Source organism: Marinobacter sp., from assembly GCF_048266785.1.
Lineage (GTDB): Bacteria > Pseudomonadota > Gammaproteobacteria > Pseudomonadales > Oleiphilaceae > Marinobacter.
Genome location: NZ_JBLWYX010000001.1, coordinates 1 through 227,678, shown reverse-complemented (window position 1 = coordinate 227,678; position 227,678 = coordinate 1). Strand labels below are relative to the sequence as shown.

Genomic DNA, 227,678 nt, shown 5'->3' with positions numbered 1-227,678 from the left:
CCAACGCTGGGGTTTCGGTAGTCCAGGCTATTTCAGATAGCACCTGAACATGCTCCCGAAGCGTTGTCAGAAGTGCCTCCGGGCCAGGTATTGATTGGCCTGATTCAGCGGCTTGTTCGACCCGCTCGGCAACGCTCACCAGCTCCGTATTGGCGATGTTCGCCGCAGCCCCTTTTATTTTGTGAGCAATGGCCTTGGTTTCTCTCGGGTCATTGAGCTGTATACAGCGTTCGATGTCAGCGGTCATTTCTATGGAACTGGCCAAAAAACTGCGCATGCAGCGGTTGAAAAGGGCCGGGTCGGCTCCGAACATAGTCTGGTAAAGAGGTTGGGAAATGAACCCAGGCAATCCCGTCTTGGGAGTGTATTCCGGTCGGCTTGTCGACCTGGCAGAGGCTGGTATTGGGCGGGTAGTAGCATGTTCTTTGAAAAAAGCCTGCAGCAGCCTCTGAATATCTCCGGGAAGAACGGGCTTGGTGAGGTAGTCGTCCATACCAGCGGCGTAAGAGCTGCTGCGATCATGCTCGGAGATCGATGCGGAGAGAGCTGCTATAACCGGCTGCTTGATGTTCTCATGGCTTCGAATCTGACTGACAATATCCTGTCCGGTTTCACCGTCCAGGTGCAGATCCATAAGAACAAGATCAAACGAGTGGGTTTCAAGCTGGTGCATGGCCTGAGCTCCGTTATGGACAGACGTCGAGTCCACCCCTAAAGAGCTTAGATAGCTTGCAACGATTTCGCAATTCAACTGCACGTCATCGACGATCAACGCTTTCAGATTTTGGTATAAAAGGTGGGGGGCAGATATAACCGTGTGTTCCTCCAGCTGCTGTGGTGCCAGCTGTTCAAAAAGCTTGGAGGGTGTCAAAGGTTCGAATGCAAGCCGCCCGCCAGCGTCCTGAAATTCGATCATCCAGTCACGTTTGAAACCAGCGGGGACAACCAGAAGAAGTCCCTTCAGAAAATATTGCTCCGAAGCCCCCAATAGTTCCTGCACGAATGCTTTGATGAGGTCTGTTTCGATACTTTCCATATCGACAATAACCATCGAAGGCTTAGTGTCTATATTACTGGGTGCGTTTGCCAATACCGACTTGATCTCCTGTAGAGTTTTAGCCGGTATCAGTTCCAGAGACCAGTGTTCCCGGTAGGCCTCCAGGAGGCAAAGGTTATGCTTCATACCATAGTGATAGACCCGGATAGGGCTGGAAATATGGCGAGTACCGATGCTTCGTTCGTTCTCGGCCAGATCAACGGGAATCATGAGTGTAAACTTGGATCCCCGGTTTTCAGCACTTTCCAGCGTGAGCGTCGCGCCCATCAGCTGGGCAAGATGGCTGCTGATTGCCAGGCCAAGGCCTGACCCACCGAAAACGCGGCTGGTGGATTCGTCGGCCTGGCGAAAATTCTCGAAAACCCGCTGTTGGTCCTCTTCCCTGATTCCGATACCAGTATCCTTCACCGTGATTTTGAGCGTCCCATGAGTGTTGTCACTGCCGCTAAACCCGATGCTCACGCTCACGCTGCCTTCGTGGGTAAACTTGATTGCGTTCCCGACCAGGTTGGTGCATATCTGAGAGATTCGCATGAGGTCGCCTGTTACACGCCTGGGGGTTGACGGCGCAATGTTAACGCGCAGTTTCAGCCCTTTCTCTTCGGCAACGATGGCAAATAGCTCAACGCTGCGTTGGACAAGAGCCTCAATTTCAAACGGCTTATAATCCAGCTCTATGTGATCTGCCTCGATTCTCGACAGGTCCAGAATGTCGTTTAAAAGCTGCAGCAATACCTCTGATGCTGAAAACGCTTTGCTCACCAAACGCCGTGAGTAGTCGTTGAGTGGTGCTTCTTTTAACAGCACCAGCATGCCGATAATGGCGTTCATGGGCGTCCGGATTTCGTGGCTCATGTTTGCGAGAAATGCCGTTTTCACCTTAACGGCAGACTCGGCCTCCAGCTTCTGCATGTTGAGCTCAGCGGTTTTCTCTATGACTTCCTGTTCGACCCGCCGTTTTGCGTTTGATAGCAACATGAATGCGGCCAGTATCAACCCGTTTATAGTCAGGCCGCTTAAAAGAATAGCTGTGGGTAGCCTGCTGACGTTGTACTTTTCGAAAAGCTGTGTTGTCTGGACATCAAACTTCCATTCCCGGCCGTATATACCCAGGGGGTAAGAAGCCTGGAACATGGGCGAGGTGTCGTAATTGTTCTCTGTTGTTTCACTGAATTCGCTATATAGCTGGTGTTCGCCATCGCTGATTCGAAAATGCAGTTGTCGGTTAGTATTTGCCAGGGTGCCTTCCATTAGCCGGGAGACAATAAACGGTGCGTACACAAGGCCCAGGAAATCCGCTTCTTTGTCTTCTTGTTGCCCTGCTTCCGGAGTGCGGTAGAAAGGACGAAAAAACAAAAAGCCCGGCTTCTTTTCGTCGTCCTGCACCAGCACTATGGGGCCGGTAATCTGGGTCTCGCCAGTGCGCATGGCTTTCAGAGCAGCCGTGAAGCGGTTTGACTCATGGGCCATGTCAAGGCCGATGGCAGCTTCGTTTCCGGCTAACGGCTCAAGATAGGTGATGGGCCAAAAGTCGGTTCCTGTATGCGGCGGGTGAACGCGAAAACCCGGGCGTTCTTGTCGCTCTTCCGCAAGATAGGATTCAAGATTGCTTTCCGGCACCCTTTCAATAACGCCGATCCCGCTCACCCCTGGTAAACGGTCTTGTACCGCAAGTGACTCTGCGAAGCGCTGCCATTGAGTGCGTGAAATGTCGCCGTCGTTTGCGCGGATGGTGCCGACCCCGGAAAGCAGAGCAAGCTCGTATTTTTGCATCCGGTCCGTCAATAATGCATTGAGTTGCTGAACCCTCTGGTCAAAATGGTCTTCAGCCCTGGCATCGGCAATTCGTGCAGAAAATTGCCAGGCTGTGATGGTCAGCAGCAAGGAAAGACCGACCACCACCCAGTGCAGGTTTTTTATTTGAGCGGCAGCGCCCAGAAGTTTTACCATATACTGGTCTGGCCTGAGTGATGGGTTTATGTACGGTACGATAAGCCACACTAGCCGAGATTACGCAAAAGTTATAGCTCGACAGCAAGTGAGTGCGAACTGAGAGGGTTTGTGGAGCGGTCGTTTTCAGCCAGTACGTTAATCAGGCCAGGTGCATTCATGGCGCTTCATTTATAGCGGTGTGGAATAAAAAGGTGATTATGGATCCCGAACAGTGGCAAAGCGTTCTGGACATTATTCCGGATGTGCGCGATGGCCTGACTCGCACAGAGAGGCTTATTCTGTATCTGATACAGGAAACCCAGAAGGAGCGGAACGGGCTTAATGTCCCCACCGTTATGCTTTATGGGAGGGTGCTGGAGTACGTGGATATGAGTGAGGCCGAGCTGCATGTGTATCTCGACCGGCTGGGCGTTCGGGGTGATGGCACGCAATAGCCGCGGCGCCTGCAGCCCGGCTTACTGATCCAGTACGTAACGTCTGCGACCGGCTCCCAGCCCGGCAATTATGGCGCTAATCGCGATCAGGCCAAGGAAACCGCCTGCAACACTCCAGCTGTCGAATTTTTCGTGCAGAATACCGACAAACAACGGGCCCAGGGCAGCCATGGTGTAGCCTACGCTTTGCGCCATGCCCGATAAGCGCGCGGCGGTCTCTGCATCCCTTGCTCTTACGGCAAGCAGTGTGAGCGCTATGCTGAATGCCCCACCCTGGCCCAACCCCAGCAAAACCACCCACAACCACACCCCTTCGATAGGCGCATAAATGCTGCCGCCAATTCCGATGAGTATCGCCAGCATGACCAGGACGACCATGGCTCGCTGATCGCGCATATGGCTGGCTATCCAGGGAGCTGCGATAGCGGATGGCACCTGCATAAGAATCGATACCGACAGGGCCAGTCCGGCGTTAACTGCGTCAATGCCCCGGTCCTGCAGGATCGTCGGTAACCAGCCGAAAATCGTATACGCGAGGGATGACTGCAAGCCCATATAAAAAGCGATCTGCCAGGCCAGTGTGTCCTTGAAAAGGGATTTTTTTGGCGCGCGGGGTGCCTTGGGAACCTGTTTGCCATCAAGCTGAAGCCACCAGACGACCGCCGCAATTACGACGGGTATTGCCCAGAATGCCAGAGCGGGGTGCCAGGCATTGCCAAAAGCTATACGCAGTGGCTCAGTCGTGCCGGCTGCCACGGCGGCGCCGGTGCACAGTGCAGCCGTATAAATACCGGTCATCAGACTTGCTGAGTCAGGGAAGTCGCGCTTGACGATTCCCGGTAGCAAAACGCTCATTACGCCGATGCATCCGCCGGCGATCGCTGTGCCCAGGAACAAACCACTGACGCCGAGGTAAGGGCGTGCGATCAGAGCCACGCCGAGGATTATGAGGGCGGCCAGCACCGCCCGCTCCATACCAAGTTTACGCGCAGCACGCGGAGCAATCGGTGCTGCCAGACCCAGAAGCAGCACGGGCAGTGTTGTAAGCACGCCTTGGCCGATGGATGACAACGAAAGGCTATCGCCGATGGTTTTGAGTACCGGCCCGACACTGGTCAGTGCCGGGCGCAGGTTGAGGGCGACCAGCATCATGCCCACGAACATCATTATGGCGTTGCGGGATTGTCGGCGGCTGGTTTTTCCGGTCATTAACGTCAACTTGGTTTAGCGAGGGTTGATTGATTATCAAACCCCATTTTGGTGCACCTCACTGATCGGTCAGAAGAACACACCCGGCAGCCAAGTGGCGATTTCCGGAAAGACCATAATGATGCCAATAGCCAGTATCTCGATGATCACGAACGGAATCACGGAAGTATAGATATCTTTCATGGTGATTTGCGGCGGTACCACACCTTTCAGGTAGAACAGGTTAAATCCGAAGGGTGGTGTCTTGTAGCCGATCTCCATGTTGATCACGAACAGGATGCCGAACCAGATCGGATCGAAGCCAAGGGATTTCACGATCGGCATAAACACCGGCAGAGTAATCAGCATGATGCCAACCGGGTCGAGCACCATGGCCAGGAAGAAGATGATCACCATCATTGCAATGATGATGCCCCAGGGGCCACCAGGGATGTGCTGCATCATGCCTTCGATAAGCTCCTGCGCACCCATGCTTTGGTATGCCGCGCTGAATGCGTGGGCGGCAAACAGAATCCACATGATCATGCCGGTGAGCTTGAAGGTGCGAATAGCAGCTTCCTGCAGGATGCTCCACTTGAGTTGGCGATAAACGGCTGCCGAAATTAGCGAGCCGAGAACACCCATGGCGGCGGCTTCTGTTGGCGTGGTGATGCCGCCGATAATGGAGCCCAACACCATGAAAACAACGCCAATGGGCAGCAGTACAGCCCTCAGGGCGCGGAGCTTTTCGGGCCAGGTGCCACGTTCTTCCGGCGGCAGCGCGGGTGCCAGGTGCGGCTGCAGGGTAGAGCGTACAAGGATGTAAAGAACGGTCATAACCATCAGCAGCACACCCGGCATGATGCCGGCTGCGAACATCTGGCCTACAGAGACACCGGTAATCAGTGCGTAGAGAATCATCAGTATGCTGGGTGGTATCAGAATGCCCCAGCCGCCACCTGTATTGATTACCCCTAGCGCCATCTTGCGGTCGTAGCCCCGCTCCAGCATGGAGGGCAGAGCGATGGTGCCCATGGCAACCACTGCGGCACCACTGATACCAACCATGGCCGCAAATACCGCGCAGATAACCAGGGTTCCTATTGCCAGACCGCCGCGAAGGCCACCAAACCACAGGTGCATCATCCGGTACAGATCCCGTGCGACACCGGTTCGTTCCAGCACCATGGCCATGAAAACAAACAGGGGTATGGCAACCAGGGTAAAGCTGCCCATGGTGCCCCAGATCTGCGAGGCCACCATATAGAAGGAATCAAATCCCCAGGTGAAATAGAGAAAAATCACCGAAACGCCACCGAGAACAAAAGCCAGCGGCAAGCCCAGTAGCAGGAAAAACAGCAGCGAGCCGAAAAACAGGAGGGTCAGGATTTCAATACTCACGACTGCTCTCCTTCGGAAATGCTCTGATCCGGGCGGTAATAATCCAGATTGAAGGCAATGGCAATGTCTTCAAGGAGCTTGGCCAGGCCCTGCAGTACCAGCAGTCCGGTGCCGACAGGAATGGCGAGCTTGACTGGCCAGATTGGTGGGTTCCAGGCTGAGTAGGTGGTCTCCCAGCTCGAGATGGATTCGCTTGCCATATCAATGCCGAACCACAGCAGGGCAAGGGTAAAAATGAAAAATATCAGAGAGGTGAAAATGTCCATTACCGCCCGCTTGCGTGGGGGTAGATGTGAGTGCAGAAGGTCGACATTGACATGGCCCCGATGAGCCATGATGTAGCCTCCGGACATGACCGCATAAACGCCGAACAGCATCTGGGTAAGCTCGTTGGTCCAGACTGTGGGTGCGTTCAGCAGATAACGAAATCCCACCTCCAGTAGCAGGAACGCGAACATGGCGAAAACGAGCAAGGCTATCCAGCGCCCGACAAAGTCATTAAGGCGGGTAACCCCACTAATGAATGCGGTCAGCACACTCATGGCATTCTCCCGGAGGATGTTGGGTTGCGTCAGGGATAAAAAGGCCGGACGTCAAAGACTCCGGCCTTTATCAATTATTTGATTTCTTTACTCAGAGGTAACCGAGCTCGGCCAGGTAGCCCTTCAGCATGTCCAGCGCCTTCTTGGCGTTTTCGCTGCGCTCACCTTCCTCGTCCCACATTGCCTGAGCTGCTTTTACCAGCTTGTCCTGAACGTCATCCGGCAGAACGTTTACCTGCACGCCCTGTTCGGCGATGACCTTGGCCAGGGTAAGGCGCTCCTTGTAGAGGTATTCGTTGGTACGAATCCAGAATTGCTCATCAAGTGCGTCTTTGACGATCTGCTGCATGTCTTCCGGCAACTTGTTCAGCGCCTTCATGCTGACAATGATGACGTCTGTGCCCGCAATGTTCAGGGCTGGTTGAACATGGTACTTGGCCACTTCATACAGAGCCATGCTGGCAGCGCCCTGAGCGGCGCCCCAATGAGCACCGTCAACAATGCCCGAGTCCAGTGCCGAGTATAGCTCGCTGCCCGGAATATAAGATGCTGCAGCACCCGCTTCGGTCAGGAACTTTTGCAGAACACCGGAGGAGCGAATCTTCAGGCTGGTGAAATCGTCCCAGTTATTGATAGGCTTTTTGACCACCATTTCGGTGGGGTACACTTTATCGGTCGCCCAGTAAACGCCATGCTCTGCCGCTTCGTCACGGAGCATCTGCTCAAAGCCCATGCCCTGATGGAAGTATTCAGCCTCCCAGACGTTACGGAACGCAAAGGGCAGGCCGGAGGCAATGCCGGCAAGGGAAACTTTATCCTGAGCGTAAGAGGGTGAAATCGTGCCCATTTCAAGAATACCGCGGCTCACGGCATTGAACGTTTCCTGAGCCTTGAAAAGCGCGCCGGCTTCATAAAGTTTGAGCTTGAGGCGCCCGTCTGTGCGCTCTTCCAGAACTCGTTGCAGCCTTACCAGGCTGTCTGTGTAGGAGCTGCTGGCGCCTGGCCAGTGGGACTGTACTTTCCAGGTGAAGGTTTCCTGGGCTGCTGCGGGTGCGGCGGTCAGGGCAGCGGAAACCCCAAGCGTAAGGGCTGACGCGTAAACGGTCAGGGTCTTGCGTGCGTTGGCGAAGAGATTCATGACTGTGCCTCGTTCGTTGTTGTAATGATGGTTCTTGTTGTTTCACTGTGCAGAACTTGCGACTGCAGGGTGAACTATTGTTTGGTGAATCTATCACAAGATCGGGTTTTTGCAATAGGATGTTTTAGGCTTGGACAACAGAATATATTAAAAGGATAGCTCAATGATCGTCAGTCAGCAGTCTTATGGTGTGCTTCAGCTTGTTATCAATCGTCCTGAGAAGAAAAACGCCTTGACCCGGGATATGTATCAGCAGCTGAGTCGCGCTTTAAACCGTGCCAATGGAGACGAGACCGTTAGTGCCATTGTTATCTCCGGCGCAGGCGGTGTGTTCACTGCCGGCAACGACCTGGATGATTTTCGGGCTCGCGCTACGGATGAACACCCGAAGCCGTCCGCCGGGTTGGCTTTTATTGAAGCGCTGATGGATTGCGATACACCGGTTATAGCGGCCGTTGAAGGCTTGGCAATCGGGATTGGCACTACTTTGTTGTTGCATGTGGATGTTGTAGTGGCGACCGAAAATGCGAAATTCAAAACAGCGTTTGTGGATCTTGGGCTGGTGCCCGAGGCCGCCTCGACAGTCACTATGCCTTTGCATCTGGGGACCCGTAAAGCCACCGATCTTTTATTGCTGGGTGATGTGATCAGCGGCAGGGAGGCCAGGGATTGCGGGCTGGTAAGCCGACTTGTGGGTGATGGGCAGGCTTTGTCTGAAGCGTTGGTAATTGCCGGAAACCTGGCAAGTAAGCCCCGAGAGGCACTGCGGGCCAGTAAGCGATTGATCCGGGCGCCTTGGCGGGAGCAGATAGAGCGAGCGCTGGAACGGGAGAGGAAGGTGTTTACTGAGCGGCTTCGCTCCGAAGATTGCCGGGCCGCACTGGATAAGCTGGCCCGGCGCTGAGCGGAATTGGCGTGAGCTAGTGTGGGATAGCTTGCCAGTAGGGCTCGCGCAGCTCCCGTTTGAGGATTTTGCCGATGGTGGAGCGGGGCAGCTCATCCCGGAATTCGATGGCAGAGATGCGCTGGCTTTTGCCCAGTTTTTCGTTGGCCCATTCGAGTATCGCCGGCCCGGACTCTTTGTGTCCGGGCTTGAGAACGACCAGGCCTAACGGTGTTTCACCCCACTGTTCGCTTGGAACACCGATAACCGCTGCATCGTCCACCGCTGGATGCGCCAGCAGCGCTTCTTCAAGGTCCACTGCGTAGATGTTGAATCCGCCGGAAATGATCATGTCCTTGCGGCGGTCGAGAATATGAATAAAACCGTCCTCGTCGATTCGTCCCATGTCTCCGCTGCGATAAAACATATTGCCTTGCGGGCTTTGCCACAGCATTTCCTGGGTCTGCTCTGGCCGATTCACATAGCCACGCATCATTGAAATCGCCCGACCAACAAGCTCGCCGATTTCGCCTTTCGGCAGTTCATGGCCATCCTCGTTGATTACGCGCACCTCCGCGCCTTCCGTCGGAACGCCCACGGAACTCCACTTATCCGGGTGCGCGGCGCAATCGAGGCTGGTTGAAATGCCGCCCTCTGTGAGGCCGTAAACTTCCCGTATATTGCCGGGCCAACGCGCCATAGCGTCGGCTATTACGTCGGGTCTAAGAGGTGCACTGGTGCAGAGTTTCAGCTTGAAGCTGGAGAGGTCGAATCGTTCAAACTCCGTGTCAGCCAGGATCCTCTGGTATTGCACAGGCACCAGCATGGCGTGGGTCACACGGTGTGCTTCGGCCAGTTCCAGAAACCGACGAGCGTCGAACTTCGCCATGATAATCAGGGTGCCGCCATGGAACAGCGTGGGTAACACTGAAACAAGTGTGGTGTTGGAGTACAGCGGTGTTGAGACCAGGTTAACGGCATCGCCATCCAACCCGAAGCGGCTCATGCGCACCATCTGTCTCTGCCGGAAACGGTAGTCATGAAGGATGCCTTTCGGGGTGCCGGTCGTGCCGGAGCTATAGATGATGTTAAAGGCATCATCCATTGTTACATCTGCGGGCGCGGCTTCTGCAGAGGCATTGCCCAGCCAGTCGCTCAGGGTCTCGCCAATCCCTTCACCATCGTCATCCAGTGCAATAATTCGATCGCCTGACAATTCCTTCAGTGCTGGCCGGAAGCTACGAAGGAGGTCATGGTTTTTTTGCGACACAAACAGAAAATCCGCGCTGCAATCGGACAGCATCAGGTTCAGGGCTTCTGCACTGGCCATGCCTGAAAGCGGCACCATGCAGCCGCCTGCAGTCAGTACGCCAAGATACAGCGCAACATAATCGGCACTGTTCTCCGACAACGCAGCAACTGAGTCGCCGGTCCGCAGGCCTGCGACTCTCAGGCGGTTGGCGATCTGGTTCGTTCGATCCAGAAGGGCGCGCCAACTCACTGTGCCCTGCTCAGTGATCAATGCTGGATGGTCTGCGCGGGTGGCTGCAAACGCCTGTATCCGGTGGCCGATGGCTTCCATGGGTTCGTTTTGGGTTATGGGTGCATACACCGGCATTTTGCTCAGGTTACTTTTCATTTTTGTGCCTTATGCTGCTATGGTGTTTTGACTAGTGAAATTTACTTCCGATTATATTGACTCAAAAGCGGAAGGCATGACAAATTAATACGAAAGCAAAACCGCCAGCGCAATAATAAAACCCACAATAATAAAACCCACAATAATAAAGCCAGAGACACAAGGAGCATCGGCATGGGGCGTTTTGAGAACCGGGTAGCACTTGTCACCGGGGCCGGCAGTGGCATTGGTCGGGCAACCGCTTTGCGACTGGCCCGCGAGGGTGCTCGAGTGGTCATGGCGGACACGTCCGAGTCGGGCCTGATTGAAACCGGTAACCTGATGCCGGAAGGCGCTGAACACCGCCGACGTATCGTCAACGTTGCCGATGAGGCTCAGGTGAAAGGTCTGGTAAACGAGGCTATCAAAGCTTACGGGAAGATCGACATTCTGTGCAATATCGCGGGCATTGCGAGCACGGTTAAAGGCCATCCGCCGGTAACTGAAAACGAACGAGACGAATGGGACAGTGTGTTGTCCGTTAACCTCGTTGGCACCATGTTGCTCATCAAGCACGTTGCGCCCCATATGCAGGCGCGCAAACTCGGTTCTATTATCAATACAGCTTCGGTTGCCGGTATCCGGTCCGGCGCAGGGGGCAACGCGTACAGCGCCTCCAAGGCTGGAGTGATTAACCTTACCATGACTGCTGCGTGTGATCTTGGTGCCGACAATGTTCGTGTGAATGCCGTGTGCCCGGGTCTGGTAGAAACCGGCATGACAAAACCGATATTTGAATACGCCCGCGCCCATGAAAAAGCCCACAAGCTGGGCGCTCGCTGCGAACTCCGCCGTTATGGCAACCCGGAAGAAATCGCGGCGGCCATTCTGTTTTTTGCCAGTGACGATGCCAGCTATATCACCGGGCAAGCGCTGCCGGTAGATGGCGGCAATACTGCCTCTCTGAATCTGCCAGGAATGAAAGTGTAATGAGCAAGCAAGAATTGTCTTCTGTCGATGGTGCTTATGTAGATGGCACAGAGCTGCCGGGCTTTCATAACCTGCTCGGATACCGCCAGGCCTCCTGGGAGGAAAATGAAGCGGTTATTGCGCTGGAGCTGCAGCCGAGGCATCTGAATCTGGGCGGGGTTATCCACGGCGGCGTGCTTACCTCACTGCTTGATATTGCCATGGCGCAAGCCGGCACACACTGTCCCTACCCGGGGCGGATGCGCAAAGCCATCACCCTGTCTTTAACCACGACGTTTACCGGCCAATGCTCCAGCGGCACCATTCGTGTGACCGGGCGCAAGCGGGCGGGTGGCACGCGGATTTTCAATAGCACCGGCGAAGTCCATGACGACAAAGGCAACCTGCTTGCCATTGCCGAGGGCACGTTCCGGATTCGGTCTGGCAGCGACAAGCCCGAAGGCGTTCCTATCTGATTTTCAGAACATTTAACAAAAGCCTGATCGGCGATGAAGACCGGTCAACGAATCATTATTAAAGAGGAAGCGACATGTTCGAGTTATCTGACAGAGTAAAAAAGCTGCAGGCGCAGCTGAACGAGTTCATGGATGCGCACATCTATCCCAACGAACACACGCACCACGAACAGATTGAAAAGGCAGAGAATCGTTGGGCGCCGGTTCCGATCATCGAAGAGCTGAAAGTGAAGGCGAAGGCCGAGGGTCTCTGGAATCTGTTTCTACCGGAGAGTGATTTGGGCGCCGGTCTGACCAACTTTGAATACGCCCACCTGTGCGAAATCATGGGTCGTTCTGAAATGGCACCGGAGGTGTTCAACTGCTCCGCGCCGGATACCGGCAACATGGAAACCATCGCGCGGTACGGCAATGAAGAGCAGCAGGAACAGTGGCTTAAGCCTTTGCTGGCGGGCGAAATCCGTTCCTGTTTCTCCATGACCGAGCCGGATGTGGCCTCCTCTGATGCCACCAATATTGCCTGTGAAATTCGGCGCGAAGGCGATGAATATGTGATCAACGGCAAAAAGTGGTGGTCTTCAGGTGCCATGACGACCTCGGCAAAAATTGCCATCGTAATGGGCAAGACCGATCCGACAGCGCCCAAGCATCAGCAGCAATCCATGATTCTGGTGCCGTTGGATGCGCCCGGCGTGAAACTGGTCCGCCCGCTGACAGTGTTTGGTTATGATCACGCACCTCACGGTCATGCAGAGGTTCATTACGAAAACGTGCGGGTTCCTGTTACCAATATGCTACTGGGTGAAGGGCGTGGTTTTGAAATCGCCCAGGGTCGTCTTGGGCCAGGTCGCATTCACCACTGCATGCGCACCATTGGTGTGGCTGAGCGTGCGTTGGAGCTGATGTGTAAGCGTGCCAACGAGCGCGAGGCATTCGGTAAGCCGCTGTCCAGCTTTGATTCTATCCGTAAGGACATTGCCCGTAGTCGCATCGAGATCGAGCAGGCGCGGCTGTTGACGCTGAAGGCAGCACACATGATGGATACCGTGGGTAATAAGGTAGCCCGTCAGGAAATCGCCATGATCAAGGTGATTGCTCCGAGCATGGCTTTGAAGGTGCTCGACCGTGCCATTCAGGTGCACGGTGGTGCCGGTGTGAGCCAGGACACCTTCCTCGCGTCAGCCTGGGCCAAGGTCAGGACGCTGCGGTTGGCGGATGGCCCGGATGAGGTGCATCTGGATTCTGTCGCCAAGATTGAACTGCGTCAGTACCGATAAAAATGATTCGACCCGCATCGTCGGGTGCCCGAACAAACGGGGAGGCACCTGCCGGGACACGCCGTGAATACGTCCATGTAGGCTTGAGAAAAACATCCATGTTTTTCACAGTCCCGGCAGGTGCCTCCCCGTTCGTTCTCCGAGTATTGAGAATGAGGATCGAGTTATGAACAACCCGCTTTTTGATATGACTGGAAAGGTGGCCTTAATCACGGGTTCCACCAAAGGCATCGGCCGTTCAATTGCCGAAGAAATGACCCGGCTGGGCGCTAGAGTTGTTATCTCCAGCCGCAAAGCCGACGCTTGTGAGCAGGTTGCGAATGAGCTGAAAGCGCAAGGTTATGAGGCCATGGCCATACCCTGCCACGTCGGTAAAAAAGACGACCTGCAGAACCTGGTGAACAAGACAAATGAAGCCTGGGGCACTATCGACGTGCTCGTATGCAACGCTGCCACCAACCCCGTTTATGGCCCAACCTCCGAAATGACCGACGAGGCCTGGGACAAGATCATGGACACCAACGTTAAAGGTTCCTTCTGGCTCACCAACATGGTGCTGCCGCAGATGGCGGAGAAAGGCGAGGGCGCCGTTGTGATGCTGTCCAGCATCGCCGGAATCCGTGGTAACACTACCATCGGTACCTACGGTGTATCCAAGGCCGCAGAAGCCGCACTGGCGAGAAACCTGGCCGTGGAATGGGGTCCAAAAGGTATCCGCATCAACAGCATCGCCCCTGGCCTGATCAAAACCGACTTCGCCAAAGCACTCTGGGAAGACCCCGTTCGTGTTAAACGTGCCGAAGATAAGACCCCGCTAAGAAGAATCGGCGACCCCGTAGACATCGCCGGCCTGGCCGTATTCCTGTCAACCAAAGCCAGCGCCTACATAACCGGCCAAACCATAGTAGCCGACGGCGGCGAAACTATTTGTTGAGACAGGGCCTCGCGAGTGGCGGTGAGGCCGGCGGTTGGTGTGTCTTTCTTCCGGGAAAAAGAACTCGCTGCGCTCAGACACCTTTGTTCCCTGCAGAAAGACACATCACCCACCGTCCGCTGACCTTTTGCAGGCTGCGACACCTAAAGATTAAAGAACGCTGAGACGAATCATGAGTATGAAGCCGGAATTGGTAGAGGTTCTGCCAGCACACAAATTCGACGAGTCCAGACTTTTGGTTTGGCTGCAAAAGCAGTTGCCAGAGGTTGGTAACCGTCTGGCAATCAAACAGTTCCAAGGTGGCCAGTCGAATCCCACGTTCCTGCTGGAAACCGACCGCGGCCGTTATGTTCTCCGGAAAAAACCTCCGGGTAAAACGCTGCCTTCCGCACACATGGTGGAGCGGGAGTACAAGGTTATCCGGGCACTCTCAGGCAACACCAACTTCCCGGTACCCAAGGCCCGAGTCCTGTGTGAAGACAGCGAGATCATTGGTACGCCCTTCTACGTGATGGACTTTCTGGAGGGCCGCATTGTCAGCCATTCCGCCTTGCGAGAGCTGGATCGTCAGGAAAGGCTGCCAGCCCACCACTCCGCCATCGACACTCTCGCAGAGCTGCATTCCGTTGATGTGAATGCCGTTGGCCTTGGCGATTACGGTCGCCCGGAAGGCTATGTGGCACGCCAGGTTTCGCGCTGGAGCAAACAGTATCTGGCAGCCAAAACCGACGACATGCCCGCCATGGACAAACTAATGGCCTGGCTGCCTGAAAACCTGCCCTCGACCGATGAGTGCGCCATTGCCCACGGTGACTATCGCTTCGGTAACCTGATGCTGGCGACGGACAAACCCGAGGTGATTGCCGTTCTGGATTGGGAGCTTTCAACACTTGGCCACCCGCTGGCGGATCTGGCCTACTACTGTCTGCCTTATCATCTGCCATCGGATATGCCAGGTATGCGCGGACTGCTGGGAGAAGATCTGGAAGCACTAGGCATCCCGGATGAGCAGGCAACCATTGCTCGCTACTGCGCTAAAACCGGCCGTGAAAGCATTGCAGACTGGCACGTGTATCTCGCGTTTTCACTGTTCCGCCTGGCCTCTATCGTTCAAGGTGTCTACAAGCGGGCGCTCGACGGTAACGCCGCCAACGCCAATGCCCTGGAAGTGGGTAAGCGTGCCAGTATGCTGGCCGAAACCGGCTGGGCAATTGCAAGTGCAGGAGAGCGGATATGACCGCCCCCATGGTTCGGCGCATCCTTATCACCAACGACGACGGCATTAACGCTCCGGGGTTGGCGAGGCTGGAAAAAATTGCCCGTAATCTGGCAGAAGAGGTTTGGGTTGTTGCCCCAGAGCACGATCGCAGTGGTGCAGGCCAGAGTATCTCGATACATCACCCTTTGCGGGTTTATGAAACGGGAGAAAAGCGCTTCGCGATTTCCGGTACGCCGGCGGACTGCGTGCTCTACTCTCTTGCCCAGTGGTTTGGTGAAGCACCTCCGGACCTGGTGTTGTCTGGCGTTAATTGCGGTGCCAACATCAGCGATTCAGTGCAGTATTCGGGAACGGTAGGTGCTGTGCTCAGCGCTCACCACATGAACATTCCCGCCATTGCTCTGAGCCAGGCTTTTTTGTCTCGGGACGGCATCGACTGGGCACCCGTCGAGCGCTTTGGTGAAACGATCATCCGTAAGCTGTGGCAGCCGGGCGAAACGCGGGCCTGGAACGTGAATTTCCCCGCCTGCGAGGCGGCAGACATTGTCTCGGCACGCTGGTGCCAGCAATCAAGCGGTTCCATTCAGAACGCCCGCCTGCAAGCCGGCCAGGATTCTCGCAGCCTGCCATACTGGTGGCTTGGGTTTGATCGCAGTTCTCGGCATATCGTAGCGCTGGATTCCGATGTTGCTGTGCTGAGAGACAGGGCGATTGCTATTACGCCGTTACGGCACGAAGACCCCCTGCCCGGGGAAACCAAAGAATTTGATCTGTCCGCAATGCTGGCAGACTGATTTAAACCTGAAGAGAACAACAATCATGTTCACACGCCACTATGCGGTCTGGCCTAAAGAATTGCCCAAGACCATGACTCTGCCGAAAACCAGTGTATTTACCAACCTGGAAATCTCGGCCCTGCGTTATCCCGAACACACCGCCATTATTTTCTATGATGCGTTCATCACATACCGTCGGTTGCTGGCGGAAGTGGAGGCCATGGCAGGTTATCTGCAGGCACAGGGTGTAAAAAAGGGTGATCGGGTACTGTTGTACATGCAGAACTCTCCGCAGTATGTGATTTCTTACTATGCGATTCTGCGAGCGGATGCAGTGGTGATTCCGGTGAACCCCATGAACCGGGCCGCAGAACTCGAACACTTTATTGCGGATACCCGCTCGGCCGTCTGCCTGGCGGGCCAGGAGCTGGCCGAGTACATTGCGCCGATGTTGGAAAACACCGATCTGGAGCAGGTCGTGGTGGCTTCATATAACACCTATATCAAGCCAGGTACCGACCTGGACTTGCCTGCGGAAGTGGCCAGCCCCGCCTGGTCGGGCGATGTTCCAGGCCTGGCAAGCTGGGAAAGCGCCCTGGCGGCGGGCCATAGCCCCCGAAAACATACGGCTGGCCCGGAAGATCTGGCGGTGATCCCCTATAGCTCGGGTACAACCGGTGCACCAAAAGGCTGTATGCACACGCATCGCTCGGTGATGGCAACGGCGGTCCACCGCGTGTTCTGGAACCTTAGCACTTCCGACAGCGTGCAGTTGGCCACCTTGCCTTTTTTCCATGTAACCGGCATGACTGGCTCCATGAACGGGCCGATTTTCGCCGGATCCACTTCGGTGATTATGACCCGCTGGGATCGCACTACAGCATCAAGGCTCATTGAGCGCTACAAGGTCACCGGCTGGACCAATATCGTCACCATGGCTGTGGACTTCCTGTCCAATCCGGATATTGGTAAATACGATCTCTCCAGCCTCAACATGATTGGTGGCGGAGGCGCCGCCATGCCGGTCGCCGTTGCGGAGAAACTGAAAAAGCTGACGGGCCTGAACTACATCGAGGGCTATGGCCTGTCGGAAACCATGGCCGCAACCCACATCAACCCCAACGCAAAGCCCAAAGCCCAATGCCTGGGTATCCCGGTGTTTGATGTGGACAGCCGGATTATCGATGTGGATACCCTGGAAGAGAAAGGCCCTGGTGAAACCGGTGAGATCGTTTCCTGTGGCCCGCAGGTAACCATCGGCTACTGGAATCGGCCGGCCGAAACCGATGCGGCGTTTATCGAAATTGAGGGCAAGCGCTTTTTCCGCACCGGCGATCTCGCGTACTACGACGAAGAGGGTTACTTCTTCATGGTCGATCGCCTTAAGCGAATGATCAACGCGTCCGGATTCAAAGTGTGGCCATCGGAAGTGGAGGGCCTCATGTACCGACACCCTGCCGTTCATGAGGTATGCATTATCTCGTCGCCGGATCCCAAACGGGGTGAAACAGTGAAGGCCTGTATCGTGCTCACACCTGAAGCGGAAGGCAGCACCCGCGTTGAAGACATTACAGGTTGGTGCAAGGAACACATGGCAGTCTATAAAGTACCTACCATTGTTGAATTTGTGAGTGCCCTGCCAAAGTCCCCCACAGGCAAGTTGATGTGGCGAGCGCTTCAGGACGAAGAATGGAAGGGAAGGGACAAATCATGAACGATAAACCCAGTATTCTGATTGTTGGCGCCGGCGCTATAGGCAGCTTCTACGGTGCCATTCTGAAGAAGGCCGGTTGCTCGGTGAGCACCGTTTTGCGTTCAGACTACGAAGCGGTCAGGGCCCAGGGTATTCGGATCACGAGCACGCTTGGAGATCTGTCCTACGAACCTGATCATGTATACCGGGATGGTGATTTGCCGGAGGAATCGCCTGACTTTCTCATTCTGTGCGTGAAGGTTTTGCCCGGTGTGGACCGGGTTGCACTGGTCGCGCCCTGGATGGGCGAGAAAACCCGTCTGGTGCTGATCGAAAACGGGCTTGATATCGAGAGAGAGCTGGCCGATGCTTACCCCGACAACCCTCTTATAAGTTGCTTGGCTTTCATTGCCGTGAGTCGGACAGAATCTGGCATCGTGGAGCATAAATCCTACGGCAAGCTAGTGATGGGGCGTTACCCGGAAGGCGTTGATGAGAACTGCCGGGTTTTGTCTCAGCTATTTACCGAGGGCGGGATTAATATTGACCTGACCGAACGCGTTGTGGGTGAGCGCTGGCGCAAGTGTCTCTGGAATACCCCGTTTAACCCCCTGTCGGTTGTTGCTAACGGTGCAGATACCCGAACCATTCTGGACACTGAGGGCGGCGAAGAGCTGATCCGGGCCATGATGCGTGAAGTGATGGTTGTGGCTGCTGCTGAAGGCTATCCAATGGATGAGGCACTGATTGATAAGAATATTGAGGGCACCCGCAAAATGCCCGCCTACAAGAACAGTATGGCACTGGATTACCTGAACGGCCGCCCGATTGAACGGGAGGCGGTTCTGGGTAATGTGGTGACCTTGGCCGGGCGTCATGGCATTGCAGTACCTCACCTGAATACGGTGTTGGTGACTCTGAAGATGCGTGCAGCGCTGGAGGGGCGGGAATAGTATTCAGATAGTACTCAGAGCCCGCTTGCCGGGCTCCGAATAACGTAGTTTTGTTCAGAGGTCTCGCTCAGACTACATACATAGCGAGGTTTTCTGCTACGCAGGCCGGCTTGTCCTGGTGGTTTATTTCCACGGTGGTTTTGTAAGTCGCCAAGGTTCTTTTGTTATCCACCGGTACAACGTCTACCAGCTCGACTTTAGTGCGGATCTCCGAACCCACTGGCACTGCCGCTGGGAATCGCAGCTTATTCAGCCCGTAATTAATCGTGGCCTTCGTGCCCGTTACCCGCAGCGCCTGAGGGTTGAGCCGGGACATCAGAGATACCGTCAGGTATCCATGGGCTACCGGGCTTTTCCACGGCGACTCCCGCTTTGCCCGCTCCACATCCACGTGAATCCACTGGTGGTCACCCGTGGCATCGGCAAAGGCTCCGATCATCTCCTGCGTGATCGTGAGCCAGGGGCTGTAGCAACACAGACTTCCTTTGTGGTTAACGAGCTCGTCGAGTTGTATTTCCACCATGTTGTGCCCCTTTTATACCGCGTAACCTGGGTTTTTGCTGTCGAGAAGCCGAAGCAGTGCCGGCCAGGTGAGCGCTGCTGCGCTGCCCAGGGCTTGTGACTGATCCGCTGTCGTCTGGATGGCCTGCTCGGAGGGCATCCAGACCGGGCCGCAACTCTGTGCTTTAACCTGTATCTCGCAGGCTTTCATCAGAAAGTACAGGTACGTAAAGGTTTCGGCTACGTCTTTACCGGCGGTCAGAACTCCATGGTTGCGCAGCATCATCATGGACTTGTCTCCCAAATCCCGTATCAGGCGCTCACGCTCATCCAGGTTCAGCGCGACGCCCTCATAATCGTGGTAACTCAGGTGCGCCAGGCAGAGCATAGCCGTCTGGCTCAGGGGCAGCAGGCCGTCTCTGTGGGCGGAAACCGCCACACCATCTGGCGCATGCAGATGCATAACGGCACCGGCATCGTCGCGCCCCATGTGCACGGCGCTGTGGATGGTGAAGCCGGCAGGGTTCACCCGGCCAAGACCGCCGGATTCCACCACTTGCCCGTCCCTGTCCACCTTCACCAGAGAGGAAGCGGTAATCTCGTGGAACAACAGGCCATAAGGGTTAATAAGGAAGTGATGTTCGGGGCCAGGTACCCGAGCGGATAGGTGGGTAAAAACCAGGTCATCCCACCCGAACAGGGCAACAAGACGATAGGCCGCAGCCAGTTGGCTACGAACCTGCCATTCGGCCTTTCTCAGGGCATTTACTTCGGTGCTTGAGGTGTTTGTTGTCATGCGTTGTTCACCTTGTTATTCGCTGTGCATAAAAAAGGGGGTGGCAAGCCACCCCCGAAAAAGACCTCTGACTGATAAGAAGGAGGTCTCAGGCTCACTGATCAGGGAGTTTAGCTTGCTCGCAAAAGGGATGCGTAGCGCTCCAGGTGGAAGTCATCGTCGCCCAGCTGGTGGTTGATCATGATCAGGCGCTTGGCGTAATGGGCAAAGTTGTATTCCCATGTCATGCCAATGCCGCCGTGGGACTGTATACCCTGTTCTGAAATGAACTGCCCGCTGCGGCCGATAACGCTTTTAGCCGCAGCCAGCACGCGGCGGCGCTCACCGCTCTGCTCTTCGTCTGCCACGCTGGCGGCCAGAGTAGCCATGGAGCGAGCCTGCTCCAGTTCAGACATCATGTCGACCATGCGGTGCTGCAGTACCTGAAACTTGCCAATAGGCACGCCAAATTGCTTGCGCTGTTTAAGGTAATCCAGAGTCAGCTCGTTGGCGACTTCCATAACCCCGACGGCTTCGGCACACAGTGCTGCGATTGCGCGGCCTGCCTGATACTCAATCACCTCGGCGGCCTTACCTTCTTCACCCAGCAGGGCGCCGGCACTTACCTGAACGTTGTTCAGGGTAAGGTCGCAGCCTTTGGAGCCGTCAATGGTTGGATAAACCCGGCGTTCAATGCCGGCGGTGTCTGCCTTGAGGGCAAACAGGCTGATGCCGCCTGAATCTCGCGCATCACCGGACATGCGTGCTGATACCAGAATAACGTCAGCGCAATGCCCGCCAATGACCACAGCCTTGCGGCCGTTGAGCAGGTAGCCGCCGTCTTTTTTCTCGGCGCGAGTTTCTACATCGTTCAGATTGTAAAAGCTCTGGGGCTCCTGAAGTGCAACCGCTGCTTGCACCTCGCCACTGGCAATCCCGCCCAGCCAGGTTTCTTTCTGGCTGTCGTTGCCGGCCTGGCCAATAAGGCCGCCGCCAAAAATCACAGATTGCAGGTAGGGTTCAAGACACAGGCCGCGGCCCAGTTCGGTCATGACCGACTGCACTTCCACACCACCACCGCCAAAGCCGCCAAGCTCTTCCGAAAAAGGAACAGCTGTCAGGCCCAGTTCACTGAGCTGCCTCCAGAAATCCACGCTGAACCCGGCGTCTGTTTCACTGAACTCAAGACGTTTTTCAAAACTGTATTCACCGCGTACCAGACGGGCCACGGTGTCCTGCAGCATTTGCTGCTCTTCATTGAGTCGGAAATCCATGGTCGTCTCCTTAAAGCCCGAGAATCATTTTCGACACGATATTTTTCTGGATCTCGTTGGATCCGCCGAAAATCGAGAGCTTACGGTTATTGAAATACTGCGCAGAGAGGGGCGCAGCGTTCTCGTCTGACAGGAACTCGCCGTCATAATCATGGCTCAGTTCTTCTTCCACAAACGGAATGGCGTAAGGCCCTATGGCTCTGCGTGCCAGATCATTAATAGACTGGCGAATTTCCGTGCCTTTAACCTTCAGCATGGAACTTTCGGCACCGGGCATGCCGCCGCCTTCAACTGCTGCAATAATGCGCAGGTTGCTGATGGTTGCTGCCATAAGATCAATCTCGACCTTGGCAATGCGCTGGCTGAACGTTGTATCTTCAATCAGCGGGCGGCCATTCTTGATGCGGCGAGAGGCAAGCGCTTTCAGATGAGACAGCGCTGCCTTGGACAGGCCGATACCGGCCAGGCCTGTGCGCTCGTATGTCAGCAGGAACTTGGCGTAAGTCCAGCCTTTGTCTTCTTCGCCAACCAGATTTTCAACCGGAACCTTTACGTCTTCAAAGAAGACTTCGTTCACTTCATGCTCACCGTCAAGAGTGATGATCGGGCGCACGGTGATACCAGGCGTGTTCATGTCGATCAGCAAAAAGGAGATGCCGGCCTGAGCTTTCACCTCGGTGTTGGTGCGCACCAGGCAAAAAATCATGTTGGCGTACTGGCCAAGGGTGGTCCAGGTCTTCTGGCCATTCACAATGTAGTGGTCGCCCTGGCGAACTGCACGAGTCTTCAGGGATGCCAGGTCGGAACCGGCACCAGGTTCGGAATAACCCTGACACCACCAGTCTTCACCGCTGAGGATGCGAGGCAGGTAGGTCTGCTTCTGCTCTTCGTTGCCGAACTTGATGATAACCGGCGCCACCATGTTTACGCCAAATGGCACAGAACGGGGCACGCCGTAGCGGCAGGATTCTTCATCCCAGATGTGTTTCTGAACGGGCGTCCATTGCACACCACCATACTCTTCCGGCCAGTGCGAAGCGTACCAGCCCTGTTCGCTGAGAATCTTCTGCCAACGCTGATGGTCCTCTTTGGACAGGTGGCGGAAACCTTTCACTTTGGCGGCGATGTCTGCCGGCAGTTTCTCATCCAGGAACGCTCGCACGTCGTCACGAAAAGCGAGCTCCTCGGTGGTGTAGTTCATATTCATGGAATAGCCTCGTCGTGTTGGGCTGTTGGGCTTCAGCTAAACGCTGCGATACCGGTCTGACCACGGCCAAGAATCAGGGCGTGGACGTCATGAGTGCCTTCGTAAGTATTCACTGCTTCGAGGTTCATAACGTGACGGATTACGTGGTATTCGTCGGCTATACCGTTCCCGCCATGCATATCGCGGGCAACCCGGGCGATATCCAGGGATTTGCCACAGTTATTGCGCTTGAGCAGAGAGATTGCATCCGGCGTGGCGTCGCCGTTATCCATCATACGGCCCAGTTGCAACGCGGCCTGCAGGCCCAAGGTGATTTCGGTTTGCATGTCTACCAGCTTCTTCTGGATCAACTGGTTGGCAGCCAGAGGCCTGCCGAACTGCTTGCGCTCAAGGGTGTAGTTGCGAGCAGCGTGCCAGCAGAATTCCGCGGCGCCCAGAGAGCCCCAGCTGATGCCAAAGCGGGCTTTGTTCAGGCAGCTGAAAGGACCCTTCAAGCCTTCTACGTCCAGCTTGTTTTCGTCCGGTACAAACACCTCATCCATAAAGATAGAGCCGGTATCAGATGCGCGCAGCGAGAATTTGCCTTCAATCTTCGGGGTATCGAGGCCTTTGGCGCCTTCACGCTCGATAACAAATCCGTTCACCTTGCCATCCAGCTTGGCCCAGACTACTAACACATCGGCGATAGGAGAGTTGGTAATCCAGGTTTTGGAGCCGCTCAGCAGGTAGCCGCCGTCCACTTTCTTGGCACGGGTTTCCATGCCGCCTGGATCAGAACCGTGATTGGGCTCGGTCAGGCCGAAACAGCCCACCATCTCGCCGGAGGCCAGCTTGGGTAGAATGCGCTTTTTAAGGGCTTCCCGGCCGAAGGCGTGAATTGGGTGAATAACCAGTGAGGACTGAACGCTCAATGCAGAGCGATAAGCAGAATCAACACGCTCTACCTCACGGGCGATCAGTCCGTAACAGACGTGATTGAGGCCTGGGCCGCCGTACTCTTCAGGCAGGGTGGCGCCCAGCATGCCAAGATCGCCCATATCGGTAAAAATGCTGCGATCGAACTTTTCGTGGCGGTTGGCCTCGACGATGCCGGGCATCAGGCGCTGATCACAAAAACCGCGAATGCTGTCCCGAACCTGACGTTCGGTCTCGTCCAGCTGCTTGTCAAACTGCAGCAAGTCGTCCCAAGGTGCAGAAGCCATGTTGTTTCTCCTCAGTAAAAACAGTTGTTAACCCGTTCGGTCACAGTGGCAATGCTCCCTTCGCTCAGGTTAAGTCAGCAACCTGGGAAAGGGCGCCCGGGGTAAAAGATTCCGGACTGCAATGTCATTTGTGTTTGTCATTTGTGCTAGTATAGTTTCATTAAGCGAAACTGAGTTTTGTATTTACTTAGCAAAAGATTAATCCGGGTGTGTGTGAAATGCAAGCAGAGACCACCTCTGTCAGTGTAGCTCTGCCAAGAGCAGAGCGGGCATGAGTACTGCAGATCGCTGGCTGTTACCTTTGGCGGTATTGATTGAGCTGATTGCTATAAGTTTTTCAAGCACTCAGCTCGGTGCAATCTCGGGCATGCTGTTCATTTTTTGTTTTCTGTGGGCGGGTGGCCGCCTGCAGTCATACTCCCGCATGTTGTTGCTGGTTGCTTTAGCAGTCACCGCGTGGTTTTTTATTCGTGGTCAGTTGGGCATGGACAAGCTAATTAAAGCGTCTGCCGATGCTGCGTTTTATGCCGCCTTTCTTGGCAGCCTGGGGATGATGCAGTGCCTGGTCCGGCGGTTTGAAGTTCTGCGTCGGATCCACGATGTGTTGCTGGGTGGTCGTGCGGTGTGGTTGTACCCGAAGTATGCCATGGTTAGTTGTGGCATAGCATCGGTGTTGAGCTTTGGCATGATGAGTTTACTCTGTGGCAGCCTGTCGGAAACCCTGCGGGAGCGTGGAATTACCGGTGAATCCCGCCTGCAGTGGTTGCGCAGCGTTCTGATCAGTGCACTGCGTGGTTTTGCGCTGGTTCCTTTGGTGGCGCCGACCAGTGTCGCGGTGGCAATACTGACCCGGGAGCTGCCCGAGCTAACCTGGCTTATGCTTTTGCCCTATGGCCTTGCAGCGGCAGTGGTCCTGATCGGAGTTGGCTGGTTTCTGGAGCAGCGCCGCTTTCGGCAAGTCAGCAGCGAGCGTGTGGTTCTGGAACAGTGGCCGTCGGGCACTTTGCAGTTGCTGGGGCTGGTGCTGATCGTATTTGTCATTATGGCTGTTATCGTGGCTTTAACGGAATTCAAAGTTTCCGTCGCCGCCATGATGGCCGTTCCATCCGTTACGCTTCTTTATATGGTGTGGCTGGAAAAATCGCTCGGGGTGGTGCTCAAGGAGAGCGCGACTCAGGTTTCAGCCATGAATAATGAAATGGCGATTTTCGCCGCGTCGGCGATTTTAGGGGTGTCAGTGTCCAGCGTGATTCCGGCGGATGCGCTGAGTGGGCTTGCAATCTCCGCAGGCGGAATGTGGGTGCTCGCCGTGGTCGGTATGCTGAGCTTGCCGCTGCTATCAACCATCGGGATTATCCCGATTACGGTACTCAGCGTTCAGGCAGGTCTTCTGCCGCAGCTGATAGCAGAAGGCATGGATCCGATTCTGATATCCGTCGCTCTGGTTATCGGCTTTTCCCTGGCGATGATGCTTTCGCCCTTTGGGCCGTCTGTGATGTTGCTGTCCCGTTTTGGCCAGGTACCGCGCTGGGTGGTGGCATTCCGCTGGAACGGCGTGTTCGTGTTAATCGCAGTGCCACTGTTACTGGCGCTGTTGGCTTTGGAGATTCTCGTATTACCCGGAGTTTGTGGTACTTGAGTTCATCAACGATTAAAATGCCGCACACTTTAGATACATGAAATTTATACCCCGAAAAACGGGAACAGGCGACGTTGTTGGAGGACGCCATACTATGCCTAAAGCAAAAACCTTTTCACCGGAACTGATGGCAGCCTCCGGTGACGGCGAACCGGTGAAGCCGGAGAAAGATCGGAAATTCGTCGAGGCGCTGTCGCGTGGTCTGGATGTGTTGCGTGCTTTCAGTCAGGGTTCGGTGATTCTCGGTAACCAGGATATTGCCCGGCTTACCGGCCTGCCCAAGCCAACCGTGTCCCGTATGACCTATACGCTGACCAAACTGGGGTATCTGAGTTACAACACCCAGCTGGAAAAATATCAGCTCAGCTCCGGCGTGCTGGCGCTGGGTTATGCGTATGTGTCCAACCTGAAAGTTCGTCAGCTGGCCAAGCCTTACATGGATGAGTTTGCCCGCCAGAATAATATGTCTATCGGCCTGACCTGCCATGATCGCCTGCATATGATTTATGTGGAAAACCGCCTGCCGCCGGAAGCCTCCCTGTTGCGCATGGATATAGGTAAAAAATTGCCTTTGGCGACGACGTCTGCGGGCAGGGCTTATTACTGTGCGATTTCAGACAAGGGGCGAAAGGTTATTGATGACGCGATGGCGGTGAAATATGGCTCGGAAGCCTGGCCTGAGAAAAAGGAAGGCCTGGATCGCGCCATGGAAGACTATAAGAAGCATGGCTTCTGCCTTTCACTCGGTGAGTGGGATCGCAATATCAACTCTGCGGGTGTCCCCGTTCATTTGCAAGACGGAACGACCATGGCATTGACCTGTGCAGCACCGTCCTACCTGGTCTCGGCTGAAAAGCTTCGCGACTCGATTGCGCACCAGTTGGCGATGCTGGCAAGTGACATTGAATCGCTGGGCGTTTAACCCGGCCGCACAAAAAAAACCGCAGGATTCCGTCCTGCGGTTTTTTTGTGCGCGGTTTTAAATGGTGGTTGAAACCCGGAGAGAACTTGTATTAAATCGTACAGATGTTTCGCTTGTTAAAACTAAATTCCATATAAAGCGAGGAAAAGATTATGTCTGAAGTCGTAACTTACAGTCTTGAAGGCAATATTGGCGTGATTACAGTGGATTACCCGCCGGTCAATGCCCTCAGCCATGCAGTGCGTTCAGGTCTGGTTGCCGCGCTGGAGCAAGGGCAAAAGGATTCTGAGGCCAAGGTGCTTTTGCTGGTGTGTGAAGGGCGTACCTTTATCGCGGGTGCCGATATCCGCGAATTTGGTAAGCCCATGCAGGAGCCGGGGCTGGCCGCGGTGGTTGAGCGGTTCGAGAACAGCGACAAGCCTCTTGTTGCCGCGATCCATGGCACGGCGCTGGGTGGCGGACTGGAAACGGCTCTTGGTTGCCATTACCGCGTTGCACTGAGCAGCGCCAAGGTTGGCCTGCCGGAAGTAAGGCTCGGCCTGCTGCCGGGTGCCGGCGGCACCCAGCGTTTGCCTCGACTGGCCGGCGCGCAGAAGGCGCTGGAGATGATCACAACCGGCGAGTTTGTAGCAGCCGAAGATGCGCTGGCCTTCGGCATTGTGGATGCCGTTGATGAAGGGAATGACGTGAAAGCGGCCGGCATGGCCTATGCACAGAAGATTGCCGATGAGGGTAAGCCTGTTCGACGGGTTCGTGACCTGACCGACAAAATTGCAGCCGACAAGGGCAGCGACGTGTTTGAGCAGTTCCGTGCTGCTCTTCAAAAGACGGCTCGCGGTCAGTTTTCTCCATTCAAGTGTGTGGATGCCGTTGAGGCGGCGTTTAACCTGCCGTTCGCGGAAGGTATGAGGCGTGAGCGTGAACTGTTCATGGAGTGCATGGACTCACCGCAGCGCGCAGGGTTGATTCACGCCTTCTTCGCAGAGCGTCAGGTTTCCAAAGTGAAAGGGCTGGCGAAGGACACACCGGTACGTGATGTGACCAGCGTTGGCATCATTGGCGCCGGAACCATGGGCGGTGGTATCGCCATGAACTTCGCCAACGTCGGTATCCCCGTCACCATCGTGGAAATGAAGCAGGAAGCTCTGGATAAGGGGCTGGGCATCATCCGCAAGAACTACGAAAACTCTGCAAAGAAAGGTCGTATCACCCAGAAGCAGGTGGACGACCGGATGGCTCTGATCACCGGCAGCCTGAACTATGATGACTTCAAGGACGTGGATCTGGTGATTGAGGCTGTGTTTGAAAACATGGCTGTGAAAAAGGAGATCTTTGCCAAGCTGGACAGCGTTTGTAAGCCCGGAGCCATTCTGGCCTCCAACACGTCTACGCTCGACATTGATGAAATTGCCTCTGCGACGAAGCGCCCGGAAGATGTTGTGGGTATGCACTTCTTCAGCCCGGCCAACGTGATGAGATTGCTGGAGAACGTTCGCGGTAGCAAAACCTCTGATGAGGTTAAGGCGACGGTGATGGCCGTTGCCAAGAAGATTAAAAAGGTGGGTGTATTGGTAGGCAACTGCCACGGCTTTGTGGGCAACCGCATGTTGCACAAGCGCGGTACCGAAGCCATGGCTCTGGTCAATGAAGGCGCCACACCGCAACAGGTCGACAAGGTGCTTACGGATCTGGGTTATCCCATGGGCCAGTTTGCCATGTCGGATCTGGCGGGAATTGATGTGGGCTACCGCATCCGCCAAGAGCTTCGCAATTCCGGTGAGCAGGTAGCGCCTAGCTGGATGGATAAACTTGCCGAGCAGAATCGCCTGGGCCAGAAGACTATGGCGGGCGTTTACAAGTACGAAGAGGGCAGTCGTAAGCCGATTCCGGATCCAGAGGTGGAGCGGATTATTGAGGATTTCCGTAAGGAGCAGGGCATTGCTTCCCGTGAAATTACGGACCAGGAGATTCTTGAGCGCTGTATGTATGTGATGGTGAATGAGGCGGCCAAGATTCTGGAGGAGGGTATTGCTGACCGGGCTCTGGATATCGATGTGGTCTGGATTTATGGCTATGGTTTCCCGGCTTATCGTGGTGGGCCCATGTTCTGGGCGGATCAGATTGGTCTGGACGTGATTCTGGCTGCGGTGGAGAAGTATCACTCTGAGGTTGGCGGAGAGCAGTGGAAGCCAGCTTCGCTGCTGAAGCAATTGGTTGCTGATGGTCGGAAGTTTGGCGACCTGTGAGGCCGTTTGAGGTTTGTGCTGGCCTCTGATTGATCAAGCTTCGGGGGCTGGCTCGGCGCGGGTGGTCTTTTCTTCTGGAAAAAACAACTCGCTTCGCTCAGACATTTTTTTCCGGCAGAAAAGACCACCCGCACCAAGCCGGCTTGGTTAGGGCATTTGTATCGTTTTCGTACCCTTCGGCGGGGTAGTACTTCATTTTTATTTTGAGGCAATTTTTATGTCAGATGCGCTTATTGTTTCTACTGCACGTACCGGTCTTGGGAAGTCATACCGCGGCGCTTTGAACGCCACGCACAGTGTGGATCTCGCCGGGCATGTTATTAAACACGCGGTTGCTCGTGCGGGTATTGATCCGGCGATTGTTGAAGACGTGATTCTTGGGGCAACGTTCCACGAGGGCGCTCAGGGCAAGAACATGGCTCGTTTGGCGGCCATTCGTGCGGGTTTGCCGGTGACCACCGCCGGGCTGTCGATCAACCGTTTTTGCAGTTCGGGTTTGCAGTCGATCGCTATCGCGGCGCAGCGGGTGGTTTCCGAGAAGGTGCCGGCGATGGTGGCTGGCGGTGTTGAATCTATTTCTCTGGTGCAGAACGATAAGCTCAACAGTTTTCATGCGACCAATGAGTGGTTGATGAAGAACAAGCCTGAGCTGTACATGTCGATGATTGAAACGGCGGATATCGTAGCCCAGCGCTATAAAGTGAACCGTGAGTCTCAGGATGAATACGCTTTGATCTCCCAGCAGCGCACGGCGGCCGCGCAGGACGCAGGCAGGTTTGATGATGAGATTGTGCCTTTTGACGCGACCATGCTGGTGAAGGACAAGGAAACGGGTGAAGTCAGCAAGAAAGACGTCACTCTCACACGTGATGAGTGCAATCGTCCGAACACGACGCTTGAGGGTTTGCAGAGCCTGAACGCAGTGCGCGGTGAGGGCAATTTTGTCACGGCGGGTAATGCCAGTCAGTTGTCTGACGGTGCGTCTGTTTGTACGGTGATGAACAGCACCTATGCCGAGAAGAACAATATTGAACCCATGGGCATTTTCCGGGGCTTTTCCGTAGCCGGGTGCGAGCCGGATGAGATGGGCATTGGCCCGGTGTTTGCCATTCCGCGTCTGTTGGAGCGCAATGGTTTGACCATGGATGACATTGATCTGTGGGAACTGAACGAAGCCTTTGCCTCGCAAGTGGTTTACTGCCGTGATCGCTTGGGCATTCCCATGGAAAAACTCAACGTAAACGGCGGCTCCATTTCCATCGGCCACCCCTACGGCGTAACCGGTTCCCGCCTTGCCGGCCATGCCCTGATTGAGGGCAAACGCCGCGGCGCCAAGTACGTTGTTGTTACCATGTGCATTGGCGGAGGCCAAGGCGCGGCTGGTCTGTTCGAAGTTGTATAACTGGCGTTGAGCCGGCCCCGGGGTGGGGTGCCTTTTCTGTCGGGAAAAACAACTCGCTGCGCTCAGACATTTTTTCCCGACAGAAAAGGCACCCCACCCCGCGTCCAGCTCCTTCAAAGGTGTTAGCCCTCCAGATTACTAACAGGAAGCACTTACCATGGACAGAAAAGCCAAAGCTGTTGTTTGTCGTGAATGGGGCCAGCCAGTTCAGGTGGAAACCATTACTGTTGAAGGCCCGAGACGGGGTGAAATAACCCTCAAAATCGCCGCCTGCGGCGTTTGCCACAGCGATCTATCCGCTACGACTGGCAAAATACCCTACCCGCCACCTTTGGTACTTGGCCACGAAGCCGCCGGAGTGGTCATAGAAGTCGGCGAGGGCGTAACCGAGTTCCAGGAAGGCGATCACGTGGTCAGCTCCTTTATCTCCATGTGTGGCAAGTGCCGCCAGTGCGTGCGTGGCCGCCCCGTGCTGTGTGAGAACGCCCGCAAGGCCATGTTCACATTGCCCGATGGCACCGTGAGAACCAAAGATTCCAACGGCGAGCCCCTTAACGTATTCGGAGCCTGCGGTGTAATGGCGGAATACGCCACCATGCACGTGGATAACTGCGTAAAAGTCGACAAATCCGTGCCCATGCAGAATGCGGCGCTTGTGGGTTGTGCGGTAATGACCGGCGTCGGTGCCGTCTTCAACACCGCACAGCTGGAGCCGGGCTCCCGTGCGGCAGTCTTCGGGATTGGTGGGGTTGGTCTCAACGCAATCCAGGGCTGCGCGACGGCTGGTGCAGAGATGATCGTGGCCGTAGACAGCAATCCCGGGAAGCTGGAAATGGCGAAAGAGTTTGGTGCAACCCATACCATCAATATCAACGACGTAGAGGATGCAGCCAAGGCCGTTAAAAAGCTGACCGGCGGCGTGGACTACGCCTTTGAATGCGTTGGCGCAGGCGCTGTTGTAGAGCAGGCCTATAAAAGTCTTGGCCGTGGCGGCACAGCCATTGTTGTAGGCGTCTCTGATCCGAAGGACAAAACCTCAATAACCACACTGACTTTGCCAGCAGACGAACGCACTTTGAAAGGAAGCTGGTTGGGTTCGGCCCGCCCGCAATATGATTTCCCGCGCATCATCGGGCTGTACAAAGCCGGAAAGCTGAAGCTGGATGAGCTGGTTACACGCACCTACCCCATTGAAGAAGCTGCCCAGGCTTTTGATGACATGGTGGCGGGCAAGAATGCCCGCGGCGTGATTGTGATGGAGCCCTGATATGAAAACGAGAATTACCGAGATGTTTGGCATCCGCCACCCGATCATTCAAGGGGGCATGCACCATGTTGGCTATGCCGAGCTGGCATCCGCCGTCTCCAATGCTGGCGGTTTGGGTATCATCACTGGGCTCACCCAGCCCACGCCTGAGGATCTTGCGCGGGAGATTGCCCGCTGCCATAAGATGACCGACAAACCTTTTGGCGTGAACCTCACCTTCCTGCCTTCATTCAATGCGCCGCCTTACCCCGAGTATATTGATGCGATTGTTGAAGGTGGAGTAAAGGCCGTTGAAACGGCGGGCCGCAGCCCGGAAAAGTACATACCTCAGCTCAAGGCTGCGGGCATCAAGGTGATTCACAAATGCACCTCTGTGCGCCACGCCCTGAAAGCGGAAAGGATTGGCTGTGATGCCGTCAGTGTTGATGGCTTCGAGTGTGGTGGTCATCCGGGTGAAGATGACATACCAAACTTCATCCTGCTCCCTCGGGCGGCTGAAGAGTTGAAGATTCCGTTTGTTGCCTCTGGCGGTATGGCCGATGGCCGCAGCCTGGTGGCCGCCATGGCCCTGGGTGCTGAAGGCATGAACATGGGCACCCGCTTCCTGGCTACCAAAGATGCGCCCATTCACGACAACGTCAAACAGGCGATTGTGGAGGCGGATGAGCTACAGACTCGTCTGATCATGCGCAACCTGCGCAATACCGAACGAGTTCTGAAGAACGCCGCTGTTGAGGAAATCATCCGTATTGAAAAAGAAAAGGGAAAAACTGTGATCATCGATGATATCCGTCATCTGGTCACCGGCGCCAAAGGCCGTCTTGTGCTGCAGGAAGGCAAAATGGACGAAGCCGCCTGGAGCTGCGGCATGGTGGCGGGGCTGATTCATGATATCCCCACCTGCGATGAGCTGATTCAGCGGATTGTGGCGGAGGCCGAGTCGATTGTGCGCAAGCGCCTGACGGGCTTTCTCGAAGACTAGTGCTTGCGATTTCCCGGGTTTACCGGGAAATCGTCTTGCTCGCAGACACAGGCCAATCGCCTGACCATCGCACACAGTCTCTTCATTAGCCCTCTGTTCAATGCTTTGTTCAGTGCCGTATTTAATAATGTACTTGTCAATCTCACCGATGGTCGGTGACTCCCCGCTCAAGCGGGTTACAGGTGCGCTCCATGCGAGCCGCGTTAACCGCAGAGATGTCTCTGCTATTGGCGGATAACGAACACCGAACAATCGGCGTGACGAACCACCCGTTCAGCTGCCGAGCCGATAAAATAGCTCGAAAGTCCCGGCCGTCGGGCCATCATCAGAATGGCGTCGGCGCTGATCTCCGAAGCGTGCTCGAGGATCCGATCATGGACGACACCCTCGCGGGTAGTGACGTTCAGGGTGACACCTTCCAACTGCAGTGATCTGGAAAGGCGCTGCAGTTGGGCGTGCGCCTCCCTCTCGTGGTCGTCGTAGTAGCTGCCCTCTAGCTGGGGTGAGCCGGCCTTATGGGCCAGAGTCGGGTCTACGTAGAGCAGGGTGATACTGCCCGCGCCATCGATCAACAAGCGGGCCGCTTCCATCAGTCGGGTGAGCTGCTCCTGATGGGCGAGGTCGATAGGGATCAAGATTTGATTGAACATAGAGCCTCCTCAACCCATCACTTTGTTGGGCAGCCAGAGCACGATCTCCGGGAAGATCATGCATAGAATCAGCACGGCCAGATTCAGTGTGATAAAGGGTGTGACTGACCGGTAGATCTCGCCCATTCCGACGTCAGGCGGAGCGATGCCCTTCAGGTAGAAAAGTGCGAAGCCATAGGGTGGCGTCTGCACAGCGATCAGGATGTTAAGAATCATCAGCACCCCGAACCAGATAGGGTCGTAGCCCAGGGAAACCGCGATGGGAGTAAACAGCGGCGCACACATCAGCACGATGATGAACTCGTCAATAATGAATCCCAGCAGCAGCATGATCAACTGAAACATGATGATGATCATGATGGGTGGCAGGTCCATGCCGGTGGTGATCTCCGCGACCATATTCTGCACGCCCATCAGCAGATGGAAATTGCTGAACACCGAGGCCCCGAAGATGATCCACATGGCCACACTGACCAGGGTGGCGGTCTGGAAACCGGCGGCCTGGAACATGGCCGGCTTGAACCGCTTGAACAGAATCGCCAACAGGATGGCACCCACGACTCCGATGGCGCCCGACTCAGTCGGGGTGGCAATGCCACTGATAATGCTGCCCAGCACCACGAAAATCAGCAGCAGGGCCGAGAGGCCGTCGCGCAGGATGACGAACTTCTGTTTGGGCGTGCGGGGTTCCACATCGGTATTGTCTTTGTCCAGGGGCGCCCGGTCCGGGTTGAGTTGGCAGCTGATGACCACGTAGGTGATCAGAAGCACGATCGTCAGCAAGGCCGGTATCATGGCGCCCAGAAACATGCGCCCGACCGAGTTCTGGGTCGCGGCGGCGAACATTATCATGGGGATGCTGGGGGGAATCAGGATGCCCAGGCCTCCGCCCGCCATTATGACGCCCAGCGCCAGGCGCCTGTTATAGCCTCGGTCCAGCATCGGACGCAGGGCAATGCTGCCGGAGGTCATGATGCCGGCACCGATGATGCCGACCATGGCGCCGATCATTGAGCAAACCCCGATAACGCTGATGGCCAGGGAACCACGTACCCGGCCGATCAGCAACTGGCTGGCGTTGAACATGGCATCACCGATCCCGGACTTGGTCAGCAATTGCCCCATGTAGATATACAGGGGAATAGCCAGCAGGATAAAACTGAAAAAGGTCGATTCCAGGGTCGTTGGAATGACGTTAAAGATGCCGTCGCCCCAGGTCATATAGCCGATCGCCATGGCGATTCCACCCAGAGCGAGGCCCACGGGGGCGCCCAGGGCGAAGAAGATCAGGATGCACAGCAGCAGCACCCCGGTCAGCAGTTCAATGCCCATGATGGGTTCCCTCTTTTTGTTTCAGCAGCGGGGTCCCCGTCGCCAGATAATAAATATCGTTCAATGTGTCCCGCACCAGTTGGGCAATAAAGAGCGCGCAGGCGATAATCATCATCACCCAGAAGTGATACATAGGCGGCGCCCATTCGCTTTCGCGACGGTAATCGTACTCCAGGGCCTCCAGCAGTTTGCCCGTGCTGACCTTCACGATAATGATCAGGAAGAAGATGCCCAGGGCGAAGCCGATAAGGTTAAAGACGCTCTTGGTCTTGGGTGAGACGGTGAGGTAGAGAATGTCGACGTTGATGTGTGCCCGCTTCTGCTGGGCATAAGCGCCGCCCAGAGCTGTGACATAGCCGAACAGAAAGAGCGACAGGTCGTAGGCCCAGATGGTGGGGCTGTCCAGGACGTAGCGAGCGAATACTTCATAGGCGACGATGCCGGCCAATAGAGGCATCAGGTAGGCCGCTGCTTTGCCTGTCAGCATGACAATTAAATCGATACTGTGGCAGAGCCCCCTCAGAAAAGTATGGAACATAAGGGATCTCCTGAAATCATGTAAAAGGCGGAAAGCACCGTGTACTTTCCGCCTCCTCCCGGCCTCTTCAGCTTTTGAGGCCGATTAAGTCGGCACGTAGCACCGGCTTAATCGTTGGCATTCAGGATATCGATCAGTTGCTTGCTGTACTTGCCCTGTGCGGCGTACTCTTCCCGCAGAGTGGCGCCGGCAGCAGCCCAAGCCTTCTTGTCCGCTTCGCTTGGCTCCGGGCTCCACTCCAGTCCCTTGGCTTTCATATCGGCCAGAGCCTCGCTTTCCCACTGCTTGGACTTGGTCAGCTGCTCCTCGGCATGGATCTCGGTAGCCTTGCGCACGGCTGCTTTGAGGTCATCGGGCAGCTTGTTCCAGTCACTGCGATTAACAATGATCGGCAGTACCTGAGCGCCGGCGAGGGGCAAAGGGTACATGTATTTGGCCACTTCAACATGGTTACCGTCGCGGTGATCGATCATGTTGCTGCCGATGGAACCGTCGATGACGCCGGTGGCCAGGCTGGTGTAAATCTCACTCCAGGCCATAGAAACCGGGGAAGCGCCCAGGTTACGCAGGAACTTGCCGTAGGCACCGGGGGCGCGGATCTTCAGGCCTTCGAAATCTTTCACCGAATTGATTGGATTCTTGGTCAGAATATACACCGGTGGCTGGATGTACGGTTCGAGCCATACCATCCCCTGGGAGCCGTAGGCCTTTTCCAGGACCTCGCCCCAGCCCTTTTCGTGGAACAAGCTATAGAGTTTATCGGTATCGTCGGTACCGCCGGGAAGGCCGATCTCGACAACCCCGGCCGGCAGTTCCCCGGCGTGCATCGACTGGAACGGTGCGCCCATGGTGATCAGCCCGGACTTTACCGCGCCCAGCAGGCCGGTGGTGCCGACTCCTTCGCCCGAGTAGAGAACCTGTACCTTGATTCGGCCATCAGAGAGCTCCTCGATGTTCTTGCCCAGATTTTCGTAAAGCTCGCCAAAAGCTGTGCCCCGGCTATAAAGATTGCTGAAACGCCAGTTGTATTCGGCGGCAGCGACATCAGCGGCTACGACGCTAAGCCCCAGCCCGAGAGCGAGCGCTGAAGTGTAAAGCTTCTTCTTCAGTTTCTTGGCAGTATTTAACATTATGGTTTGTCCTTTCAGGGCTTTAATTTTTTTATCCTCGTTTTTGAGTGTAGCAGGCGCAACTGCTGTGGGTGCCCTGCCGCGTCAATTATCTTTGCCGATCCGTACTGCCTCAGTAAAAACTAAACTCGTCGCCAGAGTGAGTCACCAGGATTGTTATGTGGTTAAACGCTGGGCAATAAGCACAAAAAGGACGCAGTAGCACCAATGGGGCGCAGCGATTTAGTTTGGCCTCGTTATGTTTCAACTGGCTGTGGAGATGCGATGGCAAAGCTTCCTTTAAAAAAGCGCTATCTCTGTCGGCCAATTAATAGGGGATGATGGATCCATAGCATAGAGCCAGCCGTATATGTTATCTCAGAAACTGGTGAAAAATTATGAGCTCCAGTAAAAGCCTATTGATAACGCTTTCTTTGCTCGTTACCGCAGTTCTTACGCAAGCGACGGAGCAGAAGGAACTGATATTCCTTAATTGGTCGGATTACATGGATCCGGAGATCCTGGAGGAGTTCGAGCAACGCACCGGCATTATGGTGAAACAGACCTATTTCGAGTCTGATGCCCATCGGGATGAACTTCTGATCGAAACGGGAGGGCGGGGCTTCGATGTAGCGCTTATCGATGGCACCTCGATTCGGATTCTGGCAAAACGCGGCTGGCTAGAGCCTATTGATGAAACGGATATTCCCAACCTGAAGCATATTGATCCGCGTTGGCGCGCGATTCACGAGGAAGCTGAGGTCTATAGCGTGCCCTATTTCTGGGGTACGCTGGGCATCGCCTATCGCCAGGATCTGGTGCCTTTCCCTGTTTCAAGCTGGATGGATCTGTTGCAGCCAGCCGAGGAGCTTCGGGGCAGGGTGGCGATGATCAGCGATACCAGAGACCTGATTGGCGTTGCACTGAAGGCGTTGGGTTATCCGCTCAACAGCACCGATGCACAAGAACTCAAGGAAGCTGAGGCGCTACTGCAGACGCAAGCACCGGCAGTCAAGACCTACAAATACGTTTCGCGGGATGAAAGTTCCGCTTTGGTGAGCGGCCAGGTCGCCATGAGCATGATGTATAACGGCGATGCCATGATGGTGCAGGAGCAACACGACGAGATCGCCTTCGTGCTTCCCGATGAAGGCGGCAATATCTGGGTCGACTATCTAAGTATTTTCAGCGCCTCAACAGAAAAGGCCGCAGCCAAACAGTTCATAGATTTTCTCAACGAGCCGGAGGTCGCTGCGCGGCTGGCGCAGTTCGTCTATTTTGCGACGCCGAACAGCGCCGCCGAGGCATTGCTGCCGGCTGAGTTCAAGAGCGACCCGGTTATCTATCCGAGTGCGGAGGCGTTAAAGAAGTCTGAAACCTATCACCGCCTGCCCGCTCGGGGCCAAAAAAGCCGTGCAGCGATTTTTTCGCGTCTAGTCAACTGAGCCCCAAATACGCCTATGCGCCTTCATGCCAAGGTTTTATTAGTTGTCGTACCCTTAGCGGTGATTCCGCTATTGGTCCTGGGGTGGTTTGCTTATGACCAGATGCACTCGACGGCGGTAGAACGCAGCTCGAGCCAGATAACGACGCTGATGGATCAAATGACGTATAACTTTCAGAGGCGTCGGGGCGTTGTCGAAGCTAACGTCGAGCTGTTTGCCGACTCTTCGTTAATGCGTACATATGCGCTGACGCAAGACGAGGAAGAACGGTATGTGTTGATGCTGCCTTCCCTGATGAAGTTGTTCTCCAGTTATCTGCGCGCCTATCCCGATTACTCCGAGATCCGCTACCTGCTACCGGATGGCTACGAGGATGCTCGTACCACATTGATGCGGATACCAAATGCCACTGAAGAGGAAGGCGATACACCGTTCTTTCAGGAGCTCAGCCGGTTTGACGGCGAGACATTCGTTCAGGTTTCCAATCCACCTGAGAGCAGTGCGATCTCGCTGCAGGTCGCGCGACCCATTCGACTGATCGACCTGGCCACTCAGGACCCGCTCAACAGCAATCCGACGCTACGCGGTTATCTAGTGGTCACTATGGGGCTGGATTTCATGGCGGAGCAGATGGTCACTAGCCGGATTGGCAAAAACGGCCATGCGCTTGTCGTCAATGAAGGCGGCAAGATTCTACTCCATCAGGATCCCTCCCGGTTGGGTCAGCAACTACCGGCGTCGCTATTGAATAAGGTCTTGAAGGCGGAAGAAAGTAAGCAGCTTGTGCCGGCATCCTATCAAGAGACAGATAGTCTTTTGGCGACCCGGCGCCTGCACGAAGGCCTGCTGTTGGTCGGTGTGCTGCCGGAGTGGGAGCTGCTTGAAGAAAGCCAGCGGCTGGGGAATATTGTCGCCTGGGTCATACTCGGCACCGTGGTTCTGATGATAATCGTGCTGTTGATTGCCATGAATTTTCTTATGGTTTACCCATTGAAACAGTTGATGGTGGCAGTTCGTGAGATCGGTGATGGAAACCTGGCACCAAAGATCGCGTTATCAACCAAAGACGAGTTGGGCCAGTTGGTGATGAGTTTTCAGGAAATGGCAGGCAACCTGGAAAAATCACGCATCAAGATCGAGCGCCTGGCTTACCACGACAGTCTGACCGGCTTGCCAAATCGATTCCAGGCCCACGAAAATCTGCGCCACATGATCTCTCTCGCTCGCCGGGATAACGGCAAGATGGCGGTACTGTTTCTCGACCTGGACAACTTCAAACGGGTCAACGACACCCTGGGTCATCAGGTGGGCGATCAACTACTCAAGGAAATGGCAACCCGTCTCACTTCAGTCCGGCGTGAGGAAGATGTCATCCACCGCGAAACCCCTCAAAACACGTCGGATGTTCTCGCTCGCCTGGGTGGCGACGAGTTCGTTGTTCTGTTATCCAGAATCAACAGTTCAAAGGATGCGGCCAGAGTTGCCTCACGTATTCTCGATATCATGAAGCTACCGTTCCATTTCGGTGATAAGGAGATATACAGCAGCTGCAGTATTGGTATTTCACTGTTTCCCGATGACGGTACTGAGGTGGATGATCTGATAAAGCGTGCCGATGCCGCCATGTATCAGGCAAAAGAGCAGGGGCGTAATAATTTCCAGTTCTATTCCGCTTCCTACAATCTTGCCGTGTTCGAACAGATCTCGCTCGAAAGCAGGTTGAGACATGCGTTAAGCAATAACGAGTTAGAGCTTTATTATCAGCCGCTGGTGCAGGCCAGGACAGGTAAGATCGTTGGGCTGGAGGCTCTGCTGCGCTGGAATGACCCACTTGAGGGGATTATTCCCCCGGCCCGGTTTATTCCAATCGCCGAGGACAGCGGGTTGATTCTGCCGATTGGCGAATGGGTTCTGCGTGATGCCGGGCGTCAATTAAGTATCTGGCAGGCTGAGGGGCTCACCGATGCCTTTGTATCTGTTAATGTCTCTGCCATACAGCTACAGCGCCAGGATCTTGCCACTATTGTCGGTCAGGTACTGAAGGATAACGGGCTTCACCCCAGGCAGCTGGAGCTGGAAATTACCGAAACCGCTCTTATGAAGATCAGACCAGAGGTGATCGACGATCTGGACAGGATGCGTAAAAAAGGCGTAACGATTTCTCTGGATGATTTTGGTACCGGTTACTCATCCTTGAGTCTTCTGCAGGAATTGCCCATAGACAAGCTCAAGATCGATAAAGGCTTCGTGCGGGATATGCTTGTTGATCCCAAGGATGCCGCCATCGTATCGGCCATTCTGTTTATCGCCAAAAGCCTGGGGTTGCGCTCAGCCGCCGAGGGCGTCGAAACTCCGGAGCAGGCAGCTCGTCTTGCGGGTGAAGGCTGTGATCAGCTGCAGGGTTATCTGCTCTGCCGGCCGTTGCCAGTGGCTGAGATGACGCGGTTTTTGAAGAATCGACAACTTACTGCGACTCTCAAGCTAATATAGAGGTTGCATCGATATCCGTTTTTGGCGGGACGAGGGAGGTGCTAACGCATATGTCTGACAAAGAGCTCCGCACCAAATCCGATAAACAGTCCATCGACCAGTTTATCCAACAGGTTCGCAAGCTGCCTCAGCAAGGTGGGGGGCGAGGTGGCGAGCAGGGCAGGCTGATCTTTGCCCTGGATGCCACCGCCAGCCGGGATGCTACCTGGGATCAGGCTTGCCACTTGCAGAGTGAGCTTTTCCTGGCGACCAGGGATCTTGGCGGCCTGGCGATTCAGCTCTGTTATTACCGCGGTTTCAGGGAGTTCAAGGCCACGGGTTTTGTCACCGAGACCGGCCAGTTGCTTAGCCTGATGAATGGCGTTACCTGTCTGGGCGGGCGTACCCAGATTAGCAGGGTGCTGGCGCACGCCAGAGAAGAAACCCGGGCAAAGGCCGTCAAGGCTGTGGTGTTTATCGGGGATTGTTGTGAGGAGCCGGCGGACGAACTCTGTCATGTTGCCGGCGAGCTGGGCATGTTGAAAACCCCGGTGTTCATGTTCCACGAGGGCACCGACGCACACGCCAAAGCCGTATTCCAACAGGTGAGCAAGTTGTCGGGAGGTGCCTATGCGCCCTTTGATCGTAACAGCCCTCAGGTCCTGAAGGATCTTATGGCCGCTGTTGCGGTCTATGCTTCCGGGGGAGTCAAGGCTTTGCAGGATTATTCCAGCCGTAGCTCCGCAGAGGTTAAGCGTTTGACTCAGCAGATCAGATAGCGCTTGTTTCAATCAACCGGTGGGCCAATTGGCCCGGAGTATCCGTGTGCCACTAACGCTTCTGGTTATCGTAATAACGGTTGTTGCATGGGTCTGGCTACGCAACCAGCCGCCCAGCCAACGAAAACCAGCTATTATAAAGCTGGCGTTGATTGCCAGCGTTCTGATATTGGCTCTTTTGGCTGTTACCGGTCGTTTGAACATCCTGTTTGCCTTGCTGGTTTTCCTGTTTCCACTGTTGCGCCGGGTGCTGCCTTCTTTGTTGATGGGTCGGGTGGCGGGCTTGGGAATGGGTGGAGCCAAGGCCAAACCGGGCAGCCAGTCTCATGTTGCCAGCGAGATCCTCGACATGACTCTGGACCATGACTCCGGAACCATGAGCGGTGAGATATTGAAAGGCCCCATGGCCGGGCGGTCGCTGGCGGATCTGGGCGAGAATGAATTTATCGAATTATTGCAGTATTGCCGGCACCATGACGAGGACTCTGTCCGGCTTCTGGAAACCTATCTGGACCGTCGCTTCGGGGATTCCTGGCGTGCTGACGACCCGGCGGGTGATGACAGCGCAGGAAACAGTGAGGGTGAAAATTCTGGTAGCGGCGACCATCTCACCGACAGCGAAGCCCTGGATATCCTGGGGCTGGAGGCGGGTGCCAGTCGGGATCAGATCATCCAGGCCCACCGCCGGGTGATGCAAAAAATACACCCGGACCATGGTGGCAGTAACTATCTCGCTGCCCGTGTGAACGAAGCCAAAGAGCGACTGCTGAGCTGAGAGACATAATGGAACCTACTGGATCGCTAAAGGACAGTTAAATGAGAGACGGGGACGCCGGTCCGAATACCTCCGCCAAAAAGAAGGCCGAGGAAGCTGCGGAAGAACAAGAGACTCGTGCCAAGGTTCGGGATCGAGAATCCCGCGAGCAGACGCCCACGTCGGCCGAAAAGTCACTGACTCCGAAAGAGCGCGATACCGTATCCGAGCATGGCAATCTGTCGCCGCTGACGGTTTACTCTATCATCCTGCGTGAGGGCGAAGACGAGCTTCGACGCCCGAACATCTCACTCTGGTGGTCGGGTGTGGCGGCCGGAGTCGGGATTTCGACCTCAGTCCTTGTTGAAGGCATTATTCGCTCCAATCTTGGCTCGGATCACCCGTACCTGACGTTGATTGAGAGCCTCGGCTACTCATTCGGATTTGTTCTGGTCATCCTGTGCCGGCTTCAACTGTTTACTGAAAACACGATCACGGTTGTGCTGCCGGTTCTTGCTGACCCGACGCGCAACCGGTTCTATTGCGCCGCGCGCCTTTGGGGAATAGTGCTCGCGGCCAATTTGTGTGGCACGTTTCTTACTGCCGCCATCGGCGTTCATGGGGGCATCCTTCCCGCCGAAACCCTCGCGGCAATTATGGAGATATCGCACCATTTAGCGAAGCTGACTCCGGCCGAGACATTTTTACGTGGTATACCATCAGGGTTTTTTATAGCGGCATTAGTGTGGATGCTGCCTTCGGCGAAGAGATCTGAAGTGCTGGTTATCGTCATGTTCACCTGGTTGATCGCAGCGGGTGATTTTACCCATGTTATTGCCGGGTCAAATGAGATTTTTATCCTGGTGCTCAGTGGGGAAATGAATATGGTTAACGCGTTGATCTACCATATTTCCCCTGTACTCCTCGGCAACATTCTCGGCGGCACAGGGTTGTTCGCGATGCTGGCCTATGGTCAGGTTCATGAAGAAATGTGACGCGGAATGCGTGGAAGAAGTGTGGCTTTTCTCATAGGGCTTATAGAGAGACGCCTCGATTCTATTTCGCTGAGCTGGCTTCCACCCGCGTCAGAAATTCCCCGATGTGCTCGAACGCCTCTTCCGCCTCTGGCAACAGGGGTGTAAACAGATGCCACACATGAACCATGTCGGGCCAGGTTTTTATTTCCGCCGGTGAGCCAGCCGCCTGCGCTTTTGCAACATATCGTTGGGCGTTTTCCAGCAGTAGCTCCGATTCACTGACGTGAATGAGGGTTGGCGGGAGATTATGGAGATCGCCACGCAGGGGTGATGCCATCGGGTTGGTAGGTAATACCCGGAAACCCAAAACCGTGCCCCACCACAGAAGCGGAAGAGGTATCTGAGCCAGTTTCTCAACGGTTGGCCCCAGCATGGCATCGGTTTTCAGGTTGGCTCGTTTGCCCAGCGACGTGAGCATGAGCTCGGTAGACGGCGACAGCGCAACCGCAGCGTCCGGTGGTTGCAGCCCCTGGTCTCGTATCCAGGCAATCAGCCCAAGAGTATGACTTCCACCCGCAGAGTCCCCGGCGACCACCACGAAATCTGCCGGAGCTTTCTCGTCCGGGCCGTTGTCGAGTATCCAGCGGTATGCCTGCTGGCAGTCGATAATACCGTCCAGATAACGGTTTTCCGGCATTAGCCGGTAATCAATGGCAAATACGCAAGCATTGGTCAGCCTCGACAACCGGTCAGTGATGGCGCGATGGCTTTTGGGGCTGCCGGCGATCCAGGAACCGCCGTGAATGTAGAGAATCCGGCGGTTGGGCTCTGATCCGGGAGCTATCACCCACTCCCCCTTGGGCCCGCCGCTTGCTGGGGCGCGAGTTTCCGAGACGAGTTCCAGCTCGTCGCTCATGCTATCCATGTAGCGTCGCAGCGCCTTTGCCCGAGCCCGGCCATGGAGGCCGTCAGCTGCAGTATGCATTCCCCTGACCATTTCAAGCACTTGCTGGCGGGCTTCGCTTTGTTCGGGGCGAATGGCTGTTTCACGTTCATCCCGGACATCGCGTTTACGACGCCGTAAAAACACCACGGCAGCCACCAGTGCGACCATTATCAGACCAAACCACATAATTGCGAACCAGGCGATTCCGAAAATCATGAGTAATCCTTGTGTGGTTTCATGGCAGTTCGTCGGTGAGCGGTCATGCTGGTTTACTCATAACCCTCACATGGATCTGTGGCAAGTCCTCAATGTTTCAGACTCCGCGCTCACTCTGCGAGAATTACCCCGTAGACTTAGAAAAGCAGCGCACCATCCAGTAATGCTATCAGTTTGCTCTCCGAGGTTCTTACACCCGTCCATTTCTGATTCCAGTTGCCTGAGTGGCCATACGTGACCAGGCTGCGTTTACACATGAACGATTTCCTGGAAAGTGTGGCCTTGGTCTTCAGTGAGGTGCCAAAAGCAGGCCTTCTCTTTTTATGACTGCCCTGGCTGAGCGCCCCCGGTGGTTTTCCGAGGGCAGAGTGCTGCTCAGCCACTAGACTGAGATGTTTATACCTTGCCAGTGAGCTCCATAAACTCTCGCAAAAGGGCACCAATTCTGCCTGAGTATTCTGGATCGCGATTGGATATTTCGTCGACCACCTCGAGAGATTTCGAACGGAGCAGTGCTACCGCGTCGCTGTTCAATTGAACAATTTCTCCGTTGTATTTGGTCTTGAATTCCTGCATTCGCTGCAGGTCTCTCATCATGAACATCCCGGCGGCTTCGAGGTGTGTTGCCAGAACAGCATCTTCGATGACTTTTTTGAAATCCGATCCCAGCTTGTTCCACGATTTCAGGGAAACAAATACTTCACTGTTTTGATGAGATGCGAGGTTCGGTTGGATAATATATTTGTTTACCTCCTGCAGGTTCATCCCCCATCCGGCAGAGACGCCACCCCAGTGCGCACCGTCGACCACGCCAGTCTGAAGGGCCTGGTAAAGCTCGCCCCCGCTGATAGAAACGGGCGCTGCGCCCATTTTTTCAAATACTTGCGCGGAACTGCCGTTTGAGCGAACTTTGAAACCTTCGAAATCCTTTGGTGTTTCAAGGCGCTTGTTACTGTAGATGGCCGTGCCACCATTCGAAATCGGACCTACCTGATAAATTCCCCGAGTGGCGTAGGCTTCGCGGATAATGTTGAGCGCGCCCATGTCGTGCATGAAAAATTGCATTTCCTCAAGGGAATCCCAGGTTCCGAAGTTACCGTTGAGGTGGCCCGCTGCTGGAATGTCTCCGACCCAGTAGGCGGGATAAATAAGTGCGCCGTCCAGTGTTCCGCGACGGACCCCACGCAGAACATCTCCAGTGGATACTATGGAGTTGGGTTGATGCGTTTCGATCTCAAGCTCACCGTTGGTAGCTTCTTCGATGCGGCGCGCCAATCCATTAAAGATCGGATCGTAATACCAGTTTCCGGTAGGCCAGTGAGTTTGCATCTTCCATTTGATTTTCTGTTTGGGAGAGGCGATTACTGCTGGCGCAGAGAAGCCGAGTGCCGCGACGGTAGCTGCGGCAGCGGTGCCGGTGGACAAAAATTTACGACGGTTTATTGTCTTTGTATCTTTCATATCAGTTTCTCTCGTTGTTGTAATAGGTATCAGGCTTTAGTGAGTAAGTTCACGCCTTCCGTAAGGATGGAAGGAAACGCGAGGAGAAAAATTCCGAAAAGAATCATTAATACAACATAGGGCAACACACTTTTATAAAGATCCAGGATAGGGGTCTGCGGGCTGAGGGTTTTGAGATAAAAGATGTTGTATCCAAAGGGCGGTGAAATGTAACCCACACATAGATTCAGCTGAAAGATAACAGCGAACCAGATGGGGTCGAAGCCGAGCTCGACGACAACAGGCATGAAGATGGGCATCACCAGCAGGATAATGCCGATGGGGTCCAGGAACATTCCGAGAATGAACCCGGCCCCCTGCATGACCAAAATAAGAAGCCAGGGAGAGATCTCCAGAGACAACAAAAATGACTGCACAAAGTTGATGCCATTGGCAGCCGAGTAAACGGAGACAAACGCGCTGGCGCCAAAAATAATCCATATAACCATGCCGCTCATGGTGGCCGTTGAATAACTGACATCTTTGATAAAGCTCCAGTTAAGCTCACCCCGAATGGCAATTGCGGCTAGAACTGCCGCGGCACCCACGGCTGAAGCTTCCGTTGGCGTTGCCATGCCGAGGAATATCGACAGCAGCACCACTGAAATAATGACCATTGGAAGAACAATGGAGCGCAGCGAGCGAATTTTCTCACTCATGGGGACGCTTTCAGCTGAAGCAGGCGCTTTTTCGGGCCGCAGATTCGCTGTCACAATGACATAGCCAAGAATGACAACCAGCATGCCCAGCCCTGCAATCAACCCGCCCATGAACAGCTTGCCGATCGAAAGCCCGGTACTCATGCCGATAACAATCAATGTAATGGAGGGAGGGATCAGAATGCCGAGGGTGCCTGCTGCCCCGATCGTGCCAAGCACGAGTTTTTTATCGTAGCCGTGCTTTTCCATGGCAGGCATTCCCACCATGCCTGTAGTGAGTGTTGAAGCCGCGCAGCTGCCGGTCATGGCAGAAAGAAGGGAAGCGAAACCAGTGGTGCCCACCAGCAGCCCGCCGTTAACTTTTCCGGACCAAAGGTAAAATGCTCGGTACAGATCTGTCGCTATTTTCGACTTTCCGAGCGATATCCCCATCATGACGAACAAAGGGATGGCGGCTAGTGAGATCGACCACATACTGGCAAAGGTGGCAGATAGAATAGGAAACAGGCCGCCTGTGCCGTTCATGATCAATATAAAAATGGTAGCGACTGCACCCAGAGCGAAAGCGAGCGACACGCCAGCTATGATAAAGGCGAGCAGAAGACCAAACATACCAGCGGTTAAAAGTTCTGGTGACATGGACTTACCCTTTGCTTTGTTGTTTTGGATTGATGAACTGGATTGTGGATGCCACAAGGCCACTCAGGCCCTGGATCAGAATGAGAGCTGTCCCGATGAGGAGTGCCAGATTCACCGGCCACATAGGGTGGCGCAAAGCACTGGCGTCTAATTCGTTGAACTCCCAGGCATCCAGAAAGTAAAACCAGGCCTCGTAGGTCAGGGCCGTGGTCCAGAAAGCCAGGGCCAAATAATTGATCATGTCCGCAAAGGCATTCCACCGGGGTGACCGGGTATTGAGCAAAACATCGACTCGTACGTGCCCGCCTTTTATCAGGGTGTAGGCGCCGATCAGGATGAAGTAGGCTGCAAATACACGCTGCGTGTAACCCGGTGCCCACACCGACGGCGCGTTGAAGACGTATCTTGCGATGACCTCGTAAACTACGATAGCCATACCTATGAAAACGAAAAAGCTGAATAGCTTTCCGGCGAGCAGGTTGAACGTTTCAATGATTCTTAAAGGATTCATAGCGTTCTCTATTATTTTAATGGGACCCGTTCTGAATTTTGGTCGCGAGACATCAGGCCCACTGATAGCGGTAAAAATTTTCGCGTAGCATTTTCTTGCTCACTTTGCCGGTGGCGGTGTGAGGCAGAGTGTCAACAAACTCACAGGCGTTCGGTATCCACCACTTGGGGATCTTCCCCTCGAGGAAGCTCAACAGTTGCTCGGGAGCTAGTGAAGGATACGTTTCTTCAGGCACAACAATGAGAAGGGGGCGCTCACTCCAATGCTGATGAGCAACGCCGATGACAACGGCCTCGCGAACCCCGGGGTGTGACATGACTGCATTTTCAATTTCAATGGAGCTGATCCACTCCCCTCCGGATTTGATGACGTCTTTCACCCGGTCTGTGATGCGCATATAACCCAAGGGATCAATAGTCGCTACGTCGCCAGTGTTGAACCAGTCATGCTCTCGCGGCTTGCCATAATAGGCGCTACATGCCCACGGACCACGGATTTCCAGAACGCCGGTGGTTTCTCCGTCATGGGGTAGGGTGTTCCCGTCTTCATCAACGATTCGCATCTGGATGCCGAATAATGGACGGCCGGATTTTAGGCGCTGGTCTGCCCGGGCATCGTCGGGGAGTTGATCGTGTTCGGGTAAGTAGCGGTTGTAACTTCCGATGGGGCTGAGCTCAGTCATCCCCCAGCCGTTTTCCAGTCTGACGCCATGGCGATCCATTTCGTCATAAAGCTGCATTGCGCCTGCAGCGCCCCCGATAACGCCTCGGGCAAGGCTCGGGATGCGAGTTCCGGAGGTGTTCAGGAACAGGTTAATGCTATTCCAAAGTGTCGGTACTGCAAGTGAGAAAGTAACCTGTTCCTGGTTGATAAGGTCGGTCATCGCCTGTGCATCCGACACGTGTGGGCCAGGCAGTACCAGAGCTGCTCCAGCCATGGGGGCGCTGTATGGCATGCACCAGGCATTAACGTGGAACATAGGGACCAGAGGCATTACAACGTCGCCGGATGTCAGGCCCAGTTGGCTCGCCATGTTCTGTGACATGCATTGCAAAACAATGCTTCGGTGGCTCCCCAGTACGCCTTTTGGATCGCCCGTGGTGCCTGATGTGTAACACAGGTTGCTGGCCCGATTTTCATCCAGAACAGGCCAGTCATAGCTTTCCTGCTCTCGGCCCAGCAGGCTTTCATAGGCTTGTAGATTCGGTAACGTGCTCTGCGGCAGGTTATTGGCCGTACATAGCGCTATCCAGTGTTTTACTGACGGAAGATGATCTTGCATCGCTTCGATCATCGGGATGAACTCCGGATCGATGAACAGCGCTTCGTTCTGTGCATCGTTAACAATAAATTTAACCTGTTCGGGGAACAGTTTCGGGTTGATGGTGTGACAGATGCGGCCAGTGCAGGGAATAGCGTAGTGCAGCTCGAAATGCCTGTGGTCGTTCCAGGCAAGAGTGCCGACTCTTGCTTCGGGGTTCAGCTCCAGGCGGTCCAGGGCATTTGCCAGTTTAGTTGCTCGAGCGAAGGCGTCGCTGTAAGTCAGTCTGGAGATGCTGCCATCTGCGCGGCGGGAAATGAGTTTGGTATCGGCGGCGACCATTTCCGCATGGGATATTATTGTTTTAATGCTCAGAGGAGCATCCATCATTAAACCTTTCAAGACAGGCCTCCGGTTTTTGTTTTAAAAAGGGCTACTTCACGTTGCCACGGTACGATGAATAAATAGTTGAGATCGAACTCAGCAAAATGTATGCCCGTTTGCGACGACGCGTTGAAACCCGCGATTGGCGGGGCTGGAGCCTATAAAGGGGGGCGGTTTAACAGAAGCGGCTTTGTTTCAAATTTGAAACGCATGTTGCATTTTTTTGGTTGAGCGTTTCAGTTTTGGGTTTTCGCCTGGGGCTGACGAAGCCTGCGCCAGAGGGTAGAACGGCTAATGCCAAGCGCTTTTGCAGTTTTCGCCATATCGCCATCGTGAGCGTCGAGAGTTTCCTGGATGAGCGTTATCTCGGCGGCTTTGCCGAAATTGTGCAGGCTTTCCTTCGGGGCGTTTAACATTGCATGATGCTCTGTTGGCGCTGAGAACAGCTCTGGAAACAGGGCCTCAAGTGGTTGCGATTCGCCAGGGAACTGGCTCATCAGAAAAGCGCGTTCTATCAGGTTTTCGAGCTCGCGAATGTTGCCACTCCACTTATGATTCATCAGGCGGGGCATGAGTGTATTCAGTATCTCATTAGCCGCCTGTTCGCGGTCGATGTTGCCTCCGGCGAGGTTTTTGGTTAGCAACTTGGTGAGATGTGGAATGTCGGAGGCGCGCTGGCGCAAGGGCGGGACCGATATTCTGAGGATGTTCAGACGGTAGAACAGGTCTTCACGAAACCGGTTATTGGCGATTTCTTGCTGTAGATCCCGGTGGGTGGCTGCAATGACCCGGATGTTGATGGGAGTGGGCTCCGAGCCTCCCAGGCGGAGAACCTGGCGCTCTTGTAAAACCCGAAGCAAGCGGGTCTGAAGATGAATCGGCATATCGCCAATTTCATCGAGGAAAATAGTGCCGTTGTGTGCGGCCTCGAACAACCCCGGCTTCCCGCCTTTGCGACTGCCGGTAAAGGCCCCTTCGTCATAACCAAACAGTTCGCTCTCAAGCAGGGTTTCAGGGAAGGCCGCGCAGTTGATCGCGACGAACGGCATCTGTTGCCTGTTGCTGGCGTTATGAATGCTTTGGGCGAACAGCTCTTTCCCGGTGCCGGTCTCTCCGGTAATCAGCACAGTCGAGTTGGAGTGGGCGTACAGCTTTGCCAGGCGGACTGCTTGTTGAAACGTGTGTTCCTCGCCTGTCAGTTGTTCAAAGTGATATCTGGCAATGAAGTGGCTGGGGCGACTTTGGGAGCGCAATCGACGCTCAGCCCGTTGGATTTCCCGTATTTCCTGGCACGTCAGTATTGCTCCGTCTATCTGCCCTCCTTCCATAATAGGAAGGACGCTAATTGCCAGGCGCTGACTTCCTCGAGAGCTCAGGTGACTTTCAATCGAGGTTCCCGTCGTCAATACGCCTTCTATATCAATGTCGGGAAAGTGTTCGATGGCGCGATCTCCGATGGAGATTGGCTGGTCAGGTTGTAGCAAGGTGTTCATGCTGTTGTTTACGGAAAAGACCGTGCCTGTTGCGTCTAGTGCAATGACTCCTTCGTTCAGATTTTTCAGGACCGCATGAATGCGCCGGTGCCTTTGGGCTTCGGCTGCGCGGCTGTGGCATATGGCAAGCGCATCATCGAGTGTCAGGCGAACAGCGTCAGCATTGATGGCGAAGACGCCTTCCGCGCCGGCGGCTTCGGCCAGTTCAACGACGGTTGGGGAGCCGATGATGACGCGATAGCCTTGATCAACAAAAGTGCGAACTTTCTCGCGTGCATCCTGTAGCGAGGTATAGATTGCCTGCGAGACCTCGACAGTGAATAGTGAGGACATTTCCTCAAGCTCTTTCAAGGTGCGCTGGTGCGTAAGAATGCCGGCTTTGGTGCCGCGCTCCTTGGCAAGGTTAATGGCGCGGATCAGGTCGTACTCACCCATTCTGAACGAGAGAATGGTGATAGAAATTTTCTTCCGCAAAAATTCTGCAGATGCACCGGAGCAGATCAGGATGTCAGCGCGCTGCTCCCGCTCTATGGATTTAGCCGTTGCAAGCAGCTTGTCGACCGACGTCTCTACAATCTGTATATCCGCTTGTTGTTCGTAGCGAGGCAGTATCTCGTTCAATGTTAGCGTTAACTTGCTCGGATGACCGTCGAAAGTGAGATGGTTTATCAGTGCGATGATGCGGGGTTTACGGGGCTCTGCAGGCATGGATCCGTCTTTCGTTGCGTGGGGTTATGGGGCCATGGTAGCTGGAACCGAATCGTTTCAAAAGTGAAATTATACGTTTCACGATTGCGCCAGCGCTGAGATGCCTGTCGCCCATACATCTCTCTATTTTTTTTTACTTTATTGATTTTAAGGTATTTATTTTCGCATCTCTTTGTTGGCCCAGAGTTTGCTGGAGGCAGTTTATGGAAACGTATCTGCGAAAAGAGAGTATCTAATGGATGTTGCACAGAGTGGCTCAAGTTCACAGCATGGTATTGCGGGGGACCGTTGGGGGTGGCGGGAAAGCCTTGAGCACTATTTGTCCGGTGTCTTGCAGGAGAGTGATGCACGGATCACCAACATGGAGTTGCTCTCCGGGGGCGCCATTCAGGAAAACTGGCTGTTGGATGTTCACGTAAGTGGTGGCTCCAAAGCCGGAAAGCACAGGTGGGTATTACGGACCGACGCCCTTTCTGTAGTGGATGTAAGTCTGTCCAGAACGGACGAGTATGCCGTACTTAAAACGGTCCACGAAGCCGGCGTTGATGTGCCTGTGCCGTTCTGGCTTTGCACCGATCCGGGTGTTATTGGTCGCGAGTTTTTTGTGATGCAAGCGGTTGGTGGCACTGCCGCTGGCCACCGTTTGGTCAAAGATGATTCGCTTGTACCTGACCGAGCCGCTCTTTGCCGTGAGCTTGGGCGTAACCTGGCGAAGCTGCACTCCATAAAGCCGCCTCAGCAGGCGCTTGGCTTCCTGCCTGCACCGGTTGCGGATCCGGCTCAGGCAACCATTGAGCAATACCTGGGATTTCTGGATGAGTTGCCCTGGGCATTTCCGGTTATTGAGTGGGGTTTGCGTTGGCTTCGTTTGAACAAGCCTGATCCGGCCGAATCTTGCCTCATTCATAGGGATTTTCGCACCGGTAACTTCATGGTGGACCAGGGCGCAGTGTCAGGCATCCTCGACTGGGAATTCACCGCTTGGGGCGATTGGCGTGAGGACATAGGTTGGCTAACCGCAAAGTGCTGGCGGTTCGGTAAGAATGAGCATGTTGCCGGTGGTATTGGTGCTCTGAGCGATGTTATGGCCGGGTACTCGGAGGTGTGTCCCCGAGAGATATCGCCGGAAGAGCTACGTTACTGGCAGGTTATGGCGCACGTTCGTTGGGCCATAGTGGCTGTTCAGCAGGCCGAGCGACATCTTTCCGGGAAGCAGCATTCCCTGGAGCTTGCACTCACAGGACGGCTGGTGCCGGAGCTTGAATACAATATTTTGACATTGACGGGAGGTCGACCATGAATCGTCCAGATGCGCGTGAGTTGCTTGAGGCGGCCCGGGAAACTCTGATGAACGAGGTCTTCCCGTCGGTCTCGGAGCATTTACGTTACGAGGTGCGCATGATCGCCAGCGCGATGGGAATCGCGGCACGCGAGGCGAAGATGGGGGCGAGTGTAAGTCAGGACGAAGTCGCAGCCTATACAGAGGTGTTGCCAGAGACTGCTGCCATTGATTCAACATCGTTGGAGAGTGCCCGGCAGGCCATGAAAGACGCTATCCGGGCGGGTTCTTTCGATGCCCCCGAGCAAAAACAGAAACAGCTGCAGGCGGTTTTGCAGAAGGTCGTTTTGAACGCGCTGGCGATCAGTAATCCCAAAGTTGTGCCTCCGCCCGAGGGGACACGCTGATGTCTTCAACTCCGAACCGTTACCAGGGTTTAGGCCGTCGCCGCCTGTACCTAATCCGGCACGGACACGTCAACTATTTTGACGCGGCAGGTCATCCATTGGATCCCCGGTCTGTGCCTCTGTCTGCTGAGGGTGAAGCTCAGGTGCAGGCGGCGAGCAGCTTACTGCAAGGCGTGACATTCGACAGAGCCATCAGCTCAGACTACCCCAGAGCGATTCAGACGCTTGAGATGGTTTTGTCGGGTCGGTCAGATTCTTGCCTCACGGAGTCAACCGCTGCCTTGAGAGAGATTCGGGCGGGGCGGCTCAGCCAGATGCCACCAGAATCTTACGACACGGAAGTGGCCGAAGCTTACCACTGGTCTCAACAACCTGGGGCAGGATTTCTGAGAGGCGAGCGCTGGGATGATTTCGGCGCACGGGTTCTCGCATGGTTCCGCATTCTGCTTGCGGATCCGAATTGGCAGAACGCGGTGGTTGCCAGCCATGACGCCGTCAACCGGGTTCTGATTTCGTGGCTGATGAGTGGGGATCTGTCATCTCTGCCGTTCCTTGAGCAGGATCATGCCTGCGTCAATATTGTAGATGTAGACCGCCCAATTGCTGATGGTTCAGTCAAAGCGTACTTGCGCCTCCTTAACCACACTCCATGCAACCCCATTAAATTCGGTGAGCGCTCGACAGTGATGGAGCGAATAACTCAATCCATGTTGTCGATGTGACAACGAAGCCTGTTCACGGTGCTCGGTTTTTAATTAATCCAATGATTGGGAAATGACTATGAATTTTGAACTAAGTGATGAGCTCAAGGCGCTGCAAGCGAAAGTGCGCAGCTTTATCCGGGATGAAGTGATGCCGCTGGAGTCCGATCCGCGCCAGACGGCCCACGGCCCCACCGAAGAACTTCGAAATGAGTTGGTAGCCCTTGCGCGCAAAAACGAACTGCTTACTCTGCATGCTTCGCGTGAAATGGGCGGTGCTGGACTGTCTCATGTTGCGAAAGCTGTGATCTTTGAGGAAGCCGGGTATTCGCCGCTGGGGCCCACAGCGCTTAACATTCATGCGCCGGATGAGGGCAACGTTCACCTGATGGATGTGGTGGCTTCAGAGGCGCAGAAAGACCGCTGGCTACGACCTTTGGTGGAAGGGAGAACACGTTCCTGCTTTGCGATGACTGAACCTTCTCCGGGGGCAGGATCGGACCCATCGATGCTCAACACAACGGCTGTCCGCGACGGCGATGATTATATTATCAATGGTAAAAAGTGGTTTATAACCGGAGCAGAGGGGGCCACTTTTGCGATCATCATGGCGCGAACTGACGATGGAAACGCCACCATGTTTCTGACAGATACTGACAGGCCCGGCTTTAACGTTGACCGCATGATGGATGTTATGGACTCGTGCTTCACCGGCGGCCATGGCGTCGTACGCTTCGAGAATCTTAGAGTGCCAGCCACCGATATACTTGGCGAAATTGGCAAAGGATTTCGGTACGCGCAAGTTCGTCTGGCTCCGGCTAGGCTGACCCATTGCATGCGTTGGCTGGGAGCAGCTCAGCGGGCCCATGACGAAGCCTGTCGATATGCGAGTACACGCGAATCTTTCGGAAAGCGCCTGGGTGAGCACCAGGGCGTAGGCTTCATGCTGGCCGATAACGAGATGGATATGTTGACTACGCGGCTGGCTATCATGCACTGCGCATGGGTGCTGGACAAAGGTGAACGCGGAAATACCGAGTCCAGTATGGCCAAGGTGATCAGTTCCGAAAGTATTTGGCGAGTAATTGACCGGAGTGTTCAGGTTCTTGGCGGGCAAGGCGTGTCAGGGGAAAATATCGTAGAGAGAATCTTTAAGGATGCCCGAGGCTTCCGCATCTATGATGGCCCGAACGAGGTTCACCGGATGAGTCTTGCAAGGAAAATTCTTGCTCGCAACACTGACAAATCAAAAGGTTAATCATGTCGAATAGTCATCATCTTTTCAGTCTGGCCGGCAAGCGTGTGCTGGTCACAGGGGCGTCAAGCGGGCTTGGGCGCCATTTTGCCAAAACACTGGCCAAAGCAGGTGCTCAGGTTGTTGTGGGCGCGCGTCGGGTTGATCGCCTCCAAGAGCTGGTCGCGGATATTCAGAGTGAGGGCGGTACTGCCTTGGCCTTGCCCCTGGATGTTGCCTCACGAGAGTCAGTTGTTGCCTGTCTTGACGAGCTCTGCAGCCAGTATGGCGGGATTGATGTCGTTGTGAACAACGCCGGCGTCAGCGATACCAAGGCAGCGCTGGATTATACCGACGACGATTGGGACGCTATCGTGCAGACCAATCTCAAGGGCGCGTGGATCGTAGCTCAGGAAAGTGCTCGTAGAATGGCTCAGAATGGCGGTGGCTGTATTGTTAATGTTACGTCCATTCTGGCGACTCGGCTGGCGGGTGGTGTCGGACCCTACTGCGCGGCCAAGGCTGGCCTGGCTCACCTGACTCGTTCTATGGCGTTGGAGCTGGCGCGACATGGTGTTCGAGTCAACTCATTGGCGCCTGGCTATGTAATGACTGAAATCAATCAGGATTTTCTGGAAAGTGACGCGGGGGAACGACTTAAAAAGCGTATTCCGGCGCGGAAGTTCTGTCAGGTCCAGGATCTGGATGGTGCGCTCCTGCTTCTTGCTTCTGATGCAGGAAGAGCCATGACGGGTTCTGAAATAGTGGTTGATAACGGTCACGCCTGCTCGGGCTTATAAGGCCCATCAGAGCCCGCACGTTTGGGTGGGTTCTGAAGGGTTCTACCCCGTTACTGCGGACACTTCTAAAAAGAGGCACACTGTGTCAAAGGAATGTTCACGTCCAAACGCAGAAAATTTAGCCCAGAATTAAAACGCGAAGCCATCGCTTTAACTCGCCAACCCGGTGTGAGCTGTCGTCAGATAGCCTTGGAGGTGGGCATCAACCCAAACCTGTTGTCGAGGTGGAAGCGGGAAGCTGATGCCGAGGCAGGCAAGGCCTTCAAGGGAACAGGGTCACCGAGAGATGAGGAGCTTGCCGGGCTCAAACGTGAACTGGCGCGCGTAAAGAAGGAGCATGGTTTTTTGCGCGAAGCGGCAGTGTTCTTCGCAAAGGAGTCGACCTGAGGTATCAGGCGATTCAACGTTGTCGCAATCACTTCCCGATACGTTTTATGTGCCGATGCTTGAAGGTGTCAGCCAGCGGTTATTACGCTTGGGTATCTCGCCCTCAGTCCACCAGGGCAAAGGCTAACCAGCACCTGTTGTCACGCATCAGAGATGATTCATGATGACAGTGGCGGGATGATGGGCTGGTCTATGCATCACCGGCAGGATCGCTACATGGTGATCAGGACCGTTGAGATGGCGGTTTGGCAACATCAGGGCAAAGCGCCTGTGATTCTGCATTCAGATCGAGGCAGTCAGTTCACCAGCGATACCGTACTTTAAATGAAGCGCGTGCTGATGTGTTCGATTACATAGAGCGGTTCCATAATCCCAGGAGGCGACGTAGAGTTGCTACTCAGGATCTGAAGTTATCAGCTGTTTTTTTGGCCCTACGCTTGCACGTAAGGCCAAAAAAACAGGGCGAGCCCACTAGGATTTGAGTCTGTGATACGCCCCACCGTAAAGCTAAAAGTGGGGCCTGACTTCTGGGCACAGGCACTGGTATCCGGCCTGGCACACATTCCTGGATGGAAACTAATTAGTGACTCGGAGCCAGCTTGGAAGCCACAGTCTCAAAAAAAGAGCGAGATGCAGCGTTGAGCTTTGCAACCAGTGAGCCAACGCTCTCCGCGATGTACTGGTTACGTTCTCTTTTGGCACGTTTCACAAGATCGTTAATTTCGTCAATGCTAGGTATGGTTGAGAGTTCTGTAGCCATGGGGTGATTCTCCTCGGTTGCACCTTAAAATTCTATGTGACCTATGCTACTGAGATCGTTAGAGTTGGAAAAGCGATCCTTTCTAAGCACAATGATTAGAAAAACTCATGATTAGTGGTAACCCTTATGCGCCGTCTTCCCCCTTTGAATGCACTAAGAGTGTTTGAGGCATCTGCCAGAAAAGGCAGTTTTGCAGCGGCTGGCGACGAGTTGTCCGTGACGGCATCTGCTGTGAGCCACCAAATTAAGACACTTGAGGAATATTTAGGGGTAAGGCTGTTTAGCCGTAGCAAACGGAAGGTTGAGCTGACCCCGTCCGGAGAGCAGTACCTGATGTCGGTCAAACACGCGCTGGACGAAATCGAAATGGCGACTCACAGGTTGGCAGACAACCAGGAATCGAATGTGGTTCGTATCAGCGTAGCGCCCAACTTTCTGACTCGGTGGCTGATGCCGCGCATGTCTCGTTTCAGAGAGATATATCCGGACATTGAGCTGCAGATAAGTGCCTCTTTAGGTTTGCTGGATTTCAATCAGTCGAACACGGATATGGCGGTCTACTATGGAAATGGCGAATGGGATGACATTGAGGTTTATTTTCTGCAGAAAGTAAGGCTTGTGCCTGTATGTAGCCCGAAGCTTTTGGAGGGAAATTACCCTTTGCGGGTTCCGAATGACCTGCGCCATCACACCTTGATCTATGTCGGTACACGCAAGTGGGAATGGGAGAACTGGTTACAACTTGCCGGCGCGGAGTTCATTGCGCCCAAGGACAGCCTTCAGTTGTCCAGTAGTCAACTAACTACGGCGGCAGCGCAGGAAAACCTTGGAGTTGCGCTCGCGGACCCCACGCTGACTTCCAGGGAAATCAGTTCCGGGAATCTGGTAGTGCCGTTCGATATTCCGCTTGATACCCGGAAAGCCTTTTATCTGGTTTATCAGAAGCACCGCCCATTGACCTTGGGTATGAAGGCGTTCAAAGAATGGTTGATCAACGAAATGCAGGCTACCGATGCATATGGGGTAGAAAATGTGTCCCTGCCGGGTAAGGCCGCGGAACACTAGGTTGAATTTTACGTCTGAGATTTATGTTCGCAACTGTCAGGAAAAGCGTGTCCCAAAAGGGGACAATTTCAGTGATCCGTTTCTCTTGAAAAGTATCCGATAGTTAACGATATAGTCCACTTGTCTGAGTTCTTGCCCTGCGTTTTGGTGTAAGTGGCTAGAAAATTGAAAGGCCTGAGTCCCGTAGAGTATAGAACTCAGGCTCTGCGCCCGGCTTAGCTTGGCAGGTATTCCCTACTCCATTTCATCCCGGCGATACCACGCTCTATCATCGATTCGATTTCCTCCTCAGTGTAGCCAACGCTAGCCAAAATATTGCGTGTGGAGTGGCCATATTGCTCCGCTGGCTCAATAGTTCGGGTGGACGCTTCAGTCGGACGAACCGAACAGTGGTCAATCTGCGTAATGCAGTGGCCGCTCGGGTGGTTCGGGTAGGTTGAGAAAGAGAAACTGCCCAAAGCCGTACCCGGAGTGCCATCGGCGTCGCGGTTGTATTGCTCGCGCAGGTCTTCAATGGCATTCGGTTGGGCCGCTGCGATGTCCGCTTCCTGCAGTGTTTCTGCCCAGTAGCTGGCCGGTGCTGTACGGAAAGCTGCGTGCAGAAAGTCGCGGATACTGGCCGCTGAACTAATACCCTGCAAACCTTCGACACCTTCGAGCTTGTCCAGCTCAGAACGGTTCGAGTCCAGGAAGATCCAACCCTCACTGGTTTTATAGAAGTGTGACAGCTCGTGATGACCCAGAGCTTCCCGTCCGGATGGCTCATTGAAGGGCGCGCGGCCCTTATAGTCAAAGGCAAACGGGATTTGAGCAATGTTGGTCACCGCCGACAGCGAGGTGCGTGCGCGGGTGGCCTGGCCGGTTTTCAACTTGTGATAGAGCGAAACCGCCATGCCCAGGCCCGCAGCAAAGCCACAGTTTACGTCCAGGGTACCCAGATGCGCGTGCTCCTCAGGCGTGGCTGGGCCACCGAAGCGGCTCATGATGCCACTGTTGGCTTGAACGATGTCGTCGTAACCGATGTAGTCGGTCTTGGGGCCACGCAATGGGCCGCCAAGGCAGTCGAGGCGACAGAACAGTACGCCCGGGTTTATGGCTTGCAGGCTGTCGTTGTCCAACCCCAGGGATTTCATTTGGCGGTCGGGTGCGTTGATAACAACCATGTCTACCGAACGCACAAGACGGTTAAACGCTTCCCGACCTTCGGCTGTGGTTATGTCCACCAGCGCGCTTTGTTTGTTGACATTGGTCTGGAAGGTGAACAAAACACCAATCAACGGATCGTACATCGGCTTGACCGTATCCAGCTTGATCACTTCTGCACCAAAGCGGCTAAGGAAAGCCGTTGAGTGCGGGCCGGCGATGACGTTGGTCAGATCCAGAATGCGCAGACCTTCAAGCCAGCCGTTGCCGCTGGCTGGCTGAATAGATTGGCCGGTGGGCCGGGTTACGGTTTCCTGTGCCGCCACGGCGGACAACTCAGCCAGCGCTTCATCGAAGGAAACCTGTTTGCGAGGGCGCGGCGTCAGCATGTCGGTGGCCATTTCTTCCAGCCAGGCAATCGGCCCCGGCTGCTTCATCAGGCCGTATTCAGGGTCGTTCACCTCAACAATCAGGCCGGCAGCGTTGGTGTGCTCATCGTTCACCCACTCCTGGGTGGTGCGATGCGGGGCTCCGGGGATCTGGCCTTCACCAAACAACACACCCCATTCGGCGGAGGTCTTGGTCAGGAACGCCGTCTTCATTTGCTCAGAGATGATGTCGGCCCACTTTTTGGGCAGCGGGTAAACGCCAATAGAGGTCTCGCCATCCCACTCGGCAACCGGCGCATGCAGATCTTCCACTTCCGGCAACCCTGCGGCCTTGAGCTCGTCGTAAACACCGAGCAGTTTCAGGGCACGTTTTGCGTGATTGCGGTGCGAGGGGCAAACGCAGTAGAACATGCGGCCATCGGCGCACTCGTAGGTGCGGTAAAATGGGTCGAGATACTCCTGGAGGTCTTCATAGCTCAGGTCAAACTTGATGTTATTGGCCTTGCGGTATTCGATTTCATCTTCCCGCATGGTTTTGTAGCGGTTGGGCAAGCCGTCGATAACGTAAGAGTTGTAGGACAGGCCTTCCATCAAAGCGGCGGCGACAGGCACTTCAACGTGATCACCCCGGCCGGTTTTTTCCCGCTCCAACAGCGCCAGTACGGCGGAGCTTGAAGCCAGTGAGATGGCGTACGCCGAACCCAGCGGGAGAGGGGAGAAGCTAGGGTTGATGCCCATCAGCACCCGGTTGAAGCCCATGTCGGTGAACGCACCGCAAGTTGCAGCAACCACAGCTTCGGTCGCTTTCCATTCACGGCGTAACTCATCGTTGCTGGCAAAACCCGGCACCGACAGAGTGATCAGTTCGGGACGGTCGGCACGCAGCTGCGCAAAGTCCACCCCCAGCTCTTTCATGACGCCCGGCCGGAAGCTTTCGATCACGATGTCGGCCTGTTCGATCAGCGACTTGGCCTGCGCTAATCCAGACTCGCTTTTTAAATCCAGCTTCAGACAGCTCTTGTTGCGATTCAGCACCGCGTTAGCTGGGTGATCCCATTGGGGGCCTTCTGGTGGGTCGATGTGCACAACGGTGGCGCCAAAGTCGGCCAGCACCATGGCTACAGCGGGGCCGGCAATCTGCTGGCCAAAATCAACAACGCGCACGCCTTCTAACGGCAGGGGATTCTTTGTTGTCATTGCTCTTTATCCTTCTCGCTATGTTTCAACGTTTGTTGAGCTGTCATGAAAACCGACAATGTTTCGGTGGCAGTCATGTTAGGGGCACACGCGACGATCGGACCAGCAATATAAAAAGCCCCTGAGACCTCAATTTATTTATAGGTGGTTGTAGGTAATGTTGTTGTGGCTGCGCGAGCCATAAAAAAAAGCAGGTCTTAGGGGCGGTTTTTATTGGTTTCAATCCACAGCAATACCTGATGAAAATAACACCACTTCGACAGAGGGTGCTGAGTCATCTCAAGAACTTATTGGATCAGAGCGAACAATAACAATTAGCGAACTCCACAAGAGGTAACAATGTATGAATAACAACAAAGAGTTAGTCAGCTCGTCCGGCTGGCTGGCTGGAACCAGTCCAGTCATGGCCGTGGGCGCAGGAGTACTGGTACTTGCGTTTGTTTTGTTTACCGTAGCAGACCCCGAGTATGCCAACGCGTTGTACAGTGCCGCCAAGAACTTTATTGCCAAAGAGCTGGCCTGGTATTACATAGGCATGGTGAGCATTATTTTGTTTATGGTGATCGGCTTGGTGTTTACTCGTTACGGCAGCATACGCTTGGGTAAAGACACTGATCGGCCAGAGTTTAGTAATTTTTCCTGGTTTTCCATGCTGTTTGGAGCCGGAATCGGAATCGGCATCCTGTTTTGGAGTATTGCTGAGCCTATTTCATATTTTCAAGGCAACCCGTTTATCTCAGAAAACCAGCAGCTGACGGCGGAAGCGGCGCAAGTGGCCATGCGAGTGTCGATCTTCCATTGGGGGCTGCACGGCTGGGGGGTGTTCGCCATGAGTGGTCTGATCCTGTCCTACTTCAGCTACCGCAAAGGTTTGCCTCTTTCTATCCGGTCCAGTCTCTATCCCATTTTTGGTGATCGTATCTACGGTCCGATTGGCCATGTGGCCGATTTGCTGGCCGTGTTCGGTACCATCTTCGGTATTGCCACCTCTCTGGGGATGGGCGCGCAGCAAATGAATACCGGACTGAACTATTTGTTGGGCGTTGAGGTTTCAACGACCAACACCATTATTTTGATTGCGGTGATTTCGGTTGTTGCGACGATTTCGGTGGTTACCGGCCTGAATCGCGGTATACGTCTGCTAAGTGAGCTCAATATGCGCCTGACCATGGTCATTCTCGGGTTGTTCTTGGTGTTTGGGCCGACCGCCTACCTGCTGGGGGCACTGATGACCAATTTTGGCGACTATGTTGTTCACGCCGTTGAGTTGGGCTTCTGGGTGGATCCCGATCCTGAAAGCCAATGGCAGGGTTGGTGGACGATTTTCTACTGGGGCTGGTGGATTTCCTGGACACCCTTCGTTGGTATCTTCATTGCCCGCATCTCCAAAGGCCGTACCGTTCGTGAGTTTATCCTTGGCGTATTGATTGCCCCGACTCTGTTGGCGATTATCTGGATCACCATCTTTGGCAATACCGCCATGTTTATCGAGCTGTTCGGCAGTGGCGGTGTGGTTGAGGCGGTCAATGCCGACACCACCATGGCTTTGTTCAAGACGATTGAGCTGATGACTGACAGCAGTCTGGTGGTTACGCTGATGGCCAGTATCTGCACTATTATGCTGGTGACTTACTTCGTGACGTCTGCCGACTCTGCGACCTTGGTAGTGTGTACGCTGATCTCGATGGGAGATACCAACCCTCTGGCCCGTTATCGAGTGTTCTGGGGGGCGGCAATTGGCGCGGTCGCGGCGGTTCTGTTGCTGGCCGGTGGTCTGGGGGCGTTGCAAACCGCCACGGTCGTCGCGGCTTTGCCTTTCTCAGTGATTTTAATCATGGCCATCTACGGCTTTTTCAAGTCCTTGCGTGAGGAGGCGATGCCGGGGAAGCTGCATAGTCCCGCCAGGATGGCAGGCGCAGCTGAGCCACGGGTTAACAAATCGGGTGTGGCCGCTGCTACAGGTGCTCACTGAAAATTAGTAACAATATCCTGGGCTTAGATCCAGTCTGGGTAAGCCCCCAACTTCAGAAACAGGTAGAGCAAATATGGTTACCCAAGTCATTCTCCCGCGCATCCTGCAAATCGGTGAAGGTGCCTCGCAACAGCTGCCGAAAGTACTGGCGAGCCTGGGCTGCAGTCGTCCGTTAATCATCACCGACAAAATGATGGTCAAACTCGGTTACACCCAGACCATTCAGGACTGCCTGGCTGCCAGTGCACTGTCGGCCGACGTGTTTGATGACACAGTGCCAGAACCCACGGTCAGCTCAATACAGGCGGGTGTTGCCAAAGTTCGCGACGGGGATTACGACAGCATCATCGCCCTTGGCGGCGGTAGTCCCATCGACAGCGCGAAAGCCATCAGTATTCTGGGTAAATTTGGCGGTACCATGCGGGACTATAAGTTTCCGCGCATCGTCAATGAACTGGGCTTGCCCATCATTGCCATACCTACCACCGCGGGTACCGGTTCGGAAGCTACCCGGATGACCATCATCACGGACGAGTCCAACGATGAAAAGATGATGTGTATGGGTGTGGGTTTTATGCCCGTGGCGGCACTGGTTGATTTTGATCTGACCCTGAGCCTGCCCAAGCGCACCACCGCCGATACCGGCATTGATGCCCTGACGCACGCTATGGAAGCTTACGTCAGTCGCAAGGCGAGCCTGTATACCGACGGCCAGGCAATTGCGGCAATGCGCTTAATCGGCCCGAACCTGCGGCGCGCGTTCCATGATGGCACCGATAAAAATGCTCGCGAGCAGCTCATGCTGGGTTCCACTCTGGCGGGCATTGCTTTTTCCAACGCTTCGGTGGCTCTGGTGCATGGCATGAGCCGGCCTATTGGCGCGGCTTTTCATGTGCCTCACGGCTTGTCTAACGCCATGTTGTTGCCTGCGGTCACCGAGTTTTCCATTCCTGCCGCCGCTGAGCGTTATGCCGACTGTGCCCGTGCTATGGGGGTTGCTTCGGAACAAGACAGCACCGACGTCGCCAACAGCAAACTGATGGCGGAGCTTTATGCCTTGAATGACAAACTGGAAGTGCCGACTCCGGAAATGTTCGGTATCGATCGCGCCGAATTTTTCCGGCTGTTGCCGACCATGGCAGAGCAGGCGCTGCAGTCCGGGTCGCCGGGAAACAACCCCCGTATTCCCAGCGCTGATGAGATTATCGAACTTTACAAAAAGCTCTGGTAACACCAGCAGCCAACCACCGGTTATCTAACAACAACTGACGCACCCGCTGGGTGAACACACATTGAGGACAAACTATGAACACTGTAGGACATTTGATTAATGGCCAGATGGTTGCCGACGAAATCCGTACGCAACCTGTTTTTAACCCTTCCACCGGTGAGGCTTCACGGCAGGTTGCGCTGGCGTCCAAAGCCACGGTAGAGCAGGCCATTGCCGCGGCAGAAGCCGCCTACCCAGCGTGGCGCGCGACTCCGCCGATCAAGCGTGCCCGTATCATGTTCCGCTTCAAGGAACTGCTTGAGCAGAACGCGGATCACATTGCCCGGCTGATAGGTGAAGAACACGGCAAGATCCAACACGATGCTCTGGGTGAGCTGCAGCGCGGGATCGAAAATGTGGAGTACGCTTGCGGCGCTCCTCAATTGTTGAAAGGCGAGCACAGCCCCAGCGTTGGCCCCGGTATTGACACCTGGAGCGAATTCCAGCCGCTGGGCGTCGTGGCGGGTATTACACCGTTTAACTTCCCCGCCATGGTGCCACTGTGGATGTACCCGATGGCCATCGTTTGTGGCAACTGTTTTATCCTGAAGCCCTCGGAGCGTGACCCCAGCTCAACGCTGTTCATTGCCCAGCTGCTGCAGGAAGCGGGTTTGCCCGACGGCGTCATGAACGTGGTTAACGGCGATAAAGAAGCGGTGGATACCCTGCTGACAGACCCTCGCATCCAGGCGGTCAGTTTTGTGGGCTCAACGCCGATTGCCGAATACATCTACAGCACCGCCAGTGCTAACGGTAAGCGTTGTCAGGCTTTGGGCGGCGCCAAGAACCACGCCATCGTCATGCCCGATGCCGACATGGACAATGCGGTGAACCAATTGCTGGGTGCGGCATTTGGCTCCTCCGGCGAACGTTGCATGGCGTTGTCGGTTGCGGTTGCCGTGGGCGATGCCGCCGGCGATGCTCTGGTTGCCAAGATGGCTGAGGCCATGAAAACCCTTAAAGTGGGGGCGTACAGCGAATCCAGTAATGACTTTGGTCCCGTCATTACTGGCCAGCATCGCGACAAGATTGTGGGCTATATCAATAGCGCCGAGCAGCAGGGCGCGCGTATTGTGGTGGATGGCCGGGAACAGGTTGTTGCCGGCCACGAAAACGGCTTTTTCGTCGGTGGTACGCTGATTGATCAGGTCACTCCCGAGATGACCAGCTACCAGGAAGAAATTTTTGGGCCAGTGCTTCAGGTGATGCGCGTCAACACCATGCAGGAGGCTATGGATCTGATCAACGCCCACGAGTACGGCAACGGTACCTGCATCTTTACTCGCGATGGCGAAGCCGCCCGTTACTTCACCGACAACATCCTAGTCGGCATGGTCGGTGTTAACGTACCTCTGCCAGTGCCGGTGGCCTATCACAGCTTTGGGGGCTGGAAGCGCTCCCTGTTTGGGGACTTGCACGCCTACGGACCGGATGGAGTGCGCTTTTACACGCGTCGCAAGGCGATCACCCAACGCTGGCCGTCCGCCGGAGTGCGTGAGGGCGCTGAGTTCTCGATGCCAACGATGAAGTAAGCGTTCAGAGCTATAGGTTGCTCATCATAAGTTGATTATTGGCGGTGTACTCATGAAGTGAGTCACCGCCTTTTTTATGTCTGGAGCGATGCTGGCATTACAGTGAGTGATAAAACAGAATAGGACTCTTAACTATAAAAAAGTTGTGGATCATGAAAAAGAGGCTCCCACCGTTAAACTGGTTGCGGACGTTTGAAGCCGCAGCGCGCCACCTGAACCTGACCCAGGCTGCAGTTGAATTGAACCTGACTCAGGCTGCGATCAGTCAGCATGTGAAGGGCCTCGAATCTCAGCTCGGTACGGACCTGTTTCGGCGATTACCCCGGGGCCTGGAATTGACGGACGCCGGCAAGGCGTATCTGCCGGTGGTGCATGAGTGCATCAGACGGCTTACCACGGCGACGGATGAAATTTTCGGTCAGGGTAAAACCCGCTTACTGACCGTCAGAACGAATCTTGTATTCTTCACCACCTGGATAGCTCCCCGATTTGCGCGCTTTCGCGAGAGACATCCGGATGTGGGTGTGCGTTTTACCAGCAATATCTGGCTGGACAACAGCACGCACGATTCCGATATGGAAGTCCGCTACGGGAAGGGGGACTGGCCGGGCTTTGACGCGGACCGATTGAGCTGGGATGAGCTGTTTCCCGTCTGCAGCCCCCAGTTGGCAAGCAATCTCGGAGATATCGATTCCGGGGGGCTGGAGGCTTTTGAACAACTGAGTAAACAGACACTGCTACACGTTATCGGTTATGAGGAAGGTTGGGGCCATTGGCTCGATCAAGTAGGTTTGTCTGATATCCGTTTTTCACAGGAAATTCAGTTTGATACTTTAATTTCTGCGCTGACGGTGGCGAAGCATGGGGATGGCATCGCCCTCGGAAGGACCAGTCTGGTTGAAGACATGATCGGTAAAGGCATACTGACAGCGCCGTTTGCACAAAGAGTACCGACGGCTGAAGCGTTCTATCTGGTGCGGCCGTCCAATAAATATATTCATCCCCACGCTGAAATTTTTCGTGGTTGGCTGATGGAAGAGGCTGAGCGGCGGCCGGGTCCCCCTCTGGCAGGATAGTTGGCACTACTTAATTTTTAACCAGTTGGGCACAGCCAAACAAAAAGGCCCTACGCTCTCACGTAAGGCCTTGAAAAATATGGCGCGCCCGACAGGATTCGAACCTGTGACTCCTGCCTTCGGAGGGCACCCCGTTAGACGGTTTTAACTGGCCGGCCTCGCCTTAAATCGGTGTAAGTCGTTGCTGCCTATGGGTTTTGTCGATGTGCGCTTGTCCAAATTAAAACAGTTAAGCTCACATAACGACCTGTAGTTTGGGCACAGCGTGAGATTTTTGGATCGCCCGAATATGACCCTTGGTTGCTGAGGAATTGGAAGGTTGTTCGGTGTGGGCCGGCCCCGATTTTAGCATTGTCAGATTGGAGTTGAGAGTCTGGGTGTCTCGGATAGTTGACTCCAACATGCCAATCTCCAGCACTACGACTTAGCTTAGCCTCCGACTTTGATTTTCAATGTACAGATCGCGGGGTCTATTAATGTGAGTTGCATTCAATTTTAATAGTTTTTCCCGATCTTGCGCGATGAGCGCTTCGATCATTTCAAAGTGTTCCTTGGATGCTTTGTCTCTGTATTCCGCATTAAAGAAACCTCGTGATCTCATAGGGTGGCTCCTCCAAGCATATGAGCCGATAGCTTCAACTAAAAATTTATTTCCACAAGCGTTAAAAAACACATCATGAAACTCGTTGTTAAGCCGAAAAATATTTTTTAAATCAGCTAACTGACATGCTTTTATATGCTCTTCATTTAGCCGTTGTAGTCGATCAATTACCTCGGAAGGAACAGGAAAAGTTATGCGAGATATTGCTTGAGACTGCAGCGCATGGCGAATCTCATACAGATCGATGACTTCTTCCGTTGTGTAATCTCGAACTCGAGTACCTTTGTGCCTTTCCTGGCAGGCTAGCCCCACTTGAACAAGTTCTTCCAAGGCCTGACGCACTCTGTGCCGCGTTGCACCGAAGCGGCTCATCAGCTCATCTTCGATTAGACGTTCACGAGGGTGTAGTTGTCCGAAAATAATTTCGTGCTCTAAGACCCCAACTATAGCGGAGACAGTTGGAGGCTTGGCTGTCGATTTTGAAGCAGAGTTTTTTTGGTTTGTCATAGTCTCATGGTATTTGGGGTGTTGACTGAACTCAATAGAGTATGCTCTTATTGTAAAAATTATCGATAATAAGTTCAATAAGGAAGTTTGCTCATGAAGAAAGCCCCATTTGATCAGATGCTCATTGGCTGTGGTGCTGGCTTTTCGGGCGACCGAGTTGATGCGCCTGGCCCCGTTGTTGATCACCTGATTGCTGATGGTCGCCCAGCAGTTTTGATGTTAGAGACGTTGGGTGAGCGTACGCTCGCTCTGGCACAAAAGGCCCGTCGGGCGGATCCTGAGAAGGGGTATGAGCCTCTACTTTCAGACCTTTTGGAGCCAATTCTGGGCAAGTGCTTAGATGCCAATATTCCTATTGTCGGTAATTTCGGTGCAGCAAACCCGAGCGCAGCTGCAAGACTCATACATGACATCGCTAAAGCTAAGGGGCTAAGCCCCCCCCGGATTGCGGTTGTTGTAGGTGACGATCTACGTGAACGTATACAGGAGATGGAGTTAATCCCCTGGGAGGGGACACCTCCCGGATATCAACTATCAAAAGATAAAATTGTCGCAGCAAACGCGTATCTCGGAGCAGCTCCTATTGCTAGAGCCCTTTCGGAAGGCGCCGATGTGGTAGTCACGGGTCGCGTGGCTGATCCCGCCTTGGCATTGGGCCCACTGATCTATGGTCTTGGTTGGCAGCTTGACGACTGGGAGCGTATGGCCATTGGCACAATGGCTGGGCATCTTCTCGAGTGTGGTTCGCAGATCTCTGGAGGCTACTTCGCGGATCCAGGGTATAAGGATGTCCCAGACATGGCCCGCATTGGTTTTCCTATAGCTGAAATACATGCTGATGGACGGTTGATAATGACGAAAGCTGATGGCAGCGGAGGACGAGTGGACGCCCGGACGGGCCGTGAACAGCTGCTTTATGAGGTACATGACCCATCAGCCTATGTCACCCCAGATGTCATAGTGGACTTGTCTGCGGCTGAAATTATTGAGCTTGGTCTAAACCGAATCGAGCTAAAGGGAGTTCGTGGCAAGCCGGCAACTGAAACATATAAAGTTACTGTAAGCCTTTCTGGGGGATGGCTCGGTGAAGGTGAAATTTCTTATGCCGGTCTAAATTCAGGTGCTCGCGCAAGACTCGCCGCAGATATTATAGAAGAGCGTCTCAAAATACGTGGATTGAACGTGCGTTCGCGTATTGATCTTATGGGTGCTGTTAGCATTTTTGATAGTGACGACTCATTTCTCAGACAGAAAATGGATCTTTCGTCGCATTCCGACTTGCGTTTACGTCTTGCAGTCGAAGCCGATGATCGACAGACAGTAGAGCGTGCGACACAGGAAGTTCTTGCGCTGCTATGTTGCGGACCAGCGGGCGGCGGTGGCGCACGTCGCAACCATGTAGAGCGGATACACACGGTTTCTTACCTAATTCCCAAGTCCTCGATCCAAGCCAAGGTGACGTTCGCATGAGCAAAGCACTTCAAAACTCGTCAACGGATCAGTTGGTCACTGTTGCTCTCCATACTATCGCTCATGCACGCGCCGGAGATAAGGGGGAGCGTTTAAGCATCTGTCTCTTTGCATACAACCCTGACCTTTACCCATTCATTCAGAATCAAATTGACGAAAGCAAGGTTTATGAACATTTTTCTCATCGGGGAGTATTTGAAGTGCGCCGGTTCTTGCTTCCTAAGCTAGGTGGTATGAACTTTGTTATTGATGGAGCCCTTGAGGGCGGTGTTAACGGAAGTTTAAACCTAGATGGGCACGGAAAGTCTTTGTCGTTTCGTCTTCTTGAACTAGAGGTTGCAATTCCCAGCACCCTTCTGAATGGTGGTAAAAGTCATGAATGATACTCATGTTAAAAGTCTGTCAATCTTACCATTGGGGCGACTCAAGTTAGAGCAGTCGGTCCTAACGTATCGCGAGGGCGTTGGGCTTCCAGTCGAAGTCCCTGTTACCGGTGCTTTTGTCGAAATGAGTGACGGCGAGCACATTCTATTTGATACCGGGATATCTCCATGTGTGCTTGAGGGACAGAGCCATCTTCCTGAAAGACTGAAAAACCTGATTGCGAGCTTCGACCCTGAAGATGATATTCGTTACCGCTTAAACCAGTTGGGTTATAAACCAGAAGATGTCGCTATTGTGGTTAATAGTCACTTGCACTGGGATCATTCTGGAGCGAACCATCTTTTTCCTGATGCTCGTTTTGTTATGCAGGATCGTGAAGTGCGCTTTGCCTCTCGTCCGGATCCATTTGTTCAAAGGGTTTATGTATCAAATCAATACGAGTCAATTAAAACACTTGATGTGCTCCAAGGTGATCAAATCCTGAAACCGGGTGTAGCGCTCATGACCACTCCTGGACACACGCCAGGTCACCAGTCGATGTTAGTTCGGCTTCCCTCTGGGCGAGTCATGATTTTGACCGGTGACGCCGTATTCTGTCCTGCCAACTTTGACCCAGCTGTCCCTCCAGGCAACGCGCATACGCCGGCTGAAGCCGTGTTAACAATACAGCGAATCAAAATGCTTGGTGAATTTTTAGATGCAGGGATTGTCATCTGCCACGATCCAGGCCTCTGGGAGGCATGGAAGCCCTGCCCATATAAATATACTTAAATTTAAGTAACGATAATTATAATGATCATCAAATAGTAAAACAAAAAGGAAGCCGACATGAAAAAGATTGTAAAACCAATTCTAGTAGCAGCCGTGACCGTTATTTCCGCCGCGCAAGTTTATGCTGATGGGCCCAAGAAGCTTGATGTCGCATCGACTTTTGGTACCAATAATTTCTTAGGCCAGGTAGCTGTTGAACTTGGTAACAACATATCAGTCGCGACGGGCGGAGATGTCTCCCTTAAGGTTCATGAGCCGGGAGACCTGGTTCCTGCATTGGAAGTCTTTACCTCCGTTTCAACGGGGGCATTACCTGCCGGTTGGGACTGGGTAGGATACTGGTCTGATATTGTGCCTGTGACCAAACTCTATGGTTCCCTTCCCTTCGGTCCAACGCCTGAAGTCTTTTCTGGTTGGATGTGGGAGGGAGGTGGTTTAGAAATTTTGCAGAGCGCTTATGATCCATACAACGTCAAGGTATTGCCATGTTTGATGAACGCTCAAGAGACGGCTGGCTGGTTTAACAAAGAAATTCAGTCTAGTGCTGATTATAAAGGACTAAAGATGCGCATCTCCGGTCTCGGCGCAAAAGTGATTGAGCAGCTCGGAGCGTCTCCGCAGCTCATCCCTGGAGCCGAGATTTACACTGCGCTAGAACGTGGTCGAATCGACGCGACTGAGTTTGCGAATCCTTTAGTAGATATCAATATGGGGTTCGACGAGATAGCAAAGTACTACTACTTCCCCGGCTGGCATCAGTCTGCGAGCTGGATGTCTCTGATAATCAATAAAGACATTTGGAATGAATATGATGAGCTCGCACAAAAGCAAATAACCTTAGCCTGTAAGGCAACGCTGCAGCGGTCGATGGCTGTAGTTACCGCCGAAAATATGAAAGCGCTTAACAAATTAAAAGATAAAGGTGTTGATGTCCGCCGCTTGCCAGAGCCGGTAATCCAGGATCTTAAAAACGCTTGGGGTGAGGTGCGCCAGCAGGAAATTAAAGACAACCCTCTTTTCGCAAAAGCATATAAGTCTCTTATGAGCTATCAAGCGCTAGTCAAAGAATGGGACGAATTACAAGAAATGCCTCGTGACAGTGAGGACTAAGGCAATGCGTGCTGTTCTGAGCTTCGTGCTCGCAGCCGAATACTACACCGCGGGCTTTGCCCGCGGTGGGGCGTGGCTGAGCCTTATCACCGTGATAGTAGTAATTGTCAGTGTGATAGGCGCGGCACTTGGCTGGAATGAAATTGCTGTATGGGATACGGACATCCTTTTATTTGGAAATCAACTCACGATGACTGGCATGGGAGAGCTTCAGTGGCATATTTTCGCAGTGCTCGTAATGTTTGGAGGCCTCCAGGCGTTGCAGGAGGATGCACATGTTCGGGTTGACTTCATCTATCAAAGTTTGAAACGGCGGCAGCGGCTGGCAGTGAACTTGATAGGACATCTGTTCCTTTTGATGCCATTCCTATTTGTCATAATCGATCGTTCAATTCCATCGCTGCAACTAGCTTGGCTTTCGGATTCTGGCTCCGACTACGGTGGTTTACAGGACAGGTGGATTGTAAAAGCAGCGCTTCCGATCGGCTTCCTACTCATCTTGGTTCTAACTATTTTTCAAGCTATCGAAATGGCGATAAGGCTCCTATATCCAAAGCTCGATCAAGAATTCGGGGAGCAATGCTAATGGTTGAGTATATTTTACCTATCGCGATGGTTGTCTCTTTGCTTTTGGGCATTTTTAGCGGTTATCCCGTTGCTTTTGTGCTCGGGGGAATTGGCATTCTGTTCATGGTGGTTGGCGGCATACCTATCGCGTACATGGGAGTTGTTGCCTCACGAATAAGTGGTGGAGTTCTAGAAAATTGGCTGCTTATAGCTGTACCACTTTTCATTGCAATGGGAATCCTTTTAGAAAGATCAGGGATTGCTAGTCGACTACTTGTCTCACTTGAAAGACTATGTGGGCGCTTGAATGGTGGGCTCGCTGTAGCTGTTGCGCTTTTAGGAGTTATCTTGGCTTCAAGCACTGGCATTATCGGAGCGTCAGTTGTCATGCTTGGAGTCTTGGCGCTTCCGATGATGTTAAAGCAGGGCTACTCCAAGGCACTCGCTACCGGAGTCGTTGCTGCGTCGGGAACCCTCGGGATCATTATTCCTCCAAGTATCATGTTGGTGCTTATGGGGGCTATTCTGCAGATCTCCGTAGGCGATCTTTTCAAAGCAGCGCTTGTTCCGGGACTTATTTTAGGTGCGCTGTATATAGTTTTTATATTTTTTATTGGATGGCTTCGACCTGGCATGGCACCGCTTCCTGAAGATACGCCGCCTAGCAGTAACATTGCCCATGATGTACTTAAATTATTACGAGATCTTCTTGGGCCGATGTTGCTTGTTGCAGCAGTACTCGGCTCGATCCTAACGGGTATCGCGACACCAACAGAAGCTGCTGCCTTAGGCATGGCTGGTGCTTTCTTATTAGCTGCTATTTTTGGGAAGTTGAGCATTCCAATGCTGCGAGAGGTTATGCATGGGACTGGGTCAAGCACCGGTATGATTATCTTTGTAATGATTGGGGCGACTTGTTTTAGTGCTGTGTTCAAGCGTCTTGGTGGAGACACAATGATTGAAGACATGATCATGGGTACTTCGTTAGGACCATACGGCGTGCTTTTCATGTTGATGGCACTGATATTTATATTAGGATTCTTTTTGGAATGGGTGGAAATTAGTTTTGTAGTTCTACCCCTTTTTGCACCAGTGATTCAAACATTTCAATTTTCCGGCGTAGCTGCGGATGAAATATTGGTGTGGTTCGCAGTTTTGGTTGCGATGAATTTACAAACATCGTTTCTAACACCTCCATTTGGTTACGCTTTATTTTATATTCGAGGAGTGGCGCCTGCTGAAGTGCGTACTTCGGATATTTATCGGGGAGCTATTCCTTTTGTTGCACTTCAGTTGATGGCAACTATTACCCTTATTGCGTTTCCCGGCTTAGCTCTCTATTTGGTAAGAACAATGGGGTAGCGCATTAGAAAATTGGCATCTGTCTCCACACTAAATAATAATCGTTTTCAATAAATCGAATTAAACTTAATAAAAGGAAATTGCTATGACTGAATATCTCAAGCGTGGTCTGGCCGCGGAGTTGCGAGCTGAAGATAATTTAAAAACCCGAAAAACAGTTGAAGACACGTTAGCTGATATTGAGCAGCGGGGCGATGTCGCTGTGAGAGAGCTTTCAGAGCGTTTCGACAAATATTCGCCAGCCTCGTTTCGGCTCACCCAGAGTGAAATTGAATCAATCATTGACCAGGTCTCTGAGCAGGATATGATCGATATACGATTTGCGCATGAGCAGGTTGTGAATTTTGCTCACGCTCAGCGCAACTCAATGCAAGATATAGAGGTTGAGACACTGCCGGGTGTCATTCTCGGTCATAAGAATATCCCGGTTCAATCCGTTGGTTGTTATATCCCGGGTGGTAAGTTTCCGATGGTGGCTTCTGCCCATATGTCTGTCGCAACTGCCAAAGTTGCCGGTGTGCCACGTATTATCGCCGCTACTCCACCGTTTAAAGGTAAACCAAACCCCGCCGTGATTGCAGCGATGCATTTAGGCGGTGCTGATGAAATTTATGTGTTAGGGGGCATCCAGGCTGTTGGTGCTATGGCGATCGGTACAGAGACCGTCGACCCAGTTCACATGATTGTTGGCCCTGGGAATGCTTTTGTTGCGGAGGCCAAAAGGCAGCTTTTTGGTCGTGTAGGTATAGATCTTTTCGCGGGGCCGACTGAAACCATGGTTATTGCTGATGAAACTGTTGATTCAGAATTGTGTGCGACAGACCTGTTAGGGCAAGCGGAGCATGGATACAACTCTCCTGCGGTTCTAATAACGACATCCCGCAAATTAGCTGAAGATACTATGGTCGAGATTGAACGTATCCTTTCGATTTTGCCAACAGCAGACACTGCGCGTAGGAGCTGGGAAGAATATGGTGAGGTTATAGTGTGTGGTAGCCACGATGAGATGTTGATCGTTGCCAATGAGATGGCAAGCGAGCATGTTCAAGTAATGACGGATCGTGATGATTGGTACCTAGAACACATGACTAGCTATGGAGCGCTCTTCCTTGGGCCTCGAACAAACGTTGCCAATGGGGATAAGGTAATTGGCACCAACCACACGCTTCCGACAAACAAAGCCGGGCGTTACACGGGAGGATTGTGGGTCGGTAAGTTCCTGAAGACTCATAGTTATCAACGTGTCACCTCGGATTCTGCTGCGGCCCAGATTGGCTCCGTTGGATCCCGGTTGTGTATGCTTGAGGGCTTTGTTGGTCACGCCGAGCAGTGCAACATCCGTGTTCGCCGGTATGGACAAATTGATGTGCCTTATGGAGCGCCAGCGCCGCTTTGGCGGGAGAAGGTGTGATGCTGCCCCTTACCCCATCTATGCGACTTGATGGTCGGAGAGCTTTGATAACAGGCGCTTCTCGAGGACTAGGATTCGCTGCGGCTGCTGCTCTCGCGGAAGCGGGCGCAGAAGTTGTCTTAGCCGCGCGAGGAGGCGAACAGCTTTCTGAAGCGGTTGAACTTCTCGCGTCAGCTGGCCACAAAGCCACATCTTTACAGCTGGATGTGACGGATATTGCTGCAGTGAGGAAGGTATTTGATGGACTAGGGGCACTCGATATACTTGTTAATTCAGCGGGTATCGCCCGCCATACCCCAGCCGCTGACACGACACTTGATGACTTCGATGCTGTCATGGATGTAAACGTTCGCGCAGCTTATTTTCTGGCGCAGTCTGCAGCACGATCAATGCAAGACCGTGGAGGTTCAATATTGCAGATATCCAGCCAGATGGGGCACACGGGAGGTATCGATCGGGCTGTTTATTGTGCAAGCAAGCATGCTGTGGAGGGGATGACAAAAGCTATGTCGATGGAGTTCGGTCGAATGAATATTCGAGTTAATACGATTTGCCCGACATTTATTCGTACCCCCCTAACCGAATCCACTTTCGCTGACCCAAAAATGAGAGCTTGGATTGAGAGCAAGATTAAACTGGGGCGGGTAGGGTGCGTCGAAGATATAATGGGCGCGGTGACTTTCTTGTGCTCTGATGGCGCTGCCTTCATTACTGGCACTCATCTTCTAGTTGATGGGGGCTGGACGGCGGGATAAGTTAGTGTGACCCGAACTGCCGAGCGGGATTGAATAAATGGTGTCTACTCTTACTTTTCGGTGGGATCTACAACTGCTTGAGATTGTACTTGCTGTGCCCGACAAGCTGTTTTCCAGATTCAGGGCAAAGGTCATAATTTCAGTATTAAGAAAAAGCAGCCCAAAATCTTGGACACACCATGGACCCAATTTGGGAACAGCCAAATAAAAAGGCCCTACGCTTTCACGTAAGGCCTTGAAAAATATGGCGCGCCCGACAGGATTCGAACCTGTGACCCCTGCCTTCGGAGGGCAGTACTCTATCCAGCTGAGCTACGGGCGCATTCGACTGCGACGGCTGTGCGTCAATTTCGAGAGCGCAATCTTACGTGTGCAAGCGGGCACTGTCCAGCCCAGAATCCGTTGCTGCGCTGGCCTTTTCTTATGGGAAAAGAGGTTCCGGGGTAATGCTCACCAGCGCGCCTTCGTTGCTGAACGATACCTCGCCATCCTGAATGGTTACCTGATAATTCATGTTGCGCTCTGCCAGCCCGGCGAGGGTTTCGGTGGATTCTTCGGGCAGGTTGATAATCGTGAGGTTTTTGAAACGGCTCAGCTTATTGTGATGCTTCTCCAGCCATAAAGGCACGGCGCGACCACCGTAAGCGTAGAGAATAACCTGGCGGGAGCGGTTGCAGGCTTTACGTAGGCGGCTTTCGTCGGGCAGGCCCAGCTCAATCCACAATTCAATCTCGTCACTCAGGCTCTTCTGCCAGAGCTCTGGCTCGTCGTCGGTGCTCAGGCCTTTGGTGAACTCGAGCCCCTCGCAGGCGTTCAGTGCAAAGGCCAGCAGGCGAATCATCATGCGCTCGTCATTCTCTGACGGGTGCTGAGCTATAGTGAGCTGATGATCCGCGTAATAGTGCCTGTCCATGTCGGCAATATTGAGCGTGGCTTTAAAGATGGTTGCTTTGAGCGCCATGACCGTCCTGCAGTGGTATCAAGATGTTGGTTTGCGCTAGTGTAATGCAATTCTCCGGATGATGAGCATGACGGCATGTCGATGTTGCGCGGTTTTCTGATATTGGTTCTGTTTTTTCTTTTTGGCGAAGCTTTGCGGCTGGTGTTTTTGATACCGGTCAGTGGCGGTGTGTTGGGTATGATCCTGATGACGTTTACGCTGATGTTGCGGGGCAAGGTAAGCGATGAGCTGGCTTCGTCCAGCCAAGCGCTGATTTCTATCCTCGTGCTGCTGATTATGCCGGGTGTGGTTGGGGTGTTCTTCATGGCATCGCAGTTTTCCGGGCAGTGGCTGGCCGTTTCGGCCGCGTTGCTTCTGGGTACCCTTCTGAGTGTTTTGACAACTCTTCTATTAATGAAGGGCGTGGTGCGACTGTCTGCACGGAGCCAGGCAAATGACTGAGCTTGCGGAACGTCTGATCGCACTCCCTGACATTTTATCTGCCAGCCCGATATTCGCCATCGGGCTCACCTTGTGTGCATTTTTTGCCGGCAACTGGCTGTTTGCACGCATTGGGCGGCCTCTGTGGATGCCGCCGGTGGTGCTCTCGGCCGTGATGTTGGCGACGGTGATTGCTGTGTTGTCAGTAGACTATGTTCGCTATCAGGAGGGTGCACTCTGGATAACGGTGTTGCTTGGCCCCGCCACGGTGGCTTTGGGGATTCCGCTGTATCAGCAGATTCATCATATCCGGGCCATGTGGATCCCGATTGTGGTCACACTGCCGCTGGCGGCCACAATGGCAGCGGTTTATGCGGTTTTGATCGCCTGGGCGATGGGTGCTACGCCGGAAGTGCTGGCATCGCTTGCACCCAAGTCGGTGACCGCCCCGATTGCCATAGGCATTACCGAGCAGTTGGGTGGGTCTGTGCCGCTAATGATGGGCGGCTTGTTGATAACCGGTGTGGTTGCGACGCTGTTTGTTGATCTGCTGGCAAAGTGGTTACCGGTCGAAGATGATCGCATCCTCGGATTTGCCCTGGGCCTCAATGGCCACGCGATTGGCACGGCCAGAGCGTTTGAGATCAGCCATACCGCTGGTGCTTTTGCCTCTCTGGGTATGGGGCTGACGGGCGTTTTTACCGCACTTATCCTGCCTTTGGTCTTCCGTCTTTAAAAGCTGGTGGCGGCTGCGTCAACAGGCCGTCATTCAGTTCACGAATAGCCGCAAGTTGTAATTTCGATTGCCGTACGTAGTTTCCGGGACTAGTTTCTATGGTAGACGTCCGGCGCGCCTGGGCACTGATGTGTCTTGGAAAGTGCCGTAAAAATTCGTAAAACAACGACGGAAAACATAATGAAAAAACTACTTGCAGCTATCGTCGGGACCATGGCGCTGGCCACAGCTCCTGTTGCCCTGTCTGGCGAGGCGACAAAAGAGCTTAAAATGGCGTATGACGCCGATCCGGTCACCCTCGATATTCATGAGCAACTCTCCGGGGGCATTCTGCAGCTGTCTCACATGTCGTTTGATCCGCTGGTGCGCTGGACGAAAGATCTTGGTTTCGAGGCCCGTCTGGCTGAAAGCTGGGAGCGTGTGGATGATAAAACCATGCGCTTCAAACTCCGTGAAGGGGTTAAGTTCCATTCCGGTAACGAACTCACCACCAAGGATGTGAAGTTTACTTACGACCGTCTGAAAGAAAGCCAGGATTTCAAGGCCATCTTCAAGCCATTCAGTGGCATTAATGTCATTGATGATTACACCTTTGAACTTTTGACAAGCGAGCCATTTCCGCTACTGCTCAATACCGCAACCTACATTTTCCCGCTGGACAGTGAGTTTTATTCCGGCGAGACAGCCGATGGCAAGAAGAAAGACGCCATTCTGAAGCACGGCAACTCGTTTGCTTCCGGCAACTTGTCCGGCACTGGCCCCTATTTGGTCACGTCACGCCAGCAAGGCGTGCGCATGGAATTTGAGCGTTTTGCGGATTATTGGGATGAAGCGTCCCCGGGTAACGTAAAGAAAATCGTGCTGACTCCAATCAAGGAAAACAACACCCGCGTTTCTGCGCTGCTGTCTGGCGGCGTAGACTTCATCGCGCCGGTGCCGCCTACCGATCTCGAACGCATCAGGCGCGACAAGAATTCGGATCTGGTCACCATGAGTGGTACTCGCATTATCCTGTTCCACCTGAATCAGGAGCGAGTTGAGGCGTTCAAAAATTCGAAGGTGCGCCAGGCCATTGCTTTTGCCATCAACCAGGAAGGTATTGCCGCCAAGATCATGAAAGGCTTTGCTACGCCTGCGGCCCAATTGTCGCCGGCTGGCTATCAGGGCCACAACGAATCCCTGAAGCCGCGTTATGACGTAAAAAAAGCCCAGCAGCTGATGAAAGAGGCCGGGTACGAGGATGGCTTTACCATCACCATGATGGCGCCGAACAACCGCTACGTGAACGATGACAAGATTGCTCAGGCCGCCGCAGCCATGCTGGCCCGCATCAACATCAAAGTGGATCTCAAAACACTGCCCAAGGCCCAGTACTGGCCCGAGTACGACAACCGCTCGGGAGACATGATGCTGATTGGCTGGCATGCAGACACCGAGGATTCCGCCAATTTCTATGAGTTTCTGACCTTCTGTCCGGAAGCCGACAGCGGCGCTGGCCAGTATAACGCCGGCAACTACTGCAACCCGGAAATCGATGCGCTGGTTGAAAAGGCAAACGTCGAAACCGATGTGGAAAAGCGCACCGCCATGCTACAGGAAGTGGAACAACGCCTTTACGACGATGCCGCGTTCGTTCCCCTGCACTGGCAGGATCTGGCCTGGGCCAGCAAGAAGAACGTGAAGATCGAGCCGATTCTGAACGTGATGAACTTCCCCCACCTGGGTGATCTGGTCGTAGAGTAAGGGGGAGCTTGCCCCCCTCTCTCCAAACCTCTCTCCCGCAAGGGGAGAGCGGCTTTAATTACTCCTTAGCGGTAAATTCTTCATGTTAGCGTTTTTGGTTCAGCGGATATCCCAAGCCGTGCTGGTCATGTTCGTGATCAGTGTGATCGCGTTTGCCATCCAGGATGGCTTGGGCGATCCGCTTCAGGAAATGGTGGGCATGTCCGTCTCCATGGAGGAGCGGGAAGCTCTGCGTGAGGAGCTGGGGCTGAATGATTCCATGGTGGTTCAGTACCTGCGTTTTGCAGGTGATGCTGTGCAGGGGGATCTGGGCAACTCTTACTTTTACGGCAAGCCTACCCTCGAGGTAATTTTTGAGCACCTGCCAGCTACACTGGAACTCGTGATCGGTGCCAGCCTGATCATCATGCTGTTATCGGTGCCCATTGGCGTCTACGCCGCAATACGGCCACAAGCTTTGTTGGCCAAGTGTTTTATGGGCGTGAGCACCGTCGGGATCTCTATTCCGGTGTTTCTTACGGCCATTGTTCTTATCCAGATATATTCCATCGGCGTGACCGTTGAGTGGTTCCCCTTGGACACCGGCTGGGGTCAGTGGCTGAACGGTGCTTTGAGCACCGAAGGTGGCATGCCGTCCTATGGCCGCGGCGATGATCTTACGCATCTTTTCGGCACCTGGTATTCCGGCTTTTTCTCAGAAGGCGGGCTGATGCATCTGGTGCTGCCTTGCGTCTCACTGGCGTCCATCATGCTACCGCTGTTTATTCGTCTGATACGGGCGGAAATGATGGAAGTGCTGCAAAGCGATTATATTCGCTATGCCCGGGCCAAAGGCCTGAGCGCGGTGCGGATCAATTTTCTTCATGCCCTCAAGAACACCATGCTGCCGGTTATCACGGTAGGCGGTGTGCAGGTCGGCGTTATGGTGGCTTATACGATTCTCACAGAAACCGTTTTCCAGTGGCCCGGCGTCGGGCTCATGTTTCTGGAAGCCATCACCCGCAGCGATATTCCCCTGATTGTTGCCTACTTGATGGTTGTTGGCCTGATTTTCGTGATCACTAACACGCTGGTGGATCTGGTTTACGGGCTGGTGAACCCCACGGTGAAACTGACAGGTAAGAAAGCATGACAACAGTGACGCTTTCCCGCTGGAATCGCTTTCGCGACTCCTTTCTCTGGTATAGCTTCAAACGCGACAAGGTAGCGATTGCCAGCTTTATCGTGCTGCTTCTGATGGTGTTTGCAGCCGTTTTTGCGCCTCTGTTCGCGCCGACAGATCCTTACGATCTGGCGCAGATCGATATCATGAACTCGGAGCTGCCGCCGGTGGGTATGCCGGGGGCAGACCTGGCGTTCCCTCTGGGTACGGACGCCCAGGGCCGGGATATGCTCTCCACCATTCTTTATGGCACCCGCGTGTCTCTGCTGATCGGTTTTGGCGCGGTGGTACTGCAAGCGGCGCTTGGCATTCTGTTCGGGCTGCTGGCAGGCTATCTGGGTGGTCGGGTGGATTCCATCCTGATGCGCATCGCCGACGTTCAGCTTTCGTTCTCTACCCTGATGGTTGCCATTATCGTAGGCGCGGTCTTCAAGGCCAGTTTTGGCAATCTGATGTTTGGTGAGATCGCCATTTATATGCTGATATTCATTATCGGTATTGCCGAATGGCCGCAGATTGCACGCACCGTGCGTGCCTCCGTGCTGGCGGAGAAAAAGAAGGAATACGTGGATGCCGCCAAGGTGATGGGCTTTCGCACCAACCGCATCATGTTCCGGCATATTCTGCCCAATACGCTTTCTCCGATTTTTGTTATCGCCACCGTACAGATCGCCAACGCGATTATTTCCGAAGCGGCCCTGTCGTTCCTTGGGCTTGGAATGCCGGAAACCCAGCCGTCGCTAGGCTCACTGATCAAATCCGGTTTTGACTACATCCAGAGCGGTTCCTGGTGGATTACCCTGATTCCCGGCCTGGTGCTGGTCGTGCTCGTACTGGTCATCAACCTTCTGGGTGACTGGTTGCGGGATGTTATGAACCCACGGCTGTACAAGGGCTAGAGAAACAAGGGCAAGAGAACCATGAAAAGCGATACACCACTGCTGGAAGTAAAAGATCTGGATGTCCGGTTTGCCGTGCGCGGCGGCGACCTCACGGCTCTTCGCGGTATCAGCTTCAGCCTCGACAAGGGCGAACGGCTGGGCCTGGTGGGGGAGTCTGGCGCCGGTAAATCGGTAGCGGCTTTCTCGATTCTCAACCTGATTGCGCGCCCGGGTTATATCGCCAGTGGGCAGATTTTGTTTGAAGGCCGGGATCTGGCGGCCATGAGTGAGCGCGAGCTGCGGAAAATTCGCGGTAATCGCATTGCCATGATTTTCCAGGATCCAATGATGACGCTTAACCCGGTGCTGAGCATAGGCACTCAGATGGTGGAAGCCATCAAGGCGCATCGCCGGGTCAGCACGAAAGTAGCGCGGGATATTGCCTTGAGCAAGCTGCGCAAGGTACAGATCCCCTCGCCGGGAAAACGGCTTGATCAGTATCCTCACGAGTTGTCGGGAGGTATGCGCCAGCGGGTGATTATTGCCATTGCCTTGCTGCTGGACCCGGAAATTATCGTTGCCGATGAGCCTACCACCGCGCTCGATGTCACCATACAGGCGGAAATCATGGCGCTGCTGCTGGATCTGTGTGAGCAGGAAAATGTCGCGCTCATGCTCATTACCCACGATCTGGGTGTTGTCTCCCAGGTTACCCAGCGCATGCTGGTGATGTATTCCGGTCGCATTATTGAACAGGGGCCAACGCGGGAGATCATCAACGATGCCCAGCATCCTTATACCCAGGGGCTGATCAATGCGCTGCCGCAAATGGGCGAGCCTGGTGCACGGTTGTTCCAGATTCCCGGCTCCATGCCGTCCCTGAAAAACGTACCCACCGGCTGCCCGTTCCACCCGCGCTGCAATTTCGCCACCGACCAATGCCGGCAAACCATGCCCGAGTACGTGCGCTCCGGCAACGTGGATGTGGCGTGTTACGAGGTCAGCAACCTGATTGAACAGGAGAAAAACATGCAGGAGGCTGAATCATGACCTCCCCACTGGTAGACATTCGCGGGCTGGAAAAGCGGTTTGATTTGTCTGGCAGCGTGCTGGAGCAGATTACCTTTAAAAATGGCCGATTCCGGCGCAAGCGGGAAGCTGTTCATGCCATCAATGGTGTTGATCTGCAGGTACATAAAGGCGAGGCGCTGTGTGTGGTGGGCGAATCCGGCTGTGGCAAGTCCACGATTGCCCGCACGGTTATGGGTTTGTTGTCGCCCAGTGCGGGAGAGGTTAACTACGGCGGCCAGCGCATCGATAATCTGAAAGGTCGGGATGTGCTTCCGTATCGTCGTAAAATGCAGATGATCTTTCAAAACCCTTACGCCTCTCTTAATCCCCGAATGACAATACAGCAGACTCTGGAAGAGCCGATTCATTTTCATCGCCCAGAGTTGGCTCGCAGTGAGGTGCGCAGCAAGGTTCAGGAGGTGATGCAGTCGGTGGGCATAGACCCGGATTGGGGCAGCCGTTTTGGTCACGAATTCTCCGGCGGCCAGCGCCAGCGTATTGCTATAGCCCGTGCGCTGGCGGTAGACCCTGAATTCATCGTGGCGGACGAGCCCATCTCTGCACTGGATGTGTCTATTCAGGCCCAGGTGCTGAATCTGCTGATGGATGCCCAGGAAACCCGCAACCTGACCTACCTGTTCATCACCCATGATCTTGCCGTGGTAGAACACTTCGGTACCCGGGTGGCGGTGATGTACCTCGGGCGGGTGTGTGAACTGGCAGAGACCAAAACGCTGTTTGCCGAGCCACGGCATCCCTACACTCAGGCGCTGCTCTCAGCGATTCCCAAGCTGGAAGACGCCAGGCCCAACTACATTCGGCTACAGGGGGAGGTACCGACGCCGGTTAATCTGCCGTCCGGCTGTGTGTTCCATGGTCGTTGCCCTTATGCCAATGAACGTTGTCGCCAGGAAATACCTCAGATGATCGCCACAGATGGTGGTGCGCAGGTTGCCTGCCATGCGGTGGAAGAGGGGCGGTTGTAAGAGGCCGGCTATAGGCTATGATGCGCGCAGTTGAGTAGCCTTTTTAAAAACCGTCAATCCTTACCCGCCATTCGCTGGGGAGCCTATGGAAATACGTTGGCTGGACGACTTCATGGCGCTGGCCCGCACGCGCCATTTTTCACGTGCCGCCGAGCTGCAGCACGTGAGTCAGCCCACATTCAGTCGCCGCATCAAGTTGCTTGAAGAATCCATGGGTGCCACCCTGATTAACCGTCAGACTTTGCCACTGTCTTTGACACCGGCTGGTGAACGGTTTTTTGAGCTTTGCCAGCGGGTGACCCGTGACGTGAGGGAGGTTCGGAGCCAGATTGCTGATATGGAAGCGGAGGTGTCTGCACGTATCAGTGTGGGCTCTACCCAAGGACTTTTTTCTCATTTTTATCAGGGTTGGGCCTGTGATGCCGGCGTTGCTGACCGCCTTCAGCTTAACCTCAAGGCGACGAGCTGGGTGGGAGAGCGGTTTCTGGATGCTTTGGACGGTGGCGAATGCGATCTGGTTCTGTGTTACTGGCATCAGGATTTACCTTGGAGTGACCGCCTGACCCGGGGGGAATACGAATCCATCACGCTTGCCCGCGAATGGCTGGTGCCGGTGAGTGTTGTGGCGGACAATGGTGAGCCTCGATTCCCCCTGCCGGGAGCCTCAGGCCAAATAGTACCGCTGATTGCCTATCACTCCCGGGGCTTTCTGCAGTCCGCCATTGAGGCGCACCTGTCGCGCAGCAAAGAGCCCGTAAACCTCTTGCCACTGAACGAGAATACCCAGTCGGCAAGCATCAAAGCGCTCGTGAAGCAGGGCTTTGGCATGGGCTGGTTGCCCAGCCGGATGACGGAAAAGAGCGAGCACTTTGGTAGCCTTACGCGGGCCGGCGACGAGCGCTGGGATGTGCCCTTGGACATCCGCCTGATCCGCCTGCGGGACCCACGTTCAGACGACCTATTAACCCTCTGGAAAATACTGGAAAACCAACATGCCTGACACCGATCTGCTATCCCTTCAGATTGATCATATGGGTATTCTGCAGAGCCGCTATGAGCAGGTTCTGGAAGATCACGGTTATGACGGCCTGCTGATCAGTTCCGGCGCCGCCCCCATGCGTTATGGCGATGATCAGTCCTGGCACTTTCAGGGCTATGGACCTTTCCTGCATTGGACGGGACTTGCCGGCTTTGAACACGCCTGGCTGCTGATCCGCAAAGGCCGCAAGCCTTTGCTCTCGCTATATCAGCCGGTTGATTTCTGGCACGCGAGCCTTGAACTGGCGCAGGAGCCCTGGCTGGAAGAGTTCGAGCTTCGTTTCAGTGAAAGCCGCTCGGCGCCTGAACTGAGCGGTGTCAGCCAACTCGCGGTTATCGGTGATCCGTCTTTGCTGGTAGATCTCCCTGGTGACGAGAACCCGGGCGCACTTCGCGCTGCGCTCGATGAAACCCGGGTGCACAAGACTGCCTACGAAATTGCCTGCTTGACACACGCCAACAAACTGGCAATGGCCGGGCACCACGCAGCCTGCGATGCATTTCTGTCCGGTGCCAGTGAGTTTGAAATCAGTCTGGCGTATCAGCGCGCAACGCAGCAGCGTGAGGCCGATGCGCCTTATCACAGCATTATTGGGGTAAACGAGCACGCTGGCACGCTGCATTATCAATATTACGACACAGCGCCCCCCACAAAATCCCGGAGTTTGCTGATTGATGCCGGCGTGCGTTATCGAGGCTATTGCTCAGACATTACCCGCACCACCGCGGGCGTTGGGGAGGGGCGATTTGCCGCACTGGTGCAGGGGCTTGAACAGCTGCAGTTCCGGCTCTGCAAAATGGTGGCGCCGGGCGTTGATTACGTAGACATCCACCGCAAAACGCACCTGGGTATTGCAGCACTGTTGAGCGCGACAGGGCTGGTCAGCGGCCTGAGCGACGAGGAAATGGTGGCCGAAGGGGTGACCCGAGCCTTTTTCCCTCACGGCATCGGGCATTTCCTGGGTGTTCAGGTACACGATGTTGCCGGCAAACCGGTTCCGTCGCCTGCCGATGCGCCTTTTTTGCGCCTGATGCGCACGCTGGAACCCGGCATGGTGGTGACGATCGAACCGGGGTTGTACTTCATTTCCTCCCTTCTGGAGCCTTTGTTGTCTGGCCCTTTTGGGCGTCATATTAGTCGCCCGTTACTCGATGAGTTACAGGGATGTGGCGGAATACGCATAGAGGACAACGTGGTGGTAACGGATTCAGGCTGTCGAAACCTGACCCGGGAATCCGAGGGCTGAAACAACCTTTTGCACAAAATTAATACGATAGGGTTGCAATCAGGGATGCTAATGACAATAATTATCACTAACATTGTTGTCGTTGGTGGAGTTGCGTTATGTATGTATGCCTTTGCCACGGAGTCACAGACAGGGACATCCGTGAAGCTGCAGAAAACGGTGTTTCTTCCATGCGTCAGCTCGGAAAAGAGCTTGGCGTAGGCACCCAGTGCGGGCGTTGCGCCTCCATGGCGCGCGGCATCCTGCGCGAAAGCCAAACACCGGATTACCTTGCGCTGGCAAACATGCTGGCAAGCCCCGCTTGACGCGCCCGGCGTTTATTTCCTTTCCGCAATTTTGTAATTCGCCTTAAAGCGCTATCCTTGTAGGGTGACAAGAGAACCACTTGGAAAACCGAGAGGGTTTTCTGAACCCGAACCAATTAGCCAGACAAGCCTTTTGCCTAGAGAAAGTTGTATTGCCCGGCTGACATCAAGGAGTGCTGCAATGAAAGGCGACAAGAAAGTCATCCAGTTTCTGAATAAAGTTCTTGCCAACGAACTGACGGCCATCAACCAGTATTTCCTGCATTCGCGCATGTATAAAGACTGGGGCATCACCAAGCTTGCGGCCAAGGAATACGAAGAATCCATTGATGAGATGAAGCACGCTGATCAATTGATCGAGCGCATCCTTTTTCTGGAAGGCTTGCCCAATCTGCAAGACCTGAACAAGCTGATGATCGGCGAGAACGTTGAGGAAATGATTGCCTGTGACCTCAAAATCGAACACATCGCCCATGTTGATCTGAAAGAAGCCATTGCTTACTGCGAAGAAGTCCAGGATTACACCAGCCGCCAGTTGTTCCGCAGCATCCTCGACAGCGAAGAAGAGCACATTGACTGGCTTGAAACCCAGCTGGAAATGATTAACCAGATGGGCATTCAGAACTACATCCAACTGCAATCTGCCGCAGCGGAGTAAGTACCGACAATGGATCTGTCCTGTTTTAAAGCCTATGACCTGCGCGGCAGTGTGCCTGAGCAGTTGAACCCGGCTTTGGCTGAGCGTATCGGGCGCGCCTATGTGGAAATCACAGGCGCCAAAAAAGTCATTGTCGGATACGACATCCGCCTCTCTAGCCACGAGATCACCGAAGCCCTGAGCTCGGGCCTGATGGCTGCAGGTGCTGATGTGTTCGATATAGGCTTGTGTGGCACGGAGTACGTGTACTTTGCGACCAGCCACTATGGAATGGACGGTGGCATCATGGTCACCGCCAGCCACAATCCCAAAAACCATAACGGCATGAAAATGGTGGGGCCGGAGTCCCGCCCGATCAGCTCCGACAATGGCCTGAACGACATTCGCGACAGAGTGCGAGAGCCATTTTCAGATGCGCCGGTGCAGGGGAGATATGAGCCACTGGAAGTCACCAGCGCCTACATAGACCACCTGCTGGGGTACATCGATGCAGCGGCCCTGGCACCGATCAAGATTGTGGTCAATGCCGGCAATGGCGGTGCTGGTTTGGTGATCGACCAACTTGAAAAGCACCTTCCGTTCGAATTCATCAAAGTGCACTGCCAGCCAGACGGCAACTTCCCCCACGGCGTACCCAACCCCATCCTCGAAGAAAACCGTGCGGCCACGGCCGACGCAGTGATTGAGCACGGCGCCGCAATGGGTATTGCCTGGGATGGCGACTACGACCGCTGTTTCTTCTTCGACGAAAACGGACGTTTTATTGAAGGCTATTACATCGTCGGTTTGCTGGCGGATCAGTTCCTGCGCAAAACCGGCCCCGGCAAAGTCATCCACGACCCCAGGCTGATCTGGAACACCCAGGACCTGGTAGAAGCCGCTGGCGGTGAAGCCATCGAAAGCAAAACCGGCCACGCCTTCATCAAACAGCGTATGCGCGACGAAGACGCCGTATACGGCGGAGAAATGAGCGCGCACCATTACTTCCGGGACTTCGCCTATTGCGACAGCGGCATGATTCCCTGGCTACTGCTCGCCGAACGCCTGTGTCAGTCCGGCAAACCGTTCTCATCCCTCATAGACACTCGTATCGAAGCCTACCCGGCCAGCGGCGAAATCAACCGCACCATCGACAACCCACCCAAGGTAATCGCGGCAATTGAGGAAAAATACGGCGCCGACGCAAAAAGCATCAGCTACGTAGACGGCCTCAGTGTTGAATTCGACAACTGGCGTTTCAACCTGCGCATGTCCAACACCGAGCCCGTCGTTCGTTTGAACGTGGAATCCCGTGCTGACATACCGTTGATGAAAGCGAAAACAGAAGAGTTGCTCGCAGAAATGGAGCAGTTGAATAAATAATTGCTTCAGATGAGATGGCTAGAACCAAAGACGGCGCTAGCCACGTAGTTTGGGGCCGGGGTGCCGGAAGGGAGTTCGGAAACTGTGCGTAGCCATGGATGGCGGAGCCAAGCGTACACGGACGTATTCACAGCGTGTTTTCGAACTCCCTTCCGGCGCCCCGGTCTTGCACTAAACTTGCGGCTAAGCACCAAACTTAAAGCCAGTCGTTCAACATAATCCCAAGCCCAAACCGCTCAATCCGATGATTGTAATCAATCAGACTCTCCCCATACCCGTTGTAATACTGGAAAAACCCCTTAATCGTGTCCCCCAAAGGAAAGCTATAACCAAACTCCAGTGACGTGCGATTATCCGAACGCAGATTGTTCAGCAGCTTCAGAGAAAACGTCCGATCCTCCGTAAGCTTGTAAACAATATTGTAGTTGGCATACCCCAGAAAACTCTCAATGTCCGCATTGTCATCGTCTTTGCTGCTCTCCGGAATGCGATACCAGGGTTGCACAATAAAAAGCCAGCGACCATGAGTAAAGCCAGCGCTTGCAATAATCCGGTTCCAGCTACGTGAACGGGGTTCTGACTGACCGTTGGACTGGTGGTTAATGCCCAGCGCTATGCCGCTCAGTGTCACAGCACCCAGGTTCCAGTTCGCCTGGTGGCGGAGAAAAACCTCGGGTTCGAAATTGGTTTCCCGAAAAGGCGCAGATTCGTCCTGGTTATAAACCTGCCAGAACGAGCGTTGGGTATAACCAAACCATAACGTAGTGCTGTCATCCAGCCAGCCAGTCATCAGGGGAACCTTGAAGCTGATCTGGTATTTGGCCTCCTCGTTTTCCAGGCCGTAGTCATAGCCGGTCGCGCCAACTCTCGGGCTGGTTGGCACCTTATTTGGGTCGTCCATCCAGGTGATTGGCAGGATATAAGTGGGCTTGTGGCTTATGAAACTGCCAGAAAACGAAAACAGTGCTTTCTCAGCGGTCAGGTGCTGGTTGACCAGGTTGGTCATCACACGACTATCGGGATCGTCGTCGCCGGAATCCTCAGCCACTGACCTCTGGGTTTCCCGGTTTGGGGCCAGTGTTTCGGCTGTCAGCTCCGCTTCCTCCACCTGCCGTTCGCTTGCCTGATCGCGGGCCGCCTGTGGATTGTCGAAAGAATCGTAACAGGCCAGGCGCTGAACACCTTCCCGAATCAGGGCGCAGTCCTCAGGGAACGTTGCCTGGCGGTCGTCTGCCTGCGTTGATTCCTGCGCAATTGCCAGCGCCGGCCACAGCAATACAAGCACTGCCGTCTTCAGAACCCAGGCATTGGGGCGTTTGTACATACTCCGAATCTCTCTATGCGGCATTGAGGCTGAGCCAGGTGCTGGCGATACCGTAAACCCAGACGCCGATCAGCGTAATGGCGAGTAAGGAAAAAACAACTTTGTGCCGAAGCTGGTTGGCGGCACTCACCGCCACAATCCAGCGCAGGTACATAAGACCAATGAAGCTCAGGAAAACAGCGAAGCTTGCGAACGCGGGTATCAGCAGCCACGCCGGGTTGATACTATGGCCGGTATCCGTCTGGATCGAGAACCAGCCCATGGATGCCAGCAGCACTGCCAACGCGCTGAACTCTGTGATCAGAAGTGTTTTGCGCAGAGGGTGCGGGAAGGGTTTCTCCGGGTTGTTCATGAATCGAATCCTGAAAGTTCTGGTGTAAGCTGCGACATGGTAACCGTATGTCATGAAAGAGTCTCCACGCTTACGCAATGGCAATAAAAATGGTGGAAATCAATTTATCATTTTGCTATTCGGTTTTTTTGCCGGGGTTCAGTCGCTATAATGCGGCAACCAAAGATTATAACGCTCAAATGCGAGGTGCATTGTGAAGATGAAGAGAGTCCTGGCTGTCGTATTGCTCGGTTTTGGCATTACTGCTGGCGCCGTTATGGCAAGTGTTGAAGATGAAATCCGCGCGCGCATTCAGCCGGTCGGTGAAGTTTGTCTGCAGGGTGATGAGTGCGGTGAAGCCGCTGCTGCTTCTGAAACAGCCAGCTCCGGCCCCCGTTCAGGCAGCGAAGTTTATGGAGCTGTGTGTATGGCGTGTCATACCACTGGCGCTGCAGGTGCACCGGTAATTGGTGACACCGGTGCCTGGGCACCTCGTATCGATCAGGGCATGGATACACTGATCAATCATGCTCTCAACGGCTTTAACGCTATGCCCGCCAAAGGCGGCTGTGCCAGCTGTCCGGATGAGGAAATCGCGGCTGCAGTGGAGCATATAGTGGCAGAGAGCAAGTAAGTCCGAGGTTCCTGCTGTCAAAACCCCGCTGAGTGCGGGGTTTTTGCATTTATAGCCCTAAATCACCAAGTAGAGCGCTCAGTGTCGCCTTGCCTTTTTTCTGGTTGGCCTCGGCATCCAGATCTCCAGTGCCCTCCCAGCGCACGTCGTCCTGGGGAAGTTCGTCCAGGAACCGGCTGGGAATGGTTTCGATCTTTTCCCCATACTGTCTGCGCTGGGCGGCGTAGGTCAGGGTCAAGGTTTCTTTGGCGCGGGTAATGCCCACGTACATCAGGCGCCGTTCTTCTTCGATATTGCCTTCTTCAATGCTGGAGCGGTGCGGCAGAATTTCCTCTTCCAGCCCGAGGACGAACACATGGGGGAATTCCAGGCCCTTCGATGCATGAAGGGTCAGCAGTTGTACCTTGTCGCTGTCGTCCTCCTCTTCGCGCTGTTCCATCATGTCGCGAAGAATCAGCTTGGTGATCGCGTCTTCGATGCCCAGCTCATCCGCTGTGCCCTTACCGTCCTCGAGCATCCGCTGGATCGAATCCACCAGGTACCAGATATTCTCCATGCGGCGCTGGGCCTGTTTTGGCGTGCCGGAGTTCTGGTGCAGCCACTCTTCGTACTCGATGTCGGTGAACAACTGCTTTATCACTGGCACCGGGTTTTCACCGTGCAGGCGCTCACAGGTGGCATCTACCCAGTGGGCAAAACGCCGCAGCCGGTCCAGGCCTTTCTCGGTGACATGAGTTTCTGCGCCCAAGTCACTGAGTGACCGGAAAAGGCTGACGTTGCGAGCGCGAGCGTAATGGCTGAGCTGCTCGAGCGTGCGCGGGCCGATTTCGCGCCTTGGTACATTCACCACCCGCAGGAAAGCGGCGTCGTCATCGGGGTTAATCAGCAGGCGCAGATAGGACATGGCGTCCTTGATCTCGTTTTTCGAGAAAAACGACTGGCCACCCGAGATGCGATAGGGAATCTGGTAGGCCTGCAGTTTCATCTCCAGCAGGCGAGCCTGGTGATTGCCCCGGTAAAGCACGGCAAAATCCCGGAACGCCAGCCCTTGCTTCAGCTTCTGGTCGAGAATCTCGGTGGCCACCCGCTCGGTTTCGGCGTCTTCGTTGCGGCACCGGATAATGCGGATCTCGTCGCCAATGGTATGGTCGCTCCACAGAGCTTTTTCGAAAACATGTGGGTTGTTGGCGATGACCGTGTTGGCGCTGCGCAGAATGCGCGACGTGGAGCGATAGTTCTGTTCCAGTTTTACGATTTTCAGGCTTGGAAAATCTTCCTTTAGCTGCGCGAGGTTTTCCGGCCGCGCGCCCCGCCAGGCGTAAATCGATTGGTCGTCATCGCCAACTACGGTAAACGCAGCACGTTCGGCAACCAGCATTCTCACCAGCTCGTACTGGCAAATGTTGGTGTCCTGGTACTCATCCACCAGCATGTAGCGGATTTTTCGGCGCCATTTTGCCAGCACCTCAGGGTTGTCGCGGAACAGCTGTACGGGAAGCAGAATCAGGTCGTCAAAATCGACTGCGTTGTAAGCTTTCAGGTACTCGCTATAATGTTTGTACACGATGGCAATGCGCTGCTCCCGCTCATCTGCCGCTTTGCTATATGCTTCAGCGGGCCCGCGCAGGGCATTTTTCCAGGAAGAAATGGTCATCTGGACATCGTTGAGCTCATCGCCGGCGTCGGCGCTGGCTTCCCGATGCATCAAGTCCCGTAACAGGGCTTTGGCATCTTCCGCGTCAAAAATGGAGAAGCCGGGGTGGTAGCCCAAGTGGGCGTGTTCTTCCCGGATCATGTTCAACCCGAGATTATGGAAGGTGGATACAATCAGCCCGCGGGCCAGCTTGCGGTCGACAATCCGGCTCACCCGCTCTTTCATTTCGCGGGCGGCTTTGTTGGTGAACGTAACGGCGGCAATGTGCCGACCCGGAATGCCGACATGCTCAATCAGATAGGCAATTTTCCGCGTGATTACGCTGGTTTTGCCGCTGCCGGCACCGGCCAGTACAAGCAACGGACCATCCGTGTAGCGCACGGCTTCATTTTGTCGCGGGTTAAGTTTGTTCACAAATACGCGGCCAGAATAGATTAAGACGGGGAGATTTCTTGGTAAGGCAATAGTCTACACCAGGCTGGCTGTATCTTGTCGATCTATCGGCTATCCTTTTAGCAGAACGGATTGATTACACACACCCATGGATCTTGCTCAATGACCTTGCCACTGGAAAACGTCGGACATGACCAGCTTCGCGTTCTGGTTCTGACACCGGATTATGCCGATTTTCTTTGGCTTGGCGCACTGCTGGCAGGCGACCCTGAAATGAACCCGGATTCAACCTGGTGCCCGGATCTGGTGGATTGTGACGATCTTATCCGCAATGCGAAGTTCGACATTATTATCTGGAACTGTGTTTTCCATGGTGGGTCAGAAACCGCCTTTCTGCAGTATCTGGCGGTTGCCAGTGGTGGCCGTCCTGTACTTGCCTTGAGTGCTGAGGCTTCGGGAGTGCGCGCGCCTGATCTGCTTTCAAGTGGCGCGGCAGATTATTTGAGCCGTCAGGAGCTTGATCACTGGAGCTTTCGCCGGGCAGTGAAGTGTCTTTGGTATCGCGAGCAGTTGGCGAATTCGGCTCACAGTCAGCTTGGTCGCGGCGTTGCAAGAGGTTTTATTAACCGGGATCTGTTCTTCGACAGGCTGCAGCAAGCGCTGCTAAGAGCTCAGCGTGGAAACCAGCGGCTGGCGCTTTTGCATCTCAATATCGATGATTTCCGCAGCATTAATGAGTCTTTGGGCTACCAGAAAAGCGATCAGTTGATGATCCAGGTGGCCGCTCAGGTCCGCCAGGGTCTGCGTCGCGTCGATTCCCTGATGCGTATTGGCGGTGATGAGCTCGCCATTATCATTGAAAAAATAGAAGATTCACTCGATATCACCCGGATCATACGCAAGGTAGTCAACGCCCTTGAAGAGCCGGTAACGATTGATGGCCAAAGCGTTGTTGTCAGTGCCAGCCTGGGTGTGGCTACCTATCCGGAAGCCGGCGAAAGCCCCGAAAACCTTATGCGCAGGGCTAATCGGGCGATGTTTGAGGCCAAACGGGACCCGGGCACCAGTTATCGTTTCTATGATCGCCAGTTGCATATTTCCGCCGGCTATCAACTCCGGCTGGAAGCAGACCTGCGTAATGCGCTCAGGGGCAATGAGCTGGAGCTGTATTACCAGCCAAGAATTGATCTGGCCAGCAATGAAGTGCGTGGCGTGGAATGCCTTTTGCGCTGGAATCATCCGGAGCGTGGGCTGGTGGGGCCAGACGAGTTTATACCGGTCGCAGAACGTAGTGGTTTGATCGTTCCTATAGGGTACTGGGTAATAGAGCAGGCCTGCAAACGGTTGCAGGAGTCTTCAGAGCTTGGTTTCCCGGGGTTGGTATTTGCCGTTAATCTTTCATTCCGGCAGTTCCACGATCGCAAGATGACCGAAACCATATTCCGCATCATCTTCAACGCCAACGTTGATACCAGCCTGTTGGAACTTGAGCTGACAGAAAGTGCCATGATGCACGATCCCGAGTACGCACAGCGTTGCCTGCGTGAGCTCAATCAGTTGGGTATCAGTTTTGCGTTGGACGATTTCGGGACAGGCTTCTCTTCCCTCAGCAATCTCCAGCACCTGCCGATCTCGCTGGTAAAAATCGATAAATCGTTTGTGCAGGCTCTCGGCCAGTCAGCAGATGCGGAACACATAATCCGCGCGATTATTAGCCTGGCTCACAGCCTCCAGATCAGTGTTGTGGCCGAAGGCGTTGAGACCGAAAGCCAGTTGGAGTTTCTGCGCCAGCAACACTGCGATGAAATCCAGGGCTTCTTTTACGCCCGCCCCATGCCCTGGGCCGACCTTGTGCAATTCCTGAACAAGCGTGGCGAGTCCGCTTGCCTGCAACTGTAAGCCGCTGTACCTTTGCTGCTTTATCCGAAACGCATCAGACAGAGGTTGCATGAACAGTATCTCCAGGCGCATTGCTGACGAACTCGGCGTACGCGAGCAACAGGTTAATGCCACCGTCGCCCTGCTGGACGAAGGTTCCACCGTTCCGTTTATTGCCCGATACCGCAAAGAGGTTACTGGCTCTCTGGATGATAACCAGCTGCGTATGCTTGAAGAGCGCCTGCGTTATCTCCGGGAACTGGAAGATCGTCGCGGCACCATCCTCAAGAGCATTGAAGAGCAGGGTAAACTGACCGACGAATTACGCGCCAGTATCCTGAGTGCGGATGCCAAGAACCGCCTGGAAGACCTTTATCTGCCCTACAAGCCCAAGCGCCGTACCAAGGCCCAGATTGCCCGGGAGGCGGGCCTGGAGCCCCTGGCTGACGCCTTGTATGGTGACCCGGCCCTGGAGCCGGAAGCTACGGCTGAAGGCTATATCAACGCCGATGCCGGTGTTGCCGACACCAAAGCCGCGCTCGAAGGTGCTCGATTCATCCTGATGGAGCGCTTTGCCGAAGATGCGGAACTGTTGGGCGAGTTGCGAGATTTGATCTGGCAGCAGGGGAAGCTAAAAGTTACGGTTATTGAAGGCAAGGAAAACGAAGGCGCCAAGTTCCGGGATTACTTCGATTACAGTGAACCACTGAAGAAAGTGCCTTCGCATCGGGCACTGGCAATACTGCGTGGTCGCAACGAAGGCATTCTTGCTTACACACTGGTTGTGGGCGATATCGATGAGGACCGACGCCAGCCACATCCCGCTGAGCAGCGCATTGCTGCCCGTTGGAACATTCGGGATAACGGCCGTGCCGCTGACAAATGGCTATCGGAGGTGGTGCGTTGGACCTGGAGGGTAAAGCTGTCTACGCAGATTGAGACCGATCTCATGGCTCAGGTGCGCGAAGCCTCGGAAACCGAAGCCATCAACGTGTTTGCGGCTAATCTGAAAGACTTGCTGTTGCTGGCGCCTGCCGGGCCGCGCCCCACTCTGGGGCTGGACCCCGGCCTGCGTACGGGTGTGAAGGTAGCGATAATTGATGGCACGGGCCAGGTTGCCGGGCACGGCGCTATCTTCCCTCACGCGCCCAAGAACCAGTGGGACAACTCCATCGAAAAGCTCGCAGCCTGGTGTCGTGAATATCGCATTGAACTGGTTGCCATCGGTAATGGTACGGCATCCCGTGAGACAGAAAAGCTGGTAGGGGATCTCAGCAAGCGCTACCCCGAACTCAAACTGGCGCGCATTGTGGTGAGCGAGTCCGGTGCTTCGATTTACTCAGCTTCCGAGTTCGCATCGAAAGAGCTGCCCGACCTGGACGTAACCATTCGCGGCGCGGTCTCCATTGCCCGCCGATTGCAGGATCCGCTGGCCGAGCTGGTCAAGATCGAACCGAAATCCATTGGCGTCGGCCAGTACCAGCACGATGTATCTCAGGTTCAGCTCTCCCGCAGCCTGGATGCGGTTGTTGAGGATTGTGTTAACGGTGTCGGTGTCGATCTGAACACGGCCTCTACGCCTTTATTGGCAAGAGTGTCGGGTCTCAATCAGACCATCGCGCAGAATATTATCGAATACCGTAATCAAAACGGCATGTTCCGCAACCGCAAGCAGTTGTTAAAGGTTGCCCGGCTTGGTGAGCGCACTTTTGAGCAGGCGGCCGGCTTCCTGCGCATCGCCAGCGGCGAGAATCCGCTGGACCGGTCATCGGTGCACCCCGAAGCCTACGGAGTGGTTGAAAGCATTGCAGCAAAGAATCATCGTAAGGTTGAAGGGATTATCGGCGATGCGGCGTTTTTGCGTGGTCTGAATCCCCAGGATTACGTGACAGACCAATTCGGTTTGCCGACCATCCGGGATATTCTCTCAGAGCTTGAGAAGCCCGGTCGGGACCCGCGCCCGGAATTCCGTTCCGCAAGCTTTGAAGAAGGCGTGGAAACCCTGGGTGATCTTGAGTCGGGCATGGTGCTGGAAGGATCCGTTACTAACGTCACCAATTTCGGTGCGTTTGTGGACATCGGTGTTCATCAGGATGGGCTGGTGCATATTTCTGCGCTTTCCCATACCTTCGTCAAAGACCCCCGTGAAGTGGTCAAGGCCGGGGATATTGTGAAGGTCAAAGTCATGGAAGTGGATATCCCTCGAAAGCGGATTGCGCTGACCATGCGTATGGATGACCAACCAGGCGACAAAGCGGACTCAAGGCGCTCCACTTCCGGGCGCACAGCGGGTGACCAGAATGCCGGTAACCGCAGCGGGCAGCGGGCGGGCAAGTCTTCACCCCGTGGTCAGAGTAAGGGTGCTGATCAAGGCGCTATGGCAGGGGCACTGGCGCAGGCGTTTGCGTCCGCCAGTAAGGATAAGCGTTAAGCGATTTCAACTATTTCCACCAGCCGGCGCCTGCTCACAAGGCAAAGCCGGTTGCAGCAGGAGTCAATCATGGGCGAATCCCGCCATTCTGTGTTCCGCCAGTTCGCAGCCAGCGACTGGAACGGATTTCTGAAAGGGGTAGAGAAAGAAGGTTTGCGCGTGGACCGCAACGGGTTCATTGCACAGACCCCCCACCCTGAGGCTCTGGGCGCTGCGCTTACGCATCCATCCATAACCACGGATTATTCCGAGGCCCTGCTGGAGCTGATCACACCGGTGTGCAGCAGTACGTCCGAGATGCTGGAGTCCCTGCGCAACACCCATCGCTTCGTGCAAAAAAACCTGGGAGATGAGGTTTTCTGGCCGGCCAGCATGCCCTGCGAGCTGGATGGTGACGCCAGTATTCCCATCGCGGAGTATGGCTCGTCCAACACAGGTCAGCTAAAACATGTATACCGTCAAGGGCTGGCGGTGCGGTATGGGCGCATGATGCAAAGCATAGCCGGTACGCACTACAACCTCTCGTTACCGGACAGCTTCTGGGAAATCTGGCAGAGCGCGCTCGGCGACCAGCAAAGCATGAAAGACTTTAAATCCGAGCAATATTTTTGGCTGATTCGTAATTTCCGCCGCAGAAGCTGGTTGCTGATGCTGTTGTTCGGCGCTTCCCCGGCTCTGGATGCGAGTTTTGTTGACGGTGTGCGTCACGACCTCGGTCGATTTGGCGAGCGTAGCTGGTTTGGTGAACATGCTACGTCGTTGCGCATGGGTGATCTGGGTTATCACAACAACGCCCAGTCTTCGTTGAATATCTGTTTCAACAAGCTCAGCACCTACACCCAGACTCTGGAGAGAGCCATTCATACCAATTGGCCTGCCTATGAAGCCCTGGGTACCCAGCGTGATGGCAAGTTTATCCAGATCAATACCAGCGTGCTGCAGATTGAGAATGAGTACTACAGCGCGGTACGTCCCAAACGCACCGCAAAAAGCGGCGAGAAGCCGATTCACGCGCTTGAATCCCGAGGGGTGGAATATATTGAGGTGCGCTGCCTGGACCTCGACCCCTTCTCCCCGGTAGGCGTCAGTGCGGCTCAGGTCGACTTCCTCGATCTCTTCCTGCTGGATTGTTTGCTGTCAGAGTCGCCGCAAATCGACGATGCGGAATGCAGCATGCTGGATGACAACTACAAAGATGTTGTCACCAAAGGCCGCAATCACGAGCTAACGCTGTGTCGGGCTGGTGAACGCACGCCAATCGGTGATGCGGCCACGGAAATACTGGATCGCCTTGAACCGCTGGCAGAAATACTGGACGGCTGGAACGGTGGTGAGGTTTATCGCAAGGCGCTTTCAGCCCAGCAGGAAGTTCTATCGGGCGATAGCCAAGTGCCGTCTGCCCGGGTTATTGACGCCATGCAGGCTTCCGGGCTCGGTCATCGGGACTGGACGATGGACATGGCACTCAGACACCAGAACACACTGCGACAGGAAGGCATGGATGCCAGTGTAGAAGCCGCATTTACCGCTGCTACCAAGGATTCTCTGGCAGAACAGAAGCGAATTGAGGCCTCGGATACCTTGGCATTCAGTGACTTTCTTGAGCAATATCTGCGTTCTTGAGGGGCGTGCTTCACAGAAGTTGAACAAAAGTTTGTCACTTTCTGACGCTGGCGCTAACTTCAGTAGCTTCAGTTACAGGGAGAAGTGCCATGGCAAGGGATATGAAGCCCGGCTGGGGCGTTGAGGCGCTAAACAAAGCCTATCGCCAAGGCTACCTGGCAGCCTCCGTGGGCATGGATAAGCCCCGCTGCCCTTATCGCGGAGACGTTGTCATAGCGGCCTGGGAGGCCGGTTGGGATGATGCAGGTGAAGTTATCCTCGAAGAGCGAGCCACGGGTAACGGTAATGACCTGTTGTCCTGGATCGCCTGAAGCTTCCTGTTTTTAGCTTATCTTTGTCCTATTTTTGTACGACGAATTCGGTAAACAGTACGCCGGTGATGGCTTCGCCGGTTTGCTGCTCTTCAAGCACCCCGTTTATTCTTGATTTTGCCTCTTCGCGCAGTGTCTGCTGGCCTTCCATTGTGGTCAGCTTGTCGGTATCCGTTTGCTCACCAAACAGCATTACAAATTCGTGGCGCAGCCTTGGCATATGAGCCACAACGGCAGTTCGAGTGGTCTGCCGGGAAGCTCGCAAGGTGACTGCTGCTTTCAGATAGGTCAGTTTGCCGCCGGGGCTGCCGACGTGGGTTACGAATGCCGGCTCCATGGGAATATAATCCGTTATGCCTGATTCTTCGATAGTTTCCTCTTCAGCTTCGGCGGCGTCTTCCGCCCAAGCGGTGGGGAGCACTGAGAACAGCAGGAAGATACTCAATAAAACGAATTTTGGCTGAGGTGTCATAAGCTTGCAGTTAGTCATGGTTTAGGGTTTAGTGACAAAATCAGCAGCGTTTCCGCCGGATAAACCGAGAATAGCAGGCCCGGCGGAGCATTTGTGGAAAACTGGGGAAACTTTGTGAGAGGAAGAGCAATCTTTGCACTTGTTTTTGTCGTCTGCGCCGGATTATTGGGCGTGGCGTTTTACATGGAGCATGTGATGGGGCTGGAGCCTTGCCCTTTGTGCTGGCTTCAGCGCTTTGGTTTCATGGGTGTCGGCATGGTGAGCTTTGTAGCCGCTTTGCATGGTCCCGGGCAGCTTGGTTTACGTGTATATGGGCTGTTGCTGGCGGTAACGGCCGGTGCCGGGCTGGGTGTGGCGGGCCGCCAATTGTGGTTGCAGAGCCTGCCGGCTGACCAGGTGCCCGCCTGCGGCCCCTCTGTGGACTATATGCTTGAGGTTCTGCCCTGGGCGGAGGTGCTGTCTACCGCCCTCAGAGGCACCGGAGACTGTGCTACCGTGGTCTGGCGTTTTCTTGGGCTGAGCATTCCGGGCTGGACAGCGTTGTTTTTTGCTTTGTTAGTGATTCTGGGCCTGGCCATGCTTCTTCATCGGGGAAAACCAAAAGGCTGGATCGCTGGCTGAAACGGTTGCGGCAGGCAGTGGGCTTGGGGTAACTTGATCCTGACTTAACGAATATGAGCTCAGGGCTCAATTGCCGGACTATCTAGCTAGCGGAGAACAGGCGTCATGTTGGAAAATTGCCGAAATGCCAGGGAGCGTTGGGGTGGCGTCAGCGAACTTATTGATCGTTGGCTCAAGGATCGTCAGGAGTTGCTGGTTCATTACTGCGATTTATCCGGAGAAAGTGATTTTTCGCAGACAGAAGCCCTGAAGCAAAAGTTTGTGCGGCTTTGTGAGGTTCTGGTGGACTACGTGTCTACCGGTCACTTCGAAATATACGAGCAGTTGGTCAGGGAGGCTCGGGAGTTTAATGACGGTGGGCTGGAACTGGCGGCGAAGGTTTATCCGCGCATTGAGGAAACCACCGAAGTAGCGCTTAATTTTAATGACAAGCTGGGCGATGGCGAGCTTTCCGAGCAGGACGTGAAAACGCTTTTTGATGAGCTTTCCCGGTTGGGTGAAGCGCTGGAAAGCCGCTTCGAGATGGAGGATTTTCTGATTGAGCACCTCCACAATGTGCATGCCGACAAAGTAGCTCCGGCCTGATTTGACTGGAGCAGTCATAAAAAAGCCTCAGCAGCGGTAACGCAGGCTGAGGCTTTTTTATGACTTCAGGCAGGCTGAAGTGCTTTGAAAGCGCCGCCCGGATTGCTCGCAGGCGGCGCTTTCTTCTTAGTTCGCGTCCGGGTTGATGCTTAGTAGCTCTACATCAAAAACCAGTGTTTCGTTCGGGCCGATGGCGCGGTTGCCGCCTGGGCCGTAGGCCAGATCAGACGGGATATACAGCTTGTAGCGAGCGCCTTCACTCATCAGCTGCAGGCCCTCAGTCCAGCCTGGGATAACCTGGTTCAGGGCAAAGGTTACTGGCTCGCCGCGTTCACGGGAGCTGTCAAATACCTCGCCGGAAAGCAGCTCGCCGGTATAGTGCACCTGCACTGTATCGGTAGCGGCCGGCTGCTCACCGTCGCCCGCTTCCAGTACTTCGAACTGAAGGCCGGATTCGGTTGTTTCAATGCCGTCGCGCTCGGCATTTTCAGCAAGGAAAGCTTGGCCGGCTTCCAGATTTTTCTGCGCCAGTTCTTCCATCTGCTTGCCTTGTTCTTCCTGCAGCGACTGCTGATACTCCATCAGGGCTTGCTGGATTTCTTCACGGCTCATGCGCTTGGTTTCGTCATCGCCGGCATGGCCGTGCTGAATGCCTTGGAGAAACTGATCCATCTGCAGGTTTGGCAGGTCGTTGTTCATCCTCTCACCCAGTACCAGGCCCATGCCGTAGCTGACCTTTTGGTCGGTGGAGTCCAGCTTAGGGTCCACCGGAGTCTCGGGAGGAGTTGAGCAACCGGCAACCATGCCGGTCATCGCCAGTGCAAGCAGGGTTTTTTTCATTACATCGTCCTTTTGGTTCAGTACGGAGCGGGCGATAGCCCACATATGGTGTGTGTCAGAAGGGGAAAGGTAACGGGTTCGGGACGCAGATTCCACTGAACATCTGTTAAGGCGCTACGGATTTCCCACAGAAGCTGTCAGCTACCGTGGTTTCTCGCACTCGGGCCAAGATAGAAGGGCGCATTGTAGGGTGATTGCCAGTCAGTTTCAGGATTGGATGTTATGGCGGTCCCGCGATTATTATCCGCCCTCTCTATGGCCAGCGTGTTCCAGGACCCTTGCTCAGGGGGCTGGTCGGCGTAATGCCAGTTGCCGTCAGTATCCTGCCACTTGAAAACAATATCCGGGCCGTCTGTTGCAACTGGGGAGGGTACCAGGCCTTCAAACGCAGGTATTTCGGGCTGTGCTTCTTCTGCCACGGGCTCAGATGCCTGTTCAGGATCATTCAGGCCGAAGAACATCAACAGCAACAGCAGGCCGAGAGCCGGAAAGGAGAGCCGGACGAGCCATTTGATCATCATGGCTGTGTGTGTCCTTGATGGAAGGTGATGAGCGCGTCACTGAGTGTGCTCAGAAGCGGTCGTGTAATCCTGGTCATGCCGGATACCGGTGCTGCGGCAGCGAGATTGTGTTGAATTAACTTCTCACGTTCCTGCATATTGCTCGATTCCGGGTTGAGCACTGTTAAAGTCCGCCAGGCCAAAGCCACCTCGATGCGCTCGGATTCCAGTTCAAGGCTGGCGAGGTTTGTGCGCAGAGCCTTGTATGAAGCTTGCGCCTTCGGCACCGAGGTGCGAATGGCACGCAAGCTGTCGGTTACACGGTCACGCCACTCTGTTACCGTAGTGTCCTCGGTTCCGGTGAACGCGCTGCCGTTCAGTGCCAGCCATCCGGCACATAAAATTCGTGTTACGCTCCAGCCCTCATTCTGAAGAGCCAGACAGGTTTCCTGCGCCGTCGAGAGCTGCCAGAATGTCAGTGCAAACCGCCAGAGCGGATTGTCCGGTTCGAGATTTGCCGGCAACTCCATGGCTTTTAAAGATAAATTCGGGCTGGTTTCCGAGCTGAGCGGCATAAACGCTGAACCATCCCTGACTATTCTACGTTGATTATATGACATCATGTTAACGATAACCGATCTCAGTTTACAACGGGGTGGCGTCTGGTTGCTAGATTCCGTCGCTCTGACGGTGCAATCCGGCCAGCGCGTTGCGATTGTGGGTGCTAATGGTGCCGGCAAGTCGAGTCTCTTTCAGTTATTGCTGGGCCAGTTGGCGCCAGAGCAGGGCAGTGTGTCACTTCCAGGCGGTTGCCGCATTGCACATATGGCGCAGGAAGTTGAGGCGACAGGGCGAAGCGCCAGAGACTTCGTTCTCGACGGCGATCTTGATTTGCGACGGCTGGAGCGGGAACTTCAACAGGCTGAAGCGCGGGGAGATGACAATTCGGTTGCGCACATACACGGCGAGCTGGACGTGCACGAGGCCTGGTCTGCCGCCCGGCGTGCAGAATCCCTTCTGCGAGGCCTCGGGTTTCAGAATGGCGATGCAGACCGGCCAGTATCAGCCTTTTCAGGTGGCTGGCGTATCCGGCTGAACCTTGCCCAGGCGCTGATGCGGCCTTCCGATCTTTTATTGCTCGATGAGCCCACCAACCACCTGGATCTGGACGCGTGCCTGTGGCTGGAGAACTGGTTGCGCCGCTACGACGGTACCCTGCTGTTTATTTCTCACGATCGGGATTTCATGGACCGGGTGGCTACCCATGTGGTTCATTTTGATCGTCAGAAGCTGGAGTTGTATACGGGTAATTACTCAGCGTTTGAAGGCCAGCGCAGTGAGCGGCTTGCGCAACAACAAGCAGGTTTCGAGCGGCAGCAAGCGAGAATCGCAGAAATCCAGCGTTTTATCGATCGCTTCAAAGCACAAGCCACCAAAGCTCGCCAGGCACAGAGCCGGGTAAAATCATTGGAGCGGATGGAAAAGATTGCCCCCGCGCACATTGATTCGCCGTTCAGCTTCGAATTCCCGATGGCAGACAAAGTCTCTAACCCCCTGCTTTCAATACGGCACGGGCAAGCGGGACATGGCGAAAGCGTTATTCTCAACAACATTAACCTGACGCTGTTGCCTGGTAGCCGTATTGGCTTGCTGGGCCCCAACGGCGCCGGTAAATCCACCTTGATGGATGCGCTGCTGGGGCAGGGTGATCAGGGGACGACAAGCACGCTGCTATCCGGGGAGCGGACATGTGGAGAGCATTTGGCGATAGGCTACTTTGCTCAGCACCAGCTGGAGTCTCTGGATCTTGACGCCAGCCCCTTCCTGCACCTGCAGCGGTTGTCGCCCCGGGCGTCTGAACAGAGCGTTCGGAACTTTCTGGGTGGCTTCGATTTTCATGGCGATGAAGCCTTGAGCCCCATCCGATCCTTTTCAGGTGGCGAAAAGGCTCGCGTTGCATTGGCTGTGATCGCCTGGCAAAAGCCGAACCTGCTTCTTCTGGATGAGCCGACCAACCACCTGGATCTGGAAATGCGCCAGGCACTGACCATGGCGCTACAGAATTTCGAAGGCGCCATTGTTGTGGTGTCTCACGACAGACACCTGTTGCGTAATACCGTTGATGAGTTCTGGTTGGTCAATGACGGTCGCGTTGTGGAATACCAGGGCGATCTGGAGGACTATGAACGCTGGCTGGCAGACCGTCGCAAGGACGATACCGAAGCGCCGAAACGTCAGGCGGCTGGAGCCGGTAATACTGAGAGCAGTATTTCAGCTACGGAATCAGACGCTGGCGCGGGTTTTGGAGAAAGTGCAGAGGATCGAAAAGCGCGGAAGCGCGCGGAAGCGGCACTCCGACAAAAGCTGAGCCCTTATCGAAAGCGGCAGACAGCGCTGGAACAGCAGATGGAATCACTGCACGAAACACTGAGTAGCCTTGAATTGGCGCTTGCCGACCCGGGTATATATGGTGGCGATTCGAAAAGCCGATTAAAGGAGCTGTTGGGCAAGCAGGCTGAGGCCAAAGCCCGACTTGAGGACACCGAAGCGGAATGGCTCGATGTCAGCGAAGCGGTAGAAACGATGGAGGAAGAGCTGGCTAGCTAGCCTTTCAGCCTCCGGCTAGCTCAAGCACAAAGTCTTGCTTGGCCAGATAATCCTGTTCGTTCCTCAAATCTGCAAACGTCAGCGGGCGCTCATCGAACCAACCCTCCGGAAAAGTCAGTAAAAGGCCATTTTCGCTTGGCTGAAGCGTGAAGGCCGGTGGCGGTTCCAGGTTACGGGAGTGCTGGATCAGCACGGCAAGGCGCACCAGTATGCAGAGGTGTCGCAAACGCTTCAGATCGCCGGGATCGACGCCATCAAAGATCGATGCGGTGAATTTGCGCCGGTGGCCCCGTACCAGAATGGCCAGTTCCTGTTGGGCCTGTTGGGTAAAGCCGGCCATGTCGGAATAGCGCAACAGGTAGGCTCCGTGCTTGTGATACTGGCTGTGCGAAATGGTCAGGCCAATTTCGTGCAACTGGCAAGCCCAGCGCAAAACCTCTTCATCGTGAACCGTATCGAGGCCCCAGGCGGCGGCAATCTGTTCCCACGCTGCAGTCGCAGTTGCCTCAACCGCACCGCCCTGACTCTGATCTGCGTGGTACCGCTCCTGAAGCGCCGAGATACTGCGTTCACGCACATCCTCGTGTTGAATCCGCCCGGCAATGCCATACAGAAGGCCTTCCCTGAGTGCGCCATCGGCGAAGGTCATATCCTGTATGTTCAGGGACTGAAAGGCTCCCATAAGGATGGCGAAACCGGCCGGGAAAATATTCTGTCGATCCGGTCGTATGCCCAGCTCGCCCAACTTCTCGACACTGCCCATATCCACTAGCCGTCGGCGCAACTCTTCCATGGCACTCCAGGAAATGGTGCCATCGGTTATCTTTAGCGTCGCCAGCACAATGCTTATGGCCTTGATTGAACCAGACGCGCCCACGGCACTTTGCCAGCCTACCGACCGAAAACGCTTGCGGATACTCAGGAGCTCCTGCTCCGCGTGAGTAATCGCATTGTCCATCTGTTTGCGGGTAATCCGGCCATCAGAAAAATACCGGTTTCGGAAAGAGACGCAGCCCATGTGCAGGCTCTCGAGCTCCTGAGGCTCAAAGCGTTGGCCGATAATCAACTCCGTACTACCGCCACCGATATCGATTACCAGACGGCGCCCTGCGTCATCAGACAAAGTGTGCGAAACGCCCAGGTAGATTAGACGCGCCTCCTCGCGCCCGGCAATGACCTCCACCGGGTAGCCCAGAACTTCCTCCGCTCTGGCTATGAACTGGCTGGCATTACGCGCGACCCTCAGGGCGTTGGTGCCCACAATCTGGACACCCTCCGGCGGCGTGCCGTTAAGGCGCTGGGCAAAACGGCGCAAGCAGTCAAGCCCGCGCTCCTGGGCCTCCTCGGTCAGGTAGTTGTCGGAATCAAGACCATCGCCGAGCTGCACCTTTTCGCCCATTTTTTCCATGGTGCGAATTTCGCCGTGCACCAGCCGCGCCACAACCATATGAAAACTGTTTGAGCCCATATCAATGGCTGCCAGCATATCCGGTGGAGCAGCGGCATTTTCGGCAGAAGAGGTGTCCGTCACGGTGATCGGAATCCTGTGGTAAGAGCGTGCGCGTACTATAAGCGATAACCGCAGGACCTGTCAGTAGATGCCCGGGTTTGACTGCTGCGAAAAGAGCGCCGAATTGATCGGGCTCAGAAGATCGTCGATACAAGCTGGTGGATCTACTGCTTCACACAGGCGGGATCAATCGCGTAAAGTAGTAACCAAAGCACTAATCAGGAAAATGAAATGAGCGGAAATATCGTAAATGTAACGGATGCATCCTTCGAACAGGACGTACTTCAGTCTGACGTGCCCGTGCTGGTAGATTACTGGGCGGAGTGGTGTGGTCCCTGCAAAATGATTGCGCCCGTACTTGAGGAAATTGCCGACGAATACGATGGCAAGCTGAAAGTCTGCAAACTCAACATCGACGAAAACGAGCAGACACCGCCCAAATTCAACATTCGTGGTATCCCGACCCTGATGCTGTTCAAGAACGGCAACGTCGACGCCACCAAAGTGGGCGCATTGTCCAAATCCCAGCTCGCGGCATTCCTGGACAGCAATCTCTGATTGCATCCTGCCTGCCTGAAAACCGCCCTTGGGCCAAGCTCTTGGGCGGTTTTTTTTGCGCGGCGAAGCCGGCAGTGACGCCTCGCCCTGCTCGATATCCGGGTGTATCCGCCAACTTGAATCCTGGCTGCGCTAGGCAATCTCTCGTCCACGCAACCAGGCAGCCCGTACAGTCTCCGAAGCCACCCCGGCCAGAAGACCGAAAAACGGGTCGGCCCAAACGGTTACCACTGCTGTTATCGTGATAACAGGCCAGCAGGACGGTTTCGCCGTCCACGGGCGCCTGGACAAGGCAAGCTCGGCTGCCGCCACGAACAACAAAGCCCCGAGACCCGCCAGCGGAATCGCCGCAATCATTGAAAGACCGCCTGGCGTGAAAGCAATCAGGAGCAAACCTGTTCCGAGCAGAACAGGCGCCATGCCGGTCCGGGCGCCAAAGCGGTGATGTGCGGCCACGCCACCCGCGCCATGGCACATGGGCAAAGCGCCGAGGGGGACCAAAAATAGATTGGCCAGGCCGGTGGACACCGATAACCGGGCGGGCGTGACACGATGCGATTGCTCGCCGAAGTAATCCCCAACCACCAATGCCGTCAGAACGATGGCGTTGGTTAACGTCAGAGCCAATTGGGGTAAGACCAGCGTGGAGACCCCTTGCTGGCAATCTTCAATACCCGGTAACTCAGGCAATGAAAATGCAACCGAATCGGCCGCGGGAAGCATGAGTCCCTGGGCCCCCAGAAAATTACCCAGTGCAACAGAGCCAATAAGCCCTATCAACGCTGTCGGCCAATGCGGAAACAGCTTCAGGGTAACACCCAGTAACGCCAACGTGACAACGCCCAAGGGCAAGGACGTGGCCATCAGGCCAATGCTCATATGGGCCAGCATCAGCCCCAGGCCCAACTGAAGGCCGCTTAACACTGAACGAGGTATCAGACGGGCTGCCCCGTTAATCCATCCGGTCAGGCCCAGAATCAACAATATGCTCCCTATCAGAACACCACTGGCGACCAGGCTCTGGGAACTCACCTGGGTGGTCAGCAACAACGCAGCAACCGCTTTCATGGGCTGCACCGGTACCGGCAGGCGGTAATACAGCCCCGTTGCGATGTAGAATACGGCAAACCCCAGCAGCACCGGTACCGGGGCCAGACCCGCCAGCCCAACAGTCCCGAGGCCCAGCGGAATCAGGGTGCCAAGATCACCCAACGCTCCGCTGGCATCCCTCACCAGGTTTTTTTGCACGGAAGGCATGATTAATCCGCCTGTTTGTTGTTATTGTCGCCGTTCAAGCGTTATAGACGACTTTCCCCAGCTCACTGATGTCGTAACCACCGAGCGCTTCGGCGCGCTGTATAAAGCGCTCGCTACCGGCGAACGCCAGCAAACGTTGCATCGCCGATTCAAAATAGTGACGCCGACGCATCGCCAGGTCGAAGTGCTCCTGTTGCAGGGGAATAAAAGCCAATCCCTGGCGCCGCGCCGCAGCTTCGATCCCCACACCGATATCCGCCTCGCCCTGGCTAATAGCCAAAGCCAGATCGTCCTCACTGAGTGATGGGTGAGGAGCCCATGTAAGTTGCCGGGCATCAATGCGGTAGCGAGCCAGCAAGCTTTGCAGCAAGTGGCTGACGCCAGCGTCCGGCTGGCGATGCGCGACACGTATACCGGGGCGTGCGATATCCCCAAGCCGCCCAACCCCATGTGGATTATCGGCTGCCAGTAGAAGCCCCTGTTGGCGTTTTGCCCAACGAATCAGCACCAGGTCGCGCATCCCGCTCAAGCCCAACGTATTGGGGTCGTTATAACTCTGACTTTCAGCATGCCAGATATGCATGCCTGCGAGCATTGCCCGCCCGTCGACCAGCCTTTGTACGCCATCTCCACTTCCCTGGCACAACGAAGCCAGCTCAGCGCTGCTCTCCTTTAAAGCCCATTCCAACAGCGGATCCTGGCTGCCGGCCAGAACCGGGGGAATGGGGGAGCTGACGGCATCGTCACCCTCCAGATGATTCATCAGCCACAAATCAATACGTTGGCGTGGAAACAAGAGCTTCCCCGTCACCCGAATACAGGGAATAACGCCCTGACTGACGAGATCGTAGACCTTGCGTTCTTTCAGGCGCAGGTACTCGGCAGCTTCAGCCGTGGTGAGGTAGGCGGGAAGGGGCATCAATCTCTCCTGCAGGGCAAATAAAGCACAAGACTGTTTTGAACTGCATATTTTTCAACAGATTGTGCAAAGCGTAGCCATAAACGCCACGATGCTCAATACCAAGGAGACGCAGCTGTGGAAAATAATGCGTTTTACGTGGCGCTGTCGCTACTGTTAAATCTCGACGCTTCGCTCTTTCAGATCGTGGCACTCTCACTTCAGGTTTCGCTTCTCGCGGTACTGATTGCGGCGTTGCTGGGTTTCCCTTTGGGTGCGGCGGTGGCGATATGGCGCTTCCCCGGGCGCGGCGGAATGATTGTCGTGCTCAACGCCCTGATGGGTCTGCCTCCGGTGGTGGCCGGGCTTATGGTGTATTTGCTGCTCTCGCGCGCGGGCCCGCTTGGAGAGTGGGGCCTGCTGTTTACACCGGGTGCCATGATACTTGCGCAGGTGGTGCTGGTATTGCCTATTCTGGCCGCACTTTCGCGGCAGAAGGTAGAGGAGCTTCTGGGTGAATACCGGGAACAGTTTGTTTCACTGGGCATGTCAAGCTCACGCATGATGCCCACTCTGTTGTGGGATGCACGTTTTGCGCTGTTAACCGTTCTGCTTGCCGGCTTTGGCCGCGCAAGTGCCGAGGTGGGTGCTGTGATGATGGTAGGCGGCAATATTGAGGGCGTTACGCGCGTAATGACCACCTCCATCGTACTGGAAACCGGCAAGGGTAACCTGCCTCTTGCACTGGGTCTGGGCATTGTACTACTCACGCTGGTGATGCTGATTAATGCCGGCGCGTATCTGGTGGGTGAATTGACCAGGAGGCGGGTAGGGTGACCTCCTTCCACGTTCCACGTCTCGCGTCGTTTATCCTGTCTCCGCCACCGGAGCTGTGCTTTGATGATGTCACCTTCCACCACGAGGACAAGGTGCTGCTGGGGCCTTGCTCATTCACGCTGAAGGGCACCGGTCCCACTCTTGTGATGGGCCCTAACGGAGCAGGCAAGAGCCTTCTTCTGAGACTGTCCCACAGCCTGCTTCTCCCGACACAGGGACAGATAACATGGTCAGGTGGGCTTTGCCCCCGCCAGGCAATGGTATTCCAGCAACCTGTGCTCTTGCGCCGCTCGGCCGTTGCTAACCTCATTCACGCCTTGGCGGTCAATAACGTGCCGCGCAGAAAACGCGTAAAGCTGGCTCACGATGCACTTGAGCGTTTCGGCCTCACCGCCTGCTGTAATACACCGGCGCGGGTACTTTCTGGTGGTGAACAACAGCGCCTGGCACTGGCGCGGGCCTGGGTGCTTTCGCCGCAGATACTGTTTCTGGATGAACCCACCTCCGCGCTCGACCCGGCGGCAATTAAAGCTGTGGAGGCGGCGGTGCGAGAGTTTCATCAGCGGGGAACCCGCATCGTGATGACCACTCATGATCTGCATCAGGCAAAGCGACTCGCAGGGGATATACTTTTCCTGTCGGGCGGAAGGGTGCGTGAACACACTCCAGCCGAAACCTTCTTTGACAAGCCCGTCTCGCCAGAGGCGCAGGCGTTTATCGCAGGAGAGCTGGTCGAGTAGTTCGGCTTTTCTATTAGAAGGAAAAATCAAGATGAAGAAGACGCTAAATCTGTTACTCGCGGGTGTAACCAGCATGGGCATGGCGTTCGGCGCTTGGGCCGAGAACTACATCACCCTGGCATCAACCACATCGACCGAGAATTCGGGGTTATTCGCATCCATTTTACCGAAGTTCGAAGACACCACTGGCATCCAGGTTCGAGTGGTGGCCGTGGGTACCGGCCAGGCATTTGAAATCGCCCGCCGCGGCGACGCCGACAGCCTTCTCGTGCACGACACCGCGGGCGAAAAGCGTTTTGTCGAGAACGGCTTCGCCACCGAGCGGGCCGATGTCATGTACAACGACTTCGTGTTGATTGGTCCCGCCGATGATCCTGCCAATATCAGTGAAACGCAGAGCGTCACTGAAGCCTTCGCGGCGATCGCCGATGCCGAGGCGCCGTTCGCGTCACGCGGCGATGACAGTGGCACCAATCGCGCCGAATTGCGCCTTTGGAAAAATGCTGGCGTTGCCCCAGATGGCGACTGGTACCGGGAACTCGGCAGCGGCATGGGACCAACGCTCAACACCGCCGCTGCAATGGATGCCTATGTGATGTCGGATCGCGCCACCTGGGTGGCCTTTGGAAACCGTCAGAACCTGACCCTGCTTTTCGAAGGTGACAAAGTGTTGTTCAACCAGTATGGCAGCTTGCTGCTGTCCGAAGAGAAGCATCCGCACCTCAAGCATGATCTGGCCCAGCAGTGGCACAACTGGCTGCTCTCCGAAGATGGCCAGCAGGCGATTGCCGGCTTCAAGGTAGACGGACAGCAACTGTTTTTCCCGAATGCCAAATAGGCTAATCTCTGGCATTATCCGTACATATTCCACTCTGCGGCGTCCATGAAACGGCTATAACAAAAATGACGATTGATCCCATACTTCCCGATCCTACAGACCCCCGCCTGTCCCGCGTAGTTGAGGGCGTTGATGAAAACGGTCAAGGCAAATCAATCAGCGTGATCGAAGAGCGCCCTCTGACCATCTACCTGAACAGCCAGGAAATTGTCACGGCCATGACCATCGGCGATCACCCGGAGTATCTGGCACTCGGCTTCTTGCTGAACCAGGGCATGCTGAAAGAGAGCGATCAGGTCACCGGGATCGATTTCGACGAAGAGCTTGAAGTCGCCGTGGTGCGCACGGCGGGCGTTACCGATGTCGAGGACAAGCTGGAAAAGAAAACCCGCACGTCGGGCTGCGCCGTGGGCACGGTCTTTGGCGACATGATGGCGGGACTCGAAGGGCTGTCGCTGCCGGACACCCTGGTACACACCAGCACCTTTTACGATCTCTCCTATCAGATCAACCACACGCCCAGCCTGTATATGGAAGCCGGGGCGATTCATGGCACGGCCCTGTGCCAGGGCCGACAGATCCTGGCCTATATGGAAGATGTCGGGCGTCACAACGCAGTCGACAAAATCGCAGGCTGGATGCACCTCAATGACATTCCGGCGGCCGACAAAGTCCTCTATACCACTGGGCGCCTGACCTCCGAAATGGTCATCAAAACCTCGCTGATGGGGATTCCGACGCTAATCAGCCGGTCAGGCTTTACCGCCTGGGGTGTCGATATTGCCCGCCAGGTCGGGTTGACACTGATCGGACGGATGCGAGGCAAAAAATTCACCTGCCTGAGCGGCCAGCATCGCCTGGTGTTCGATCAGGACTTGTCGCAGGTGCCGGATGAAGACAAGAAAGTGCGGCGAAAAGGGGCGGAACATGACTGATTGCGCCGTTATTCTGGCCGGTGGTCAGGCAAACCGAATGGGCGGAGGCGACAAGGGACGGTTAGTGCTGGGAGACCAGTCGTTGATCGTGAGAGTTATTGAGCGGATCACACCGCAGGTAGACTCGTTGGTTTTAAGTGCTAACGGGGATCTGAGTCGTTTTGATGATCTGGGACTGCCCGTGGTCGCCGACTCGATCGGTGATTTTCCGGGCCCACTGGCTGGTATTCTGGCGGGAATGGACTGGGCTGCCGAACAGGGCCACGAATGGCTGATCAGCGTCGCCGCCGATACCCCGTTTTTCCCCCGGGATCTGGCGGAGCGGCTGGCCAAGCACGATACCCCGGTGGTTTTGGCGGCCACGCCGGATCCCGAGCGCGGTCGCCTGCCCCAACCCACCTTTGGCAGATGGCAGGTCGCATTGCGGCACGACCTTCGGGCTGCCCTGAACGACGGTGTACGCAAGATCCGCCAGTGGACGCAGTCCCAGGGCGAAACACTGGTGGTGTTCGACGAAGGCGACTTTTTCAACATCAATACGCCAGACGATCTGGCTTGGGCGGAGCAGCATCTCAAGTGAACGTTATAGGCATCGTGGGCTGGAAGAATTCGGGAAAAACGACTCTGGCCAGTGCAGTGATTCGCGAGTTATCCAGTAGAGGGTTTACGGTCAACTCAATCAAGCATGCCCATCACATGGTAGATGTGGACCAGCCCGGAACCGACAGTTACAAACACCGTGATGCCGGCGCTCGTGAGGTGATACTGGCGGGCGGTCAGCGTTTCGCCATAATGCATGAGCTCCGGGGAGCCAAAGAGCCGACGCTGGATGCACTGCTGGCCCGGCTGGGCCCCTGTGACTGGGTAGTGGTGGAGGGTTTCAAGACACACTCGCACCCCAAAATCGAGGTACACCGACGGGAAGGTTCGCGTTCGCCTCTCTTTAGAGAAGATTCCAGCATTGTGGCTGTGGCCGCGGACTACGCTGCGGAGTTCTCGGGCCCCGTTCTCGACGTAAACGATATACCCGCCATTGCAGACTTCATTCTGAACCGTGAAAAATCATCGTCGGTGCTCTCGAATACCAAACTATCGGAAACGAAAAAGCTATGAGTAAGCTCCGTAACGACTGTTTTGCACTGCCCCCCGGAGTTAACTGGACACCGGTCGAAGAAGCGCTGGAGCGGTTGCGCTCACGCTTACACCCTGTAGTCGATGTGCAGCGCTCAGTTCCGCTCGCCCAGGTCAATGGCCGCATCCTGGCAAGCGACGTCTATGCGCCGCGAGCCCATCCCCCAAGTAATAATTCCGCGGTCGATGGCTATGCCTTTGCCGGACCTATAACGGACGTGCCCAGCATACTGCCTCTGGTGGATGGCCGCAGTGCCGCCGGGGAACCCCATATGGGGCGGGTGCCCGAAGGCCATGCCATCCGGATTCTGACTGGCGCGGTCATTCCGGTCGGCACGGACACGGTAGTCCTGGAGGAAGACTGCGAAGTCATTGATGGCCATCTGCACCTGAACGGCACGTTAAAAGCCGGCGCCAATGCCCGCAAAGCCGGAGAGGACATCAAGGCGCAGGACAGGATCCTCACAGCGGGAACCCGGCTGAGCCCGACCCAGATTTCAGTGCTCGCCAGTGTGGGGGTCGAGTCAGTTGATGTGTATCAGCGGTTGCGGGTCGGGGTTCTTTCTACCGGTGATGAGGTAAAGCCGGTTGGTGCACCGGTTACCGATTGGCAGATCTACGACGCCAACCGCCCGATGCTCGGCGCCCTGGTCGCGCAGCTTGGCTATGAGTTGATTGATCTTGGTCATGTGCTTGACCGCGCCGAGGAGGTGAAAGCGGCGTTGGTGCGAGGAGCGGAACAGTGCGATCTGATCCTGACCAGCGGCGGTGTGTCTGCCGGTGACGAAGACCATGTTTCCGAAACGCTGAAAGAACATGGGGAGATCAGTAACTGGCGTATCGCGATCAAACCCGGGAGACCTCTCGCTCTCGCTATGTTCCATGGAAAGCCGGTGGTGGGCTTGCCGGGAAACCCGGTGGCCGCCTGGGTTTGTGCATTGCGGTTTGGCGCTCCGGCGATGGCGTTGTTGGCAGGGGGTGAATGGTTTGAACCTCAGGGTTATGTCATGCCGGCCAATTTTTCGAAGAGCAAAAAATCTGGACGCAGCGAGATGCTGCGGGCCCGGATTCGGGAAGGACAGGTTGAGGTATTCGGCTCTGAAGGCTCGGGTCGGGTGACCGGCCTGGCCTGGTCCGATGGCCTGGTCGAGCTGGATGAGAGCGCCTTGCAAATCGAGCCGGGAACCCCGGTGCGGTTTATTCCCTACGGCAGCTTCGGGTTGTAATCAGTCAACGCTGCCATGGACCGCAAATGCCTCGAGTGAGGCATCCTGCGGCGCTCGGGAGCGGTAGATTTCCTCAACACCCAGCTTGGTCAGCGTGCGGCTGACCATCAGTAGCGTGTTGTCCTCGAAGTCCTCACACATGCTGCGCATCTGGTCGATCTCTTCACAGGCAACCGGATAGGCTGCTTCGAGATCCGGCGCGCCATAATGGTCGACAAACGTTTGAGCGAGGATTGTGCGCAACTGCTCCAACTCCGCGTTGGTGATATTGCATACGCCAACGAAACTGGCACGACCGCCGGACTCAATGCTATACCAGCCATTACTGAACGCCTGGCGGGCTTTCCCCTTCAGGTCCACTTCGGTCCAGCTGGAAAACTCGAAGCCGCCGGGGATCGCCCACTCGCCACTGGGCGCAGGCTTTTCAAATACATTTTCGTCCGATATATCCAGTTGCAGGGTTCGGGCCAGCTTCATACGTGCTCCGCGAATTCAATCAAACTCACTGTCTCGGTCATGACATCCTGACGCAACAGCATCCGGCCTTTTTCATCCAGGCCAACAAAGACGCCCGGCCGGGGCCGTTCGATCATCTTGCCCAGAGTATCGCAGCGTGGCCGCCATTCCTTGTGCACCCGCTCAAAGCCACTGTCCATGAAATAGGTCAGCCATAAAAGTGTGTGCTTGGACCAGCTCTCCAGCAAGGCCATGGGCGTAATATCAACGCAGCCTTCCTCGTACAGACAGGTTTCATTCGGATTTTCTCCGGGCTCGTTGGCTTCCTGGCTGAAAGGCACGCTGATGCCGATGACCAGCCAATTTGGATGAGCCTTGGGATCCGAAACATCCGCTGCGAATCGAACGCTACCGCAGAGAGCACCATTGACCTTGATTCGATCAGGCCATTGAAAGTGCACAGGTACTTCGGGTGGAGCCAAGGCGCCCAGACTCTCGGCAAGGCCTATCTGGGCAACGTAGACCGCTTGAACGGCATCTTCCAGAGGCGTTTCCGGCGCCAGCACCAGAGCTGCACGTAAGGTGTCGCCCGCTTCGGAGTAGAACACCGTGCCTGAATCAACACCCGCGATGGCCCGGCTGACAGCTTTGTTAAAAGGGTCGGTATGCCTCGGCACCACTTCTCCGGTCAGTAACGGCGGGAACTGGGGTGACTCGATCATTGGATAGCCCGGGCGTATAAGTCGGAGGCAACGATTTCATCGGCGATGCGTTGGAAAGCCTGCGCCTGAGGGCTGTTCGGCTTCGATACCACAATTGGTACACCACCGTCCGACCCGATTCGGATATCGAGATCCAGCGGAATCTCCCCGAGGAAAGGCGCACCAAGTTTTTCGGCCTCCGCCCGCGCGCCACCATGTCCGAATGGGTGGTGCTCTTTACCGCAACCGTCGCAGATGAAAGAGGCCATGTTTTCGATCAAACCAAATAGCGGCACGTCCATCCGCTTGAACATATCAATGCCTTTGCGGGCGTCCATCAACGCTATGTCCTGGGGCGTTGAGACCACAACCGCTCCGGCAACGAAGAACTTCTGGCTCAGGGTCATCTGAACATCGCCGGTACCCGGCGGCAGATCCACCAGCAGCACATCGAGCCGCCCCCACTCCACCTGATTCATCATCTGTTGCAGAGCGCCCATCAACATGGGTCCGCGCCAGACAATGGCCTCATCTTCCGGCGCCATCAGCCCCAGGGACATTAACGTAACCCCGTGGTTTCTCAGAGGCAGGATGGTACTTCCATCCGGGCTGGAAGGACGACCAGAAACACCCAGCATGCGGGGCTGGCTGGGACCGTAGACGTCGGCGTCCAGCAGACCAACCTTGAGACCTTTTGAAGCCAGCGCAACGGCCACATTGGAAGACACCGTGGATTTGCCAACGCCACCCTTGCCCGACGCAATGGCGATGATCCGATCAACGCCTCTGGGGTTTTTGTCCTGCGGCCGGGGGGCATCCGTTCCGATCAGATTCGGCTTTTTTCCAACTTCGGTGTACTCGACCATGGTGTGTCCTGTTGTTTTTAGCTGCCCAGATAGTCATCACTGGTACGGACCCGAGGCCGATCACCGCCCGCCATGGGTGCACTGTCCCCATGGAATTGGGCCTTGACCCGACAGTCGTCACACATCTTGATGAGCTGAACATTGTCAGAATTCTTGTACATCCAGTGCTGGTTTTCCAGCTTCTCGATGATTCGGTTAATGGTGCTGGCTACGCCAAACGGAGTGCCACATTTAATACACTCGAAAGGCTCCTCTCCGTGCAAGACCCGGGCACTTAACGCAGCCTTGGACACATCCAGCCGGGGCTGCAGGGTGATGGCCGTCTCCGGGCAAGTGCTGTCGCAGATGCCGCACTGAACACAGGCATTTTCCGTAAACTGAACCTCCGGCCGGTCCCCGTGATCGCCAAGCGCACCGGTCGGGCACAGTGATACGCAGGCCAGGCAGAGCGTACATTTATCGGAATCAATTTCTATCGCACCATAAGGTGCACCCACGGGGAGCGGAATCGGCTCTTCGATTTTGTCCGACATGGCGGCAACTGCCACCCGCGTGATGTCACGGCGACCGCCGACCAGCAGGATAGGATCACTCACTCGCCCGGCATTGGCACCCGCATCGCAGAGCTCGATGGCGGAAATGATCCGCACCCGGCTCGGCGAGTTATGGGTGCCCTGGAGCAGGGCCTGGGCCAGTTCAACTTCTGCAGTCACCGTTCGCCTGTCTAACTCATTGTCCGCCAGGATAAGAACCTCGGCATAGCCTGCGCCGAATGCCGCCATTATTTCAGCATGGCCAATCCGGTCTATATGCTCCAGCCCAATCGGAATCAGATCGTCCGCCAGCCCGTCATCGTATCGCGCCAGGTTGGCAATGGCTTCTGCTCCGGCACCCAGGGTGTGAAACGCCAGACGCGGAGATTCGCTGGTATGTTCCCGATAGACCTTGGCCATCACCTCCACGACCTTGGTTATCGCTTCGAACGACGTTTCGTTCATGGTAATCGCGGAAGTGGGGCAGACGGCGGCACAGGACCCGCAGCCGGCGCAAATATCCGAATCGATCTGGATGTGGTCCCCTGCAGAAAAAATGGCCTCTGTGCAACAGACATCCAGGCAACGTGTGCAGCCGGGTTTGCTGGCCCGCGAGTGCGCGCACAGGGATTCTTCCAACCTGAAATACACGGTTTTCTCGAATTCACCAACCCGTTCCCGGGCAGTCAGGGCAATACGCTCCAGCTCGCCAGTCTTCTTCGGGTCAGCCCAGAAATAGCCGTTGCGCTTCTCATGACTCGGAAATGCCGGGGCACCACCCCGCAGGTCGATAAACACATCGCATTCGCTGCGGGCGGTGGGCTTTGCTTCGCCATAACCCAAGTCACCTCGTCCGGCCGGATTCAGGGTTTGCATGCGGGCAAATTCCAGTTTGAAGTTGCCAAGTGCGCCGTAGGCGCTCGTCAGTTGACCCTTTGCAACATCGTAAGCAGCGGAGGGCAGTTGAATTGGGCCGGCATCATTAACAATACAGGTGACGCCCAGCTCGTCCTGAACCAGCTCGGCCATTCTGATGGCCTGCTCGGTGGGGCCGACAACACAGCAGACGCCGCTGGATTGAATGGTTTTCGCCGGTGCCATGGGGGCCGGCAGCTGCGCAGCAGCAATCAGAGCGGCCTGCTTGGCATGCTGGCGCTCTGGCTTGGCATGGGGAGCGCTCCAGCCAGCCCTGTCCCGGATATCAATAGTATGGAAAGGTGCGGTGTGCTTACTGTCGGCGTATACGTCCTCGGACAGGCGTTCGAACAAAGCTGACTGCTGGCTGCATGCAATGAGCACTTCATTGTCTGCGCCCAGATGTTCAGCGGCGACGTTCAATTCTGTGCCACACAGTTGATCCACCGCGATCACCTGCGCAGCTGCGGCGGCTTTCTGCAGCGCCTTCGGATTGAAAGACTGTGTTTTGTCACAACTACACAAAAGTAGGGTCTTGTATGCCGTCATCAGGAGTTTGACTCTTTCGTTGTTTTTATCCGTGTGTGCACAAAGTTTACTGATCGAGCATGCCACAGCCATTTACTTTTGGACAGTTGGATAATCGTTGGAGCCCTGCTATTTTGGGGCTGTAAGAAAAAAAATGAGAATTGCCATGAGTAGTCGGACAGATCATTGGAGACGCGAATTACAGGTAGGCGCCGTTGTTCGCCGGTCACCTGGGGTGACTCGTTGGGCGCGGGATATCTGGAAACCGGTGGCTGTGATACCGGGGGCACCGGAAGCGTTCTGGAAAGAAATGGTTCGCGACGGAGAGGTGGTCGATTATCACGCGGGCACGGTCACGATGGAACTGTTCCGCGCTGATGTCGAGGGTTACCTGGTGTCCCTGAATATGGCGGCTCCTTCTGTCTGGATCGTAATGGACAGGGATGTCACGAGCCAGTCGCCATCCGGGTGGGTTGTCAGCACCGTTACCGCCAGCGCCCATGAGGCATTGGACGCTCTCGATAGCGGCGAAAGTATTGTCGAGGCAGTTCCCATTCCAGAGTCCCTTGCGGCCTGGATCATGGAGTTTATCGACATGCACTATATAGAAGAGCCCTTCAAGAAACGTCGTCGAGACGAGATCCGTGTTGATGGCACCGAGGACGCTAGAGGCGATCCGCGTATCCGTCAGGAGAGTGATGTTTATCGCGCTCCCGCCAACAGCAAAAAACCGAGACTTCAGTGATGGCCGAGTCACGTCTACAGCGTTGGTCGCGTCAAAAAGCCGAAGCTGCCAGGAAACAGGAGCCCCCGACGCCTCCGGTCGTTGAAGCCGAGCCATCACCCGAAGCGCAGGAACTCGCTGTCAATGAGACCCTGCCGGAGCATGAGGTACTTGTGAAGTACGGGTTGCCCGATCCGGATGCTATCGAACTGGGCACTGACATCACCGGATTCATGCGAAAAGAGATTCCCGAGCTCTTGCGCCGCAAGGCTCTCCGGGCGTTATGGAAATCCAACCCTGTGCTTGCGGTGTTGGATGGCCTTAATGATTACGACGAAGATTTCACTGACGCCGGCCCCACGATTAAAGGCGCAAAGACCCTTTACAAGGTTGGACAGGGTTTTATTGATAGAGCCAAAAAGGTCGATGGGCAGATTGAGGGCCAGATCGAAGAGTCTGCCAGCATAGTGGAGCATGTTAGACCTCCAGCGGTCGCCGAAGCCCCCGGAACAGACGTTTCCCTTGAAACGGGTCGTGCCTCGGATCAATCGGAACTTTCTGTGACACGCCAGGTAACACGCCATGTGGAAAACGAACCGAATCAATCGGATGAGGATCAAACGCCACGCTTCCGCCCCCGGATGCGTTTTGACTATTAACGGAATGCGTTTCAGCCATTGGCGAACGATAGCAAAGTTTCTCCACTATTCCTGTGTGTGTACTAGAATAGTAGGTCAGACTGCAAATAATAATTAAAGGAACACGATTTGAACAACACAGCGGAAATTCAGTGCCCGCGTTCGGTCACCGAAGAAGATCGCGCCCGGGCCCAGATCTATCAGCTTTTGGGCATCCTGCTTTCCGGTCCACCCTCGAGCGAACTGTTGAAAGGGTTGGGGTCTTTGCAGGGTGACGACACGCCTCTGGGCGCGGCCTCCAAAAACCTGGCAGTGCTTGCGGAACGCACCAATCCCTATGACGCCGAGCGTGAGTACAATAACCTTTTTGTCGGGCTCGGTCGTGGCGAATTGCTTCCTTACACCAGTTATTACCTGACCGGTTTTTTGAACGAGAAGCCGCTTGCAGCGCTGCGTACCGATCTTATGGCCAGGGGCATCAAAGCCCGTAGCGATGTCAAAGAACCGGAAGATCACATTGGTACCCTTTGCGAGATCATGGCCGGCATCATTACCGGCGAATTTCCCTGCGACAGTGACCTGCCGTCGCAAAAAGCCTTTTTTGACGCACACCTGGCAAAGTGGGCGGCATTGTTTTTTACCGATTTGGAAGAAGCGCAAAGTGCCATCTTCTACGGTCCGGTGGGCTCGCTGGGGCGGGCTTTCATGGCTGTAGAAGCAGATGCCTTTGCAATTCAGTAACCGGGATCTGAATGATTCCTTAACCCGTGGGGAGGTGTCCTATGGACAACCCGAAGCGTGAAAACAGCCGTCGCCGTTTCTTGCAAATGGCAGCAGCTGCAGCTCCGGCTGCCGTTGCAATGGCGGTTGCACCGAACGCCGCAGCCGAGGTCGTCAAACAAAACGTACCGAAAAGCCGCGGCCTGCGTGACACTGAACACACACGTAAGTATTTCGAATCGGCTCGCTTTTGAGGAAGCGTGAATCATTCAAGGTTGCGTGATGCTCTTGGATGACCACACCTCCAGAAAAAACGAGAATAAAAACGAGAGAGGTAAGAGACATGTTAAGGAAGAAGACCAACGGGGTAGCGAAACGCTCCCGTGCAGGCTCTTTGCTTTCATCTCTCGCTGCGAAGACGTTGGATCGCCGTCAATTTTTAACGGCTTCCGGTGTTGCAGTGGGTGGCATGGCGGCTTTATCGCTGACGTCGGGACGGGTTGAAGCTGCGACCCCGTCGACCGGTGGCGGCGAAGTCGTCCGCAAAAAATCGGTATGTACGCACTGCTCGGTAGGCTGTACCGTCGAAGCCGAAGTTCAGAGTGGCGTATGGATTGGCCAGGAACCAGGCTGGGACAGCCCCTTCAATTTGGGTGCTCACTGCGCCAAGGGTGCTTCAGTGCGCGAGCATGCCCACGGTGAACGCCGTCTCAAGTCTCCCATGAAAATGGTTAACGGCCAGTGGCAGAAGATTCCCTGGGATCAGGCAATCAACGAAATCGGCGACAAAATGCTTCAGATCCGCGAGGAGAGTGGACCTGACTCGGTCTATTGGCTGGGCAGCGCCAAGTTCAACAATGAGCAGGCTTATCTTTACCGCAAATTCGCGGCGTACTGGGGCACCAATAACGTCGATCACCAGGCCCGGATTTGCCACTCGACAACGGTCGCTGGCGTAGCCAACACCTGGGGCTACGGTGCGATGACCAACTCGTACAACGACATCCACAACTCCAAGGCGATCTTCCTGATCGGAGGCAACCCCGCCGAAGCGCACCCGGTGTCGCTCCTGCACATTCTGAAAGCCAAAGAAGAAAACAACGCACCACTGATCGTCTGTGATCCGCGCTTCACTCGTACCGCAGCCCACGCCGATGAGTTCGTCCGTTTCCGGCCGGGCTCAGACGTTGCGCTGGTGTGGGGCATTCTCTGGCACATCTTCGAGAACAAATGGGAAGACAAAGAATTTATCCGCACCCGCGTGTGGGGTATGGACGAGATCCGCAAAGAAGTAAAACGCTGGGATCCGGAAGAAGTCGAGCGCGTAACCGGTGCGCCGGGCGCTCAGCTGGAACGTGTCGCCCGCACCCTGGCCAATAATCGCCCGGGTACGGTGATCTGGTGCATGGGTGGTACCCAGCACACCAACGGCAACAACAACACGCGCGCGTACTGCATTCTGCAGCTGGCTCTTGGCAATATGGGTACTTCTGGCGGCGGCACCAACATTTTCCGTGGTCACGATAACGTTCAGGGCGCCACCGACCTCGGTGTACTGGCCGACACCCTGCCTGGCTATTATGGCCTGAGCGCTGGTGCCTGGGCCCACTGGGCGCGAGTCTGGGAGGAAGATCCGGATTGGCTGAAAGGCCGATTTGCCGTGTGGGACAAAAACGGCAAATCCAAAGCCATGATGAACGAGAAGGGCATCCCGGTGTCTCGCTGGATCGACGGCGTTCTGGAAGCAAAGGAAAACCTCGAGCAGCCGGACAACACCCGAGCCATGGTGCTCTGGGGCCACGCGCCAAACTCCCAGACCCGTATGCTTGAAATGAAGGAAGCTATGGAAAAGCTGGACCTGTTGGTCGTAGTGGATCCCTTCCCGACCGTTTCAGCCGTGCTGCACGATCGCAAAGACGGCGCCTACCTGCTGCCAACGACCACCCAATTCGAGACTCGCGGCTCCGTAACCGCATCGAACCGCTCGCTCCAGTGGCGCGAAAAGGTTGTCGAACCACTGTTTGATTCGAAGGTTGACCACGAAATCATGAAACTGTTTGCGGACAAGTTCGGTTTCACCGATCGCATGTTCCGCAACATTGCCATTGAAGGTGACGAGCCGGTAATCGAGGACATCACTCGTGAATTCAATCGTGGCATGTGGACCATCGGCTACACGGGGCAATCGCCTGAGCGTCTCAAGAAGCACATGAAGTACCAGCACCACTTCGACAGGACCACCCTTCGCGCCAATGGCGGCCCTTGCGATGGAGACATCTATGGTATGCCCTGGCCTTGTTGGGGCACGGCAGAAATGAACCACCCGGGGACACCGAATCTTTATGATTTGTCCCTGCCAGTGTCCAAGGGCGGTCTCACTTTCCGCGCCCGGTTTGGTGTCGAGCGCAACGGTGAAAACCTGCTGGCAGAAGGCGTTTACTCGAAAAACTCGGATATCAAGGACGGGTACCCCGAGTTCACCATGCAGATGTTGATGGATCTGGGCTGGGACGGTGACCTGACGGCTGAGGAACGTGCCAGCATTGAAGCGGTAGCCGGCCCCGAGACCAACTGGAAGACCGATCTTTCAGGGGGTATACAGCGTGTCGCGATCAAGCACGAATGCGCACCCTTCGGAAACGCCAAAGCGCGTACTGTGGTCTGGAATTTCCCTGATCCAGTGCCAGTTCATCGCGAGCCGCTCTACACCAACCGTCGTGACCTGGTCGCTGATTATCCGACCTATGAAGACAAGACGTTCTGGCGCGTCCCGACCTTGTACGAGTCTATTCAGAAGAAGGACTTCAGCAAGGAATTCCCCATCATTCTCACCTCCGGCCGTCTGGTCGAGTACGAAGGTGGCGGCGACGAGACGCGTTCCAACCCCTGGCTGGCCGAATTGCAGCAGGACATGTTCATTGAGGTGAATACACGTGATGCGAACAACCTGAACATTCGCGACGGCAACGACGTCTGGGTATCCGGACCGGAAGGCGGTCGCATCAAGGTCAAGGCAATGGTGACTGAACGTGTCGGCGAAGGCGTAGCTTTCATGCCGTTTCACTTCGGCGGGCACCTGGAGGGTAAATCGCTGAGGGATAAGTATCCCAAGGGCTCTGATCCTTACGTTCTGGGTGAATCTACAAACGTTGTTCAAACATACGGGTATGACTCGGTCACGCAGATGCAAGAGACCAAAGCCACCCTGTGTTCGATTATGCCGGCATAACAAGAGGTGTAGACCATGGCACTTGAAGGACAAGCACGCGCAAAATTCCTTTGCGATGCCGAACGCTGCATCGAATGCAATGCTTGCGTGACGGCCTGTAAGAATGAGAATGAAGTCCCCTGGGGTATTAACCGTCGACGCGTGGTGACCATCGAAGATGGTAAGCCCGGCGAACGTTCGATCTCGGTAGCCTGTATGCACTGCTCAGACGCGCCTTGCATGGCCGTCTGCCCGGTCGACTGCTTCTACCAGACCGAAGACGGCATCGTTCTGCACTCCAAGGATCTTTGTATCGGTTGTGGGTACTGCTTCTACGCTTGCCCCTTCGGTGCGCCCCAATTCCCGCAAGCGGGTAATTTTGGCAGCAGGGGCAAGATGGACAAATGCACGTTCTGTTCAGGCGGACCCGAAGAAGACAACTCAGCAGCCGAGTTCGCCAAGTACGGACGCAACCGTATTGCCGAGGGCAAACTTCCCCTCTGCGCGGAAATGTGCTCGACTAAAGCCCTGCTGGCCGGTGACGGCAACGAGGTGGCGGATATCTATCGCCAGCGTGTCGTGAGCCGTGGTTTCGGTTCCGGCGCCTGGGGATGGGGCACAGCCTACGAGAAGAAGGGTGCATAAGTTCGCCTGAGTGTTCCGGGGCCTTTCGGCCCCGGAACATATTGAGGCAAAGAATTCTTCTTGTTTATTCCGCTGGAGCGCTCTCATGAACTTGAAACTATTGGGTGCCGCCGTCTTTCTACTGGCGACACTTTCACTCAACTCTGTCTGGGCGGAAGAGGCCCCCGCGGTTGATCGCACAGCAACCGGGGGCGCTCAAACCCTGGAAGATATTATGGCTCGTCAGCAAAAGTTGAAAGTTGACGAGACTTTCCGATCTGAAAATCTGGGTGATCCAGCCAATGCGGCGCCGATCACCGATCAACTAGGTACACGCGGCGGGGTTTCTGACGCAGACACATACCGCTCCATTCGCTATAACGAATTTGACGCCAACACACAGGTTCGGGGGCCTGCGGCTGACGTTATGATCCAGGACGGAGGAATGACCTGGTATAAGCTGCGCGAGGGGCCGATCATCACCTATGGCGGCGGCGCACTCTTGGCTTTCATCGCCCTGCTGGTGGTGTTTTACCTCGTTCGCGGCAAAATCATGATCGATGGCGGCCCTTCAGGCATCACGATTCAGCGATTCAAAGCCATCGAACGATTTGGTCACTGGCTGTTGGCCGGCTCGTTTATTGCGCTGGGTATGACCGGGCTCATTACCCTGATGGGGCGGAGTTTCCTGATCCCCGTGATGGAGCCAGATGCCTTTGCGACCCTGGCCGCTGGCTCGAAGTGGGTTCACAACAACATTTCCTGGTCTTTTATGCTCGGTCTGGTGATGACGTTTTTTATGTGGGTGGCGCACAACATCCCTGGCAAGCTGGATTGGCAGTGGCTCAAGATGGGCGGCGGTATTTTTACCAAATCCCATCCTTCAGCAAGAAAATTCAACGCCGGTCAGAAGATCGTTTTCTGGACCGTTATGGTGTTGGGCTTCTCGGTTTCTCTGTCTGGCCTATCGCTGCTGTTCCCGTTTCAAATGCCCATGTTTGCCGAGACCTTTAGTGTCATAAACAGTGTCCTGGGGACAGAGTTCGCTGCGGCCCTGACACCGCACGAAGAGATGCAATATACCAACATCTGGCACTCGGTCGTGGCTTTCGTAATGATGCTTGCCATTATTGCCCACATTTATATTGGTACCGTCGGTATGGAAGGTGCGTTCGACGCCATGGGTAACGGTCAGGTTGATGTGGAATGGGCGCGCCAGCATCACGATCTGTGGGTGGCCGAGGTGGAGGCCAAGCAAAGCAAAGGAGAAGTTTCGTGAAAGTTATGATTTCTGCATTTGTCGCTTCCTTGGTGATTGCCTTCGCCGCCCCGGTGATTTTAGGTCAGTTCGGATGGTCATCAGCCGAGCAAGGAAGCAGCGCAACGAGCGTGCGTCTTGACTGAACAATCAGAAGCACATCAAATCGATGCCATCGGTTTGGTGTGCCCTCTCCCCGTTTTGCGTTTTAAAAAGCGCATTCAGGGTTTGCCCAGCGGGACACAAGTCGAATTCCTGGCCGATGACCCCACTGGCCGTCGGGATTTACAGGCGCTGTGTGAGATAGCCGGCCACAGGATTGAATGGATCCGGGAAGAGGACGCGGGCGTCATCCGTTATTGTATCTGTCTGGCATAATTGACGTTGGAGGCCAGGCTACTTATCCCAAGCCTCACCCCGAGCAACATCTGAAGCTTTTTGCTCCACCCAATGTTCCCCGGCCTCAGAGAGCTCCTTCTTCCAGAACGGCGCCGAAGTCTTCAAAGCATCCATAATAAACTCGCAAGCCGCAAACGCGTCCCCACGATGGGTGCTGCAAACACCCACGAATACGATCTGCTCCTGCAGCAGCAACCTGCCAACCCGATGAATCACCCGCGCTTTACGAACGTCCCAGCGCCGCGACGCCTCCTCGATCAACCCGGCAATCACCTGCTCCGTCATTCCCGGATAATGCTCCAGAAACAAGCCCGACACATGCTGCGTATCGCCGCTATCCCGCACCAGCCCTGTGAAGGTAGCAATGGCTCCAGTACCGGCGCCGCTGCTCCTCAGAGCGGCATGCTCGGCACCGCAATCAAAATCCTCAGTCTGAATACTTATCATCCTAACCCCCTGTTACTGGAGGGAAGAACGCCACTTCATCCCCGGCCTTTACTGGCGTTCCAGGCTTTGCCATAGCCTGATTGATCGCAATCATCACCGGCTGGCTGCCTTGCAGTTGTGCCCAGGGGCCGCCGCGGCTTGCCAGCGCCGCAAGCAGGTCGCCAGCGGTCTGATCCGTGTCTGCCGGTAACGTGAGTTGTTCCGTACCCAACTCTTCCCGGAGGCGGGCAAAAAAACGAACGGTCAGGGTCTGGTCAGTCATATCAGCTCAACAATTCAGTGAATGGGTAATAGGTCAGCAGGTCTCCCTCTGCAATCATCGCGTGTTCCGGAACCACCGCAAGTCCACCGGACCAACAGGCAGAACTCAACACGCCAGAACTCTGGTTTGTATAAGCTGTGACCTGGATTTTGCCGTCAACTGATTCCGTGCGCGCACGTAGGAACTCTCTGCGTGCCGAGGGTGAAGTAACATTAAGAGCAGCAGGCACCTGCTGACCGACAGGATGAATCTGCAGACGCCCCTGGCAAGTACGGATGTAAGGCATCCCCACTACCAGAAAAGTTACCAGTACCGAAGCCGGATTGCCTGGCAGGCCGAAGACCGGTGTACCCTTGATCGAGCCAAACGCCAGCGGCTTGCCGGGTTTGATCGCCATGCGCCACAGCAACAGCTGACCGGACTCTTCCAGCACCGCTCGCACGTGGTCTTCCTCACCGACAGACACACCGCCGCTTGTAATAACGAGATCCGCTGCTGCAGCGGCGCGTTCAAGAGTTTCCCGGGTAGCAGAGCGTGTATCCCGCAGGGTTTCACACAGCACTACCTCACAACCTGCCTCTGCCAAAAGACCAAGCAGGGTGAAACGGTTGGAGTTGTAAATCTGGCCCGGCCTCAGCGGAACGCCTGGCTCTACAAGCTCATCACCTGTTGACAGAATGGCCACCCGCAGTTTTTTCACCACAGCAACTTCGGCTACACCGATGGACGCCAGAAGGCCCATTTCCTGGGGTCGGATTTTAATACCCTTTTCCAGGCCCAGGCTGCCTTCGGCAAGATCCTGGCCGCGCCTGCGTATGTTCTGATCAGCCTTTACTTCGCCGTTGATGAGGATGCCGTTATCTGTAACCTCGACCCGCTCCTGCATGATAATCGTGTCAGCACCGGCCGGAACCTCGGAGCCGGTGAAGATGCGGACAGCCGTGCCGGGTTGCAGCGAGCCAGGCGCCGAGCCAGCCGGGATTCGGCCAGATACCGACAGAGCCTGACCGTGTACATAATCCTCAGCGCGCAGTGCGTAGCCATCTACCGCGCTGTTATCCGCTGGCGGCACATCCGCCGGCACCTGATAATCCTGTGCCAGTATCCTGCCCAGGCTTTCTGTGAGGGGCAAAAGCTCGGTTTCCGTAATCACCGGCGCTTTGCTCAAGAGGTGAGCGATAGCCTCATCAACCGGCGTCAGATTGGCTGCCATGGTTTTCTCTCCGTGTTCAGGATTAGCGTGCGGCGCGCTTGCCAATAACTTGTTGAAGGCGTTCAACAGCGCGCTCTGGTTTGCTGCCGACCAGCGCTGAAAAGTTGCAGGGGCCGTGGCGACTGTCGAGTTGGGTGCTGAGAATACCGTTCCAGCCCGTGCGACAAGCTCCGGTGGAACCCGGCAGGCAGAAAATAGCCGTATGGTTGGCAAGGCCGCCAAAAGCTCTGGATTGAATGGTGGAGGTGCCAATTTCCGAGGCTGACTGGCGGCGGAATTCCTCGCCAAATCCTTCAATGAATTTATCCAGTAGCGGTGCAACAGCTTCCGGGGTACTGTCGCGCTCGTAAAAACCGGTGCCACCGGTAATGATCACCACATGAACATCCGGCTCTGCAATCCAGGATGACATGGCTGCTCGCACCAGATAAATGTCATCTGGCAGTATGCGCCTTGAAATCAGTTTGTGCCCGGCTTCAACAACGCTGTCTTCAAGAAATTGACCGGAGGAATCTTCATCAAACCCGCGGGTATCGGAGACCGTAAGAATCGCGATATTGAGAGGTTTGAGTTTGCTGGTGAGTTCACTGCTCATGGGAATCTACTCCGAAAACCACAGGAAAAATTTTGGCTACCAGTATCCCTTTCAGTGGCGGGTAATGGAAGGGAGTAACCCATCAGGGGGAGGCCCCCGCTTGTGTGCGCCGCCTTCAAGAACCGAAAAGTAGGCGTTAATTTGGCCCCTGCACTTGACATTGGCGGGTAAGGTAGCAGATTATCGCTCTTGCCCTACGAACGGTTGTACCCACTCTACTGGCTTCAATATTTATATTCCGGATTTTGTCTACGCCGGTTGCTTCATCTGGCCAGCACCTGTTTTAACAACCAAGCAATGAATTTGTTCAGGGGCACCCCTGTCATCCCAACTTCCGTTCAATTCCATTCCTGAAAATCTAATAACCTATGAATCTTACTGAACTCAAGCAGAACTCCATGCCCGAATTGCTCGATATCGCGCAAGAGATGGGTCTCGATAACCTGGCACGTTCGCGTAAACAGGATGTTATCTTCACCATATTGAAGAAGCATGCCAAAGGCGGCGAAGACATTTATGGCGATGGCGTACTGGAGATTCTGCAGGACGGTTTCGGCTTCCTCCGCTCTGCCGATGCCTCCTACCTGGCCGGGCCAGACGACATTTACGTCTCCCCCAGCCAGATCCGTCGCTTCAACTTGCGCACCGGTGATACCGTTGCCGGCAAGATCCGCCCCCCCAAAGACGGTGAGCGCTACTTTGCCCTGTTGAAAGTCGCTGAGATCAACTTTGACAAACCGGACAACGCCCGTAACAAGATCCTGTTTGAAAATCTCACGCCGCTGTTCCCTGATGAACGCATGGCGCTTGAAACCGGTAACGGCAGCACCGAAGACTTGTCTTCCCGCGTGTTGGATCTGGTTGCGCCCATCGGCAAGGGCCAGCGTGGTTTGATTGTATCGCCGCCCAAGGCCGGTAAAACCATCCTGATGCAGAGTATTGCCCAGTCTATTACTCGCAATCATCCGGAATGCCACATCATTGTGCTGCTGATTGACGAGCGCCCGGAAGAAGTAACGGAAATGCAGCGCACCGTGCGCGGCGAAGTGATTGCTTCCACTTTTGATGAGCCACCTGCGCGTCACGTTCAGGTAGCTGAAATGGTCATCGAGAAGGCCAAACGACTGGTGGAACACAAAAAAGACGTGGTTATCCTGCTGGATTCCATCACCCGTCTGGCTCGTGCCTACAATACGGTTATTCCTTCCTCGGGCAAAGTGTTGACCGGTGGTGTAGATGCCCACGCTCTGGAAAAGCCCAAGCGCTTCTTCGGTGCGGCTCGTAACGTAGAAGAGGGCGGAAGCCTTACGATTCTTGCAACGGCGCTGGTGAACACGGGTTCCAAAATGGACGAAGTGATCTATGAGGAGTTCAAGGGCACAGGTAACATGGAAATTCACCTGGACCGCAAGATTGCCGAGAAGCGTGTTTACCCGGCCATCAACATTCGCAGCTCCGGCACGCGCCGTGAAGACCTGCTGATGAGCGAAGCGGATATCCAGCGTGTGTGGATCCTGCGCAAGCTGCTGCACTCCATGGACGATGACACTGCGGCCATCGAGTTCTTGCTGGATAAGCTCAAAGACACCAAGACCAACGACGAGTTCTTCCAGTCTATGAAGCGTCGTTAAGATTGGTGTGTTAGCACCTTGGTCTTATAGGTCAGGTGCTGTATTCGCGCTTTTGCCTTTGGGGCTGGCAATACCGGGGACACCCTCCCCGGACACGCCGTAAACCCATCCCTGGGGGTTCGGCATTGCCATCCCTGGCAATGCACGGTCCGGGGAGGGTGTCCCCGGTACTGACGATCAAGTTTTGGGCGCGCGCCTTTATTGGATTACAGTTAAGCTTTTGTGGGTTTCGGCCTTGAGTTAACTGGTGATTTCGTGAACGCGGTGAGGGCCTGCTTTCCCAGACTGTGTCTTGCCAGGGATGGCAAGACCAAGCCCCCAGGGATGGGTTCACGGCGTGTCTGGGAAAGCAGGCCCTCATTGCGTTCTGGCACCGGGTGAGAAGCCTGGAAGGCGGCGAACTCCGTATTTAGAAGCTAACCGGGAACGGAGCCAACGATGAAATACAACGATCTGCGGGACTTCATTGACCAGTTGGAGAAACTGGGTGAGCTGAAACGCATCTCAGTTGAAGTAGACCCCCACCTGGAAATGACCGAGATCTGCGACCGCACACTGCGAGCAGGTGGGCCTGCGTTGTTGTTTGAAAATCCCAAAGGCTACGACATGCCCGTGCTGGCGAATCTCTTTGGTACAACCCGAAGGGTCGCTCTGGGCATGGGGCAGGAGAACGTCACCGCGCTTCGGGACGTCGGCAAGCTGTTGGCCTATCTCAAAGAGCCGGATCCCCCCAAGGGCTTCAAAGACGCTATCGAAAAACTGCCACTGCTGCGGCAAGTGATGCGCATGAGCCCGAAAGTGCTCAGGTCCGCTCCCTGTCAGGATGTGGTGATCGAAAAAGATCAGGTTGATTTGTTCCAGATTCCAGTTCAGCACTGCTGGCCGGGCGACGCAGGGCCGTTGGTTACCTGGCCGCTGGTGATTACCCGCGGGCCCCATAAAGAACGCCAGAACCTCGGGATATACCGACAGCAGGTGATTGGCCGTAACCGACTGATCATGCGTTGGCTGAGCCATCGCGGCGGAGCGCTGGATTTTCGGGAGTTTCAGAAAGCGAATCCTGGTAAACCCTATCCGGTAGCTGTAGCTCTGGGGGCAGACCCGGCTACGATTTTGGGTGCTGTGACTCCGGTGCCCGATTCGCTATCTGAATACGCGTTTGCAGGCTTGCTACGAGGCAGTCGTACCGAACTGGTGCAGTGCGGTCTCAGCGATCTACAGGTGCCAGCTAGCGCTGAGATTGTTCTGGAAGGCTTTATTTACCCCGATGATAACGCGCCGGAAGGCCCTTTCGGGGATCACACAGGCTATTACAACGAAGTGGACGAGTTCCCGGTGTTCACCGTTGAGCGCATGACCCACCGCAAAGATCCGATTTACCACAGCACGTACACCGGCAGGCCACCAGACGAGCCGGCCATTCTGGGTGTGGCGCTGAACGAAGTTTTCATCCCCATTCTGCAGAAGCAATTCCCTGAAATTGTGGATTTTTACCTGCCGCCGGAAGGCTGTTCATATCGTCTTGCAGTGGTGACCATGAAGAAGCAGTACCCAGGCCATGCCAAGAGGGTGATGATGGGTGTATGGTCTTTTTTGCGGCAGTTCATGTACACCAAGTTTGTGATTGTGACCGATGATGATGTCAACGCCCGCAACTGGGAGGATGTGATCTGGGCTATTACGACCCGGATGGATCCTGTCCGAGACACCATGCTGGTCGAAAACACGCCCATTGATTATCTGGATTTCGCCTCGCCTGTGTCCGGCCTGGGCTCCAAGATGGGAATGGACGCCACCAATAAATGGCCGGGTGAGACAAGCCGGGAGTGGGGCGAGCCCATTGCCATGACGGACGCGGTAAAACTGCGGGTTGACGAACTCTGGGATAGCCTGGGGATTGAAACTTCGCCTGCCCGCCCTGACTGATATGGGCAACAAGCGTTGGCGGGTATGCCTTGAACCCTCCGGGGTTCAATTTTTCGCGGCAGCCGATGCCGATTTGCTGAGCTCCGCAACCAGTGCAGGTATTGCCGTTCCGTTCGCCTGTAAGAATGGCGTATGCGAGCTCTGCGAAGCCCGGCTGCTCAGCGGCACCGCTCTGAATACCCGAAACCAACAGATGATTCCGGTCGGCGCGCGGCTGATGATGTGCAGAACCGCAGCGCTCGACCATCTTGAACTGGAGATTAGTGCCGTTATGGCAGCAGGAAACAACCAGCCCCGAAAATTTCAGGCAAACGTCGTGGACGTAAGCTCTATCAATCACGATGTGTATCGGGTTGAGCTTCAGTTGCCGCGGCGGCGGGAGTTGTCTTTTCATGCGGGCCAGTATTTATCAGTCAACTTGCCCGATGCCGAGCCCTGTTATTTCTCCATTGCCAGCAGCCCGACAGAGCAGAACATTGAGCTGCATATTCAGGCTTCACCGGAATGGTTGTCGGCGCAAAAGGTGATTGACGCCCTGACCTCCGGTGAATCGGTCAATCTGGAGCTGCCCCATGGCAAAGCTTGCCTGGTTTGTGCTCCGGAAAAACCGTTGCTGCTTGTTGCGGCCGGTACGGGCTTTGCGCAGATGAAAAGCTTGGTTGATTATTTGCGCGGTACGTCCTTTGCCCAGCCGGTAAAACTGTTCTGGGGAGCGCGCCGCCATGAGGATATGTACCTCAGGTCCATGGCCCTGCAGTGGGAGCAGGACTTGCCAGGGTTCACATTTCAGCCCGTGGTAGGTGGTGATGAGGACAGCGAATGGAGCGGGCATCACGACCAGCTCGTACGCGCGGTGCTCGCCTCTGGTATGGACTGGAGTAACGTGGAAGTGCACGCCAGTGGCTCACCGACGATGGTTTACACGCTGATGGACGCTCTGGTGGAAGCCGGGCTACCACCAGAGGCATTCTTTTCTGATGTGCTGGAGTATGCACCTCGAAGTTGAGGTGCTGTGGCAGACTTCAGGGAGAAATGGCCGGTCAGGCTTTGGGCATGGGCAGTTTCGGTAGTCCGTTATCGTTTGCCAGCCCCTGCATCATAAGTTTTATACTCATTTCCTCGTCGCCCATGTGAGCGCTCAGGCGGCTTAGCTCTGCCAAACCTTCCCGACTGCGGCGTAACCTCAAACTCGTTTCGAAATACTCCCGTGCCTTGCCCCAGAGCTCGTTGCGCAGGCTCAGTCGGCCAAGTGCCAGCAACAGTTCGGCGTTGTTCGGCCGGTCTTTTAGCCACTGTTCGGCGGCAAGAAGCTGTTCGTCCGGTTTGCGGCCTTCAATCCGACCATAGAGATTAACCAGATCGTCGCTCCAGTGATTGTGCAGAACCTTTCGGAGCAAAGTTTCCGTCTGTTCCTCATCGCCCAGATTCGCCAGCAGGCGCGCGTAGTCCCCGATGGTTTTCTCGTCGCGGCGCAGAAAGCCTGGCAGCTCATCCCAAAGGCGGGTGAGTGGTTCCAGTGACGTGTTCGGATTCTCCTTCTGCTGGCGCCGGCAGTCTTCCGCTGCCCGCTCCAGCAAGTTGTGCCATACCTGGCGCTCCAGTTCACCGAGCTCGTTTTCCGGAAGCACACTGCGCTTGCGCAGCTCTGGCAGCAGTTTTGCCAGTTCGCGCCAGTCTTCGAGACGCAGATAGGTGTTTTTCAGAAGCTTGAGCACAAAGGGATGATGCGGAGACTGCTTGCGCAGGCGTACCAGCGTCGCCAGAGCCTGCTCCTGACGGTTGCCGGCAAGTTGCAGCTGGGCCTGGGTAATACCAACGGCCATGTCCGAACCCGGCGTGCTTTCATACGCCTTTCTTAGCAGTTCATCCACGGCTTCGTGGTCGCCGCATTCAAAAGCTGCCTGCGCAGCCGCCAGATAGTTGATCAGGGGGGTGTCAGCATTGCCGGCTCCTGATGTAAGCATCTTGCGTGCTCTTGGCCAATTGCCTTCCGCCAGTGCAAGCAGGCCTTGAGTTGTGCGCCGGCGTGCCCGTCGTTCCTTGCCGCGGGAGACCCAGTTGGCCACCAGCCCGCCACCTTGGCGCATGCGGCGTATCATTCCGATGGTCAACACAACCAACGCAACCAGGGCGATGAGCAAAGCAAGGCCTACCCAGAAGTTCGTTTCGATCAGGTACTGGCCGAGGCTGATACGGATGTAACCCAAGTCGTACTGCAGCCCAAGGGATAGGCCGGTGCCGATTAACAGGGCAAACAGAACGATCAGAAGCAGGCGAATCATGAATCATCGCCTCCGTTACCTTTGTCTAGCCGGCCTGCGAGCCGTTCTTTGAGCAGGTCCAGGGATTTACTGATGTCGGGCAAGTCCGGGGCGACGTTGCGTGTGGCCAACTCTGCAAGTGTGCTGCTCAGAGCGCTTACTCGTGGATTGCTCGCGTCGTACCAGTCGTCAACGGCTGCCTGGGCCTTGATAAGCGCACGCTCATACAGTGGTTGATTGCCTCTGAGCACGGCCATTTCCGACTCTTCCAGCATCAGTTGCAGGTTCAGCCGCGCATAGGCGCTCTGATCCGGCGACAACAAGGGTTTCACCGACTCATCCAGGCGACGAACCACAACAACTTGCATCAGGGTAGATTTGAATTTCTGCCAGCCTCTGGCCAGAATGCTTGGCTCTCCGCCGGCTTCAGGGTCGTCTTCTGCCTGTGAGCCGCCGACAAACCCAGGCGCCTGCTCGCTGATAAGCGCCTGGTCGGTGAGCTGGTGAACGCTGTCGATGGCAGCTTCGAGGGTGAGGTAAAGGCCGGTCCTGTCGACACTGGAGATGCCTTTGAGCGCCAGAACTTCACGAGCCAGCTGCTGGCGAACAGGGTACACACCAATATCGTCAGACTCTGTGAGCACTTCATCGGCAGCTTCGAGAGCGGAAAGAGCGCCACGAATGTCTTTCTCGATCAACAGTCGCTGGTTGGCAATCCGTAGCAGGTATTCAGCCTCCGCAAGCAACCAGTCGGTGCGAGTGCGGTTTCCGGCTTCCAGAAGCTCACGGGCATTGTGATCAATCTGCCGCTGCTGGGTAGCGATCAGCTCCCGTTGGGATGTCAGTTTGTCTTCCAGAGATTGCAGGCGCTGGCCTTGTTGACTGCCGCGATCACCATAAAGGCTCTCCAGCTGCGCGGTATCCTGTTGCAGGTTGCTCAGTGTCTGCATCGTAGCCTGGTGGCCGTTCCATTGCTGCCAGTTCCAGGCAGCCAGCGCGGCAACACTGATCAGTGCAATGATAGCAATAACCCAGACCGGCCAGACTGTCTGTCGGGAGGGTTGCTCGTTGGCAATCGGGGCGGGTAATCGTTTTGTTGTTTCAGTCACGGGCATCCTTACTTTGCTTTTCCGGAGTCACCGTCCCGGCCAGCCAGTTGTTCTGTGACGGCGTCCACGATGTCATTATCGGCAAGGCTTCCTGGTATACACGGAGCGTTGAATCCCGCCTTGCGAGCCTGATCTGCAATACGCCGGGCGGGCACAATAACGGGTCTATCGTATAGATTATGGCTGCAATTCGCACTTAGTGCGATGAGATTGTTCAGGGTTTCTCCGGAGAGCGCAATAATGGCATCTGGCGCAAACTCCCCCAGAGCGGTGTTGATCTGCGCGGGTGTGTAATCCGGGCAAAATCTACGATAGAGCGGCATCACGGTAACTCGTGCGCCGCGTGCCTCCAGCGTTCTCCGGGTCAGCTCACGCCCTTCCTCGCCGCGGGCCACCAGCACCCGCTCGCCATCGAAATGCGCCAGCGAAGGCAGCTTCAGCAGTGCCTCACTGGTCCAGCCCCCGTCGGGCTTGCGCGGGCTCACTCCATACTCTGCAAGTGCCTTGGCTGTGCCGGCTCCCACACCGTACCAGTTCAGGCCAGCGGGAAGCTGGGGCCACCAGGTGTCCAGCTCTTCCAGCAAAAGGCGGGCTGCATAGGGGCTGACAGCAATAACATGGGAGAATTCATCGAGGCTGAGAATGATAGTGCGTCGTTCCGGGGTCTCTGGCAGCGGCTCTCGTGCGACCAGCGGAAATATATGCGTCTCGGCACCGGCAGCCTGAAACTGTCGGGCCAGCCGGGACGCTTCCGGTTCCGGCCGGCAAATCAGAACGCGCCGGCCGGTCAGGAACGCAGAGTCAGTGCGGGGTATGGCCATAAATTTCAGCCAGTATTTTGTCTGCGCCCATAGCCAGAAGATTTTCTGCCAGTTCACGGCCCAGGCGTTCGCCTTCTGCCCGGGGTGCCCGGCCTTCGACGCGGAGAATCTGAGTGCCGTCAACAGCACCAACCAGCGCACGTAGCCATAAAGTGTTGTCTTCCAGCAAGGCGTAGGCCGCTATCGGTACTTGGCAACCGCCTTCAAGGCGACGGTTAAGTGCTCGCTCTGCTTTCACGCGGTCGGCCGTGTCGATATGGTTCAGCGGTTCCAGCATGGCGCGCAGTTCGTCATCACCAAGCCGGCATTCAATGCCAAGAGCGCCCTGGCCAACGGCCGGCAGGGATACGGTGTCCGGCATGGAGTAACGAATCCGGTCATGGAAGCCCAGGCGCTTGAGGCCAGAACTCGCCAGTACAATGGCGTCGTAATCGCCGGCGTCAAGCTTGGCCAGGCGAGTGTTCACGTTGCCCCGGAGAACCCGGATTTCCAGGTCCGGCCGGTAGGCGCGAAGCTGGGATTCCCGGCGCAGGCTGGCTGTGCCGACAACGGCGCCTTGGGGAAGGGCGTCTACGTTATCGTAGTGATTGCTGACAAAAGCATCTGTCGGGTCTTCCCGCTCGCAGTAGGCAACCAGGCCCAGGCCTTCGGGAAAAGCCATGGGTACGTCTTTCATTGAATGCACCGCAAGATCCGCGCGGCCATCAAGCATGGCTTCTTCCAGTTCTTTTACAAACAGGCCTTTACCGCCGATTTTGGCTAGCGGAACATCAAGGATCTTGTCCCCTTGGGTTTTGATCTTGACGAGCTCTACATTCACGTTGTCGTGGAGTCGTTCCAGTTCGGCCTTGATAAATTCCGCCTGCCACAACGCCAAGGCGCTGCTGCGGGTTGCTACACGAAGGGTTCGTTTAGACATGATGCTCACTGTCAGTGCTGAAAAATGTTCGCCAAGGTTACCTTGTGGCGCCGTAAAAGTCCCGTGAGTGCCTGCTTTGCATCGCTCGCCACTGGAGGGTTTGTTGCGTCAACCACGCTTAGCGCGGTTGCTGCCCCTGCAGCCATTGGCGCAGGTTGCTGGCGTGCCGGCGGCTTACCTGAAGTTTGCCCAGGTTGTCCTTGAGTAATACCAGGTTGTGCCCCTCCGGCGTACGTTCCAAAGCCTGAATAAAGCGGACACCCACCAGCGTGTTGCGGTGAATCCGGAGCAACTGGTTTGGATAGGCATTTTCCAGTTCTTTTAGCGTGTAGTCGGAAACAGCTTCACCACGGGAATGGTGAATGGTTACGTATTTCTGATCTGCCTGGCAATAGCGGATCCCGACTATATCTATCAGTTCGGTGCCTCTGTGAGTACGAACGGCCAGCTGCTCGTCGTCAGCAGTATTCCGGCTCATGCTGTTGTCGGAGGGCTCTCCGGAAACTGCCTGCAGTTGTACCCGGTTAACCCGCCCGGCCCGGGCGAGGGCTTCTTCCAGCGCCTGCTTGCGTACAGGTTTCAGCAGATAGGCTATCGCCTGCACATCAAAAGCCTGAATGGCATAGCTGTCGTAAGCCGTACAAAAAATGATGGCCGGCGGGCTGCTCAGCTTGCTCAGGTGTGCGGCGATCTCCATGCCGTCAAGGCCGGGCATGCGTATGTCGAGCAGCAGTATATCCGGATGCAGCTCTGCTACCTGAGCAAGCGCTGCATCGCCATCCCCTGCTTCACCGCAAACCTGGTAGCCAGGCAAGCCTTCGGCCAGCCGCCGCAGGCGCCCACGGGCCAGAGGTTCATCGTCAACGATCAGAATCTTCTGTTTTGTCATAGCTGTTGTGTGGTTTTTGGTAGCCTCAAGGTCACCGTGTAAACGTCTCCCTGATGGCTGTGTTTGAGAACGGCCGGCTCCCCGAACAGGGCCTGCAGTCGCGCTTGTATATTGCTCAGGGCCATTCGGTTGCCGCTGTGCAAGCTTCCATTGCCGTCCGGTTTGGGGTTTTGCACCAGCAGGTACACAAAGTTGCCGCGTGCTTCCGCTTCGATGCGCACCGTGCCTCCCTCAGGGCGGGGCTGTATGCCGTGATAGACCGCGTTTTCTACCAGCGGCTGCAGGGTCAAAGGCGGAATGGCCTGGCGCTCCAGCCCTTCGGCAATGTGCCATTCCAGCTTCAGGCGTGGGCCGAGGCGCAGCGCTTCAATAGCGAGGTAGCGCTGGCAAAGTTCAAGTTCTTTTGCCAAGGGGATAAGTTGGTCGCCGGTGCGCAGGCTGGCGCGAAAGAGCTCGGACAGATCCAGAACAGCTTCTTCGGCCTGCTCCGGGTCCGTGGCAATAAGGCTGGCGATGGTGTTCATGCTGTTAAACAGGAAGTGAGGCTGTATGCGTGCCTGCAACGCTGCCAGGTGCGCCTGCATTTCTGCTTCCCGTTGTTGTTGCCACTGATGTTGCAGGTAGAAGTAGCGCAGAACCATGAGAACAATCAACAGAGCCAGTAGCAGCTTCTTGGCTATGGCCTGCCAGTCGATAATGCCCGGTTGTGGGTGCAGAACGTTGTCTGCAAACAGGCTGAAGGCGAGAACATCCAGTACTACGATCACCGCAATTGCAAGAGTGGCGCGGGTCACGGACATTCTGGCCAGTCGGAAGCGTAGCAGGCAAATCAGCGCAGCGCTGGTGAGGGTGGTCCACTGCACAAACAGCGACAGGAGCGCGAAATAGTTCCAGTCAATCCAGCCGTCGCTGGCCTGAACAATAGCCAGCACAAGCACCAACAACTCGCTGGTGATTAGCAGCATGAACACGGATCGCACCCGGCACAGATCCGGCACGAAGAAATCTTGTGTAATGACCGTTTTGTCCCCGACCAAGGGAGTCTCTTTTGTACGGGTCAGAATGTTATACTCCCGCCACGTTCAATGTACCCAGTTCCCGCCAGATAATGCCGGGCTGCCAGCAGGAAAGATAGACCATGACGGATCAGAAAAAACCTGACCAGGCCACAACCTCCGAAAAACCTTGGGGCGGGCGCTTCAGCGAACCCACAGACGCTTTTGTGGAACGCTTTACTGCATCCGTAGGGTTTGATCAGCGCCTGTATCACCACGACATCACCGGCTCCATTGCCCACGCAACCATGCTCGCCGAGGTTGGCGTTCTGACGGTGGATGAGCGCGATCTTATTATTGCAGGCCTGAACGGTGTAAAAGAAGACATTGAGGCAGGGTGCTTCGAATGGTCTGTGAGCCTTGAAGATGTCCACATGAACATCGAAGCCCGGTTAACGGATCGCATTGGCATCACGGGTAAGAAACTGCACACCGGCCGCAGCCGCAATGATCAGGTGGCCACGGATATCCGCCTGTACCTGCGTGATGAAATTGATGTGATTGCCGAGGAACTCCGGCGCCTGCGGTCCGGTTTGCTGGACCTGGCCGAACGCGAAGCAGAGACCATTATGCCTGGCTTCACTCACCTTCAGACGGCCCAGCCGGTTACTTTCGGGCACCACCTTTTGGCCTGGTATGAAATGCTGGTCCGTGATGCCGAGCGGCTGCAGGACTGCCGCAAACGGGTGAATGTGATGCCTCTTGGCGCCGCGGCGCTGGCCGGCACCACTTATCCGATCGACCGCGCCATGACCGCTCGACTGCTGGGCTTTGACCGACCCTCGGAAAACTCGCTGGATTCGGTCAGTGACCGGGACTTCGCTATTGAGTTCTGCAGCTTCGCGGCTTTACTGATGACGCACATGTCCCGCTTCAGCGAAGAGCTGGTGTTGTGGGCTTCAGCACAGTTTGACTTTATTGATTTGCCCGATCGTTTTTGCACCGGCTCTTCGATCATGCCGCAGAAAAAAAACCCCGATGTACCTGAGCTTGTCCGGGGCAAAGCCGGACGGGTGACCGGCCATCTGATGTCCTTGCTCATGCTGATGAAAAGCCAGCCGCTGGCGTACAACAAGGACAATCAGGAAGACAAGGAACCTCTGTTTGACACGGTCGACACCATCAAAGGCTGCCTGAAAGCATACGCTGACATGGTGCCGGCTATTTGTGCCAAAGCCGATAACATGCGCGTAGCGGCCAAGCGCGGTTTCTCGACCGCGACGGATCTGGCGGATTATCTGGTCAAGAAAGGCATGCCGTTCCGTGACGCTCACGAAGTTGTGGGTAAGGCTGTGGCTTTCGGTGTGGCTGAGGAGCGAGACCTTTCTGATATGACACTGGAAGAGCTGAAGCGCTTTTCTGACACCATCAGTGATGATGTGTTTGATGTACTGACTCTGGAAGGATCGGTTCAGGCCCGTGATCACTTGGGTGGCACGGCACCTGCTCAGGTGCGGGCGGCCGTTGCTCGCGCACGAAGTCTTCTCGGCTGAACCCGCCTTGGCCGGACTGGGAAAACCTTTTTCAAGGAGTCGCCTTGACCGCTCAAGCCCCACCGATTGTCCTGGATTTTGATGAGGGCATTGATCGCAAAACCCTGCACCACCTGCGGGACAGGTTTCTTGTGGTCAATCGCCAGCGCTGGGCGAGAGCGCACTCGTCGCTCACTCATCGGCAGCAGGTGGTGCTCGAGGTTTTGCCGTTGGTGTTTCACACCAACCACCCGGCTCTGCCCGGCTATCTGGACGCCGACTGCCCCTATGGCTTGAGCCATTACCGACCGGATCCTGCAACCATAAGTGCTGCAAGGCGTCTGGCACGCACCTTTAGCATTCGGGACGAAGGCCGGCGCCGGGCCGATCTGGAAGCACTGTTTCTGATGGGGAGTCCTGGCACCCTTGGGCATTCTGTCGCCAGTGACCTGGATGTCTGGCTGTGTCATCGGGATGACCTTCAGGAACCGGATATCCGGTGCCTTGAGCGCAAGGCTGCGAAGCTCACGGAATGGGCATCTTCTTTTGGCATTGAGCTGCATGTGTTTGTGTTCTCTGCGGCCGACTGGCGGCAAGGCCGACAGCACGCAGAGGTGAGTGGTGAAAACTGCGGCAGCGCCCAGCACTACCTGTTGCTGGATGAGTTTTATCGCACCGGGATCCATCTGGGTGGTTGCTACCCGCTTTGGTGGCTCATTCCCTCTGAACAGGAAGGCCGCTATCAGGAATGTGTAAGCAAGCTGGTGGACTACCGGTTTATTCGCGGCAACGAATACATTGATTTCGGCGCAGTGCCGTTCATCCCGGCCAGTGAGTTTCTCGGCGCCGGTGTGTGGCAACTCTATAAGGGTATTGATGCGCCCTGGAAGTCCATCATGAAGCTGTTGCTTATCGAATGCTACGCGCAGACTCAGGATCAGCCGGTTTTGTCTCGCGTGTTCAAACAGGCGGTATTCAGCGGCATCACCGATGTGGATGTTCTGGATCCGTATGTCATGTTGTACCAGCGCCTTGAGCAGTGGCTGATCGCAGCAGAAGCCGAATCGAGGCTTGATCTGGTGCGCCGTAGTTTGTATGTCAAAGCGGGACTGCCACTGACCCGAATCGGGGCGGCGGACCAGCAGGGATCAGGGCCCTGGCGAGCGCGGCTTCTGAGGGAGCTTGTGGCCGGCTGGGGGTGGCCGGAAAAGCACATTGAAGCGTTGGATAATCGTCAGCGCTGGCGGGCAGAAGAGGCGTCTTCATTGCGTCGCGTTGTGGTGTCGGAGCTCACTCACAGTTACCGGTTGCTGTCCAGATTGGCCCGTGATCACGGTGAACAGTCTGCGATCAGCGCAAACGACATTAACCTGCTGGGCCGCAAGCTCTACGCTGCGTTTCAGCGCAAGGCCGGCAAGATTGAGCAGATTAATCCGGGGCTGGCGCCTTCGCTGGCAGAGGAGAATCTGGCCTTTCACCATCAGTCGGAGCAGGGCGGCGCAGGAACAGGGTGGCTGTTGTACCGTGATCTGGAAGATCCATCAGATGCTTTCTGGCAGCCGGTTATCCGGCGCTCCGGAAACCTCGCGGAACTGGTAGCCTGGTGCTATTACAATGGGTTGCTGACTCGCTCTACTCGCCTCAACGTCCGTTCCGGGCAGGCCATCGCCTCGGTCAGCGAATTGCGGGAAATGCTGGATGCGTTTACGGGTTTTGTACCCTTTCCTGTTTTGCCAGCCGAGCGGGAGGCTCTTGCCCGCGGCGTTCACCCTCTGCGCAATCTTCTTCTGGTTAATGTTGGGGTTGATCCGCAATCCCACCTTACGGAGCGTGGGCTGCACAAGCTCAGTGCCCGGCATGATTCGCTGGGATTCAGTGGCGGGCGTGAGAATCTGGTTATTACCATTGATCAGATCACGCTTAACAGCTGGCACGAGGTCAGCCTTCAGCACTACGCCTCGGGGGATACTCTGATTCAGTGCCTGAAGAATGTCCTTGCTTCAGTTGCCCTCGCCCCCCGCAACGTTCCCGATATTGAGGTGCACGGTCACAACCGCGGGCATGGCAGCGCTATCGCCCGGAGAGTGCGGGAGCTGTTTGCCGATGTGTTGCGCCAGTTTTTTGCCGGAGGCGCGGGCCCACACCCTTTGCGTTACGTTATCGAAATGGGTCACCGGTACTTTCTGCTGGAGTTCAGTGGCACCGAGCCTGGTTTCATTGCTCTGGAAAGCCGGGCTGCCCTGATGGAGTGCCTTGCTCAGCCCCGGGATGTCTATCTGCCGGTGGTGTTTGATCACCATGCACTGCTGGATGACCCGGCTCTGCGGGCGGCCTGCCAGGCCAGTGAGCCGGACAGCATTCAGGTGTTTTACGCTCTTCGGGGCGAGCGCGCGCAGATCCGGGTGATTGATGAGCGAGGTTCGCTGTTCGGCTGGGATCAGCCGATTACCAGTCGCCGCCATCTGCTGACACCGCTGTTGCGATTTCTGGAAAACCTGGTTGAGCGACGCACGCTGCGCAACCGCGAGGGTCCGGTGGCTCTGGCCGGAGTGCGGTGCTACGAATTGGTTGCAAACAACGGGCAATGGCGCCCGGAATATCGGCCGCAAGCCGATACCGGAGCCTCTTTGTCAGGGCTTGAAGTGCAAGCGGTGGGTGTGCAGGAAGGCGATAGCCGGGTTCGCTTTGATCTCTACTGTGGCGAGCAGGAATTTACGGTACTGCAATACGGTGACCAGCTGATTCCCGCGGTTGCTCATTATATCCACTCACTGCGCCAGAGCCGTGATCGCTATCCGGTTTACCTTACGGATGTGCACCTGCCCCATGACCTGGACCCAAGGGTGTATCAGCAGGATATACAGACCAGCCAGTATCTCTATTACCGGGCTTCTCTGGAGGATGCCCTGAACCGTGAGCTGGAAGCGTTTCGATAGCCCTTCGCCCTCGCCGTGCGGACCACGGGTCAGGTATACTTTGGTCATTATTAACTCAGGGGTGACAACGATGCGCGCGTGGACACTGCCGATCGCGATTCTGGTTGTGGTGGCCACACTCGGTGGCTGCGGCCAGAAAGGGCCTTTATACCGGGAGAACCCGGAAACGTCAGCCGGCCAATACCAGACTCCGCTACACGATCGGGAACCTAATGGATCATTTTAACTACCGCGACGGCGAACTTTACGCCGAAGATGTGCCTGTCTCTGCCATTGCCGAACGCTTTGGTACGCCGGCTTATGTATACTCCCGGGCCACTCTGGAACGTCATTACAAATCCTACGATGAAACTCTGAGAGAGCGCGAGCTTCTCGTTTGCTATGCCGTCAAAGCCAACAGTAATCTTGCCGTGCTGAATGTGCTGGCGCGCCTGGGTGCCGGTTTTGACATAGTATCCGCTGGAGAACTGGAGCGCGTGCTGCACGCTGGTGGCGACGCCGCCAAGGTGGTTTTTTCCGGTGTCGGAAAACAGGAATGGGAAATGCGCCGGGCCCTGGAAGCGGGTGTTCGCTGTTTTAACGTGGAATCCGACACCGAGCTGGATCGGCTGAATGCGGTGGCCGGGGAGTTGGGTGTCAAAGCTCCGGTCTCGCTGCGTGTGAACCCGGACGTCGATGCCGGTACGCATCCATACATCTCCACGGGCCTGAAAGAGAACAAGTTCGGCATCGATATCGCAGAAGCACCGGCTGTTTACGCCCGGGCTGCGACATTGCCAAACCTGGACATCAAAGGCGTGGATTGCCACATCGGCTCTCAGCTTACATCGATTTCTCCATTCATGGACGCCCTCGACCGCGTATTGGAGCTGGTTGATGCGCTGACCCAAAGCGGCATTCATATACGGCACCTGGATATGGGCGGTGGGCTGGGCGTTACCTACAACGACGAACAGCCGCCTGAGCCGTCCGAATACGTTCGGGCTCTGGATGAGCGCATTGGTGACCGCAAACTGGCGCTGATATTGGAGCCGGGTCGCTCAATTGCGGCTAATGCCGGCATACTGCTTACCCGGGTCGAGTTCCTGAAGTGCACGGAACACCGCAACTTCGCGATTATTGATGCCGCCATGAACGATCTGATCCGACCTGCGCTTTACAGCGCCTGGCAGGCTATTGTGCCAGCGCAGCCACATCAGGACGTTGATCAAAAGATCTGGGATCTGGTTGGCCCTGTCTGTGAAACCGGGGATTTTCTCGGTAAAGACCGGCCGCTCCGGCTCCGGGCTGGCGATCTCCTTGCTGTGCGTTCTGCCGGCGCCTATGGCTTCGTTATGAGTTCCAATTACAACACCCGCAATCGTCCGCCGGAATTGATGGTCGATGGTGAGCAGGTGCATATTGTTCGTCGTCGCGAGACCGTCGAGGATCAGCTTGCACCAGAAAGCTGCCTGCCGGAATGAGCGGAGAACAGGAGATGATCCAGCATCGCCGAAACCAGGGGCCCCTGCTCCGGTTCAGTAAAATGCACGGCTTGGGCAACGACTTTATGGTGGTAGATGCCATCAGTCAGCCTTTTCGGCTGGGCCCTGAGTTGATCCGGGAACTGGCCGACAGGAATTTTGGTGTCGGTTTCGATCAGCTGTTGGTTGTAGAGCCCCCCGGTTTGCCGAATGTGGATTTCCGTTATCGCATTTTCAATGCTGATGGTTCCGAGGTGGAGCAGTGCGGCAATGGCGCCAGGTGTTTCGCGAAGTTTGTCCGTGATCAGCGGTTGACCAACAAAAAGAACGTTCGGGTCCAGACCGCCGCAGGAGTGATTGAGCTGCGGGTAGGCAAAGACGGCATGGTGATGGTCAACATGGGCGTGCCGGAACTGAACCCGGTGGCTATTCCTTTCGACGCCGAACAACGCAAAAACGTGTACAGCCTGGAAACGGGCGCCGGCGTGATTGAGCTCAGCGCTGTTTCCATGGGTAACCCTCACGCGGTTATTCTGGTTGATGATGTGGATACAGCGCCGGTTGCAGAGCTGGGGCCGCTTCTTGAAAGCCATCCCCGGTTCCCGTCCAGGGCCAATATCGGTTTTTTGCAGATAGTCAGCCGCGGCCATGCACGCCTCAGAGTCTATGAACGTGGTTCGGGCGAAACCCTGGCGTGTGGCAGCGGCGCCTGTGCCGCCGTGGTGGCCGGGTGCCTGCGAGGCTTGCTCGATAAGCGCGTAGAGGTGGATTTGCGCGGCGGGCGGCTGGTCATTGAATGGCAGGGTGAAGGGACGCCTGTTATGATGGAAGGGCCCGCCACAAGTGTATTTGAAGGGCAGTTGCGACTGCCCGGTGAGCCAGGTGATAACCGGCGCCGAAAGCCCAACCGCCCACACAAACAACGGATCTGAAAACCAGGAGAGCACGATGACAGACCAAACGGCCCAACAGAAGGCCGGTGAGCTCACCCGGGAAGACGTGGCTGAGTATCTGAGAGCCAATCCGGATTTTTTTATTGATCAGGATGATCTTCTGCGCAGCCTGACCCTTCCACATGACAGCGGTCGGGCAATCTCTCTGGTTGAACGCCAGGTGCATCTGTTCCGTGAGCAGCGGGACACACTGCGACATGAAATGGCAGAGCTGGTTTCTATCGCCCGTCACAATGATCGCCTGTTTGAAAAAAGTAAACGTTTGCTGATGCAGGTAATAGAAGCCCGCAATCTTGTTGATATGGCATCCACCATTGATGACAGCATTCGTGGTGACTTCGGGCTGGACGCCGCATCGGTGATCCTGTTTACCGACGCGGAAGTGCCCGGCAGCTCTCAGGGCGCGCTTCATGTTGTGAGTCCGGCGGAGGCCCGGAATCGTCTCGGCAACTTGTTGGAAGGCAGCAAGGCGGTGTGTGGCCAGTTCCGGGAGAGTGAGCGTGAATTTCTGTTCCCCGACCGGGATGAGCCCATTGCATCGGTTGCTCTGGTGCCTTTACGTCACGACGATCTGGTGGGGGTTTTCGCCGTTGGCAGTTGCCAACCAGGCTATTTTGACCAGAGTATGGGCTCGCTGTTCCTCAGTTACATCAGTGACACCCTCAGTCGGCTTCTGCCACCTATGGTTCAGCGCCATACCGCCACCCCACCGGTAACCGACCTAGCGACGGAGTCACGCTAGAGTGACCTCTGTACCCGTAACGGCTCAATTACCCGACGAGCTGAGCGGGTATATGCGAGATTTTATCCAGCACCTTGCATCTGAAAAACGCCATTCTCCCCGAACCTGTGACAGCTACCAACGTGACCTGAATCGGCTTGCCGCCTGGCTTGTCGAACAGGACAACACGCAATGGCGGTCCGTCAGCGGTTATGATCTGCGCCGCTACGTAGCCAACCTCAGCCGCCAGGGACTCAGCGGGCGCAGCATTGCTCGCCATTTGTCAGCCATAAGGCGGTTTTATCAGTATTTGTTGCGGGAGCGGCTGGCCACGGACAATCCGGCTTTGGATATCCGCGCTCCAAAGAGCGGCAGACGCCTTCCTGCAGTAGCCGACGTGGATCAGCTTAACTATCTTCTTGATGCCTCGTCTGATGACCCACTGGAGGTGCGCGACCGGTGCATGTTTGAACTTATGTATTCCTCTGGCTTGCGTCTGGCTGAACTGGCCAGCCTGGATGTCGACTCTGTTGACTGCCAAGGCGGCGAGGCTCGGGTGGTGGGTAAAGGCAGTAAAACACGACTACTGCCGGTAGGCCGGAAGGCGCTGGAGGCGATAGCCCAGTGGGTGCCCCTCCGCGCCGGGCTGGCTCCCGAGGCAGAAAAAGCCCTGTTTGTAAGCCGTCGTGGCGATCGCCTGAGCCATCGCAGTATTCAGGCCCGTCTGAGCCGATGGGGGGTAGTCAAAGGCGCTGACCAGAAGCTCCATCCGCACATGCTGCGGCACTCATTTGCCAGTCACATGCTTGAATCCAGCGGAGATTTGCGCGCGGTACAGGAGCTGCTGGGCCATGCGGACATAGCCACCACGCAGATCTATACTCATCTTGATTTCCAGCATTTGGCTCGGGTGTATGATCAGAGCCATCCCAGAGCGCGCCGACGTCGTTCGCGCAGTCACGACGACCAGAACTCCGGACAGGACGGAAACAGCTGATATCATCGGATCAATCCTGAAAAAAAGTATTTCCAGGTGCTTGAGGTTGCAGAACACAGGGAGGGCAATGGAAGGCTGAGAGCAATACGCTTGAGCGCATGCTTGCTTACGCAGTTGCCCAATCGGGAAGCCTGGCAGGAACGTTTGTCTTTTGAATTCAATCGCTGGAAGCGCTACCGTTTCATTTCGGAGGTAACCCTGTAACGATTATATTCTCTGCAGGCCTGGTGGGGTTTGCTCCGGGCGATACCGAAGAAACTGTCTTTGACCGTGCGGATCGTGCGCTTTATTCCCCCAAGGATGCTGGCCGCAACTGTGTCAGGATTAGCCAACTGCCAGGTTAATGCAGGCCCTCTGGACGCAGCGGCAATGGTGCCTTAATGTCGCATTATGGCATTCAGCTCGTCGATAACCTCCGCCCAGTCACTGTCATCTTCCAGGCCCTCCTCAAGAAGCTGAGACTGGCTTTCAGACCAGAAAGGCGCATCTTGCAGGGCGATTTCATGGGGCAAGGGAGAATAGCGGGCGGTAAACGCTTCGATGCTTTTCTCGTCAGATGCCAGTCCAAGCTGATCAAAAAGAGTGCTCAGATTGTGTTTGCTTGTGTCCATGGAGAGGTTCCTCCGCTTAACGATTGCTTGAATGAAATTTCGCACATTTACAGGTATTGTTTCCTGAAATGTAGTGCAACCTCTGAGGATATCCAGTGAAGGCCACCCTTCTGTTTGTATCTTGTTGGCTATTGCTGGTTTTTCAATCCATGGCACTGGCAGATCCACCCCAGGTATCACCTGCACCGGTTTTGGGTAGCAAGGATCTGAATTGGGTCAGTGAACAGGATAGCCTCAGGATTGGCGTGCGTGCCGATCAGGTGCCACTGGTTTTCGATACCGGAAACGGACACCTTGCCGGCACCTATATTGACTATCTGGCACGGCTTTCCAGCAAGTTGGGCTTGCCGATAGAGCCGGTCGTCATCAGCAGGGGCGCCTATGCGGAGCCGGTACCCGACCAACCGGCAATCGATGCGCTTCTGACAACGAGAGTGCCGGGCACGCCGGTGCCTGATGGAAAGCGTTTTACCAGCCCTTTTATGTCACTTACCTATGGCCTGTTCGTCAGTGCAGGTGACGCCGCAATCCGCTCTCTCGCCGACCTGGAGGATGGCCGCATAGCCGTGATTGAAGGCGATCCCAACCAATACACCATGCTTGATTCGGTAGAGAGTTTTACCCCGGTGCCTGTTCAAAGCCTGGGCGAAGCTGTCAGTCAGGTGTTGTCCGGCCAGGCCGACGCTTTTCTTGGCCCGGTACCTGTGGTGTCGGACTATCTTCAGTCGGCAATGATCAATGGTATTGGCCTATCCGTTTTACTCGATCAGAAGTCGGTGGACGTTGTCTTTCAGGTGGATGAGGGTAACGGCCCGCTGTTTCGCGTTCTGAATCAGACGGTAGAAGCGATCAGCCATAATGAGCATCGGGTTATAAGGCAGTCTTGGCTGCAGGTGGATCTGTCTGAACTGGAGCAGAGTGGGGTAGAACTCTCGGCTTCCGATGTCGACTGGCTCAGGCGCCACCCGGCATTGAAGGTAGCCTATCGGTCTGACTGGCCACCGTTTGAGTACGCTCAGGATGGTCGCGCCACCGGGCTTGTGCCAGATCTCGTTGCCCGCCTGGAAAATCAGCTGGGCGCACGTTTTGAAGAACGGATTCTGGAAAGTCGGGTGGTTGCAGAGCAGGCACTTATTTCCGGAGAAGTGGATATTCTTCCTGGCTTGTCTCGCACACCGCGAACAGAAGAGTCGTTTCTGTTCACCCGGGCTTACGTGAACGTGCCAATTGCTCTGGCTATCCGGGATGATGGGCGTTTTATCGGGGATCTGCGGGAACTGCGCAGTGAACGAGTGGGGGTGGTCAACCGCCATGCAGCACATGATTATCTGCTTATCAATCACCCGAATCTGAACCTTTATCCGATGGCAACGGTGGAGGACGGGTTGTTGGCGCTCTCCAATGGCGATCTTGATGTTATGGTGACCCACATTCCGGCGGTCAGCTATACAGTTGCCAGGCTGGGCCTGTCGAACCTGAGGATTACCAGTATCACGCCCTACCAGTACGATCTCCGGCTTGCAGTGCGCAAAGACAGCCCGGAGCTACATCGTATTCTGAACAAAGCCCTGGGTAGCCTTAAACCGGCTGAAACCGAGGCTATATACAACCGGTGGATCCATCTCGATATTGAGCAGGAAGCCGATTACACCGTGGTTCGCCGGGTTGTGCTTATCGCTATTGTGGTTGTGCTTATCTTTCTTTACTGGAACCGCAAGCTGTCGCGGGAGGTGGACGAGCGCATTCGCTCTGAAAATGCGCTGCGCCGGAGTGAAGATGAGCTACGGGCTGCCAAGCTGGAGGCGGAACGTCTGGCCCGGGAGGCGGAGGCGGCAAGCCGGACCAAGAGTGAGTTTCTGGCCAATATGTCCCATGAGATCCGGACACCCATGAATGCGGTGATCGGCTACTCGGATCTACTGAGCAACAGTGTTACCGACCCTCAGCAACGCAACTATCTGGATGCCATCCGGGCAGGCAGTCGCAGCCTGCTGATGCTGATTAACGACATTCTTGATCTCTCACGTATTGAAGCCGGGAAAATGCGGCTGGACTACTCACCGGTATCCGTACGCCGGCTTCTTGATGATGTTCGCCATATTTTTGATTTGCGTGCCCGGGAACAGGGCATCACGCTGGAGGTGAGCGTTGGTTCAGACATGCCTGTTACCATGATGCTCGATGAAACCCGCTTCCGCCAGGTACTGTTCAACCTTGTAGGTAACGCCATAAAGTTCACCCATGAGGGCGGGGTGGCCGTGCGGGCAACGGTCCGGGCGGTCAAGGATAAAACCGGAAAAAACCCGGAACACCAGACCTACCGGCTCACGGTCAAGGTAACGGATTCCGGTATTGGAATCCCTTCCGATCAGCGCGACCGGATCTTTGACGCATTCGAGCAACAGGAAGGGCAGAATACCCGCCGCTATGGAGGCACTGGCTTGGGGCTCGCTATCAGCCGCAAGCTGGCCCAGATGATGGGCGGGGAGTTGGAAGTGGAAAGCAAACCGGGGAACGGATCTGTGTTTACGCTCACCTTGCCCCAGGTTGAAGCAACCGGCGAACAGGCGGAAGACGAAGGTGAGACCAAGGAGTCCGAACGATTGCTGGCGCAGACACTGAGTATGCAGGAGCGGGGCTGGCTGAGAGAGCAACTGACGGCAGACTTCGGCAATGAATGGGAAGCCGTGCGCGAAAGCGGTGATCCGGAAGAGATGAGAGAGTTTGCGCTCCGGGTTCTGGAGTGGGGTCAGCGCTATCGCTCCCGGTCAGTAACCAGCTTCGGGGAAAAATTGCTGGCAGATGTAGAAGCGTTCAATCTTGATGCCGTCATCAGTGCGCTTGAATCGTTTCCAAAACTGCTGGGGCGAGAGAATTAACTCAACATGCTGGCGCGGTACTTGGCAGGCTTACAGGCAGTCGAACTGAGAGCGGCGATCAAAGGCGACAGCGACCATATCGTAGCCGGAATCGGACAGGCTACGAACCAGTTCGCGGTCTTTCAGCAAAGCCATGCAGACTTTGTGAACGCTGGCCTGGAGTTGTTCTGATGCTGGCTGAGCGGTGGCGAGGCGGAAGTCCACGATCAGGTACTTGCGCTCGATCGCAGCAGAAACCGGAATATCTTCACGCTCAACGCTTTCATAGCCGATGTAGGTTGCGTGATCCTGAGTGAATACCTGGCTCATCACGACATCCAGATTTTCCGCCTGAACGACTGGCGCAGAAAATAGCGTTGCCAAGGCCGCAGTACGGATCAGATTCTGGATATTCATGATGTCAGCTCCCCCGAGAGGTATCAGGATCGGGTGTAACGGAATGTAATGTTTGGTTACGATTGATTATTGCAAAGACTGTTGTTAATTACGCGGGGTCTGGCTGATTTTTTTCAATTGTTTGCAGTTTGCATACATTTGGCTGCAGGGTTCTCTGTGAGTGGGGCTCCCCTGGCGTTGATCTATCAACTATTATGAAACGAAAATCGATGGCAGGAGAATTGCTCATGTATCAGCTCGTATTCAAGGGCGAATGTGTCCCAGGCATTGATATAGCGACGGCACGCAGCAATGCCCGCTCGCTTTTCAAGGCCAGCGTTGAGCAGGTAGAGCGCATGTTCAGCGGTAGTCCGGTGGTCATCCGGAACAAGCTGGACGAAGAGCAGGCAGAAAAGTATCGAGCGATACTGACGAAACATGGCATGGTTGCCTATGTTCAGCCCATGCCCGGAAGCCAGTCGCAGACAACGCGAACACCAGCAGCTCGGCCGGTCAGCACCAAACAAGAGCCCGCGAAAATCGTTTCCCACCCGGCCAGTTCCCAGCCCGGTACCGGCACCTCCGGTGTGGAGCCGGGCGATCGCCTACCAGTAGCCGGTGACAAAGTAGATGACATACTCGCGGGATCAGCGCTCGGGCTGGACCCTGTCGGTGTAACCCTGGTGGAGCCGGAAGAAGTAGAGCCGCCGATGTTCCAGCATCTGGAAGACTGGACCCTGGCGCCCGCTGGCAGCGACATAGGTGTTGAGCGGGATCTGCCTCCGCCCATTGTGCCGGATGTTTCGCACCTGTCGTTGGTAGATGACGAGTCAGACAACAAGTGAGCATGGAATTTATGGGGTCTGCCAGGTTTTGAAACGATCATCGGAATTGCCCCTCGTCTGTCTGGTTTTAGCACTCTTTATATCGTTTCCGGCTACGGCGGCTGACAGTGTCGCCGAACGTCCCCGGGTTGGCCTTGTGCTCAGTGGCGGCGGCGCCAAAGGCATGGCGCATGTGGGCGTGCTCAGGGTGCTGGAAGAAATGCGCATTCCGGTGGATATGGTGGTGGGGACCAGCGCAGGCTCAGCGGTTGGCGCACTCTATGCCTCTGGCATGTCGGTAGCTGAAATCGAGCAACGCTTTATCAGGTTGGACTGGTTGTCGAGCTTCCGGGATGACCCCGGAAGGGCTTACAAGCCGGTTCGCAGGAAGCAGGTAGACTGGCGATTTCCCGTTACGCCAGGGCTTGGTGTCAGCTCCGATGGCCTGCATCTGGGTGCCGGCATTATCGCGGGCCAGAATCTTGGTTTTATCCTCAACGAGCTGACCCATAGCGTTGCCCTGGTTGAAAATTTCGATCGCTTACCCATCCCCTTTCGCGCTGTTGCAACCGACCTGGAAACCGGTGACATGGTGGTGCTCGGCAGTGGCAATCTTGCTACCGCCGTACGTGCAAGTATGAGCATCCCTGGTGTGTACGCTCCGGTCAGCCTTAATGGCCGCTTGCTGGTGGATGGCGGCATTGCGAACAACCTGCCGGTCAGTGTCGCCCGTGAAATGGGAGCCGACATCATTATTGCGGTTGATATTACCGACGAATTGATGGGGCCGGAGCAGTTGCGAGAAGCCTTCTCCGTATTCGGCCAACTGACGACCATCATGACCCGGCGCAACGCAGATCAGCAGCTCAAGTTGCTGGGCGACAAAGACGTGCTTATCCGGCCTGATCTGGAAGGCTACGGCTCGGCAGACTTCTTTAACGCCCCGGTACTGTTTGAATTGGGGGCCAGCGGCGCCCGAGAGCATGCGGTGGAACTCAACCCTCTGGCCGCATCAAACGAGGCCTGGCATGCATACCGGTCGCGACTGGCCTCTGTGAGCCATAGCGCGGGGCTGATCGCGGGCATTGTGATTGAGCATGATCGCCGTCTGGGCAGGGATTTTCTCCGTGAGCGAATACGGCAGAAAATTGGCGAACCGTTGGATGTGGATGCACTGGAATCGGATCTGAAACGCATATACGGGCTGGGTTATTACGAAACCGTGTCTTACTCCCAGTCGCCATCACCAGATGGAACCCTGTTGGTCATAAAAGTTCAGGAGAAAAGCTGGGGGCCCAATTACTTGTCATTTGGTCTGAACTACGAGGACAACTTTGACGGTGATACCCGCTTTAATCTTGCTGCTTCCCTGCGAATGACCGAACTGAATGAACTCGGGGCCGAGTGGCAGACGGGAGCACAGCTTGGTACGGAGCCGCACGTCCGAACCCAATGGTACCAACCGCTCGATTATGGCTATGAGCGTTTTTTGCTGGTGGGTGCTGAGTATTCCCGCGACACCGTCAGCGTATATGACTCTGGAGGCGAGCGTATTGCAGAGATGGATGTGACGCTCAGTCAAGCGGATCTTGGCCTGGGAATGGAACTCGGTGGCAACGCCGAGGCCAGCTTCACCTACGCCCGCGGGTATGCCGAGGTGGACAAGCAGATTGGTGCGGCGGTCGCGCCCGAGGACGCGGTTCACCAAGGCAATGTGAGCCTTCAACTGCTGCACGATTCTCTCGACGATGCGTTCTTCCCACGGGAAGGAGCGTTTGCCGGAATCCGTGGCCGCCTGGAGCGTGAAGATCTCGGGTCCGACAGGCATTTCGACTCGATAACGGGTATGGCGCTTGGAACGGGAAGCTGGAAAGGGTTTACCCTGACAGGACTGCTCTATGCTCATACGGTGACCCGCGGGAATGCGGGAATTGAAAATACGGTGCGTCTTGGTGGTTTCCGTCGTTTATCCGCGTACGCTCCTGGACAGATTACGGGCGACAGTGCGGCTATGGCGTCTGTTTATGCCCGCCAGACATTCGGTGGCCCGATTACGCCTTGGTTTGCAGGAATGGGCCTGGAGACAGGAAATGCCTGGGAGTCGCTCAGTGATGCCGGGTGGAATAGCTCGGTGAAAGCCTGGAGTATCTTTGCGGGTGTGGACACCTTCCTGGGCCCGGTGCAGGTAGCAACGGCTTACAGTAATAGAGACAATTGGGCTGCTTACCTGAATATTGGTTTTTCATTTACCCAGCTGTTCTATTAAGGAAGCCCTGTAAGGGTTTCTGTGCCAGCATCCCTGATTCAGCTACAGCAAAGGCGCGAGCAAGCGAACTGCTCGGCAGGTCAACCGGAACAGAATCGAGCGACCCTCATAATCCTGCTCGGTCATCTTGCGGCAATGAGTGAGATCTTCTGTGAGCATGGCATCTACGCCTGACACAAAGGATTCCGACGTATTGATCGCCATGATTTCGAAGTTGAGGCGCATGGAGCGGTTGTCGAGATTTGCGGTACCCACAGCTGCGTAGTGCGAGTCTACCAGGACAACCTTCTGGTGCATAAAGCCGGGTTGATACTGATAGATGCCAATGCCCGCCTGATTGGCCTGAACCAGATAGGAATAGGCAGCAAGGCGAATAAGCTGGCTATCCGATTTTTCCGGGATGATGATTCGCACATCGATTCCTCGAAGGGCAGCGAGCTGCAAGGCATTCACGATCTGGAAGTCCGGAACAAAATACGGAGAAGCGATCCAGATGCGAGACTGTGCGTTATTAATGCAGTTCAGGAAAAACAGCGCGCAGGTTTCCCATGTGTCTGCAGGGCCGGTGGGAAGCACCAGAACCCGTTCATCTCCCGGCATTTTACCTTCCGGCGCCCACTCCAGATCGGGGAATTCGTTGCTGGCCCAGTTCCAGTCTTCCAGCCAGGCAAGCTGGAGCCCCGTAACGGCGGGGCCTTCAATCCGGCAGTGAGTGTCTCGCCAGGGCTCCTGGTCTATCGCGGTGCCCAAGTACTCATCGCCCAGGTTGATGCCTCCGACAAAACCAACCTTGCCGTCACAGACCAGAAGCTTCCGGTGGTTACGGAAATTTATCTGAAACCGGCGCCGCCGGATGTTGCCATTGCCAAAAGAGGCGACCCGGGCGCCGGCTTTCGCCAGCTCTGTCAGGTAGGCGCGGGGCAGCCCGACGCTGCCTATATCATCGTACAGGAACCAGACCTGCACACCTTCTGAGAGTTTATGCTCAAGAATGCTCTTGATGCGCTGGCCAATCTTGTCTGAACGCACAATGTAGAATTCAAGAAGAATATAAGAAGTTGCCTTCTCCATGGCCGAGATCAGAGCCTCGAAAGTCGCCTCGCCATCGCGCAGCAGTTCGCACTGGTTACCTTCGGTAAAGGGTTGTCGCCCAAGCTTGCAAAGAACCTGTAGTTGCTTGTCGAGATGCTCCTGCTCCGGAGTGGAGAGAGACGTTTTCTGCTGTTCAAAGCGGTCAAGCAGTTCAGAGAGAGACTGATCTCCCATGCGGCGGGCTTTGACGTACCCACCGAAGCGCGAGCGGCCAAAAACAAGAAACAATGGAACGGTGATGTAGGGCAGGCCCAGAAGCCCGACAATCCAGGCGATAGCGCCCTGAGTGTTCCGGTAGGTCAGCAGAATACGATAAATACAGGCAGCAGAACCGAGATAAAGCAGGCTGACGGCGATGGCCAGCAATGAGGTGTCAGGCATCATTGATCAGATTCCCGGGTGATGAGATGTTGGGCTCGGTACTGAGCCGGTGCAATGCCCGTCCAGCGCTTGAAAGCCCGACTGAACGCGCTCAGCTCAGAGAATCCCAGAAGAAAGGCGATTTCCCCCAGAGCGTAGTGATCAGAAGCTACGTAGCGCAGGGCTTTGTCTTTTCGCACCTGCTCCACGAGTTCATGAAAACCCAGCCCTTCTTTTTTAAGCCTCCGATAGAGAGTCCGACGACTCATGTGGCACTGCCGGGCCAGAGTGTCTGCATCAATCTTGTCGGTCGACATTTGCCGCGATATCAGTTTGCGGATTTTGCGGCCGAATGAGCGCCGGGTTTGCAGTCGTGCCAGTAGACCATTGACCTGTCGGAGGACGGCTGAATACACATAAGGGTTGCGGTGAGGAATCGGGTGGCTCAGGTGGCGGCTGCTGAATGCCAGCCGGGTTGCTGATGCGCCGAAAGTGACAGGACCTCTTAGCAGTTTTTCATATTTGTCTGCGTAATCCGGGCGCGGGTGAGCAATTTCTGCCCATTCGGCCTGAATTCCGGAATAAATGAAATGTCGAGTACGGCACAGGGCTGCAGCCAGAGTGCGATCCATATCCTGACGGCAGTAATGCTCTGGTGAATCCGCCTGCCAGGTCAGAATGGCCTGATCGCCGGTCTGCTCGAAGCTTAGAGTTACCGATTCGTTGATCAGCCTGTGCAGGCGCACATACTGGGTTACCGCTTCGCCCAGAGTGTCGCAATTAAAGAAGACATGCCCAACCAGGCCCATGCGTTCCGGGTCGATAATCTGCCCGGCATTCAGCCCTATGGCCGGGTCCCCGGTGACTTTTTCGGCGTGTTCCCAAAGTTTGTAGTGCGCCTGAGCAGGTACGCGCCTGTCAGGATCCTCAAGCGCAGACATACCCAGGCCGATAAGCTGTTCTACGCGACAGCTATCCAGAACCCCCTGGCGGTCCAGGTAATGAACCAATGCCAGCGTGCTGGAGGCGGCAACGAAGAGTGTCGTTGTGGTGTCCTTAGGCGCAGTGGTCACATTAACCGTCTCATTAACGGGTTGTCATGGATGCTGATACAAAATGTCAAGCGAGTGGGACAGTCTGTCAACGGGTTTTGCCTGCTTCAACGATAGCATCTAATCATCGGAGTAAAGTAATTGAAAGGCCAGCCAGGAGGCTTTTATGGAACTCGAAATTTTTGTACCCCGCACCGAACGTGAGCGTGAAAATGTTGTGGCACTTGCTGAGTACCTGAGCGACATGTATTGCTGCTAAGTATTCAGATGCAACATTTATAACCTCCAGGCCGGGCTATGCCCGGTCTTTTTTTGCCTCAAGAAAACCCTCATCTACCCTCGCTCCACTTGCTCGTGTTACTGGCAGTGTTACTGTATTGGCACTCAAACAATACTATCCCTGACGGAGGTTGCCTGCCTATGAGCGTTAAACTTAACCACAGAATTACCGGAGAAGGGCCCCCCGTGATCCTGTTGCACGGCGTGTTCGGGTCGCTCGAGAATCTCGGCGGTATTGCCCGGAAACTGCACGGCGAGTGGCAGGTCCATGCTCTGGATCAACGTAACCATGGCAGTTCTCCCCACACCGACACCATGGATTACCCCTCCATGGCAGCGGATGTAGTTGCGTATATGGATGAGCAGGGGATCGACAAGGCCTGCCTGCTGGGGCATTCGATGGGCGGAAAAGTCGCCATGCAGGTTGCTCTGCAAGCGCCGGAACGCGTCGAGAAACTGATTGTGGCAGACATTTCGCCCGTGTCTTATAAGGCTGGCCACGATGCCATCCTCGACGGATTGAAACAGATCGACTTGAGCAATGCGCGCTCGCGCAGGGATGCTGATGCGCAGTTGGCCCAGTTTGTGGAGATGGCAGCTACTCGGCAGTTTTTGCTTATGAACCTTGAGCGCATCCCGAAGGAGGAGCAGGCCAGTGATGGCGCGGTGTATCGGTGGCGCCTGAACCTGAATGCGATCGAAGCCTGCTACGCCAATCTGGCCAAGGCGCCAGAAGCAGGTGCCCCTTTTAACGGCCCGGTTCTTTTTCTGAAAGGTGCCGATTCCGCTTATATTCAGGAAAAACACCGGGATGAGATCTACCGGCTGTTTCCGCATGCTCAGTTAAACGTTATTGAGGGCACCGGGCACTGGCTGCACGTTGAGAAAATGGACACGTTTGTAGCGCTTTGCCGGCGGTTTCTGGAAGGTCGCGATACAGACTGAACACCTGTAACAATGAACGGATAACGAGCAGGCGTAGTGTATGAAGTGGTTAATGGCAGGCTTACTGGTTTTGCTCCTCTTGCTGGGTGGCTTTTCCCGCGCCGCGCAATGCCAGTGTTGATACCTTGCATCCGACCCCCTGGCTCAAGGAGCTGGGCGCATGTCAAGAGCCTGGGGATGACCTGGGAACCTGGCTTACTGGCTTTGATGGGCGCTTCCGTTCTGCAAGACAGTTTCAGCTGGTACGCCCGGAAGATGGTAGAACCCTCGTCCGGGCTGTGTCGACCCATGCCTGTGTCGATCTCAAAACCCAGCGTCCCTCGCGCGCACCGAAAGAGTTTGCGGATATTATGACCGCAGCTTGTGTTAGCGGAGGAAAAGGCCTGTAGTCTTCCTGAGTCACTATTGCCGGCAACTTCTGGTAACCTGAAGAGAGAACAGAATATCCCGTCGCAACCCGTTACTATCAACGGCCTATTCCGGAGATACCCATGGATACACCCATTGATCAGCATTCTTCATCGTCCATGAAAAAGGTGGTTTATCGCCAGTTTGGTGAGCGTGATGTTCTGCAGGTCGTAAGCTCGGATACGCCTTCACCGCAAGAGGGCGAAGTTCTGATCCGCGTTCACGGTGCCGGGCTGAACCCCATTGACTGGAAAACCCGCAAAGGGCTCGGGTTTGTGGCGCAGCAGATTGAAAGCTCACTGCCTTGGACCCCCGGGTACGATGTTGCCGGTGAAGTGGTTGCCACCGGAGATAACGTCACGACTTTGGCGCCCGGGGATCGCGTTATGGGAATGATCGGTTTTCCTCTGAATGGCGGCGCCTATTCAGAGTATGCGCTGGCGAGGGCAGATGAACTCGCTATCGTGCCAGAAGAACTCGATTTGGTGACGGCCGGGGCGCTGCCACTCGCGGCGCTAACCGCCTGGCAGGCACTGTTTGAAGTGGCCAAGCTTGAGCCCGGGCAAAAAATTCTGGTGCACGCAGGCGCCGGCGGTGTGGGGCACCTGGCCGTGCAGTTCGCGCTGGCGCGGGGCGCCCATGTGATTGCAACGGCTTCCGCAGGTAACCGGGACTTTCTTGCCGGACTTGGTGTCCATGAAGTTATTGATTATCACACCACCGACATTGCCGATGAGTGTTATGGGCTGGATGTGGTGCTGGATCTGATCGGTGGTGATACCGGCGAGCGCTCTCTGCGTACCCTGGGTGAGAACGGCATGCTGGTTACCATTCCTACGGTGACGGCAGATGAAGTCGTCAGTGCGGCGGAAGAGCTGGGGTTGCGGGCGCATGGCATGACAGTGCGTCCGGATGTGTTTCACCTGGATGAAATTGCCGAGCTGATTGAAGATGGCGACGTGAAGGTGCACCTGGAGAAGGTCTTTACACTGGACCAGGTTGCCCAGGCCCACGAACTTCTTGAAGGCGGGCATGTGTGTGGCAAGCTGGTGCTGGACTGCCGTTAGGCGTTCAGTTTCTTGGACCAGAGCTTTCTGTTGAGAGTTCTTCGTCAGGACCTGAGTTTTTTTTACCGGAAGCTGACGGCTCTTTTCCCGGAGCTGAAGGCTCTACCCCGTTTCCCTTGTCTTTTCGCTCTTTGCGGTTCTGGGGTGGTACCAGGCTGATGAGTATCCAGTCGTCATCGGGTTTCAGGTCGTCCATGCTGCGCACTGGCTTTATGCGGCTCTTGCTGTCGAATACAAACAATACCAGAGCCTGGTTCTGGTATTTTGCCAGAAAGTCGTTGTACTCAAACTCTTCGCTGAGCTGGGTGGTTTTTATTGAGTAACCCTGGCTCGCCAGGCTGGCAAGCTTGGCGTAGCTCACGTCATCGAACAGGCCGCGGGTCATCTGGATTTTCCCCGCCGTCTGGTGTCGGGCCTTTTGATCCTGGTCGCCTTCTGAAAGACTGAACACTCGGGTGTCACCGAACCAGTCCAGAAAATGGTAAGTCGCCAGCGAGTTCATGTGTTTGTAGGGCGAGATGACCAGCAGATTGCCGATCCCGGTAAGGTCAAGGTGCGTTGAGGCATGCTCGGAAATCGGATTGCCAAAGTATACCTTCAGGTTGTCCATCCGCGCTTGGCGCACGTTCTCCCAGTTTGTGTCTGCCAGGGCGACCGGCACCTCATGCTTCTTGAGTGCTTGCCCGATCATGCGGGCAACCGGATTGGCGCCGAGAATCAGGAATCCGTATTCAGCAGGCTCAGTAACCTTCAACAACCTGGCGATGGGCCGAGCAGTCAGGCTTTGCAGAGTAACGGTGGCAATAATCAGCACGAACACCATAGGCACAAGGGCGGCAGCGCTTTCGTAACCGAGATTCTGGAGCTGGAAAGCGAAGAGTGCAGAAACCGCCGCCGCTACAATACCCCTGGGAGCAATCCAGCTTAGAAACAGCTTTTCCCGCCAGTTCAGGCCTGTGCCGATAGCCGACAAAAACACGCTGAGTGGCCGGGCTACCAACATCAGCACTGCCAGAACTGCGGCCAGCCCCCACCCCAGATCAGCAATTGCGGCGAACTCCACACGCGCTGCCAATATGATAAACAGCGCCGATATCAGCAGGACACTCAGGGATTCCTTGAACTCCAGAATGCTGTCGACAGAGACCTGCTTCATGTTGGCCATCCAGATGCCCATAACCGTTACCGTGAGCAGGCCGGACTCATGGGCCATTTCATTGGAGAGCGCATAAACACCCAGCATGAAGGTGAGTGTGGCGGCGTTGTGCAGGTACTGCGGCATAAGGTGTTTGCGCAACACCAGGCCGTTCAGATAGCCGGCCAGGGCTCCGGTAACGAAACCGATCAGCAGGGTTTTGCCAAAAATATACAGGGAGTGACCGAACACGTTGCCCTGGCCCCAGGAGACAATGCCCTCGAACACCAGAACGGCCAGCAAGGCGCCCACCGGGTCGATGATGATGCCTTCCCAGCGTAGAATATTTGCCAGTTTGGCGCTCGGGCGCACTGAGCGCAGCAGCGGTGCAATAACGGTTGGGCCGGTAACAATGGAAATGGCACCAAAGAGCATGGCGACGGCCCAGGAAATATCCAGAACCCAGCGCGCCGCCAGGGTGCCGATAATGCCGGTGACGATGGAGCCAACAGGTATGAGATTGCGGGCCATTTTGCTGTGCCCGCGAATTTCATCAAAGCGCAGGGTCAGGCTGCCTTCAAACAGAATGATGGCAACGGCCAGTGAAACCATCGGAAACAGCAGGTCGCCAAATACTTCATCCGGGTTGAGGAAGCCCAGCACTGGGCCCACAAGAATCCCACCGGCAAGCAGAAACAGAATGGCGGGCACTCGCACACGCCAGGCGAGCCACTGAAAAGATAATGAGAGGACACCAATGCTGGCAAGAATCACGACTGTGCTGGCTGGCATAAAGGTCTGGTATCCGTGTGGTTATTGGTTGGTGCGTCGTGCAATGCGATTTAAAAGTCGTGAGGCTGCGAATAGACCAAAGCTGGCTGTAACGGGGCATGCGGCGCCGAAACCGGAAGCACAGTCGAGCCGCGAGGGGCCGTTTGTAACAGGCTTCTGCAGGCAGACTTCACCATCTTCGGCAGGATACGTCAGCTGTTCTGTCGAGTATACGGCCTCAATGCCGAAGCGTCGTTTGGGATTGCGGGAAAATCCGTATTCCCGGCGCAGATGATTTCGAACCTTGGCCAGTAAGGGGTCCTGGGTGGTTTTGCTGAGATCCGCTACCAGGATTTTGGTAGGGTCTGTCTGGCCACCAGCGCCCCCGGCGCAGATAATCGGAATTTTTCCACGCAGGCAGTGAGCGATCAGTGCGGCCTTCGGTTTTACGCTGTCGATGGCATCGACCACACCCGTCATGTCAGACGTAATCAGCTCTGTGAGGTTTTTCAGTGTGAGAAAGCCAAAGTGAATCCGGATATCCGCATGGGGGTTGATGGCTTTCAATCGATCGGCCATGGCATCGGTTTTGGTGCGTCCGTATTGGCCTTCCAGGGCATGAAGCTGGCGGTTGGTATTGGATACACAGATATCATCCATGTCGATCAGGGTGATAGTGCCAATGCCGCTGCGCGCCAGGGCTTCGGCCGCCCACGAACCAACTCCACCCAAGCCAATCACGGCAATGTGGGCATCACGAAAGGCGTGCAGGGCGCGGCGCCCATACAACCGTTGAATACCGCCAAAGCGGAAAGCGTAATCGTCGGCGTTCATGCGGTCTCCGTTCAGATCCGGGCATAAGCCGGAGAAACTCAAAGGGCGCGATTATACCTCAGTGTCAGAGCAGACAGAAAACTCCTTTCCGGGTGATATTAATGCGGATTTATACGGCTGTTTTAATTTCGTGGTTCACTCGTTTGTGCGGTCTGCTGGGTTATTTGTTCGTATATGGTTGAGGGCATATGGAGGGATGATATGAAGCGAATTCTGGTGGCCGGCGTATCCGGGGCGATAGGTGGTGCGTTGACAAAGGCGCTTTTGGAGCGTGACAAAGAATCTGTCGTGGTGGGTCTGTGTCGTGATCCAGCTACGGTGTCTGAGCCATTGCGCAGCCACAACAGGCTGACGCTTCTGGCTTGGGATGCGGAAGATAGCCAGGCTCCGGATGCAGTTGCCCGGGCGCTTGGAGAAACTATTCCTGCTCCGGAGGGCATAGATACCTTCATATACGCTGCCGGTTTGCTGCACGACGGCGCTATGTTTCCCGAAAAACGGCTGGAAGAGCTAAAAGCAGAGAGTCTTTCCCGGGCCTTTGCGGTGAACGCAACAGGCTTTGCCCTGCTGGTTCAGGCGCTGTTGCCGTGGTTTCGCCATCGCGAGTTCATACGGATTGCCGCCATTTCAGCCAAGGTGGGCTCGATTGAGGATAACCGTTTGGGTGGCTGGTATGCGTACCGAAGCTCGAAAGCCGCTCTGAACATGCTGGTGCGCACGCTTTCGGTGGAGTTGCCCCGTCGCTGCAAACCTGTTGCCTGCGTGTCATTGCACCCCGGGACAACCGATTCTGCGCTGAGCGATCCTTTCAGGCAATCTTTGGCGCAACTTCAGGTGCACGGTGCCGCCGACACCGCCAGGAATTTGTTAACCGTTATTGAGGGGGTAACGCCAGAGGACAATGGCCGCTTTCTGAGCTGGGACGGTTCAGAGCTTCCTTGGTAGAAAGCGGCAATCGGGGTGTCAGCAATCAACTGATGAAGGGGTTGAGCATCCGGGTGAAGGTCCCGGTCAGCTTCACCGGTGCGCTCAGCACAGAAAGCGTAATGCAGTCTTCGCATCCAACTGCGACCGGCTTGTGTTCATCCTGATCGGTCAGGACGACAAAGTCCCACTGGTTGAAGACGCCATTCTGATCAGTGAAGGCGCCCTGCAGCACGATGGTCGTCTCGGTACCCCTGTGGGTGTGTGCAGGCGCTTTGCCTCCTGAAACCAGTTTTTGCAAAACCACCTGCTCATTCTGGCCGGGAAACTTTTCGGTGATGTCCAGCACGCTGACATCACCCAGCTGGCGCTTCCAGGGCAGGTTGTTGATGTCATCTCCAAGCAATTTCTGGAGGACGCTGGCTCTGGGTACAGGCTTTGCCGCAGGTTGGGGTGACGGTAAGCTGTCTATCTTTGCCAAAATGCTGTCAAACATTGACTCGGAAACGCTGACTTTCGGCTGTTGCTCCATCATCACAGCACCCAGGCTGTCGAGCGAATCTACCCGACTGCGGCAAAGGGAGCATTCGTCAAGATGAAGCCGGATGCACAGGGCATAAGGCTCGCTCAGGTTGCCCGCGCTATAATCCATCAGGCTCAGGCTTTCGGGGTGGTGCCGTGTCATACGTTCTGGTCCTGCAAAATCACTTTCAGCTTGTTCAGCGCAAGGCGTACCCGGCTTTTGACGGTGCCGAGGGGAATATTCAGTTCGTCAGCCACCATCTGGTGGGACTTCTGTTCCATGTACACTTTTGCTATCACGGTAATCTGTTCTTCTGGCAGGTGTTTCAAAGACTCTCTCACACGCCGCTCAGACATCAGGCGATGCAGTGAAGTTACTGGTTGATTAGCATCCTCGCCCGGGATCTGCCAGAGGTCTTCCGTTTCGATTTGCATTTCTGCGCTGGTACGGCGCATCTTGCGCAGCATGTCAATACGCTGGTTGCGCGCGATCGTGAAGATCCAGGTTGAGGCTGCGGCTTTCTGCCAGTCGTATAAACATGCCCGCCTCCAGATTGAGACAAAAACTTCCTGAACCAACTCCTCAGCGTGGCTGGCCATACCATTTGCCATGGCGTAATACTTGAGCTGCGGGGCGAAATGTTCAAACAACGAATGATAGGCCTGGCGATCCTGGCTTTTCCCCACCTTCACCAACAGCTGGCTCCAAGGGTCCTTGCGGCCCTCGCCACGTGCTGGTTGTTGTTCCAGTGTGGTCACCGGACGCTCCTTGACTGTCGCATGTTTTAAAATTGTTACGTTGCTCATTCTATGCACTCGCCCCGGGTTTGTCAGTTCCGGTATTTACGCGTCGGTTCTTTGTGCAGATCAGCTTGATGCAAAAGTTATTTTGTAACCCGGGTGATCTTTGTTCTGCTATTCAGAGAAACCCTAGTCCTCCAGATAGGTATACCCGTGAAGCCCGGCGACAAGTTCTTCCATCAGAGATGCCTGGGCATCCTGAGGCAGGTCGCTTGCTGCAAATTTCTCTCTGTAGGCTGTCAGCAGAGCTTCGGGTTCAAAGTTCACGTACCTGAGCACGTGGGCAACCGTATCGCCGATTATGGGTGCGCTGGTCTCGAAGCCGCCCGAGTCGTTCAGGCGCACATCCACAGAATGAGTGTCGCCAAACAGGTTGTGCATGTCTCCCAGAATTTCCTGATAAGCACCGGTCATGAAAAAACCCATCAGCAGTGCCTCGCCGGGTTTATCTTCCGGCAGGGGCAGGGTGGTTTCCGTGCCCTGGCCATCCACATAACGGTCAATGCGCCCATCGGAATCGCAGGTGATGTCCTGAATCACCGCGCGGCGGCTGAGTGGACGGTTGAGGCCGTTCACCGGCATGACCGGAAATATCTGGTCTATGCCCCACACATCGGGCAGTGACTGAAACAATGAGAAATTGACGAACAGCTTTGCGGCCAACTTTTCATTCAGCTCGTCAATGATTTCACGGTGAGCCCTGCTATTTTTGTCGAGCTGCCGCTGCAGTAATCGACAGCAGCGTATATAAAGCGTTTCGGAGTCCGCACGCTCCTGCAAAGAGAGCGTGCCATGGGCAAACTGGCCGTGAACATCTGCCATGGCATGCATAACGTCGTGGTAGATTTCGGCCAGTGAGCGCGGGGATTCCGGGTCTTCGAGGCTTTCCAGATCACGCCAGAGATCGTGCAACGGTGCCGGCGCATCCTGTTCCGGTTGTGCGGCAGGTCGCTCTTCCGGTTCTTCCTGATCGATAACGTTGGTCACCAGCACGGAGTGGTGTGCGGTCAGTGCCCGGCCAGATTCGCTGATCAGATCGGGGTGAGGAAGACTGTGGCGATCGCATTCAGCCTGCAGCACGTGCACCACGTTATAGGCGTATTCGTGCATGCTGTAGTTCATCGAACAGGCGCTGCGAGAACGAGTGCCCTCGTAATCAACGCCCAAGCCGCCGCCGATATCAACCGTATTCACGGGGGCGCCCATCTGCCTGAGCTCACTGTAAAAACGCGCGCACTCCCTCAGGCCTGTCTGGATATCGCGGATATTGGCAATCTGGGAGCCCAAGTGAAAGTGCAGAAGCTGAAGGGTGTCCAAAGCGCCGGCTTTGCGCAGGGTGTTCACCACATCCAGAACCTGGCTGGCAGACAACCCGAACTTGGATTTTTCACCGCCGGTGTTCTGCCAGTTGCCCTTACCGATCGTCGCCAGCCGAACGCGCACGCCAATAAGTGGTGACACCTCAAGCTTCCTGGCTTCGTCCAGAATAAGCGGCAGCTCCGACTGCTTTTCCACCACGATATAAACCCGGTGGCCCAGCTTTTGACCAATCAACGCCAGGCGTATGTATTCTCTGTCCTTGTAGCCGTTGCATACGATAACCGAGCCGGGTTGCTTGGCCAGGGCAAGCACTGCCATCAGTTCCGGCTTACTGCCTGCTTCCAGGCCAATCTGCCCATTGCTGGCCGCCGGTTCTGCGGCGATCAGCTCTTCAACCACGCGGCGCTGCTGGTTTACCTTGATAGGGTAGACAGCGGTGTACTGTCCTTTAAAACCATGTTCTGTGGCGACTTTGTTGAACGCGTTGCAAAGTTTGTTCACCCGATCGTGAAGAATGTCCGTAAAGCGAATAAGTACGGGCAGTTGGAGTCCAGAGCCCACCAGCGCGCGAGTAAGCTCCGGCAAGTTGATCTCCGCCTCACTCTTGCCACGGTTTGGCCGGATAACAACCTCGCCTTCCGGATTAACACCGATATAGCCATCGCTCCATTGGGCAATGTTATAAACCTTGTGAGCCGGGGAGGCGCTGGTGTTGCTCATGGATTCTGTCCTTGTGGGAAAATCGGGGCCGGGCAGGTCGGCTGAATGGCTGGTATTGTAGGGTTTAGCCTTTGCACCTGAAAGCCTTCGCGGCTGTTTACCTTGCCTGCGCAGGCTCTAAAACACAGAAATCGCCAACAAATATTTTGGCTGATCGCTTCGCGCCTCTACAATATGCACTTTGACCATGCCCCAGGTTTCGCAGGAGAGCACCATGACAACGTTGAACAACGACTGGTTTACCGAGGTCTTCCAGGATCAGGGAACCGCATTTTCCCTGCAGGTGAAAAAGAAGCTGCACGAAGAGCGGACGCCATTCCAGAAACTGGAAATCTACGAAACGGAAACCTTTGGCAACCTGATGGTGCTCGATGGCTGTGTGATGCTGACCACTCGTGACAATTTTCTTTATCATGAAATGATGACCCACCCGGCGTTGTTTACCCACAAAAAGCCGAAAAAAGTTGTGATTGTTGGTGGCGGTGATTGCGGCACCCTGAAGGAAGTTCTGAAGCACCCCGACGTGGAAGAAGCCTGGCAGGTTGAAATCGACGAGCGTGTTACTCGCATGTCTGAGGAATACTTCCCCGAATTGTGCGAATCCAACCATGACCCGCGTGCCAATTTCTTCTTTGGCGACGGCATAAAGTGGGTGCGGGACGTGGATCCCGGCAGCATCGATATCCTCATTATCGACAGCACCGACCCGGTCGGCCCCGCGGAAGGCCTGTTTGCTCTGGATTTCTATCGTGATGCCATGCTGGCACTGGGTGATGGCGGTATTATTGTGCAACAGAGCGAATCGCCATTGCTGCACACCGAAACCATCATAAAAGACATCCATAACGACATGCGCAAAGCCGGCTTTGACCATGTGCAAACGCTGCCATTTCCGCAGCCCGTATACCCCACCGGCTGGTGGAGTTGCACCATGGCAAGTAAAGACAATCCGGTAAGGTATTTCCGCGAGGACGACGTAAACAATCGCCCGTTCGTGACGCGTTACTACAATTCAGGAATTCACCACGGTGCGCTCGCCATGCCGCAGTTCATGATTGACGCGCTGGAAGACGAAACGCGACCGGCAGAGGGTTAGTTCCAGCTCTATGATCAAGCAAAATGAACCCAGCCTGACGCCTCGGCAGGCGCTTGCGCAAACCCTGGACGATTGTCAGCCTGACACACTGCTGGTATGCGGCACGCTACCGGTTCGTCTGGGCCGGGCCTGGCATGAGCAGTATCCGGACAGACTTTACACCGAACTGTTTCTGTCAGCTCTCAATAACGGTCTGCCGCCGGCGGATACACACGATCTGGCACTGATTGAGGGCGCTCTGGAGCAGTTGAGCCATGAAGAAGGCACCCTGATGCTTGGCCAGCTACGCAACTTTGGCACGCACCGGATAGCCGTGATTATGACCAACGAGTCGGGCTGGCAACTGAGTGACTTTCTCGGCCTGGGTTTCAAACGTCAGGCGCACTTGCAAGGTACTCCAGCCCGCACGCTGTATACCTACAACATCGATAGTTACAACAGGCGACGGGACTGGAACAACCCCCAATACTGGGCCAACCCGGAAATGTGGGATAAGGCACGTTGGTGAGCGTCCTACTCCACGACCCAGATTCGCTCCAGCGTCAGCTGGTCAGGATCAAACTGATACACGCTGATGCCGCCAGTGGACTGATGCCCCATGGCCAGAATGCTTGCTTCGGGTGAGGTGGCGATGGCGTTGTTGCGGTCGTATTGGCTGCCGTAAGTGACCAGTCTGGGCGATTCGCCCAGATCAAAGTACTTCACGGGCCAAGGGCTGCCAGTTTTGAACAGGGCGGCGAAGTGGCTGTTGTTGCCAAAGCGGAGGTAGTATTCGCTGTTGTGGATGAAGGCGACGGCGATGGTGAAGGTGTTGAGACCGGTAGGGGCATCGATCAGGCCGCTTTTGTCCCGGTTGCGAGGGTCGCCCATTTCAAAAGGCGTGTCGTCAAGGTAAATCCCGCTGTGGTAGTTCGCGAGACGTTGTCTGACATCGGGTTTGTCAGTGTTCCACGCAAAACTATTGCCGTTTTCGCCTGCGCTGACCACCCATTGCCCATCCGGGCTGATTGTGGCGTGGGTTTTGGAGGAGGTGCCGTTCAGTTTAGCAACTGGTTGCCCGGTTTCGAGACTCCATAAAGCGACACCGTTCATGCGCTGGTATTTTTCACCTTGATCAAGAACCTCTTGTATCGACCGGTAATAGGGTGGTTCAAATGCTTTGGATTCGCCGCTTCCTGCAGAAACCAGCCATTGCTCTGATTCGTCCATCGAGAGGTTGAAGAGCTTGTGGTAGCCAAGAAAAGCTCTGCCATCGGTTGCTTTGATCGTCTCTGTAGATCCGTCTTTCGATCGTCGAAATATGCTCCAGCCAATGTCAGAGTAATAGTAGGTGCTGAGATCCTGAGTCATGAGGTGACCATAGGTCGGTTTGTCTAACTCAAAAGTTGTCTGGGGCATTCCGTTTGTTGTTTGGGCGGTCACGACATTACCGAGATCCTGCCAGAGAAAAACATCCCGATTTTTAACGAAGTAGGCGCTATAGATGTTAGCCTCGCGGCTAATAATTTTCCGGTTATGTGCTTTCAAATCCCACAGAATCAACTTCTGATCCCTGTGGGCGGTGATGGCAAATACCCCGCTTGAGGAAACTGAGGCGCTCATGACCGGCCCGGCTGAGTTATAAACTTTCCACAAGCTGAATCCTGTAGCTAAAGTAACCCCCAGTAACAAAAGTGCCCGTAGATTGAACTTGCTCATCAATAACGTCCAAACTTTGAATTTGCGAGTAATTGGCCCTGCACGATCTCACGCTGATAGACTTCTACAAACAATTCTTGTGTGGGAATTTTCATCCCAGAGTGGCTAAACAGCCGTCGTGATTGATCAACAGAAATAAAGACTGTATTTCTCAGGGCGTCATCAAGGAACTCGTCGAATGCGATGGCCTCTTCTCCCGCTACCTCATTAAACCCCACATACCCCAACGCGGGTCTCGGCGACTGCTCCGGAAACCAATCATTCACCGCAAGCCTCTTCAAACGTAAAACATAATCCTTCGCCACCTGCGGGCTTACGCTGGCACGGTAATTCAACGGCGACAGCAGGGTGTACTCCGGCGGCCGCTCGCCGTTGCGCAAGCAGTCTATGCAGGGCTGCCAGAGGGCGTTTGCCTCGGCAAGAATTTCTTTCTCCAGCCTGTCCCAGTTTGCTTTGACGGTTTGTTTGAGGGCTTCGGGTACATACGCCGAGCGCTGGGGATGGGCCGTTTTCCCGACTTCAAAGGTGAGGGGCAAGTAATCCTTGTAGAGTTTTTCAATGGCAGGCCCGAAGCCGTTATCCAGAAAGCTCGGGAAGCACCACCATTTTTTGTCATAAGCTCCGTGCAATTTACCGAGTACGTCATCCATTGGGTCATCGGCCTTGGCCAGAGTCCAGGCAGTCATCGCCACGGGTTGAATGTGGTGCAAGGCCTTTTGCCACCAGGCTCTGTCGTCGGCATTGTCTGGCCCAAGAATCCCGTCGCCACGGGAATGCAGCACCACGATTTTACGGGCAGCACTGTGGGCGGACGGAAACACGCCCAGTCCCAGAGGATGCGCATCACGGGTGCTGTCGTTGGACAGTGCATTGTCGGCAACGGCGGGTTGCCAGAGGAACAAATGATCCACTAGATCACGATGTCCGATGGTGCCCAGGATGTTCAGGGCGGTCAGGCCCACCCGTGCGCCCAGAGAGTGGGTTATCAGGTTGACGGCAATGCCCGCATTCGCCAGTTGCTGAAGGATGGGCACCAGACGTCGTCCGGCTGCCATGGCATTCAGCTCGGCCTGCATAAAGTCTGTGGAACCCGTGTCTCCCGGCCAGGAGATATTGATGATGCGGCTGTAGGGCATCCAGTTCTGGCCGTCAAAGCCCGCTGCGCGATTCAGCTGGTATTCCATGTGAATGGCCCAGCTGTGAGCGCCTGTGCCATTCACATCGTCATCTTCCAGTGGACTGGCGGTAAACTCCGATAGGGCTTCCGTGTCCTGCCAAACTGTAGCCTTATTAGGGTGCCAGGCGGTTCTGGGGCCTGGCCCATGGCCGCCGTAGTGTTTTTGACTGTCTTGGCGGTTCAGGAACCGCCCCCACTCTCCATGGGACACGTTGTAGCCATGGATGTAGATAAGCGCGTTATTACCGTTTGCCCGAAAGTAATCCAGTTGCTCATCTGTCAGTAAATCGCCTGCTGCAGGTGCTGATTCTCGCAGGTTGATGATCACCGGCGGCGGCAGGTGTATGGCCCTGGCTTTGCGTTCACCCTGAATAACGGTGAGGTCTACGCCTTCGTCGAGGTAGTGACCGGGGGCAAAGCGGCGTTGTTCACTCACAGTATCGAGCCCGATCAGGTGCTCTCCCTCTGGCTCCTCGGGCCAGTGCCATCTGGCGCTCCCTGTGACGAGTTGAGTGAAGATGGCTACGGCATTATCTGGCGTATGTTCTGTGCCATTTTGCAGTTTAGCCGTTGCGACATGGCCGCTTTCATCCCCGATTGTGCCGGCGTTGGTAAAAGCTTTGGCACGCCTGAGGTTATCCGAGCGTTGTAGACGCACGTTTGCCGTTTCGTGGGCGCAAATGGGCGCGCCATGGGCCCCGAAAGGTGCTGAACTGGGTGCAAAGGGCAGGTTGTTTGTGGCTGTCATTCAGGTTCCCTCCTGTGAATGCGTCAGTGTTGCAAGTGTTTCCAGTGTGTCTGACCAATCGGCTCCTTGCCTGGTCTTGCGTACCGTCGTAAGTTCATCTTCGCTCAATACTCTGGTAAAGCCTTGCGTTACCAGAAGTCCAGCTCCTTCTATCAAAGCTTGCTCATTCGGAGCACTCAGCTCTATCAACTGCTGGAACCAGGAAGAAACGAGGTCATCAGCCAGCCCATTGCCTTGCGCAAGAGACGTTGCCAAAAGATGGCGGCGATAGCGTTCCACTGCAGCAATATTTTCTCTGGTTAGCACGAGTGGTTGCGAGCACAGTTCGGCCAACTCACTTGAAACTGCCTGGGATTGATCTTTCACAAGAGACCAGCCAGCGCCCGCATAGTGCCCATGGATGGCGGTTACTGGGCCAAGCACCCGCAAACGCTGATAGGGTGAAAGCGATGCCCCAAGGCTGCCAAACGTTGCTGGATCTGCATAACGAAAAAGGCTGTCACCGTGGGGAGCACGAACGGTATTTAGGCTTACAAGGTGATTGCGGATTTTTTCGAGCGTCAATTGCAGGCCCTGCAGTGCCAGGGCTTTGCCTTCTGTCAGCCAGCCGTTCAGCCATTCTTCACTCTGGCGTGTGGTGGGCTGGATAACCAGAGGGCCATCATGGGCTTGTTCGCGGTATTCCGAATGAATATAAGGCAAGTCGTAAACGGGCGCGGGGTCATGCTCAAACAGCAGGCGCAATACTTCAGGGTGTTTTGCCTGGTCGACCAGATACCAGCAGGCATCTGCGTTCAGTGGGGCTTTGTGATGGTAAAACGACGTGGTTTCGTGAGCCTTCTGGCTCAGAGCTGTGGAGTCCTTCATGGCTGCTTTCATCTATCCTTAGATGACCAAAATGCACAGTGATAGTAGCGGAACCCGAAAACACTGTCACCTGCCGGGCTTGTCAAAACCTCTGTCAAGAAACAGATCTACTGAAAATGAGAAGGGGCGCCCACTCAGGTACCCCTTCCCGCTCAACATCCAAAGAATGTTACTTGCTGCTGACAAACTCCGGATAGGCTTCCATACCGCACTCGGACAGATCCACGCCCTCGTACTCTTCCTCTTCGCTGACACGTACACCCATCACCGCTTTGATGATGCCCCAGACCAGCAGGCTGGCAAGGAACACCCAGCCGAAGATGGTTGCAGCGCCAATCAATTGTCCGCTGAAGGTCGCGCCACTGTTAGTGACAGGAACCAGCATCAGCCCGAGAAAACCACACACACCGTGGGCCGAGATGGCGCCTACGGGGTCATCGATGCGCAGTTTGTCCAGAAAGATGATGCTGAATACAACGGTTACACCGCCCAGTCCACCCCAGAGAGTTGAGACCAAAGCGCTAGGTGTAGAGGGCTCTGCGGTGATTACCACAAGGCCGGCAATGGCGCCGTTCAGGAGCATGGTCAGATCGGCCTTGCCGAACAGCAAGCGACCGGTTATCAGCGCGGCTATAGCACCGCCGGCGGCGGCCGCGTTGGTGTTGAGGAATACCATGGCAACCGAGTTGGCGCTGGCGATATCGCCCAGTTTCAGAACGGAGCCACCGTTGAAGCCAAACCAGCCCATCCACAGGATAAACGTACCCAGCGCGGCCAGAGGCAGGTTGGCACCGGGGATGGCACGGATTTCGCCGTTGGGGCCGTATTTGCCTTTCCGGGCCCCAAGTAACAGTACTCCGGCAAGTGCAGCGGCCGCACCGGCCATGTGAACAATGCCGGAACCGGCAAAGTCGCTGAAACCAAGATCGCCCAGGTTATACAACCCGAAGACGTCCTTGCCGCCCCAGGTCCAGGAGCCTTCCAAAGGGTAGATGACGCCAGTCATGGCGACCGCAAAGACAAGGAATGCCCAGAGCTTCATGCGCTCAGCCACAGCGCCGGATACGATTGACATGGCGGTGGCTACGAATACCACCTGGAAAAAGAAATCCGCCGCGCTGGAATATATTGCTCCGCCTTCGAAACCATCTTCCCGGGTGGCGAAATCCCCTAATACCGCTGCGGCATCCGTTTGCTCAATGCCGTTCAGTAACAGTGAGCCGTCGTACATGATGGCGTAGCCACACACCAGATACATGGTGCAGGCGACGGCATAGAGCGCGACGTTTTTAGTGAGGATTTCCGTGGTGTTTTTGGCCCGGACCAGCCCGGACTCGAGCATGGCAAAGCCGGCGGCCATCCACATTACTAATGCACCGCACATCAAAAAATAAAAGGTATCTATTGCGTACTGCAGGTGAAAAACATTGCTTTCCATGAGAGGCCCTCCGCACGAGGCACTTCAGATTGGTTTTTTTGCGTTAGCTGCTAAATGATCAGAGCAGGATCAGACGGCTTCTTCGCCCGTTTCGCCTGTCCGGATCCGGATTGCCTGCTGCAGTTCAGTCACGAAAATCTTGCCATCACCGATCTTGCCGGTATTGGCAGCCTTGGTGATGGACTCGATAACCTGATCCAGAAGGTTATCACCAATGGCAACTTCCACTTTTACTTTGGGCAGAAAGTCCACCACATATTCCGCGCCACGATAGAGCTCTGTGTGACCTTTCTGCCGCCCGAAGCCTTTGACCTCAGTGACGGTTACGCCTTGAACGCCTATCTCGGATAATGCCTCACGGACATCATCCAGCTTGAAAGGCTTAATGATCGCTGTCACAAGTTTCATTGCTTTCTCCTTGGTAAAGCCGTCCCAACAGTGAGAGCCCAACGGCCAGTTGTTGAGTTCGGGGTGCTGCCGCTTCGCACGTCAACTGTGCGGATTGCGTACAAGAGCTTTAGCACCGGGTATGCCAACGCAAAAAAATATTTTTAAATCAATGCTTTGGTTCGTTCTGGCGGCCATTTTGTATAAATCGACTCGCCAGTTTGCGCACCATAATGGAGCGCCTTACCACCCCGTGAGCCAGATCGGAGCAGGCCTGGGAGCGAGCAAGGCTATTCATAGTGCTCACCGTGCCTAGTATGGCAGGGCTGGCGGTGTGATACACTCCTGCAAACCGACCACGGTGCTATTCTTTTGCACCACCCAATGCCGTAGCAATGGGTCAGGTCTTTTGGTCGAAATCGGGCATTATTTTAATCAGTGAGGTGATGAGTGAAAGGTCCACAGGATATTTTCGCGCAGCTACAGGGGCAGTTCGGACAGTTTGTTCCGGATATGGCGCGTGCCGCCCGGGAAGATTTTGAAACCCAGGCTCGCGCTACGGTTATGGCTGTTCTGTCGCGCCTGGAGTTAGTGACCCGTGAAGAATTCGATGCCCAACAAGCGGTGCTTATGAAAACCCGCGAAAAGGTCGAGGCATTGGAGAAAAGGGTTGCCGAGCTCGACAAGGCTTCGAAGGCTCAATAAATCTGAACGACTCCCGGCAGGAAGCCGGGTTGGTCGGTTTATCGCGACCCCTTAACTGATACCCACAAACCATGGAAGGTTGTTATGCTTGCCGTCGTCCATTCCCGCGCCAGCATTGGCGTTTCCGCACCCGAGGTCACCGTTGAGGTTCATCTGTCAGGTGGTCTGCCCGCGCTCACTATTGTTGGCCTGGCGGAAACCGGCGTGCGTGAAAGTCGCGAGCGTGTGAGAAGTGCCCTGCTGAATGCAGGCTTCGAATTTCCCGCTCGCCGCATAACAATCAACCTCGCCCCTGCCGACCTGCCCAAAGAAGGCGGTCGTTTTGATCTGCCGATTGCGCTGGGTATTCTTGCCGCCTCCGGGCAAATCCCTGCTGAAAGCCTGCCTTCCTGTGAATTTCTTGGTGAGCTCTCTCTCGATGGCGCACTTCGCCCGTTAAAAGGTGTGCTGCCCTCCGTGCTGGCTGCGCGTAAAGAAGGCAGAAGCGTGCTTGTGCCCAATGGCAACGCCGAAGAAGCAGCTCTCGCAAGCCAGGGTGATGTGCTTGCAGCAGGCCACATCCTGGCGGTTTGTGAGCACCTGTGTGGCCGGGCCCGGTTGGTTCCGGTGCCCCGGGCGATGCCGGAATCTGTAGCTGTTGCCGGCATGCCGGACCTGGCCGACGTGCGTGGCCAGAGTGTCCCGCGAAGAGCGCTGGAGGTAGCTGCGGCGGGCGCGCACAACCTGATTTTTTTCGGCCCGCCTGGAACGGGTAAGAGCATGCTGGCCAGCCGCCTGCCCGGAATTCTGCCGGACCTGAGCGATGAACACGCCATGGAGGTCGCCAGTGTGCATTCGGTTGCCGGGCAGCCGCTAAGAGCGGGAGGCTGGCGACAGCCCCCGTTCAGATCGCCACACCACACCGCCTCGGCGGTGGCTCTGGTAGGCGGTGGTAGCAGCCCCAGGCCCGGAGAAATCTCCTTGGCGCATCGAGGTGTACTTTTTCTCGACGAGTTACCGGAGTTTGAGCGCCGGGTTCTGGAAGTGCTGCGTGAACCCATGGAAACCGGTGAGATTTCCATCAGCCGGGCAGCACGGCAGGTCAATTTTCCGGCACGATTCCAGGTCATTGGTGCGATGAACCCGTGCCCGTGTGGCTATAGCGGGCACCCAACCATTGAGTGCCAGTGTACACCCCAGCAGGTGATGCGCTATAGGTCGAAAATTTCTGGTCCGCTTCTGGACAGGTTCGACCTGCACGTGGAAGTCCCTGTGCAAAGTGGCGATCTCCTCATGCAGTCCGGTGGAGACGGCGAACCCAGTGCGGTTGTGCGCGAGCGGGTGGCGCTTGCGAGAGAGCGTCAGGCCCTTCGCGGGGGTGTTAATGCCACCTTGTCCGGGCGCGAGCTGCAGGAAGCCTGCAGTCTTGACCGTCCCGGTGAAAAGCTACTTTCCGGAGCCATGGAGAAACTTGGGTTGTCGGCCCGGGCTCTGCACCGGATATTGCGGGTTGCACGCACACTGGCGGATCTGGATGGGTCTGATGTGGTTACACAGCCACATTTGGTGGAGGCGCTGGGCTACCGACAGTTTGATCGCCAGACGGGAAAGAACTCTGTGGTATCCGCCTGATTCTTCCTACTCTGGTAAACTGTGTGCAAACTCCATTAACAATACCCGCCCTGGGGTTAAGGATTGCAGATGACTGACCAGAAAGAGCCGCACAACCTTGGCGACGAAAACGCACCGAAACAGACGGCCAGCGACTCGCCCATCACCACGCGCCGTGGCGTCCGTAGCTTTGTGTTGCGCCAGGGGCGCATGACGGAAGGCCAGAAGAAGGCTTATGAGCGCAGTTGGCCGAAGTTTGGTCTGAGCCGTGAAGATGGCATGATCGACCCGCGCCAGATTTTTGGTCGCGACGCTATGCTCAACCTCGAAATCGGTTTCGGCATGGGCCGTTCGCTAGCGGATATGGCGGAAGCTGCACCCGAGCAGGATTTTATTGGCGTGGAAGTTCACTTGCCAGGCGTGGGTGCTTTGCTCAAGGACATCGAAGATCGCGGGCTGGAAAACATCCGCGTTTACAACATGGATGCCAACGATGTGATTGATCTGTGCCTGCCGGACGCGTGTCTGGATCAGGTGATGGTGTTCTTCCCGGACCCCTGGCACAAAAAGAAGCATCATAAACGCAGGCTTGTACAGCCCGAGTTCGTGCAGCGTATCCGTCACAAACTGAGGGTGGGTGGCATTTTGCATCTGGCGACGGATTGGGAAAACTACGCAGAGTACATGATGGAAGTAATGGCTGAATCTGAAGGGTTTGCCAATACTCAGGAGCAGGGCGAATACTCACCACGTCCGGAATATCGTCCGGTTACCAAGTTCGAGAAACGTGGCGAGAACCTGGGGCATGGCGTGTGGGATCTGCTGTTTCACCGCACAAACTAATGGTGTTCTAGCCCGGTGCCAGCGGGTGGCGTCGGGCTGCCCGGACAATAACCAACCCCGCGATGCCAAGTGTCAGAGCGGTAAATTTGGCCAGCGCGCTGATGGCAGCGGCAAGGCTTATGGCGTCTGTGGGCGCCTCCAGGTTATTCAGTAGCAGAACGTTCTCCGCCACATCGGCCAGGCCGGCGGCTACAAACAGTGTGCGGATCCAACGCGCGGCCGTGCGTTCGCGAACACCGGGCCTGTCCAGAGTGCAATGCCGGGTTAGCAGTATCAGCGTAAGGCAGTAGACCGGTATAAACAGAAAATCGAGCCAGAGGGAAAGCTTTGCCCGTTGCAGCCCTTCAGCACCCCAGTTTTGTACGATAGCCAGCGCCTGTTCGGCGTTCCCGGCCAGTTGGTAACTGACAATCCCCTGATGTGCTGCGCCCGTTTTCAGGGGCTGATTGATCAGCAGCAAGGCCACCAATAGAACCAGTGTTGCAACCAGCCAAACTTTCAGGCTTTTGGGTAAAGTCGGTAATCCCTTTTCCGTGTCCATTACAGAAAACGCTCCAACAGACTGTTCAGATACCTTTGCCCCAAGGCAGTTGCCTGAAGCCGGTCACTGATCAGTAGTTTATCTTCACGTAGTTTATCAAGTTGTACCGCAACGGATGACAGGGGTAAACCCGTGCGTTCGAAAAAAAGGCTTTCATTCACTCCTTTTCGTAGACGGAGTGCATTCATGAGGAATTCCAGAGGGAGCTCATCCACTTCAATTTTTTCGCGCCCGGCGGTGCGGCTGCCGATTCGGTTCAGGTAAGCATCTGGTTGTCGTGTTTTCCAGTAACGCCAGATAGAGCCGTCTGGAAGGCTGATCTTGCCGTGGCCTCCCGCACCCAGCGCAAGGTAGTCTCCGAACGACCAATAGTTGAGGTTATGACGCGATGCCCTGTGTTCTCGGCACCAGGCGGACACCTCATAATCGCTGAAGCCCTGCTGGTTAAGGTACTCGCTGCCGCGCTGAGCGATCTCCCAGAGATGGTCGTCATCCGGCAAGACCGGTGGCCGGCTGTAGAATTCGGTGTTTGGCTCCACTGTCAGTTGATACCACGACAGATGCGGCGGCTCATGGCTCATTGCTGCTCTGAGATCCAAGAGGGTGTCGTCCGCGGTCTGGCCGGGCAGGCCGTGCATCAGATCCAGATTGAAGTTCTCAAACCCGGCTTTTCTTGCGGCGTCGATGGCCCGGTGCGCTGCCGTGCTGTCGTGGATGCGGCCGAGAGCTTTCAGATGGGCCGGATTGAAACTTTGTACTCCAATCGACAAGCGATTGATGCCGGCATCACGGAAGGCTTCAAACCGGCCCTCTTCCAGAGTGCCCGGGTTGGCTTCCAGTGTGATTTCCGCGTCTTGTGCGAAAGCCAAGCGTTCCCTGAGCCCCCTGAAAAGCTTCCGGTAAAAATCACCGCTCATCAGTGACGGCGTTCCTCCACCGATAAACACCGTCTCGACAGCGCGGCCTGATGCCAATTCGAGATCCTGATCCAGATCTTCGAGCACGGCATTCAGGTAGGCGGATTCCGGAACATCGTTCTGGATAGCATGGGAGTTAAAATCACAGTACGGGCATTTGCGCACGCACCAGGGTACGTGGATATACAGGCTCAGTGGAGGTTTAACCGGCGTCGGGGTGAGGACAGTCACAGGCTCAGGTCTCCGCCCGAAGCTGTTCCATCAGCAATGCCAGGGCCCGACCCCTGTGGCTTATCCGGTTTTTCTCTTCCCGGCTCAGTTCAGCGGCGCTGCGGTTCCTTTCCGGGCAAAGAAAGATCGGATCGTAACCGAATCCGCCATCACCTTGCGGAGCCCGGAGTATCGATCCTGGCCAGCGACCGTGGCAGATAATCGGTGTCGGGTCGTCGGCGTGCCGGAGATACACCAGAACACAGTGAAATTGCGCACTGCGCTGGCCGTCGGGCACGTCAACCATAGCCTCAAGGAGCGCGTTCAGGTTGTCGAGATCGGAAGCGGCGGCCCCGGCGTAACGTGCCGAGTGAACTCCGGGTGCGCCGTTCAGTGCGTCCACAGCCAGGCCGCTGTCATCCGCCAGTGCGGGCAACCCGGTTTCCCGGGAGGCATGGCGTGCTTTAAGAATGGCATTCTCTACAAAGGTAACGGCAGGCTCTTCGGCTTCGCCAACGCCCAGCTCGCCCTGGGGCACTGGAACAAGATTCAGTGGCGCAAGTAGCTGGGTAAATTCGCTGATTTTGCCTTTGTTGTTACTGGCAATAACAAGTTTCTCGGGCATCATCCGCTCAGTCGTTGAAAAGAGTGTGGGCGAATCGCACGGGCAAGTCCTGGCTATGCCCGGAAGGGCGTGCGGTCACGTTGAACGTCATCAATTCGGCGGAAGAATACTGGTATTGGGCAATAAAGTAGACGGAATCGCCTTCTTGTATTCTGCGGAATGCCAGAAACTTTACCTGCTGAATGTCGTTTGAAACCTTACCTTCCACCTGTCCGGTAACTGGCTTGATAACGCCGCTTTCATCTTTATGCATGATGGCGATATTGACAATGCCAATCCCCTTGCTGCGTTGCAGATTATTGGCCTTCGCTACCTCGGGTGTCAGAAGGGTGCTGGAAAATACGCTCCAGTGCACCTCATAGTCCCCGAAGTCCTCGGATCCTGCATGGGCAGGAAGGCTGATAAGGGCAGTGAGCAAGGCCATTGCCACTAGTGTAAGAATGCCGTGCAAAGTTTTAGTTATCATTGCTTCTTCTCCCGGGTAATACGGTAAATCGCGATCTCTCCCAACAAATTGGGCCAGAAACGCGCTAACCAGTTGTTCTGGTGCTGACCGTCCACCACACGTCTGCTTTTGATTCGAATGCCCTTTTGGCGACACAGTGCTTCAAAATCCTTGAAGGTGCATAGTCGTATGTTGGGCGTGTTATACCATTTATACGGAAGCGCCTCGGATTCGGGCATACGACCACTGAGGGCCAGCCCCCAGCGCAGGCGCCAGTGGGCGAAGTTGGGGAAGGTGACTATGCCTTCATCGCCAAGGCGCAGCATTTCATCCAGTACCTTGTCTGGCCGTCGTACGGCCTGCAAGGCTTGTGTCATCAGCACAATATCAAAACTGTTGTCTTCAAAGTTGTCCAGCCCCTGGGTATCCAGATTCTGTTCAATCACCGAGACACCACGATTCATGCAGGTGGTTATATGGTCCGGATTGATCTCCAGGCCAAAGCCGCTGGCATTACGCTCCCGCTTCAGGAAGTCGAGCAGGGTGCCGTCGCCACAGCCAAGATCCAGTACGTGATGGCCGGGTTTTACCCATTGCTGGATAATTTCAAGATCCGCCCTCATGCGCCCACCTCCCTGGCAACACGGTCCATGTACGCGGTGAAGATGTCTGTGTAGCGCGGAGTTGGAATCAGAAACGCATCGTGGCCCCAGGGCGCATCGATCTCTGCGTAGCTGACTTTCCGGCGGGCTGCGATCATGGCGTTCACCATTTCCTCAGAACGGGCCGGTGTAAAGCGCCAGTCGGTGCTGAAAGACAGCACCAGAAACTCGCAGCTGGCTTTGGCCAAGGCTTTCGACAGGTCGCCGCCAAATTCATAAGAGGGGTCAAAGTAGTCCAGCGCTCGGGTCATCAACAGATAAGTATTGGCGTCGAACACTTCCGAGAAGCGCTCACCCTGATAACGGAGGTAGCTTTCCACCTGGAACTCGGCATCGTAACCAAATTTGTAGGCTTGGTCTCTCAGCTCGCGGCCAAACTTCTCGCCCATGGAGGCGTCTGAGAGATAGGTGATGTGCCCAACCATCCTGGCCAGCATAAGACCGCGACGGGGCAGGGTGTTGAAATCGTAGTACCGGCCGTCGTGAAATTCCCGGTCTGAGGTGATGGCCTGTCGTGCCACTTCGTTAAAGGCGATGTTCTGAGCGGTCAGGCGGGGGCTGGATGCAATGGCTACGGCATGCTTCAGGCGATCCGGGTAGTCCAGGCTCCACTGCAGCGCTTGCATTCCGCCCAGAGAGCCACCTACTACAGCAGCCCAGCAGTCGATTCCGAGGCGATCCGCGAGCAGTGCCTGGCTTTTTACCCAGTCACCAACGGTGATGACCGGGAAGTCCGGGCCATAAGGCTTTCCGGTGGCCGGATTGGTTGAGTTGGGGCCGGTACTGCCATGGCATCCACCCAGATTATTGAGGCTGACGACAAAAAAACGATTGGTATCGACGGGCTTGCCTGGCCCGATGCAGGTATCCCACCAGCCTGGTTTGCGATCATCTATGGAGTGATAGCCGGCGGCATGATGGTTTCCGCTCAGGGCATGGCATATGAGCACAGCGTTGCTGTGATCAGCGTTGAGTTCGCCATAAGTCTCCACAACCAGATCATAGCGCTCCAGTGCTTGTTCGCACGCCAGCTCTATGGGTGTTTCAAAATGGTATGTCTGTGGGGTGACTACCCCTACAGAATCCACAGGTATGGGATCAGACATCGGCGCGGAAGGTTCCTGGTTCGGTCCGTTAGTGACTGCTTTGCTGGTTGGGGCAAAAAACCTCTACCAGCAAAGCAGTTTAAAGGCGGGCCGTCATGGCTGCAACCGACAGGCTGTGTGGTGGTCAGGCGGGTGACTAGATGGCGCCCGAGATATTGACCACTTTTTGCTGAATCAGGGTGGGCGCGGGTTTGCGGATCTGGCGCTGCATGGCATCTGCCAATTCCAGTTGCCGGCGTAAGTCGCTGATGGTGTTGCCCAGCCGCTCACGCTCGAAACGACCGTCTCGATCACTTCTTACCATATCCCGGAGGCGCCGTATCTGATGCTCCAGTAATTGCTTCTGCTCCATGGAGTACTGCATGATCGGGAGCAGAGCTTCTGAAGGCCAACGCTCCACATCGCTGCGCACTCGGGAATGCAGGGTTCTGGCTTCGCTGACCATCACATTGAAAAAACGCTGCACCAGAACGGACTGCTCTGTAAGCAGGTTCTTTGGGTTGGCACGGAAACGCCGGGCTTTTTTGCGAAGTTCCCTCACCGCAATGACATGTCGTCCGGCACGCAACGGAATGGGTTCCAAGTGGCGGGCACGTGTATCCTCGTTGTACCGTCGATAGATGGAGCCTACCATTTTTTCCGCCAGACGCCCCTCACTGAGCAAATTGCTGAAGTCGCTCTCAAGTAGCTCAAAAAACTGGTCCATGGCGCTGTTCATGCCTGCTGTGGTCCAGCTTTTCGACATGCTTTTCCGGATTTTCTCGGCATGGGTCTCAAAGCGATCTTCGGCTACCAGGCTTTTCAGCATGTCACCCTGAGAACCCATCAACCTGCGGCTTGAGCGCAGTGTGATCAGTTTTTTATAGTAGAAGTCGTAGTCTTTCTGTGCACGATCGGCCAGCCGGGCGAGGGCGGCTTTATCCATGGTAGTACCGGAGCACGCCTGCGACTCTTCTTCGAGCGATTCGAGGCGGGTTTGCATCACCGCCTGGCTATTTTGCAGCATGCCCAGCAGGTCGTTGATCAGGCTTTGGGTGATGAGCTGTTCCTTGTGCATCAGAATACGCTGGATAATCAGTCGTTCCAGGTTGCCGATGTTGGAGCGGGTGAACAGATCGTTGTCTTTCCTGACCCTGGCGACCAAGCCTTGTTTGGCGGACAAGGGTATTACGTCTTGCTGCCTGATGCCCAGGTGGTCCGCGGTATACCCACGCACGCGCTCTATGGCTTCGTTGGTGTGCTTCTCGCCCTGCAGGTCGTCCCACAACACATCGATTTTGTTCAGTACGGCAAAGCGCCCAGCACGGTGATCGGCGTGTTTGGTATCTATGTACTCTTTCCAGATGGTCATGTCGCTGGCGGTAACGCCGGTATCTGCGCTGAGCACAAAAATAATGGCATGAGCGTTTGGCAGCATGCTGATGGTGAGCTCTGGTTCGGAGCCGAGGGCGTTAAGTCCCGGGGTGTCAAGAATACGCAGGCCGCGTTCGAACAGGGGGTGGCGAATACTGATCTGGGCATTGCGCCAGGCTGGAACCAGAACATTGCCCGGGTTGTTGCGGTCATGCTCGAGCATGCCTTCGTCGAAACCGAGCGCTCGCGCCTGATCCGGGGCAACGCTTTTAACTCGAGCTACTTCTCCAAGAATTTCGCGCATGATTTCAGGATCACGCTCATCCAGCCCGTGCTTTACCCAGCGTTCCGGTTCTTTGCGCAGCTGCTGCAACGAAAGATTGCCGGTGCGCGTCTCGATAGGGAGCAGCATCAGATAGTTTTCGTTGGCACCGCGGTCAAAAAACAGCTCGGTGGGGCACATGGTTGTGCGTCCGGCCTGGGAGGGCAGCATGCGTTGGCCAAACTCCGAGAAAAACAGCGCGTTTATCAGCTCCGTTTTGCCACGGGAGTACTCGCCAACAAATGCGATGGTGAGCTCGTCTTCAATCAACAGCTCAAGACCGTGCCGGATCCGCACGCTGATGTCGTCAGAGAACAGGTTGTTGTCCTGGAGCCATAACCGGTAGCGGCCAATCTGGCGGATCAGCTCTTTTTTCCAGTTGTGGTATGCCTCTACCTGTTGGGTCAGGTGTCCCTGGTGGTTCATCGGATTTTCCTTCTACACGACTTCTGGCATGCCCCGGACAGGTTCGCTGGGATCCACGTGGTGACAAATGGTGATGCGTGAGTTAATTAACTACGGTTAATACTAGCTTGTCCCCGGAGTTTTTGCGGCTGAGTGTTTGCAGGTGTGTGGCTGTTGTTGACATGATTTTAATAAAAAAGCCGCAAAATCAACGAAGTGAAAATGCGGCTTGCAGTTCAGGCTTTTTGTGGAGAACTGTTACAAATTGTTTGTTTGTGACGTGGTTTACAGTCCCAGGCCAATGGCCCCGAGGCCGACCGCGACTTTCATGTGGTCAATAACAACAGACAGCACGTTAAGGATCAGGAAAACAATAATGGGTGACAGGTCCAGTCCGCCCATGGATGGCATCAGTTTTCTCACTGGTCGCATGACAGGTTCCGTGATCTGGGCAACCAGCTGTATCGCTGGGTGACTGCTGCCTGGTGCAATCCAGCTAACGACAACAACAGCGATAACCGACCAGAAGTATATTTTGACGATCAGATCCAGAACGGCAACCGCGCCCCAAACCAAAAGTATGAGTGGGTTAAATGATGGAATACCGCCGCTGAGAGCGACAAGAATCAGGAAGAACGTGATCGCCTGAATAAGAACGGCAAGAACCAGAGCCGCGCCGTCAATTCCACCCCAGCCTGGAATGAACCGGCGCAAGGGCCTGAGCAGCGGGTTGGTTGCTTTTACCGCAAACTGGGAAATCGGGTTGTAGAAGTCTGCCCGGGCCAGTTGCAACAAAAAGCGCAGCAATATTATCGTCATGTAAAATGTGGACGCGATCAGCAGGATCGTAATCAGGATGTCTGCCAGCATGTAGCCATTTCTCCGTTATCAGTGACTGTTTTACGCTTTGCCTGCCAGTTCTTTGGCCATTTCTTCTGAACGTTTGTACGCAGCGTTATATGCTTTTTTCACCAGATTTCGCATGCCACCGCCTTCGAAGGTATTGACTGCCTGTTCTGTTGTTCCGCCCGGAGACATCACGTTTTTCTTCAGTTGGGCTGGGTCGTGCTCACTTTTGGCGGCCATTTCTGCCGCGCCTGCCATGGTCTGAATTGCAAGTTGCCGGGCAGTTTCGGGGTTCATCCCGGCGTCAGTTGCTGCCGCCTCCAGAGCCTCAAGCATCAGGAAGAAATAGGCAGGGCCGCTTCCGGAAAGCGCGGTTACGCCATGAAGCAGCGCTTCATCCTCAACCCACACCGCAATGCCGATACCTTCAAAAACCGATTGCACCATTTCTTTCTGGGCACTGGTGACGCTCTCGCTGGCGAATAGTCCAGCAGCTCCCTTGCCGACCAGGGAAGGGGTGTTGGGCATCACCCGCACAACCGGAAGACCGCCGCCAAGCCATTCGTCAAGCGTGTCGGCACCCAGTCCTGCGGCGATGGAGACCATCAGCGGCCGGGTATTCTGCGCGATAGGTGCTATATCGCGGCAAACGTCCGCCATTGCCTGGGGTTTCACCGCAAGCACAACCATGTCTGCCTGCTGTGCGCAGTATCGGTTGTCGGTTGTGACGCTGATTCCGAAACGTTTGCGAATGGATTGCAGGTGACCATCGTCCGGCGCACTGGCCCATATGCTGCTGGCTTTGAAGCCGCTGTCCAGCATGCCGCCAATAATGGCGCTGGCCATGTTACCGGCACCGATAAACGAAATAGTTGGTGATTTGCTCAAGGTTTGCTCCAACGGTTATTCGGTTATATATCCGATTGCGATAATAGCAGGTACCGGCCTGTTCAGCTCTTCGGTGGACGCTCACCAAAGACGGCTGTGCCAATACGAACCCAAGTGGCGCCTTCTGCAATCGCCATTTCGAGATCGCCGGACATCCCCATGGATAGGGTATCCAGTGGCCCTGCTTCCGGGTAGTCCCGTCGCAGCTCTTTCAGAATATTGGCAAGCTTGCGGAAGCTCTCTCGCAGGGCGGATTCGCCCTGCTCCGGGTCGGGGATTGCCATCAGCCCCCTGAGTTTGAGCCCCGGTAACTGGCTTATCTCGGAAATCAGCTCTGGCAGTTCATCTGGCTGACACCCGGATTTGCTCTGTTCATTGTTAATATTGACCTGAAGGCAAATATTCAATGGGGGTAGTCCTGTTTCCCTCTGTTCGCTCAGGCGTCGGGCCACTTTCAGGCGAGCTACGCTGTGCACCCAGGAAAAAGCCGAGGCAATTTGCCGGGTTTTATTGGACTGTATCGGGCCGATGAAATGCCAGTCGATTTCGGTCAGGTCGCGGAGTTCGGCAATTTTGTCCAGAGCCTCCTGAAGATAGTTTTCCCCGAACGCCAGTTGGCCGGCAGCCACCGCTTCTCTCAGCTCTTCTGTCGACCGGGTTTTGCTGACCGCCAACAGGCTCACAGAATCCGGCTTTCGACCCGCCTGCAATGTTGCTTTTTGTATGCGTCGGGTTACGCTCTCGAGGTTGTCTGCTATGCTGCTCATGGTATGAAATAGTCGCGTTTGGTCTGTCTGCTTTATGGCGATACGTTACTCGCAGGTCACTGAAATGCCAAGTGATCGCCAAGTAATAAGATCGGGTGGTGCCGAACAGACGCTACCTGTGTAAAAAGAAAAGCCTTCCGAGGACTTCAATGGATATTACTGAACTGCTTGCCTTCTCGGCGAAACAGGGTGCGTCTGACCTGCATCTTTCCGCCGGCCTGCCACCGATGATTCGTGTTGACGGTGATGTTCGCCGTATCAATCTTCCGCCCCTTGAGCACAAAGAAGTGCACGGGCTGATTTACGACATCATGAACGACAAGCAGCGCAAGGACTACGAGGAATTTCTGGAAACTGACTTTTCCTTTGAAGTGCCCGGTGTCGCCCGCTTTCGTGTTAACGCGTTCAATCAGAATCGCGGGGCTGGCGCTGTTTTCCGTACTATCCCCTCGAAAGTGCTGACTATGGAAGACCTGGGCATGGGCCAGGTCTTCAAGGATGTGTCCTCTGTACCGCGAGGGCTTGTGCTGGTCACCGGACCGACCGGTTCCGGTAAGTCCACCACACTGGCGGCAATGATTGATTACATCAACGATACGCGCTACGAGCACGTTCTTACCATAGAAGATCCGATTGAATTCGTGCACGACTCCAAGAAGTGTCTGGTTAACCAGCGTGAAGTGCACCGGGATACGCTGGGTTTTAACGAAGCCCTGCGCTCCGCGTTGCGGGAAGACCCCGATATCATTCTGGTAGGTGAGCTTCGAGACCTTGAAACTATCCGCCTTGCGCTTACTGCGGCGGAGACTGGTCACTTGGTGTTCGGCACCCTGCACACCACTTCAGCGGCAAAAACCATTGACCGGGTGGTGGATGTGTTTCCGGCAGAAGAAAAATCCATGGTGCGCTCCATGCTTTCGGAATCGCTGCAGGCCGTTGTTTCCCAGACGTTGATGAAGAAAATGGGCGGTGGTCGAATAGCTGCCCACGAAATCATGATTGGTACCGCCGCGATCCGTAACCTGATTCGCGAAGATAAAATTGCCCAGATGTACTCGTCCATCCAGACCGGTGCTTCGCTGGGCATGCAGACGCTGGATCAGTGTCTTGAGCGCTTGTTGCAGAAAGGGCTGATTTCCCGTGATGCTGCGCGGGCCAAGGCGAAAATGCCTGATAATTTTTAATATTTGAAGGTAATAAAGAACTCTGAGGGTAAGCCCGGCACAACCTGTCCGGTTTGCCCCGGGACCCAAGGCTGAGTTACAGGTAATCAAAAATGGAATTCGAAAAACTGCTTCGCCTGATGGTAGAAAAAGGGGGGTCAGACCTCTTTATCACGGCCGGTGTTCCGCCCAGCATGAAGGTGAACGGTAAAGTGCTGCCGGTCACTAAAAACGCGTTGACGCCGGAGCAGACGAGGGAGTTTGTGTACGGATCAATGAACGAAAAGCAGAAGGCCGAGTTTGACGAATCTCACGAGTGTAACTTTGCTATCAGCGCCCGTGGTATTGGTCGCTTCCGTGTGAGTGCATTCTTCCAGCGTAACCTGTGTGGCATGGTGCTGCGACGAATTGAAGTAAAAATTCCTCAGATCGACGAACTGTCGCTGCCAGAAATAGTTAAAGAGCTGGCCATGACCAAGCGTGGCCTGATCATGTTCGTCGGGGCGACAGGTACCGGCAAATCGACCTCGCTGGCCGCGATGCTTGGGCACCGCAACCGGAATAGCCGGGGACATATCATTTCCATCGAAGACCCTATCGAGTTCGTGCACCAGCACCAAGGCTGCATTGTGACGCAGCGGGAGGTGGGGATTGATACTGAGAGCTTTGAAGTGGCGTTAAAAAACACGCTGAGGCAGGCGCCGGATGTTATTCTCATTGGTGAGGTGCGTACCCGCCAGACCATGGAATACTCAGTCCAGTTTGCCGAGACGGGGCACCTTTGCCTTGCAACGCTGCACGCGAACAACGCTAACCAGGCGCTTGACCGGATTATCCAGTTTTTCCCGCCGGAACAGCACAACCAGATCTGGATGGATCTGTCCCTGAACCTCAGGGCCATCGTGGCACAGCAACTGATCCCGACGCCGGACGGAAAAGGCCGTAAGGCCGTTATTGAAGTTTTGATCAATACACCTCTGGTAGCGGATCTGATCCGAAAGGGTGAGGTGCATAAACTCAAGGGTTTGATGGCGAAGTCCAACGAATCCGGCATGCGGACGTTCGACCAGGCCCTCTATGAGCTTTATGCTGAAGGCTCTATAACCTACGAAGATGCACTGGCTCACGCCGACTCGGCTAACGACCTGCGGCTGATGATAAAGTTGGGTACGGACGCCCAAGGGGCGGACACGTTGTCGTCTTCTGTTGATAAGCTGACGATTCAGGATAACTGATAAGGCGTATGCCAGCGAAAGAGGCAAATGGTTAGGGTTTTAAACTGGTAGCTTTAGCATTTGAGGCGACTTGCTGCTGCTGCGTATACTCCGCTCAAACGATAAAGGAGATACCGCTGTCATGAAAACCACATTTCTTACCCGCGCTGTTCAGTTGGCCACGCTGGCCGCAATAGCTGCCCCGGCCAGCGTTCTCGCTGGTGGTTTTTCCCTGAATGAGAAAAGCGCCAGCGCCATGGGCGTTGCCAACGCTGGCACTGCAGCGAACCCGGAAAATGCGACCACCGTGTTTTTTAACCCGGCGGGTATGAGCCAGTTGAAAGGTACCAATATTTCCTTTGGTGCGGCGGTTGTTGATATCAAAGCTGAAGCCAAAAGTGGCAGTACTAGCGCGACCAACACGCTGGGCGGGCCGGTGCAGGGTACGACTGGAGGCAATATTGCTGACCCGGCAATATTGCCAAACTTCTTCATGACTCACGAAGTTAACGAATCTATCGACGTGGGTTTTGGTATTCATGCACCCTACGGGTTGGCTGCTGACTACGATGACGACTTTGTCGGCCGTTACTTCGCAGACAAAACCGAGTTGACAGTGATTGGTTTCACCCCGTCTATTTCTATCAACAATGGCAAAGGTCTGTCGATGGGCCTGGGCATGAACATCATGTACGCGGAAGGACGCCTGACAAGGTATCAGGACATTCGTGGGGCCTTATTTAAGCAAACTGGCGATCAAGCAGTGGCCGGCCAGTTGGCGAACGCCTACGAGGCGCAGTTCGGAGCACCTTACGCTGATATCAATGGCGATGATATCGCCGTTACCTTCCGTGTGGGTTTCTTGTATGAGCTGTCTGACAGCACCCAGTTTGGTCTGACTGCGCAAACAGGTACTGACTTTGAGTTGGAAGGGGATGTCAAAATCAGCAGTTTTCCAGTGCCCAGTGCCCAGTCACCAATTGGCTTGGCACCGACCACTCTGGAAGAAGATGCGCGTGTACCCCTGGCTATCCCTGAGAGCATTACTGTGGGAGTCCGACACCAGTTGACAGATTCTGTGACGCTTTTGGGCGGGGCCACATACGCACGCTGGAGCCGGTTCCAGGAGCTGGACGTGTTCAGTAGGGAAGGTGATGGCGGGCAGGTATCTTCAGCTTTAGGGCGCACGGGTGACGACAATCCAATTACCCACGTCACTGAAAAATGGAAAAACAATTGGCAGTTCAATGTCGGCACTATCTGGCAAGCCACACCGGCTTGGGCCTTTAAAGCAGGCTATGCCTGGGACGAATCACCTGTCGGTGAGTTCATCACAGCTCGTATTCCATCCTCAGACCGCCATTGGCTGACTTTGGGTACCCAGTGGAAAGACGCCAGCAGCGGTTGGACGGTTGATGCCTCTGTGGGTACTCTGCTGTTTACAGATGATCCAAAGATCGACGAGTTCAATTATTTGCATACCGCACCTACCCAGAAAGATCCAAATGCGGGCGCGTCTAACTACAAAGGCGAATACGAGTTGGACGCCTGGAGTGCTGCACTGCAAATCAGCAAAGCCTTCTAACGAATGACATCAAAAAGATAACGGCAGGCCGTCATCAGAAGTCTGCCAATGCCGCAAAACGCCCGCTTGAGGAAACACTCACCGGGCGTTGTTGTTTAGTGGGCCTGATCCCAGTTATCACCTACGCCAGCTTCTACCAGTAGCGGCACTGCCAACTTCGCGGCGCTGGACATGCGCATGATCAACCCTTCGCGGATCTCGTCTACGGCTTCTTCCTTCACTTCAAGAATCAGTTCGTCGTGCACCTGCATGGTCATTCGGGCGGTATCAGCATGCTCCGCAAGCAACCAGCGCTCTACTTCAAGCATCGCCAGTTTGATAATGTCGGCGGCGGTTCCCTGCATGGGGGCGTTGATAGCGGTGCGCTCAGCAGCCTGTTGCAGTTGCTTGTTGCGTGCGTTAATTTCAGGCAAGTAAAGGCGGCGGCCAAACAGCGTTTCAACGTATCCATCGTCGTGGGCCTGTTTGCGGATGTTGTCCATATACTGCAAGACACCCGGATAGCGTTCGAAATAGCGGTCGATGTATTGCTGGGCCACCTTGCGCGCTACATCGAGCTGGCGGGCCAGTCCGAACGCCGACATGCCGTAAATCAGGCCGAAGTTAATGGCTTTGGCACTGCGTCGCTGGTCACTGCTCACTTCATCCAGTGCTACTCCAAAGACTTCTGCCGCTGTTGCTTTGTGGATATCTTCACCCTTTTCAAAAGCTGTCAGCAGTCCTTTATCGCCAGACAAGTGCGCCATGATGCGCAACTCAATCTGTGAGTAATCCGCAGCGATCAGCTTGTGTCCTTTCTCTGCAATAAACGCCTGACGAATGCGCCGGCCCTGTTCGGTGCGGATGGGGATGTTTTGCAGGTTGGGTTCCGATGAAGACAGTCGCCCAGTGGCTGTAACGGCCTGGTGATAGGAAGTATGTACCCGACCTGTGCGGTGGTGAATCAGCTCTGGCAGCGTGTCTGTATAGGTGGACTTGAGCTTGCTCAGGCTGCGGTGCTCCAGAATCAGTCTGGGCAGTTCGTGCTCGTGGGCCAGTTCTTGCAATACAGGCTCTGCGGTAGAAGGCGCGCCCTTTGGGGTCTTCTTGATCACCGGGAGGCCCATTTTTTCGTAAAAAATAACCTGTAGCTGCTTGGGTGAGCCGAGGTTGAAATTTTCTCCTGCCACCTCGTGCGCTTCCTTTTCCAAGGCGGCCATTCGTTCTGCCAGCTCTTGGCTATGCTGGCGCAGGGTGCTGGCTTTGATCAGCGTGCCGCGCTGCTCCATGCGCGAGAGTACGGGTACCAGAGGCAGGTCTATATCTTCGTAAACCGATTGCAGCTTGCCAACCTCGGCCAACTGCGGACGTAAAACCTGATGCAGGCGCAGGGTTATATCTGCATCTTCTGCCGCATAAGGGCCGGCTTTCTCCAGGTCCAATTGATTAAAGGTGAGCTGTTTGGCGCCCTTGCCGGCAATGGATTCAAAGGTGATGGTTTCTTCACCCAGATAGTTCCGGGCCAGAGTGTCCATGTCGTGGCGAGACGACACCGAGTTCAGCACGTAGGACTCCACCATGGTATCTTCGGCAATGCCTTCCAGGCAGATGTCGTGGTTGGCTAGCACGTTCTTGTCGTACTTGAGGTTCTGCCCCACCTTTTTCTGTTGCGGGTCCTCAAGCAAAGGTTTTAGCTGAGCCAATACGCTCTCACGATCAAGCTGCTCTGGCGCTCCCATGTAATCGTGGCCAAAGGGCACGTAAGCCGCTTCGCCTGCCTCTATAGCGAACGATACGCCCACCACCTCGGCGTGCATATAGCGCAAGCTGGTGGTTTCAGTATCAAAGGCGAACAGATCGGATTTTCTGAGCCTTGCGACCCATTCGTCGAGTTCGCTCTGATCGGTGATGACGCTGTAGCGCTTTTCCTGAGGAGCTGACTGAGTGTCGTTGTTGATTTCTGTTGCCTGATTACTGCCGCCTTCTGCGGGTTCTGATGCTTTGGCTTCCAGTTCTGCAATCCAGCCGCGCAATTCATATTCCCGGAAAAGTTCCAGCAGATCTGCATCGTTCTGCTGTCGTTCTTCCAGGTCTTCCAGCCCAAAGTCCAGCTCCACATCCATTTTTATGGTGGCCAGTTCCCGGCTCAGGGGCAGGGTATCAATGGCTTCGCGCAGATATTCACCAATCTTGCCTTTGATTTCGTCGGCATGCTCGATCACGCTGCCAAGGTTGTCATAAGCCTGCAGCCATTTCACAGCCGTTTTTGGTCCGCACTTGTTGACGCCGGGAATGTTATCTACCTTGTCGCCTACTAAAGCCAGGTAATCAATAATCTGGTCGGGGCGGACGCCAAACTTCTCAACCACACCGTCCTTATCCATCCGGGTTTCGGTCATGGTGTTGATCAGCGTTACGTGGTCGCTGACCAATTGGGCCATATCCTTGTCGCCGGTTGAGACCACGACATCGATGCCTTTGCTGGTGGCTTCGTCGGCCAGAGTGCCAATTACATCGTCGGCTTCCACGCCCTCTACAATCAGCAGTGGTAGCCCCATGGCTCTTACCATCTGGTGAATGGGCTCAATCTGCACGGCCAGGTCGTCCGGCATGGGCGGCCGGTTGGCTTTATACTCTTGGTACAGATCGTGACGGAAGGTTTTGCCTTTGGCGTCAAACACGACAATCAGCTTTGAGCCGGGGAAGTCCTGCTCCAGGCGTCGGATCATCGCGATTACGCCTTTGATAGCACCGGTTGGATGGTTCTTGCTGGTGGTCAGTGGCGGAAGTGCATGATAAGCGCGGAATAAATAGGACGAACCGTCCACAAGCACCACAGGTGGGTTCTTTTGTTCAGTCATGTCAAAGCGGGTCCGGATTCTGATTGAAGCGTGGGTTGGCTTGTGCAACTCTGTACTTAATTCGATGAACAAAAGGGTATCACGAAAATGAAACGAATCGCCTCTTCCGCACTTCTGCTTGTTTTCGGCGTTGCGTCTGCGCTGGCACAGGAAAGCGGTTCTCTGGATGAGACCCTTGTAGAAACGCCCAGAGAGCCAGTTGTGATTTCTGACTATCAGCCATCCAGTGATGGTCCGCAGATCGTGATCCGGTCGGGTGATGGCGAGGTATTTTACGAGTATCGGGTGAACGGACAGCTCATGGAGATAAAGGTAGTGCCGGAAGTCGGTCGTGAGTACTACCTGGTGCCGGCTGATGGTGGTGGCTGGATCCGTGAAACTGATTCTGACATGCTGGTGCCGAGCTGGATTTTATTTCGCTGGTAAGCGTCCTTCATCGCACTATCCGCAGTGCCGTAGTGCCTTCGCGCCAATGCTGGCGTCGCAGACTTTGTTTTAAGAATGGGTTTGCAGCGCGGGAATAATACGCGGAGGCGGGTTGCAAAAACAGGAGGCACTATGCGGATTGAGCGGCTTGCGACAAGAGGATAATCCGTAAAATCACTTATATGCGGCGCATGCACGGCGCCTGTTTTAGTATGAACATTCTAATTTTTCCCCGTAACCTTGGTTTCAGAATCAAAGAAAGCGTTCACCTTAGAGCTAATCAAGCAGGGCTAAGCCTCCGCCAGAAGCGATAAGGGAAGGGTTTGAAAATACTTCAGTAAACCAAGGAGAAATGACATGGGTAAACTTAAAACTTATCAGGAACAGCTTCAGGAAATCGTAGACAAAGGCATCAATGCTGCTGAAGAGCAGCAGAAGAAGCTGGCGGCCAAGCCGTTTGACTACGCTGAAAAGCTGGAATCAGGAGCGCGTGAGTACAGTGTTAAAACTCTGCGCACTCGTTATAACGGCTACAGCGACAGCCTTTTCGGCCAGCTGCGCACTCTGAACAGCCGCTTTGGCAACTTTGCAGCCGACCTGGTCGCAAAGCTTGAGAAAGAAGCAGTTGAAGGCGCAGACGCAGTATCTGAAGCGGCAGACGATGTGTCCAAAGCAGCTCAAGATGCCAAGGAGTCGGTAGAAGCCAAGAAGCCAGCTGCGAAGAAGAAAACCGCAGCAAAGAAAGACGCTGCTTCAGCCTGAGTCAATGTGATGCAGTAATACCAGCACAGAACCTGTGCTGGTATGCGAAAAAGGCGCCAAGCTGAGTTTTGGCGCCTTTTTTCATTTTTAATGGTGGGGTGGTGCCGTCGCCGGTGGCAGCGGATTAATCCGAAGTGTCGTCTGGGTCCAGTTTCAGCGTGCGAGCTTCACCGGTAATCTTTTCGAGCCGTTTTACATCGGCCTCAAACGACTGTATCAGGGAGTCTGTTTCCTGAGTTTGCCAGGAAATTTCCCTCTCGATATCGCGGATCTGTGATTCAAGGCGGCGGATCTTGTCGAGAGTTGCGTCCGGTATTTTTTGTCCGGATCGCTCCATGTTCGCGGCGCGGCTTTGCTCGTTATCGAGCTGGCTTGAGATGACAGAGATGTTACCGCGCTTGAGCTGAATCAGGCCTCGCAGTTCATCCAGCTTGCGATGCATGGCTCTGATCGCTTGGTCGGGATGGCTAAAGCGCTTTAGTAGTTGGGCGTCTTTCTCGCGCTGAGCGGCAAGCTCTGCTTGGCGCTGTTTTTCTGCTTCGCGCGCGGTGATTTCATCTTCCGTTGGCGCCGGCGGGATGACTTCCACGACGCGACCGTTTGAATTGAGGATGTCGTAGCCGCGCTTTGTGGCTGGTTGTGGGATGGTGTTGCTGATTACGATCTGGCCTTCTTCATCCGTGTAGCGGTACATGCCAGCCTCTGCCAGGGTTGTCATGCCCAGCGACAGCATAAGGGCAGAGGCAGTAGCTGAAATTACGGTCGGGCGCTTGTGCATCAGTCAGACTCCGTAACGTTCCCGGTAGCTGGCTACCTTCGTGGCATGGCCAGAAAACACCGGATTGGTTTCAAGATAGTCCAGAACCTGTTCCAGGCGGATGATACTGATCACCGGGATGCTGAATTCGCTCTCTACTTCCTGTATAGCTGAGAGCTTGCTGTTGCCTCGCTCCTGCCTGTCCAGGGCGATGAGCACACCAGCTGGCTCCGCGCCCGACGCCCGGATGAGGTCGATGGATTCGCGTATGGCTGTGCCGGCGGTAATAACATCATCTACGATTAGTACTTTACCCTGCAACGGGGCACCCACAATATTACCGCCTTCGCCGTGATCTTTCTTTTCTTTACGGTTGAAGGCAAATGGCTTGCTGTTGCCCTCGCGAGCCAGTGCCATGGCAGTCACGGTTGCCAACGGAATGCCCTTATAGGCAGGCCCGAAAATGATGTCATAATCCAGACCGCTGCGGTCGATGGCTTCAGCATAGGCTTTGCTGAGCTGAAGCAGGTCGTCCCCGGTGTTGAATAGCCCGGCGTTGAAAAAGTAGGGGCTGGTGCGACCGGACTTGAGGGTGAAATCACCAAAACGAAGTACGTTACGGCGGATGGCGAATTCAATAAAATTTTGCTGATAGTCGTGCATGGCAAGGCTTCTGGCGGGTGTGGATCTTTTAATAACGCGTGAAAACGGTATCATACACACAAACCGAATCAGGGAACACGTATGCGGGTAGTATCAATCAGCGTCAATGGTCTTGCCCGGGCTGTTGATCAAGGTTTCTTCGACTGGCTGGCCGAGCAGGATGCAGACGTTGTCTGTGTTCAGGATCACCGTATGCGCGCCTATGAGATTGAAGATCTCAATCTCATTCCTGAGGGGTATGAGGCCTATTTCATCGATGGCGAAAACAATGAGGACGGCGGCGTGGGTATTTACACGCGGCATTTTCCCAAAGCCATCATGTACGGTTTCGCCAATGAGCAGGCGGATCGCGAAGGGCGCTTTATTCAAGCTGATTTTGACAAGGTTTCGGTTGCCTCTGTGCTGGCACCCTGCGCCTTGGGTCGTGAGGAAGAATTGATCAGCGAGGATGATCTGACAGTTCTCGACCATAAAGATGATTTTATGGACGCTTTTGGCTTGCACATGCAGAAAACTCTGCGTAAGCGTCGGCAGTTTATTTTTGGTGCGAACCTGCAGACCGCGCATCACGTGACTGATGCCAGTCCTCTATATCATAAGTTGGACTTTTCCGGTTTTCTGCCCCACGAGCGGGCCTGGTTGGATCGTTTGTTTGATGAGATGGGCTGCGTGGATGCGTTCCGCGATATCAACAAGCAGAGTAATCAGTTTACCTGGTGGCCGGAGCAAACTGAGGGGTCACGGAAGAATGCAGGTATTCGGGTGGATTACCAGTTGATGACGCCGGGTATTCGCAAGACTATCCAGGATGGCTGGATTGACAGCACGACCCGCTTTTCGGATCACGCTCCGGTGATTATGGATTACGATATAGAAATCGGCATCTGAGCTGGCCTTAGCTTTTGGGGGAAGTGTCGGCATTACTGCCGCGCCCCCAGACACGCTGCAAGTACATCCCTGTACGCTTGTTTCCGGCCATCCTTGGCCTCTAACAGTCTGCGAGCGCGGCAGTAATGCCGACACCCAGACTTTTGAGTTAGCTCTTTTAGCCTTCCAACGCTTCTTTCTGCAGTACGAATAACTTCTCAATGCCTTGCTTGGCCAGTGCCAGCATGTTGTCCAGTTCTTCCTGAACAAACGGCGCCGCTTCCGCAGTTCCCTGGATTTCGATGAAACCACCCTGGTCGGTCATGATCACGTTCATGTCAGTTTCGGCTTCGGAGTCTTCCGGGTAGTCCAGATCAACCACCGGTGTGCCTTTGTATATGCCAACGGAAACTGCAGCCACCATTTGCTTCAGCGGTGACTTTTTCAGGCGCTTGGTTGCAACCAGGTGGTTCAGTGCGTCGACCAGGGCCACGCAGCCGCCGGTGATGGCTGCTGTGCGGGTTCCGCCGTCGGCCTGGATAACGTCGCAGTCGATGGTGATGGTGTGCTCGCCCAGAGCTTCCATGTCGACGGCGGCGCGTAGTGAGCGGCCGATCAGGCGCTGGATTTCTACGGTGCGCCCGCCCTGTTTGCCACGGGCCGCTTCGCGGCCCATGCGGCTGCCGGTAGAGCGGGGCAACATGCCATATTCCGCGGTGATCCAGCCTTTGCCTTCGCCACGCAGGAAGGGCGGTACTTTGTTTTCCACGGAGGCGGTGCAGATGACTTTGGTGTCTCCGAACTCGACCAGCACAGAACCCTCAGCATGGCGGGTGTAGTTCCGGGTAAGGCGAATCTCTCTGGGCTGCTCGGGCGTTCTGCCGCTTGGGCGCATAGTGTTTCCTGATTTCTGAGGTAAGTGTCCGGGAGGTTGTCCCGGGCGGGTTTGGATTTGAAAGCCGAAAAGTATAACACGTTGGGCCTGGATTCCGGGGTGCTCGAGCAGGGTGTTGATGTTGTATAAATGGAGTTTTAGGTGGAGTTCGCCGCAGGTGATCCCTGCCTGTTAGACTCAGGGTTTATAATAAACGATTGCGACCAACTACGAAGCCGGAGCTGCCATGATTAGAAGTATGACTGCATTTGCCCGGAAGGATGCTCAGGACGGGCAGGGAACGCTGACCTGCGAGATTCGCACCGTCAATCATCGTTATCTGGAGCCATCTTTTCGGTTGCCGGAGGTGTTGCGCGAGCTTGAAAATCCTTTCCGGGAGGAGCTGCGAAAACAATTGAAACGGGGCAAGGTGGATGTGGCGATTCGTCTGCAGTCCACCGAAGCGGGTGTTCCAGGTTTTGAAATTAATGAAGACATAGCCCAGGCGGTCAATGATGCTGCAAATCACGTTAACCGTATGCTGGATAACCCGGCGCACATTAATGCGCTGGATATTTTGCGTTGGCCCGGAGTGCTTTCAGTACCGGAGCAGGATTACAGCCCGGTCAAAGAGGCTGCGCTGAACCTTTTTAAACAAACGGTTGAGGAACTGGCGGTTGTCCGTGAACGGGAAGGTGAGCGTTTGAGGCCTTTGTTTGAAGATCGCCTGACGGAAATGAAAGTGCTGGTTGCGACGGTTCGTGAGGGTATGCCCGGATTACTCAAAGCGCAGGAGACCCGCCTGCGTGAGCGTTTTCTGAAAGCCAAAGTAGAGCTTGATCCCGAACGCATTACTCAGGAAATGGTCATGTTGGCGCAGAAGAGCGATGTGGCCGAAGAGCTGGATCGGTTGGACGCGCATATCTGTGAAGTGACAGACACCCTCAAGCGTGATGAGGCCATTGGTCGCCGGCTCGATTTTCTGATGCAGGAGCTGAACCGGGAGGCCAATACCTTGAGCAGCAAGAGCATTGATGCGGGTGTAACGCGGGCAGCTGTCGATTTGAAAGTGTTGATTGAGCAGGTTCGGGAGCAGGTGCAGAACGTCGAGTGATTCAGCACTGACCGCTCAGGCCGGGCCGAGGCTGCGCAGTGCCTCCGGCAGTTCCAATTTCACCCGTTGTCGGCTCAGGGGACAGTCAAACTCAAGGCTTGTGGCCAGCAGTTGTAGCGGAACCCGCGCAGGTTTGCCGTACAGACGGTCGCCGACAATGGGGTGGCCTATGCTCTCTAAATGTTTGCGGATCTGGTGTTTTCGGCCTGTTTCGATGGTGACCTGCAGAAGACTGGTTCCGGTGGTTTCATCGGTGCTCAGCGTGGAGGCGCGACTGATGGCGGCTTTGCCGTCAATAGGCATGTCGAGCAGTTGATCTTGCACATCAATAATGCCGGTCACTCTGGCCAGGTAATGTTTAGTCATGGTGCGCCCGGCGAAGCACTGGGAGAGTGCACCAGCGGCTTTCGGGTCGTGGGCGATGAGCATGAGCCCGGCGGCATCGGCATCGAGCCGGTGGATAAGGAAGCAGGGGCGCTTTAGCTCAAGCTCGACACAGCGTAGCAGGCTGCAGTGGTCTCCCCATTGTGAGCCTTGAGCCAGTAAGCCGTGGGGTTTGAACCAGACGCTGTAGCGGCTCTTGTCTGCTATCAGGTTTGCCGCTTCGGGCTTTCGGTTCAGCACATTCTCGTCGTAGTAGAGCTGCAGCCGCGTGCCAACCTTCAGCTCCTTGGTGGCGCGCCGGAGCCGAACCTGTTTGCCTTTAAGTGTCCACCAGCATGCGCCCTTGTTCATGGCGTCTTTGATGCGCTGGCGCGAAAGCCCCGATGCCTGGCTCAGGGCTTCGCTAGCTGTTTCGGGTTGGTCGGTCGTAATGTCGAATTTTCTGCGCATTACTGACCAGCATCTCCGGGCTTGATGGCAAGTAGATCGGTTCTCAGGTGAGTGAGCACTTTTTCTGCGGTATTGCCGATGACTCTGGCTCTGAGGCCGGTTTTACCACTGGTGCCAATCACCACCATATCGGCTTTTATCTTGCTGGCAACGCTGGGGATAACCTTGTGTGCCGGGCCAACAGCCATGTGAATCTGGTTTCGGCTCAGGTTCCAGGTATTGCACAGGTGCGTGATGGCGGGCTCCAGCGCTTCCCTGCGTTTTTGCTCATGCTCGACCACATTGATGATCTCAAGATCTGCCAGCACCTCGGAAATGTGCAGGGCGTGCACCAGATGAATTTCTGTTTTGAAGGCTTTGGCCAGTGCGCTCGCCTGTTCGATGATCTTTGTGTTGAGCGCTTTTTTAACAGGTTTGGTGGAGCTCAGGTCTACCGCTGCCAGAACAGGGTGGGCGTGATTCCACTTCTGCTCTGCAACCAGCATAACTGGTACCGGGCATTCCCTGATCAGGTGCCAGTCTGTAGGCGTATAAAGCCATGTTTCTGAGCGGCTCCCGGTTTTGATCACTGCTCTGAATCGGTTCGGGTGGCAGTGCTCGATAATCCACCGATGTATGTTTTTTTCCCAAACTGTATGCGCGGTAAGTTGCAGGTCGCTGCAGTCAGCCAGTGCCAGCATTTGCTCAAGCCAGCGCTGGCGAAGCTCAATCAGGGTATCTTTGGCGCGTTGCTGCACCTTGGGGTCTGAGGGCAGGACGCCGAGATGTTCATGGGTGAAAGCTACGATTTCCAGGTGAGCGCCTGTCGCGCGTGCCAGATCGATTCCCCGGGCCAGAGCTTTCTGGTGCTTGTGGGCCGGATCCATGACAATCAGAAGTTTATCCATGCTGCCTTTCCGTCGTTTTTCTGAGCTTTAGTTTGGTTCTGCGGTGTTTAGCTGCCACATCCTCTGATGTTACCAGTTGTGGAGGCATCCGGGATGCGGTGTTTGGTCAAAGGTCGTATAATTAATGGTTTTCCGGGGCCTCGTTAATGGTGGCCAGATCAAGTTCAGGAGTTGTCGAGTCATGAGCCAGGCCGGTGAAACGGGTACGCTGTTTGTTATTTCTGCTCCATCCGGTGCTGGCAAGACCAGTCTCGTAGCAGAAATGTTGCATGCAGATCAAAAGCTGGGAGTGTCTGTGTCTCATACCACTCGCCCTATGCGTGAAGGCGAGAAGGACGGCATCAACTACCATTTTGTCAGTAGGGCTGACTTTGAGGCCATGATCGGCCGTGGGGACTTCCTGGAGCATGCTGATGTTTTCGGGAATTACTACGGCACGTCTCAGGTTTGGGTTCGGGAGATGCTGGCTCGTGGGCGTGACGTTATTCTGGAGATCGACTGGCAGGGCGCCGCGCAGGTGCGGCGCCTTGTTCCGGAATGCGTCAGTGTTTTCATTGTGCCACCTTCGGCTGAAGTCCTGCGGGATCGCCTTGTGGGTAGGGGTACTGATGCGCCAGAGGTGGTAGAGCGGCGCCTCACTGAAGCGCGGGAAGAGTGTCGTCACGCAGCGGAGTTTGATTACCTGGTGGTGAATGATGACTTCCACGATGCGCTGGGCGACTTGTTGGCGATTGTGCGCACTCAGCGTCTGCAGATAGTTGCCCAGCAGGCACGGCACAGGCACCTGCTCTCGACGCTTTCGGGAGGAGCCGACAGCACTGCCTGATACGGGCTTTTGCTGTATACAAAGTGTGCCGCTGGCAGTAAACTACGCGGTCTGCTAAATCAGTCATTTTTAATTTGTCGGGGAAGTTATGGCACGAGTTACCGTTGAAGATTGTCTGGAACACGTTGATAACCGCTTCCAGCTGGTCATGCTGGCTACCAAACGTTCCCGTCAGCTTGCCACCAAAGGTGCCGAGCCGATGGTTGCAGAAGAAAACGACAAGCCTACGGTAATCGCCTTGCGCGAAATTGCTGCAGGGTTGGTTAGCCGCGATCTGCTGAACGAAATCGAAGAAGATTAAGAAAGCATTGAAATCTGCCTCCGCAGTTTTATAGTGTATCTATAGATCGTTGCTGGAAGGATGGAGAAAAGACCCGAATGCATGCATTCGGGTTTTTTTGTTTGCGCTCCCGGTAACCGTGGGGAATTAATATTACGGAGGCGAAGTGTTGCTTGAGGCTACGGTAGAAGGGCTGGCGGGCGACCTCAGTACCTATCTGGATACCAATCGCGTCAATCAGGTGCGAAGGGCCTACTATTATGCCGAACAGGCCCACGAAGGCCAGATGCGCAAAAGCGGTGATCGTTACATCACCCACCCCCTTGCCGTTGCACATATTCTTGCCGGACTGAAGCTCGACCATCAGAGCCTTATGGCGGCCATGCTTCATGATGTTATAGAAGATACCGGCATTCCCAAGGATGCTCTTGCCGAGCAGTTTGGCGAGGACGTGGCAGAGCTTGTGGATGGCGTCAGCAAGTTGACCCAGATAGAGTTTCGCACCCGTGCCGAAGCTCAGGCAGAGAACTTCCAGAAAATGACTCTGGCCATGGCCAGAGATATACGGGTTATTCTGGTCAAACTGGCTGACCGCCTGCACAACATGCGCACCCTCGGGCCCATGCCCTACGAAAAGCGCCAGCGCATTGCTACAGAAACTCTCGATATATACGCCCCCATCGCCAACCGTCTTGGCATGCATGCTATTTCCACCGAGCTGGAAGATCTTGGCTTCGCATCGCTGCACCCGATGCGCTCCCGCTATATCTCCAAAGCTGTCGACAAACTGCGCGGCAGTCACCGTGAGATTATTGAAGATATTCGTGGCCGACTGCAGGAAAAGCTTGAAGAGCGGGGCCTTCCAGGGCGGATACTCGGGCGTGAAAAACATCTGAACAGCATCTATAACAAGATGAAGCTCAAGCAGAAATCGTTCTATGAAATCATGGACGTGTACGCCTTCCGTATCATTACCGATACCGAAGACGACTGCTACAGGATTCTGGGCGCTGTTCACAGCCTCTATAAGCCTATGCCCGGCAGGTTCAAAGACTACATTGCGATGCCCAAGGCCAATGGCTATCAGTCACTGCACACCACTCTGTTTGGTATGCATGTGAATATTGAAATCCAGATCCGCACTGAGGAAATGGAGCATATTGCCAACGATGGTATTGCTGCGCACTGGATGTACAAGAACGAGCCGACCAGCGCGACCAGCGTGAACCAGACGAGGGTAGACCGCTGGGTCAAAGGCCTCATGGAAATGCGGGAGCGGGCAGACGACTCTCTCGAGTTTATTGAACACGTAAAAGTGGACCTCTTCCCGGACGAAATCTATGTGTTTACCCCAAAGGGTAAAATCATGGAGCTGCCAAGAGGCGCAACCCCGGTAGATTTCGCTTATGCAATCCATACGGATATCGGCAATGCCACGGTGGCCTGTCGGATAAACCGGAATTTGGGCTCTCTGAGCAAGCCCCTGCAGAGCGGTCAGACCGTGGAAATCATTACGGCACCCGGTGCCAGACCTACGCCGGCATGGCTCAGTTTTGTGGTAACCGGAAAGGCTCGCAGCAGCATTCGCCACACTCTCAATAGCCAGAAACTGGCGGAATCGTTGGATCTGGGGCGGACCTTGCTGAAAAAGTCTCTCAATGGGTTTGGTGCCCGTTTGTCGGATATTGACGATGCCCAGAAACAAGCCGTTGTGACTCATAATCAGGTGAACAGCTTTGATGATCTGATCAGTGATATTGGCTTGGGCCACCGGATGGCCTACCTGGTCGCCCGCCAGCTGGTTACGGGTGCTGAAAGTGCCGAGTCCAGTGAGTCTGCGAAGAATATTCAAGGTGGAGATGATGCCCCTGTAACCATCCAGGGAACCGAGGGCATGCTGGTGCACTTTGCCACCTGCTGCAAACCGATCCCGGGGGATCCGGTCGTCGGGGTGATGGGTTCTGGCAATGGCATGGTCATCCATTCAGACACCTGCTCTCGCCTGCCGGAAGATAATGAGGGTCGGTCCCGCCTGACCAATCTTACCTGGGCCAAGGATATTACCGATGAGTTCTCCGTGGAGCTGCGCGTTGAACTGGAGCGCCAGCGCGGCGTAATTGCAGAAATTGCCAACGCAGTCGCTATGGCAGATGGCAATATTGAGCGTATTAATGTAGACGAGCAGGACGCCCGTTTCGGCGTGGTCAGCCTGATCGTCAAGGTTCACGGTCGCAAGCACCTGGCTCGCGTAATGCGCCGGGTTCGCAACGTCAAGGCCGTCACCTCGATAAACCGGGTGAAATACTGAGCCCGGAGAAGGTGTGTGGTTGACAGTTCCTGTGCCGAAGGGCGACGATTAGTGTTTTAGACGAGAGGAAGTTCAACGGTATGACCAACAAATCCGTAATCCAGACTGAAAATGCACCTCAGGCAATTGGTACCTACTCTCAGGCCGTAAAGGCAGGTGACACGGTCTATATCTCTGGTCAGATTCCGCTGGTCCCCGAGACCATGGAAGTGGTCGGAGGGGATTTCGCAGCCAAAACCCGCCAAGTGTTCGAAAACCTGAAAGCGGTATGTGAAGCGGCTGGCGGCGAGCTGAAGGATATCGTCAAGGTGAACATATATGTGACCGATCTGGCGAACTTTGCCACGGTCAACGAAATTATGGCGACGTATTTTCCGGAGCCTTATCCGGCGCGGGCGGCCGTTGAGGTTTCAGCTCTGCCAAAGGGTGTTCCGGTAGAAATGGAAGCCGTGATGGTGCTGAGCTGATAGTGCTGGGTTGAGAGAGCGCAGAACCTCAAGGTTCGGAATAAAGGCGGCCCAGGCCGCCTTTATTTGTTCCGGGTCTGGCTATTGTCAATCATTTCCCTGTATCCGGTCCGAAAATCCGGATAGCGAAAGTTGAATCCGGTTTGCAGCAGCCGCTGATTGTTACAGCGCTTGCTGCCAGCACGGCCACCCTTTCTGGCGTCTGCTACGGGCTCAGCGCAAGGGATCTGTTGGCGAACCCACTCAACAACCTCATCAAGGCGAACCGGCTCACAATCGCTGGCCACATAACAGGTATCCAGCGGCTTTCCGGAAAGCGCCAGTCCGTTGAGCCAAGCCACAGCGGCAGTTGCATCTTCCTCGTGGATGCGATTGCTGAACGGCGCCGGTTTCAGCGGGTTCATGCGGCCCTCAATAACCTCCTCCAGAAAACGCCTCCTTGAAGGCCCGTAAATTCCGCTGAAACGGATAATGGTGGCGGGATGGCCGCTGTCCAATGCCGTCTGTTCACCTGCCAGGATTTGTCGGCCGGTAGCGCGGGCGGGAGAGGCGACGCTGGATTCATCGACCAGGCTGTCGTCATCCTGAGCGTAGACACTGGTGCTGCTGATAAAAAACAGCCGTTTTAGCGGCTGATCACCCAGCGCCTCAAGCAGATTGGCCAAACCGTTAACATACGCATCGCGATACCCCTGCTCGTCATAACTCAAGGGGGTAAGGCAGTAGATAACCGTATCCAGATTGTCAGGCAGCTTGCCACCCAGAGACTCCGGGCGAGTCAGATCTGCACCTATACCCTCAACGCCTTCAGGTACTTTTTCCGGATTACGCCGTAATCCGTAAACCTGTGCGGACTCTTTGAGCATAACGGCGATGGCGCCACCGAGCTTGCCACAACCCGCTACGAGAATTCCCGGCATACTATTGCGATCAGCGATTGCCATAGACAATATCAATCCTTATCCTCTAATCCATTAATCAGTGAAACTTCGACCCGTATCCTTTTGACCGGAGATCACCATGACTCTTACCGAGTTACGATACGTCGTTACACTTGCCCGCGAAAGGCATTTTGGTCGCGCCGCCGAGCGCTGCCATGTGAGCCAGCCAACACTCAGCGTTGCGGTCAAAAAACTGGAAGACGAGTTGGGTGTACCTTTGTTTGAGCGCAGCAAAAGCAGCATTCGCGTAACGGAAACCGGTCAGCGCATTGTAGAGCAGGCCCAGCGTGTTCTGGATCAGGTAGGTGTGATCCGTGATATGGCGCAGGATGGCAAAAATCAGTTGAATTCGCCACTCAAGGTTGGCGCCATTTACACCATAGGCCCTTATCTGTTTCCGCATCTTTTGCCGGAACTTCGCCGTGCAGCGCCGGAAATGCCTCTGTACATCGAAGAAAACTACACTGCCAATCTGCGTCAGAAGCTGCGTCAGTCTGAACTCGATGCCATTATCATCGCACTGCCGTTCGAAGAGGCGGAAGTGCTCACGCTGCCGTTATACGATGAGCCTTTTGTTGTGCTTCTGCCGGCTGGCCATCCGCTGGCAAAAAAAGAGCACATAACCGGCGCTGAGCTTGCTCGCGAGCAGTTGCTTCTGCTTGGCCCCGGACACTGCTTCCGGGATCAGGTGCTCGAATCCTGCCCGCCACTGGTGGAAGCCGTTACCCGCCGAGCGGATGTCGGTTCGCCTTCGCTTGTCACTGAAGGCAGTTCTTTGGAGACTATTCGGCATATGGTTGCCTCCGGTTTGGGCATTACCGTATTGCCGCTCTCTGCGGCCACCGCCATGCAGTATCACAAAGATGTACTTGTGACCCGACCTTTCGCCCCGCCGGTGCCTTCACGCACGGTGGCTCTGGCTTGGCGGGTAACTTTTCCACGGCCAAAAGCTATCGATGTCCTCTCGCTTGCAGCTGGCCAGTGCCGGGTAATCGAGAAAGCGACAGCCGATACGCCGGTTACTGTCGAGACGGACTGATCTCTGCCATGGCCTCGCTGGAAGATATCCCTGTCACTGAGCTTAAAGGCGTAGGGAGTGCTCTGGCTGAGAAACTTGCGCGGCTGGGTATCGCGTCCTTGCAGGATCTGCTGTTTCACCTTCCTCACCGTTATGAAGACCGTACACGCATCGTCCCTATGGGCAGCCTGAGGATCGGCGATGTGGCCGTGGTTGAGGGGGAGGTGATGAAGGCGGACCTGGTGATGGGGCGCCGTCGTAGTTTGCAGGTTACGCTGAAAGACAACAGCGGATTTTTGGTGATGCGTTTTTTTCACTTCAACGCAGCTCAAAAAAACCAGCTGGCAGAAGGCACGCTGGTTCGATGCTTCGGCGAAGTGCGCCCTGGACGCGCGGGTTACGAGTTTTACCATCCGGAATATCAGGTTAATCCGCCGCCTATGCCTGCAGCCGGACAGGCAACCCTTACACCGGTTTACCCGCTGACTGAAGGCATCCAGCAGCCCCGGGTCAGAGGGCTGTGTCAGCAGGCCCTGGGGTACCTTCAGCGACACCCCATACGAGACTGGTTGCCAGCAGAGCTATTGACGGGTTATCAACTGCCAGGGATTACGGAAGCCATCCAGACTGTGCATTCTCCGCCGGCCAGTGCGCCAGTCCATCTGCTGATGGAGGGACGGCATCCGGCACAGCAACGATTGGTTATGGAGGAACTGCTCGCCCATCAGTTGAGCATGCTGCAGGTGCGGGAGCAGATTCAGGCGCGCAAAGCACTGCCATTGCTGCCTTCCGGTAATCTGGTTGAGCGCTTTCTTGCAGAATTGCCATTTTCACTGACCGGCGCGCAGCGCCACGTTATGAGTGATATCCGGCAGGACCTCAGCCAGCCACTGCCCATGCTCAGATTGGTTCAGGGTGACGTGGGATCGGGTAAAACCGTGGTGGCAGCACTGGCGGCAATTCAGACCATAGGTGCGGGTGCCCAGGTGGCGCTTATGGCACCGACAGAAATACTCGCTGAGCAGCATTATCAAAACTTCCGGGGCTGGCTTGAGCCTCTCGGCATTCAGTTGGCCTGGCTGTCTGGCAAGGTGAAAGGAAAGGCTCGCAAAGAGGCGCTGGAAGCCGTCCATTCCGGTCCCGCCAGCGTGGTAATAGGTACCCATGCGCTGTTTCAGGATGATGTACTGTTTCACCGTTTGGCTCTGGTTATCGTGGATGAGCAACACCGGTTTGGCGTACACCAACGTCTGGCGCTGCGGGAGAAAGGTGTTGGCGGAACACTGGCGCCGCACCAACTGATCATGACCGCCACGCCCATCCCGCGTACTTTGGCAATGAGCGCGTATGCAGACCTTGATACCTCGGTGATTGATGAGCTACCCCCGGGCCGCAAGCCTGTTGAAACGATTGTTATCCCTGATAGTCGGCGGGACGATGTGATTGAGCGTGTGCGTAGCGCCTGCACTGATGGCCGCCAGGCCTATTGGGTCTGTACATTGATTGAAGAATCAGAAGCCTTGCAGTGCCAGGCAGCTGAAGTATCAGCGCAAGAGCTGGCTGAGCGTTTGCCGGGCCTGAAGGTCGGGCTGGTTCATGGTCGGCTCAAGTCGGCAGAAAAAGCCGGGGTTATGAATCGCTTCAAGCAGGGTGAGCTGGATCTGCTGGTTGCTACAACCGTGATTGAAGTAGGTGTGGATGTGCCCAACGCTTCTCTGATCATTATTGAAAACCCGGAGCGTCTGGGTCTCGCCCAGCTTCACCAGCTCCGTGGCAGGGTAGGACGAGGAGAGCAGGCCAGTTTCTGTGTGCTCATGTACCATCCGCCCCTGTCGGCAAACGGCAAGGCGCGGTTGCAGGCCCTGCGTGACAGCCAGGATGGATTTGTTATTGCCGAGAAAGACCTGGAGATACGCGGACCGGGAGAAGTGTTGGGCACTCGCCAGACTGGCATGATGCAGTTCCGGCTGGCAGACTTTGAGCGAGATAAAGGCTGGATTGAGCCGGTGCGTGAGATGGCGCCGGGGCTTATGCAGCAGCCGCAGCTGGTGCAGGCTCTGATCAAACGCTGGCTGGGCGAAAAATTACGTTATGGAGATGTGTAAACCAGTCTGATACGTTTGACAGGCCGTAAATGCTTACGCATGGACTGGTTCCATATCAACGTCCAGACTCAAACCATGCCCTATACTGAAAACTCTTCGGTAAATTTTTAAGGCCAAATGGCAAGCGGCAAGACCCGGGAGATGACAATGGAATTACCTGTCACGGTTCAGCAGGCTCTGGGCGACGCGGCCAAGGGCGTGTCGCTGAGAGATGCACGCCAGGCAAGCAGGCACGAGCTGTTGCGGATGGTGTTGCTCAACGACGGGCAAGACAACCTCCAGGCTATTTGTCGTAAAGAAGACCTGATTGATCTGGAACGACTGAACAAGGAGTTGGGGCGGGATTTTCGCCTAATGAAATCCCGTGATCAGGTTCGCGTGAAAGAACGTGCCGGGCTAAGGGAGCTCCCGGCATTGCCCTCGCTCACAGGCTGGCCCACGATTGTCGATCGCCGGGTGGATGATTTGCCGTCGGTCGCTTTGGAGTTAGGAGAGCAAAACCTGGCGATGGTGATGCCCGCTGAAGATTTTCGCGCGCTGACAGAAAATGCAGATCGTCGGTCGTTTACAGTGGCGTCGGAAAACATAACGGTAAACCTGGATGATCCGGATAGAGACCGTGTCCAACTGGAGTTCGCCCTCAAAAAGTTCACCAGCCTGCGCATTCAGCAGCGCCTGGAAGACACGTTGGAACTTCCGCCGCTGCCGGAAACGGCGCAACGCATCATTCATTTGCGGGTGAACCCGAATGCTGTGATGGGAGATCTGGTGGATATTGTCGAGAGTGATCCCAGCTTGGCAGCTCAGGTTATCAGTTGGGCATCGTCCTCATTTTATGCGGCCGCCGGGCAGGTTCGTTCTGTACACGATGCCATATCAAGAGTGCTCGGGTTTGATATGGTCATGAACCTGGCCATGGGGTTGTCTCTTGGGCGTACGCTCAGGCAGCCTCAGGATCATCCGGACGGGTACGTCGACTACTGGCAGCAAGCCATCTGGCAAGCCCAGTCGGCAGGTGTTCTGGCGAGTATGATGCCCCGTGGTGAGCGCCCCGTATTTGGGCTGGCTTATCTTGCAGGCCTGCTGCATAACTTTGGCTACCTTTTGCTGGCCCAGGTTTTTCCTCCCCATTTCAAGTTGGTATGCCGGTCTCTGGAGGTGAACACTGGTATCGATTCCTCGGTGTCAGAGCATTATCTTTTGGGCATTACCCGTGAACAGATTGCAGCCCAGCTTATGGAGAACTGGAGCATGCCGGATGAAGTCACTCTGGCTCTCAGGTATCAGAAAAACCGTAGTTATAAAGGCGCTAACTGTGTTTATGCCAGGGTTCTATGGTTAGGCAGGCAGTTGCTTACGGCCCGAGGTGTGGCTTTAGGCGCAAGCGAGCCTGTCGGACAGGAGGTTTATGACGAGCTGGGTCTGGATCGTGAACAGGTAGAAGGGCAGTTTGATGAACTGGTCGCCAGTAAAGACAACATTATGGCGATGGCCGGCATGATGAATCAGTAATAAAAAAGCCGGCCTTGAAAAAAAGGCCGGCAAGGCTTCCGCTCATAGCAGGGTCGTCCGAACGTATCAGGAGAAACAACGCGGGGCGGAAATCGATGCAGTAAAAACTCACCGCCCTGCTTTTAATCTAGACAAGGTCTGAGAAAAGAAAAGGGGGGGTGAGGCGGGAGGCTGAACCTGAGCCCTATGTCACTTTTCATATTTTGAGCAAGCTGCTGATATTGAATTGGTAAAATTCCCTTCTGCAATGTCACAAGTTACAAAAAGTTTCAAAAAGTTACAAAATTGGAGCAGATCAGAAAGCATGATTCCGGATGGCTGTTGCAGCCCGGCGTATTTCATCGGCATGGCGCGCTTCTACCGCGAACCGCTCTTTGTCCATTTTCTCCACAAAACGCGCATCTGTATCCTGACGTGCCTGATGGGTGGGCATATGGCGAAGTTGCTCATAGACCTCCATAAACACCCGAAAAGGCGGCTTTTCCATAAGCTGGGGTGCGACATGATCAAGCAGGCCCTTGATACGCAGGCAGGCTTCTGAGTATTCGACCTGATCTTCCTCTATGGCCATAGCGATAACGCGGATACTGTCGATCATGTCCTGGCGCCGTTTCGCCTGAAACGCTTCAGCTTTGTTCTGACGCTTGCGGCTTTCAGACAGCACAACCATTTGCCGCCGGATAAAGCCCAGCAGCGTAAGGATGGCGATAGTGCCGACAATAATCAGGCTCCATTGCAGCCATTGAGGCATTCTTTTCTCCCTGTTTCGTTCAGGCCGGTATGTTTTGCTGTTCCGGCTGCCAGACTTTGACAGTAACCGGCTGACCATTCAATACGGATGTACCCGCCACCGGATCTGTATCCTGGTCACTCAACAGGTCGTTAATACTCGCACCGGCATGGGCGGAGGCTGTGGATTGCCGTGTGCCGTCGCGATCATGCCCCCAGCCATGAGGAATTGAAACCACACCCGGCATCATGTCCTCAGTTATTTCCACAGTCAGTATGACCTGACGCTCGGCGACACTGATCTGCGCCTTGCTGCCGGCTTGGAGGCCGAGCCGGTTCGCATCCTTCGGGTGCACCAATAATGTACAGCGATCCTTGCCCTTCACCAGTCTCCGGCTATTGTGCATCCATGAGTTGTTGCTGCGCACATGGCGTCGGCCAATCAGCAGTAGCTCATTGGACGACTCTGGCGCAGAGAGTTGTCGGTGAAGGCGCTCAACATCTTCCAGATAGCGCCGGGGAGCCAGGTGTATCATACCGTCCCGCGTGAACAGACGGTTGGGCAGGGCGGGCCGTAGAGCCCCCAGGTCAATACCGCTTGGGTTCTCCTTCAACCGCTTGAGTGAAAGCCCTTTGGGCAGATCCTGCCATTGCGGATTGAGTGAGCTCAGTTTGGCAAGACCGCGCAGAGGGTGATGTTTCGGGAGCAGGTTCATAACCACACTTGTAGCGGGCTCCAGTATCCCGCGAACTCGCCCGGTATCGGCGCCATAGGGCCCGGTACGAAGCAGTAGATCGATGATCGGATCAGGACCTGCCTGCCTGAACGCCCGCCAGCCCAACTCGGAGCGGATTGGCAGCGTCCCGCCTTTGCGCAGCTTCTCCAGCCTGTGTGCCAGCTCAAGCAGGATTTGCCAGTCATGTCGGCTGTCCGGGCCTGCATCAAACAGTGCCTCACTGTATTTTGATACGTTACGTACTGCCAACATGTTAAAGACGATGTCGTAATGGCTGCGCTCAAGAGCGGCGGTTGGGGGCAGAATGATATCTGCGTGGCGGGTGGTTTCATTGATGTAGTAATCCACTGACACCATAAAATCCAGCCCGCTCAGAGCCTCATCCAGCCGGCGCCCATTTGGGCTTGATAGCACCGGGTTGCCGGCTACGGTCACAAAGGCGCGGACTTGCCCCTCGCCCGGCGTGAGTATTTCATCCGCCATGGTGCTGGAAGGGTACTCGCCGGCAAACTCCGGCAGCCCCTTCACACGGCTGTGGCGCTTGCCGAAATGCCCTTGCTGTCCGGACATGGCGCCCAGGGCGATCAAATCAATGGCCGGCTGAGTAAACATTACGCCGCCTACGGTATCCAGCTTCCCTGTCAGGATATTCAGGCAGTAAGCCAGCCAGGTAGCGGTACTGCCAAACGTCTGGGTGCTGGTGCCCATGCGGGTATAGAGTGCTGCTTTGGGTGTGTTAGCAAGCTGGTGCGCCAGTTCACGGGTGGTCTCAGCGGAGATGCCGGTGCGCTTGGCAACGGCTTCAGGAGTGAAGGGCAGGGACGCCAGGCGTAAAAGATCCAGGTCTTTTATAAGGTCTTTTGCGGGACCTGGGTGGATTAACTCATCGGTAAACAGAGTATTCACCATGGCCATCAGTAGAAACGCATCGGTCCCGGGACGAACAAAATGGAATTCCTCGGCCAGCTTGGCGGTTTCCGTGCGTCGTGGATCCACCACAATCATCTTGCCGCCGCGTTGCTTCAGGGCTTTAAGCCGGCCACGGAAGTCCGGCACGGTCATCAGGCTGCCGTTGGACGCCATGGGGTTTCCGCCAATACAGATAAACAGATCCGTGTTGTCGATATCCGGAATAGGGAACAGGACCTGATGGCCGAACATTTCCAGGCTCGCAAGCATGTGTGGAAGCTGGTCATTCGAGGTTGCGGAGAAACGATTTTGCGTTCCGACGGCCCGCAGAAACGGCATGGTGGCGATGAGCGAGCCGTGGTTGTGCACATTCGGGTTGCCAAGGTAAACGCCAATGCTGTTGCGGCCGTGGGTGCTGCGAGCGCTGTGGAGCTTTTCGGCTACCGTTCTGAACGCTTCGTCCCACTCAATTTCTTGCCAGCCGGTAGGGGTTTTGCGAACCGGCTTGCGCAACCGTTCCGGGTCTTCGTGCAGGTCCTGCAGGGCCACTGCCTTGGGGCAAATATGCCCCCGGCTTAGCGGATCCTTGTCGTCTCCGCGAATCGACGCAATGCTGCCCCCTTTCACTTCAACGGCAACGCCGCACATGGCTTCGCATAAATGACAGGTGCGGTAGTGGGTGCCGTTTTGCATGAAGATTGCTCCTGAGGCTTTTGTTATTGCAGATTGGGTTTCGTTGTGCAACCAGATTAGCAGGAAAATAGCGGTGGTGGGAAACGGTGTTTCTGGCATAAAAAGGCCAGTCCGGAGACAGGCCTGAAGAGGGGTGGAGAATCGACTTGGGTCCTGATTACTGCCCGTATATTCAGTATCCCAAAACGAGGGAGCTGAACACGGCTGGTACCTTCGTTCATGGGGGAGTGTATGAGGCTTGTTCTTTCAGGACGTTGGCATTTTTGACACGATATCGTGTCGGAATGACCGTGTGCGGCGATGATCAGTAAAAAATGTTTTTAATTCATAATGTTATGGAAGTTTTAAATTTGTATTTTGCGCAAGGATGTGCAAGCAGGAATTGCAGGTTTGGGCTGGCTTTAGCAGGCAGTGAGGAATAAACGGAGGAAGATAAGAAGAAGGCATACACCCCACAGGCACGTGCAGGGTGTGCCAAAACTCACCCTGCGGTTTTTCTGATATGTGTCTGGACTCAGTTTTCCCGAGTTTCGATCTTGCCTTCTTTATCCGAGATGACAATCTCTACTCGGCGGTTCTGTTGCCGGCCAGCGGAAGTGTCATTACTGGCCACAGGATATTGCTCGCCGTAGCCTTTGGTTTCTACCCTGCGGCGTTCAATGCCCTGGGAAACCAGCTCATCACGGACCGCTTGAGCACGGCGCTCGGACAGCATCTGATTGTAAGAGTCGTCACCGGTGCTGTCAGTGTAGCCTTCCACGCGGACCCTACGATCCTCATACTCTCGCATAAACGCAGCAAGACGACCGATGGTCTGCTCTCCTGAAGATTTCAGATCGGCCTTGTTAAGATCGAAGAGGACATCTCCCAGCGTCAGCACCATACCTCGATCAGTGCGCTCGGCCTGCAATTCCTCCATTCTCTTGCGCAGCATTTCGGCTTCTCTGCGTGCTCTATCGGCTTCACTGGATTGTTGATCGAGCATCAGTTTGCGGCGACGCTCTTCTGCGGAGTCGATCTGGCTCTGCAGTCTTGCACGTTCGCCTTGCTCATTGGCAATCTGGGCGTGACGATTCGCCAGGTAGGCGGCCTGTTCAACAAGAACACTATCTTCGCCTTCTTCCAGCAAGGACTCGGCCCGGTTCAGTTGGTCTCTTGCGCTGCGAAGCTGGCGGTCACCACTGCGGGCGACATCCGGGTCGTCCTTGATTTTGGCGTAATTGGCGCGTGCTTCATTTACCATCGCGTTGTCTGGCGGTGTTGTGGCGCAGCCGGCAATCAGTACTGACAAGCTCGCGGCAATGCCCAATGTTATGTTGCGTTTGTTCATAACAGTCTCCTTTCCAGATGTGGCGATTACTGGTCTTGATTCATTTGCTTGCGCAAGGATTCAATATTGCTATTGATCTCCTCGACGGCCTGCCTTGCTTTCGCCGTATCAGCGCGGGCACCGGCTAGTTGTGCATCGACGGTGGCCTGCTCCAGAAGGCGCTCAGCTTCCTTATACTTCTCCCGCTCAATCAGGCTTTTCGCGTCCGCTACTTTGTTCTGTGCGTTGTTCAGCAGTACCGGCTCATACTCCCGAGCATCTGCAGCAACGGCCTGTTGAAGAGAAGCCTCAGCAGACTGAAGGTCTGAGTCAGGCCGCTCGCCAGGGCTGGCGCAGCCGCCGATGGAAAGAGCGATGCCGGTAATGCCAGCTGTATATAACATCGACTTATGCTTGATCATGCACGATCTCCTTTCAGCGATATGTAAGCTTTGCAGGAACGTGTTGTATGCACGAAACAATCCTGCCGCCAAGGTTGACGGGCTCTTGTGAATGGCGAGATGTATCGTAAAACTGCGAAATGTCATGCTCACCCTGCGTTAACTTTAGCAGGCAGCCGGAAATCAACCATGACTGATCCGCAACAAATTCGGGGAAGCGGGCTGTTCAACGCTACGGCACAGTTGCGAGTTCGATATATAAGTTGCTGAAATAAATCGAGTAGATTGGCCGACAGTGTGGTGAACAAGCTGTCATGGGGAGGGTAGAGTAAAAAAGTAGGGCTATGTGAGGTGTCTTCAGCAACTGACGGGATATCGTCGAGTAATGGTGGGCCCACCTGGACTCGAACCAGGGACCAAAGGATTATGAGAGCCTTGCCGTTCAAATTCTTCAAACACACAAAACCACAATAGGCTGTGAAATAGGCACTTATAGTTTGAGTGTCCCACAGAAATTTGTAGTAAACCACAGGCCCGTTGACAGTCGGTTGACTCCACCGGGCAATTCTTTCAGCCCAAGATACGGCACTCCTCCATCGGAGATTTTCTTGAATAGATTGTTTATTGATCTATTCTTGTTTTTGTAAGACAAGTATATCGATGTCATCACGGAGCGATGAGTCGCTGTGGTCCATGAGTCTATCGAGGTGTTCCACTCGTTTCTGCAAAAGGATCAGAGCCATGCCTAGATATCCGCTTTACTCAGCTTTAATTCTTTCTTCTCTAGGGCAAGCGATTTTTTCCTCATATGCCCTGGCTGAACCTGAAAATCAGCGAGTGATGTTCACTCCCAACCGAGTTTGCAGAGTTGCTGTTGAGCCATACATCTCTGCCTTCCAAAACGCTCCTCGGTTTCAAACGATGGATGAGTGCTTAAGCATGGAAAACTCGATAATATCCAACTCGGTAGCAGGACTTCGTGAGACGGCTCAAATCCTCAGAAACAAAAGTTATCAGGTTACACTTGATCCAAGCGATCTCGGTAGTGGAGGCGGTATCATAGGGTATGGGGTGAGTGGTGAATTACAAATTAATGATCAAAGTCAGCTACGCTCTGAAATTGAGGATGAAGTAGAAAAACTGAGCACTAAAAAGGCACAAGACAAAATTGACGCCCAGTTAAATGAACAGGAGGCGGATTCGCGGGAAGAGTTTAAAAACTTCAAACTAGGTATTGGCATAGCATTTACCAAGCTTCATGGAACAAGTATTGAGGACCTCGATATTCGAGATGGGCAGATAGTAGTTGAGAAAGAGAGATCGCACCGGGGTAACTTTATGCTTGAAACCCATAAGTTTTTCACTCCCCAGTGGCTTAATAGGCAGGTAGGCGCGGATACTGTTGGGATAGGCCCGTTCATAACTGTCAGTATTGCGGACACCGATGGTGGGGACCCATTTTCTTCTTATGGTGTGGGGCTAATGGCTGGATTTAAAGATAGGCAGGGAGGTGGCAGTTGGAACATTGGTTTTGGTTACTTCGTGGAGACAAAAGCTCAGAAACTAAGGTCTGGTGTGAGTGAGGGAGATACCACAACGGTTACAGACACAGATGATCTTCTTGTTGAGCGCGATCAGGGTGGGATAATGTTAATTGTTTCTACTAGCTGGGATTGAAAAAGCCAGTTATCTCTATGTCGAATTCTGAAGAATTTGCTTTAGGTTTTGATATTAGGAGCTTGTTTTAACTAGCTGGCCTATTTGGCATTGCTGGACTTGCCTACTATTGTTATTTGGAGTTTGAGCACCCTTCAAAAGGTATTGGGATTGATGATGTTATGGATTTTGTGTTTCCTGAAGGTGGAATCAAAACACTGACAGGGGGATTTTCAATCCGTGTCACAACTTCCTCACTGGACCACATTCTTTCACAATCAATCACTTGTGAAAACTCAAGGCCACAGAGCGCCACATAAAACCGTAAAGGCGTGGACACTTCGGTGACACCTTCTATTTACAGCAGGCTCAAACTTTTTTACTATTCCACGATCCTTTTCGGGTAGCTCGAATTCTATTCGGTTGCCTTTAACCTGCCAGAACGATGTCAGTCGACTGGTTCCTCGGTTTCTGCTCAGCAGACACGGGGCACTATTAAGTTGATGCGTCGTGCCCGTAAAAAATCGATCTTCCCTCAAGGTCCCTAGATCTATAGCTTTTTCACGCCAGAAAGGTTTGTGCTATTACTGCAAGAAACCAATGTGGCAAAACGATATCGAAAATTATGCTCGTCAGCACGGCATTTCACATGCTCGCGCCAGATTCTTCCAATGCACTGGTGAGCATCTGATGGCGCATAGTGATGGGGGTGAAGCTAACCATAAAAACATCGTGGCTGCGTGCAAATTTTGCAACACTAAAAGGCACGCTAGAAAGTGCCCTCCCTCTCCGGAAGGTTACATGGCTCATGTTAAGAAGCGGCTTCTGAAAGGGGCGTGGAATACTCCGTTGCTGAGTTGAATTGAGCTCAATAAAGGTATTTAGGCGAGGGGCAGTGCATGCTTTGTTGACACATTTAATAGGTTAAGGTTTATTGGCTTTACATACTAAGTTGAAGGCCAAAATGTATACAGTCGGCTCCACATACACCCGAAACGATATCTACGACCTCCTCGGCATATCAGCTGATAAAAGAGGTGGCGACTGGCTCAACGGCTACCATCGGCACGGGGCTGATTACTACATCTTCTGCAACGTTGGGGTTCCTGGCAGAACGGGACACGACTATGACAATTACTGGGAAGGTGAGAAGTTAATCTGGCACGGGAAGAGCCAGTCTCACTTCGGGCAAGCTGCTATTCAGAACCTAATCTCAGGCGAGTACCGAGTGCTTATTTTCTTCCGGGAGCAAGATCGCGCACCTTTTACCTATGCCGGGGTAGGTTCTCCTATACCCCATATGCAAATAGAGCGTCCGTCTAGGGTGGATTGGATATTTCGATCTGAAAACAGTCGGGAGGCTCCTGTATTCACTGATGAATATGCCCCAGGCGCCACATATAGGGAGGGTCAGCGAACTCAGGTCCTTGTGAACCGTTATGAGCGCGACCGGAATGCTAGGGATGCCTGTCTCCAGTATCACGGTTCCCGTTGCATGGTTTGCAATCTAGACTTCGGAGAACTGTACGGAGAGATAGGGGAGGGCTTCATCCACGTCCATCACACCATTCCTGTCAGTGAGATAGGTGAACAGTACACTGTAGATCCTGTTAAGCACTTAGTTCCAGTTTGTCCGAACTGCCATGCGATGCTGCATCGACGGAATCCGCCATACTCTGTTGCGGAGTTGAAAGTGACATTGGGTTTTCTGGAGGACTGAGGTGAGCACGATATTGACCATCTATTTTGAATAGGGTGCTGGTAATGGTGAAGAGATAAAAAAGAGGTGGCTTAAAGTTTTTAGTCATTTGACGTTCATCGTGGTTAACTTATATCCCTTTGAATTTAATAAATATTCTGAACTTTTTTTTGATCTTGGGTTCACCGCAAACAGTCTGCGGAGCCCGTGCCCCAATTTAAGAAAATTAATCCTGGACATTATTCTGAACATCAGTAAAATGCTCGCAGAGTCATAAAGTGTTCCTGCAAGGAAGCCGTTGTGAGAAATGCTCCTGTATTTATAGATCTTTTTGCTGGCTGTGGAGGTCTTTCCCTGGGCCTGTTGCAGGCTGGTTGGAAAGGAGCTCTTGCCGTTGAAAGGACGGCGGATGCCTTCCTGACATACAGCAATAACCTCATAGACAGCGGTCGCTTTCAATATGATTGGCCCGAGTGGCTTCCAAAGCAGGAGCACGATATTGAAGCCTTCCTGGACGAATACAAGGACCATTTGGCAAGCCTGAACGGTAAAGTGGATCTCATTGCTGGTGGACCTCCTTGCCAGGGCTTCTCGCCAGCGGGCAAGAGAAATCCAAAGGATCCTCGGAACCGCATGGCTGAGCGGTACATCGAAGCAGTTAAAATCGTCAAGCCTAAGTTTCTACTTCTGGAGAATGTTCGTGGATTCGATGCCCCCTTTCAGAAAGCATCTAAGGGGAAGAAGGCCGTCCCTTACTCCCATGTTGTAAAACGCCGTCTTCAGAAAGAGGGGTATGACGTTCAATTCCAGGTAGTTGTGAGTGCTGATTGGGGTGTGCCTCAGATGCGTCCTAGATTTATCCTTGTTGCTACACGTAAGGATCTTCGTTTGGATTGGTCCCCATTTAATCGGTTTGGGGAGGGACGCAGAGAGTTCTTACAGGAGCGTGGTTTGGATCCCGATTGTCGTCAAACAACGAAAGACGCGATTGACGACTTAAGAGTGGAGGGTAAGTTGCTCGTTGAGAGCACAGACGGGGATGTGCGCGGCTTTAAGCAAATCGAGTATAAGGAGCCGTTGTCGTTTTCAGCCTTCCAGCGTCTAATGCGTGCTGGCAATGCTGATGGTCGTGGTCCGAATAGCCTCAGACTTCCTAAACATCGACCGCTGATCATTGAACGCTTCGAACGGATATTGAAGGAATGCCCTAAGGGAAAGAGTCTGACTCAAGAGCAGCGTGATCGCTATGGTATTAAAAAGCACTCTATTACACCGTTGTGTCCGGATCGTCCTTCGGCAACCATGACAACGCTGCCGGATGACTTTCTTCATTATAGTGAAGCTCGTATTCTCACGGTGAGGGAGATGGCGAGAATTCAGTCGTTTCCTGATTGGTTTGAATTTCTTGGGCGATATACTACTGGTGGCTCACTGCGCAAGACTTCATGCCCTCGTTATACGCAAGTGGGTAATGCAGTGCCTCCCCTGTTAGGAGAGGCACTTGGAGAGCTCATGATGGAAGCCTTTAATAGGCTGGCCGACTCAGAAGATAAAGCAGCCTAACGCGCTTTTTGAAAACGGCAGGGGCATCCTTTCTTTCCGCACGCCCCCTCTAGATTGTTTGTTCGGATCTTGTCGGCAGCCTGCCGTATTTCTTCTCTGGTTTCGTCCAGAAGGTTGTTGTTTAATCTCGTAGTATTGGGCCTTCCTTCTTTGAAGTCATAGATCTCAAGGTAGTCGGCATTGTTGCCTGTCAGTTCTTTGTATCCCAGTGCGTATAGCAAAAGCTGCTTCACTGTCACTTCATGCTTTTCAGAGTCGTATTCTGATTTAAAGTCAACTATATAGGTTCGTTTCTCTCCATTGAGATCACGTTTTTTGATAAGGTCCATGCGACCATTAACGATGATGCCATCGCCTAAGTCGAGCTCGATGTCCTTTTCCGCGTATTCGATATCCTTGAATTCACTTTCGTAGTCATCGTAATAACTTTCAACGGCATTGCCGGCTTTTTCCCTCATTTCTTGAACTACTTTGGGAATTGCATACGGGAAGTGCACATGTCTATCTAGAATCTCTGGGAGTTCGTCTCTGGATGGTGGATTTCCATCCATCGCCTTCCTGTGAATTTCCATCAGCGTGTCATGAATCGATTTTCCGTATCCAATTCGAGGACTCAGAGGCTCCTTGAAGCCATACAGGGTGTAATACTTGAAGGAATACGGACACTTGTAAAACGCTTCCAGAAGAGAAAAATTCAGGACGATGTCGCCCAGCTCACGTATGTCGTGCATTGGCGCATTAGGGCGCTCATCGAAGTTGTTGTCTGGATCTCTAAATATATAGGGTGAATCCTTGAGGTATTGGAAAAACTTTGATGCTTTCTTGTCTCGAGCACTCTCTCCGGGAGCCCGAGTGACGAACAAGAATTTCTTGCTTCGCGTCAGCGCCACATAGAATAGCCGTAGTTCATCAGATTCAGATCCCTTCAGCCCCTCCACGTTATGAATCAGCTCTTCATCTAGGATGTGCCAAGGGCTAACCCCTCCCTTGCCAGCCGTTGGGAAGTAATTCCTATTCATCCTCGGGAGCAACACGACAGGCCACTCAAGCCCTTTGGCTTGATGCACTGTCGTAATGGTTACTGCGTTAGGTGGCGCCATTGATTTGTTAAGCCAGCCTTCTGGATAGTAATCTACGGCTGAGTATCTTAAGAAATTGAGGAAGTTTGTAAGTTTGTCTTGTTGATCGTCCCTGAAATGGACGACCTCGAAGTCTTCAATTACCTGGGAAAACATACCCATGTTGTAGAAAACGACTTCAGCTCTCGACATGCCCTGATCTGAGCTTCCGCTAATGCGCTCCTCCGTAATACCGGCGTTTTCCCGGAACTCGATGAAAATCTCCTGAAGATTAAAGAGTTCATGCCAATCTCGATTGTTTGGCTCATTTTTCTCCAGCTCACGAACAGCGTACTCGAGCTTCTCATCCTCCAGCCCAGGTGAAACTCGCATCCAGGACCTTTTGAACTCTTGCTCAATGATTTCATTGTTCAAATACTTGAAGATATTTACGCAGGCCACTGCCTCTTCAGTCTCGAATAGTTGCGAAACACCAGTAACCACAAACGGAATGTTGGCGGCTTTTAGGATATGGGCTAAGCGTGTGGCCGGTTTCCATGCTCTAAGCAGGATAGCCATATCAGAATAGTCTAACCCTCTGGGCTCATCTCCCTCCTGATCCTTGAATGCTTTACCCCGAAGCCCTTGAATCCTTTTGACGATAAAGGCATCTTCTTCATCGTAGGTCTGGAACTCGCCAAGCTGGAGGTCACCTTCCTCGAATTGCTGGAAACCAGCCGCATTCATGGACTTGGCAAGGCGCTCTTCGTCGGGAAGATTCTCGATGGCAGTCTTTGCAACCTCAACGACGCCGCTTGAGCTGCGGAAGTTGTCGTCAAGCGTGACCTGTTGAACCGCATCGTATTTCTCTTCAAACCCGAGAATGTTTTGTAGAGAACTTCCGCGCCACTGGTAGATTGTTTGGTCGTCATCCCCCACCACGCAGAGCTTTACACCTAGCTCATGGATTTCCTCAATGATCTGTTCCTGAATGTAGTTAACGTCTTGATACTCGTCGACAATTAAGTACTTCAGGTTATTTGCAATCCGTCCTCGAACTTCGGGATTTTCTTTCAACTCTGAAAGGAACTTGTTCAGGATCATCGTAAAATCAAAGTAGGCGTGTTTTGAAAGTTGGTTCTCATACTTAGCGACAACATTCTGGATGTGGTCGGGCAATTTCATTCCATCTTTTATCCGGCTCTCTCTGGCAATCCCCATAACCTGGGTGAACTTGTCTGTCTCAATGAATCGACGAAGCTCTCGGGGAGCCTTATTTTTCGTGTAAACCAGTAAGTCACTCATGCCGATCTTCCGGTTGCGTTGATCAATGAATAGCTTCAACCGCACGTCATTAAGCACTGAAAATTTTTGGTATCCGTAAATGTGTTCCTGAAGGTAGTGCATACACCAAGCGTGGATAGTCCCAATGTACAGTTCTGCCATTCCTTCCGTTGAGCTCAGTTGCTCCCTAGCGAGCTTCAATACTCTGTTTTTTAGCTCTGCGGCGGCCTTTTCGGTATACGTGAAGGCAACGATGTGTTTCGGCTCGGCTCCTGGCTGCTTGAGTATGTTAATGATTCGTTCTGACACTACCTGTGTCTTGCCGGAGCCCGCACAAGCAATTATTTGAAGGTTAGAATCGATTGTGTTTATAGCTTTTTGTTGTGCGTCTGTGAGGTTCATGCGTACTCCCGCTGCCTAGTACATTCCATAGGTTGAAGTAGTAAGTTACTACACTAGTTGTGCGCAACTGAAGTGTTTAGCGGGTTAGAGTCTGTCAATTTATGTAATAAAAGGGCGGGGAAGGGTAAATGTAGGCATTTTCTCACAAACTTTTGAGACAGATCGCCTAAAAACTAACAATAGAAGCAGTAAACTGGTTCTGAGCTGTTAGCTCAGGAAGGCCATAGTTCACCGCCGGCAAGGTGCCTGACAAGCGCGACACCTGCACAGTGGTCTGGCTTGAGGGAGAGATCTGCCTAAGTTTCCTGAACCGGTTCTCTTGAGGTTCAATCGCTGGATGAAATATCTGTGAAGAGGCTGAAGCTTCGCTTTAATATCATTAAAAGCATTCCAATGGTTGTCAGTGTAACGCTTAAGAGCGCCGCACCAATTAATTTTGTTAGTGCAGATAAAACGATATTAAGTTCAATTTGATCAATGGTTATGCCTTTCATTGCGATAAACAATATGCAAAGGAATACAGACGTTATTGAAGTTAGGATTGTAAAACTAATATTGTAGTAAGTCTCTTCTATAGCTTTTATTTCATTGTACTTTCTTTCGAATCTAGGGTCGTCTGTAGAGGGGTTTGTGATCTTTGCTCTCTTTTCGTTGACCAAAACTAGCAGGTTCAGCATTAGCCCCGAAAAAATCGAAGCCGCTGTTACAATGATCGTTGCCAAATTATTTGATAGCTCTGCTCCGGAGCTAACCCAAAGCAGAACTAAAAGTATAGGAAGCAGATAAAGTATGAAGTAGTCCCATGCTAATGGTACTCCTTCACTGTCTTGGATCGTGCTATTGTGGTGGCTTATTATGCGACTGATATCTAGTTTGTTTGACATTTAGAAATCCAGCTCCCCTTGGAATTCCTCTGAAATTTTTCTAACTTCAGTTTCCATTGAGTCAAAGGTTGGGTTTCCGTCGATTATATCGACTACCTCATCGATCTCAATCGCGCTCAAAGGCTCTCCTTCCGAGGAAAGTGAGAATGTTCGTTTCTTACCATTTAACTCTGCGACAGCGCTTACTTTCTTGCCGTATTGCGAAAGAATCGTGATTATATCCGATTTTCCTTTGACTTCGCTTAATTTGCCGAAAAATGAGTTGCGTTTTGTAGGTTTGAAAGTCACTTCAGCGAAGCTCTCATGTAGCTGGTCTGCTATTTCCTTTACATGTCCAGCAGAAAACTCGTTGATCTTTATTTCCTTAACATTAGCATTCTCATACCAGTCTTTTAGTAAGTTTTTACTTGAGAAGGGGTTGAATTGCAGGTTTAGGCCTTTTGTCTTGTTTTTATAAAACTCGTTAAATTTTTTCGAGAACTCAGATTTTATCCCGTTGCCATGAATATTTTGGCTGAAAAAGAAACCTGCTCGACTGCCCGGCAAGATTTTAAAATAGAAAAAGAACTTATTTATGTCCGATTCGTCGACTTTCTTATCGTAAACTTTCTCACCACTTGAGATGTTATGGATCTCACTTGCATTACCATAAACTCCAAACTGCATGTAGCCGTAGATCTCAGTGTCAGTTCGGTTTATATCGCTAAACTTAAAGGATTTTTTCTCACCTTCTTCTACCTTGCTAAATGTATCGATAAAAATCGCAGTGAACTGGTCTACAACATCAATTAGATTGTTGCCTCTTATTTTGTCTAAGGAACAATATTTTTCATCGTGTGGGCCAGCTAGGTTTCTATCATAGGTTTTGATTAAGTAAGGAGATATAGAATGCATGAAAATTCCATGTTTTATTTTTTAAATAACTTCCTGATGCTCAGGTTTGTAATGTTACCACATTTTATATTTTAATTTGGATGAAAACTTACCCCGTTGTCAACTTGTTTTGCCTTTTTTCGGTTGGCAGTCCAATCGATTCTAGCAAGGCGTCTTTGTTCTGATTCGCTATCCAGATTAGAAAGCTTTTGTCGACAACGCTTAGCGAAAGATTTGTTTGATCATAGTCAAGAATTATTGGTTTTATATCCTTTTTGACTTGAAGTGATGAGCAGGATTGTAAGGCTTGGGTAACATTGCCGGGATTAAGTTCCTCTCCCCGTGGGTGTATAGCCTTTAATTGTCTTCTTATGGAAGATTGCTTTATTCCATTGCTTAATTCTTTTACATGTGCAGTAATCACAGGGAATAGTAGCCATCTAAACATTTCAAGCTCAGTCGACTGGAAGCCTTCTGAAAATTGGCTTAGGAACGAATTAAATCTTCCTCCCTGCTCATTGACCACTTTTTTAATAAGATTTTTTGAAGAAATGTTCTTTCCAATTTCCAACGGAGTTTCACTTAAATGCGTTGAATATATTTCTTCTTCTTCGCAGCATTGCCTGCAAGCTTATTGAATGATGTGTACACTATCAAAGCAGTTGTTTAATATGTGAGATTTAAAGTTATTTTCAAACTTTACATTAAGAAGGCCCTCTCCAATACTTATTACTTTCTTTAGATCGTCTCTATCCCAGCGATCTGCATTGATTGATAGTACCCTGCCAGTTAGATCTCCATTGAAAACGGTTAGCCTATTTTCTTCCAGCCATACACCAATTACTATAAAGCAAAACCGTGAATTTTCATGAAATGCCTTAAGTGCTACGGAAAAATCTTTCTGTGCTTCTGTGGAGAGGTAATGGAAGTCTTCTAGAATTATATATTTGTTAAATTCGATTGATTTTAGTGCTTTTATTATATCGTTTACGTCACAAGGATCTAACTCAAGTGGTGTTTTTGTCTCTTTTTCTGTTTGTGTTTTGGTGTGATCTCCTCCACCTTCAGCTCCTGACCCAAATATTGTTGTTTTGAAATTTGCGAAAATCTTTCTTGCGCCGGAAGAAGATTTTTCTGAGGAAAGTGTTATTTCATAACCAGCTTGTTTGAGTATGCCCTCATTTAAGTGTTCTAACTCCCATTTGTTGGAGCAGTGAATCACTATGTAGTCGTCTTCTTTGAGGCAGTGCTTTCGGAGAGAAGTTTTACCTTGCTTTGAACTTCCGTAAATTACCAAGTGTTTTTCTCTAGCAAGGCTGTTCACAAACTTCTCGTCCACATATTTTCTTGAAACATAGTTGAGTGGGAGCTCTCTACTGATTCCAAACACTTGGTCCGTCGTGTGTTTCTGTAACTCCATTAGTCAAGTGCCCCTTTTAAGGTATGGATTCATCGTTGTAATGCCTGAAACCGCCACCACACACTACGACGGCCAGCCCTCTTGTTCTTGTTGTTCCCCTCGTCGGTCTCTATGCCAGGAATTCGCGATTATCGCTGCCAGGCAGAAACCTATCCTGTTTTCAGGCGGTTCTCTCTTCTAGCTATTTCGGTGTTGGGATCTACCTGACCGCATTTCGGGTCTGTTGAACCAGTCATCAGCCAAAGCGTGTACTTCGGCCAGGTCTGGCAAACCTTCTCGAGCAGATCCCCTCTGGGAACTCGCCCCGTTTGCTCTATCCCTTCCAGCGTTTTTTTCGCTACCCCTATGATCTCGCAAAACTCCGCTCGCCCGCTCGTCTCCGCTTCACGAACTAGCCTCAATTTTTTTGCCAATTGGCTTGACATGTACTTAATCCAAAGTATACTCAGAATAAAGGTGTACCCTAAAACAAGGTCACCATAAGTAAGTTGTGTAAATCAGTGTAGCAGAGTGCAAAACAGTGGACGAGCAAAAACAGATCATCTTGCTAGCAACCCCGGTTATGACTCAGGAGCGCTACTCCCAACTGACCGGACTCACGGAAGGGCAGGTTCGGGGCCAGGTCGAAAAGGGCCACCTCCCTTCTCTCAAAATCGGCCGTATTCGCATGGTCAACATTGCTGCCCTGTCTCAGCAGGCAATGGATAAGGAGGACTGGCAATGAAGCGCCTTAATAAAGCAGGTGAAGCCGTGAAGCGGTTGGTTGAGCGTCGCAGTAACGGTGGCGTTCATGTTCCAGGTGTTTGGTTCTTTGATGGCGCGAAGCTGGTCGCTTCTGCCGATCGTCTCGGGCCAGCTCGCATGGTTGCTCCTGGCACCGTCGCTGTGAGCGTTTCAGGCCGTCAGTGGATGGCCGTTGGTGGTGATCGTATCAACGGTGCCGCCGGCTGGTCCTTCGTCTCTCCGTATGTTGAACAGCGTCAGGTGAACGGTGACGCCGTCCGTTTTAACGACAACGCAAAGTCTTTGAAAATCCGCACCAAACTGGATGCATACCTGGACTACTTCCAAAGCGTTAAAGGAACCCTCCCGGATTCGGTTGTACTTCGCCGTGAACAACTGTCTGCCTGTGGCGCATTGCCGGGACAAGTCTATAAAGGTGTCCGACTGGAGGCCTACGTATGACTCCGGCCCTACGCGAACTCAAACGCCACCAGATCCGCACCCTGTTCAACCTGGCCATCAAATGGCTGGACGCTGGCGACAGAGATACCGCCTTCGAATGCCTGATCAAGATCCAGGGCATGATGGCCGCCTTCCACGACCTGGACGCCAACCTCTACGCCTACGCAAAGCTCGCGGAAACGGCCTTTAGCACCTACGCGCAGACCCAGGCCATCAGTCCATTCATGCACACCGCCTGCATGGAGGCTCGCATCCAATGAACTCTACACATCCAAGTTTCGCCTTCCAGAGCCCTCATCCGTCCTCTGCGCTCACCCCTGACGCTCTGGAAGGCCTTTTTGACACCCTCCTGCAGCGCCTGAGCCACCTGCAGGACGTGCGCACCGACTACCCGTGCGACTACATGGCCCGGTGCAAATCGGCCTTCACTGACGCCCTGATTCACGAACTGGAAGCCAGCGGCCACCACAGCCCCGCCTTTGACCGTCTCACCCAACTGAGAGACGCCTGGGACTGTGGCCGCCTGGACCTTCCCAACGTCACGGAGCACAACCCATGAGCCACATCCCCCCGAGACAAGAACAGATCGAAGACAAAGAACGCCGCTTCTACGTCGCCGCGCCATCCTCCTGCTACCTCCAGTTGCAACAGGAAGCCATCCAGCGAGGCACAGACCTCTGGACCCTCGGCGGTTCCGTCCTGCGCTCCTGGCTGGAGGCCGGCTGCCCGAGCTTTGGCACTCAGGCCCAACCCCCTGAAAAGCCCCTGAGTCCGCCCCCGTCATCGTCACCACTCGCGCACGAAAAGGGGGCCGGGCAGTGACCGATACAAGGCTGGCGCGCAGCGCCAGGGCCAAAGGCCCCCTGGCCTTGTGGCGGGCTCTGGCTGGTCCACAGTGCGCACAAAGAGTGGTGAGGATGTCGGGGGAGGACGCCCGCCCCTTGATTCCGAACCATGAGCACAGGAGGCAAGCGGAGCGCGGCAGGCGACAAGGATCGTTACCCGTAAGGGTGTCCACCTTAGTGGACAGGAGCAAAGCGAGTAGAGCCTGCCCCGAAGGGGTCGCAAATTACCTGATTCAACAACCTTCCTGATTTCCAACCTGGAAACGGAAGACAACCAGCAACCAAGCAACGCAACACCCAAAACCAGAGGACATACGCAATGGAAAACTACCTGAACCTCATGATCATCGGCGCCACCCGCTACGACATCGACGGCAACCGTGGTGGCTCCCTGTGGGCCTACTCCCCGGCAGAAGCTGATGACGACAACCGAGTGGGCAACGAAGTCATGAAAATCGCCTGCGACTGGAAACACATCGACCAGCTCAGGAACCACGCCGACCGCCTCCCGGCTATGTTCACCGTCAAGGCCCAAATGAAAGCCGGGCAGGGCGGCAAGATCACCTTCAAGGCCCTGGACATGAAACCCCAGGACGTCACCAAGAAACCAACAGCTTAACCAGAAAGGGAGACTGACTGGTGAGCAAAGCAATCCTGTGTAACGGCGACTGGACACTCGCGGCCTCGGGCTGGGACTGCACCGGTGCCATTACCCAGGTGGTGTACACGGCCCCTGTCGAGTACACCGCGGCAATGATCGCCGAAGCCATCTTCCAGGGCTTCAGCGTGACCTTGCCACTTATGGCGGTCGCATGGGGCGGCCGTCAACTCCTGAAAATGCTGAGGTAAAATATGAACGCTCGCAAATTTGAAGCAGCACAAGCTCGCCCGTTCGTGGCGAAAACCCCGAACGCTCCGAAGATCCGTCAGGGCTTCATGCGATTCAGCATCGCCGGCATGTCCATGTTCATGGCTGCCGCCGCCAACGCGGCTGACTGGTCCACCGTCACCGGCGGTCTCGATTTCTCCGGTGAAATCACCGGCGTGATCGCCGTCGTGGGTGTCCTGGCCGGCTTCTACGTCGTCCGCAAAGGCGCCCGTCTCCTGCTGAGCATGATCAAGTAGGAGCGTAAACCGTGGCAGAGCTCTGGGACTGGACATTCTTCATGATGGGGGTCGCGCTGTGCGTCTACTTGTTCAAGGATGTCTGATCCTGGGGCTCTGCCTGTTTGCCTCTGCCGCTTCTGCCAATTGGGTTCATCAGACTACCCTCTGTGTATACGGGCCTAATCCATGCGACCAGATCGATGCGTTTCTTTCCGAATGGCAATCGAAGGGTGTACCGGCTTACGTTGGCCCCGGTTATACCAGTTAT

General features: G+C 54.7%; 212 protein-coding genes, 1 tRNA gene and 1 pseudogene (1 of these 214 running past the window's edge). 124 read left to right on the top strand and 90 right to left on the bottom strand.

The features are described from left to right. Window positions 1-3,007: the 5' portion of a CHASE domain-containing protein gene (locus ACN0V1_RS01070; RefSeq protein WP_417543209.1), read on the bottom strand. The gene continues 230 nt to the left of window position 1, outside the view; 3,007 of the gene's 3,237 nt are visible here — the first part of the coding sequence; its start codon is at window positions 3,005-3,007; its stop codon lies off the left edge, out of view. Between the two features lie 200 nt (window positions 3,008-3,207). Between ACN0V1_RS01070 and ACN0V1_RS01065 the strand changes: the two genes are divergently transcribed. After that, entirely contained in the window at window positions 3,208-3,444 is a 237-nt protein-coding gene (locus tag ACN0V1_RS01065; protein WP_417543629.1) for a hypothetical protein, read from the top strand. A 21-nt stretch (window positions 3,445-3,465) separates the two neighbouring features. Here ACN0V1_RS01065 and ACN0V1_RS01060 read toward each other — a convergent pair whose 3' ends face one another. The 4 genes from ACN0V1_RS01060 to dctP form a co-directional block, all read right to left on the bottom strand. Then, on the bottom strand, window positions 3,466-4,653 hold the full coding sequence (locus ACN0V1_RS01060; RefSeq protein ID WP_417543208.1) for a CynX/NimT family MFS transporter: 1,188 nt from the start codon (window positions 4,651-4,653) through the stop codon (window positions 3,466-3,468). A gap of 69 nt (window positions 4,654-4,722) precedes the next feature. After that, window positions 4,723-6,033, bottom strand: coding sequence for a TRAP transporter large permease (locus ACN0V1_RS01055; RefSeq protein ID WP_417543207.1), 1,311 nt, complete (start codon window positions 6,031-6,033; stop codon window positions 4,723-4,725). Further along, the gene (locus ACN0V1_RS01050; protein ID WP_417543206.1) at window positions 6,030-6,575 is read right to left on the bottom strand and encodes a TRAP transporter small permease subunit; all 546 of its coding nucleotides are present in this window, start codon (window positions 6,573-6,575) and stop codon (window positions 6,030-6,032) included. The genes ACN0V1_RS01055 and ACN0V1_RS01050 overlap by 4 nt, the downstream gene beginning before the upstream one ends. A gap of 91 nt (window positions 6,576-6,666) precedes the next feature. After that, entirely contained in the window at window positions 6,667-7,713 is a 1,047-nt protein-coding gene (gene dctP, locus ACN0V1_RS01045) for a TRAP transporter substrate-binding protein DctP (RefSeq protein WP_417543205.1), read from the bottom strand. A 163-nt stretch (window positions 7,714-7,876) separates the two neighbouring features. Between dctP and ACN0V1_RS01040 the strand changes: the two genes are divergently transcribed. Further along, window positions 7,877-8,617: an enoyl-CoA hydratase/isomerase family protein gene (locus ACN0V1_RS01040; RefSeq protein ID WP_417543204.1), complete on the top strand. Its 741-nt coding sequence runs from the start codon at window positions 7,877-7,879 to the stop codon at window positions 8,615-8,617. Window positions 8,618-8,633: 16 nt separating this feature from the next. Here the strand turns inward: ACN0V1_RS01040 and ACN0V1_RS01035 are convergent, their stop codons facing one another. Beyond that, the gene (locus ACN0V1_RS01035) at window positions 8,634-10,235 is read right to left on the bottom strand and encodes a class I adenylate-forming enzyme family protein (RefSeq protein WP_417543203.1); all 1,602 of its coding nucleotides are present in this window, start codon (window positions 10,233-10,235) and stop codon (window positions 8,634-8,636) included. A 174-nt stretch (window positions 10,236-10,409) separates the two neighbouring features. Between ACN0V1_RS01035 and ACN0V1_RS01030 the strand changes: the two genes are divergently transcribed. From ACN0V1_RS01030 to ACN0V1_RS00995, 8 genes are all read left to right on the top strand, one after another. Further along, window positions 10,410-11,204, top strand: a complete 795-nt coding sequence (locus tag ACN0V1_RS01030; protein WP_417543202.1) for an SDR family NAD(P)-dependent oxidoreductase — start codon at window positions 10,410-10,412, stop codon at window positions 11,202-11,204. Then, a complete protein-coding gene (locus ACN0V1_RS01025) occupies window positions 11,204-11,659 on the top strand; it encodes a PaaI family thioesterase (RefSeq protein ID WP_417543201.1) in 456 nt (151 codons plus the stop codon). Before ACN0V1_RS01030 ends, ACN0V1_RS01025 begins: the two co-directional genes overlap by 1 nt. Before the next feature lie 74 nt (window positions 11,660-11,733). After that, on the top strand, window positions 11,734-12,936 hold the full coding sequence (locus tag ACN0V1_RS01020; protein WP_144778654.1) for an acyl-CoA dehydrogenase family protein: 1,203 nt from the start codon (window positions 11,734-11,736) through the stop codon (window positions 12,934-12,936). 166 nt (window positions 12,937-13,102) lie between these two features. Continuing rightward, window positions 13,103-13,870: an SDR family NAD(P)-dependent oxidoreductase gene (locus ACN0V1_RS01015; protein ID WP_417543200.1), complete on the top strand. Its 768-nt coding sequence runs from the start codon at window positions 13,103-13,105 to the stop codon at window positions 13,868-13,870. A 172-nt stretch (window positions 13,871-14,042) separates the two neighbouring features. Beyond that, window positions 14,043-15,107, top strand: coding sequence for a phosphotransferase (locus tag ACN0V1_RS01010; RefSeq protein ID WP_417543199.1), 1,065 nt, complete (start codon window positions 14,043-14,045; stop codon window positions 15,105-15,107). Continuing rightward, window positions 15,104-15,883: a 5'/3'-nucleotidase SurE gene (gene surE / locus ACN0V1_RS01005; protein WP_417543198.1), complete on the top strand. Its 780-nt coding sequence runs from the start codon at window positions 15,104-15,106 to the stop codon at window positions 15,881-15,883. Before ACN0V1_RS01010 ends, surE begins: the two co-directional genes overlap by 4 nt. 25 nt (window positions 15,884-15,908) lie before the next feature. Continuing rightward, window positions 15,909-17,579: a long-chain fatty acid--CoA ligase gene (locus ACN0V1_RS01000; protein ID WP_417543197.1), complete on the top strand. Its 1,671-nt coding sequence runs from the start codon at window positions 15,909-15,911 to the stop codon at window positions 17,577-17,579. Then, window positions 17,576-18,511: a ketopantoate reductase family protein gene (locus tag ACN0V1_RS00995; RefSeq protein WP_417543196.1), complete on the top strand. Its 936-nt coding sequence runs from the start codon at window positions 17,576-17,578 to the stop codon at window positions 18,509-18,511. Before ACN0V1_RS01000 ends, ACN0V1_RS00995 begins: the two co-directional genes overlap by 4 nt. Before the next feature lie 67 nt (window positions 18,512-18,578). Here the strand turns inward: ACN0V1_RS00995 and ACN0V1_RS00990 are convergent, their stop codons facing one another. The 5 genes from ACN0V1_RS00990 to ACN0V1_RS00970 all read right to left on the bottom strand — a co-directional run bounded on the left by ACN0V1_RS00990 (window position 18,579) and on the right by ACN0V1_RS00970 (window position 23,470). After that, window positions 18,579-19,034: a MaoC family dehydratase gene (locus ACN0V1_RS00990; RefSeq protein ID WP_417543195.1), complete on the bottom strand. Its 456-nt coding sequence runs from the start codon at window positions 19,032-19,034 to the stop codon at window positions 18,579-18,581. Window positions 19,035-19,046: 12 nt separating this feature from the next. Next, window positions 19,047-19,808, bottom strand: a complete 762-nt coding sequence (locus tag ACN0V1_RS00985; protein WP_417543194.1) for a class II aldolase/adducin family protein — start codon at window positions 19,806-19,808, stop codon at window positions 19,047-19,049. 110 nt (window positions 19,809-19,918) lie between these two features. Further along, window positions 19,919-21,061 carry an acyl-CoA dehydrogenase family protein gene (locus tag ACN0V1_RS00980; protein ID WP_417543193.1) on the bottom strand — a complete coding sequence of 381 codons (1,143 nt, stop codon included), beginning with the start codon at window positions 21,059-21,061 and terminating at the stop codon, window positions 19,919-19,921. Between the two features lie 10 nt (window positions 21,062-21,071). After that, window positions 21,072-22,268 (bottom strand): acyl-CoA dehydrogenase family protein, encoded by a 1,197-nt coding sequence (locus tag ACN0V1_RS00975; protein ID WP_291945720.1) that lies wholly within the window; start codon window positions 22,266-22,268, stop codon window positions 21,072-21,074. A 32-nt stretch (window positions 22,269-22,300) separates the two neighbouring features. Next, the gene (locus tag ACN0V1_RS00970; RefSeq protein WP_417543192.1) at window positions 22,301-23,470 is read right to left on the bottom strand and encodes an acyl-CoA dehydrogenase; all 1,170 of its coding nucleotides are present in this window, start codon (window positions 23,468-23,470) and stop codon (window positions 22,301-22,303) included. Window positions 23,471-23,741: 271 nt separating this feature from the next. On the opposite strand from ACN0V1_RS00970, the gene ACN0V1_RS00965 reads away from it, so the two are divergent. From ACN0V1_RS00965 to ACN0V1_RS00940, 6 genes are all read left to right on the top strand, one after another. Next, window positions 23,742-25,109, top strand: coding sequence for a hypothetical protein (locus tag ACN0V1_RS00965; RefSeq protein WP_417543191.1), 1,368 nt, complete (start codon window positions 23,742-23,744; stop codon window positions 25,107-25,109). Window positions 25,110-25,236: 127 nt separating this feature from the next. After that, complete coding sequence (locus ACN0V1_RS00960) at window positions 25,237-26,031, top strand: IclR family transcriptional regulator (RefSeq protein ID WP_417543628.1); 795 nt, start codon at window positions 25,237-25,239, stop codon at window positions 26,029-26,031. A 152-nt stretch (window positions 26,032-26,183) separates the two neighbouring features. Beyond that, the gene (locus ACN0V1_RS00955; protein ID WP_417543190.1) at window positions 26,184-28,277 is read left to right on the top strand and encodes a 3-hydroxyacyl-CoA dehydrogenase NAD-binding domain-containing protein; all 2,094 of its coding nucleotides are present in this window, start codon (window positions 26,184-26,186) and stop codon (window positions 28,275-28,277) included. A 217-nt stretch (window positions 28,278-28,494) separates the two neighbouring features. Further along, the gene (locus ACN0V1_RS00950; protein WP_417543189.1) at window positions 28,495-29,679 is read left to right on the top strand and encodes an acetyl-CoA C-acyltransferase; all 1,185 of its coding nucleotides are present in this window, start codon (window positions 28,495-28,497) and stop codon (window positions 29,677-29,679) included. Between the two features lie 157 nt (window positions 29,680-29,836). After that, entirely contained in the window at window positions 29,837-30,946 is a 1,110-nt protein-coding gene (locus tag ACN0V1_RS00945; RefSeq protein WP_417543188.1) for a zinc-binding dehydrogenase, read from the top strand. Window position 30,947: 1 nt separating this feature from the next. Beyond that, the gene (locus ACN0V1_RS00940; protein WP_417543187.1) at window positions 30,948-31,928 is read left to right on the top strand and encodes an NAD(P)H-dependent flavin oxidoreductase; all 981 of its coding nucleotides are present in this window, start codon (window positions 30,948-30,950) and stop codon (window positions 31,926-31,928) included. A 224-nt stretch (window positions 31,929-32,152) separates the two neighbouring features. Here ACN0V1_RS00940 and ACN0V1_RS00935 read toward each other — a convergent pair whose 3' ends face one another. The 4 genes from ACN0V1_RS00935 to ACN0V1_RS00920 all read right to left on the bottom strand — a co-directional run bounded on the left by ACN0V1_RS00935 (window position 32,153) and on the right by ACN0V1_RS00920 (window position 35,578). Beyond that, entirely contained in the window at window positions 32,153-32,578 is a 426-nt protein-coding gene (locus ACN0V1_RS00935) for a universal stress protein (RefSeq protein WP_417543186.1), read from the bottom strand. Between the two features lie 9 nt (window positions 32,579-32,587). After that, a complete protein-coding gene (locus tag ACN0V1_RS00930; RefSeq protein ID WP_417543185.1) occupies window positions 32,588-33,910 on the bottom strand; it encodes a TRAP transporter large permease in 1,323 nt (440 codons plus the stop codon). Then, window positions 33,900-34,448: a TRAP transporter small permease subunit gene (locus ACN0V1_RS00925; protein WP_417543184.1), complete on the bottom strand. Its 549-nt coding sequence runs from the start codon at window positions 34,446-34,448 to the stop codon at window positions 33,900-33,902. The genes ACN0V1_RS00930 and ACN0V1_RS00925 overlap by 11 nt, the downstream gene beginning before the upstream one ends. Before the next feature lie 107 nt (window positions 34,449-34,555). Further along, window positions 34,556-35,578 (bottom strand): TRAP transporter substrate-binding protein, encoded by a 1,023-nt coding sequence (locus ACN0V1_RS00920; protein ID WP_417543183.1) that lies wholly within the window; start codon window positions 35,576-35,578, stop codon window positions 34,556-34,558. A 377-nt stretch (window positions 35,579-35,955) separates the two neighbouring features. On the opposite strand from ACN0V1_RS00920, the gene ACN0V1_RS00915 reads away from it, so the two are divergent. From ACN0V1_RS00915 to ACN0V1_RS00895, 5 genes are all read left to right on the top strand, one after another. After that, the gene (locus ACN0V1_RS00915; RefSeq protein ID WP_417543182.1) at window positions 35,956-37,002 is read left to right on the top strand and encodes a polyamine ABC transporter substrate-binding protein; all 1,047 of its coding nucleotides are present in this window, start codon (window positions 35,956-35,958) and stop codon (window positions 37,000-37,002) included. Between the two features lie 159 nt (window positions 37,003-37,161). Beyond that, complete coding sequence (locus tag ACN0V1_RS00910) at window positions 37,162-39,492, top strand: EAL domain-containing protein (protein ID WP_417543181.1); 2,331 nt, start codon at window positions 37,162-37,164, stop codon at window positions 39,490-39,492. Window positions 39,493-39,542: 50 nt separating this feature from the next. After that, window positions 39,543-40,250, top strand: a complete 708-nt coding sequence (locus tag ACN0V1_RS00905; protein ID WP_417543180.1) for a VWA domain-containing protein — start codon at window positions 39,543-39,545, stop codon at window positions 40,248-40,250. Between the two features lie 46 nt (window positions 40,251-40,296). Next, entirely contained in the window at window positions 40,297-41,025 is a 729-nt protein-coding gene (locus ACN0V1_RS00900; RefSeq protein WP_417543179.1) for a molecular chaperone DnaJ, read from the top strand. A gap of 41 nt (window positions 41,026-41,066) precedes the next feature. Then, complete coding sequence (locus tag ACN0V1_RS00895) at window positions 41,067-41,999, top strand: formate/nitrite transporter family protein (protein WP_417543178.1); 933 nt, start codon at window positions 41,067-41,069, stop codon at window positions 41,997-41,999. Between the two features lie 61 nt (window positions 42,000-42,060). Here ACN0V1_RS00895 and ACN0V1_RS00890 read toward each other — a convergent pair whose 3' ends face one another. The 6 genes from ACN0V1_RS00890 to prpR form a co-directional block, all read right to left on the bottom strand. After that, entirely contained in the window at window positions 42,061-43,143 is a 1,083-nt protein-coding gene (locus tag ACN0V1_RS00890) for an alpha/beta hydrolase (protein ID WP_417543177.1), read from the bottom strand. A gap of 396 nt (window positions 43,144-43,539) precedes the next feature. Continuing rightward, window positions 43,540-44,604, bottom strand: coding sequence for a TRAP transporter substrate-binding protein (locus tag ACN0V1_RS00885; RefSeq protein WP_417543176.1), 1,065 nt, complete (start codon window positions 44,602-44,604; stop codon window positions 43,540-43,542). Between the two features lie 29 nt (window positions 44,605-44,633). Beyond that, window positions 44,634-45,998 carry a TRAP transporter large permease gene (locus ACN0V1_RS00880; protein WP_417543175.1) on the bottom strand — a complete coding sequence of 455 codons (1,365 nt, stop codon included), beginning with the start codon at window positions 45,996-45,998 and terminating at the stop codon, window positions 44,634-44,636. Further along, complete coding sequence (locus tag ACN0V1_RS00875; protein WP_417543174.1) at window positions 45,946-46,452, bottom strand: TRAP transporter small permease subunit; 507 nt, start codon at window positions 46,450-46,452, stop codon at window positions 45,946-45,948. Before ACN0V1_RS00875 ends, ACN0V1_RS00880 begins: the two co-directional genes overlap by 53 nt. Window positions 46,453-46,504: 52 nt before the next feature. After that, a complete protein-coding gene (locus tag ACN0V1_RS00870; RefSeq protein ID WP_417543173.1) occupies window positions 46,505-48,115 on the bottom strand; it encodes a long-chain fatty acid--CoA ligase in 1,611 nt (536 codons plus the stop codon). A 218-nt stretch (window positions 48,116-48,333) separates the two neighbouring features. Continuing rightward, window positions 48,334-50,298, bottom strand: coding sequence for a propionate catabolism operon regulatory protein PrpR (gene prpR, locus ACN0V1_RS00865; protein WP_417543172.1), 1,965 nt, complete (start codon window positions 50,296-50,298; stop codon window positions 48,334-48,336). A 235-nt stretch (window positions 50,299-50,533) separates the two neighbouring features. Here prpR and ACN0V1_RS00860 point away from each other — a divergent pair, with 235 nt between their 5' ends. From ACN0V1_RS00860 to ACN0V1_RS00835, 6 genes and pseudogenes are all read left to right on the top strand, one after another. Beyond that, a complete protein-coding gene (locus tag ACN0V1_RS00860; RefSeq protein WP_417543171.1) occupies window positions 50,534-51,598 on the top strand; it encodes a phosphotransferase family protein in 1,065 nt (354 codons plus the stop codon). After that, window positions 51,595-51,984: a DUF6285 domain-containing protein gene (locus tag ACN0V1_RS00855; RefSeq protein ID WP_417543170.1), complete on the top strand. Its 390-nt coding sequence runs from the start codon at window positions 51,595-51,597 to the stop codon at window positions 51,982-51,984. The genes ACN0V1_RS00860 and ACN0V1_RS00855 overlap by 4 nt, the downstream gene beginning before the upstream one ends. Next, window positions 51,984-52,706, top strand: a complete 723-nt coding sequence (locus tag ACN0V1_RS00850; protein ID WP_417543169.1) for a histidine phosphatase family protein — start codon at window positions 51,984-51,986, stop codon at window positions 52,704-52,706. Before ACN0V1_RS00855 ends, ACN0V1_RS00850 begins: the two co-directional genes overlap by 1 nt. 58 nt (window positions 52,707-52,764) lie before the next feature. Then, window positions 52,765-53,943 (top strand): acyl-CoA dehydrogenase family protein, encoded by a 1,179-nt coding sequence (locus ACN0V1_RS00845; protein ID WP_417543168.1) that lies wholly within the window; start codon window positions 52,765-52,767, stop codon window positions 53,941-53,943. After that, window positions 53,943-54,719, top strand: a complete 777-nt coding sequence (locus ACN0V1_RS00840; RefSeq protein WP_417543627.1) for an SDR family NAD(P)-dependent oxidoreductase — start codon at window positions 53,943-53,945, stop codon at window positions 54,717-54,719. The genes ACN0V1_RS00845 and ACN0V1_RS00840 overlap by 1 nt, the downstream gene beginning before the upstream one ends. Before the next feature lie 93 nt (window positions 54,720-54,812). Continuing rightward, window positions 54,813-55,588, top strand: a pseudogene (locus tag ACN0V1_RS00835) (transposase). Window positions 55,589-55,686: 98 nt separating this feature from the next. Here ACN0V1_RS00835 and ACN0V1_RS00830 read toward each other — a convergent pair. Continuing rightward, window positions 55,687-55,866 (bottom strand): RSP_7527 family protein, encoded by a 180-nt coding sequence (locus ACN0V1_RS00830; protein ID WP_417543167.1) that lies wholly within the window; start codon window positions 55,864-55,866, stop codon window positions 55,687-55,689. 126 nt (window positions 55,867-55,992) lie between these two features. On the opposite strand from ACN0V1_RS00830, the gene gcvA reads away from it, so the two are divergent. Continuing rightward, on the top strand, window positions 55,993-56,931 hold the full coding sequence (gene gcvA / locus ACN0V1_RS00825; protein WP_417543166.1) for a transcriptional regulator GcvA: 939 nt from the start codon (window positions 55,993-55,995) through the stop codon (window positions 56,929-56,931). Window positions 56,932-57,146: 215 nt separating this feature from the next. Here the strand turns inward: gcvA and ACN0V1_RS00820 are convergent, their stop codons facing one another. Beyond that, window positions 57,147-59,660, bottom strand: a complete 2,514-nt coding sequence (locus ACN0V1_RS00820) for a CoA transferase (protein WP_417543165.1) — start codon at window positions 59,658-59,660, stop codon at window positions 57,147-57,149. A gap of 343 nt (window positions 59,661-60,003) precedes the next feature. Here ACN0V1_RS00820 and ACN0V1_RS00815 point away from each other — a divergent pair, with 343 nt between their 5' ends. From ACN0V1_RS00815 to ACN0V1_RS00800, 4 genes are all read left to right on the top strand, one after another. Continuing rightward, window positions 60,004-61,632: a BCCT family transporter gene (locus tag ACN0V1_RS00815; RefSeq protein ID WP_417543164.1), complete on the top strand. Its 1,629-nt coding sequence runs from the start codon at window positions 60,004-60,006 to the stop codon at window positions 61,630-61,632. Between the two features lie 73 nt (window positions 61,633-61,705). Continuing rightward, a complete protein-coding gene (locus tag ACN0V1_RS00810) occupies window positions 61,706-62,863 on the top strand; it encodes an iron-containing alcohol dehydrogenase (RefSeq protein ID WP_417543163.1) in 1,158 nt (385 codons plus the stop codon). 74 nt (window positions 62,864-62,937) lie between these two features. Continuing rightward, complete coding sequence (locus tag ACN0V1_RS00805) at window positions 62,938-64,434, top strand: CoA-acylating methylmalonate-semialdehyde dehydrogenase (RefSeq protein WP_417543162.1); 1,497 nt, start codon at window positions 62,938-62,940, stop codon at window positions 64,432-64,434. Between the two features lie 152 nt (window positions 64,435-64,586). Beyond that, window positions 64,587-65,510 carry a LysR substrate-binding domain-containing protein gene (locus ACN0V1_RS00800; protein WP_417543161.1) on the top strand — a complete coding sequence of 308 codons (924 nt, stop codon included), beginning with the start codon at window positions 64,587-64,589 and terminating at the stop codon, window positions 65,508-65,510. A 424-nt stretch (window positions 65,511-65,934) separates the two neighbouring features. Here ACN0V1_RS00800 and ACN0V1_RS00795 read toward each other — a convergent pair whose 3' ends face one another. Then, a complete protein-coding gene (locus ACN0V1_RS00795) occupies window positions 65,935-66,618 on the bottom strand; it encodes a GntR family transcriptional regulator (RefSeq protein ID WP_417543160.1) in 684 nt (227 codons plus the stop codon). Between the two features lie 93 nt (window positions 66,619-66,711). Between ACN0V1_RS00795 and ACN0V1_RS00790 the strand changes: the two genes are divergently transcribed. The 8 genes from ACN0V1_RS00790 to ACN0V1_RS00755 all read left to right on the top strand — a co-directional run bounded on the left by ACN0V1_RS00790 (window position 66,712) and on the right by ACN0V1_RS00755 (window position 74,448). Continuing rightward, the gene (locus ACN0V1_RS00790) at window positions 66,712-68,088 is read left to right on the top strand and encodes an acyclic terpene utilization AtuA family protein (protein ID WP_417543159.1); all 1,377 of its coding nucleotides are present in this window, start codon (window positions 66,712-66,714) and stop codon (window positions 68,086-68,088) included. After that, complete coding sequence (locus ACN0V1_RS00785; RefSeq protein ID WP_417543158.1) at window positions 68,085-68,471, top strand: hypothetical protein; 387 nt, start codon at window positions 68,085-68,087, stop codon at window positions 68,469-68,471. The genes ACN0V1_RS00790 and ACN0V1_RS00785 overlap by 4 nt, the downstream gene beginning before the upstream one ends. Continuing rightward, entirely contained in the window at window positions 68,464-69,243 is a 780-nt protein-coding gene (locus ACN0V1_RS00780; RefSeq protein ID WP_417543157.1) for an N-acyl homoserine lactonase family protein, read from the top strand. The genes ACN0V1_RS00785 and ACN0V1_RS00780 overlap by 8 nt, the downstream gene beginning before the upstream one ends. Window positions 69,244-69,300: 57 nt before the next feature. After that, entirely contained in the window at window positions 69,301-70,353 is a 1,053-nt protein-coding gene (locus ACN0V1_RS00775) for a TRAP transporter substrate-binding protein (RefSeq protein WP_417543156.1), read from the top strand. Window positions 70,354-70,357: 4 nt separating this feature from the next. Continuing rightward, entirely contained in the window at window positions 70,358-70,939 is a 582-nt protein-coding gene (locus ACN0V1_RS00770) for a TRAP transporter small permease subunit (protein ID WP_417543155.1), read from the top strand. Further along, the gene (locus ACN0V1_RS00765) at window positions 70,939-72,282 is read left to right on the top strand and encodes a TRAP transporter large permease (protein WP_417543154.1); all 1,344 of its coding nucleotides are present in this window, start codon (window positions 70,939-70,941) and stop codon (window positions 72,280-72,282) included. Before ACN0V1_RS00770 ends, ACN0V1_RS00765 begins: the two co-directional genes overlap by 1 nt. An 85-nt stretch (window positions 72,283-72,367) precedes the next feature. Then, a complete protein-coding gene (gene hisD / locus ACN0V1_RS00760; protein WP_417543153.1) occupies window positions 72,368-73,693 on the top strand; it encodes a histidinol dehydrogenase in 1,326 nt (441 codons plus the stop codon). Next, window positions 73,693-74,448, top strand: coding sequence for an SDR family NAD(P)-dependent oxidoreductase (locus ACN0V1_RS00755; RefSeq protein ID WP_417543626.1), 756 nt, complete (start codon window positions 73,693-73,695; stop codon window positions 74,446-74,448). The genes hisD and ACN0V1_RS00755 overlap by 1 nt, the downstream gene beginning before the upstream one ends. A gap of 245 nt (window positions 74,449-74,693) precedes the next feature. Here ACN0V1_RS00755 and ACN0V1_RS00750 read toward each other — a convergent pair. Continuing rightward, a tRNA-Arg gene (locus ACN0V1_RS00750) sits at window positions 74,694-74,770 on the bottom strand. 99 nt (window positions 74,771-74,869) lie between these two features. Next, a complete protein-coding gene (locus ACN0V1_RS00745; RefSeq protein WP_417543152.1) occupies window positions 74,870-75,409 on the bottom strand; it encodes a YaeQ family protein in 540 nt (179 codons plus the stop codon). Between the two features lie 75 nt (window positions 75,410-75,484). On the opposite strand from ACN0V1_RS00745, the gene ACN0V1_RS00740 reads away from it, so the two are divergent. The 12 genes from ACN0V1_RS00740 to ACN0V1_RS00685 all read left to right on the top strand — a co-directional run bounded on the left by ACN0V1_RS00740 (window position 75,485) and on the right by ACN0V1_RS00685 (window position 87,018). Then, window positions 75,485-75,850 carry a CidA/LrgA family protein gene (locus tag ACN0V1_RS00740; protein ID WP_417543151.1) on the top strand — a complete coding sequence of 122 codons (366 nt, stop codon included), beginning with the start codon at window positions 75,485-75,487 and terminating at the stop codon, window positions 75,848-75,850. Then, on the top strand, window positions 75,843-76,565 hold the full coding sequence (locus ACN0V1_RS00735) for an LrgB family protein (protein WP_417543150.1): 723 nt from the start codon (window positions 75,843-75,845) through the stop codon (window positions 76,563-76,565). The genes ACN0V1_RS00740 and ACN0V1_RS00735 overlap by 8 nt, the downstream gene beginning before the upstream one ends. Before the next feature lie 180 nt (window positions 76,566-76,745). Beyond that, window positions 76,746-78,308, top strand: coding sequence for an ABC transporter substrate-binding protein (locus ACN0V1_RS00730; RefSeq protein WP_417543149.1), 1,563 nt, complete (start codon window positions 76,746-76,748; stop codon window positions 78,306-78,308). 82 nt (window positions 78,309-78,390) lie between these two features. Beyond that, the gene (locus tag ACN0V1_RS00725) at window positions 78,391-79,440 is read left to right on the top strand and encodes an ABC transporter permease (RefSeq protein WP_417543148.1); all 1,050 of its coding nucleotides are present in this window, start codon (window positions 78,391-78,393) and stop codon (window positions 79,438-79,440) included. Continuing rightward, window positions 79,437-80,369, top strand: coding sequence for an ABC transporter permease (locus tag ACN0V1_RS00720; RefSeq protein WP_417543147.1), 933 nt, complete (start codon window positions 79,437-79,439; stop codon window positions 80,367-80,369). The genes ACN0V1_RS00725 and ACN0V1_RS00720 overlap by 4 nt, the downstream gene beginning before the upstream one ends. A 21-nt stretch (window positions 80,370-80,390) precedes the next feature. Continuing rightward, window positions 80,391-81,401 (top strand): ABC transporter ATP-binding protein, encoded by a 1,011-nt coding sequence (locus ACN0V1_RS00715; RefSeq protein ID WP_417543146.1) that lies wholly within the window; start codon window positions 80,391-80,393, stop codon window positions 81,399-81,401. After that, complete coding sequence (locus ACN0V1_RS00710) at window positions 81,398-82,408, top strand: ABC transporter ATP-binding protein (protein ID WP_417543145.1); 1,011 nt, start codon at window positions 81,398-81,400, stop codon at window positions 82,406-82,408. The genes ACN0V1_RS00715 and ACN0V1_RS00710 overlap by 4 nt, the downstream gene beginning before the upstream one ends. A gap of 85 nt (window positions 82,409-82,493) precedes the next feature. Beyond that, window positions 82,494-83,408 carry a LysR family transcriptional regulator gene (locus ACN0V1_RS00705; protein WP_417543144.1) on the top strand — a complete coding sequence of 305 codons (915 nt, stop codon included), beginning with the start codon at window positions 82,494-82,496 and terminating at the stop codon, window positions 83,406-83,408. After that, entirely contained in the window at window positions 83,401-84,693 is a 1,293-nt protein-coding gene (gene pepQ / locus ACN0V1_RS00700; RefSeq protein WP_417543143.1) for a Xaa-Pro dipeptidase, read from the top strand. The genes ACN0V1_RS00705 and pepQ overlap by 8 nt, the downstream gene beginning before the upstream one ends. 98 nt (window positions 84,694-84,791) lie before the next feature. Continuing rightward, complete coding sequence (locus ACN0V1_RS00695; protein WP_417543142.1) at window positions 84,792-84,998, top strand: bacterioferritin-associated ferredoxin; 207 nt, start codon at window positions 84,792-84,794, stop codon at window positions 84,996-84,998. Window positions 84,999-85,179: 181 nt separating this feature from the next. Then, window positions 85,180-85,656 carry a bacterioferritin gene (bfr, locus tag ACN0V1_RS00690; RefSeq protein WP_417543141.1) on the top strand — a complete coding sequence of 159 codons (477 nt, stop codon included), beginning with the start codon at window positions 85,180-85,182 and terminating at the stop codon, window positions 85,654-85,656. 9 nt (window positions 85,657-85,665) lie between these two features. Next, window positions 85,666-87,018, top strand: a complete 1,353-nt coding sequence (locus tag ACN0V1_RS00685) for a phosphomannomutase (RefSeq protein WP_417543140.1) — start codon at window positions 85,666-85,668, stop codon at window positions 87,016-87,018. 196 nt (window positions 87,019-87,214) lie between these two features. On the opposite strand, the gene ACN0V1_RS00680 is transcribed toward ACN0V1_RS00685, so the two are convergent. After that, window positions 87,215-88,342, bottom strand: coding sequence for a phospholipase A (locus ACN0V1_RS00680; protein WP_417543139.1), 1,128 nt, complete (start codon window positions 88,340-88,342; stop codon window positions 87,215-87,217). Between the two features lie 13 nt (window positions 88,343-88,355). Beyond that, window positions 88,356-88,694, bottom strand: coding sequence for a hypothetical protein (locus ACN0V1_RS00675; RefSeq protein WP_417543138.1), 339 nt, complete (start codon window positions 88,692-88,694; stop codon window positions 88,356-88,358). Window positions 88,695-88,893: 199 nt separating this feature from the next. Here ACN0V1_RS00675 and ACN0V1_RS00670 point away from each other — a divergent pair, with 199 nt between their 5' ends. Next, window positions 88,894-89,307 carry a c-type cytochrome gene (locus ACN0V1_RS00670; protein ID WP_417543137.1) on the top strand — a complete coding sequence of 138 codons (414 nt, stop codon included), beginning with the start codon at window positions 88,894-88,896 and terminating at the stop codon, window positions 89,305-89,307. A gap of 49 nt (window positions 89,308-89,356) precedes the next feature. Here ACN0V1_RS00670 and rep read toward each other — a convergent pair whose 3' ends face one another. Further along, entirely contained in the window at window positions 89,357-91,375 is a 2,019-nt protein-coding gene (rep, locus tag ACN0V1_RS00665) for a DNA helicase Rep (protein ID WP_417543136.1), read from the bottom strand. A gap of 141 nt (window positions 91,376-91,516) precedes the next feature. Here rep and ACN0V1_RS00660 point away from each other — a divergent pair, with 141 nt between their 5' ends. The 4 genes from ACN0V1_RS00660 to rmf all read left to right on the top strand — a co-directional run bounded on the left by ACN0V1_RS00660 (window position 91,517) and on the right by rmf (window position 97,597). Further along, complete coding sequence (locus ACN0V1_RS00660) at window positions 91,517-93,253, top strand: putative bifunctional diguanylate cyclase/phosphodiesterase (RefSeq protein ID WP_417543135.1); 1,737 nt, start codon at window positions 91,517-91,519, stop codon at window positions 93,251-93,253. A 49-nt stretch (window positions 93,254-93,302) separates the two neighbouring features. Next, window positions 93,303-95,663: a Tex family protein gene (locus ACN0V1_RS00655; protein ID WP_417543134.1), complete on the top strand. Its 2,361-nt coding sequence runs from the start codon at window positions 93,303-93,305 to the stop codon at window positions 95,661-95,663. Between the two features lie 69 nt (window positions 95,664-95,732). After that, complete coding sequence (gshA, locus tag ACN0V1_RS00650; protein WP_417543133.1) at window positions 95,733-97,286, top strand: glutamate--cysteine ligase; 1,554 nt, start codon at window positions 95,733-95,735, stop codon at window positions 97,284-97,286. 89 nt (window positions 97,287-97,375) lie between these two features. Further along, a complete protein-coding gene (gene rmf, locus ACN0V1_RS00645) occupies window positions 97,376-97,597 on the top strand; it encodes a ribosome modulation factor (RefSeq protein ID WP_417543132.1) in 222 nt (73 codons plus the stop codon). Between the two features lie 28 nt (window positions 97,598-97,625). Here the strand turns inward: rmf and ACN0V1_RS00640 are convergent, their stop codons facing one another. Further along, a complete protein-coding gene (locus ACN0V1_RS00640) occupies window positions 97,626-98,069 on the bottom strand; it encodes a flagellar basal body-associated FliL family protein (protein WP_417543131.1) in 444 nt (147 codons plus the stop codon). A gap of 114 nt (window positions 98,070-98,183) precedes the next feature. Here ACN0V1_RS00640 and ACN0V1_RS00635 point away from each other — a divergent pair, with 114 nt between their 5' ends. Then, entirely contained in the window at window positions 98,184-98,690 is a 507-nt protein-coding gene (locus tag ACN0V1_RS00635) for a disulfide bond formation protein B (protein ID WP_417543130.1), read from the top strand. A gap of 105 nt (window positions 98,691-98,795) precedes the next feature. Next, entirely contained in the window at window positions 98,796-99,275 is a 480-nt protein-coding gene (gene rsd, locus ACN0V1_RS00630) for a sigma D regulator (protein WP_417543129.1), read from the top strand. A gap of 126 nt (window positions 99,276-99,401) precedes the next feature. On the opposite strand, the gene ACN0V1_RS00625 is transcribed toward rsd, so the two are convergent. From ACN0V1_RS00625 to ACN0V1_RS00615, 3 genes are all read right to left on the bottom strand, one after another. Continuing rightward, a complete protein-coding gene (locus ACN0V1_RS00625) occupies window positions 99,402-100,115 on the bottom strand; it encodes an FKBP-type peptidyl-prolyl cis-trans isomerase (RefSeq protein WP_417543128.1) in 714 nt (237 codons plus the stop codon). 137 nt (window positions 100,116-100,252) lie between these two features. Continuing rightward, window positions 100,253-100,636 (bottom strand): DUF4124 domain-containing protein, encoded by a 384-nt coding sequence (locus tag ACN0V1_RS00620; RefSeq protein ID WP_417543127.1) that lies wholly within the window; start codon window positions 100,634-100,636, stop codon window positions 100,253-100,255. Further along, window positions 100,633-101,190, bottom strand: coding sequence for a TIGR02444 family protein (locus ACN0V1_RS00615; protein WP_417543126.1), 558 nt, complete (start codon window positions 101,188-101,190; stop codon window positions 100,633-100,635). The genes ACN0V1_RS00620 and ACN0V1_RS00615 overlap by 4 nt, the downstream gene beginning before the upstream one ends. Before the next feature lie 46 nt (window positions 101,191-101,236). Here ACN0V1_RS00615 and ACN0V1_RS00610 point away from each other — a divergent pair, with 46 nt between their 5' ends. Further along, window positions 101,237-103,222, top strand: coding sequence for an ATP-binding cassette domain-containing protein (locus tag ACN0V1_RS00610; protein WP_417543125.1), 1,986 nt, complete (start codon window positions 101,237-101,239; stop codon window positions 103,220-103,222). 4 nt (window positions 103,223-103,226) lie between these two features. Here the strand turns inward: ACN0V1_RS00610 and ppx are convergent, their stop codons facing one another. After that, the gene (gene ppx / locus ACN0V1_RS00605; RefSeq protein WP_417543625.1) at window positions 103,227-104,708 is read right to left on the bottom strand and encodes an exopolyphosphatase; all 1,482 of its coding nucleotides are present in this window, start codon (window positions 104,706-104,708) and stop codon (window positions 103,227-103,229) included. Window positions 104,709-104,963: 255 nt separating this feature from the next. Here ppx and trxA point away from each other — a divergent pair, with 255 nt between their 5' ends. Continuing rightward, on the top strand, window positions 104,964-105,290 hold the full coding sequence (trxA, locus tag ACN0V1_RS00600; protein WP_008169901.1) for a thioredoxin TrxA: 327 nt from the start codon (window positions 104,964-104,966) through the stop codon (window positions 105,288-105,290). 132 nt (window positions 105,291-105,422) lie between these two features. On the opposite strand, the gene ACN0V1_RS00595 is transcribed toward trxA, so the two are convergent. Both ACN0V1_RS00595 and ACN0V1_RS00590 read right to left on the bottom strand, forming a co-directional pair. Beyond that, window positions 105,423-106,547 carry a putative sulfate/molybdate transporter gene (locus ACN0V1_RS00595; protein WP_417543124.1) on the bottom strand — a complete coding sequence of 375 codons (1,125 nt, stop codon included), beginning with the start codon at window positions 106,545-106,547 and terminating at the stop codon, window positions 105,423-105,425. Between the two features lie 34 nt (window positions 106,548-106,581). Next, entirely contained in the window at window positions 106,582-107,466 is an 885-nt protein-coding gene (locus ACN0V1_RS00590; RefSeq protein ID WP_417543123.1) for a substrate-binding domain-containing protein, read from the bottom strand. Between the two features lie 117 nt (window positions 107,467-107,583). Here ACN0V1_RS00590 and ACN0V1_RS00585 point away from each other — a divergent pair, with 117 nt between their 5' ends. The 7 genes from ACN0V1_RS00585 (at window position 107,584) to ACN0V1_RS00555 (ending at window position 113,152) form a co-directional block, all read left to right on the top strand. Then, on the top strand, window positions 107,584-108,282 hold the full coding sequence (locus ACN0V1_RS00585; RefSeq protein ID WP_292275358.1) for an ABC transporter permease: 699 nt from the start codon (window positions 107,584-107,586) through the stop codon (window positions 108,280-108,282). Beyond that, a complete protein-coding gene (locus ACN0V1_RS00580) occupies window positions 108,279-109,022 on the top strand; it encodes an ATP-binding cassette domain-containing protein (RefSeq protein ID WP_417543122.1) in 744 nt (247 codons plus the stop codon). Before ACN0V1_RS00585 ends, ACN0V1_RS00580 begins: the two co-directional genes overlap by 4 nt. A gap of 31 nt (window positions 109,023-109,053) precedes the next feature. After that, window positions 109,054-109,860 (top strand): substrate-binding domain-containing protein, encoded by an 807-nt coding sequence (locus tag ACN0V1_RS00575; protein ID WP_417543121.1) that lies wholly within the window; start codon window positions 109,054-109,056, stop codon window positions 109,858-109,860. 65 nt (window positions 109,861-109,925) lie between these two features. Further along, entirely contained in the window at window positions 109,926-110,795 is an 870-nt protein-coding gene (locus tag ACN0V1_RS00570) for a formate dehydrogenase accessory sulfurtransferase FdhD (protein WP_417543120.1), read from the top strand. Beyond that, window positions 110,788-111,375, top strand: a complete 588-nt coding sequence (mobA, locus tag ACN0V1_RS00565; RefSeq protein WP_417543119.1) for a molybdenum cofactor guanylyltransferase MobA — start codon at window positions 110,788-110,790, stop codon at window positions 111,373-111,375. Before ACN0V1_RS00570 ends, mobA begins: the two co-directional genes overlap by 8 nt. Further along, window positions 111,372-111,908 (top strand): molybdopterin-guanine dinucleotide biosynthesis protein B, encoded by a 537-nt coding sequence (mobB, locus tag ACN0V1_RS00560; protein WP_417543118.1) that lies wholly within the window; start codon window positions 111,372-111,374, stop codon window positions 111,906-111,908. Before mobA ends, mobB begins: the two co-directional genes overlap by 4 nt. Beyond that, the gene (locus ACN0V1_RS00555) at window positions 111,905-113,152 is read left to right on the top strand and encodes a molybdopterin-binding protein (protein WP_417543117.1); all 1,248 of its coding nucleotides are present in this window, start codon (window positions 111,905-111,907) and stop codon (window positions 113,150-113,152) included. Before mobB ends, ACN0V1_RS00555 begins: the two co-directional genes overlap by 4 nt. On the opposite strand, the gene ACN0V1_RS00550 is transcribed toward ACN0V1_RS00555, so the two are convergent. The 4 genes from ACN0V1_RS00550 to ACN0V1_RS00535 are packed head-to-tail and all read right to left on the bottom strand — an operon-like array spanning window position 113,153 to window position 117,172. Further along, a complete protein-coding gene (locus ACN0V1_RS00550) occupies window positions 113,153-113,629 on the bottom strand; it encodes a DUF6505 family protein (RefSeq protein ID WP_417543116.1) in 477 nt (158 codons plus the stop codon). Beyond that, window positions 113,626-114,330: a biotin/lipoate--protein ligase family protein gene (locus ACN0V1_RS00545; RefSeq protein WP_417543115.1), complete on the bottom strand. Its 705-nt coding sequence runs from the start codon at window positions 114,328-114,330 to the stop codon at window positions 113,626-113,628. Before ACN0V1_RS00545 ends, ACN0V1_RS00550 begins: the two co-directional genes overlap by 4 nt. Beyond that, window positions 114,327-115,175 carry an Mrp/NBP35 family ATP-binding protein gene (locus tag ACN0V1_RS00540; RefSeq protein ID WP_339782775.1) on the bottom strand — a complete coding sequence of 283 codons (849 nt, stop codon included), beginning with the start codon at window positions 115,173-115,175 and terminating at the stop codon, window positions 114,327-114,329. The genes ACN0V1_RS00545 and ACN0V1_RS00540 overlap by 4 nt, the downstream gene beginning before the upstream one ends. A 17-nt stretch (window positions 115,176-115,192) precedes the next feature. Next, a complete protein-coding gene (locus ACN0V1_RS00535; protein WP_417543114.1) occupies window positions 115,193-117,172 on the bottom strand; it encodes a 4Fe-4S binding protein in 1,980 nt (659 codons plus the stop codon). A 145-nt stretch (window positions 117,173-117,317) separates the two neighbouring features. Here ACN0V1_RS00535 and ACN0V1_RS00530 point away from each other — a divergent pair, with 145 nt between their 5' ends. The 9 genes from ACN0V1_RS00530 to ACN0V1_RS00490 all read left to right on the top strand — a co-directional run bounded on the left by ACN0V1_RS00530 (window position 117,318) and on the right by ACN0V1_RS00490 (window position 124,701). Beyond that, entirely contained in the window at window positions 117,318-117,896 is a 579-nt protein-coding gene (locus ACN0V1_RS00530) for a DUF3305 domain-containing protein (RefSeq protein ID WP_417543113.1), read from the top strand. Continuing rightward, window positions 117,896-118,534: a DUF3306 domain-containing protein gene (locus ACN0V1_RS00525; RefSeq protein ID WP_417543112.1), complete on the top strand. Its 639-nt coding sequence runs from the start codon at window positions 117,896-117,898 to the stop codon at window positions 118,532-118,534. The genes ACN0V1_RS00530 and ACN0V1_RS00525 overlap by 1 nt, the downstream gene beginning before the upstream one ends. A 108-nt stretch (window positions 118,535-118,642) precedes the next feature. Further along, a complete protein-coding gene (locus ACN0V1_RS00520) occupies window positions 118,643-119,254 on the top strand; it encodes a TorD/DmsD family molecular chaperone (protein WP_417543111.1) in 612 nt (203 codons plus the stop codon). Window positions 119,255-119,295: 41 nt separating this feature from the next. Continuing rightward, on the top strand, window positions 119,296-119,487 hold the full coding sequence (locus tag ACN0V1_RS00515) for a twin-arginine translocation signal domain-containing protein (RefSeq protein WP_339782765.1): 192 nt from the start codon (window positions 119,296-119,298) through the stop codon (window positions 119,485-119,487). A gap of 89 nt (window positions 119,488-119,576) precedes the next feature. After that, window positions 119,577-122,462, top strand: coding sequence for a molybdopterin-dependent oxidoreductase (locus tag ACN0V1_RS00510; RefSeq protein ID WP_417543110.1), 2,886 nt, complete (start codon window positions 119,577-119,579; stop codon window positions 122,460-122,462). A 15-nt stretch (window positions 122,463-122,477) separates the two neighbouring features. Continuing rightward, window positions 122,478-123,086, top strand: coding sequence for a formate dehydrogenase FDH3 subunit beta (fdh3B, locus tag ACN0V1_RS00505; RefSeq protein WP_417543109.1), 609 nt, complete (start codon window positions 122,478-122,480; stop codon window positions 123,084-123,086). Window positions 123,087-123,171: 85 nt separating this feature from the next. Next, window positions 123,172-124,344: a formate dehydrogenase subunit gamma gene (locus tag ACN0V1_RS00500; RefSeq protein ID WP_417543108.1), complete on the top strand. Its 1,173-nt coding sequence runs from the start codon at window positions 123,172-123,174 to the stop codon at window positions 124,342-124,344. Next, on the top strand, window positions 124,341-124,469 hold the full coding sequence (locus tag ACN0V1_RS00495) for a hypothetical protein (RefSeq protein WP_417543651.1): 129 nt from the start codon (window positions 124,341-124,343) through the stop codon (window positions 124,467-124,469). Before ACN0V1_RS00500 ends, ACN0V1_RS00495 begins: the two co-directional genes overlap by 4 nt. Beyond that, complete coding sequence (locus tag ACN0V1_RS00490; protein ID WP_417543107.1) at window positions 124,462-124,701, top strand: sulfurtransferase TusA family protein; 240 nt, start codon at window positions 124,462-124,464, stop codon at window positions 124,699-124,701. Before ACN0V1_RS00495 ends, ACN0V1_RS00490 begins: the two co-directional genes overlap by 8 nt. An 18-nt stretch (window positions 124,702-124,719) precedes the next feature. Here the strand turns inward: ACN0V1_RS00490 and ACN0V1_RS00485 are convergent, their stop codons facing one another. Genes ACN0V1_RS00485 through moaB form a run of 4 tightly spaced genes read right to left on the bottom strand, consistent with a single transcriptional unit; the run spans window position 124,720 to window position 127,239 of the window. After that, window positions 124,720-125,169, bottom strand: coding sequence for a molybdenum cofactor biosynthesis protein MoaE (locus ACN0V1_RS00485; RefSeq protein ID WP_417543106.1), 450 nt, complete (start codon window positions 125,167-125,169; stop codon window positions 124,720-124,722). Window position 125,170: 1 nt separating this feature from the next. After that, window positions 125,171-125,431: a molybdopterin converting factor subunit 1 gene (gene moaD, locus ACN0V1_RS00480; RefSeq protein WP_417543105.1), complete on the bottom strand. Its 261-nt coding sequence runs from the start codon at window positions 125,429-125,431 to the stop codon at window positions 125,171-125,173. A gap of 1 nt (window position 125,432) precedes the next feature. Then, window positions 125,433-126,644 (bottom strand): gephyrin-like molybdotransferase Glp, encoded by a 1,212-nt coding sequence (gene glp, locus ACN0V1_RS00475; RefSeq protein WP_417543104.1) that lies wholly within the window; start codon window positions 126,642-126,644, stop codon window positions 125,433-125,435. Window positions 126,645-126,666: 22 nt separating this feature from the next. After that, entirely contained in the window at window positions 126,667-127,239 is a 573-nt protein-coding gene (gene moaB / locus ACN0V1_RS00470; RefSeq protein ID WP_417543103.1) for a molybdenum cofactor biosynthesis protein B, read from the bottom strand. 368 nt (window positions 127,240-127,607) lie between these two features. Between moaB and rho the strand changes: the two genes are divergently transcribed. The 3 genes from rho to ACN0V1_RS00455 all read left to right on the top strand — a co-directional run bounded on the left by rho (window position 127,608) and on the right by ACN0V1_RS00455 (window position 131,802). Next, window positions 127,608-128,870 (top strand): transcription termination factor Rho, encoded by a 1,263-nt coding sequence (rho, locus tag ACN0V1_RS00465; RefSeq protein WP_291946403.1) that lies wholly within the window; start codon window positions 127,608-127,610, stop codon window positions 128,868-128,870. A 438-nt stretch (window positions 128,871-129,308) separates the two neighbouring features. Further along, window positions 129,309-130,796, top strand: coding sequence for a 4-hydroxy-3-polyprenylbenzoate decarboxylase (gene ubiD, locus ACN0V1_RS00460; RefSeq protein WP_417543102.1), 1,488 nt, complete (start codon window positions 129,309-129,311; stop codon window positions 130,794-130,796). Between the two features lies 1 nt (window position 130,797). Then, window positions 130,798-131,802: a 2Fe-2S iron-sulfur cluster-binding protein gene (locus ACN0V1_RS00455; protein WP_417543624.1), complete on the top strand. Its 1,005-nt coding sequence runs from the start codon at window positions 130,798-130,800 to the stop codon at window positions 131,800-131,802. Between the two features lie 34 nt (window positions 131,803-131,836). On the opposite strand, the gene ACN0V1_RS00450 is transcribed toward ACN0V1_RS00455, so the two are convergent. From ACN0V1_RS00450 to ACN0V1_RS00425, 6 genes are all read right to left on the bottom strand, one after another. Continuing rightward, complete coding sequence (locus ACN0V1_RS00450; RefSeq protein WP_417543101.1) at window positions 131,837-133,078, bottom strand: heme biosynthesis HemY N-terminal domain-containing protein; 1,242 nt, start codon at window positions 133,076-133,078, stop codon at window positions 131,837-131,839. Then, window positions 133,075-134,172: a uroporphyrinogen-III C-methyltransferase gene (locus ACN0V1_RS00445; protein ID WP_417543100.1), complete on the bottom strand. Its 1,098-nt coding sequence runs from the start codon at window positions 134,170-134,172 to the stop codon at window positions 133,075-133,077. Before ACN0V1_RS00445 ends, ACN0V1_RS00450 begins: the two co-directional genes overlap by 4 nt. A gap of 2 nt (window positions 134,173-134,174) precedes the next feature. Next, window positions 134,175-134,987 (bottom strand): uroporphyrinogen-III synthase, encoded by an 813-nt coding sequence (locus ACN0V1_RS00440; RefSeq protein ID WP_417543099.1) that lies wholly within the window; start codon window positions 134,985-134,987, stop codon window positions 134,175-134,177. Then, entirely contained in the window at window positions 134,968-135,906 is a 939-nt protein-coding gene (gene hemC, locus ACN0V1_RS00435) for a hydroxymethylbilane synthase (RefSeq protein ID WP_417543098.1), read from the bottom strand. Before hemC ends, ACN0V1_RS00440 begins: the two co-directional genes overlap by 20 nt. Window positions 135,907-136,024: 118 nt before the next feature. Further along, entirely contained in the window at window positions 136,025-136,795 is a 771-nt protein-coding gene (locus tag ACN0V1_RS00430; protein WP_417543097.1) for a LytR/AlgR family response regulator transcription factor, read from the bottom strand. Then, complete coding sequence (locus tag ACN0V1_RS00425) at window positions 136,792-137,760, bottom strand: sensor histidine kinase (protein ID WP_417543623.1); 969 nt, start codon at window positions 137,758-137,760, stop codon at window positions 136,792-136,794. Before ACN0V1_RS00425 ends, ACN0V1_RS00430 begins: the two co-directional genes overlap by 4 nt. Window positions 137,761-137,933: 173 nt before the next feature. Here ACN0V1_RS00425 and argH point away from each other — a divergent pair, with 173 nt between their 5' ends. The 7 genes from argH to xerC all read left to right on the top strand — a co-directional run bounded on the left by argH (window position 137,934) and on the right by xerC (window position 146,392). Continuing rightward, complete coding sequence (gene argH, locus ACN0V1_RS00420; protein ID WP_417543096.1) at window positions 137,934-139,343, top strand: argininosuccinate lyase; 1,410 nt, start codon at window positions 137,934-137,936, stop codon at window positions 139,341-139,343. Window positions 139,344-139,387: 44 nt separating this feature from the next. Continuing rightward, entirely contained in the window at window positions 139,388-142,258 is a 2,871-nt protein-coding gene (locus ACN0V1_RS00415) for a class I adenylate cyclase (RefSeq protein WP_417543095.1), read from the top strand. 70 nt (window positions 142,259-142,328) lie between these two features. Next, window positions 142,329-142,484, top strand: a complete 156-nt coding sequence (lptM, locus tag ACN0V1_RS00410; RefSeq protein WP_417543094.1) for an LPS translocon maturation chaperone LptM — start codon at window positions 142,329-142,331, stop codon at window positions 142,482-142,484. Beyond that, window positions 142,471-143,721 carry a diaminopimelate decarboxylase gene (gene lysA / locus ACN0V1_RS00405; protein WP_417543093.1) on the top strand — a complete coding sequence of 417 codons (1,251 nt, stop codon included), beginning with the start codon at window positions 142,471-142,473 and terminating at the stop codon, window positions 143,719-143,721. Before lptM ends, lysA begins: the two co-directional genes overlap by 14 nt. A 14-nt stretch (window positions 143,722-143,735) precedes the next feature. Next, window positions 143,736-144,653 carry a diaminopimelate epimerase gene (gene dapF, locus ACN0V1_RS00400; RefSeq protein ID WP_417543092.1) on the top strand — a complete coding sequence of 306 codons (918 nt, stop codon included), beginning with the start codon at window positions 143,736-143,738 and terminating at the stop codon, window positions 144,651-144,653. A gap of 16 nt (window positions 144,654-144,669) precedes the next feature. Beyond that, entirely contained in the window at window positions 144,670-145,416 is a 747-nt protein-coding gene (locus ACN0V1_RS00395; RefSeq protein WP_417543091.1) for a DUF484 family protein, read from the top strand. A gap of 52 nt (window positions 145,417-145,468) precedes the next feature. After that, window positions 145,469-146,392: a tyrosine recombinase XerC gene (gene xerC, locus ACN0V1_RS00390; protein ID WP_417543622.1), complete on the top strand. Its 924-nt coding sequence runs from the start codon at window positions 145,469-145,471 to the stop codon at window positions 146,390-146,392. Window positions 146,393-146,769: 377 nt separating this feature from the next. Here the strand turns inward: xerC and ACN0V1_RS00385 are convergent, their stop codons facing one another. Beyond that, entirely contained in the window at window positions 146,770-147,003 is a 234-nt protein-coding gene (locus tag ACN0V1_RS00385) for a DUF2789 domain-containing protein (protein WP_417543090.1), read from the bottom strand. A gap of 95 nt (window positions 147,004-147,098) precedes the next feature. Between ACN0V1_RS00385 and ACN0V1_RS00380 the strand changes: the two genes are divergently transcribed. After that, window positions 147,099-149,882: an ATP-binding protein gene (locus ACN0V1_RS00380; RefSeq protein WP_417543089.1), complete on the top strand. Its 2,784-nt coding sequence runs from the start codon at window positions 147,099-147,101 to the stop codon at window positions 149,880-149,882. A 30-nt stretch (window positions 149,883-149,912) separates the two neighbouring features. Here the strand turns inward: ACN0V1_RS00380 and ACN0V1_RS00375 are convergent, their stop codons facing one another. After that, window positions 149,913-150,278 carry a hypothetical protein gene (locus ACN0V1_RS00375; protein ID WP_417543088.1) on the bottom strand — a complete coding sequence of 122 codons (366 nt, stop codon included), beginning with the start codon at window positions 150,276-150,278 and terminating at the stop codon, window positions 149,913-149,915. 227 nt (window positions 150,279-150,505) lie between these two features. Here ACN0V1_RS00375 and ACN0V1_RS00370 point away from each other — a divergent pair, with 227 nt between their 5' ends. Together ACN0V1_RS00370 and ACN0V1_RS00365 are read left to right on the top strand one after the other, a co-directional pair. Further along, a complete protein-coding gene (locus ACN0V1_RS00370; RefSeq protein ID WP_417543087.1) occupies window positions 150,506-151,102 on the top strand; it encodes a hypothetical protein in 597 nt (198 codons plus the stop codon). A gap of 163 nt (window positions 151,103-151,265) precedes the next feature. Further along, complete coding sequence (locus tag ACN0V1_RS00365) at window positions 151,266-153,347, top strand: patatin-like phospholipase family protein (RefSeq protein WP_417543621.1); 2,082 nt, start codon at window positions 151,266-151,268, stop codon at window positions 153,345-153,347. Between the two features lie 42 nt (window positions 153,348-153,389). Here the strand turns inward: ACN0V1_RS00365 and cls are convergent, their stop codons facing one another. Next, window positions 153,390-154,820: a cardiolipin synthase gene (cls, locus tag ACN0V1_RS00360; RefSeq protein ID WP_417543620.1), complete on the bottom strand. Its 1,431-nt coding sequence runs from the start codon at window positions 154,818-154,820 to the stop codon at window positions 153,390-153,392. Beyond that, a complete protein-coding gene (locus ACN0V1_RS00355; RefSeq protein ID WP_417543086.1) occupies window positions 154,820-155,872 on the bottom strand; it encodes an AraC family transcriptional regulator in 1,053 nt (350 codons plus the stop codon). The genes cls and ACN0V1_RS00355 overlap by 1 nt, the downstream gene beginning before the upstream one ends. Before the next feature lie 399 nt (window positions 155,873-156,271). On the opposite strand from ACN0V1_RS00355, the gene ACN0V1_RS00350 reads away from it, so the two are divergent. Together ACN0V1_RS00350 and ACN0V1_RS00345 are read left to right on the top strand one after the other, a co-directional pair. Next, the gene (locus tag ACN0V1_RS00350) at window positions 156,272-157,075 is read left to right on the top strand and encodes an alpha/beta fold hydrolase (protein WP_417543085.1); all 804 of its coding nucleotides are present in this window, start codon (window positions 156,272-156,274) and stop codon (window positions 157,073-157,075) included. A 491-nt stretch (window positions 157,076-157,566) separates the two neighbouring features. Continuing rightward, on the top strand, window positions 157,567-158,550 hold the full coding sequence (locus tag ACN0V1_RS00345; RefSeq protein ID WP_417543084.1) for an NADP-dependent oxidoreductase: 984 nt from the start codon (window positions 157,567-157,569) through the stop codon (window positions 158,548-158,550). A gap of 4 nt (window positions 158,551-158,554) precedes the next feature. Here the strand turns inward: ACN0V1_RS00345 and ACN0V1_RS00340 are convergent, their stop codons facing one another. Together ACN0V1_RS00340 and tcdA are read right to left on the bottom strand one after the other, a co-directional pair. Beyond that, window positions 158,555-160,477, bottom strand: a complete 1,923-nt coding sequence (locus ACN0V1_RS00340; RefSeq protein ID WP_417543083.1) for a cation:proton antiporter — start codon at window positions 160,475-160,477, stop codon at window positions 158,555-158,557. 21 nt (window positions 160,478-160,498) lie between these two features. Continuing rightward, entirely contained in the window at window positions 160,499-161,290 is a 792-nt protein-coding gene (tcdA, locus tag ACN0V1_RS00335; protein ID WP_417543082.1) for a tRNA cyclic N6-threonylcarbamoyladenosine(37) synthase TcdA, read from the bottom strand. 201 nt (window positions 161,291-161,491) lie between these two features. Between tcdA and ACN0V1_RS00330 the strand changes: the two genes are divergently transcribed. Then, a complete protein-coding gene (locus ACN0V1_RS00330) occupies window positions 161,492-162,235 on the top strand; it encodes an SDR family NAD(P)-dependent oxidoreductase (RefSeq protein WP_417543081.1) in 744 nt (247 codons plus the stop codon). A 25-nt stretch (window positions 162,236-162,260) separates the two neighbouring features. On the opposite strand, the gene ACN0V1_RS00325 is transcribed toward ACN0V1_RS00330, so the two are convergent. From ACN0V1_RS00325 to speA, 3 genes are all read right to left on the bottom strand, one after another. Continuing rightward, complete coding sequence (locus tag ACN0V1_RS00325) at window positions 162,261-162,899, bottom strand: ChrR family anti-sigma-E factor (RefSeq protein ID WP_417543080.1); 639 nt, start codon at window positions 162,897-162,899, stop codon at window positions 162,261-162,263. After that, on the bottom strand, window positions 162,896-163,495 hold the full coding sequence (locus ACN0V1_RS00320) for a sigma-70 family RNA polymerase sigma factor (protein WP_417543079.1): 600 nt from the start codon (window positions 163,493-163,495) through the stop codon (window positions 162,896-162,898). Before ACN0V1_RS00320 ends, ACN0V1_RS00325 begins: the two co-directional genes overlap by 4 nt. 171 nt (window positions 163,496-163,666) lie before the next feature. Beyond that, the gene (gene speA, locus ACN0V1_RS00315) at window positions 163,667-165,577 is read right to left on the bottom strand and encodes a biosynthetic arginine decarboxylase (RefSeq protein ID WP_417543078.1); all 1,911 of its coding nucleotides are present in this window, start codon (window positions 165,575-165,577) and stop codon (window positions 163,667-163,669) included. A gap of 214 nt (window positions 165,578-165,791) precedes the next feature. On the opposite strand from speA, the gene speE reads away from it, so the two are divergent. Together speE and ACN0V1_RS00305 are read left to right on the top strand one after the other, a co-directional pair. Next, entirely contained in the window at window positions 165,792-166,673 is an 882-nt protein-coding gene (gene speE, locus ACN0V1_RS00310; protein ID WP_417543077.1) for a polyamine aminopropyltransferase, read from the top strand. A 10-nt stretch (window positions 166,674-166,683) separates the two neighbouring features. Continuing rightward, window positions 166,684-167,181: a DUF6231 family protein gene (locus ACN0V1_RS00305; protein WP_417543076.1), complete on the top strand. Its 498-nt coding sequence runs from the start codon at window positions 166,684-166,686 to the stop codon at window positions 167,179-167,181. 5 nt (window positions 167,182-167,186) lie between these two features. Here the strand turns inward: ACN0V1_RS00305 and ACN0V1_RS00300 are convergent, their stop codons facing one another. From ACN0V1_RS00300 to glnK, 5 genes are all read right to left on the bottom strand, one after another. Then, window positions 167,187-168,275 carry a WD40 repeat domain-containing protein gene (locus ACN0V1_RS00300; protein WP_417543075.1) on the bottom strand — a complete coding sequence of 363 codons (1,089 nt, stop codon included), beginning with the start codon at window positions 168,273-168,275 and terminating at the stop codon, window positions 167,187-167,189. 95 nt (window positions 168,276-168,370) lie between these two features. Continuing rightward, a complete protein-coding gene (locus tag ACN0V1_RS00295) occupies window positions 168,371-170,296 on the bottom strand; it encodes a hypothetical protein (protein WP_417543074.1) in 1,926 nt (641 codons plus the stop codon). Continuing rightward, window positions 170,297-171,163: a DUF4123 domain-containing protein gene (locus tag ACN0V1_RS00290; protein ID WP_417543073.1), complete on the bottom strand. Its 867-nt coding sequence runs from the start codon at window positions 171,161-171,163 to the stop codon at window positions 170,297-170,299. Window positions 171,164-171,332: 169 nt separating this feature from the next. Beyond that, complete coding sequence (locus ACN0V1_RS00285; RefSeq protein ID WP_417543072.1) at window positions 171,333-172,601, bottom strand: ammonium transporter; 1,269 nt, start codon at window positions 172,599-172,601, stop codon at window positions 171,333-171,335. Between the two features lie 69 nt (window positions 172,602-172,670). Continuing rightward, entirely contained in the window at window positions 172,671-173,009 is a 339-nt protein-coding gene (gene glnK, locus ACN0V1_RS00280) for a P-II family nitrogen regulator (protein WP_071264623.1), read from the bottom strand. Between the two features lie 429 nt (window positions 173,010-173,438). Between glnK and ACN0V1_RS00275 the strand changes: the two genes are divergently transcribed. From ACN0V1_RS00275 to trmB, 3 genes are all read left to right on the top strand, one after another. After that, entirely contained in the window at window positions 173,439-173,693 is a 255-nt protein-coding gene (locus tag ACN0V1_RS00275) for an accessory factor UbiK family protein (RefSeq protein WP_144778758.1), read from the top strand. A gap of 84 nt (window positions 173,694-173,777) precedes the next feature. After that, entirely contained in the window at window positions 173,778-175,304 is a 1,527-nt protein-coding gene (locus ACN0V1_RS00270) for a YifB family Mg chelatase-like AAA ATPase (protein ID WP_417543071.1), read from the top strand. Window positions 175,305-175,373: 69 nt separating this feature from the next. Beyond that, window positions 175,374-176,126: a tRNA (guanosine(46)-N7)-methyltransferase TrmB gene (gene trmB, locus ACN0V1_RS00265; RefSeq protein ID WP_417543070.1), complete on the top strand. Its 753-nt coding sequence runs from the start codon at window positions 175,374-175,376 to the stop codon at window positions 176,124-176,126. Between the two features lie 7 nt (window positions 176,127-176,133). Here trmB and ACN0V1_RS00260 read toward each other — a convergent pair whose 3' ends face one another. The 10 genes from ACN0V1_RS00260 to ACN0V1_RS00215 all read right to left on the bottom strand — a co-directional run bounded on the left by ACN0V1_RS00260 (window position 176,134) and on the right by ACN0V1_RS00215 (window position 185,213). Then, the gene (locus ACN0V1_RS00260) at window positions 176,134-176,667 is read right to left on the bottom strand and encodes a hypothetical protein (protein WP_417543069.1); all 534 of its coding nucleotides are present in this window, start codon (window positions 176,665-176,667) and stop codon (window positions 176,134-176,136) included. Continuing rightward, window positions 176,667-177,815: a radical SAM family heme chaperone HemW gene (gene hemW, locus ACN0V1_RS00255; protein WP_417543068.1), complete on the bottom strand. Its 1,149-nt coding sequence runs from the start codon at window positions 177,813-177,815 to the stop codon at window positions 176,667-176,669. The genes ACN0V1_RS00260 and hemW overlap by 1 nt, the downstream gene beginning before the upstream one ends. A gap of 4 nt (window positions 177,816-177,819) precedes the next feature. After that, window positions 177,820-178,419: an RdgB/HAM1 family non-canonical purine NTP pyrophosphatase gene (gene rdgB, locus ACN0V1_RS00250; RefSeq protein WP_417543067.1), complete on the bottom strand. Its 600-nt coding sequence runs from the start codon at window positions 178,417-178,419 to the stop codon at window positions 177,820-177,822. A 7-nt stretch (window positions 178,420-178,426) separates the two neighbouring features. Beyond that, entirely contained in the window at window positions 178,427-178,885 is a 459-nt protein-coding gene (locus tag ACN0V1_RS00245) for a DUF4426 domain-containing protein (protein WP_291947568.1), read from the bottom strand. Continuing rightward, window positions 178,882-179,487 (bottom strand): methionine biosynthesis protein MetW, encoded by a 606-nt coding sequence (gene metW / locus ACN0V1_RS00240; RefSeq protein WP_417543066.1) that lies wholly within the window; start codon window positions 179,485-179,487, stop codon window positions 178,882-178,884. Before metW ends, ACN0V1_RS00245 begins: the two co-directional genes overlap by 4 nt. Then, window positions 179,484-180,632: a homoserine O-succinyltransferase MetX gene (gene metX, locus ACN0V1_RS00235; protein WP_417543065.1), complete on the bottom strand. Its 1,149-nt coding sequence runs from the start codon at window positions 180,630-180,632 to the stop codon at window positions 179,484-179,486. Before metX ends, metW begins: the two co-directional genes overlap by 4 nt. A 136-nt stretch (window positions 180,633-180,768) precedes the next feature. Further along, a complete protein-coding gene (locus tag ACN0V1_RS00230; RefSeq protein WP_417543064.1) occupies window positions 180,769-182,733 on the bottom strand; it encodes a dynamin family protein in 1,965 nt (654 codons plus the stop codon). A 264-nt stretch (window positions 182,734-182,997) separates the two neighbouring features. After that, window positions 182,998-183,582, bottom strand: coding sequence for a YggT family protein (locus ACN0V1_RS00225; RefSeq protein ID WP_291947575.1), 585 nt, complete (start codon window positions 183,580-183,582; stop codon window positions 182,998-183,000). 30 nt (window positions 183,583-183,612) lie between these two features. Then, complete coding sequence (gene proC, locus ACN0V1_RS00220; protein ID WP_417543063.1) at window positions 183,613-184,446, bottom strand: pyrroline-5-carboxylate reductase; 834 nt, start codon at window positions 184,444-184,446, stop codon at window positions 183,613-183,615. Between the two features lie 62 nt (window positions 184,447-184,508). Then, window positions 184,509-185,213 (bottom strand): YggS family pyridoxal phosphate-dependent enzyme, encoded by a 705-nt coding sequence (locus ACN0V1_RS00215; RefSeq protein ID WP_417543062.1) that lies wholly within the window; start codon window positions 185,211-185,213, stop codon window positions 184,509-184,511. A gap of 149 nt (window positions 185,214-185,362) precedes the next feature. On the opposite strand from ACN0V1_RS00215, the gene ACN0V1_RS00210 reads away from it, so the two are divergent. The 3 genes from ACN0V1_RS00210 (at window position 185,363) to ACN0V1_RS00200 (ending at window position 189,175) form a co-directional block, all read left to right on the top strand. Continuing rightward, window positions 185,363-186,397 (top strand): type IV pilus twitching motility protein PilT, encoded by a 1,035-nt coding sequence (locus ACN0V1_RS00210; protein WP_339781048.1) that lies wholly within the window; start codon window positions 185,363-185,365, stop codon window positions 186,395-186,397. A gap of 92 nt (window positions 186,398-186,489) precedes the next feature. Next, on the top strand, window positions 186,490-187,611 hold the full coding sequence (locus ACN0V1_RS00205; protein ID WP_417543061.1) for a PilT/PilU family type 4a pilus ATPase: 1,122 nt from the start codon (window positions 186,490-186,492) through the stop codon (window positions 187,609-187,611). A gap of 121 nt (window positions 187,612-187,732) precedes the next feature. Then, entirely contained in the window at window positions 187,733-189,175 is a 1,443-nt protein-coding gene (locus tag ACN0V1_RS00200; RefSeq protein ID WP_417543060.1) for an OmpP1/FadL family transporter, read from the top strand. 95 nt (window positions 189,176-189,270) lie between these two features. On the opposite strand, the gene polA is transcribed toward ACN0V1_RS00200, so the two are convergent. After that, window positions 189,271-192,015: a DNA polymerase I gene (gene polA, locus ACN0V1_RS00195; protein WP_417543059.1), complete on the bottom strand. Its 2,745-nt coding sequence runs from the start codon at window positions 192,013-192,015 to the stop codon at window positions 189,271-189,273. 87 nt (window positions 192,016-192,102) lie between these two features. On the opposite strand from polA, the gene ACN0V1_RS00190 reads away from it, so the two are divergent. Continuing rightward, window positions 192,103-192,441, top strand: coding sequence for a DUF2782 domain-containing protein (locus ACN0V1_RS00190; protein ID WP_417543058.1), 339 nt, complete (start codon window positions 192,103-192,105; stop codon window positions 192,439-192,441). 357 nt (window positions 192,442-192,798) lie between these two features. Further along, a complete protein-coding gene (locus ACN0V1_RS00185) occupies window positions 192,799-193,203 on the top strand; it encodes a hypothetical protein (RefSeq protein WP_417543057.1) in 405 nt (134 codons plus the stop codon). A gap of 124 nt (window positions 193,204-193,327) precedes the next feature. On the opposite strand, the gene ACN0V1_RS00180 is transcribed toward ACN0V1_RS00185, so the two are convergent. Both ACN0V1_RS00180 and pyrE read right to left on the bottom strand, forming a co-directional pair. Continuing rightward, window positions 193,328-193,981, bottom strand: a complete 654-nt coding sequence (locus ACN0V1_RS00180; protein WP_417543056.1) for a DUF4124 domain-containing protein — start codon at window positions 193,979-193,981, stop codon at window positions 193,328-193,330. 3 nt (window positions 193,982-193,984) lie between these two features. Further along, entirely contained in the window at window positions 193,985-194,623 is a 639-nt protein-coding gene (pyrE, locus tag ACN0V1_RS00175; protein ID WP_417543055.1) for an orotate phosphoribosyltransferase, read from the bottom strand. Window positions 194,624-194,704: 81 nt separating this feature from the next. Between pyrE and ACN0V1_RS00170 the strand changes: the two genes are divergently transcribed. Continuing rightward, window positions 194,705-195,511, top strand: a complete 807-nt coding sequence (locus ACN0V1_RS00170) for an exodeoxyribonuclease III (protein WP_417543054.1) — start codon at window positions 194,705-194,707, stop codon at window positions 195,509-195,511. 157 nt (window positions 195,512-195,668) lie between these two features. On the opposite strand, the gene rph is transcribed toward ACN0V1_RS00170, so the two are convergent. Continuing rightward, window positions 195,669-196,385 (bottom strand): ribonuclease PH, encoded by a 717-nt coding sequence (rph, locus tag ACN0V1_RS00165; protein WP_417543053.1) that lies wholly within the window; start codon window positions 196,383-196,385, stop codon window positions 195,669-195,671. 226 nt (window positions 196,386-196,611) lie between these two features. Here rph and ACN0V1_RS00160 point away from each other — a divergent pair, with 226 nt between their 5' ends. After that, window positions 196,612-197,478 (top strand): YicC/YloC family endoribonuclease, encoded by an 867-nt coding sequence (locus ACN0V1_RS00160; protein WP_417543052.1) that lies wholly within the window; start codon window positions 196,612-196,614, stop codon window positions 197,476-197,478. A gap of 15 nt (window positions 197,479-197,493) precedes the next feature. On the opposite strand, the gene ACN0V1_RS00155 is transcribed toward ACN0V1_RS00160, so the two are convergent. Both ACN0V1_RS00155 and ACN0V1_RS00150 read right to left on the bottom strand, forming a co-directional pair. Beyond that, window positions 197,494-198,312 carry an RluA family pseudouridine synthase gene (locus ACN0V1_RS00155; protein ID WP_417543051.1) on the bottom strand — a complete coding sequence of 273 codons (819 nt, stop codon included), beginning with the start codon at window positions 198,310-198,312 and terminating at the stop codon, window positions 197,494-197,496. After that, window positions 198,312-199,199 (bottom strand): universal stress protein, encoded by an 888-nt coding sequence (locus tag ACN0V1_RS00150; protein WP_417543050.1) that lies wholly within the window; start codon window positions 199,197-199,199, stop codon window positions 198,312-198,314. The genes ACN0V1_RS00155 and ACN0V1_RS00150 overlap by 1 nt, the downstream gene beginning before the upstream one ends. Window positions 199,200-199,380: 181 nt before the next feature. Between ACN0V1_RS00150 and gmk the strand changes: the two genes are divergently transcribed. From gmk to ACN0V1_RS00130, 4 genes are all read left to right on the top strand, one after another. Continuing rightward, the gene (gmk, locus tag ACN0V1_RS00145; protein WP_417543049.1) at window positions 199,381-200,025 is read left to right on the top strand and encodes a guanylate kinase; all 645 of its coding nucleotides are present in this window, start codon (window positions 199,381-199,383) and stop codon (window positions 200,023-200,025) included. Between the two features lie 88 nt (window positions 200,026-200,113). Further along, window positions 200,114-200,326: a DNA-directed RNA polymerase subunit omega gene (gene rpoZ / locus ACN0V1_RS00140; protein ID WP_096783603.1), complete on the top strand. Its 213-nt coding sequence runs from the start codon at window positions 200,114-200,116 to the stop codon at window positions 200,324-200,326. A gap of 145 nt (window positions 200,327-200,471) precedes the next feature. Beyond that, the gene (locus tag ACN0V1_RS00135) at window positions 200,472-202,613 is read left to right on the top strand and encodes a RelA/SpoT family protein (RefSeq protein WP_417543048.1); all 2,142 of its coding nucleotides are present in this window, start codon (window positions 200,472-200,474) and stop codon (window positions 202,611-202,613) included. A gap of 80 nt (window positions 202,614-202,693) precedes the next feature. Beyond that, entirely contained in the window at window positions 202,694-203,080 is a 387-nt protein-coding gene (locus ACN0V1_RS00130; protein ID WP_144778865.1) for a RidA family protein, read from the top strand. 62 nt (window positions 203,081-203,142) lie between these two features. Here ACN0V1_RS00130 and ACN0V1_RS00125 read toward each other — a convergent pair whose 3' ends face one another. Then, window positions 203,143-204,024 carry an NAD-dependent epimerase/dehydratase family protein gene (locus tag ACN0V1_RS00125; protein ID WP_417543047.1) on the bottom strand — a complete coding sequence of 294 codons (882 nt, stop codon included), beginning with the start codon at window positions 204,022-204,024 and terminating at the stop codon, window positions 203,143-203,145. A gap of 76 nt (window positions 204,025-204,100) precedes the next feature. On the opposite strand from ACN0V1_RS00125, the gene ACN0V1_RS00120 reads away from it, so the two are divergent. The 3 genes from ACN0V1_RS00120 (at window position 204,101) to ACN0V1_RS00110 (ending at window position 208,656) form a co-directional block, all read left to right on the top strand. Further along, window positions 204,101-205,060: a hydrogen peroxide-inducible genes activator gene (locus ACN0V1_RS00120; RefSeq protein ID WP_417543046.1), complete on the top strand. Its 960-nt coding sequence runs from the start codon at window positions 204,101-204,103 to the stop codon at window positions 205,058-205,060. A gap of 8 nt (window positions 205,061-205,068) precedes the next feature. Then, complete coding sequence (gene recG / locus ACN0V1_RS00115) at window positions 205,069-207,144, top strand: ATP-dependent DNA helicase RecG (RefSeq protein ID WP_417543045.1); 2,076 nt, start codon at window positions 205,069-205,071, stop codon at window positions 207,142-207,144. 147 nt (window positions 207,145-207,291) lie between these two features. Further along, a complete protein-coding gene (locus ACN0V1_RS00110) occupies window positions 207,292-208,656 on the top strand; it encodes an HDOD domain-containing protein (RefSeq protein WP_417543044.1) in 1,365 nt (454 codons plus the stop codon). A gap of 295 nt (window positions 208,657-208,951) precedes the next feature. Here the strand turns inward: ACN0V1_RS00110 and ACN0V1_RS00105 are convergent, their stop codons facing one another. From ACN0V1_RS00105 to ACN0V1_RS00090, 4 genes are all read right to left on the bottom strand, one after another. Next, window positions 208,952-209,407: a DUF2489 domain-containing protein gene (locus tag ACN0V1_RS00105; protein ID WP_417543043.1), complete on the bottom strand. Its 456-nt coding sequence runs from the start codon at window positions 209,405-209,407 to the stop codon at window positions 208,952-208,954. 19 nt (window positions 209,408-209,426) lie between these two features. Continuing rightward, window positions 209,427-211,724 (bottom strand): molybdopterin-dependent oxidoreductase, encoded by a 2,298-nt coding sequence (locus ACN0V1_RS00100; protein ID WP_417543042.1) that lies wholly within the window; start codon window positions 211,722-211,724, stop codon window positions 209,427-209,429. Between the two features lie 514 nt (window positions 211,725-212,238). Further along, window positions 212,239-213,054 carry an OmpA family protein gene (locus tag ACN0V1_RS00095; RefSeq protein ID WP_417543041.1) on the bottom strand — a complete coding sequence of 272 codons (816 nt, stop codon included), beginning with the start codon at window positions 213,052-213,054 and terminating at the stop codon, window positions 212,239-212,241. A gap of 26 nt (window positions 213,055-213,080) precedes the next feature. After that, complete coding sequence (locus ACN0V1_RS00090; RefSeq protein ID WP_417543040.1) at window positions 213,081-213,455, bottom strand: DUF4398 domain-containing protein; 375 nt, start codon at window positions 213,453-213,455, stop codon at window positions 213,081-213,083. Between the two features lie 720 nt (window positions 213,456-214,175). On the opposite strand from ACN0V1_RS00090, the gene ACN0V1_RS00085 reads away from it, so the two are divergent. The 4 genes from ACN0V1_RS00085 to ACN0V1_RS00070 all read left to right on the top strand — a co-directional run bounded on the left by ACN0V1_RS00085 (window position 214,176) and on the right by ACN0V1_RS00070 (window position 218,352). Then, a complete protein-coding gene (locus tag ACN0V1_RS00085; protein WP_417543039.1) occupies window positions 214,176-215,111 on the top strand; it encodes a hypothetical protein in 936 nt (311 codons plus the stop codon). Window positions 215,112-215,690: 579 nt separating this feature from the next. After that, on the top strand, window positions 215,691-215,951 hold the full coding sequence (locus tag ACN0V1_RS00080) for an HNH endonuclease (RefSeq protein WP_417543038.1): 261 nt from the start codon (window positions 215,691-215,693) through the stop codon (window positions 215,949-215,951). Between the two features lie 103 nt (window positions 215,952-216,054). After that, the gene (locus ACN0V1_RS00075; RefSeq protein ID WP_417543037.1) at window positions 216,055-216,810 is read left to right on the top strand and encodes an HNH endonuclease; all 756 of its coding nucleotides are present in this window, start codon (window positions 216,055-216,057) and stop codon (window positions 216,808-216,810) included. A gap of 279 nt (window positions 216,811-217,089) precedes the next feature. After that, window positions 217,090-218,352 carry a DNA cytosine methyltransferase gene (locus ACN0V1_RS00070; protein WP_417543036.1) on the top strand — a complete coding sequence of 421 codons (1,263 nt, stop codon included), beginning with the start codon at window positions 217,090-217,092 and terminating at the stop codon, window positions 218,350-218,352. Here the strand turns inward: ACN0V1_RS00070 and ACN0V1_RS00065 are convergent. From ACN0V1_RS00065 to ACN0V1_RS00045, 5 genes are all read right to left on the bottom strand, one after another. Continuing rightward, window positions 218,349-221,096: an ATP-dependent helicase gene (locus ACN0V1_RS00065; RefSeq protein WP_417543035.1), complete on the bottom strand. Its 2,748-nt coding sequence runs from the start codon at window positions 221,094-221,096 to the stop codon at window positions 218,349-218,351. The two genes, ACN0V1_RS00070 and ACN0V1_RS00065, sit on opposite strands and share 4 nt — an antisense overlap. Before the next feature lie 326 nt (window positions 221,097-221,422). Next, window positions 221,423-221,980: a hypothetical protein gene (locus ACN0V1_RS00060; protein ID WP_417543034.1), complete on the bottom strand. Its 558-nt coding sequence runs from the start codon at window positions 221,978-221,980 to the stop codon at window positions 221,423-221,425. Further along, window positions 221,981-222,874, bottom strand: coding sequence for a hypothetical protein (locus ACN0V1_RS00055; protein WP_417543033.1), 894 nt, complete (start codon window positions 222,872-222,874; stop codon window positions 221,981-221,983). A gap of 88 nt (window positions 222,875-222,962) precedes the next feature. Continuing rightward, entirely contained in the window at window positions 222,963-223,424 is a 462-nt protein-coding gene (locus ACN0V1_RS00050) for a hypothetical protein (RefSeq protein ID WP_417543032.1), read from the bottom strand. A 60-nt stretch (window positions 223,425-223,484) separates the two neighbouring features. Beyond that, window positions 223,485-224,243, bottom strand: a complete 759-nt coding sequence (locus tag ACN0V1_RS00045; protein WP_417543031.1) for a hypothetical protein — start codon at window positions 224,241-224,243, stop codon at window positions 223,485-223,487. Window positions 224,244-224,793: 550 nt separating this feature from the next. On the opposite strand from ACN0V1_RS00045, the gene ACN0V1_RS00040 reads away from it, so the two are divergent. The 8 genes from ACN0V1_RS00040 to ACN0V1_RS00005 all read left to right on the top strand — a co-directional run. Beyond that, a complete protein-coding gene (locus tag ACN0V1_RS00040) occupies window positions 224,794-224,997 on the top strand; it encodes a hypothetical protein (protein WP_417543030.1) in 204 nt (67 codons plus the stop codon). Next, complete coding sequence (locus ACN0V1_RS00035) at window positions 224,994-225,458, top strand: hypothetical protein (protein ID WP_417543029.1); 465 nt, start codon at window positions 224,994-224,996, stop codon at window positions 225,456-225,458. The genes ACN0V1_RS00040 and ACN0V1_RS00035 overlap by 4 nt, the downstream gene beginning before the upstream one ends. Further along, window positions 225,455-225,718: a hypothetical protein gene (locus ACN0V1_RS00030; protein ID WP_417543028.1), complete on the top strand. Its 264-nt coding sequence runs from the start codon at window positions 225,455-225,457 to the stop codon at window positions 225,716-225,718. The genes ACN0V1_RS00035 and ACN0V1_RS00030 overlap by 4 nt, the downstream gene beginning before the upstream one ends. Further along, window positions 225,715-226,017, top strand: coding sequence for a hypothetical protein (locus tag ACN0V1_RS00025; protein WP_417543027.1), 303 nt, complete (start codon window positions 225,715-225,717; stop codon window positions 226,015-226,017). Before ACN0V1_RS00030 ends, ACN0V1_RS00025 begins: the two co-directional genes overlap by 4 nt. A 605-nt stretch (window positions 226,018-226,622) precedes the next feature. After that, entirely contained in the window at window positions 226,623-226,922 is a 300-nt protein-coding gene (locus ACN0V1_RS00020; RefSeq protein ID WP_417543026.1) for a hypothetical protein, read from the top strand. Between the two features lie 20 nt (window positions 226,923-226,942). Further along, window positions 226,943-227,152, top strand: a complete 210-nt coding sequence (locus tag ACN0V1_RS00015; protein ID WP_417543025.1) for a hypothetical protein — start codon at window positions 226,943-226,945, stop codon at window positions 227,150-227,152. 3 nt (window positions 227,153-227,155) lie between these two features. Further along, entirely contained in the window at window positions 227,156-227,428 is a 273-nt protein-coding gene (locus ACN0V1_RS00010; RefSeq protein ID WP_417543024.1) for a hypothetical protein, read from the top strand. Window positions 227,429-227,486: 58 nt separating this feature from the next. Next, window positions 227,487-227,678 (top strand): hypothetical protein (locus ACN0V1_RS00005; RefSeq protein ID WP_417543023.1); only part of this gene is annotated, 192 nt, incomplete at its 3' end.

What these genes read in the sequence shown, in the direction of transcription:
- ACN0V1_RS01065 (WP_417543629.1), top strand. Translation starts at nt 3,208, where the DNA reads ATGGATCCCGAACAGTGGCAAAGCGTTCTGGACATTATTCCGGATGTG.
- ACN0V1_RS01060 (WP_417543208.1), bottom strand. Translation starts at nt 4,653, where the DNA reads ATGACCGGAAAAACCAGCCGCCGACAATCCCGCAACGCCATAATGATG.
- ACN0V1_RS01050 (WP_417543206.1), bottom strand. Translation starts at nt 6,575, where the DNA reads ATGAGTGTGCTGACCGCATTCATTAGTGGGGTTACCCGCCTTAATGAC.
- dctP (WP_417543205.1), bottom strand. Translation starts at nt 7,713, where the DNA reads ATGAATCTCTTCGCCAACGCACGCAAGACCCTGACCGTTTACGCGTCA.
- ACN0V1_RS01040 (WP_417543204.1), top strand. Translation starts at nt 7,877, where the DNA reads ATGATCGTCAGTCAGCAGTCTTATGGTGTGCTTCAGCTTGTTATCAAT.
- ACN0V1_RS01035 (WP_417543203.1), bottom strand. Translation starts at nt 10,235, where the DNA reads ATGAAAAGTAACCTGAGCAAAATGCCGGTGTATGCACCCATAACCCAA.
- ACN0V1_RS01030 (WP_417543202.1), top strand. Translation starts at nt 10,410, where the DNA reads ATGGGGCGTTTTGAGAACCGGGTAGCACTTGTCACCGGGGCCGGCAGT.
- ACN0V1_RS01025 (WP_417543201.1), top strand. Translation starts at nt 11,204, where the DNA reads ATGAGCAAGCAAGAATTGTCTTCTGTCGATGGTGCTTATGTAGATGGC.
- ACN0V1_RS01020 (WP_144778654.1), top strand. Translation starts at nt 11,734, where the DNA reads ATGTTCGAGTTATCTGACAGAGTAAAAAAGCTGCAGGCGCAGCTGAAC.
- ACN0V1_RS01015 (WP_417543200.1), top strand. Translation starts at nt 13,103, where the DNA reads ATGAACAACCCGCTTTTTGATATGACTGGAAAGGTGGCCTTAATCACG.
- ACN0V1_RS01010 (WP_417543199.1), top strand. Translation starts at nt 14,043, where the DNA reads ATGAGTATGAAGCCGGAATTGGTAGAGGTTCTGCCAGCACACAAATTC.
- surE (WP_417543198.1), top strand. Translation starts at nt 15,104, where the DNA reads ATGACCGCCCCCATGGTTCGGCGCATCCTTATCACCAACGACGACGGC.
- ACN0V1_RS01000 (WP_417543197.1), top strand. Translation starts at nt 15,909, where the DNA reads ATGTTCACACGCCACTATGCGGTCTGGCCTAAAGAATTGCCCAAGACC.
- ACN0V1_RS00995 (WP_417543196.1), top strand. Translation starts at nt 17,576, where the DNA reads ATGAACGATAAACCCAGTATTCTGATTGTTGGCGCCGGCGCTATAGGC.
- ACN0V1_RS00990 (WP_417543195.1), bottom strand. Translation starts at nt 19,034, where the DNA reads ATGGTGGAAATACAACTCGACGAGCTCGTTAACCACAAAGGAAGTCTG.
- ACN0V1_RS00985 (WP_417543194.1), bottom strand. Translation starts at nt 19,808, where the DNA reads ATGACAACAAACACCTCAAGCACCGAAGTAAATGCCCTGAGAAAGGCC.
- ACN0V1_RS00980 (WP_417543193.1), bottom strand. Translation starts at nt 21,061, where the DNA reads ATGGATTTCCGACTCAATGAAGAGCAGCAAATGCTGCAGGACACCGTG.
- ACN0V1_RS00975 (WP_291945720.1), bottom strand. Translation starts at nt 22,268, where the DNA reads ATGAATATGAACTACACCACCGAGGAGCTCGCTTTTCGTGACGACGTG.
- ACN0V1_RS00970 (WP_417543192.1), bottom strand. Translation starts at nt 23,470, where the DNA reads ATGGCTTCTGCACCTTGGGACGACTTGCTGCAGTTTGACAAGCAGCTG.
- ACN0V1_RS00965 (WP_417543191.1), top strand. Translation starts at nt 23,742, where the DNA reads ATGAGTACTGCAGATCGCTGGCTGTTACCTTTGGCGGTATTGATTGAG.
- ACN0V1_RS00960 (WP_417543628.1), top strand. Translation starts at nt 25,237, where the DNA reads ATGGCAGCCTCCGGTGACGGCGAACCGGTGAAGCCGGAGAAAGATCGG.
- ACN0V1_RS00955 (WP_417543190.1), top strand. Translation starts at nt 26,184, where the DNA reads ATGTCTGAAGTCGTAACTTACAGTCTTGAAGGCAATATTGGCGTGATT.
- ACN0V1_RS00950 (WP_417543189.1), top strand. Translation starts at nt 28,495, where the DNA reads ATGTCAGATGCGCTTATTGTTTCTACTGCACGTACCGGTCTTGGGAAG.
- ACN0V1_RS00945 (WP_417543188.1), top strand. Translation starts at nt 29,837, where the DNA reads ATGGACAGAAAAGCCAAAGCTGTTGTTTGTCGTGAATGGGGCCAGCCA.
- ACN0V1_RS00940 (WP_417543187.1), top strand. Translation starts at nt 30,948, where the DNA reads ATGAAAACGAGAATTACCGAGATGTTTGGCATCCGCCACCCGATCATT.
- ACN0V1_RS00935 (WP_417543186.1), bottom strand. Translation starts at nt 32,578, where the DNA reads ATGTTCAATCAAATCTTGATCCCTATCGACCTCGCCCATCAGGAGCAG.
- ACN0V1_RS00930 (WP_417543185.1), bottom strand. Translation starts at nt 33,910, where the DNA reads ATGGGCATTGAACTGCTGACCGGGGTGCTGCTGCTGTGCATCCTGATC.
- ACN0V1_RS00925 (WP_417543184.1), bottom strand. Translation starts at nt 34,448, where the DNA reads ATGTTCCATACTTTTCTGAGGGGGCTCTGCCACAGTATCGATTTAATT.
- ACN0V1_RS00920 (WP_417543183.1), bottom strand. Translation starts at nt 35,578, where the DNA reads ATGTTAAATACTGCCAAGAAACTGAAGAAGAAGCTTTACACTTCAGCG.
- ACN0V1_RS00915 (WP_417543182.1), top strand. Translation starts at nt 35,956, where the DNA reads ATGAGCTCCAGTAAAAGCCTATTGATAACGCTTTCTTTGCTCGTTACC.
- ACN0V1_RS00910 (WP_417543181.1), top strand. Translation starts at nt 37,162, where the DNA reads ATGACGTATAACTTTCAGAGGCGTCGGGGCGTTGTCGAAGCTAACGTC.
- ACN0V1_RS00905 (WP_417543180.1), top strand. Translation starts at nt 39,543, where the DNA reads ATGTCTGACAAAGAGCTCCGCACCAAATCCGATAAACAGTCCATCGAC.
- ACN0V1_RS00895 (WP_417543178.1), top strand. Translation starts at nt 41,067, where the DNA reads ATGAGAGACGGGGACGCCGGTCCGAATACCTCCGCCAAAAAGAAGGCC.
- ACN0V1_RS00890 (WP_417543177.1), bottom strand. Translation starts at nt 43,143, where the DNA reads ATGATTTTCGGAATCGCCTGGTTCGCAATTATGTGGTTTGGTCTGATA.
- ACN0V1_RS00885 (WP_417543176.1), bottom strand. Translation starts at nt 44,604, where the DNA reads ATGAAAGATACAAAGACAATAAACCGTCGTAAATTTTTGTCCACCGGC.
- ACN0V1_RS00875 (WP_417543174.1), bottom strand. Translation starts at nt 46,452, where the DNA reads ATGAATCCTTTAAGAATCATTGAAACGTTCAACCTGCTCGCCGGAAAG.
- prpR (WP_417543172.1), bottom strand. Translation starts at nt 50,298, where the DNA reads ATGCCTGCAGAGCCCCGTAAACCCCGCATCATCGCACTGATAAACCAT.
- ACN0V1_RS00860 (WP_417543171.1), top strand. Translation starts at nt 50,534, where the DNA reads ATGGATGTTGCACAGAGTGGCTCAAGTTCACAGCATGGTATTGCGGGG.
- ACN0V1_RS00855 (WP_417543170.1), top strand. Translation starts at nt 51,595, where the DNA reads ATGAATCGTCCAGATGCGCGTGAGTTGCTTGAGGCGGCCCGGGAAACT.
- ACN0V1_RS00850 (WP_417543169.1), top strand. Translation starts at nt 51,984, where the DNA reads ATGTCTTCAACTCCGAACCGTTACCAGGGTTTAGGCCGTCGCCGCCTG.
- ACN0V1_RS00845 (WP_417543168.1), top strand. Translation starts at nt 52,765, where the DNA reads ATGAATTTTGAACTAAGTGATGAGCTCAAGGCGCTGCAAGCGAAAGTG.
- ACN0V1_RS00830 (WP_417543167.1), bottom strand. Translation starts at nt 55,866, where the DNA reads ATGGCTACAGAACTCTCAACCATACCTAGCATTGACGAAATTAACGAT.
- gcvA (WP_417543166.1), top strand. Translation starts at nt 55,993, where the DNA reads ATGCGCCGTCTTCCCCCTTTGAATGCACTAAGAGTGTTTGAGGCATCT.
- ACN0V1_RS00820 (WP_417543165.1), bottom strand. Translation starts at nt 59,660, where the DNA reads ATGACAACAAAGAATCCCCTGCCGTTAGAAGGCGTGCGCGTTGTTGAT.
- ACN0V1_RS00815 (WP_417543164.1), top strand. Translation starts at nt 60,004, where the DNA reads ATGAATAACAACAAAGAGTTAGTCAGCTCGTCCGGCTGGCTGGCTGGA.
- ACN0V1_RS00810 (WP_417543163.1), top strand. Translation starts at nt 61,706, where the DNA reads ATGGTTACCCAAGTCATTCTCCCGCGCATCCTGCAAATCGGTGAAGGT.
- ACN0V1_RS00805 (WP_417543162.1), top strand. Translation starts at nt 62,938, where the DNA reads ATGAACACTGTAGGACATTTGATTAATGGCCAGATGGTTGCCGACGAA.
- ACN0V1_RS00800 (WP_417543161.1), top strand. Translation starts at nt 64,587, where the DNA reads ATGAAAAAGAGGCTCCCACCGTTAAACTGGTTGCGGACGTTTGAAGCC.
- ACN0V1_RS00795 (WP_417543160.1), bottom strand. Translation starts at nt 66,618, where the DNA reads ATGACAAACCAAAAAAACTCTGCTTCAAAATCGACAGCCAAGCCTCCA.
- ACN0V1_RS00790 (WP_417543159.1), top strand. Translation starts at nt 66,712, where the DNA reads ATGAAGAAAGCCCCATTTGATCAGATGCTCATTGGCTGTGGTGCTGGC.
- ACN0V1_RS00785 (WP_417543158.1), top strand. Translation starts at nt 68,085, where the DNA reads ATGAGCAAAGCACTTCAAAACTCGTCAACGGATCAGTTGGTCACTGTT.
- ACN0V1_RS00780 (WP_417543157.1), top strand. Translation starts at nt 68,464, where the DNA reads ATGAATGATACTCATGTTAAAAGTCTGTCAATCTTACCATTGGGGCGA.
- ACN0V1_RS00775 (WP_417543156.1), top strand. Translation starts at nt 69,301, where the DNA reads ATGAAAAAGATTGTAAAACCAATTCTAGTAGCAGCCGTGACCGTTATT.
- ACN0V1_RS00770 (WP_417543155.1), top strand. Translation starts at nt 70,358, where the DNA reads ATGCGTGCTGTTCTGAGCTTCGTGCTCGCAGCCGAATACTACACCGCG.
- ACN0V1_RS00765 (WP_417543154.1), top strand. Translation starts at nt 70,939, where the DNA reads ATGGTTGAGTATATTTTACCTATCGCGATGGTTGTCTCTTTGCTTTTG.
- hisD (WP_417543153.1), top strand. Translation starts at nt 72,368, where the DNA reads ATGACTGAATATCTCAAGCGTGGTCTGGCCGCGGAGTTGCGAGCTGAA.
- ACN0V1_RS00755 (WP_417543626.1), top strand. Translation starts at nt 73,693, where the DNA reads ATGCTGCCCCTTACCCCATCTATGCGACTTGATGGTCGGAGAGCTTTG.
- ACN0V1_RS00745 (WP_417543152.1), bottom strand. Translation starts at nt 75,409, where the DNA reads ATGGCGCTCAAAGCAACCATCTTTAAAGCCACGCTCAATATTGCCGAC.
- ACN0V1_RS00740 (WP_417543151.1), top strand. Translation starts at nt 75,485, where the DNA reads ATGTCGATGTTGCGCGGTTTTCTGATATTGGTTCTGTTTTTTCTTTTT.
- ACN0V1_RS00735 (WP_417543150.1), top strand. Translation starts at nt 75,843, where the DNA reads ATGACTGAGCTTGCGGAACGTCTGATCGCACTCCCTGACATTTTATCT.
- ACN0V1_RS00730 (WP_417543149.1), top strand. Translation starts at nt 76,746, where the DNA reads ATGAAAAAACTACTTGCAGCTATCGTCGGGACCATGGCGCTGGCCACA.
- ACN0V1_RS00725 (WP_417543148.1), top strand. Translation starts at nt 78,391, where the DNA reads ATGTTAGCGTTTTTGGTTCAGCGGATATCCCAAGCCGTGCTGGTCATG.
- ACN0V1_RS00720 (WP_417543147.1), top strand. Translation starts at nt 79,437, where the DNA reads ATGACAACAGTGACGCTTTCCCGCTGGAATCGCTTTCGCGACTCCTTT.
- ACN0V1_RS00715 (WP_417543146.1), top strand. Translation starts at nt 80,391, where the DNA reads ATGAAAAGCGATACACCACTGCTGGAAGTAAAAGATCTGGATGTCCGG.
- ACN0V1_RS00710 (WP_417543145.1), top strand. Translation starts at nt 81,398, where the DNA reads ATGACCTCCCCACTGGTAGACATTCGCGGGCTGGAAAAGCGGTTTGAT.
- ACN0V1_RS00705 (WP_417543144.1), top strand. Translation starts at nt 82,494, where the DNA reads ATGGAAATACGTTGGCTGGACGACTTCATGGCGCTGGCCCGCACGCGC.
- pepQ (WP_417543143.1), top strand. Translation starts at nt 83,401, where the DNA reads ATGCCTGACACCGATCTGCTATCCCTTCAGATTGATCATATGGGTATT.
- ACN0V1_RS00695 (WP_417543142.1), top strand. Translation starts at nt 84,792, where the DNA reads ATGTATGTATGCCTTTGCCACGGAGTCACAGACAGGGACATCCGTGAA.
- bfr (WP_417543141.1), top strand. Translation starts at nt 85,180, where the DNA reads ATGAAAGGCGACAAGAAAGTCATCCAGTTTCTGAATAAAGTTCTTGCC.
- ACN0V1_RS00685 (WP_417543140.1), top strand. Translation starts at nt 85,666, where the DNA reads ATGGATCTGTCCTGTTTTAAAGCCTATGACCTGCGCGGCAGTGTGCCT.
- ACN0V1_RS00680 (WP_417543139.1), bottom strand. Translation starts at nt 88,342, where the DNA reads ATGTACAAACGCCCCAATGCCTGGGTTCTGAAGACGGCAGTGCTTGTA.
- ACN0V1_RS00675 (WP_417543138.1), bottom strand. Translation starts at nt 88,694, where the DNA reads ATGAACAACCCGGAGAAACCCTTCCCGCACCCTCTGCGCAAAACACTT.
- ACN0V1_RS00670 (WP_417543137.1), top strand. Translation starts at nt 88,894, where the DNA reads ATGAAGAGAGTCCTGGCTGTCGTATTGCTCGGTTTTGGCATTACTGCT.
- ACN0V1_RS00660 (WP_417543135.1), top strand. Translation starts at nt 91,517, where the DNA reads ATGACCTTGCCACTGGAAAACGTCGGACATGACCAGCTTCGCGTTCTG.
- ACN0V1_RS00655 (WP_417543134.1), top strand. Translation starts at nt 93,303, where the DNA reads ATGAACAGTATCTCCAGGCGCATTGCTGACGAACTCGGCGTACGCGAG.
- gshA (WP_417543133.1), top strand. Translation starts at nt 95,733, where the DNA reads ATGGGCGAATCCCGCCATTCTGTGTTCCGCCAGTTCGCAGCCAGCGAC.
- rmf (WP_417543132.1), top strand. Translation starts at nt 97,376, where the DNA reads ATGGCAAGGGATATGAAGCCCGGCTGGGGCGTTGAGGCGCTAAACAAA.
- ACN0V1_RS00640 (WP_417543131.1), bottom strand. Translation starts at nt 98,069, where the DNA reads ATGACACCTCAGCCAAAATTCGTTTTATTGAGTATCTTCCTGCTGTTC.
- rsd (WP_417543129.1), top strand. Translation starts at nt 98,796, where the DNA reads ATGTTGGAAAATTGCCGAAATGCCAGGGAGCGTTGGGGTGGCGTCAGC.
- ACN0V1_RS00625 (WP_417543128.1), bottom strand. Translation starts at nt 100,115, where the DNA reads ATGAAAAAAACCCTGCTTGCACTGGCGATGACCGGCATGGTTGCCGGT.
- ACN0V1_RS00620 (WP_417543127.1), bottom strand. Translation starts at nt 100,636, where the DNA reads ATGATGATCAAATGGCTCGTCCGGCTCTCCTTTCCGGCTCTCGGCCTG.
- ACN0V1_RS00615 (WP_417543126.1), bottom strand. Translation starts at nt 101,190, where the DNA reads ATGCCGCTCAGCTCGGAAACCAGCCCGAATTTATCTTTAAAAGCCATG.
- ACN0V1_RS00610 (WP_417543125.1), top strand. Translation starts at nt 101,237, where the DNA reads ATGTTAACGATAACCGATCTCAGTTTACAACGGGGTGGCGTCTGGTTG.
- ppx (WP_417543625.1), bottom strand. Translation starts at nt 104,708, where the DNA reads ATGCTGGCAGCCATTGATATGGGCTCAAACAGTTTTCATATGGTTGTG.
- trxA (WP_008169901.1), top strand. Translation starts at nt 104,964, where the DNA reads ATGAGCGGAAATATCGTAAATGTAACGGATGCATCCTTCGAACAGGAC.
- ACN0V1_RS00595 (WP_417543124.1), bottom strand. Translation starts at nt 106,547, where the DNA reads ATGCCTTCCGTGCAAAAAAACCTGGTGAGGGATGCCAGCGGAGCGTTG.
- ACN0V1_RS00590 (WP_417543123.1), bottom strand. Translation starts at nt 107,466, where the DNA reads ATGCCCCTTCCCGCCTACCTCACCACGGCTGAAGCTGCCGAGTACCTG.
- ACN0V1_RS00575 (WP_417543121.1), top strand. Translation starts at nt 109,054, where the DNA reads ATGAAGAAGACGCTAAATCTGTTACTCGCGGGTGTAACCAGCATGGGC.
- ACN0V1_RS00570 (WP_417543120.1), top strand. Translation starts at nt 109,926, where the DNA reads ATGACGATTGATCCCATACTTCCCGATCCTACAGACCCCCGCCTGTCC.
- mobA (WP_417543119.1), top strand. Translation starts at nt 110,788, where the DNA reads ATGACTGATTGCGCCGTTATTCTGGCCGGTGGTCAGGCAAACCGAATG.
- ACN0V1_RS00555 (WP_417543117.1), top strand. Translation starts at nt 111,905, where the DNA reads ATGAGTAAGCTCCGTAACGACTGTTTTGCACTGCCCCCCGGAGTTAAC.
- ACN0V1_RS00550 (WP_417543116.1), bottom strand. Translation starts at nt 113,629, where the DNA reads ATGAAGCTGGCCCGAACCCTGCAACTGGATATATCGGACGAAAATGTA.
- ACN0V1_RS00545 (WP_417543115.1), bottom strand. Translation starts at nt 114,330, where the DNA reads ATGATCGAGTCACCCCAGTTCCCGCCGTTACTGACCGGAGAAGTGGTG.
- ACN0V1_RS00540 (WP_339782775.1), bottom strand. Translation starts at nt 115,175, where the DNA reads ATGGTCGAGTACACCGAAGTTGGAAAAAAGCCGAATCTGATCGGAACG.
- ACN0V1_RS00535 (WP_417543114.1), bottom strand. Translation starts at nt 117,172, where the DNA reads ATGACGGCATACAAGACCCTACTTTTGTGTAGTTGTGACAAAACACAG.
- ACN0V1_RS00530 (WP_417543113.1), top strand. Translation starts at nt 117,318, where the DNA reads ATGAGTAGTCGGACAGATCATTGGAGACGCGAATTACAGGTAGGCGCC.
- ACN0V1_RS00525 (WP_417543112.1), top strand. Translation starts at nt 117,896, where the DNA reads ATGGCCGAGTCACGTCTACAGCGTTGGTCGCGTCAAAAAGCCGAAGCT.
- ACN0V1_RS00515 (WP_339782765.1), top strand. Translation starts at nt 119,296, where the DNA reads ATGGACAACCCGAAGCGTGAAAACAGCCGTCGCCGTTTCTTGCAAATG.
- ACN0V1_RS00510 (WP_417543110.1), top strand. Translation starts at nt 119,577, where the DNA reads ATGTTAAGGAAGAAGACCAACGGGGTAGCGAAACGCTCCCGTGCAGGC.
- fdh3B (WP_417543109.1), top strand. Translation starts at nt 122,478, where the DNA reads ATGGCACTTGAAGGACAAGCACGCGCAAAATTCCTTTGCGATGCCGAA.
- ACN0V1_RS00500 (WP_417543108.1), top strand. Translation starts at nt 123,172, where the DNA reads ATGAACTTGAAACTATTGGGTGCCGCCGTCTTTCTACTGGCGACACTT.
- ACN0V1_RS00485 (WP_417543106.1), bottom strand. Translation starts at nt 125,169, where the DNA reads ATGATAAGTATTCAGACTGAGGATTTTGATTGCGGTGCCGAGCATGCC.
- moaD (WP_417543105.1), bottom strand. Translation starts at nt 125,431, where the DNA reads ATGACTGACCAGACCCTGACCGTTCGTTTTTTTGCCCGCCTCCGGGAA.
- glp (WP_417543104.1), bottom strand. Translation starts at nt 126,644, where the DNA reads ATGGCAGCCAATCTGACGCCGGTTGATGAGGCTATCGCTCACCTCTTG.
- moaB (WP_417543103.1), bottom strand. Translation starts at nt 127,239, where the DNA reads ATGAGCAGTGAACTCACCAGCAAACTCAAACCTCTCAATATCGCGATT.
- rho (WP_291946403.1), top strand. Translation starts at nt 127,608, where the DNA reads ATGAATCTTACTGAACTCAAGCAGAACTCCATGCCCGAATTGCTCGAT.
- ubiD (WP_417543102.1), top strand. Translation starts at nt 129,309, where the DNA reads ATGAAATACAACGATCTGCGGGACTTCATTGACCAGTTGGAGAAACTG.
- ACN0V1_RS00455 (WP_417543624.1), top strand. Translation starts at nt 130,798, where the DNA reads ATGGGCAACAAGCGTTGGCGGGTATGCCTTGAACCCTCCGGGGTTCAA.
- ACN0V1_RS00450 (WP_417543101.1), bottom strand. Translation starts at nt 133,078, where the DNA reads ATGATTCGCCTGCTTCTGATCGTTCTGTTTGCCCTGTTAATCGGCACC.
- ACN0V1_RS00445 (WP_417543100.1), bottom strand. Translation starts at nt 134,172, where the DNA reads ATGCCCGTGACTGAAACAACAAAACGATTACCCGCCCCGATTGCCAAC.
- ACN0V1_RS00440 (WP_417543099.1), bottom strand. Translation starts at nt 134,987, where the DNA reads ATGGCCATACCCCGCACTGACTCTGCGTTCCTGACCGGCCGGCGCGTT.
- hemC (WP_417543098.1), bottom strand. Translation starts at nt 135,906, where the DNA reads ATGTCTAAACGAACCCTTCGTGTAGCAACCCGCAGCAGCGCCTTGGCG.
- ACN0V1_RS00430 (WP_417543097.1), bottom strand. Translation starts at nt 136,795, where the DNA reads ATGACAAAACAGAAGATTCTGATCGTTGACGATGAACCTCTGGCCCGT.
- ACN0V1_RS00425 (WP_417543623.1), bottom strand. Translation starts at nt 137,760, where the DNA reads ATGCTGCTAATCACCAGCGAGTTGTTGGTGCTTGTGCTGGCTATTGTT.
- argH (WP_417543096.1), top strand. Translation starts at nt 137,934, where the DNA reads ATGACGGATCAGAAAAAACCTGACCAGGCCACAACCTCCGAAAAACCT.
- lptM (WP_417543094.1), top strand. Translation starts at nt 142,329, where the DNA reads ATGCGCGCGTGGACACTGCCGATCGCGATTCTGGTTGTGGTGGCCACA.
- lysA (WP_417543093.1), top strand. Translation starts at nt 142,471, where the DNA reads ATGGATCATTTTAACTACCGCGACGGCGAACTTTACGCCGAAGATGTG.
- dapF (WP_417543092.1), top strand. Translation starts at nt 143,736, where the DNA reads ATGATCCAGCATCGCCGAAACCAGGGGCCCCTGCTCCGGTTCAGTAAA.
- ACN0V1_RS00395 (WP_417543091.1), top strand. Translation starts at nt 144,670, where the DNA reads ATGACAGACCAAACGGCCCAACAGAAGGCCGGTGAGCTCACCCGGGAA.
- xerC (WP_417543622.1), top strand. Translation starts at nt 145,469, where the DNA reads ATGCGAGATTTTATCCAGCACCTTGCATCTGAAAAACGCCATTCTCCC.
- ACN0V1_RS00385 (WP_417543090.1), bottom strand. Translation starts at nt 147,003, where the DNA reads ATGGACACAAGCAAACACAATCTGAGCACTCTTTTTGATCAGCTTGGA.
- ACN0V1_RS00375 (WP_417543088.1), bottom strand. Translation starts at nt 150,278, where the DNA reads ATGAATATCCAGAATCTGATCCGTACTGCGGCCTTGGCAACGCTATTT.
- ACN0V1_RS00370 (WP_417543087.1), top strand. Translation starts at nt 150,506, where the DNA reads ATGTATCAGCTCGTATTCAAGGGCGAATGTGTCCCAGGCATTGATATA.
- ACN0V1_RS00365 (WP_417543621.1), top strand. Translation starts at nt 151,266, where the DNA reads ATGGCGCATGTGGGCGTGCTCAGGGTGCTGGAAGAAATGCGCATTCCG.
- cls (WP_417543620.1), bottom strand. Translation starts at nt 154,820, where the DNA reads ATGCCTGACACCTCATTGCTGGCCATCGCCGTCAGCCTGCTTTATCTC.
- ACN0V1_RS00350 (WP_417543085.1), top strand. Translation starts at nt 156,272, where the DNA reads ATGAGCGTTAAACTTAACCACAGAATTACCGGAGAAGGGCCCCCCGTG.
- ACN0V1_RS00345 (WP_417543084.1), top strand. Translation starts at nt 157,567, where the DNA reads ATGGATACACCCATTGATCAGCATTCTTCATCGTCCATGAAAAAGGTG.
- ACN0V1_RS00340 (WP_417543083.1), bottom strand. Translation starts at nt 160,477, where the DNA reads ATGCCAGCCAGCACAGTCGTGATTCTTGCCAGCATTGGTGTCCTCTCA.
- tcdA (WP_417543082.1), bottom strand. Translation starts at nt 161,290, where the DNA reads ATGAACGCCGACGATTACGCTTTCCGCTTTGGCGGTATTCAACGGTTG.
- ACN0V1_RS00330 (WP_417543081.1), top strand. Translation starts at nt 161,492, where the DNA reads ATGAAGCGAATTCTGGTGGCCGGCGTATCCGGGGCGATAGGTGGTGCG.
- ACN0V1_RS00325 (WP_417543080.1), bottom strand. Translation starts at nt 162,899, where the DNA reads ATGACACGGCACCACCCCGAAAGCCTGAGCCTGATGGATTATAGCGCG.
- speA (WP_417543078.1), bottom strand. Translation starts at nt 165,577, where the DNA reads ATGAGCAACACCAGCGCCTCCCCGGCTCACAAGGTTTATAACATTGCC.
- speE (WP_417543077.1), top strand. Translation starts at nt 165,792, where the DNA reads ATGACAACGTTGAACAACGACTGGTTTACCGAGGTCTTCCAGGATCAG.
- ACN0V1_RS00305 (WP_417543076.1), top strand. Translation starts at nt 166,684, where the DNA reads ATGATCAAGCAAAATGAACCCAGCCTGACGCCTCGGCAGGCGCTTGCG.
- ACN0V1_RS00300 (WP_417543075.1), bottom strand. Translation starts at nt 168,275, where the DNA reads ATGAGCGCCTCAGTTTCCTCAAGCGGGGTATTTGCCATCACCGCCCAC.
- ACN0V1_RS00295 (WP_417543074.1), bottom strand. Translation starts at nt 170,296, where the DNA reads ATGACAGCCACAAACAACCTGCCCTTTGCACCCAGTTCAGCACCTTTC.
- ACN0V1_RS00290 (WP_417543073.1), bottom strand. Translation starts at nt 171,163, where the DNA reads ATGAAGGACTCCACAGCTCTGAGCCAGAAGGCTCACGAAACCACGTCG.
- ACN0V1_RS00285 (WP_417543072.1), bottom strand. Translation starts at nt 172,601, where the DNA reads ATGGAAAGCAATGTTTTTCACCTGCAGTACGCAATAGATACCTTTTAT.
- glnK (WP_071264623.1), bottom strand. Translation starts at nt 173,009, where the DNA reads ATGAAACTTGTGACAGCGATCATTAAGCCTTTCAAGCTGGATGATGTC.
- ACN0V1_RS00270 (WP_417543071.1), top strand. Translation starts at nt 173,778, where the DNA reads ATGCTTGCCGTCGTCCATTCCCGCGCCAGCATTGGCGTTTCCGCACCC.
- trmB (WP_417543070.1), top strand. Translation starts at nt 175,374, where the DNA reads ATGACTGACCAGAAAGAGCCGCACAACCTTGGCGACGAAAACGCACCG.
- ACN0V1_RS00260 (WP_417543069.1), bottom strand. Translation starts at nt 176,667, where the DNA reads ATGGACACGGAAAAGGGATTACCGACTTTACCCAAAAGCCTGAAAGTT.
- rdgB (WP_417543067.1), bottom strand. Translation starts at nt 178,419, where the DNA reads ATGCCCGAGAAACTTGTTATTGCCAGTAACAACAAAGGCAAAATCAGC.
- ACN0V1_RS00245 (WP_291947568.1), bottom strand. Translation starts at nt 178,885, where the DNA reads ATGATAACTAAAACTTTGCACGGCATTCTTACACTAGTGGCAATGGCC.
- metW (WP_417543066.1), bottom strand. Translation starts at nt 179,487, where the DNA reads ATGAGGGCGGATCTTGAAATTATCCAGCAATGGGTAAAACCCGGCCAT.
- metX (WP_417543065.1), bottom strand. Translation starts at nt 180,632, where the DNA reads ATGTCTGATCCCATACCTGTGGATTCTGTAGGGGTAGTCACCCCACAG.
- ACN0V1_RS00230 (WP_417543064.1), bottom strand. Translation starts at nt 182,733, where the DNA reads ATGAACCACCAGGGACACCTGACCCAACAGGTAGAGGCATACCACAAC.
- ACN0V1_RS00225 (WP_291947575.1), bottom strand. Translation starts at nt 183,582, where the DNA reads ATGCTGGCAGACATCCTGATTACGATCCTGCTGATCGCGTCCACATTT.
- ACN0V1_RS00215 (WP_417543062.1), bottom strand. Translation starts at nt 185,213, where the DNA reads ATGAGCAGCATAGCAGACAACCTCGAGAGCGTAACCCGACGCATACAA.
- ACN0V1_RS00210 (WP_339781048.1), top strand. Translation starts at nt 185,363, where the DNA reads ATGGATATTACTGAACTGCTTGCCTTCTCGGCGAAACAGGGTGCGTCT.
- ACN0V1_RS00205 (WP_417543061.1), top strand. Translation starts at nt 186,490, where the DNA reads ATGGAATTCGAAAAACTGCTTCGCCTGATGGTAGAAAAAGGGGGGTCA.
- ACN0V1_RS00200 (WP_417543060.1), top strand. Translation starts at nt 187,733, where the DNA reads ATGAAAACCACATTTCTTACCCGCGCTGTTCAGTTGGCCACGCTGGCC.
- polA (WP_417543059.1), bottom strand. Translation starts at nt 192,015, where the DNA reads ATGACTGAACAAAAGAACCCACCTGTGGTGCTTGTGGACGGTTCGTCC.
- ACN0V1_RS00190 (WP_417543058.1), top strand. Translation starts at nt 192,103, where the DNA reads ATGAAACGAATCGCCTCTTCCGCACTTCTGCTTGTTTTCGGCGTTGCG.
- ACN0V1_RS00185 (WP_417543057.1), top strand. Translation starts at nt 192,799, where the DNA reads ATGGGTAAACTTAAAACTTATCAGGAACAGCTTCAGGAAATCGTAGAC.
- ACN0V1_RS00180 (WP_417543056.1), bottom strand. Translation starts at nt 193,981, where the DNA reads ATGCACAAGCGCCCGACCGTAATTTCAGCTACTGCCTCTGCCCTTATG.
- pyrE (WP_417543055.1), bottom strand. Translation starts at nt 194,623, where the DNA reads ATGCACGACTATCAGCAAAATTTTATTGAATTCGCCATCCGCCGTAAC.
- ACN0V1_RS00170 (WP_417543054.1), top strand. Translation starts at nt 194,705, where the DNA reads ATGCGGGTAGTATCAATCAGCGTCAATGGTCTTGCCCGGGCTGTTGAT.
- rph (WP_417543053.1), bottom strand. Translation starts at nt 196,385, where the DNA reads ATGCGCCCAAGCGGCAGAACGCCCGAGCAGCCCAGAGAGATTCGCCTT.
- ACN0V1_RS00160 (WP_417543052.1), top strand. Translation starts at nt 196,612, where the DNA reads ATGATTAGAAGTATGACTGCATTTGCCCGGAAGGATGCTCAGGACGGG.
- ACN0V1_RS00155 (WP_417543051.1), bottom strand. Translation starts at nt 198,312, where the DNA reads ATGCGCAGAAAATTCGACATTACGACCGACCAACCCGAAACAGCTAGC.
- ACN0V1_RS00150 (WP_417543050.1), bottom strand. Translation starts at nt 199,199, where the DNA reads ATGGATAAACTTCTGATTGTCATGGATCCGGCCCACAAGCACCAGAAA.
- gmk (WP_417543049.1), top strand. Translation starts at nt 199,381, where the DNA reads ATGAGCCAGGCCGGTGAAACGGGTACGCTGTTTGTTATTTCTGCTCCA.
- rpoZ (WP_096783603.1), top strand. Translation starts at nt 200,114, where the DNA reads ATGGCACGAGTTACCGTTGAAGATTGTCTGGAACACGTTGATAACCGC.
- ACN0V1_RS00130 (WP_144778865.1), top strand. Translation starts at nt 202,694, where the DNA reads ATGACCAACAAATCCGTAATCCAGACTGAAAATGCACCTCAGGCAATT.
- ACN0V1_RS00125 (WP_417543047.1), bottom strand. Translation starts at nt 204,024, where the DNA reads ATGGCAATCGCTGATCGCAATAGTATGCCGGGAATTCTCGTAGCGGGT.
- ACN0V1_RS00120 (WP_417543046.1), top strand. Translation starts at nt 204,101, where the DNA reads ATGACTCTTACCGAGTTACGATACGTCGTTACACTTGCCCGCGAAAGG.
- recG (WP_417543045.1), top strand. Translation starts at nt 205,069, where the DNA reads ATGGCCTCGCTGGAAGATATCCCTGTCACTGAGCTTAAAGGCGTAGGG.
- ACN0V1_RS00110 (WP_417543044.1), top strand. Translation starts at nt 207,292, where the DNA reads ATGGAATTACCTGTCACGGTTCAGCAGGCTCTGGGCGACGCGGCCAAG.
- ACN0V1_RS00105 (WP_417543043.1), bottom strand. Translation starts at nt 209,407, where the DNA reads ATGCCTCAATGGCTGCAATGGAGCCTGATTATTGTCGGCACTATCGCC.
- ACN0V1_RS00100 (WP_417543042.1), bottom strand. Translation starts at nt 211,724, where the DNA reads ATGCAAAACGGCACCCACTACCGCACCTGTCATTTATGCGAAGCCATG.
- ACN0V1_RS00095 (WP_417543041.1), bottom strand. Translation starts at nt 213,054, where the DNA reads ATGAACAAACGCAACATAACATTGGGCATTGCCGCGAGCTTGTCAGTA.
- ACN0V1_RS00090 (WP_417543040.1), bottom strand. Translation starts at nt 213,455, where the DNA reads ATGATCAAGCATAAGTCGATGTTATATACAGCTGGCATTACCGGCATC.
- ACN0V1_RS00085 (WP_417543039.1), top strand. Translation starts at nt 214,176, where the DNA reads ATGCCTAGATATCCGCTTTACTCAGCTTTAATTCTTTCTTCTCTAGGG.
- ACN0V1_RS00080 (WP_417543038.1), top strand. Translation starts at nt 215,691, where the DNA reads ATGTGGCAAAACGATATCGAAAATTATGCTCGTCAGCACGGCATTTCA.
- ACN0V1_RS00075 (WP_417543037.1), top strand. Translation starts at nt 216,055, where the DNA reads ATGTATACAGTCGGCTCCACATACACCCGAAACGATATCTACGACCTC.
- ACN0V1_RS00065 (WP_417543035.1), bottom strand. Translation starts at nt 221,096, where the DNA reads ATGAACCTCACAGACGCACAACAAAAAGCTATAAACACAATCGATTCT.
- ACN0V1_RS00060 (WP_417543034.1), bottom strand. Translation starts at nt 221,980, where the DNA reads ATGTCAAACAAACTAGATATCAGTCGCATAATAAGCCACCACAATAGC.
- ACN0V1_RS00055 (WP_417543033.1), bottom strand. Translation starts at nt 222,874, where the DNA reads ATGCATTCTATATCTCCTTACTTAATCAAAACCTATGATAGAAACCTA.
- ACN0V1_RS00035 (WP_417543029.1), top strand. Translation starts at nt 224,994, where the DNA reads ATGAAGCGCCTTAATAAAGCAGGTGAAGCCGTGAAGCGGTTGGTTGAG.
- ACN0V1_RS00030 (WP_417543028.1), top strand. Translation starts at nt 225,455, where the DNA reads ATGACTCCGGCCCTACGCGAACTCAAACGCCACCAGATCCGCACCCTG.
- ACN0V1_RS00025 (WP_417543027.1), top strand. Translation starts at nt 225,715, where the DNA reads ATGAACTCTACACATCCAAGTTTCGCCTTCCAGAGCCCTCATCCGTCC.
- ACN0V1_RS00020 (WP_417543026.1), top strand. Translation starts at nt 226,623, where the DNA reads ATGGAAAACTACCTGAACCTCATGATCATCGGCGCCACCCGCTACGAC.
- ACN0V1_RS00010 (WP_417543024.1), top strand. Translation starts at nt 227,156, where the DNA reads ATGAACGCTCGCAAATTTGAAGCAGCACAAGCTCGCCCGTTCGTGGCG.